Below are 227971 nucleotides of genomic sequence, written 5' to 3'. Positions count from 1 at the left end.
GCGCAAAGGAGCAAAGCGAGGGAATTATTCAGATCAACACCGCCGTGACGGAGCTTGACGCCATGACCCAGCAAAACGCTGCCGTGGTAGAGCAATCCAGTGCCGCATCCGAAGAGATGCGCAACCAGGCCGAGCAGCTCGAAAGACTGATGGCAAGCTTCACGCTAGGCAGCGAAGCCGACCTATCGGTAGCGGCACTACCACAGAAGTCCAGACCGCCGGTTGCTGCGCTACCCGCTCAATCACGCGGTAAAGGTCCCTCGAAGCACTCCCCTTCCAGCCAGGCCCAGGAGTGGGAGGCGTTCTAACTGGACGTGCCCCCAACCGAAATCAAACGTGCCCCGGCCCTATAAGCTGGGGCACGTTCAGCTGACAGCCTTGATGCATGCCGCGCCGGGGCAGGCTAACCAAGTTCGCCCTTGAGATACCGCTCGGTGATGCGAAGAAAGCGCCGGCGGAACATGTCATGAACGGCCTCTTCCCTCTGCAGCGCCTGCAATAGCTGCTCATCGTCAGAAAGCTGTGTCGCGTCCCGCGACGCCTCCCAGGCGAGTCTTACCGCTACCGACGACGTATCGCAAATCTGAAGCGCCGGGGTCGCCCGCGATGGGCGAGATTCGCTGCAGTAGGCCATGCGGCCTCCTTTGAAAAGATCTCAAATGATAGTAATTATCATTACAAGTAGAACTATATGAGGCCACCCCGGTGTGTCAAAGCCTGTCGTATTGCCGCTTCGCTTTTCCTATTTGGGAATCGGCTTCTACGCTAAGACAGACACGCAATGGACGACACAAGGGAGGTGTTGCATGAGCGATATGGGAACCTGCGCTTGCCCCGGGTGCGAGCATCAGGTCTCTAGCGAAGAGGCCGCGCTCTCCGAGGGGCGCGCCTATTGCTGCACGGCCTGCGCCGCAGGGCATCCCGAGGGGATGGTATGCAAACACGAAGGATGTGAGTGCACCGAATTGAATCGCCCTGCATCAGGCGACCTGCCCCACGAACAGATCTGAACCCGTTTCAACCGCAAGGAGGCCATCATGCCCAAACAAGCCCGTATCGAACCCGTCTTCGACGCCGACGATCTTCACGAGACCATCACCGGATGGGTAGTGATAGACGAGAGCCGCCCCGCCGATGAAGAAGTCGTCGTCTCGGAGCATAAGACCGAGAAAGAAGCGATCCAGGCAGCAGAAGCCTTCGAACAGCGCGAGGACTGAGGCACACCCATGCTACGGGTCGCCTACATCGCGTGTCGTTTATTTCTTACACGCAATGTTAACCAAGGTTAATTCGTTGCTTCGCTCTCGATGGCATCATGCACTCCATCGAGTCAGGGACGACTCACAGGGAGTACAGAGAGCAAGGACGCTCTTTAGCCAAGGAGGCACGGACAGGACGTTCGTGACAGGAGTCAAGGGATGACGATGCGAATACCCCCGGCAGCGAAAGCGGCCGGGGGTATTCGTATGTTTACGAAAAAAAGCCCACCAACACCCTACCTTCGGAACCGTGCCCTAGCCGTTCAACCACCACGTACCCGCATTCAAGTACGCGGCGAAGCTCACCCACGCGAGATACGGCACCAGCAGCCAGGCAGCGGTCGACGACACCCAGGCAAAGCGTCGAATGGTGAGCACGATCAAGCCCCATAGCAGAAGTAGATCCACGAGCGCGACGATCATCCAGTGGAGGCCGAAGAACAGGATCGACCATGCCCCGTTGGCGGCGAGCTGGGCCACGAACGGCCAGAGGAAGAATCGTCGCCGACCCGGTGGGGCAAGCACGGTCACGCGCCAGGCCGCCACGGCCATCATCAGGTAGAGCGTCGTCCAGGCCACCGGGAACAGCCAATCCGGCGGGGTCAGCGGGGGCTTGTCCAGGGCGGCGTACCAGGCGCCGGGGGGCGTAAGGATACCGCTCAGCGAGACGGCCGCGACCAGCAATATCCAGCCGAGGAGGATCGCAAGCGATTGGCGGGGCGTGACGGCCATGGGATGCCTTTTAGGTGAAAAAGCCAAAGTGTGGGCGGGTTATGCCGCGGATGCTACCTTTACCCGCATCGCTTCGCATCTCAGACAAGGACTCGCCCATGCCGCGCTTACGCCTCGTATCAGCCCCACTGGCACTTCTCCTGCTCACGCTTGTCCTGCCCGTTCTTGCACAGGCGCAATCGGCCCAGGAAGAGTGGAATGTCTATCATGATGCGCTTCAGCGCGGCGAGCACCAGGCCACCTACTGGCAGTACGGCTGGACGGGCATTTACGGTACGAGCCTGGCCTATAACGCGTATCAGGCGAGCGAGGCCGACGACAGCGACGACCGCTTCGACGCGCGGGTGGGCGCAGTGAAGTCGGCGTTGGCGCTGGGCGGCATGTTCTTCGACCGTCAGCCGCATCCTGAGGCGCGCCGCAACCTTGAGCGCCTGCGTGGCGAAGACAACCTGGCCCACGCGCGGGCGTTGATCGAACAGACGGCCGCCGTGGAACGCGAACGCCGCGGCTGGCAGGCGCGCGTGGGCTCGCTGGTCGTCAACACCGCCGGGGGGCTGGTCATCGGCGTGGGTGATGACCGCCCACGCGACGGTGCGATCAGCTTTGCGACCGGCATGCTGGTCAATGAACTGCAGATCTGGACCCAGCCACGCCAGGCAGGGGTTGCGCTGAACCGATTCCAGCCGGCACAGCTGTCGATGGGCGATATCCATGTCGATTACGAATACGCCTTCGTGCTGGCCCCTGACCAGCTGGGCATGCATATCCGCTACTGATCTCTTTTCCTGAACGCTGCCGCCCACTACCATGGCGGCGTTCATGAAACAGGGACATGGATTGGTAATGCCAGTAGCTTCCCGCCGTTTTGTTATGTTATAACTTTCTGCCGCTGAGGCGCGCCACGCGTCATCCTTTCGTCTTGAGGTAAGTTCGTCATGGCCCATCGCCATCATCATCGCCCGGAAGGGCCCTGCCACTTTTCGTTGATGTCACTGGCAGCCGGGCGCCGGGTGCTGTTCGTGGCCGCCCCCCTCGCCGCGTTGTGGCTAGCGGTCGCCTGGGCCACGGGAGCTTTCGGCTAATGCGGCTGCGACTCGACGATATTCACCTGGCCCAGGGTGAGCGCACGGTGCTCGAACAGGTCGACGGCACCTTCCGGACCGGCGCCATTACGGCGCTGGTGGGCGCCAACGGAGCCGGCAAAAGCACCCTGATCCAGGCGATCATGGGAGAGCTCACGCCGCTCAAGGGGCGTATCGAGTGCGACGTGCCCAAGGAGAGAAGGGCCTGGCTGCCCCAGCAACTGGCGCTGGACCTGACCTTCCCGATGAGTGTCGAGGAGTTGATCATGACCGGCACCTGGCCGAGTCATGGGGCGCTGTTGGGCTATTGCGGACCGCACTATTGCCGGGCGCGCGACGTGATGGCGCGCCTGGGCATCTCGCATCTGGCGCACCGTCCGCTGGGCGAGCTCTCCGGTGGCCAGCGCCAGCGCGCCCTGCTTGGCCGTACACTGATGCAGGAAGCCGAACTGCTGCTGCTCGACGAGCCCTTCGCCAACGTCGACATCGAGACCGTCGACGTGCTGGCCGGCGTGCTGCGTGACATGGCCGACCGCGGCACCACCATCATCGTGGTGCTGCACGATCTCGATCACCTGGCACGCCTTGCCGACTGCGTGCTGGTACTGTCGGGTGGCCACGCCCGCTGGGCCACGCCCCAGGCCATTCTCGAACGCCATGCCGGCCCCTTGCGCCAGCCGGCCCCCATCCTGCCCCTCGATCTATCGGAATGAGCATGCTCGATCTGTTTCACGCCCTGTTCCTGGCGCCCTTCGACTATGGCTTCATGCGCCGCGCCGTGGTCGCCGGGCTGGCGCTGTCACTGGCTGCGCCTCCGCTCGGGGTGTTCCTGATGCTGCGCGGCATGAGCCTGATCGGCGATGCGATGGCCCACGCCATCCTGCCGGGCGTGGCCCTGGGGTTTCTGTTCGCCGGCTTCTCGCTGCCCATGATGAGCCTGGGCGGTGTGATTTCGGGCCTGCTGGTCGCCGGACTGGCCGGCAGCGTGTCGCAGATGACCGGCCACCGGGAAGATGCCGCCATGGCCAGCTTCTTCCTGATCTCGCTGGCCGCCGGGGTGATGCTGGTGTCGCTGGGCGGCAGCAGCGTCGACCTGACCCATGTGCTGTTCGGTTCGATCCTGGCCGTGAATACCACCGCCCTGGTTCTCATCGCCGCCCTCACCAGCGCCATTGTTCTGGCCATGGCGGTCATGTTTCGGGCGCTGGTGGTCGAGTGCCTCGACCCCTTGTTCCTGCGTGGCCAGGGCGTCCGCAACGGCTTGATCCATGGGCTATTCCTGGCGTTGGTGGTGCTGAATCTCACCGCCGGCTTCCAGACCCTGGGCACGCTGATGGCGGTGGGTCTGATGATGCTGCCGGCCACCACCGCACGCTTCTGGAGCAAGCGCCTGGAAGGCCTGATGGGTATTGCCGTGGTGTGGGCGATGGTTTCAAGCACCGGCGGGCTGCTGCTCTCCTACCATCTGTCGTTGCCGTCGGGCCCCAGCATTATCCTGCTGGCGGGCATTGGCTATGTGCTTTCGGCATTGCTGGGTCGCCATCACAGCCTGCGTGCCCGACTGCGTCGTCGCGCGGCGCCCCTGGAACGCGGCGAGACCGCCTGACGCTCGCCTTTACGCTCACGAACGAGGAACCTGCCATGCCCGCCTTACCCTTGCGTACCGCCCTGCTTGGCTCCCTGGCCACATTGGCGCTGTCGCCCGCGCTGTCACAGGCCCAGACCGACCCTCACGTCGATGTCGTCGCCAGCTTCAGCATCCTGGCGGACATGGTCGAGAATGTGGGGGGTGAATACGTCAGCGTAACGACGCTGGTCGGCCCCGACAGCGATGCCCACGTATTCTCCCCGAGCCCGACCCATGCCCGCACCCTGAGCGAAGCCGACCTGGTGGTCTTCAATGGCCTGCAGTTCGAAGGCTGGATGGAACGGCTGGTCGAATCCAGCGGCTATTCCGGTCCACACGTCGTCACCACCGACGGGCTCGACACTCTGGCCTATGCGGGACACGACCACGATCACGCGCATGGCCACGACGAGACACACGATAGCCACGGGCATGAAGAACACGACCATGACGATCATGCCCACGCGCACGGCGATCGCGATCCTCATGCCTGGCAGAATCTGAGCCTGGCCCAGGGATACGTCACCAACATCCGTGACGGCCTGATCGAGGCCGACCCCGATAACGCCGAAACCTACCGCGACAATGCCGAGCGCTACCTGGAGGAACTCAAGGAGACCGATCGCGCCATTCGCGAGCAGCTGAGCGAGATTGCCGAAAACGCCAGTGTGGTCACCGGCCATGATTCGTTCGGCTATTTCTCGCAGGCCTACGGTATTCGTTTCCTGTCACCGGCGGGACTTTCCACCGAAGTGGAGCCATCGGCCGCCGATATGGCCCGTCTGATCGACGTGATTCGCGAGCAGTCGGTTCAGGCGCTGTTTCACGAGAACATGACCAACCCCAACACGCTGGAGCAGATTGCCGAAGAGACCGGCCTGCCCATTGCCGGCACGCTCTATGCAGACGCCCTGGCAAGCGAGGGTGAGGCCAGTACCTACCTGGGCATGATGCGCCATAACACGCGTGTTCTGCATGACGCCCTGGGGGATTCGGCTCGTGGCCACGACCACGACCACGACCACGACCACAGCGAGCATGCGCACTAAGCGCTGCCATCCCTGTGACAGAAACCGCCACGCATTTCTTCTCGAGCGTTGCGTTCGTGGGGAATAAGACGAGAGGATAAGGCGAATCGATCACCCAGGGATGGCCATGCTCGAATTCGATACTGTCAGCAAGTCCTACCCCACCCCGCAGGGCCCCCAGCCGGTCCTGCGGGATATCTATTTCAGCCTCTCTGCCGGAGAAAGCCTGGCCTTGATGGGTGAGTCCGGCTCTGGCAAGTCGACCCTGCTGCATCTCGCGGCAGGGCTCGATACCCCCGATAGCGGCGAGATTCATCTTGCCGGTACCGCACTATCCGCCCAGGGCGATCCCGAGCGCGCCCGACTGCGCCGCGAACGCCTGGGGCTGGTCTTTCAGCAGTTCCATCTCGTGCCCAGCCTGAGCGTGGGCGATAACTTACGCCTGCAGGCACGGTTGGCTGGACGCGAAGATGCCGCCTGGAATCGCGAACTGATCGAGCGACTGGGACTAGAGACGCTGACGACCCGCTACCCCGAACAGCTCTCCGGAGGCCAACAGCAGCGCCTGGCCATCGGTCGCGCCCTGGCGGCGCGGCCCAATTTGCTGCTCGCCGACGAGCCCACCGGCAACCTCGACGAGGCCAGCGCCGGAGACGTGCTCGACATGTTGCTGTCCCTGGTGCGCGACAGCGGCTGCGCCCTGCTGATGGTGACCCACAGCCCCCGCATCGCCGCGCCACTGGATCGCTGCCTGCGTCTCACTCATGGACAACTGGCGGAGCCTGACGCATGAGGATGGCTGCGCTTGGCGTGGCGCTGACTGCCTTGTTGTCGCACTATCGCCGGCACCCCGGGCAACTCGCCATGCTGCTGCTCGGGCTGTGGGTGGCCAGTGCCCTATGGAGCGGAGTGCAGGCGATCAATGCCTCGGCGCGCGACAGCTACGCCCGCGCCGAATCGCTGTTCAGCGCCCAACTCGACCGTATCGAACGTCGGGACGGGCAGCCGGTTGGCCTTGATGCTTACCTCGATCTGCGCCTGACAGGCCAGCCGGTCTCGCCGGTACTCGAGGGCAGAATCACATTGAGCGACGGCAGCCGCCTGGATGTGACCGGCATCGACCCGCTGACACTGCCTCTGGACAGCGGCTTTCGTACCGCAGGGGGAGACCAGAGCCTGACGCAATTCCTGCAGCCGCCCTACCTGACCCGGGTGGCACCCGAGACCCATGCGCGGCTGTGGCCTAGCGACGAGAGTACCCCGACCGCCGACAACGGCACGCCCCTTCCGCCCCCCCAGGTGGCGTCGGAACTGCCGCCCGATCTATTGATCATGGACATCGCTGCCGCCCAGGCCCTGCTCGGCCGATCGGGACCGAGCCACCTGCTGGTAGCGCCTGATACCGAGGTTGCACTACCCGAGGGGTTGCGACGCACCCAGGCCGTCAACCTGGCGGCACCGGGTCAGCTGACCGACAGTTTTCATCTCAACCTGACCGCCATGGGGCTGCTGGCGCTGGTGGTGGGGTTACTGATCGTCCATGCCGCGCTCAGTCTGACACTGGAGCAGCGGCTAGGGCTGCTGCGCACCCTGCGTGCCCTCGGCGTGTCGGGGCGGGCACTGGTCGGGTTGCTGGTCGGTGAGCTGCTTTTACTGGGACTGCTTGGCGGTGGCCTGGGCCTGCTCAGCGGCGTATGGCTGGCGAAATGGCTGCTGCCTGATGTGGCGGCCAGTCTCGATGCGTTGTATGACGCCCGCGTCGGCCAGGCCCTCGCGCTGCCCGGATACTACTGGCTGGGGGGGTTGGCGGTGACTTTCGGCGGCGTAATCACGGCAGGCTTCGGCACGCTATGGCGCGCTGCGCGTCTCGATGTATTGTCGCTGGGGCGCGCCCAGGCCTGGCGAGGCCAGTTCCAGCGCCAGCTCAAGCGCATGGCCATCGCAGGCACCCTGGCCTGGCTGGTGGCGCTGGGCCTATGGGGCTGGCTCTCCCAGTTGCCTCCCGCCGAGGGGCTCGCTTTGGGCTTCACGATGATCGCCGCGTTGTTGTTGGGCAGCGCCCTGTGGCTGCCGCCACTGCTCGCCTGCGTCGCTTCGGGCGTGGAACGTGCGTTGCGTCATCGCCCCTTGGCGCAGTGGGCCAGCGCCGATCTGCAACTGCAATTGCCGCGCCTGTCGGTGGCAATGATGGCGCTGCTGCTGGCGCTCTCGGCAAATCTCGGTGTAGGCAGCATGGTCGGCGGGTTTCGGCTCACCTTTCTCGACTGGCTGGACCAACGGTTGGTGGCCGATGTTTATCTAAGCGTGCCGGATCGCGACACCGGCGAGGATCTGGCCGAATGGCTGGTAGCGCAGCCCGAGGTTGCCGCCCTTCTGCCGCGCTCCCGGGCCGAGACGACCCTGAACGCAGCCAAGGGGCAGATACCTTCCCGGGAGGTCGCGGTCTACGGCATCACGCCCCACCCGAGCCTGACGGCCCACTGGCCGCTCAAGGCCCAACTCGACACCCCCGAAACCGCCTGGGACGCCTTCACGGCGGGGGACGCCTTGATCAACGAGCAGCTCGCGCTGGCGAGTGGCCTGGCCCCGGGAGATCGATTGGAACTGGCCAGCCCCACCGGGCCCATCGAGCGGCGTATCGCTGCCGTCTACCCCGATTACGGCAATCCGCGAGGCGAAGTCACCCTGACACAGGCCGATGTCAGCCAACGATTTCGCACCGCGCCCGACTCGTTCGGTATCATCCTGGCGGAGGGCTCGGCGGCTACCGGGGTCGATACACTGCGCGAACGAATCAACCAGCGATTCGGCCTCGGCCGCGACAGCGTGATCGATCAACGCGATCTCAAGACGCAGGCAACCACCCTCTTCGAGCGTACCTTCGCCATCACACGGGCATTGACCGTGCTCACCCTGGGCGTGGCGGGCCTGGCGCTGCTGACCAGCCTGCTAGCCCAGACCGCTCAACGACGCGCCCAGCTGGCGCCGCTCTGGGCCATCGGTGTGGCGCGGCGTCCGCTGGTCGCTACCGGCCTGTTCCAATTGGGCGGCGCGGCCTGCGTCACGGCGCTACTGGCCGTTCCGCTCGGTATCGCACTGGCGGGTTGCCTGGTCGCCATCATCAATGTCGCCGCCTTCGGCTGGCGATTGCCGTTGCATGTATTCCCCGGACAGATCGCCGCCACCCTGGGGCTGGCCCTTGGCGCTGCGTTGCTCGCTGCGCTGTGGCCGGCGTGGCGCCTGTGGCGTACCTCGCCACGCGAATTGCTGACGGAGTTCGACACGCAATGACTTCGACGTTTCGTAGACTGCGTTGGCTCGCTCTGGGGGCAGGCCTGCTATTACTCATCGCCCTGGCGACGTGGCAGCTCGCACCGCCACCGCACGAGCGCTCGAGCGAGAGTTTCGCCGGGCTGGGCGAGGCCGCGGGGGATTACGCCCAGGCACGCCCGGGTACCCCACTCGCCTTCCCCGCCGATCATGGCCCCCACCCCGATTACCGCATCGAATGGTGGTACCTGACCGCCAACCTCGAGGATGAAGCGGGTACCCCGCTGGGCATCCAATGGACGCTGTTTCGCCAGGCACTGGCACCCCCGGGAGCACGCTCGGATGAACCGACCGACGCCCCTTGGGCCAGCCGCCAGCTATGGATGGCCCATGCCGCCCTCTCGACACCCCAGCAGCATCTGGTCGGCGAGCGTTTTGCCCGCGGCATGAGCCTGCCCGAGCGACGCGCCCAAGCCGGCGTGACGGTCAGTCCCTTTACTGCCTGGCTCGATCACTGGCAATTGGAGAGCCTTGCCGGAGAGAGCGAGGATGCCTTCGACCACCTGCGCGTTTCGGCCCAGGCCGAGGACGCCGGGCAATCGTTCGGCTACCGTCTCGAGCTCGAGGCCGAAGGGCCGCTGGTACGCCACGGTGACGATGGCTTCAGTCAGAAATCGGCCGATGGTCAGGGCTCGCTCTATTACAGCCAGCCGTTCTTTCAGGTCTCGGGGGAGATCGAGATCGACGGCGAGACCCGACCGGTTACCGGCCAGGCCTGGCTCGATCGCGAATGGAGCAGTCAATTGCTGGGGGCCAATCAGCACGGCTGGGACTGGTTCTCGCTGCACCTGGATGACGGAACCAAGCTGATGGCCTTTCGCCTGCGTGGTGGCGGCCAAAGCAGCGATGACCCGAGTGGCCACTATGTATCGGGAAGCTGGATTACTCCCGAAGGCGAGCTGACGGCGCTGGACGGCGATATGCTGCATCTCGAACCGCTCGAGCGACGTGAGGTCGCGGGACGTCAGGTTCCCACACGCTGGCAGTTGACGGTGCCCGAACGAGGACTCGACATCGAAGTCACCGCTCGCCAGGCCGAGCGCTGGATGGATACGGCGTTTCCCTATTGGGAAGGCGATGTGAGCGTGACGGGATCGCACCCCGGGCAAGGATATCTGGAAATGACGGGGTATTGATAAGAGATCAGCCCCAAACAGGTAACAATTCAGCATGCTGCCGTGCGGGTCGCCTGGCCAATGCAATGTCCTGAACCCAGGCGGGAAGGAGTTGTGCAAACGCCCTGCGTTCCCTAACCTGAGGAAGCGAAACATCTGCCTAACCCAAGCGAGGCATGCCTCACGGGCGACAGCCGTTACCCAATCAGCCCATCACCTATCGTGACAGTGGAGGAGAAATCCATGGAAGCCACCGTGTCGGGCGACACTCTCATCAATATCCTGACCAGGGAAGCAGACGACCTGGTCGAGCGCAGCGACCATGTGGCCATCGAGGAACCCCTCGAGATCCGTGTCGCGGGCACCGATGCCGTGATCACCATGCGTACTCCTGGTCACGATCGGGAACTGGCAGCCGGCCTGATGCTCAGCGAGGGCCTGGTCAAGCGGCGTGAGGATTTCGAATCGCTCAGCGAACTGGTCGATCAGCCGGACGTGATTCAGATCGTTCTCAAGCGCTTCAATGACGAGAAGGCCGGGCTATTGGCGCGTTCCTCGCTATCCAATAGCGCCTGTGGCGTGTGCGGAAAGAAGCGCCTTAACCTGGAAACCATGCAGGATCTTTCGCCGCTGTCGCAGGGCTTGCGAATGCCGAAGGCGGCCCTCTCCGCATTGCCGCGCCGTCTGCGCGAACATCAATCGCTGTTCGAGCATACCGGCGGGCTCCACGCGGCAGCGTTATTCAATGGCGAAGGTGAATTACTGGCAGTCCGTGAAGACGTGGGGCGCCACAACGCGGTCGACAAGCTCAACGGCTGGGCGCTGCTCAACGACCAACTGCCACTCGACGATCGCATCGTGCTGCTCAGTGGCCGTACCAGCTTCGAGCTGATGCAAAAGTGCATCATGGCGCGGGTGCCGATCGTCTGTGCGATTTCCGCCCCCAGTAGCTATGCCGTATCGCTGGCGCGCGACTTCGGTGTCACCCTGGTCGGCTTCCTGCGCGAGGACCGCTTCAACGTCTACTCGCACCCGGAGCGCATCCTGGATCTGTAAACGTCGCGCGATGGATGCGTAGCTGAGAGAAGCCGAGAAGGAACGCCGCCAGGCGGCGGCGTTAAACGACGGTTAGCTTCCCATGTTGGCCAGGCGGGCCGCTTCCACGACTTCGATCCAGTAGCCATCCGCGTCCTTGATGAAGACGACGTTTTTCATCTTGCCCTGATCGGGCCGCTTGATGAATTCCACCTGGTTGGCATCGAACCAGGCCACGGCCTCGTCCAGATTGGGGACGGTAAAGCACAGGTGGCCAAAACCCTGAGGCTCGGCATTACCGTCATGATAGGCGAAGTCGTCCTGGTCCTCGGTACCCCAGTTGTGGGTCAATTCCAGCAGGCCCTTCTGACTGAAGGTCCAGACGGTGCGCTCGGCGCTGTCTTCGGGCACCTCATCTCCTGCCTCGAGCGCAGCCAGGAAGTAGAGCGAGAAGCCCATCTCCTCGAAGTCCAGCCGCCGCACCACGCTCATACCGAAAACCCGGCTGTAGAAAGCCAGTGACTTTTCGGGGTCCTTGGTCCGCAGCATGGTGTGATTGAGCCGGAAACCGCGGGAATCCGGGGTGGGTTGCTGGACACCGGGATGCTGTTCGCCTTGAAAACTCATGGTATCTCCATTGCAGGATGGTTCAGCGTGCGTGCATATTAGGTAGCGATGACGATAGCGTAATTCAAGCGCGCCGTACCTGCGTCGCCGGAAAACGAGGCCTTTCATGACCGCACTTGCCTTCATGCCTTTCGATGCCCGGCCGGCTTCACGTTCCCTGGCCCTGTTACTCATCGGAGTGTGCGTAATGCTCCTGGCCGGCTGCGCCAGCCGCGATATCGCCACCCGGGACAGCGAAGGCACTTCCCGGGCTGAGCTGTCGATCGAGCGGGCCATGATCCTGGCCAATGCCGAGCAGGCGCTGGGCACGCCGTACCGCTATGGGGGCAATTCGCCCGAGGGCGTGGACTGTTCAGGCCTGGTGGAGATGGCCTATCGCGCCGCAGGCATCCGGGTACCCCGCACCGCCGAGCAGCAGTTTCGCGAGCTGCCGCGTGTCGACGAGGCACGCCCGGGCGACCTGCTCTTCTTCGGCTCGCGCAGCAAGGCCACCCACGTGGGTATTTACCAGGGCAATCGGCAGATGATCCATGCCCCGGGGCGCGGCCGCGAGGTGGTCAGCGTGCCGCTGGATATCGATTATTGGCAGCAACGCTTCCTGGGGGCCGCCTCCCCCGCGCCCTGACATCCCAGGCCGCGAGGCATATAGTGATGGGAGAACCCCATTTCCCGATACGGGATAGATTAATGACTTCCATCCTGCAGCCGATCACTGCCACCGACCTCACCGCCAGCCGCTATCGTGGCGCCTGGACGCATACTGCGCAGGGCGAGCCGCGGGGATATGTGGATTTCCAGCGTCTCAAGGAGCTGTGGATTCACACGGGAACCGCCTGCAACCTGGCCTGCCCCTTCTGCCTGGAGGGCTCCCGTCCGGGTGACGACCGACTCAACGCCATGCAACTCGACGACGTACGTGACTATCTGAATGAGGCCGTCGAGCTTGGCGTCGAGCAGTTCTCTTTCACCGGCGGCGAGCCGTTCGTCATCAAGCGCTTCATCGATATCCTGACGTATGCCAGCCAACTGCGACCCTGTTTCGTGCTGACCAATGCCACGGATCCTCTATTGCGACGCACGCATCAATTGCTGCCCTTGAAGGACAATCCCTACCCCATTCGCTTCCGTGTCAGCCTGGATTACCCCGACGCCGCCCGTCACGACATCGACCGCGGCGAAGGTAGTTTCGCCAAGGCGCTGGAGGGCATCCGCTGGCTTCACGACAACGGTTTCGACGTCTCGATCGCCCGGCAGATGACCACGGACGAGGATAGCGCGCAGGTCGAGGCCGACTTTCGCGAGATCTTCCGCCGCGAAGGCATTTCCGATGACCTTGCTTTCACTGCCTTTCCCGACTTTGGCACCCCGGGGGAGGAAGACGGCTCGCCGGAAATCACCGAAGGGTGCATGGAGAAATACCCCACCGACGAGAGCCGCGCGCATTTCATGTGCAGCTATAGTCGGATGCTGGTGAAGCAGAACGGCCAGGTCCGGGTCTATGCCTGCACGCTGGTCGATGACGACCCCGACTACGGCGCTAGCGGCAGCCTGCGCGAGAGCCTCGATACCCGCGTGATGCTTCGCCATCACCGCTGCTTCAGTTGCTACCGGTTCGGGGCCAGTTGCAGCGCGCCCTGACAGTTATGCGGAGGGGCGCCGTTTGAGGGTCGTACGCCGCTCGTGAAAGGCGATGGCCAGGCCACTGGCTACGATTACGGCGGTGCCGACGTAGACCCACAGGTCCGGTATCTCGTTCCAGAACCACCAGCCCAGCAGCACGGCCCAGACCATGGCGGTGTAATCGAACGGCGCCGCCAGGGCAGCAGGGGCATGGCGAAACGCCAGCGTGATACAGGCCATGGCCCCGACGCCGAAAATGCCCGCCGCCACAAAGCCCCACCAATGCATCGGCCAGGGCGCCTGCCATACCCAGGGCAGCAGCGCTGCCGTGACCAGAAACGGCACCAGCGTCACGTAGAACACCATGGCCCACAGATTTTCGCGCACCCCGTAGCGGCGCGCCGTGATCATCATCAAGGCATAGAACACGGCCGCTCCGACCACGATCAACGCCCCGGGCTGGAACCCCGCCGCGCCGGGACGCACCACGATCAGCACACCAATGAAACCGACCACCGCGGCCGCGAGCGGCAGGGGCTCGACCTTTTCGCCGAGCAGCGGCACCGAGAGCAGCGTCACGAACAGCGGTGCCGCGAAGGCAATCGCGGTGGTCTCGGCCAGGGGCAGCAGGGTCAGGCCGAACACGAAGCAGAGCATGGTCCCGGTGGCGATCAGCCCCCGCATCAAGTGGATGCCGGGGCGGCGAGTGGAGAGCTTGCGCAGACCACCATTGAAGTGGGCAATCAGTGCGATCAGCGGCAGCGAGACCAGGGTGCGGAAGAAGATGATCTGTACCGGCGAATGGACCTCGCCGAGCCACTTGGAAATGGCATCCCCCACCGACAGACAGAAGACGCCCGCACACATCCACAGGATGCCTTGCAATGTTGGCGCCATGAGCCCTTCCCCCTTGTGTCGTCACGTATCCGGTGCTTGCCAGCCTTCTAACATAACCGACCCAACGCAGTGTGGCGATGCGGGCCGCAGCGCATTCCTCGCCCTGGCCTGACGAGACCTCCCGGCAAGAACTTGCCCAGCAGGCAAGTTCTTGCCTGTCAGGGGCAACTTGTTGCCTGGCCCAAATGAGCACCATCATGGCGAAAAACGAACAACCCATTGATTCTTTTAACAAATAAACATGCTGGCATAACAACTGCTCTATACGAGACGTCCCACGGGACATTCACTCACATCGTCACGGAGCAGACTCATGCCGACACCTTGTTACATCAGCATCGAAGGCCAGACCCAGGGCAACATCACCGCCGGTGCCTTCACCCCCGATTCCGTGGGCAACATCTACGTCGAAGGCCATGAAGACGAGATGCTGGTCCAGGAATTCAAGCACGTGGTGACCGTGCCCACCGACCCGCAGTCCGGCCAGCCCTCCGGCCAGCGTGCCCACAAGCCGTTCGTCTTCACCGTGGCGCTGAACAAGGCCGTGCCGCTGATGTACAACGCCCTGGCTTCCGGTGAGATGCTGCCCAACGTGCAACTGAAGTGGTACCGCACCTCCGTCGAAGGCAAGCAGGAGCACTTCTTCAGCACCAGCCTGACCGATGCCACCATCGTCGACATCAACCTGCGCATGCCCCATGCCCAGGATTCCACCAAGTCCGAGTTCACTCAGCTGATGGACGTGTCCTTGGCCTACCGCAAGATCGATTGGGAACACACCGTCGCTGGCACCTCCGGCTCTGACGACTGGCGCGCCCCGCTCGAGTCGTAAGCCGGGCCCGATGTATTGACCCATGGCGGGGAGCCCTCCAATGGCTCGCTCCCATGGCCCTCCGCCATGCGGTCACTCATGGGCAAGACACGTTGACACCAGGGCTTGCTTCAAGCGTTGGCGTCAGCGTGTGTAAGCGATTGCCGATAAACGCTATCAGCGATTCAAGACAGACGCCTGTTGGCCATTGCCATTCGCGCTGCGCTTCGTAAGCTCGCTATTCCTGCGCGCCCCATCGCGCCGTACTGTCCAGGAGGGACCATGGCCCATCAGACCGGACTGCAGTTCACCCTGACCCTTCCCGGACAGGACGTCCTCGATCTGGCCGTCATCGAATTCACCCACCGCGAAGCGCTCTCGTCGCCCTTCGAGCTGGCCATCGAATTCGACAGCCGCGACGGCGATCTCACCCCCGAGACCTTTCTCGATCGCGCCCTGACGCTGACCGTCTGGCAGGACGGCACGGCCCTGCGCCGGGTGAACGGCATCGCCACCGAGTTCAGCCGGGGCGACCGCGGCCATCGGCGTACCTCCTATTCGCTGGTGCTGCGCCCGGCCCTGTGGCGGCTGTCGTTGCGTCACAATTCGCGCATCTTCCAGCACGTCTCGCCGCTGACCATCATCAACACCCTATGCGACGAGCGCGGTATTCGTGACGTGGCCTTCGCCGTGACCCGCGAGCCCGCCGAGCGTGAATACTGCGTGCAGTATCGCGAGACGGACCTGGCCTTCATCGAGCGCCTGGCCGCCGAAGAGGGGCTGTTCTATTTCCATGAGTTCAGTACCCAAGGGGGTGAGAGCGGCGAGGAGAGCAGCGAGGGCGTCCACCGCCTGGTGTTCGCCGACGACCCGCAGATGCTGACCGCCCTGGGCGAGCGCCGCTATCACGGCCGCGCGGGGGGCACGGCGCCAACGCGCCATGTCCGCAGACTCAAGCAGGTGGCCCGGGTCGCCCCGGCCAGCGCCACGCTCAAGGACTACTCGTTCAAGAACCCCGGCTACGCACAACTGCACGAACACGCCGGGACTGACCTTGAAACCCATGCGAAAAGAGACGATTACGAGCACTACGATTATCCCGGCCGCTTCAAGGCCGATGCCTCCGGTCAGCCATTCACGCGTATTCGCCTGGAAGCACTGCGCCGCGACGCCCTGACCTGCCGCGCCGAGAGCGACCTGCCCGAACTCGCCCCGGGGCACCGCTTCACCCTGACCGACCACGACGCCGACAGCCTCAACCGCGACTGGCAGGTAGTCGAGGTGATCCATCACGGTGAACAGCCCCAGGCCCTGGAAGAGGATGGCTTCACTCAGCCAAGCCTTCAGGGCCTGGCAGGTTCAGAAGCCATGACGCGTTATCACAACCAATTGGTGCTCACCCCCGGCGATAGCGCCTGGCGCCCCACACCTAACCCCAAGCCACGCGTCGATGGCCCCCAGGTCGCCTTCGTGGTCGGCCCCGAGGGCGAAGAGATCCACTGCGACGAGCACGGCCGGGTCAAGGTTCAGTTCCCCTGGGATCGCTATGCGGCCCCTGACGACACGGCGAGTGCCTGGATCAGGGTCAGCCAGGGCTGGGCCGGCGGCGGCTACGGCGCGATGGCGATTCCGCGCATCGGCCACGAAGTGATCGTCTCCTTCCTCGAAGGCGACCCCGACCAGCCCCTGATCACCGGGCGCACCTACCACGCCGTCAACACGCCGCCGTACCCGCTGCCCAAACACAAGACGCGCACGGTGATTCGCACCCAGAGCCACAAGGGCGAGGGCTTCAACGAATTGCGTTTCGAGGACAATGCCGGCGACGAGCAAATCTGGGTGCATGCCCAGAAAGACCTGGAACTGCTCACCAACAACGACCGCACCGAAGCAATCGGCAACGACAGCTTTCTCACTGTGCAACGCGATCGCATCAGCGAGGTCGGCGCTGACGACCATCTCACCGTTCACGGCAACCGGCACGAGAAAACCGACGGCAACCAGCACCTGATCGTTCAAGGCACGCTGCACATAAGCGCCGGCCAGGCCTGGCTGACCGAAAGCGGCCGCGAACTGCACATCAAGGCGGGCCACAAGGTGGTACTCGAAGCCGGTAGCGAACTGACGCTGAACGCCGGGGGCAGCTTCCTCAAGCTCGATGGTGGCGGCGTGACCATCGTCGGGCCCACGGTGAAGCTCAACGCCGGCGGCAGTCCCGGCTCGGGCAGTGGCCAGGCGGCTGAAAACCCGCTGCTGCCGGGCCGGGCCGTGGCGGATGGCCATGATCGGGTTGAAGGTTTCGCTCAAGAGCCCGTGCTTACAACACGCCTCAGAATCCCAGAGATCTGCGAAGAGTGCTGGCAAAAAGCTATTGCTGAGGGCCAATACGCCATTCCGGAGAACAACGCATGACCGGCAGCTGGGTGCCCGAAGCATGGGGTGAGGCCGTACCTGTTAGCGGTATACGCCGTTATGCTCTAATCGAAATGGCCGCTCTCCCACCCGCGACACGTAACGCACTTTTTGGATCGTTCGATGGTGACAGTCAGTACTGGCCCTTAATCGATGACGACAGACAACTTCACCTTAAGCGTGAAGGCCCATGGCTGCTACTGGTCAATGACCAACGTCTCAGGGAATGGCAAAACCTCGAACCACTTTCCTGTGCACTCCATGCCTGGATCGAGAGCGGACTCGAAGGAGAACAACTTGCCTCCCAGCTGGCCCCTGCCATGGTCATTGAAAACCAAGAGGGCAAGCGTTCCCTATTACGCTTCTATATCCCTGAATTGATCGAACGGCTACACGCCGAGGCCCCTGAAGAATGTCGTGATTCACTGTTCGGTGGGATTCAGCGCTGGTGGTATCGAGGCCCCAATGAATGGATGCCTCTCGCAGGTGTGTATAACCATAAGCACCTTAGTACCTGGAAGCTGAAGGTAAGCAATGACTTATGGGCAGCGCTGCACGGTGATATGGAAGTCATGAACCTGACGGCTGAATTGATTGAGAGCGCGCCTGACCTTTTCCATGACGTTTGTAGTTGCGAGCGCCCTCGCCTTGTATCCAAGGCTTTAAAGAATGCCGAGGAACAAGGACTAACTCGTGTTTCTGATCGGCGCACCTTTGCCTACCTTCAGCTGAGTCAAGGCGAAGATACCTGGGCTTCAAAAAATATGCAGGCTCTGCTAAAGCAAGCCTCCCACAGCGAAACGCCTCTCATCGACCTGCTGGAAGAAGCATACGGAGAACGAAACTAATGATTGTCAACTGGGCTTTGAATCGTTTCTTCCGCCTGGTCCCGACTTGGCTGCAAGTCTCGGCATTCGGGATTATCGCTGTCATTCTAGCTTGGCAATATATCTTCCCTTCATCAGTAAGTGGAAGCCTGGCCGGATACAACCACACTGATCGACCCATTTTCAGTTACTGGGTGAATGATAACTGGGGTGGTAATGGCGGAACGACCTGTTGCTGGACATTCAAAGGAGATAAAGCCGAGGTTAATTGGATACTTAGCATGACCGAGGAACAAAAGCGGGCAGGCATAGTGTCCGAACGGCACAGTGTAACGCTGCCCATGCCTAAGCATGCCCCTGGCGATCAATATCTCCACGTACACTTCCTTCCTGGAAATAAAGTTGATCTTCTTTGGAGCTCAGAGATCCGATCTCCGAAACTAGACAGGTACCGTGAGGAGTTTGGAAATTGATCAACCAACACCAACTTTCAACTATACAAGCTTTGAATGCACGCGCTGATAATGAACACGCCCAAGGAACAGATTGCCAAAAAAAACTTGAGATCAGCTTTTTTTTCGATGGCACAGGAAGAAACCTTGAAAAAGATCAAGCGCAGGGCAAGGTTAGCAATATAGGAAGAATCTTTTTAGCTCACCCATGGCGGAGGGATGACAAACTGAGCAATGCTTTCAGAAAACACTATTATTCCGGACTTGGCACCCCTTTCGAAGCAAGCTTTTCTGAAAATCTTCTGGGCGCAGCCCACCGCATCCCCAGCGAAGCGGAAGCCACCCGAGACGGTCAATTTCGGGATAGCATGACCGAAGCAGCCAAAAATGCCGCTTCAGGAAACCACAATGGCCGCTGGTGGGAAGTTCTCGGTAATTCATTCAGGAAAGAAATTACCCGACCCTGGAATTGGGCCAAGCAGGCAGGAAATTCGGCGGTTCGCACAGGGGTCGAGGCGATCTCTCCCATCCGCGATAACACCATAGCAGCCAACCTGCTGATGAGCGGTTCTCATACGCGCCAATCCGCAGCAATACGTGATTTTCAGAAAAGCGTGAGTGACGCACTGCAGAGCAGTCAGCTGCCTCTTTCACAGATTAGAGTGTCCGTTTTTGGCTTCGACTTCGGTGCAGCCATGGCCAAGGCCTTTGTGCGCGAATTGCTGGATGAGATTTGCGAGAGTGGGGCAAATGTCTATCGCTATGAGGGCGTAGAGGTCAAAGTCGTCTTTGTCGGGCTATTCGACTGCGTAGATCGTACCCATCCCGAGATGGGGCCGCTTGACTGGTTTCATCCGCTCACGCCAGTACTCGATGATGGGGGCGCCTTGCATCCGGCGTGCCAGCGTGTTCTACATTTGATCGCAGCTCACGAACGGCGCTTTTACCGCCGGTGCCGTCCCTTGGGTGGGCAGAACGCCAATTGGCGCGAAGAGCTCTGCCCCGGCATTAGCGAGGACATCGGCGGAGGTCTGGTTTCCGATGAACAAAAGAGTAGTGCCGAGTTGTCGCGCGCCGCGCTTCACCGTATGTACCGCCAGGCAACACGAGCAGGGGTTCCATTTCCTTCGCTAGATTTCTTGCATAGAAAAGATGTCATGACGGCGCAGTTGTTCGAGCTGAACGACAGCATCGAAGGCTACTCACTGATGGCTATGGCGAACCATTACCAGCAACAAACCTCAAGCCACCGAAGACCAATAGCGGAGAACTTTCGCTTCCATACGCTGATCTACTTGGCTTGGCTGGCTCAGCGATATCGCGATTATCGTGAAACATTAAGCATACTCGAAAGTCGCGAGGATGCACTGTCCAACCGCTACTACAACCTAACATTGGGTGTCGTGACTGCCTCACTCACCGAGAGTCGCGAGCAGTGGGAACTGGAAGAAGCAGAGCGAGCCGACATCGACGCGGGGCTCGCCGACTTGAAAGCAACATGGGGATGGCTCGAACAGGTCGATGACGAAGCCCAGGATATTCGCAGACGCTTTGCTTCAAGCGATGCCGCCACGCGGCAGCATGCACGCGCAGTGTTACGGGATCATCTTACTTTGGCCCAAAGCTGGCACCAATGGACCCGGGAACAAGCGCCTCCTGCCTTGCCTGAGCCAATCGACCTGCTTTTTTCTCACGGCTTGCATGACAAACAACCCGAAGAGATGAGTTATCGAAATCGACAAAACAGCCAGCTCACCGGTGGGTACCGATTCATGACGTGGCGGGGAGTCGATCAGCCAAGCGCTACCAGCGACGAGAGCCAGTCATCCGCTTCCTCAAGTAGTACGCATGAGACAGAGCGAGTTGTATGAGGAGCCTGCCGGAAAGCGCCAGGGAACTCCCTTGCCGCAGAACGTTTCCCCGGGCATGTTCACGCTGGAAGCTACCGAGCACTGGCGCGCAGGTTGGTGGAGCAGTGAGCAGAGGGAAGCGCTTCTGACGGAGCAGGACTTCGAACTGGATATCGGCGGCCGCCATCGGCACGAGCGCCCCGTCTACCGCAAGATCTATCACACCACTGCTGAAGACGACACCCTGGTCAGCCTCTCGGGGACACTTCACTATCGCCCGTTCCCGGACCTGACGCTGTCCCCCATCGAACTCGAGGTCGGCTGAGCCATGCAAAGCATCAAAACCTACTTCGCCAATCTTTCCCAACAGTTGGGCCTTGCCGACGAACTGATCGTTCTGTCACCCAAACGTCGGGCCGCCAAGCAGCCCATGCAACTGGGCGAAGTGCAGGAGCAAACCGAGCACTACCTGGACCTTTCCAGCGGCGCCGAAGAAGGCAAGGGTATTTTTACCGGGCTTTGGGGGTTGCTCGCATTTTACGGACTGCTGCTTATGTCACCCGTCATTTTTCAGGACTGGGGGGGAGCAGTCTATGTCTTCAAAGCCACCGCCATCATGTCCTGCATAACCAGCTTAGTTTTTCTTCTTGAGGTTTTCTGGCCCGCCTCGTCTCCCATTCGCTTTAACCGCCGCACCCGGGAGATTTATTTCCAGGACAAGGACAAACTCTACCATACCCCCTGGGATGAGGCGGTATCCTGGATGCAGGAAAGCCGCAGCGTGACCCAATATACCGGTGCCATGACCGAAACTCCGCTGGAACTGTTGCTGCAACGCTATGACCACCCCGATGAGGTCATTGCCCTGCGGCTCAACCTGCCCATGGGGCGCACAGCAGAAATCCAGGGCATGTTATGGGAATACCTGCGCTGTTATATGGAGAAAGGACCTTGGTTCGATGAGCAAGGCAAGCCTCAAATTACTTCTAACCGGGAAGCGGTCCTGGCCAAGTATCGGGAAAAACAAAAACAAGCCAAAATTGATACCGAGCATTACCGAGAATTGGTTCGGCTTGGCATCATGTCACTTGGGCGAATGCGTGCCACTGTGGCATATGATGCATTCATGTTGCCCGCAACTTTCCTCCGCGATATTACTGCTAAATATGCCCGCCTGCGTGCCGCCAGGAATCAGTGGGACCCGCTAGTGAAAGAACGCTGCCGCCCCGACGGGCCGACAACTCGTCTTTACGATCTGGAACTGGCCAGAGGACTGCATCAGGCGGTCGCTTCTGTATAGACCACCCCTTGCAGCACGACTGGGCAAGGCAAATAAAAGATATCGTAACAGGGGTAAACGTATGAGGTGCCGTCAACAGCTCGGTGTAAGAGAGGAAAAACTGCGGTTTCAGCGTCTTCTTTAGGAAAAAATAATGACAGGAAGGACGCATGCGAGCCTCGCCTTTTCCAAGCCAAGGGCAGGCTAGGCCGCATGCGCTTTTTCCTATATATGATGATCTTAACTTTTTTACCTGTATTGCTACTTTTGATAGCGATGTTGACAGGCATTATATTCCAGAGTGACTATATCACTTCCGTCCTTGTACTCATCGCCATACTCCTAGGAATTCCAGTTACGGCCATGATGGCGGTTCTCAGCATTCGCCGCTTAAACGATTTTAATACCACTGGATGGTGGGTATTGACCTCATTCCTGCCCGTTGCAGGGGTCTTGCTGGCCCTGGCTTTATTTTTTATTCCTGGCACGCCAGGAACTAATCGCTATGGGATCTCGCCAGATCCAGAAAGAAATATAATAAAGCTCTTGTGTATGCTCGCGGCCTCTTTCTTGCTAGTAGCTTTATTATTTTGGTTGTGAGCGATTCTCTTATAGCCCGGCTAGCAAAGGTAAGCAGGCTTCTCAACCAAGACGAAGGTGGCACAAGAACATCCGCTTACCAAGCCTCATCCGTACGCTGCACTAGAGAGAATAGACACATGTCGAGGGGCCAGGATGCTTGGCGCTATAACACGAGACGCATCGCTGAAATCGACGAGGGCAAGCCCCCGCCGAACGAGCTGATTTAGCGCACCACCAGGCAGTCCATGCCCTGCTGCTGCAAGCGGTCACAGGCGGTGCGGGCCTGGGTTTCTTCCAGGTCGACCAGGCGCGCGCGATAGACCTGACGCTCCGGGGATTCAGTGATCGCGACCCGGGTGGGAAGCTGGTTCTGCTCAAGGTAGTCGGCCGCCCGCGTCGCGAAGACCTGGGCCTGGCTGGCGTCGTGGAAAGCGCCAATTTGCACTGACCAGTCGCCACCCATCTCTTCCTGACCAAAGCCGTTCATCAGTGCCAGGATTGGATCCTCGGCGGAAGACGGCATCGCATCGCTCATGACATCGCTTTCGACACTGGACGTGTCGGCAGGTGCCAATGACGCGGTCATGGTGGTAACCGTCGGCGTGGTATCAGGCACTGGCATCTGCTTGGCGAAGTCGGCGATGCGATCATACTCGGCCACTGGCGCGGGGGGCATGGCGTGGATCCGCTCGACATTGCCGGAAATATCAGCCTTGGCGACCCAGTCGCTATTGTTGAGCAGCGAGGCACGCACGAAACCGCGGTCGAGCAAATCGACCATGTGGGCATCTCGTGATTGAGCAGTGAAGCCCCCCATGACCACGGCGACGATGCGCCGCCCGTTGCGGATGGCCGAGGTCGCCACGTTAAACCCCGAAGCACGGATGTATCCCGTCTTGAGACCGTCGGCCCCAGCGTAGTTGGTCAGCAGGCGATTGTGCCCGTTGTGCGTCGTGCCACGGTAAGTGAAGCGCGTTTCAGAGAAGCGATGATAATGCTGGGGAAAATCATTCATCAGACGCATCGACAGCGTCGCCAGGTCACGTGCCGTCGATACCTGGCTGGGGTCGGGCAGGCCGGAAGGATTATTGAAGTGGGTCGACATCATGCCCATGGTGCGGGCCTTGTCATTCATCATGCGGGCAAAGCCCTGCTCGGTACCGCCCAATGCTTCGGCGACGACCACGGCCACATCATTGGCCGAACGGATGATCAGGGCGGGGATCGCTTCACGGGGTGTGATGGTACTGCCGGCTCGCAGCCATAATTTCGAGGCGGGCTTGGACGCCGCGTACGACGACACCGGCATCGGCTGGTCGAGCGCAATGCGGCCCTCTTCGATGGCCTCGAACAGTAGATAGAGCGTCATCATCTTGGTCAGTGACGCCGGATAGCGAGTTGCATCGGCATTTTCGCCATGCAGCACTTCGCCACTGGCGGCATCGACCACGATCGATGCATAACGCGGATTGGCACTGACCGAAGTAGCCAATACCATGAGCATCACGAACCACATGCCCAACACCGTCAAGTGCCGGACGTCCCCACGAATCCCGGGCATCATTATTATATCCCCCACTTCCCCTGCGTTGCGCGTATTGCCTACCCTTGTATAGTGGAGTATGCCCATGAACGAGGCGCTGTCCAACCACTTCATTGGCTCGATCACGGCTTGAAAACGAGGCTATTTACGCAACGCAACATGATGTCTCGATGTACGATCGATTTTTGAACACCGTTCACCGACAAGGAAACTCCATGACGTATCGCCCCCGCCTGATCTGCCTGGCCGGCAGCGCACGCCGCGACTCGCTCAACAAGCGGCTTGCCAAGGCCGCCACTGAGGCCGCTCAGCGCCATGATGCCGACGTGAGCTTCATTGACCTGGCGGACTTTTCCATGCCGCTATACGACGGTGATCTTGAAGCCGACGGTGGCCTGCCGGACGCAGCCAAGCGCCTCAAGGCGCTCTTCCGCGAGAGCGATGGCTTCCTGATCGCCGCGCCCGAGTACAACAGTAGCTTGACGCCGCTTCTCAAGAACGCGCTGGATTGGATTTCGCGCAGTGAAACGCCCGACGAGCCCCGCCTGGTCGCCTTCCGGGGCAAGGTCGCAGCGCTGTGTGCCGCCTCGGCTGGCGCCACGGGCGGACGGCGCGGCCTGGTGGTGTTGCGCATGATGCTGGGCAACATAGGGGTGCACGTTCTTCCCGATCAGGTCACCCTGCCGCAGGCCGGCAAGGCGTTCGATGGTGAGGATCGGTTGGTCGACGAGAGCACTGCCCAATCACTGGAGGCCCTGACTGCAGAGTGGGTTCGTGTAAGCCGAGCCCTGGCCAGTGAATAACCTAATCCTATCGTATCAATTACTTCAATTATCTATAGCAATGAGAAAGAGTATCTTAGGGTAGGGAGGGAAAATCGCAGGAGACCCTTTCATGATCAAGACTGCCACCTTCGCCGTCGTCCATTTCAGCGTGGCCTTCACGGTGACCTATCTGGTGACAGGCAGTTGGGTACTGGGTGGCTTGATCGCCATGCTCGAGCCAGCAGTGAACACGGTCGCCTACTTCTTTCACGAGAAGGCCTGGGAATGTTATGCCAAGCGTCGCGCCTCGCTCTCGTCACCGTGAGGACGGCACGACCTCGAGGCTAACGGTGTAACGATAGTCCCGGTCCTCGCAGCGCAAGATCCCGCGGCAGGCAAAGGGATCGTCGACTTCCAGATACCAGGTCCCTGCCGTGAGTTCCCGCTCGATCCTGAAATTGCTCATCCTTCCGCTATGCCAATCCTGCGCCACTACCTGACCCTGAGCATCCTTCAGCTGTCCGTTGGGCCGAATGTAACCGTAGCCAGGAAACGTCTGGCTTTCGAGAACGACCTCGGCGGGCTCATCCAACGAGAACCGGAACGCATAGCGTCCCGGCATCAGAATTTCGTGCTCCTCACCCGGGGACAGCTCGATGGCCCACTTGGGCGGGCCATCGGATGAGGTCGTTGCGCAGCCTGACAGCGCCAGACTGATCGAAGCAATGATGAACCAGGCTGCACGCATATTGTCTCCAGACATCGGTGGGTTGTCAGAAACTCTGCCACTCTGCTTCTCGAGAAGCCAGCATTGCCTTACCGGGCGCCACAGCTGCAGGGAGCGTACCCAGGGGTGACGCGCTCGGCCCACCCATGCCCACGTCACGACGTTGGCGCTCGCCCAACTGGAATACTTCCATCGCCTCGAGCAATTGGCGGGCCCGCTGGCGCAGGTTCTCGGCGGCAGAGGCACTCTGCACCACTAGCGTCGAGTTCTGTTGAGTGACCTGATCCATCTGGGTCACCGCCTCCCCGACCTGCGCCACCCCAATACTTTGCTCTGCACTGGCATGGCTGATATCGCCGACCAACTGTGTAACGCGCTCGATCGCGACCACGATTTCCTCGGTAGTATGCCCGGCCTGGGCGACCAGTTGGTTGCCTTTCTCGACACGCTCCAGGTTACCGCTGATCAAGGAATTGATCTCCCCTGCTGCCTCGGCACTTCGCTGGGCCAGATTGCGCACTTCGCTGGCCACCACTGCAAACCCACGGCCATGCTCGCCTGCACGGGCCGCTTCGACCGAGGCATTGAGCGCCAGGATATTGGTCTGGAAGGCGATGTCGTCAATCATGGTGATGATCGCGGCGATCTCCTTGGAGCGATTGTCCAAGTCCTGCATGGTTACCACGACCTCGCCCATGAGGGTGCCTCCCTTCCGGGCGATACCGGTCGCCTTGGCCGCCTCGTCACTGGCCAGTTTCGCATTGTCGGCATTCTGGCGAACCGTGCTGCCCAGTTCTTCCATTGCCGAGGCCGTTTCAGCCAGGGCACTGGCCTGCTGCTCGGTCCGTGAAGCCAGGTCACCATTTCCCGCGGCAATCTGCTCACTGTTGCTGGCTACTGAATCGGCCGTGTCACGGACACGCGACACCGTCATCTGCAGCTGTTCCGCCATCGCCCCCATACTCGCCATGATGCTGTAACGGTCGCCGCGGCGTAGGCGCCCTTTCACACCAAGCTCACCGCGCCCCACGGCTTCCGCGAAAGCCTTGACCTCGGCGGGCTCGGCACCCAATTCACGCAGCAGTAATCGCGTCAGCAGCAAGGCAACCAAGGCGCCGATGACTGCGGCCGCCGTGCAGAGCGCCAGCATGAATATCTGGAAACCACTGGCGATATCCCGGGCAGCGGCAGTTTCGGCCTCGTTGAGGCGTTCCTGTAAATCGATGAAGACATTGATGGATGCCAGCCAAGCACTGAAGGCAGGGGCCGCCTGGTCCAGCAGCAGGCGTCGTGCCGCATCGACGTCCCCTGCCAGACGCAGGTCGATCACCTGGCTCAAGAGGGGCAAGGTGCGCTGCTCGATCGCAGCGATCTCGGCCAGGGCACTACGCTCTTCCGCCAGGTTCTCGCTGCCGGGCCCGAACATCTCACCCATGCCGATTGCGGCCTGTCGATAGTTCTCGGCGAGACGCTCGATATCGTCCAGAACGACTTCCAGTGCTGCCGAGTCCTCGACCAGGGTCACGTCGCGCAGGGCGATGGCCCGGTCATGGACACTGCCACGGAAGTCGATGGCGTGACGCTGCTTGACGCTATTGATGTCATTGATGGTCGTCAGCCCCTCGTCGATGCCGTTGACCTGTCGAATTCCCATGGCGGTAAGAATCACCATGAGCAGTATTACGGTGGAAAAGCCGGCCAGTAGGCGAGCGCGGATACTCATTCCCGATAGGAATCTGGTGAAAGCGTTGTTCATGCCTGCGTCCCTTGTCGATGCGATTGTTGTCTGCGGCCATCTCGTCAAGCCAGGCCATGAACAAACCTTAACTCTTTGTATGGTTTATGTACAAGTATTTCGCATTTCTTGTACAAGCACACCAAGGGCCAAGGATCGCGCTTCTTGCCCATGACATGGCTGGGCAAGCACCAAGTTTGATTAGGTGGCCAGAATATTTGTACAAGTATTGGCTGACACAGACTGACCAGGTCGTTACGCTAGGCTGATCCAATATAGGAACTCGCCATGCCACGCCTCAGCCTCCTCGCGGTCTGCCTATTGCTCACCCTGGCTACAGCTTTGCCAGCCTCGGCACGCATGTACGATGAAAAGGCCGTGGAAAACCTCGGAAGTTGGCGCTCGATGATTCTCGTGCGCGGCGAAACCCGTCTCTTTCGGGCCGTCAACGAGGCCGACAATCCTGATGCCGCACTGTCTGTCGTCTTCGTGCCCGGACACTGCCGGCCACAGCTGGAGTTGCGTGTGGAAATGCACGACGAGGTCGATGAAACCGAGACGCTACCGGCGGATCCAGCTGCGTTCCGGGTGGATCATGCGCCGCTTCATGACGCAACGGTCACGCTCACTCGCGAACCCGGCGATAGCGGTGCGTATGCCCGGTTCCAATTCCTGGAGAGCTATCGCCTCGTTCATGAACTGGGACTTGGAGAGATCCTGCGCGTGAAGATGGGCGGAAACCCACCGTGGTATCTGGTGTTCAGTCTGGCGGGGGCATCGGCATCGATCGAGCGGGCGGCACGGCTATGCCATCACACCCTGAGCGAGGGCGCGAACGCGCTTGAGGAAGGCACGGAATTCGAAGGGGCGAAAGAATGAACTCAGGGCGCCATTAACTTCAGGCGCCCCGGGGATCACTTCGTCTTGAACAACTGTTCGTCGCGGTTCTTGAACGCCTTGAACTCCAGCGCATTGCCGGACGGATCGTAGAAGAACATCGTGGCCTGCTCGCCCGGCTCACCCTTGAAGCGAATGTAGGGTTCGATCTCGAACTTGACGCCACTGGTCCGCAGCTTGTCGGCCAGCGCTTCCCATGCAGGCATGTCGAGGACCACCCCGAAATGCGGCACCGGCACGCCGTGGCCGTCGACCGGATTCTTGTGGCTAGCCACCCCGGTCTCCTTGAGCGCCGGGTTCAGGTGGCAGACGAATTGATGGCCATACAGATTGAAGTCGACCCACTGCTCCGAGGAGCGGCCTTCGGGGCAGCCCAGGAACTCGCCGTAGAATTGTCTCGCCTCGGCCAGATCGTGGACCTGCACGGCCAGGTGGAAGGGGTCCGATACGCTCATGCCATTCTCCTCAGTGATATTTGTTAGGGGCAACCTGCAAGATATCACCACGCCGACCGATCGTCCCCCCTTGCGGCCGAGCTAGGCCGCCTTCGCCGCGGTGTCGAGCCTGACTCCTGCCGCTGAGTTAATGCTTTGCCTGACTCATATCTGCTGCCGCCACCGGCTCTCGATGGTCTCGGGTTCGGTCGGCCCGTAAAGGGCACTTGCCTGGCCTCGGTAACTCGCCCAGAGTTGGTCGCCATAGTCGAAATGCCACCACTCGCTGGGCAGGTTGGTGAAGCCCTGGGCGGTCATGGCGTGATAGAGCACACGGCGATAGTCACGAGCGAGTCGCTGGCGCTCATCGAGGGTTACGAGGCCTTCGAGATAGCTGCTATGCGAGGCGAGCGTGGCCTCGTCGAATTGCGAGCCCATATCGAGCATCAAGCCGTCCTCATCGCAGAGCGTCACATCGACAGCCCCGCCGGTCAGGTGCGGGCTGGGTGCCTCGGGATCGCGGCTGGGGAGCGCCACGAACTCCCGGGTACGCTCGATAAGAGCCTCCTCGTCCAGCTCGGGGTCTTGCGCCTTGATGATTTCATACAGCGTATCGTACAGGTATTGCTGCACGCGCCAGGGGCGCCAGCCATCGAGCACCACCAGCCCCATGCCGGGCGGCAGGGCGCGGGCCGCCGCCAACAAGCGACGATAGACGCCTTCACGCACATAGCATTCCGGTACTGCGCCGGGAATGCCCTGCTTGGCGTAGGCCGGAAAGACCCGGACCAGCGAAGGAGCAAGACTCATGGGGACGATCGGCTCGTTATGACCCTCAATGGGCAGGCGGCTGACCATTTCCCAGTCCGGCTCGGCCAGGCTCGGGATGGAAGGAAACCAATCAAGATCACGGGAAGGGATTGAGGAATTCGCCATCATTATTCATCCAAGCAGGGTCGGCAGCCAAAGCGTCAGGGAAGGAAAAAGAATCAACAGGATCAGGACAAAAACGGCGATGAGAACAAATGGCCAAATCGTCTTGAATAGCTCCACGATTTCCAGGCGGCTCACAGCGGCAGCCACGAACACGCAGGCGCCCATCGGTGGAGTTATTAATGCAATGGTGATGTTCAGGGTAATGATGATGCCCAGGTGGACCGGATCAATACCAGCCAACATCGCTACAGGGGCGAGGATCGGGGTCAATAGCATCAACGCCGAGACCTCTTCCATGAACATGCCTGTAACGAAGGTAATCGCGCTTAGCATCAGCAAAATTACAATCGGGCTGTCGATGTAGGGGGACAACAACTCGACAAACTGGGCGGGAACCTGCTCATAAGACAGCAACCAGCTGATCGTGGCCGAGGCTGCCATGATCAAAAAGATCGCTGAAGACAGGCGTGCCGTATCGGCAATGGCTCGCCAAATGTCTGAGATTTGCAGGTTGCCGAGAACGAAGCCACATAATGCAACATACAGCACCGTCAAGGCACCCGATTCTGTCGGCGTGACGAACCCCATTACGATCCCGGCAACGATAATAAACGGCGCTACCAAGGCCGGTAGAGCTGCCACTGCGGCCTTGGCCAGGTCACCCAGGGCCGGCCAGCAGCCGTTCTTTGGCAGTCCCTTGCGCCAGGCATAAAAAGCATTCATTGCCATGAATGCCGTACCTAGGACCAAGCCTGGAACGACACCGGCCAGGAACAGGTCACCCACCGACGTATTGGTCAGCGAGGCATAGAGGATCATAAAGATGCTGGGAGGAATGATCGGGCCTATCAATGAGCTACCCGCGGTGAGTCCGGCCGCGAATGCCGTGGAATAACCCTCCTTCCGCATAGAGGGGACCAGCAGCGAGCCTAGCGCCGACGTATCTGCAACGGCAGAGCCATTGACCCCGGCAAAGAATACACTCGAGACCACATTGACATGTCCCATCCCACCCCGCAGATGCCCGACCAGCAGGCGAGCCAGCCCCATCAGGCGCTCTGTCAGGCTGCTCACGTTCATCAGGTTGCCAGCCAGAATGAACAGCGGAATCGCCATCAATGAAAAAGCATTGATCCCGCCAAAGAACTGCTGCGGCATCATGCGTGGGATCATTGAGGGATCCACGAACAGGAAACCCACCAGGGCGGTCGTGAGCAGGGCAAGAAAGAGCGGCAGACCCAGCAGGACATGCACCAGGAAGACACCTAGCATGACAAGAGTCATACGGCCTCCTCCGTCTGCGTAGGCAACGGTGCAGGGCCATACCAGAGTACATGCCAGGACAGTAGCGCGAAGCCCACCGGCAGCGACATCATGGGAATGGTACGACTGATCCCTAGCCCCGAACTGGTGAACATGGCCACCGACTGGGCGTAGTTGTAACTGATGACTGTGCCAGCCACAGCCAGACCCAGCGTCAACAACCATTGATATATGTTGAGCACACGGCAGAGCGTGGCCGGCAGTAGGCGCTCGATCAACGCTACGCGCATGTGTCCACCTTCAACCCAGACTGCGCCGGCCGCCAGCAGGACGCTACCAATGATCAGGTAGCGGGCCAGCTCATCGGTCCAGATTGGCGCACCACCCACCAAGTAGCGCATGAATACGCCATAAAGAATGACGGCCAGGTCAATGAACAGCAAAACGCTGGCAATGGACAGCGACAGTGGCCGACTGACAACCAGCACTCGTGAACGAAACGAAGTCATGACACACTCTGAATTACGAAAGTGGAAGACAGGGCGCCACCGCCCTGCCCGGATACGTTTCGCGAATACTGCTTATTGCATCAGATGGGTCATGCCTGCGTCTTCCAGCGCCATATCGATCCAGCGCTGCTCGATGCCTTGCTGCTCCAACCACTCCAGATAGGCTGGCTGGCCTTGCTCGCGGAAGGCCTCTAGGTCCTTCTGGGAGGGACGAATGACTTCCATCCCCTGCTCCTCGAGGTAGGCAATGCGTTCGTCGACCTTCGCTTCATTGTGTTCCCGGGCCATGGCGTTGGCCTCGGCAACAGCGTCCAGGAACGCTTGGCGTGTCTGTTCATCCCAACTTGCGAGCATCTCGCCGTTGCCAACCAGGAACTGGTCCGAATACTGGATATTGGCAAGTGTCAGGTAATCCTGAACTTCGTAGAGGCTCCCCAGGATGATGTACATGGGAGGGTTCATCTGGCCATCGGCTACACCCGTCCGCAGTGCCATATAGACCTCCGTCCAAGGAATCGGCGTACCTGAGGCCCCGAACGCTTCATAGAGAGCGACCTGGCTGGGGTCCATCGCCCGGAAGCGCAGTCCTTCGAAGTCCGTGGGCGAATGGATAGGCCGCTCGTCATTGGTGAACGCCAGGAAGCCGCCCTCCTCGACGACAGCCAGCAGCTCGGCCCCGGTGCGTTCACGCAGCGCATTCTCCACTTCGCTCCAGTACTGGCCTTCGTCAAAGAAGGTGCGTGCAGCATCGAAGTCCTCAAACAGGAACGGAATCGCGCTGACGTAGACTTCGGGCATCAAAGGTGAAATACCGGCAAATGAGGCGATATTCAGGCTAGGTGTACTGATGACCTGCTCCATGCGTGCGTCTTCTTCACCCAGCATGCTGTTGGGATACAGCTTTAGCTGAATCTCCCCGTCGGTCTTGTCCTCGACGAGCTCCTTGAGGTTGGTTGCAAAGACATGCACTGCATTCTTGTCGGGATCAGGTGCACCATTATAGCTCAAGTTTACGGTTGTTTCGGCATAGGCGAAACCTCCCAACATGGCCATACCCAACACACCGGAAGAGGCCAGGAATTTCAGCGGAAAACGGGAAGTAAATGACATGATTGTCTCCTTGTTGTTGTTACGAGTCGCTGCTGTACAGCGATGTGATCGTGCGGTGAAACTGCAGGCTATTCATTGTCGTGTTGACAATGCAACCACCGCAGCGTTGCCTCAAACACAACGCTTAGTTCATCAAACGAGGTGCATCCGCGTTAAAGAAGCGCAATCCTCGTTGCAGGTGATCCACGCAGGCCTGAGCAGCCACCGTCAGTTCACGGCCCGTTCGACTAACAATCTGTGCTCGAGCCCCGTTCAATGCAGGATGTGCCATAGGCAGCACATGGATGTCACCGCTACGCACTTCCTTCATGACGGTTAATTCCGGCATGAATGTTATGCCAATGCCTGAACGCACGAAATTCTTGAGCACAGAGACGGAATTCGTGCGTAGTCGAGCGTGTAAATGAACTCGCTCTTGCTGTTCTACCAAGGCGACCATTTGGCGCATGCCGAAGCAGTTATCCATCAACCCCAGGGGCCACTCGGTCAAGTCACGTAACGTCAGTGGCTTTTCTTTGCTAGCAAGCGGATGGCCCGCCGGCACGATCAGGTCGAGTGGTTGGAGAGTCTCTACATGGCAGTGCAGTTGAGGATCTACTGGCGGGGCGTAAAGCAGCGCGATATCTACTTCCAAGTCCTTGACCAGCGACATTGCTTCATTGACACCGGCCATGCGTACCTCCAGCTCTATGCCGGAGAATGCAGTAAGAAAAGTTTGCAGAGGCGCCGAAACCAGGTCGGCTATAAAGCCCTCCCCAACGGCTATCCGCACTTCGCCGCGACGCAACTCTTGTAATGCAGTGAGCCTGGAAAGTACGGCCTCATCAGCGGCACGCTGGGAATGGTAATGCTCAACGAGTAGCTTGCCAGCCTGTGTGGCGTGCATTCCGCTTCCGTGCCTCTCGCATAAAGCGACCCCCAGGCTTTCCTCAAGCGCTTTGATTTGGCGGCTTAATGCTGAAGCATCTACATCGAGATAGGATGCGGCACGGCGTAATGAGCCGCGGCGAATGACTTCATTAAGGTAAGCCAAGGCTCGCTGATTAAGCATGACTCAACGACTCCCAGCGAGGTGCGTCGAGATGGGGGATGGGCGTCTTGGCGTACTGTGCAGTCAACATTCGCAATGGCTTCCTAGTGTAACGAAGGTCATCCGATCATCGCATACCCCTGCCCGCCTAGCCGAGACGCCACGCAGGCCAAGCAAGTCGCGTCTATGGTTGAGGGCAAGGAAGACGAAAATCCACGCGATCAAGGAGGATGGCATGAATCGTTACCTGGCCGGAGCACTCGGTGGATTGCTCGCCACCGTACCCATGACGTTGACCATGGAAGCGCTTTACCGGCGACTTCCCCGGGAGACGGCTTATCCGCTACCGCCGCGCGAGATCACCGAGGACATGCTTCACAAGGTGGGGCAGGACCGGGGCTTTGACGATAGGCAGCTCACCGCATTGAGCCTGTTTAGCCACTTTGGCTATGGCGCCGTGGCCGGAGCGCTCTACCCCCTGACTCGCCAACAGGTCGAGCACCCCGTGATTTACGGTAGCGGTTACGGCGTGGCGGTGTGGGCGGCAAGTTACTTCGGCTGGATACCGGCGTTGCGCATCCTCGCTCCACCTACCCAACACCCCGCCCAGCGCCGCCGACTCATGATCGCGGCCCACCTGGTGTGGGGCGCCGGCACCGTCTGGTTGGGCGAACGGCTCGCGCGGGAGCGCTCCCGTCCACCGAACGCGAGATCGTCGCTTGCTGCCCCCGGTGACCTCTCCTAGGGTGAAGTCACTCACTTCCCATTCGTTTCGCCTGGGGCGCGGCCGTTCTCGAGCCGCTACAGTGCATGATGCGCTGATGGCCCCGATGAGGAGTCGGCATGAAGGATTATTCCGAGCATTCCCCCGACGCGACCGTGCCCGTTCACCTGACGCTCAATGGTGAGCCGGTCAGCGTCGATGTCACCCCCAACGCCATATTGCTCGATGTATTGCGTGAGCAGCTGCAGCTCGGGGGCACCAAGAAAGGCTGCGACCATGGTCAATGCGGCGCCTGCACCGTGCACGTCGACGGCATTGCCATGAACAGTTGCCTGCGCCTGGCAGTGATGTGCGAAGGGCAGGAAGTCACGACCATCGAGGGCTTGGCCGAGGCCGACGGCCGCTTGCACCCGGTGCAGCAGGCCTTCCTCGAACGTGACGCCTATCAATGCGGCTATTGCACACCCGGGCAGATCATGTCGGCCACGGCGATGCTCGACGACGAGCGCATCGCCTCCGACGATGCCGCGGTTCGCGAGGCGATGAGCGGCAATATCTGCCGCTGTGGCGCCTACCGCAATATCCTCGCCGCCATCCAGGATGCCCGTCAGCAGATGCAGGGCGCGGATCCCGCCCGAAGCGATCTGGCAAGCGAGGTGCGCTCATGAGAACCTTCGCCTACGCCCGCGCCGATAGCGTCGAGCGCGCCGTCGATGCGCAACACGCCCAACAGGCGGGCGCATTCGTCGCCGGCGGCACGCTGCTGCTCGACCTGGTCAAGCTCGATGTGATGCGTCCCCAGCAGGTGACCGATATCTCCGCCCTGCCGATGAAGGAGGTCGCATTCGTCGATGACGACCGGCTGCGCATCGGTGCCCTGGTCACCAACACCGACCTCGCCCACCATCCCGACGTGCGCCAGCACTATCCGCTGCTCTCCCAGGCGATTCTCAATGGGGCCTCGACCCAGATACGCAACATGGCGAGTACCGGCGGCAACCTGATGCAACGCACCCGCTGTCCCTATTTCCGTGACGTCGCCGCAGCCTGCAACAAACGCGAACCGGGCAGCGGCTGCGATGCCATGCAGGGCATTAACCGCATGCATGCAGTACTCGGGGGCAGCGAGCACTGCATTGCCGTGCATCCCTCCGACATGTGCGTGGCCCTGGCGGCCATCGGGGCGACCGTGACACTGCAAGGCCCCGACGGGACCCGCGACGTCGACTTCGGCAATTTTCATCGCTTGCCCGGCGAGACACCGCACCAGGAGCAGGACATCACCGACGACGAATTGATCGTCGCCCTCACCCTGGCCCCCCCCCTGGCCCCGCAAGGCGCGGCCTACGTCAAGCTACGCGATCGGGCCTCCTATGAGTTCGCCCTGGCCGCCGCCGGTGCCATGATCTCGCTCGACGGGGACATGATCGGCGAAGCGCGCCTGGCACTGGGCGGCGTGGCCACCAAGCCGTGGCGGTGTGCCGAAGCCGAAGAGATCCTTCGCGGCCAGCCCGCCGAGACGGCCACCTTCGAACGGGCCGCCGAGGCCGCCCTGGCCGATGCCCAGCCCCTCGAACACAACGCCTTCAAGGTACCGCTGGCCCGCCAGGCCATCGTACGCGCCCTGCGCGACGCTACCCGTGACGCCAAGGAGGGCCACGCATGAACGAGATGACCGACCCCACCGTCATCGGCCAGCGCACGCCGCGCGTCGATGGTGAGTACAAGCTGACCGGCCGTGCCGGCTATACCGGTGAGTTGCACGTCGAGGACATGCTGTATGGCTACCCGGTGCCGGCCACCATCGCCCATGGTGTGCTGACCTCGCTGGATGTCGATGCCGCACGCGGCATGCCGGGCGTTGTCGATATTCTCCATCACCGACGCGTACCCAAGCTCTACCGCTCGCCCAACAGCATGGGCCACGGCGATCAAGTCAGCGAGATCCGCCTGCCCTTCGAGGATGAGCGTATTCACTACCATGGCCAGTACGTGGCGCTGGTGGTAGCGGAAACCTTCGATCAGGCGCGGGCTGCCGCGCATGCCGTCGTGGCGCGTTATCGTCAGGAGGACGACGCCCGCCCCAGTCTGTTGCTCACCGACGCCGAAGGCGACCTGCTCGAGGAAGAGGGCGACTCGCGGGGGGATCCCGACGCGGCCTTCGAACGCGCGGCGGTAACGCTCGACGAAACCTACTGCATCGAAGCCGAAAGCCACCTGCAGATGGAGATGCATGCCACCCTGGCCGAGTGGCGAGGGAAGCGTCTCATCGTGCACGAATCAACCCAAGGCGTGGTCTACCAGCGCAACGCCCTGGCACGCACCTTCGACCTGCCCCAGGAAGATGTCGAGGTCATCTCCCACTACATCGGCTCGGGCTTCGGCAACAAGCTGTTCATGTGGCCCCATGCCATTGCCACGGCCGCGGCGGCGCAGCTCGTCGGCCGTCCGGTGAAGACGGTCCTGCCGCGTCAGCAAGATATGCTCACCGCCGGTAACCGGCCCGCCTCGCGCCAGCGCATTCGCCTGGGCGCCGAGCGCGACGGCACGCTGACCTCGATCCGCCACGACAGTACCACCGAAACCTCGACCGTCGACCGTTATGTCGACTCCTGCGGCGGTGCCACGCCCAGCGCCTACGCCTGCGACAACGTAGCCATCAGCCAGCGTATCCTCCCGGTCAACCATGGCACGCCCTGCCCGATGCGCGCCCCCGGGGAGGTCTCCGGCGTCTATGCCCTGGAGGCGGCCATTGACGAGCTGGCCATCGCCCTGGCTATGGATCCGGTGGAACTGCGCCTGCACAACTATGCCCAGCACGATCCGCAGAGCGGCCTGCCCTGGTCGAGCAAGCAGCTCGACAAGTGCCTGAGAAGCGCTGCCGACCGCTTTGGCTGGAGTCAACGCGACCCGGGCATCGGCGCCATGCGTGACGGTGACGAGATCATCGGCTATGGCATGGCCTCGGCGACCTGGTCGGCCGGGCGGCAGCCCTGCGAGGCACGGGTCGAGCTGCGCGCCGATGGCTCCGTCTTCGCCGCCTGCGGCACCCAGGATATCGGTACCGGCACCTACACGATCGTTGCGCAGACCGCCGCCGAGCTGACCGGCGTGCCGGTCGAGCGGGTCGACGTCAAGCTCGGGGAATCGAGCCTGCCAGCGGGCCCGCTCTCGGGTGGCTCGATGACCACCGCCACCACCCTGCCGGCCGTGGCTGCCGCCGTCCGGGATGCCGTGGATGCCCTCAAGGAGATCGTCACCAAGCCCGAAGGCGCATTCGCCGGGGTCGATCCCGACGCGCTCCAGGTGCGTGACGGCGGCCTGGCCAGCGAGGATAAGCACATCAGCTTCGCCGAGCTTCTGGCGATGCATGATGTTGCCAGCGTCAACGGCAAGGGACAGGCCGCCCCGGGGGGCGAGCAGGAGGAGTACAGCTTCCGTTCGTTCGGCGCGCATTTCGTCGAGGTGCGCTGGGACCCGGGCATTTCACGTCTGCGCGTGTCACGCGTGGTCAGCAGCATCGACGTGGGACGTGCCATCAACCCCCTGGCGGCGCGCAACCAGGTGGAAGGCGCCATCGTGATGGGCATAGGCATGGGCATCCTGGAAAAGCTCGAGTACGACCCGCGCGATGCCCGCCTGATGAATTCCAATGCCTCGGATTACCGCGTCGCCGTGCATGCCGACATGCCCGAGGTGGTGGATGTCGAATTGCTCGACTATCCCGATTTCCGTTTCAACGAGTTCGGCGCACGCGGCATTGGCGAGATCGGCCTGACCGGTGTCGGCCCGGCGATTGCCAACGCGGTTCATCATGCCACCGGCAAGCGCTTTCGTACCCTGCCGATCACCGTCGACAAGCTGGTCGAGGCGCTGGGCTAGCGCCCGCGCGACCAGGACTCAGGGCAGGCGGGCGATCAGCTCGCCGACGCCCTGGGTCACCGACTCGATGGTCGCGTCGTCGTACAGACGGCCCTTGCGCTTGCGCAATCCCTGCTCATAGAGCTTGACGTGCTCGGTAGGCGTCACGCCGGCGTTGGCCAGGCAGTGGCTGGCACAGTGCATCTGGCAGCCATCGATGGCGACGATCGGCCGTCCCGAGCGGGCGACCTTGACCAGGCCGGGTACGCCCCCGCCCACCCCGGCAATGCACGACATCTCCGCCACACCCGAGTGATCGAGGCGTAGCGCTACCTCGTTGGCGAGCTGCGCCACGTCGGAACACCCCGAGCATGAATAGACCAGCGTGCGCGGCTTGGCCTTGGCTGGGGCGTGGTGACGGCTGTTGTTGTCGGTGGCGTTGCGTTGGCTGTTGGCCTCTCGGCTGTGGGTCATGAACGCTCCTGAGCGACCTGAATCCTTGGGTTCGCTGTTTTCTCGGGGTCGTGAGGGTCAGCCGGCCTCGAGCAAGAGCCGGCGCAGCTTGCCTTCGTCGAGTATCACCAACCGTCGTCGGTCGGCATCGATCGCTCCCTGCTCACGCAGACGGGCCAACAGGCGCGACAGCGTTTCCGGGGTCATGGCCAGTTGTTCCGCCAACCAGCAGCGCGGCACGCTCAGGCGTACCACGCGGGGGCCGGGGCGGCTCGACCGCGGCAACTGGCGTAGCAGGAAGCTGACCAGCCGCGACATGGCGTCGGCCTTGGTCAGCAGCGCCAGGTCCTCGAGCCGTTCGGTGAGTTCCATGGCCAGCCGTCCCAGGTACTCGGCACGGCAGCTCGGATGATTATCGAGCACATCGCGACAGGCGGCCGTGGGCAGCGCCAGCACCTGACAGCGCTTGAGGGCCTCGGCGGAATAGAGGTAGCGACCCGCGGGCGACACCATGCTCAGCTCACCCAAGGTGCCGCCGCGCTCGACGCAGCGTATGGTGGCTTCGCGGCCATCGCCGGCGGCACGTACCAGGCGCAGCCCTCCAGTGATGACGATGTACAGCCATTCGGCCGGCGATTCCTGACGGAACAGCCACTCCCGGCTGGCCAGCGTGCGGCGCTCACTCATCTCGAGCAGGCCATCCCGCTCTGTCGTGGAGAGGCTCGCCAACCACGGCACGTCGGCAAGCAATTCTCGCAGGTGGCGCACGCCAGCGACGGTTTCGTTGTGCAGGGCTGCCTCAGCCATGGTGGGGGTCCTCGGGGAATCGGAGATCTTCTGGGCTCACTTTGGCGGTTTCCGGGCCGCTAGCCCATGACCCAGATCAAGCCGACCGAACCAACGCTGAAATTCTGACGCTCACTACCTCCGACGAGGTAGCCGTACCCCCCTTGCGTAACCTGCCGACAGGCAACGGGAACGCGGTGCCGCCTACCCCCGAAGGCCAAGACCGATCCGGCCGGGCGGATATTCGGGGGTAACCCCGTGCCGGCGCTTCCCAAAGCGCGCAAAATATTAGCAAGCAAGACATGCAGAAAACCCGCTTTGAGCCGATAGTGTCTGCGCCTCCCTTCTTCGACGCCTGGCCCTGCCCACCATGGACATACTCAATCTCATCTTCCTGCTCACCCTGGCCGTCGGGGTGAGTCGTATCGTTGCCAATATCGTCCCGCTACCCTTGCCGATCCTGCAGATCCTGATCGGTAGCCTGCTGGCCCTGCCGCCGGTCGGCATGCATGTCGAGCTCGACCCCGAGATCTTCATGATGCTGTTCATTCCCCCGCTGCTGTTCTATGACGGGTGGAAGATCCCCAAGAAGGAGTTCACCAAGCACGGCGGTCAGATCGCTGCCATGTCGCTGTTGCTGGTGCTGATCACCGTGGTGGTGGTGGGTTACTTCATTCACTGGCTGATCCCCTCCATCCCGCTGGCGGCCAGCTTCGCACTGGCGGCGATCCTGTCGCCCACCGATGCACTCTCGGTCATTGCCATTGCCCAGGGCCGTCTGCCACGTCACATGGCGCACCAGCTCGAAGGCGAGGCGATGATGAACGACGCCACCGGCCTGGTCTCGTTCAAGATCGCCATCGCCGCGGTCGTCACCGGCAGCTTCTCGCTGTTGTCGGTCTCGGGCGAATTCCTGGTGGTCGCCCTTGGCGGGTTGTTGATCGGCGGCACCTTGAGCTGGACGGTGGGCAAGATCAAGCAGTGGATGACCGCGCGCAACCTCTACGATCCGGCTACCTACGTGGTTACCATACTGCTGCTGCCGTTCGCGGCCTTCTTTCTCGCCGAGCATGCCGGCATGTCGGGCATCCTCTCGGCGGTCGCCGCGGGGATGGTGCAAAGCCGCGTCGACATGCTGCCGATCAAGACCAGCACTCGCATTCTCAACCGCAGCATCTGGGAGATGCTCGACTTCAGCTTCAACGGGGTCGTGTTCCTGCTGCTGGGTCTGCAGTTCCCGCGTATCGTCGAGCGTGTCTGGGCGAGCTCCGGTCCCCAAAGCTACGACGTACAGACACTGCTGCTCTACGCCGTGATCCTCATGGTGCTGTTGCTGGCCATCCGCTTCGCCTTCACCTACGCCTATCACTGGATCGAAAGCCGCGTCCTCAAGCGCCGTGGCAAGGGCGGCGAGCGCCAGCCGCTGCTGCTCATCACCACGTTGAGTTCGGTGGCCGGGGTCCGCGGGGCGATTACCCTGGCCGGCGTGCTCTCGGTGCCGCTATTCGTCAATGGCGCCCCCTTCCCCGGCCGGGATTTGATGATCTTTCTGTCGGCGGCGGTCATCATTCTGTCGCTCGTGGTCGGGGCGCTGGGTATTCCCTATTTCATGCGCTTCTTGTCGATCAATGACCTCGAGGAGCATGAGCGGGAGCTGCTCAAGGCGCGCCAGGCAGCCAGTCAGGCGGCCATCAGCTGGATCGAGGAGTGGGCAAGCATGCATTCCAATGATGATCCCGAGCTAAAACACACCGTCGCCGCCCGCATCATCGATTCCTACCGCCAGGAACTGCAGGCCATGGCGCTGGAGCGCGACAACCAGGCCGAACAGGCCCGTCAGCTCCACGTAATGGAGACCGACCTGCGGGTCAGGGCGATCCAGGTCCAGCGCAAGGAGCTCTACCGGCTACGCAAGCGTCGTCATATCGACGAGCAGATGTTGCAGACCCTGATTCGCGAGCTGGATTACGAGGAAGCGGCCTTGCAGTGAACCATGCGGCGGACTCAAGTAACGCACCCTGGCCGGCGCACCGGCCAGGGCCGTTCAAACACTGAACTGCGATATCGGCAGGTAGGCGTAGCCGCGGCCTTCGTCGATGGGGTCGCCGGGGGATACCAGCAAATAGCCGTCCGCCTGACTGGCGGCACTCAGCATATGCGAGCCCTGGCCACCGGCCAGTTGCGCCATGGGATCGCCGCAGCGCCATTCCAGCACCACGCGCAGCAACTCATAGCGCTCGCGGCTGGCGGGACGCGAGAACCCCGCCGATACCGGAAAATGCTGCAACGGGGCGGGGCGACGCCCCTGTCGGCCGTGCACGAAAGGCAAGCCCAGCAGCTGCCACCCCACCAGCGACGCCACCGGGTTGCCGGGCAAGCCGATCAGCGGGGTACCGCCCCCGGCCGCGTCACCGAGCCAGGCGAAGGTAAACGGCTTGCCGGGCTTTATGGCCAGGCCATGGAAGTCGATATGGCCCATGGACTCGATCACCGGACGCATGTGATCTTCCTCACCCACCGACACGCCGCCGGTACACAGCACCAGATCGGCGCTGTCGCGGGCGATGCGCAGGGCGCGGTGGAGCGATTCGCGATCGTCCGGTTGGATACCCAGGTCGAGCACCTCGCAATTCTGTTGCTCGAGCAGGGCCTGAAGCATAACCCGGTTGCTGTTGTAGACCCGCCCCGGGACGTAGCGCTCACCCGGTTCCAATAGCTCGTCGCCGGTGGAAATCAGCGCGACGGCCAGGCGCGGGCGAACCCTCACCTCGGCGATACCCTGGGTAGCGAGCAAGGCCAGTGCCGGAGCATCCAGGTAGGTACCGGCGGCCAGCAAGCGGCTACCTTCGCGGGTCTCTTCGCCGCGGCGACGAATATTGGCCCCCACACTGAAGGTTCCCTCGACGCGCAGATGCCCCGGCCCGTCGATCCAGGTGGCTTCCTGGGGAATCACGCAGTCCGCGCCCAGCGGAATCGGCGCGCCGGTAAAGATGCGGGCACAGCTGCCCTCATCGAGCGGAGTGACCCCGGCGCCGGCAGGAATGCGCTGGACGATGGGCAGGCCCTCGCCTACCGATTCGTTATGCAACAGCTCCGCCAGGCGCAGGGCGTAGCCATCCATGGCGCTGTTATCGACACCCGGCATGTCGTGTCGGGCAACGATGTCCTCGGCCAGGACCCGGCCGCGGGCCTGTTCCAGCCCACAGCGCTGCTGGCCGGCGATGGGGCGGGCCGCCTCGATCAGACGGGCACGAGCCACGAAGGGATCGAGCAGGCCGCTGGCCAGGCTATCGCAACCACAGTTCATGGCATGGCCTCCTCGGATGAAATGGCGGTACGACTGGCGCACGGTGACAACGCTGGCAGGACCATGCCCACGAAATTACAGGGTCGGGTACGCGCATCCAACTGATCGGCGATGACGCCGTCCCAGGCCATGGCACACGCCTTGGGGGAGCCGGGCATGGCGAAGATCAGGGTGCGGTTGGCCACGCCGGCCACGGCGCGCGACTGGATCGTCGAGGTGCCGATCGTGCGGAACGACAGCTGGCGAAACAGCTCGCCATAGCCCTCGATGGCCTTGTCGAACAGCGGCGTCAGCGCTTCCGGCGTGGTGTCGCGCGCGGTAAAGCCGGTCCCGCCATTGACCAGGATCGCCTGGACGTCGTCACGGGCAATCCAGTCGGACACCACCGCGCGGATACGGTAGATATCGTCGGGTACGATTTGTCGGTCGGCCAGGGCATGGCCGGCTTCGGCCAAGCGCGTGCAGAGCAGGTCGCCGCTACCGTCCTCTGCGAAGCCGCGCGTATCGGAGACAGTCAGAACGGCGACCTCGAGCGGGGCGAAGGGGGTATCGGCGTGTACATGGGCCATGGTCGCTCTCCTATTGCATCAAGGCACTGGCACTATCGTCGTCGAGCGCAATGCCTTCGACACCGATCTCGGCCTCCAGCGCGAGCAGGTAATGGCGCAGTGCACGGCGCGTGGCCTGCTCGCGCAGGCTATGACGAACCCGCGCAGCGACTTGGTCATAGGGCAGTTCGCGCCCTTCACTGCGGGCATCGACCATCACCACGTGCCAGCCATAGCGCGACGCCAGGGGCCGGGAGTGCAGGCCCAGCGGCAGGTGCTGCAGGGCACGATCGAGCTCGGCCACGGTCTGCCCGGGGGCCAGCCAGCCCAATTCACCGCCCTCCGTCTTGGATGGGCAGGCGGAATGGCGATGCGCGAATTCGGTAAACCGCTCGGGCACCTGAGCCAGCGCTTCGATCAATTCCTCACCGAGCCGATACTGGGCATCGCGTCGCTCGACATCGTCGGGGGCGGCATCGAGCAGGACATGGCGGACCTGGAGCCTGACCGGCTCACTGAAGCGCTCGACCTGGGACTCGTAGAAGCGTCGGCAGTCGTCCTCGCTGGGCTCGGGAACCTCGAGTTCCCGCTCTAGCAAGGTGGTGATTGCCGCATCGACCTCTTCGGCCTCATCGACCGAAAAACCAAGCTCGGCCGCACGCTGGCGCAACAGTTCCCGTACTACCAGCGCACGGGCTGCCTTGATCTGGGCCGTACCGGCGTTATCCGCCGGGTGGTACTGCATTTCGCGGGCGATGGCTTCTTCGCTGATATCAGCGCCCCCGACCCGCACCGGGGGTGGGGCGCTGGCGCGCCCCGGGAGTTGTTCGACGGCAATCATCTGCATGATATTGGTCCTCTAGACTCGTTACACGGTTGGCAAAGGCAGGAACAGCCCATCAAGTGGTGCGACGACGCACGAGTTGATAGCGGCGTGTCACATAGCCGAAGGGCACGCTCCACACATGAACCAGTCGTGAGAAGGGGAATAGCAAGATGATGGTCAGGCCAACGAAGATGTGCAGCTTGTAGATCCAGGAGACCTCAGACATGTAGTCGGCTGCACCACCGCTGAAGAAGACGATGGATTGTGCCCAACTGGAGAGGGTCAGCATCATCTCGCCGTCCAGGTGGCCCAGCGAGAAGATGATGGTGATCATGCCCAACGCCGCCTGGAAGACGATAAGCCCCAGAATGATGTTGTCCATCATGCTCGACGATGCCTTGACGCGCGGATGAGTGAAGCGCCGATAGAGCAGCATGGCGCCGCCCACCACACACATGATGCCGGCGATGCCCCCCACTACGATGGCCAGCAACTGCTTGGTGCCGGCATGCAGGAAGGGCGCATAGACCCAATGCGGCGTGAGCATGCCGAACAAGTGCCCGAAGAAGATCACGATGATGCCGATATGGAAGAGGTTGCTGGCCAGGCGCATGTTCTTCGACGAGAGCATCTGGCTGGAGCCGGTCTTCCAGGTGAACTGGCCATGGTCGAAACGCATCAGGCTGCCGACCAGGAACACCGTACCGGCCAGATACGGGTAATAGCCGTAGAGGAGGTGTTGCAGGTACTCGGAAAACATGATGATTCTCCTTAGCGATCAAGCTGGCCGGAACGAGCGGCGAATTCCGCAGCTGGGTCGGCATTGTGGGTCATGATGCGTACGGGGTCGCTGGGCACGGACTGCTTGCGCTCGGCGAGGCGACGCCCTTCGGCGGATTGCAACGCGCAGTCCTGATCCGAGGCCGCGGAGAACCGCACCGCTTCCTCTTCCCATACCGCATCCAGCGCTTCAGGGGTATGGTCGGGAGCCTCGCCCTTGACCTTGGGACGATGTGCATCGACATCGGCTTCAGCGCCGATCAGCGCCAGCAGGGCCAGAGGCACCCGGGCGTGCTCGGCGTCGCGCTCCTGAAGCCGCGCGGTGAGCAACGCCAGGATATGGCGAATATCGCCCAGCCACCGGGCAATCTCGTCCTCATTCCGAGTGGACAGGTACTCAAGGAACAGCGGCAGGTAATCCGGCAGCTCACGGGCATCGAGTTCGAAGCCGGCGGCCTCGTACTCGCCCATTAGGTCGACCATGGCCTGGCCACGATCGCGCGACTCGCCATGCACATGCTCGAAAAGCAATAGCGAGGTGGCACGCCCCTTGTCGAACTGCGCCACGTAAGTGGCCTGCAACTCGAGCAGGTCGGCGTCGTGGATACGCTGGCACCAAGCCATCAGCGTGACCCGCATGGCCTGCGACCAGCGCCGCTCGTCACCGATGATCTCGATCATGTCCCCTGCCGCGTCCTGCAACTCCGCGGTCGGGTAGTCGAGCAGACGAGCGAGTACCCGCAGGCTGCGCATGCCGGCCATCGGCTCGATGTTCAGGGCTGCTTCAGCCATGGGTGGCCTCCTTGGTATCCGCCTGAGGGTCATAGGTATCCACCGGTTTGACCAGGGTGGTGGTGTGCTTGCGCCCGCCGAACAGGCTTGGCTCGCTCTCACCATGACAACCGTCACCGAAGGTGAAGCCGCAGCCGCCGCGTTCCGGGAAGGCCTCGGTGGCCATCTCGCGGTGGCTGGTGGGGATCACGAAACGGTCCTCATAGTTGGCGATGGCCAGGTAGCGGTACATGGACTCGACCTGGGCCTCGCTCAGCCCCACGCTTTCGAGCACCTGGGTATCCGCCTTGCCCTCGACGTGCTTGCCGCGCATGTAAAGACGCATGGCCATGAGGCGCTTGAGCGCCAGCACGACGGGCTCCTCTTCACCGGCGGTCAGCATGTTGGCCAGGTACTTGACCGGAATGCGCAGCGACTCGATCTTGGGCATCACCCCGTCGAACTCGACATTGCCGGCCTCGGCGGCGGACTGGATCGGCGACAGCGGTGGCACATACCACACCATCGGCAGGGTGCGGTATTCGGGGTGCAGCGGCAGCGCCAGGCCCCAATCCATCGCCAGCTTGTAGACTGGCGACGCCTGGGCGGCGGCGATCACGTTGTCGGGGATGCCGTCCTTTCTGGCCTGGGCAATCACTTCGGGGTCATGGGGATCCAGGAAGATCTCGCGCTGGCGGTGATAGAGATCACGCTCGTCGGGCGAGCTTGCCACTTCCTCGATACGATCGGCGTCATACAGCATCACGCCGAGGTAGCGGATGCGACCCACGCAGGTCTCGGAGCAGATGGTCGGCTGGCCGGCCTCGATGCGCGGATAGCAGAAGATGCACTTCTCGGATTTACCGGTTTTCCAGTTGTAGTAGATCTTCTTGTACGGGCAGCCGGAGATGCACATGCGCCAGCCACGGCATTTGTCCTGGTCGATGAGGACGATGCCGTCTTCCTCGCGCTTGTAGATCGCGCCACTCGGGCACGATGCCACGCACGTCGGGTTGAGACAGTGCTCGCACAGGCGCGGCAGGTACATCATGAAGGTGTTTTCGAACTGCCCGTAGATGTCGGCCTGGATCTTCTCGAAGTTGGCATCCTTGCGTCGCTTGGCGAATTCGGTGCCGAGGATCTCCTCCCAGTTCGGGCCCCACTCGATCTTGTTCATGCGCTGGCCGGAGATCAACGAGCGCGGCCGTGCGGTGGGTTGGTGCTCGCCCTGCTTGGCGGTATGCAGATGCTGGTAATCGAAGGTGAATCCCCCCCCCCCCGCCACTTGCCGCCGATGCGCGGCTCGATCTTGCCGTCCTTGCGACGCAGCCAGCCACCGCGCCATTTGTTCTGGTTCTCCCACTCCTTGGGATAGCCGATACCGGGCTTGGTCTCGACGTTGTTGAACCAGGCGTACTCGACGCCTTCGCGACTGGTCCAGACATTCTTGCAGGTCACCGAGCAGGTGTGGCAGCCGATGCACTTGTCAAGGTTGAGGACCATGCCTACCTGGGAACGAATCTTCATTTCACGGCCTCCTGCTCGTAATCATTGCCTTCGCCATCCAGCCAATCGATACGCTTCATCTTGCGCACGATGACGAATTCGTCGCGGTTGGAGCCGACGGTGCCGTAGTAGTTGAAACTGTAAGAGAGCTGCGCGTAGCCACCGATCATGTGGGTCGGCTTGGGACACACGCGGGTCACCGAGTTATGGATGCCGCCTCGGGTGCCGGTGATCTCGGAGCCCGGGATATTCACGATCCGCTCCTGGGCGTGGTACATCATCACCATGCCGTTCTTGACCCGCTGGCTGACCACCGCGCGGGCGGCGATCGCCCCGTTGGCGTTGTACAGCTCGATCCAGTCGTTGTCCTCGACGCCAATGGCGCCGGCGTCATCCTCGGACATCCAGACGATGGGGCCGCCCCGCGACAGGGTCTGCATCAGCAGGTTGTCGCTGTAGGTGGAGTGGATACCCCACTTCTGGTGCGGCGTGATCCAGTTGAGGGCAATCTCTGGGTTACCGTTGCCCTTGGGCCCGGCCATGCTCACCGCCGCCTTGGTGTCGATGGGCGGCCGATAGACCAGCAGGCTCTCGCCGAAGGCCCGCATCCACGGATGATCTTGGTAGAACTGCTGGCGACCGCTGACGGTACGCCAAGGAATCAACTCGTGGACGTTGGTGTAGCCGGCGTTGTAGGAGACGTGTTCGTCCTCGAGGCCGGACCAGGTCGGGCTGGAGATGATCTTGCGCGGCTGGGCGACGATGTCGCGGAAGCGGATCTTCTCCTCCTCCTTGGGGTGCGCCAGGTGAGTATGGTCGCGCCCGGTGATCTTCGACAGCGCACCCCAGGCCTTGACCGCCACCTGACCATTGGTCTCCGGGGCCAGGGTCAGAATCATCTCGGCGGCGTCGATGGCCGATTCGATCTGCGGGCGCCCCTTGTGCGGCCCATCGAGCTTGCGATGGTTGAGGTCCCCCAGCAGCTTGACCTCCTTCTCGGTATTCCAGCTGATGCCCTTGCCGCCGTTGCCGATGCTCTCGAGCAGCGGGCCCACGGAGGTGAAGCGCTCATAGGTTTCGGGGTAGTTGCGCTTGACCTCGATCAGCGCCGGCATGGTCTTGCCGGGAATCGGTTCGCATTCGCCCTTCTTCCAGTCCTTGACCTCGACCTGGGCCAGTTCTGCGGGGGAATCGTGCTGGTGCGGCAGGGTGACCAAGTCGGTCTCCTCGCCCAGGTGTCCCACGCAGACTTTCGAGAACGCTTTGGCGATGCCCTTGTAGATCTCCCAGTCGCTGCGCGATTCCCAGGCCGGGTCGGTGGCCGCGGTCAATGGGTGAATGAACGGGTGCATGTCGGACGTGTTTAGATCGTCCTTCTCGTACCAAGTAGCGGTGGGCAGCACGATGTCCGAGTAGAGGCAGGTGGTGGACATGCGGAAGTCGAGCGTGACCAGCAGGTCGAGCTTGCCCTCGGGCGCCTCGTCATGCCACTTGACCTCTTGCGGCTTGCTGCCGCCCTCCTCGCCCAGGTCCTTGCCCTGAATGCCATGGCGGGTGCCCAGCAGGTACTTGAGCATGTACTCGTGGCCCTTACCGGAGCTGCCCAGCAGGTTGGAGCGCCAGATGAACATGTTGCGCGGGAAGTTCTGGGGGTTGTCGGGATCTTCCGCGGCAAAGGCCAGCTCGCCACTCTTGAGCTGCTGCACGGCATAGTCCTTGGTGGACATCCCTGCGGCTTCGGCTTTCGCGGCCAAACGCAGCGGGTTGGTCGCGAGTTGCGGCGCCGAAGGCAGCCAGCCCATGCGCTCGGAGCGCACGTTGAAGTCGATCAGGCTGCCAGGATAGTCCTCGATCTTGGCCAGCGGCGAGAGGATCTCCTTGATCTCGAGTTTTTCGTAGCGCCACTGGCTGGAGTGGTTGTAGAAGAAGGAGGTCGAGTTCATGTGGCGCGGTGGGCGCTGCCAGTCCAATCCGAAGGCCAGCGGGGTCCAGCCGGTCTGCGGGCGCAGTTTTTCCTGGCCCACGTAGTGCGCCCAGCCACCGCCGCTCTGGCCGATGCAGCCGCACATGACCAGCATGTTGATCAGGCCGCGGTAGTTCATGTCCATGTGGTACCAGTGGTTCATGCCGGCACCGACGATGATCATGCTGCGCCCCTGGGTCTTGTCGGCGTTATCGGCGAACTCGCGGGCGATGCGCGTGGCCTGCTCGGCCGGAACGCCGGTGATCTTCTCCTGCCACGCCGGGGTGTAAGGCTTGACCTGGTCATAGGACGTGGCGCCATCATCTTCGCCCTCGGCACCAAAGCCGCGGTCGATACCGTAGTTGGCGCACATCAGGTCGAAAACGGTGACCGCCAGCACGTCGCTACCGTCGGCCTTCCTGAGGCGCTTGGCAGGCAGGCTGTGGAACAGCAGCTCATCGCTGGCGCCGCCGCTCTTGACGTGGTCAAAATGCTCGTGGGCGATAGCCCCGAAATAGGGGAAGGCGACCTTGGCAATGTCATCATGCTGTTCGGCCAGGCTCAGCAGCGGCTTGATCTCGGTGCCGTCAGCGTCCAGCGGCTCGAGGTTCCACTTGCCCCTGGCTTTCTCTCCCTCGCCGCCACTTTCCCCTCCGCTCTCTTCTCCCCAGCGGAAACCGATGGAGCCGCGCGGCACCACCAACTGGTCACGGGTCTCGTCCCAGGCGACGGTCTTCCACTCGGGGTTGTTACCCTGTCCCAGGCTCGCCTCGAAGTCGCTGGCACGCATCTGGCGGCCCGGCGCGTAGCTGCCATCTTCGCGAGGCTCCAGCTCGACAAGGAACGGCATATCCGTGTAGCGACGCACGTAGTCGGTGAAGTAGCTGCTCGGCTTGTCGAGGTGAAATTCCTTGAGGATGACGTGACCCATGGCCATGGCCAGCGCCGCATCGGTGCCCTGTTTGGCGGAGAGCCACTCGTCGGTGAGTTTGGAGACCTCGGCATAGTCCGGCGTGATGGAAACGGTCTTGGTACCCTTGTAGCGCACTTCGGTGAAGAAGTGGGCATCCGGGGTACGGGTCTGAGGAACGTTGGAGCCCCAGGCGATGATGTAGCCGGAGTTGTACCAGTCAGCTGACTCAGGCACGTCGGTCTGCTCGCCCCAGGTCATCGGCGAGGCCGGCGGCAGGTCGCAGTACCAGTCGTAGAAGCTCATGCAGACGCCTCCGATCAGTGACAGGTAGCGGCTGCCCGCGGCGTAGCTGACCATCGACATGGCGGGGATCGGCGAGAAGCCGATGATGCGATCGGGGCCGTACTGCTTGGCAGTGTAGACATTGGAAGCAGCAATAAGCTCGTTGAGCTCGTCCCAGTTGGCGCGCACGAAGCCGCCCATGCCGCGGGCCCGCTTGTACTGCTTGCTCTTGGCCGGATCCTCGACGATGGAGGCCCAGGCATCGACCGGATCGCCCTTCGCCTCGAGGGCCTCGCGCCACAGCTTGAGCAGGGGCTTTCTGATCAACGGGTGCTTTAGACGATTGGCGCTGTAGATGTACCAGGAGTAGCTGGCGCCTCGCGGGCAGCCGCGCGGCTCGTGATTGGGCAGGTCAGGCCGGGTGCGTGGATAATCGGTCTGCTGGGTTTCCCAGGTCACCAGGCCGTTCTTGACATAGATCTTCCAGCTGCACGAACCGGTGCAGTTCACGCCGTGGGTGGAGCGCACGATCTTGTCATGCTGCCAGCGCTGGCGGTAGCCGTTCTCCCACTCTCGCGATTCGCCGCGGACTTCACCATGGTCATTGGCGAAAGGCTCGCGAGCCTTGCGAAAGAAATTCAGCCGATCAATGAAGTGACTCATGGGTCGATCTCCGGACTCCTCGAAAATGGGCCCCCGCCTGGGCGGGTTGCTGATGAGGATTCTGGGGGATCGATTGGCGAATTACTGCCCGGTTACCTCCTTATACCCGGGCTCTACCTCCAAGGGGATAGGTGGCGATGCCACAAGGGCTAGTGAAGGAGAAAGCCTGTGAGACGGCAGGCACATCAAGACGTGCTCAGCTGCTCCCAGAGCATGACCAACAGGCATACACCCAGCGCGGCGTAGAGGAACATGAACCCGACGGTGCGGATGCCTATCCAGATATCGCCAAGCACGAACAACAACGGTAGGACGGCGGCGAACAGCCCGCCGAGGGCCAGCGCCAGCCCACCCACGCGCGCCATGTCGTGAGGGTGTTCGCGATAAATCAGTCGCATCAGGCTGCCCTTGCCGATGCCCATGGCAAGCCCCATGACGGACAGCAGCGCGATGAACCCCCACAGCGGCATATTGAAGTCGAAGGCCACCTCACCTTGCAGGCCTTCGATACGTATCGAGAAGTCGGGATAGGAGAGCCAGAACAGGCAAGCGAGGACCGCGAGTCCGACCCACCAGCGCAGACTGCGGAAATCGCGCCAATCGGCCAGAGCGCCGCCCAGCACTTGTCCCGCCCCACCGGGAATCGTGAACGCCAGCGACCACAGCGCAGCACTGCCCAGCGGCAGCCGATAATGTGCGGCCAGGTAACCCGGCAGCCACAATGCCAACGCCACGAACGCACCGAAGAAGAAGCTGTAGTAAAACGCCAGACGCCAGGCAGCGCCTCTGGGCAACCAATTGGTGAGCCCGGGTGCCACCAGCGATCGTCGGGGGGGTAGGTCATCGGCATACAACCACAACAAGAGGCTCACCATCAGTATCAACAACAGATAGAGGTAAGGGGCCAGGCGCCAGCCATACGCCTGGCTGACCAGGGGCAGCAATAGGTAGCTGAGCCCCGCGCCCAGCATGCCGGCCCCGTAGAGCCCCAAGGCCAGCCCGACATGGCGTGTCGGCCCACCGAGGGCCACACGGGCCAGCCCGGCGACGAGGGTACCGGCACCCAGCCCGAGGCCGGCGCCGGCCAACAGGAAGTCACGATAGGCCTCGGCCTGACCGATCCACCATAGAGAAGGCGCCATCAGCCATAGACAGCCAATCATGACCCGGCGCTCGCCGAATCGCACCGCCAGACGGGCTGCCGGCAGGCTGACCAGGGCGCCACTGAGCATGGGCAGGGCCAGCAGCCCGGCGAAGGCCATCTCGTCGAGCCCCAATGTGTCCCGCCATTCCACCCCGATCACGGCAAAGATGGTCCAGCAGGCGAAGACCAGCGCGAAAGCCAGCGGCGACAGCAGAATGGTGACCAGGGGTCGATAACCGATCGCCGGCGCGGGTAGCGTGGCGCCCAGGGGGACGGTCATGGGGAGGCCCTCGAGAAACAAGTAGGAAATAGTCTCGTTTGCCGCCCGAGTGGCGTCAAAAGGGCATCGGAGGTAACCCTTTAAGAGTACGCACGCCCATGCCTAGGCTATAGTGGAGTCGCTTCAATTCCGTGCCTGAGGTGGATTGCCCTCGATGAAACTCCTGCAACGCTCGCTGGTCGCCCGTATCACCGCCTCGCTACTGGCCATCAGTGTCATGGCGCTGGTCAGCATTGCCGTGACCATGACCGTCGCCAACAGCAGCCGAGGCGATGCTGCCGCCATCAACACCGCCGGCTCGCTGCGCATGAATACCTACCAGATCGTGGCCGCCCTGCAGCGCTACGAGCAAACGCCGGGCAGCGTGGGGCGTGAGGCCGTCACCCGCCTGGCCGAACGCTTCACTCAGCGCCTGGATAGCCCACAGCTGGTCGGCGCCATTCCCGAGGCCGGGGATCACCCCTTGCGCGAACAGTACCGCTTGATTCACTTGCGCTGGGATAGCGAGCTATTGCCCGAGGTCAATGCCGCCATCGAGGGCGATGCCGTGCAGGCGGTGGCCCTCAATGCCACCCTCGACGGCCTGGTTGGCGACATCGACCGCCTGGTGTCGCAGCTCGAAGAGAATACCGAGGCCAAGATACGCCTGCTCAGCGTGCTGCAGATCGTATTCCTGATCCTGACCGCCGTGGTCGTGGCCATCGTGCTTTACGATATCCGTCATAACCTGGTCGCTCCGCTACGCCAGTTGGTCGTGCTCGCGAGCGAGGCGGCCCGGCGCAACTTCCAGTACCGCACCCAGCTCAAGGGCAGCGACGAGCTCGCCCTGCTCGGCCGCACCTTCGATACCATGGCCGAGGAACTCGCCAACAGCTATGCCGAACTGGAGGAACGGGTATCGCGCAAGAAGCAGGAGCTCGAGCGCAGCAATCGTGCCATGCAGATTCTCCATGACGGCAGCCGCACCCTGTATGGCGGCGGCAACGACCTGTGCGAGAGTGCCGCACCGATGCTTCGCGATCTGGGCCAGCTGTTGGGGCTCGGGCCGCTGCGACTGTCGCTCAACCTGCCCCAGGAGGAGCGTCCGATCCCGATCCTGGCGACTCACTCTGCGACACGGCCCGACTACTGCCGCGATCACGATTGCTACGCCTGCCTGATCGACCCCCGGCCGCTCGAGATCGAACATGGGCCGGATTCGGATTGCCTGCTATTGCCGGTCAGCGTGGGTGACGAGGTCTTGGGCACCCTGGAGATCTGGTATGACAAGCGAGAAGGACTCAGTGACAGTACGCGCCGCCTGCTCAACGCCCTGTCGGATCAGCTGGCCACGGCCCTTTACCTGCAACGGCGCATCGAAGAACAGCAACACGTCTCGCTGATGAACGAGCGCACCATCATTGCCCGTGAGCTGCACGACTCCCTGGCCCAGTCGCTCTCGTATCTCAAGATGCAGGTAGCTCGCCTGGAGCGAATGCAGTCCAAGGGCGTACCGCACGAGACCCAGGCCGAGGTCCTCGACGAGCTGCGCACCGGGCTCAACAGCGCCTACCGTCAACTGCGTGAATTGCTGACCACCTTCCGTCTCAAGCTCGAGACGCCGGGGCTCCAGTCGGCCCTGCGGCAGACGACCCAGGAGTTCGCCGACCGCATGAATATCCAGGTGGAGTTCGATTATGACGTGCCTCCGCATCTGCTCAATCCCAATGAGGAAATTCACGTATTGCAGATCGTGCGCGAGGCCCTGGCCAACACCCATAAGCATGCCCAGGCACACTGGGCCAGGGTCAAGGTGTGTTTTGCCGATGCCAAGCTTCAGGTACGCATCGAGGATGACGGCATCGGACTTGCCAGCAGCGATTCCCCGCCGCAGCATTACGGGCTGGTCATCATGCGCGATCGCGCCCAGACACTCGGGGGCGAACTCGACGTGGAAAACCGCAAAGACGGGGGCACCCGCGTCGCGCTCAATTTCGTGCCCCAGACCGCGCGTCTGATCGCGCTGCAGCCCGCGTCCCAGGCGTAGGCCCCGACACCGCAAGGGAACAGGACATAGCTATGCCCAACACCGATCACGACACGCCGGCGACGATCCTGATCATCGACGATCACCCGCTGTTGCGCCGAGGCGTCAAGCAGTTGCTCGAGCTCGAAGACGACCTGGACCTGGTCGGCGAAGCCGGTGAGCCCGAGGTCGGGATCCGCCTGGCCGCCGAGCTAGAGCCTGACCTGGTACTGCTCGACTTGAACATGCCGGGCATGGACGGCATCGAGACGCTCAAGCGCATGCGGGCGGCGGAATTCGCCGGCCGTATCGTGATGTTTACCGTCTCGGATAGCGAAGAGGATGTCATCGCTGCGCTACAGGCAGGGGCCGACGGCTACCTGCTCAAGGACATGGAGCCGGACGACATGGTACGCCAGCTGCGTCAGGCCGCCCTGGGCCGTATGGTGATCAGCGAGACCCTGACTGCACTGCTTGCCGAGGCATTGCGACACCAGCGCAGCGCCCCGGCCCGCCCCGATATACACAGCCTGACCCAGCGCGAGCGTGAAATCCTGCGTGAGTTGGCGGCGGGCCTTTCCAACAAATTGATCGCCCGCAAGCTCGAGATCAGCGAAGGCACCGTCAAGGTCCACGTCAAGCATCTGCTGAAGAAACTCAATCTGCGTTCGCGCGTCGAGGCGGCAGTATGGGCCGTTCAAGAGGGCATCGAGACCTGAATAGGCCCTCATGATTCCTTCGCTACCCCGCGGGGTTTTTATGGATACCTCCAAAAAACCCCACTGCCATAATCTAACCTCCCCCTCCGCCGCCTCAATAAAACAAACCATTTAAATCAAAGGCTTATTAAAATACCTCCCATCATCCATTGGAGGTATCACCGCTATTTTCGACACGTTTACCCACATTTAATCCATGTGTATCGAGACGTATCTTTCCCCTATCTGAAGCCATCGCGCGGCGTTGATCGCATCGGGGATGGCGATAAAAAACAGGGGAGGACGGCTATGTCCAATATCGATACCGGCTATCAACGCCTTGGCCACAAGCAAAGGCTCAACGACGACATCGAAGAATGGGAGGTCGAGGACCCCACGTTCTGGGAGCGGCAGGGCAAGCGTATCGCCACGCGCAATCTTTGGATATCGATTCCCTGCCTCCTGGTGGCGTTCGGCTATTGGCAAATGTGGGGCATGCTGACCGTCCAGATGAAGAACCTGGGTTTCCCCTTTTCCGAATCCGAGCTCTTCATGCTGGTGGGCATTGCCGGACTTGCCGGCGCCACCCTGAGGATTCCCGCCTCGTTCATGATCCGTATCGCGGGCGGCCGCAACACTACTTTTCTGACCACGGCCTTGATGATCATCCCGTGCCTCGGGGCCTACTTCGCCTTGCAGAATCAGGCAACGCCTCTTTGGGTGTTCCAACTACTCGCGCTGGTATCGGGTGTGGGCGGGGGTAACTTTGCTTGCTCGATGGCCAATATTTCTTCCTTCTACCCCAAGCGTCAGCAAGGCCTGGCATTAGGGCTCAACGCCGGCCTCGGCAATCTGGGCGTGACCGGCATGCAGATCCTGATTCCCCTATCGATGACCGCTGCGGTGTTCGGCGTACTTTCGGGTGACCCCATGGAGCTTATGCGGTCCAGCGGCACATTGATCGGGCGTATCCCCGAAGGCACTCCCACCTGGCTGCAAAACCCCGCTCTGCTGGGCGTCATCGTGCTGGTCCCGCTGAGTGCAGCAGCCTGGTTCGGCATGAACAACCTCCGTACTATCACGCCCAATCCCGGCACGCCTCTTGCCGCCTTCGGCAAGATACTGGGCCTCTACAATCTGGGCCTGGTGACTTCGGCCATCGGCCTTGTCCTGATGATGCCCCGCCCGGTAGGCCTGGGGTTGCTCAACATGTGGTTCGCGCTGCCATTGACCATCCTGCTGACGCTGGGTCTGCTGCGACTGATCCCCGGCGATATCAAACCCAATATCCAGAAACAGTTCGCCATCTTCAGCGACAAGCACACCTGGTCGATGAGCCTGCTGTATATCCTGACGTTTGGATCGTTCATCGGTTTTTCCGCTGCTTTACCCCTCTCCATCGAAGTGATCTTCGGCTCCATGATGGAACGTGCCAGTGACGGCAGCCTCTCGCGGGTAGCCAACCCCGACGCCCCCAGTGCCATGACCTGGGCCTGGATGGGCCCCTTCGTGGGTGCTGCGGTGCGCCCCATCGGAGGATGGGTTTCAGACAAGATCGGCGGTTCGATCGTGACCCAGATCATCTCGGTGATCATGGTCGGTGCCTCCATCGCCACCGGTTACGTGATGATGCTGGCCTATAACTCCACCGACCCGAATGCCTATTTCTGGGCATTCCTCGGCCTATTCATCGTGCTGTTCGCCGCCAGCGGCATCGGCAATGGCTCCACCTTCCGTAGCATTGGCGTGATCTTCGATGCCCAGAAGAAAGGTCCGGTGCTCGGCTGGACCTCGGCTGTCGCCGCCTACGGCGCCTTCATCGCCCCGCGGGTGATGGGCGAGCAGATCCAGGCCGGCACCCCCGAACTGGCCATGTATGGCTTCGCGGTGTTCTACGCGGTGTGCCTGGTCATCAACTGGTGGTTCTATCTGCGCCGCGGCGCCTATGTGAAGAACCCCTGAGCCGTTCGCTTTTCCCGCCCGGCGCCCTGCGCCGGGCACCCTCCGGAGAATGACCGCCATGAAGATCATGGTTGCCTATGACGGCTCGCGTAACGCCAAGCTGGCGCTTGCTCAGACCGTCGATATGTTCCGCTGTAACCGTCCCCGCCTGTTGCTCGCCGGCGTGGCGGAGAATCCTCGCGATGCCACTGACGCCAACGAATCGTTGTTCCAGCAGGAGGTGGCCGAGCTCAGGGCCGCCCTGGAGGAAGGCGTGGCGTTTGCCGAGGGGGAAGGCTTCGAGGCCGAGATGCTGCTGGCCGAGGGCGACGCCCGCAAGATGCTGCTCCATGCCACCCAGCGACACTCGCCCAGCCTGCTGGTCATCGCCCGGCACAGCCATAAGCCGGATGGCGGAATCATCGCCCAGTCATTGAGCTATTTCGTCGACGAACTCGACTACATGACGTTCGGCAAGGTCAGCTCGTTTCTGGCCCGGCGCGTCGAATGCCCGCTGTTGATTCTGCCCAGTCCGTGAGCGATCCGCGATTCGCTACCCTTGGGCCATATAGGAAATCACGACCATGAAAGTCGCTTCCGTCTTCAAGTTCCGCAGTCCGGAGATCAGGGCACTGCACCTGACCTGGATCGCCTTCTTCATCACCTTCTATGTGTGGTTCAACATGGCGCCGCTGGCGTCGAGCATGCTCAAGAGCGTCGACTGGCTGACCGCCGACGACATCAAGCTGTTCGCCATCTGCAACGTGGCACTGACCATTCCCGCCCGCATCATCGTCGGTATGGCGTTGGATCGCTTCGGGCCTCGCCGGGTGTTTTCGGTACTGATGGTGACCATGGCCATTCCGGCCCTGCTCTTCGCCTTCGGTACCAGCATGATGCAGCTGCTGGTGGCACGCCTGGTGCTCAGCTCGATCGGTGCCAGCTTCGTGGTGGGTATCCACATGACCGCGCTGTGGTTCAAGCCCAAGGACATCGGTTTCGCCGAGGGCTTCTACGCCGGCTGGGGTAACTTCGGCTCCGCCGCCGCCGCGATCTCGCTGCCGTCCATCGCCCTGACCATGTACGGCGGCGCGGACGGCTGGCGCTGGGCAATCGCCCAGAGCGCCATCGTCATGGCTGCCTACGGCGTCTACTACTGGTTTGCCATCACCGACGGCCCCGATGCCAAGGCGCACCGCAAGCCGCGCAAGACCGCCGCCATGGAGGTCAGCAGCTGGGCCGACATGATCAAGCTGATCCTGTGGACCATTCCGCTGGTAGGGGTACTGGGCATCCTGGTGTGGCGCATCGAGAACATGGGGTACCTGTCGAGCACAGGCGCCACCATCGCCTACCTGGTGATCGCCGCCATCGTGGTCTACCAGATCGTACAGATCCTGCGGGTCAACGTGCCGATCCTCAAGAAAGGCGTGCCCGAGGACGACAAGTATTCGTTCAATAGCGTGGCCGCGCTCAACAGCACCTACTTCGCCAACTTCGGCGCCGAGCTGGCGGTGGTCTCGATGCTGCCGATGTTCTTCGAGCAGACCTGGGAGCTCAATGCCGCCATGGCCGGGCTCATTGCCGCCTCGTTCGCCTTCGTCAATCTGGTGGCGCGCCCCATGGGCGGGCTGGTCTCGGACCGCATGGGCAACCGCCGCTTCGTGATGCTCAGCTACATGTTCGGCATCAGCATCGGCTTCGTGCTGATGGGCATGCTCAACGCGAACTGGCCGCTTATCATCGCCATCGTGATCACCGTGTTCACCTCGTTCTTCGTGCAGGGCGCGGAAGGCGCCACCTTCGGCATCATCCCCTCGATCAAACGCCGCATCACCGGGCAGATCTCGGGCATGGCCGGGGCATACGGCAACGTGGGCGCGGTGGTCTACCTGACCATCTTCACCTTCGTCACCCCCACCCAGTTCTTCTACATCATCGCCACCGGCGCCTTCATCAGTTGGCTGATCTGCCTGGTGTGGCTCAAGGAACCGGAAGGGGCCTTCGACGACGAGTACTACGTCTCGTCGGTGGATCGCGCCATCGAGGAGCAGGAGCGTCAGAAAGCCCTGGCCGGCCAGGCCTGATCCCTTTCGAAGCTCATAAGAACGCAGTACGCCCGGGCCATGGCCCGGGCGTACTGTTTAACGGGCTGCTAAATCGGTCTCTGAGTCAGTCCTCGGGTCACGCCTCGGTGATGTCCTCGACCCAGGTCAGCGCCGCCACGGCATTGGGGAAGCCAGTGGTGGGGATCGATAGCATCACGACCTGCTTGAACTCCTCGGCCGTGATGCCCTCGTCGAGGCCGCGGCGCACGTGCGAATGCACGGCGCCTTCGGAACGCTGCCCGATGGCCAGCGCCAGCTTGACCAGCCGCCGCGTGCGGGCATCGAGCGGCCCCGCATTGGCGCAGGCCTCGCCAAGGCTGGCGTAGGCATCCCATACGTCGGGATACTGCTCGGCCACCTTGCCGGCACCGGAAGGAAGATTGTGATCGGCCATGAGTGAACTCCTTTTATAGTCAGTCGATTGCGCGCGCTCGGGCCCTCAGGCGAGCCACGAGAGCGGATGGTGACGAATCGCAGCGCCGATGATATAGACGAATACCAGCACAGCCAGGATAGCGGCCACCGCGCGCCCGGCGGGACTGCGGCCTCGTTTGATGGCGATGGTGCCCAGCAGGATATACAGCACCAGGCCCAGCAGCTTGGCGGCAAGCCATGGATGCTGGTGCGGCCAGAAGCTCAGCATGATCATCAGGGCAATACCCAAGCCCAGCAGCCCCGTATCGATGATATGCGGCGCGATACGCACCCAGCGGCGTTGCAGGTGAGGCGACTCACGCACTGACCACCAGGCACGGACGATGAAGAAAACGATGCTCAAGCCGGCGAATGTCATGTGCAGATGCTTGATTAGAAAATAGTGCTCCATGGGGCCTCTCAATGATGTTTTTCTGACCACAGCATAACGCAGCGGGCTCGACCCGCGCCTGACCGATGCATGAAATGGCCAGGCCGGTTGATCTGAATCAGGGCTGACCCGCCGCTATCAGACCCTGACGACGCGAGATGGCCCAACGCAGCATGTCGATAGCCGCGAACAGCAGCAGGCTCGCACCCATCACCGGCAGTGCCAGGCCCAGGGCGATGGCAACACCCAGCACCGCCAGGCGCACCGACCAGGGAAGCAGCACGACGGTTTCGGTCAGCGTTTGCGGCCCGCCCGCCGAGGTTGCCCGCACCCGGCGCCACCCCATGACATAGCCCCAGCACACCAGTACCGCCAGCCCCGCGGCGAATGCCGCCAGCACCAGTTGATTGGGCACGCCGAACAGGACGCCCATATGCAGATCGACCCCCCAGCGCGTGAGTTTGGCCGCCAGCGGAAAGGTGGTGAAATCGGTCGCGTCGAGCGCGGCCATGCTCTGCGGATGCAACGCGACCTGATCCACCTGGGTGGGCCAGCGGCGATCAATTTCGGACACGCGCCAGGCGCGGTCCGCAGCGGCGGGCGGATCGATCTGCAACAGAGTGGCATCGATCCCCGCGGCCCGTGCCGCCTGCAGGGCGCGATCGAAATCGAAAAGCGTAAGCGCTGTGTTTGCCATGGGCGCGTGTGCAGCGCCATGCTCGGCATGCGCGCCTGCGCCATGGCTGGGTTCGCCGGCAAGGTGCGTCGACACACCCGGCGTCGCCCACCCCCAGGCATGGCGTAGCTCGGCGATATTGTTCCCCGCCCACTTCGACCAGGTCAGCCCGGTGGCGGAGAAAAACACCAGCCCCACCAGGGCGATGACGCCCAGGGTCGAATGTCGACGACGCATGGCCTGTCGCCCACGCACCTGGCGCAGCGCACGTCGGCGCTGCAGCCATAATGCCACCCCCCCCAGGGCGGCGATCCATAGCCAGGACGCGGCCAGCTCGCTGTAAAGGCGTCCGACATCGCCCAACAGCATGGAGCGATGGAACTGCCCGATCGTGGCACGCAGCGGCAACGCACCGCTGGTGCCATAGACCGTCATGTCGCCCTTGATCTCGAGCGTAACGGGATCGACGAAGAGTGCGCGATGCTCCGAAGGGCCGAGCTCCGGCGCGGCGAACATGACCCGGGTGGTATCGCCTGAGTGCGGCGCCGGGCGCACGGCCGCGGGAAGCGCGGCCTCGCCCAGAGCATCTTGAGCGACCTCGACCTGTCGTGCCAGCGGCTGCGGTACGCCCTGACTCTCACTGGTGAGTGCGTCGTGATAGAGCCAGCTTTCGACCTGCGGGGCGAAGACATAGACGATGCCGGAGAGTGCAGCGACCAGCAGGAAGGGGCCGACGAACAGGCCGATGTAGAAATGCAGCCGAGACACAAAGGCAAGCAGCCGCTTGCCGGTACGACGGGAGAACGCCGCAGAGGGTCGTCGCCGCGGGAAAGAACACTGCATGGCAGTTACCTGGCTGCTTGATTAGAGAGCCAGACTCTACCCAACGCAGGATGGCTGCGCCATGGCCCGCTCCCTGTCGCGCGTAATTGTCGCAGGCGGCTAGTTCAAGTCGCGCATCAGCAAGGCGAACTCGACCGCCTCCGGTGCCAGCCGCTCATGCTCGGGCAGCGGCACGCGTACCACATGGCCCGACCCCGGGGCGGTATCGATCCGCCGGCCCTGGCGATCCTCGAGCGCGGCGAGCGTGAAACGGCGATTGCCGCCCGGCAGCATCAGCTCGAGCGAATCACCCACGCCGAAGCGATTCTTGACGTCGACCTCGAGCCAGCCACGGTCCGGGTCGTAGCCCGTGATGTCGCCGACGAACTGCTGATGCACGCCGAGCGAGTGGCCACGCACATAATTCTGGTGAGCATCGTGCACGTGACGCCGATAGAAGCCTTCCGTGTAGCCGCGGTTGGCCAGGTTATCCAGATCGTCCATCAAGGTCTTGTCGAAGGGTCGGCCGGCCACGGCATCGTCGATGGCCTGGCGATAGACCTGGGCGGTACGCGCCACGTAGTAGGCCGACTTGGTGCGCCCTTCGACCTTCAGCGAACTCACGCCCATCTCGACCAGCCGCGCCACGTGCTGGACGGCCCGCAAGTCCTTGGAGTTCATCACGTAGGTGCCGTGCTCGTCCTCTTCGACTGGCATCAATTCGCCGGGGCGAGTCGCATCCTCGAACAGCGCCGTGGCGACCTGGGGTGACGCCTGGATCGGGCGTGTGGGGATCAGCTCGCCGGTGTCATCGGTGGTGGCATCGTGGGTCGCGTACTGCCAGCGACAGGCATTGGTACAGGTGCCCTGGTTGGGATCGCGATGGTTGAAGTAACCCGACAGCAGGCAACGGCCCGAATAGGCGATGCATAGGGCACCGTGAACGAAGGTCTCGAGCTCGAGATCGGGACATTCGGCACGAAACTCTGCAATTTCATCCAGCGACAGCTCGCGCGAAAGGATGATGCGACGAATGCCCTGGCGCTGCCAGAAGCGGGCCGCGGCGTGGTTGACCACGTTGGCCTGTACCGAGAGATGAATCACCTGGTCGGGCCAGCGTTCGCGCACCATCATGATCAGCCCCGGGTCGGACATGATCAGGGCATCGGGACCGGCCTCGATGATCGGCGCCATGTCGCGCAGGTAGGTCTTGAGCTTGGCATTGTGCGGGGCGATGTTCGAGGCGACATAGAACGCCTTGCCACGCTCATGGGCGTAGGCAATACCGTGATGCAGGGTCTCGAGGGAGAAGTCGTTGTTGCGCACGCGCAACGAGTAGCGCGGCTGGCCGGCATAGACCGCATCCGCGCCATAGGCGAAGGCATAGCGCATGTGGTTGAAGGTGCCGGCGGGGGATAGCAGTTCGGGCGCCTGGGTCACGGTCTAGGTTCCTGTCGTCGGTACGAGCGAAAAGCGGCCTAGCATGCCCGCTTCTCGCCGTGCAGACCTTGCGCCACGTCAAATCCCCGCCCAGTGTGCTGGGTTTAGCCGTCCTGCCCATCGACCCGCGGCGTGAGCAGCGGCCGGGCGTAATGCCAGACGAAGATCGCGAACGCCACCAGCCAGCAGAGGATGCTCAGGCTCAGCGTCCAGTGCGACACCTGGGGCCACAGTGCCGGCACCAGGGCACGCAACACCGCCGCCAACAGCATCAGCCCCAGTGCCAAGCCGATTCCCGGCAGGGTCTGAATGGTGCGGCCGGTATGGCCCAGCGAGACCCGGGCCATCATGGCCAGCATCATGGTCCCCACGCCACCCACCGTAACGGCATGCAGGCCAAGCGAGAGTTGCCCCCAACCCAGCACCGCCAGGCCCCACATGACCAGCCCCAGGCACACGAAGCCGTAGCTGGCATGCAGGCCCCACAACAGGGGTTCATGCAGTGAGCGGGGGGCGTCCCAGCGCGCCAGCCGCAGCAGGTTGATCGCCCCGGCAAACAACGCCACCACCGCCCAGGCAATGGCCGGCAGGTCGATCACCAGGCTGACCAGTTGCATGGCCACCAGCAGCATTACCGAGCCCATGCAGGCCCGCTCGAGCCAATTCAGGCGCTCCGCCTGCGGCCTGCCGAGCTTGCGCGAGGTGAAGAACGGGATCACCCGGCCACCCAGCACGACCATCAGCAGAGCGATCAACAGCACCGCCAGGTGTGCCCCGCCGCGGATCATCAGGGCATCGCCCTGGAACACGCCCAGGTGCATCAGCGCGTTGGCCACCACCAATAGGCCGAGGACTGGCACGAAGATCAGGTTGCGCCACTGGCGCACCGCGATCACCGCCCGGGCCATCGCCAGGGCAACCAGCGGCAGGAAGGCCAGGTCCACCAGGGCCGGCCACAGCGAGGTGGCCTCGGGGGCAAAGGCCAGTGCCCCGCGACCGGCCAGCCACACCACGACCAGCCCGACCAGCGGCAACCCCTTGAGGCCCGGCTGCCCGGTCCAGTTCTGCACGGCGGTGAGCAGGAAGCCGGCCACGATCGCGCTGCCGAAGCCGAACAGCATTTCGTGCTGGTGCCACCACAGCATGCCGCCATGCGGACGCAGCAGCACGTCGCCGTGCCAGAACGCCCCCCAGACCAGCATCGCCGCCAGGCTGAACAATGCACCCAGAAGGAAGAACGGACGGAAGGCCAGCCGCCACACCGGCATCGCCGATGTGAGGGAAGCGGGAAGAGGCAGGGACGCGAAACGGGCCATGGTGGTTACCTCAAGCGGTCTCGAGCGGACGTGACGGACCGAAATGTTCAAAGTGACGGCGAGACTCGCTCACCTCCAGCGCGGCCAGCGCCTGGTTGACGGCACTCATGAAGCCCTGAGGCCCCACGAAATAGCAGCGCGGCTGGCCCTCGGGCAGGTAGCGTGCCAGCAGCTCGCGATCGATACGTCCGACATGATCGGCCTGTGCCGCATCGTCTGCCTGCTCGTAGATCGTCACGCGCTCCAGCAGGTCGGGGTAACGCTCGGCAAGCGCGTCCACTTCCTCACGAAAGGCGTGATGCTCCGGGGTCTGGGCGGCATGCAGATAGACTACCCGGCGACCCTGGGACAGGGCCTGTTGGGCCATCGAGAGCATCGGCGTCTGGCCTACGCCACCGCTGATCAACATAACCGGCTCGTCACCCTCGATCAGGGTCAGGTCGCCTGCCGGCGGCAAGAGTTCCAGCGTATCGCCAACGGCCATGCGGTCATGGAAGTGACGGCTGACATGGCCGGCGTCCTCGCGCTTCACCGAAATACGGTAGCTGCGGCCGTTGGGCGCTGCCGAGAGGCTGTAGTGACGATTGACCGGCACGCCGTCGATCGTCACGCGCAAGCCGATGTACTGGCCGGGCGTGAAGTCCGCCACCGTGCCGCCATCCACCGGCTCCATCACGAACGAGCGGATCACCTCGCTCTCCTGGCGGATCTCGGCGATGCGGAAGTCGCGGGTCCCTTCCCAGCCGCCTTCCCGGCGCGTGAATTCGCGATAGCGCACGGCTTCGAGATCGATCAGCAGGCCGGCAAGCTCTTCATAGAGTGCCGTCCAGGCCGCCGCGATCTCCGGCGTCACTGCCTCGCCGAGCTCCTCACCGATGGCTGCCATCAGGCACTCCCCGACAATCGGGTACTGGTCGGGCTGAATATTCAGGGAGACATGCTTGCTGACCACGGTCGCCAGCAGCTCGCGGGCGCGGAGCGGATCGCGGCGTAGCTGAACGTAGGCCAGCACCGCCCCGGCCAAGGCGCGCGGCTGGCTGCCGCTTTCCTGGTGCGCAGCGTTGAATAGCGGCGCCACTTCGGGGTAGCGATCAAACATCAACGGGTAGAAGCGCTGTGTAATCGCATCGAGATGCTCGGCGACCAGCGGTGCGGTCGCGTCGATGAGCTGTTCCTGATCTTTCGTCAACATGGGGTGTCCTTCTAATTAAATGCTTATGCAATGCATCTTATAGGAGCAAGCCATGTGCCACGTGGGGACGCTGCGACATTGCGCCGCGACAGTGCCTGGCATACGGCCACTTGGGCGGTGAAGCGACGCTGGCACCCGCTCCATTGCCCGATCAGGCGTTGACGAATTGACAACCGATATGGTGTCGTAATCACAATGACTGTCACAACGACACACCCATGACCGATTTCCTGGATACGCTGCGCACCCTGCTCGCCACCTTGGCGGAGGGGCATTCCCGCGACGCGCTGCATGATGATTGGCGCCGGCTGCTCGATGCCCTGGTGGGCGACTCCCCTGCCGAAGCCAGCACCTTGATGGTTGCCGAAGGCGATGCCCTGCGTCCGGTGGCCGTGCTGGGACTCGATGAGGAAGTGCTGGGGCGCCGCTTCGTATTGCGTGAGCATCCTCGACTGGCAGCCATCGCGGCGCACCCCGGCGTGTGCCGCTTCCCGCCGGACAGCCCCCTGCCCGACCCCTTCGACGGTCTGCTTGATGAAACCTTGAGCGAGGTGCACGACTGCCTGGGCGTCGCGCTACGCGATGGCGACCGCCTGACGGGCCTGTTGACGCTGGACGCCCTGACGCCCGGTAGCCTGGACGGGCTGGACGAACGCCAACTGCAGGCGGCAGCCGGGCTGCTGGGCACCTGCCTGCGCCTGGCCGATCAGCTCAGTGCCGCCCGCTTCCGATTGGATGACGTGCTGGAAGAAGAACGACGCCCGTTGCACCGGGAATCGCGCAGTGCGGCCATGCGACGCCTCGATGAAGCGATCGCGCTGGTGGCACCGACCGACATGAGCGTGTTGCTGCATGGCGAGACCGGGGTCGGCAAGGAGCGCGTCGTACGCACCCTGCATGCCCAGTCGAAGCGACGACGTGGCCCCTTGGTCCAGGTCAATTGCGCCACGCTGCCCGAGAGCCTGATCGAAAGCGAGCTGTTCGGCCATTTGCGCGGCGCGTTCTCCGGTGCGGTACGCGACCACCGCGGCCACTTCACCATGGCCGATGGCGGCACGCTGATGCTCGATGAGATCGGCGAGTTGCCGCTGACGCTACAGCCCAAGCTGCTGCGCGTGCTGCAGGAAGGCGAGATCCAGCCGCTGGGAAGCGAACATCCTCAGCATGTCGATGTGCGCATCATCGCCGTGACCAATCGCGACCTGGCCAGGGAAGTCGAGGCCGGGCACTTTCGCGAGGACCTCTATCATCGCTTGAGCGCCTTTCCTCTGGAGGTGCCACCGCTGCGCGAACGTCGTGAGGACATCCCGCTGCTCGCCGGCCATTTTCTGGAGGACAACCGCATCCGGCTGGGCCTGGCCAACCTGCGCCTGTCCGCGCAAGCCGAGGCGGCGTTACTCGCCTGGCACTGGCCGGGCAATGTACGCGAACTGGAGCATACCCTGGCCCGGGCCTCGCTACGTGCCCTGGGCGAACATGGCGGCACTCCGCTGCGACGCCGGGCCGTGCTGCGCGTCCAGCAGGCGCACCTGCAATTGCCCGACACGACAGTGCATCGTGGCGAAGGTCAGACCATGGCCGATCACATTGAACCGGTTCCGCACCGAACGCGACCCACGCCCCGCTCACTGCGTGACGCCACCGATGCCTTCCAGCGTGCGCTGATTGCCGACACATTGGCCGAACATGGCGGTAATTGGGCGGCCACCGCACGCACCCTTGAGCTCGACCCGGGCAACCTGCACCGCCAGGCCCGGCGCCTTGGGCTGAAGTGAGGGAGGACAAATCAATGCGGCCAGTGGCGAATAGGCAGGTACGATAGTCGAGATAACCTAACGTTATTTCAGGCCGGCGCACCTTTTTGGCACAATCGCCTCCCTTTGGTGCAAATTGAGCAGGCCATGGTAAAAACGTACTTGAGCAAGATGAAAGGAGCGCCCGCCGAGCGCACGCCACCTTGCTGGCGTGATGCCCTGTGGTCGTGGTTCGGTGCTTTCCTGGGGATGGCCGGGGTAGGCTGGCTGAGTGACCAGGCGCTGGCCGAGCATGCCCTGCTGATGATCGGCTCGTTCGGGGCAACCTCAGTGTTGCTTTACGCCGCCCCCGAAAGCCCACTCGCTCAGCCACGCAACGTGCTCGGTGGCAATGTCCTGTCGGCCCTGGTAGGCGTGCTCAGTTGGCACCTGCTGGGCGACAACTGGCTAGCGGCCGCGGCAGCCGTCTCCACCGCCATCCTGGTAATGCAATTCACCCATACACTGCATCCCCCGGGAGGTGCGACGGCATTGATCGCGGTCATCGGCTCGAATGAACTCCATTCGCTGGGCTGGAGCTATGCCCTGATGCCGGTCGGTGCCGGCTGCCTGCTGATGCTGAGCGTAGCGGTAATGATCAACAATCTCGCCCGTCACCGCCGCTACCCCCAGCACTGGTGGTGACTAGCTTGCCGGTGAGCTGCCCTGCGTCTCGTCATCCTCCACCGGTTCGACCTGTTCCCCTTGCTCGAGCTGGCCGGGGCGAATCGGCTGAGACGTATCGTCGGGACTCTTGAACTCCGTATCGGGGGCATCCGAGCCCGAGTTGCCTGAGGACGACTCTGTCTGATCGGGGCCATTCTCATCGGGCGTGGCGGGATCCTCGGCGTCAATCACCGCCGTACCCTGGCGGTCGGGGCTGGGCGTTGGATTGGCCTCCGCCGGCCCGTTCTGCTGGGTCCCTTCCTGCGCCAGGGAGCCCTGTGACAATGCAAGGGTCAGGGCCAGCAAGCCGCCCTTGGCGAGTATTCGGTAGTCCATGACCTTCTCCTCCATTCACATGCCGTCCGTTGAGCGAATCAGTGCCAGCCCTCGACACCGGCCATGTCAGGCAGTTCGTGGGCAATCCCCTTGTGACAGGTGATGCAGGTTGCGTCACCTTCGATCAGCCCGCGTTCATGCGCTGCTGCCGCCCGCGCGCTCTGGCGGGTGAAATCCATGGCGCCTTCGTCGTGACAATTCCTGCACTCCAGCGAGTCGTTGGCCTCGAAGCGTCGCCACTCCCGGGTGGCCATTTCGAGTCGGTGTTCGAAGAATTTCTCCCGGGTATTGATGGTGCCGAAAATGGTGCCCCAGACCTCCTTGGAGGCCTGCATCTTACGGGCGATCTTGTCGGTCCAGTCATGCGGGACGTGACAGTCCGGACAGGTGGCGCGCACCCCTGAGCGATTGGTGAAGTGAATGGTCGGCTGAATCTCCTGATACACGTTGTCGCGCATTTCGTGGCAGCTGATGCAGAAGGTCTCGGTATTGGTGGCCTCCAGGGCGGTATTGAAACCGCCCCAGAACAGCACCCCGCCGATAAAGCCGCCCACCGTGAGGAAGCCCAGGCTGAAATATTTGCTGGGCGTACTGAAGGTGGCCCAGAAATCCTTGATGATGCGGATCGCTTTCTTGAACATCCCGCCCCCTATTGTCCACGTTGTCGCTGTTCGCGGATGATCTCGTCAATGTCCTGGAACGTGTTGCCGACCTGCGTGGGAGCGGTGGTCTGCGGGACGTGACATTGGCTGCAGAAATAACGCCGCGGCGAGAGCTCGGCCAGGAAGTTGCCGTCGCGATCCATGTAGTGCGTGACGCTGACCATCGGTGCCTGGCTCTCCGCGACCCGCCGACGGCTATGACAGGTCATGCAGCGGTTGGCATTGAGATCGACTTGATAGTTGTCGATCTTGTGCGGGATGGTGGGCGGTTGCATGGGGTAGGCCCTAATGCGCCGCAGGTCATTGTTTTCGACCTCATACAGCGGTTCGGGGGTGCGTTCCTCGAGCAGCGGGACGTTGCCGCGCAACGAATCGTGGTCGCCTTCGGCGGCAAAGACGGCCACGCTGACCAGCAAGATGGCGATGCCCGTATAGATCAGTCGCATGATTGTTCTCCCTAGACCCGTTCGATCCTACAGGCGCACTTCTTGAAGTCCGTCTGCTTGGAGATGGGATCAGTGGCGTCCAACGTCACCTTGTTGATCAATTGGCTGGCGTCGAACCACGGCACGAAGATGACCCCCCGCGGCATGCGGTTGCGGCCCCGCGTCTCGATGCGGCTGTTCATCTCACCACGACGACTGATCACGCGCACCTCGCTCCCGCGTCGTACTCCCAGGTTCCGCGCATCATCGGGATGCATGTAGACCACGGCCTGAGGAAAGGCGCGGTGCAGTTCGGGCACCCGTCGCGTCATCGAACCGGAGTGCCAATGCTCGAGCACGCGACCGGTCACCAGCCACAGCGGGTATTCATCATCCGGCGATTCAGCCGGTGGCTCGTAGGGCACGGCGAAGATTACCGCTCGGCCGTCGGTGTGGCCGTAGAACTGGAAATCGCGCCCCTCCTCCACGTACGAGTCGTACTCCCCGTTGTAGCGCCAGCGGGTTTCCTCGCCGTCGATGACCGGCCAGCGCAGGCCGCGTACCTCGTGGTAGACATCGAACGGGGCGAGATCGTGGCCATGGCCGCGGGTGAACTGGGCGTACTCCTCGAAAAGTCCCTTCTGGACGTAGAAACCGAAGTGCTCGGCCTCGTCGTTGGGAAATTCTGGATCGCGCTCCTCGAGATCGAAGGCATCGACCTGGCCGTTGCGGAACAGCACGTCGTAGAGGGACTTGCCCTGATACTCCGGGTTGGCATCGAGCAGTTCCTGCGGCCACACCTCCTCGATCTGGAAACGCTTGGAGAACTCCATCATCTGCCACAGGTCGGAACGCGCCTCGCCGGGTGCGGTGACCATCTGGTGCCAGAACTGGGTACGCCGCTCGGCGTTGCCGTAGGCGCCCTCCTTCTCGACCCACATGGCCGCCGGCAGGATCAGGTCGGCGAGTTCAGTGGTCGCGGTGGGGTAGGCGTCGGAGACGATGATGAAGTTATCCGGGTTGCGGTAGCCCGGGTAGGTCTCCTCGACCAGGTTCGCCGCCGCCTGGACGTTGTTGTTGCACTGGACCCAATAGACGTTGATGTCGCCGTCCTTGAGCATGCGGTTCTGCAGCACGGCGTGCGCCCCGGGCAACTTCTGGATGGTGCCTTGCGGCACTTTCCAGGTCTTCTCGGCAAAGGCGCGGTGATAATCGTTGGTCACCACCATGTCCGCTGGCAGGCGATGCGCGAAGGTGCCCACCTCACGGGCGGTACCGCAGGCCGAAGGCTGACCGGTCAGTGAGAAGGGGCTGTTGCCCGGGGTGGAAATCTTCCCGGTCAACAAGTGGATGTTGTAGACCATGTTGTTGGCCCAGACGCCACGGGTATGCTGGTTGAAGCCCATGGTCCAGAACGACATCACGCGGGTATCGGGGTCGGCGTAGAGCTCGGCCAGTTCGTCGAGCTGACGCTTGGGCACGCCGGAGAGTTCGCTGACGTAGTCGGCATCGTACTGCTGCAGGAATTCGCGATAGCGCTCGAAGTCGATGTCGCGTGCACCGGCGACATCCTTGGCATTCTCGGCCGCCAATTCCAGGCGATGCTCGGGGCGCAGCCCGTAGCCAATGTCGACGTTGCCTTCCTTGAAGCGCACGTGCTCGTTGACGAAGTCCCAGTTCACCCGGTCGTTCTCGATGATGTAGCGAGCGATGTAATTGAGCACCGCCAGATCGGCCTGGGGGGTAAAGACGATCGGCATGTCGGCGAGTTCGAAGGAACGATGCTCGTAGGTCGAGAGCACCGCCACCTTGACGTGCGGCGACGAGAGACGGCGGTCGGTGACCCGCGTCCACAGGATGGGGTGCATCTCGGCCATGTTGGAGCCCCATAGCACGAAGGCATCCGCCGCTTCGATATCGTCATAGCACCCCATCGGCTCGTCGATACCGAAGGTACGCATGAAGCCGAACACGGCCGACGCCATGCAGTGGCGCGCGTTGGGGTCGATGTGGTTAGAGCGGAAGCCTGCCTTCATCAGCTTGTTGGCGGCGTAGCCCTCCCATACCGTCCACTGCCCGGAGCCGAACATGCCGACGGCCTCGGGCCCCTTCTCACGCAGGGCCGCCTTGTATTTGTCGGCCATGACATCGAAGGCTTCATCCCAGCTCACCGGCGTAAACTCGCCATCCTTGTCGTATTCGCCATTGGTCTTGCGCAGCAGCGGCTGGGTGAGGCGGTCCTGGCCATACATGATCTTGGACAGGAAATAGCCCTTGATGCAGTTGACGCCCCGATTCACGGGCGCGTTGATGTCGGCGTGGGTCGCCACCACCTGATTGTCGCGGGTCGCCACGTTGACGCCACAGCCCACCCCGCAGAAACGGCAGGGCGCCTTGGCCCACTTGAGCTGCGTGTATTCTGAATCGGTCACCAGGTTCTGCGCCTGGCCCGGCAGGCTCACCCCAGCGGCGGCCGCGGCGGTACTCGCCGCCGATGTCTTGATGAAATCACGTCGCGTCAGCTTCATGGCTCGCCTCCCCCTCCATTTCCCTGTTCAGTTCCCTGTTCAATTCCTGGGCGCTCTCTACGTGGTGATACACCATGCTCGCCGACAGCACCCCCGGCTCGCCTTGCAGCGCATCGATGAAATCCACGGTCTCGCGTTGCCCCCCGGCCTCGATGACCAGGACCAGCTTGCCGCCGGGGTCGGCGACGTGTACCTCGACGCCGACCGCAGCCCGGCAGTATTCGGCGATCGCTGCGACACGCTCCGGCCGGGCCTGAACGACCAGGCTCGAGATATGAATATTGTCATTCATGACGTTTCCTCATCGGGGTTCTCATGGCCCCTGGATTCTTGTGAACTCATCGGGCTGTCATGGACGGCCCACCGAGAGGGTCTGGGTCGGGCACCCCGCAACGCAGGCGCCACAGCCGGTGCATAGCGTCGTATCGAGCTCGGGCTCGGGGACCCGATGGGCATTGAAGAAGAAACGAATGGCGCCGACCTCACAGCTCTCGCCGCAGCTCCGGCAATACACCCCGTCACGCCCCAGGCAGCGATCACCGAGTTTGGCAACATAGCTCCAGGGAGAAGAATGTTCGGGATCGTGGAATGCCGAGGCCTCGCACACGTCCACGCATGCCTGGCAGAACGTGCATTCGCCGCGCTGGAAATCGACTTCGGGAAAGCCACCGTCGCCACGCACGATGATTCCGGTCTCGCACGCCTCCATACAGGCTGTGCACCGGGTACAACGTGACGTAAAGCGCGGCTCGGCTTCAGCCCAGGGAGGGCGCAAAGGCAACGGCCTGCCGGGCCGGCCTTGAAGCAGGGCACGCCGTGACGCATCCACGGCCATGGCTCTCCTCGTTTATTCGTTTTTCTCGACTATCTAGCTAACGGGTTAGCTAGCTGGGCCCTGGCGGGCCGGCGAACATCTGGTAGATCCAGACCAGAAAGCCATACCCCGATACCACCAGGACGGAAAGAATCGGGAACAGAACACCTGCCAGGAATACGAACACGGTCAGTTCGCGCTTCTTCTCTGTTTTATCTATCGTCTTATCCATGCTTAAACCCATCGCAACGCGATACCTTGTACTACCGTAGGAAGTAATGACTCATGAAGCAAATGGGATAAAGGGCTGAGTGGCTTTTGTGCTGCGAACTTATTATTCGACCTGACAGGAGATAACTTATGCAACAGCGACTTAGATATGCTGTCTTGATGCTCGTCATGTTAACGGGATCGGGCACGGTATCGCTGGCCCATGCCGAGCCGCACTCGGAAGCAGAGCTGCGTACTCGCCTTCAGGCGTTTCACCATCACCAGCAAGCGCTGGCCACGCTTGCCGATGAGCGGGGAAACTCCTCCGAGATCAGCGAGTTATCCTCAACCTTCGGCGAGGATCATCGGATACTCGAGGAGTGGCTGATGGGCAGCGACACCCAGGATCACGGCTCAGCCTCGGACCATGGCAAAGCCCCGTGGGCAGACGCGGTGTCACGTCTGGAAGGGCTTGAAGGCGATGCATTCGATCAAGCGATGCTGGAACACCAACAGGAAGTTCACGAACAACTGCTCGCGTTGCTCAAGGAGAATCGACCGGAAAACACCCAGGCAACGGAGTTCGCCAACCATTTAAAGATCACTCATGAAACGTTGCGTAAACACATGGGCATGCTCGAAGGGCAGTAATCAATCCTTAAAATGAAAGGATACATGCGCACGTTATATGACGTTTCGTATGATCGATATCAAAGGTTAACTTGAGCGGTTCACTTAGTATCGTGGCGTCTCATTGTCGGAGAACGTCATGGAACTGGTGTGCCCGGCAGGCAACCTGCCCGCCCTGAAACGCGCCGTGGATGAAGGCGCCGATGCGGTCTACTTCGGCTTCCAGAATGCCACCAATGCCCGCCAGTTCGCGGGCCTCAACTTTACCGACCACCGTGCCCGTGAGGGTATCGCCTATGCGCACGCCCGGGGGCGGCGGGTATTCTGCGCCATCAATACCTATCCGCAGCCCGAGGGCTGGGCGCAATGGACCCAGGCGGTCGACGATGCCGCGGCCCTCGGCGTGGATGCATTGATCCTCGCCGACACGGGCTTGCTCGACTATGCCGCCACGCGCTATCCCGACCTGCCCCGCCATTTGTCGGTGCAGGGGTCGGCCACCAGTCATGAGGCGCTGCGCTTCTATCACGATCGCTTCGCCATCAAGCGCGCCGTGCTGCCGCGAGTCCTGTCGATGACCCAGGTTCGTGACCTGGCACGCCAGAGCCCGGTCGAACTCGAAGTCTTCGCCTTCGGCAGCCTGTGCATCATGGCCGAAGGCCGGTGTTATCTTTCTTCCTACCTGACCGGCGAATCGCCGAACACGCGCGGCGTCTGCTCACCCGCGTCGCACGTGCGCTGGGAAACCACGCCGGAGGGGCTCGAGTCGCGCCTGGGCGGCGTGTTGATCGATCGCTACGCCGAGGGCGAGCGCGCCGGGTACCCAACGCTATGCAAGGGGCGCTTCGAGGTCGACGGCGAGACCTACCACGCCATCGAGGAACCCACCAGTCTCAATACCCTGGATCTGCTGCCGGAGCTGCATGCGCTGGGCATCAGCGCGGTGAAAATCGAGGGACGTCAGCGCAGCCCGGCCTATGTGGCCACGGTGGCCGGTATCTGGCGCCAGGCCCTGGATCGCCTGGAAAAGGCGCCCGAGCGCTTCCACCCCGAACCCGCCTGGCAGGCGAACCTCAGCGAGCTCTCCGAGGGGGCCACCACCACGCTTGGCGCCTACGAGCGTCGTTGGAAATAGGAGCCACCATGCTTGAATTGACCCTGGGGCCGGTCGCGTTCTACTGGACGCGTGACCGCTACGCCGATTTCTATGCCCAAGCCGGCGAATGGCCGATCGAGACCGTCTACCTCGGCGAGACGGTATGCTCGCGTCGGCGCGACATGAAACTCGACGACTGGCGCGACATCGCCCGCTCATTGACCGAGCGGGGCAAGCGCGTGGTGCTGTCGAGCCAGACCCTGATCGAATCGGAAGCCGATCTGCGCGGGCTGCGCAAGGTATGCGACAACGGCGACTTCATGGTGGAGGCCAACGATCATAGTGCCGTCCGCCTGCTCGCCGACGCCGGCGTTCCCTTCGTTGCCGGCCCGGCCATCAACCTGTACAACGCCGCCGCACTCGGCGTCATGGCCAAGGCCGGCATGCAGCGCTGGGTCATGCCGGTGGAGATGGCGCGAGACGCCTTGGCGAACCTGCTAACCGCACGGGACGCCGCGGGGCTCGACGCGCCTTGTGAAGTCTTCGCCTATGGCCATCTGCCCCTGGCCTGGTCGGCACGCTGCTTCACGGCACGCCGCCATGGCCTGCCCAAGGACCGCTGCCAGTTCGTCTGCCAGCAGTATCCGGAAGGCCTGCCGCTGTGTGCCCAGGACGCGCCCGATGAGGTGTTCACCCTCAACGGCATCCAGACGCTGTCAGGCGCCTGTCAGGACCTGCGCCATGAGGTGCCTGAGATGCAGCGCATGGGCGTTGCTGCGGCACGCTTGAGCCCACGCGCCGAAGGCATGAGCGAGGTGGTGGCCGCCTTCGATCGCGCCCGGCGTGGCGAGTTGGCCGAGCGCGACCCCTTGGCGCTGACTGAGGTCGGGTGCGATGGCTACTGGCACGGCCAGGCGGGCATGAAGCGCACCGCGTTGCAAGCCACCCCAACTTGACTACGGGCATCGCGCCGCCACAGCGAAACCGTGCCTCGAAGGCTCAGGCGAAGCGGGTGGACACAAAGCTCTGCTGCTGGGTGTAGGCCCGATGCCAGGCGGCAAGTTCGGGGAAGTCCCGCGTCCAGTCGACTTCAGGTAGCCGCAACAACAGGTAGTCGAGGGCCACGGCGACGACGATGCCCCCCAGGTCGAGGCGATTCGACAAGGCGCCACTGTCGACCTGATCGCCCAGCGCTGCCAGTGCCCGGCCGATCGCGCGCTGGCGGCGTTGGCCCAAGACACTGGTATCCGCCTCCGCACCCTGGTGCTTGCGAGCGATTACCAGCGAGAACGCGGCCTCCGTCAGCCCCTGTCCCAGCCCGGCAATCGCCAGCACATCGGCCAGCCGTTGGCGGGGCAGCAGTTCCGGTCCCTGGCCCTGCGCATCCAGGTACTGGGCGATCAACAGCGACTCGCTCAGGGCCTGGCCCTCCTCGGTGACCAGCGCCGGCACACGCCCGAGCGGATTGGCATTCAATAAGCTGGCGTCATCCGACCAAGGGTCGCACCAGCATAAGGAAAGCGTCGTCTCCAGCCCCTTTTCCAGGGCGACGACCCGCACGACACGGGCGAAAGGCGAGGTGGCGTTGAGATACAGCTCCATGAATCAATCTCCCTGAGACATTGGCGCGGCGGGGCGGTGCTTACCGACCCGCCGGCTCACGAGGACGAGACACCCGCCGGCAGCCAGCAGGGCGGCCCCCAGCGCGTACAGTGGTAGATAGCTCCCCAGCGTGGCATACCAGGCCGACATGCCATAGCCCGACAGCGCCTGGGCGGCGGCGAAACTTGCCGTGGCCCAGCCCCACATCCGCTTGTGGGCCTGGGGGCCCACCAGTTCCGCCAGACGCCCTGAGGTCAGCGCCACGATCCCCGGGATCATCGCCCCCACCAGCAGCGAGGAGAGCGAGCGGCTGACGAGGGCCAGGGAGACCAGCGGCAGGGCCACGGCCAAGGCCTTGAGCATGAACGCCGACGCCAGGGCGCCGTGCCATCCCAGGCGCCTGGCCGTCAGGCCTGCCAGCAACGGCCCAAGTACCGCGCCGATGCCGAACAGTGCCCACTGCAGCGATCCGGTCGCTTGCCCCAGCGCCGCCTCACGGACCAGGTAATCGACCCAGAACACGGTATGCGGAACGAACCCGGCGCCATCCAACGCATAGGCCGCCATGACCAGGCACACCACGGCCATGGGCACATGATGCGTACCGTAGTGCCCGTCGGTTCGGGAGGGGGCTGGGGGCGGTGCGGGAAGTGTCGCCATGCCGCGATCACCGAGCCAGCCGACGAGCAGACCGGCTAGCCCCAGGACCAGCCAGGTTGCCGTCAGACTGAGTGTCATGAACAGGGGGACCAGCGTGGCCGACAAGAGCACCCCCAGGCCTATTCCCATGAAGGCCATCGCACCGACCTGAGTGCGCCGGCTCACGGGAGTCGCGGCAAGCGCCAGGGATGGCCCGACCACGACCAGCACGGCGCCGGCAATGCCTGCGGCGAGTCGCCATACAAAGAACCAGCCGAAGGCCCCGGGCCACGCGCAGAACAGAAAGCTCAGCCCGATGACGACGAAAGCGCACACCAACACACGGCGCGGAGGAAATCGCTCGGACAAGGCATGGCCGCTGAGCGCACCGATGAAATAGCCCAGCAGGTTAGCCGCTCCCAGATAGGCCGCCTGAGAAGCGGTAAACCAGCCCTGCTCGACCAGCGCCGGTAACAATGGCGTGTAAGCGAAACGCGACAGACCGATGCCGGCCAGGGTGGAAGCGATACCCAAGAGCAGGGCAGGCAGATCGAGCCGATTGAACACGCAGGGGAACTCCCAAGCTGATTGCAACAAACGCCATCATAGTCTCCCAGCGATGAATTTGATCGCATGCCCTACGGAGGTCTAGCTTGAAGGCAGCACATGACAGTGCGCGGTTCACCCTTGGGAATGAAAGGAGCGATGAATGGAAATCATCATAGAGAATGCCGGCATGGCCGATGAGGAATTTCACCAGCTGATCAGCGGGGAGACGGGCGATGCCCTGCGCCAGAAGGCCAAGAATTACCTGGGCAGCCAGGACATCAGCGAGAATCAACTGGCCAAACTGAAGGAGAGCAGCGGCCAGGAGTACGAAGAATTGCGTCGCAAGATGGCCGAACATGCCATCGAGGTGGTCAACCTGCCACCACGCGACAGCCAGATTCGTCTGGATATCTCGTTCGATGGCGGCAAGAAGGCGTGAGTTACGGCCCCTGTAAGGGGGCCTGATCAACGCGAAAGGACCTCGGGGCGTTAGACTCACCCCGAGGTTTTTTTATTGCATGCTCAACCGCACTTGGACCAGCCGCACCCGGCGTAGCAGGTCGGACAGCCATCCATCATGATCAGCTCGCCACGGCATTCGGGGCAGTGTCCCACCACTGTGGGGCCGTCGCCCTGGGGGGCGCTTGCGGCCGTCTGAACCTGCGGCTGCACGTCATCCTCGGGTTCGGGCGGCTGCCAGGGGTGGCCATGGGCCAGCCGCTGGGCATAGCGCTTGACCAGCTCTTCCACCGGCACCTGGTTGCCATCGATATCGAGGAACCCGCGACGATAGAGGATCTGCTGGATCGACCAGGCGATGGCGGCGACTTCCGAATCATGGAACATGGGCTTGTTCCAGCGGTTCATGCCGCAACGCACCAGGCCTTTGTCCCAGGCCACCTTGCGCAGGTCGGCCACCGCCTGGGTGACGTAGCCACCCCGCGCGGCCAACGACAGACTGCGCATGGTGGCAGTGATCCACTGGTGCTCGCTGGAGAGCTGGCCTGAGGGAAAGAAGAACTCCACCGGACGCTCGATCACCACGCGCTTGCCACCCAACACGCCTTCCACCGGCATGAACGAGACCAGCAGGTAGACCTTCTTGCGCCCCTCGGCACCGACGTAGGAGATCTTCTCCGATACCGCTTCCAGCGTGCCCTCGGGCCGCGTGGGAATGCGCAGCGTCAGGGGGTTCTCGTCGACCAGCGGCAGTTCGCCCTGGGTCGGGGCCTCCTCGCCCGGCTTCTTGATGCTCAGCGAGACGATCTTGGAGTTGATTTCGACAGCCATCAGCAGGCTCCTGCGGAAAGTTGGGTGTTGACGCTGGGGTGACAGCCGCTCACGACCGTCACGAGCGCAATTGGGCGTGGCTTACCACTTGCCATAGGTGCCCTCCTTGATTGCGTCATACAGGTTCGCTGCAGTGTGCTCCTCGCCCTCGTACATGACTTTCTCGTCGCCCTTGAGCTCCAGCGATTCGCCGTTTTCCAGCTGGAACACATAGGTCGTGCCCTTGAGATCCTCTTCGCGCACCAGCACGCCCTGGAAGGCCTCGGGGTTGAAACGGAAGGTCGTGCAGCCCTTGAGCCGGCTTTCGTAGGCCTTGAGGTAAAGATCCTCGAACTGCTCGAAGGGGAAATCAGTGGGCACGTTGACGGTCTTGGAGATGGCCGAATCCACCCACTGCTGGGCCGCGGCCTGCACGGCCACGTGCTGCTCCGGCGTGACCGCATCGGCAGTAATGAAATAATCGGGCAGATCGCTCTCGACGGCGTCGGCGGCGACGAAGTGGCGATAGGCGGCCAGCTCGAACGACACCACCTCGACCTGGGCCTTGCTCTTCTTGCCCGACTGGATCACGTTGCGGAAGTAGCGGTGCGAAAACGACGGCTCGATGCCGTTGGAAGCATTGTTGCCCAGCGACAGCGAAATGGTGCCGGTCGGCGCAATCGACGAGTGATGGGTGAAGCGCGCGCCGTTCTCGGCCAGCGCCGCCACCAGTTCGGGCTCGATCTCGGCGATCTGCTGCATGTAACGGCTGTAGCGGGCATGCAGGATACGACCGGGCACCTTGTCGCCGATCTCGTAACCGTCCTTGGCCAGCTCCGGGCGTTCGCGCAGCATCTTGGGCGTGATCTCGAACTCCTCGGCGAGAACCGGCGCCATGCCCTTCTCGCGCGACAGCTCCAGCCCCTGCTTCCAGCCCTCGATGGCCATGGTCTTGCTCACCTCGTCGGTGAAGGCCAGCGACTCCGGGGAGCCGTAGGGAATCTTGAGCATGGTCAGTGTCGAGCCCAGTCCCAGGAAGCCCATGCCGTGACGGCGCTTGGACTCGATCTCGCGACGCTGGCCCTCGAGGGGCAGGCCGCTGATCTCGACCACGTTGTCGAGCATGCGGGTGAAAATCGCCACCACCTTGCGATAGCGCTCCCAGTCGAAGCGCGGCGCCTCGCTGAACGGATCGATGACGAACTTGGTCAGGTTGACCGAACCCAGCAGGCAAGCGCCCTCGGGCGGCAACGGTTGCTCGCCGCAGGGGTTGGTGGCGCGGATCTCCTCGCAGAACCAGTTGTTGTTCATGCGGTTGACCTGGTCGATCAGGATGAACCCCGGCTCGGCATAGTCGTAGGTCGAGTGCATGATGGTATGCCACAGCTTGCGCGCCTTGATGGTCTTGACCACCCGGCAGGCGACTCGCCCCTGGTCATCGACGCTATAGCCCTCTTCGATCACCGGCCAGTCGCGGTAGATCAGGTCCTCGGCACGCACGTCCTCTTTCTCGCCACCATGCAGCGGGAAGGCCAGCGGCCAGTCGGCGTCGTTCTTGACCGCTTCCATGAATTCGTCGGTGATCAGCAGCGACAGGTTGAACTGGCGCAGCCGGCCCGCTTCACGCTTGGCTTCGATGAACGCCTCGACATCGGGATGACCCACGTCGAAGGTCCCCATCTGCGCACCACGACGACCGCCCGCCGAGGCTACGGTGAAACACATCTTGTCGAAGATATCCATGAACGCCAGCGGGCCGTTGGTACCGGCACCGGCCCCGAACACGAAGGCCCCCTTGTGGCGCAGCGTGGAGAAATCGTAGCCGATGCCGCAACCGGCCTTGAGGGTCATGCCCGCATCGACCACCCCACCGAGGATGTCGTGCATGGAGTCGTGGATGGCACGCGACACGGTACAGTTGATCAGGCTCACCGCCGGCTTGTAGTCGTCAGCCCCCGCATTGGAGAGGATGCGCCCCGCCGGCACTGCGCCGTGCTCCAGCGCCCAACGGAACTTGGGCAGCCACGCCTTGGCCTGGTCACCCTCGACGGCGGCCAGGGCACGCGCCACCCGGTCGAAGGTGTCCTGGATATCCTTGTCGACGGGCCGCTGATGGCGGTCCTTCAGACGGTACTTGGAATCCCAGATGTCTCGCGAGGGGACCTGCAGCGGGACATCGTTGGAACTCTTGGCGGCCTTGGCAGTCGTGCTCATGTCGGGTCTCCAGAGGAGGCTATAAAGAAGGAAATATCAATCACGGGTACGGCGCGATAGGGTCTCGACGCGCATGAGCCAATCGCCCAGGCGTCCCTGGGCGAGCCCCTCTTCCAGGCCATCGAGCAGGTTCTTGACCAGCAGGCCCAGTTCGGTATCGCCCTCGATCGCCAGGCGCCGCTGGAAAAACAGGCTGTCGGGGTCTTCACGACGGGTGGCCAGGCAGAGGAAGGCCCGCCAGTCGCCGCGAATCGTCGCTTCGCCCGCACCCTCGCAAAGACAAAGGCGCCCCGCCTCGAGGCCCAGCGTGAAGCTCACACCGAGATCGTCGAGGATCAGGGTGAGATGCCGCCCCGTCAGGACATCGAACTCGCCGTCGGCCAGAGGCACGGCGAAGGTGCGATTGAGCACGGGTTCGACCAGGCGGCGCTTGACGGCCAACGGCACACGCGGGTCCAGCATGCGAACCAGGCGCGCCAGCGGCAGGGCCGGCAAGGGAAAAAACGGTACGGGCAATGCGGGCATAGCAACGCTCCTCTCGGGTCTGCGAAGCGCAAATCCTAGCCGCCCAGGGCGACGAACGCCCTGACTCAAGTCAAGGTCTTTTGGCAGGTCCATCGCAGCTATAAACACCACATATAGACCAAACCGGGGGACAGGACACAACATATCGGCGTTGAGGTCAACGGTTGATACGTCAAAATTTAGGCCGATGATGGCTTCGGTGTCAGCGGAATCCGGCTCGGCCGGGGCCTGGCTGCGTTGAAAGCCTCAGTGGCTCGATCGACGGTCGATGGCATCCCGACGAGAGGCAGTAACGTATCTATACTGACCGCCGAAAGTGATCGCCAAAACCCGAGGGAGGAGCAAATGAAAACCCCCAGCGATATCCAATGCAAGCGCGCCTACGATACGCCGGAAAAGAGTGACGGCTATCGCGTGCTGGTGGATGGCATCTGGCCGCGGGGCCGACGCAAGGAAGCCCTGGAGCTCGATGAGTGGCGCAAGGAACTGGCGCCCTCGAAAAAGCTACGCCAGTGGTTCAAGCACGATCCACAGCGCTGGGATACGTTCCGGCAACGCTATCATAAGGAGCTCGATAAGCAGAAGCGCGCCATCGACGACATGCTCAAGGCATGCGACGGACATAAGCTGACGTTGGTATTCGGCGCCAAGGAGACCGAATACAACAATGCCGTGGCGCTGAAGGAGTACTTGGAAAAGCGCACCTAGCGCGCCACTGGCCTCATCTACATACCGTACGCCAGCGTTATACCGTGCGCGAGAAACGCTGCTGGGCCGGGTTGAGATACGCGTCGAAGGCCATCGCCAGGTTGCGCATCATCAGCCGGCCCGCCGGCAGCACGGTCAGCGAGGTATCGTCGAGTTCGATCAGGCCATCGGCTTCGGGCTCGCGCAGCTCGGCGAGCGCCTCGGCAAAGTAGTCCGGGAAGTCGATCCCGTAAGCCCGTTCGATGGCGGCAAAATCGATCCGGCCGTGACACATCAGTTCGTTGATCACATCGCGACGCAGGCGATCGTCGTCGCTTAGTCGATAACCGCGCATCACAGGCAGTCGCCCGCTTTCCAGACGCGCCTGGTACTGGGCGGTCTCCTTGACGTTCTGGCTGTAGGAATCGCCGACCTTGCCGATGGCGGTAATTCCCAGGCCGATCAGGTCGCAGTCGGCATGTGTCGAATAGCCTTGGAAGTTGCGCTGCAGGGTGCCGTTCTCGCGCGCCAGGGTGAGTTCGTCGTCGGGCAGCGCAAAGTGATCCATGCCGATATAGACGTAGCCGGCCTCGGACAGTCGCTGGATGGTCAGTTCCAGCAGTTCGAGCTTGCGCTCGGGAGGCGGCATGTCCTCGGGCCGGATCAAGCGCTGCGACTTGAACAGCTCCGGCAGGTGCGCATAGCTGTAGGCCGCGATGCGATCGGGGCGTAGCGCAATGATCTTGTCCAGCGTGGTGTCGAAGCTCGCCACGGTCTGCAGCGGCAGTCCGTAAATGAGGTCGACACTCACCGACTGGAACCCCGCCTCGCGGGCCGCGGCCACCAGCTCGACCACCTGTTGCTCGCTCTGTACCCGATTGACGGCTTTCTGCACGTCGGGGTCGAAGTCCTGCACGCCGAAGCTCAAGCGATTGAAGCCCAGGGCACGCAGCTCGTGAATCTGGATCGGCGACACCGTGCGCGGATCGACCTCGAGGGAAAACTCACGCGCCTCCGGCGGGGCGAAGTGAAACGCCTCGTCGAGCGCGGCCATCAGCTCGCCGAGCTGAGCGTTGGTCAGGTAGGTCGGCGTCCCCCCACCCAGGTGCAGCTGGGTCATGCGCCGTGAATTGTCGAACAGCGCCCCCTGCACGGCGATCTCGTGCTTCAGCCAATCCAGGTATTCCGCGGCCCGATCGGTGTTGTGGGTGATGATCTTGTTGCACGCGCAGTAGTAGCAAAGGCTCTTGCAGAACGGAATGTGCACGTAGGCCGACAGCGGCTTGGGCGTGGCGACCCGGTTGCTGCGCTCGGCGGCGGCGCGGTAGTCATCCTCGGCAAACGCCGAATGGAACTGCGGCGCGGTGGGATAGGACGTGTAGCGCGGCCCCGGGCGGTCGTACTTCTCGACCAGCGGGCGATTGAACTGCAGAGCGTCTGACATGGCGTGAAACAACCTCTAGAAAGTCGCGGCGTAACCCGGAAAGCCACCGCATGCCGGGGAGTATGACATACCCGCCAGTGCCGGTCGGGTCCCCCTAAGGGGTAGTCGTGGAAGCTTAAGGGGTACCTCCGATGACACTTTGATCGGGGTCAAGTTTCGACGTAAGTTTGGCTGGCATCATGAACGCATGCCTGGCCGGAGGTTCCCGAGCCGGGCAAATTATAGGCCGATAAGATGCATACTGGAGACATTTTATGAGAACCCTGACTGTCAGCGTCCTGCTCGGCGCCGCCGCGCTCGCTTTCACCGCCACGGCGCAGGCGGACGCCGACGGCGAAGCCGTCTACAACCAGGCCTGCATGGCCTGTCACATGACCGGTGCCGCTGGCGCCCCCATCCGTGGCAATGCAGAACAGTGGGCGCCTCGCCTGGAGAAAGGCATCGAGACGCTCTACGACCATGCCATCAACGGGTTTAACGCCATGCCTCCCAAGGGCGGCCAGATGGGGCTCAGCGAGGAGCAGGTGACGGCGGCCGTCGACTACCTGGTCGAACCGACTCAGTAACCCCTCTGTCTTGGAGATCGGGATGTCCCTGCGGCGCGTTAGCCTCACCCTTTTACTCTGGCTCCTGGCATGGCTCGTGGTGCTTCCCGTCCAGGCCATTGAACTGGCCCAGGTGCAGGAGGGCTTTCCCACCGCCAACCGTCTCTCCACCGCCGATACTCCGCTCCCTGTGAGCGCGGTGTATGCCGGCGACACGCTGCTGGGGCATGTCTACGAGAGTGTCGATATCGCCCCGGTACCGGCTTATTCCGGCAAGCCGATCAACCTGCTGGTGGGTATCGACACTGACACGCGCATCGTCCTCGCCCGGGTGCTCGACCATGCCGAGCCCATCATGCTGGTGGGGATTCCCGAGCAGCGGCTTCAGGACTTCGCCTCGGCCCATGTCGGCCATGGCGTGACCACGCGATTGAAGATCGGCGACAACCTCGATGCCATCTCCGGCGCTACGGTCACGGTGATCGTGGCCAACGACACGATCCTGCGTTCGGCCCGCCAGGTAGCGGCCAGCCTGGGCATGATTGCCGATCCCTCGGCACTGCCACCGGCCCGCGTGCGCTATGACACCTTCGAGGCCGCGGATTGGCAGACACTGACCGGTGACGGCAGCATCCGCCGGCTGCACCTGACCCATGGCGAGGTCGACGCCGCCTTCGTCGGCACCCCGGCTGAAGGCACACAGAGCGGCAAGCCGGCCGACAGCACATTCATCGATCTCTACTACACCTACCTGAACGCGCCCAGCGTGGGGCGTAACCTGCTCGGCGACCGGGGTTACGACTCGCTGATGGCGTCGCTCGAGGAAGGCGAACACGCCATCGCCCTGCTGGCGATTGGCGACTACTCCTTCAAGGGCTCGGGGTATGTGCGCGGCGGTATCTTCGACCGCATCGAGGTGATCCAGGACGGTCGTACCGTCAGTTTCCACGATCTCGACCATGAACGCCTGGGACGGCTCGACCTGGCGGGCATGCCCGAACTGGCCGAGCGTGACATGTTCATCATCCGCGAGTCGGCCGGTTTCGACCCCGGTCGCCCCTGGCAGCTCGAACTGCTGGTACGCCGTGCCTCCGGCCCACTGGCGTCCGAATTCACCCGCTTCAGTGCCGACTATTCGATTCCCGAGGCCTATGTCGAGCGGCCCGAGCCGGTGGTCGAGGAGCCGATCTGGGTCCAGGTATGGCGCGACAAGACCTTCCAGATCGCCGTGCTCGGCGCAGGCCTGACCCTGCTGACCGCGATCATGCTGTTCCAGGACGTGCTGACCCGGCGCCCGCAAATCCTCGGGCCCCTGCGCCTGGCCTTCAAGGTCTACACCCTGGTCTTCATCGGCTGGTATGCCCTGGCCCAGCTGTCGGTGGTCAACATCCTGACCTTCACTAATTCGTTGATTACCGACTTCAGCTGGGCGTCGTTCCTGATCGATCCGATGATGTTCATCCTGTGGTCGTTCGTGGCGGTGAGCCTGCTGTTGTGGGGCCGCGGGGTGTACTGCGGTTGGCTGTGCCCCTTCGGGGCGCTGCAGGACCTGGTCAACCAGGCGGCACGCAAGCTCGGCGTCAAGCAGATCGAGGTGCCTTTCGGGTTGCATGAGCGCCTATGGGCGATCAAGTACATCATCCTGCTGGCGCTATTCGCCGTGTCCCTGCACTCCCTGGGCACCGCCGAGCGCTACGCCGAGGTCGAGCCGTTCAAGACCGCCATTACCCTGCGCTTCCAGCGCGACTGGGCCTTCGTCCTGTATGCCCTGGCGCTGGTTGCGGTATCCGCCTTCAATCACAAGTTCTACTGCCGCTACGTGTGTCCGCTGGGCGCCGGGCTGGCGATCCCCTCGCGCCTGCGCCTGTTCGATTGGCTCAAGCGCCACCGCGGTAGCTGCGGCACTCCGTGCCAGATCTGCGCCAACGAATGCGAAGTGGCCGCCATACATCCCGACGGCCGCATCAATGCCAACGAGTGCCACTACTGTCTCGACTGCCAGGTGACCTACCACGACGACCAGCGTTGCCCGCCCATGGTCAAGCGTCGCAAGCGCTTCGAAAAGGCGGCCAGAGTGTCTTCGCGTGCAGGGCGTGTCGAGACCTATCCCGGGACGGCGACTGACGACGGCAAACAGGCCGGACTGCAGCGTATCCCCATCGTCAATGAGGAATGAAGCATGAGCGACCATCAAGACACCCTCCAGAATCTCGGCCGTCGCCTTTTCCTGCGCAATACCGCCATGACCAGCGCCGCCGGGGTTGCCGGTGCCAGCCTGATCGGCGGGCTGGGCGGCGCCAGCCTGTTGAGCAGCCGTCACGCTGAAGCCGCTTCCGCCAACGGTGTCAACATCGCCCCGGGCGAGCTCGACGAGTACTACGGTTTCTGGAGTGGCGGTCACTCCGGAGAGGTGCGCGTGCTGGGGGTGCCTTCGATGCGCGAGCTGATGCGTATCCCGGTATTCAATACCGACAGCGCCACCGGCTGGGGGATCACCAACGAATCGCGCCGCATCCTCGGCGACTCCGCACGTTTCCTCAATGGCGATTCCCACCACCCGCACATCTCGATGACCGATGGCCGCTACGACGGCAAGTATCTGTTCATCAACGACAAGGCCAATACCCGTGTGGCGCGCATTCGCCTGGACGTGATGAAGACCGATCGCATCACCACCATTCCCAACGTCCAGGCCATCCACGGCCTGCGCCTGCAGAAGGTCCCGCATACAAAGTACGTGTTCTGTAACGGTGAATTGCCGATTCCTCAGGTCAACGACGGCCGCGACCTCGACAGCCCCGAGGACTACTGGACCATGTTCAACGCGGTCGATGCCGAGAGCATGGACGTGGCCTGGCAGGTGATCGTCGACGGCAACCTCGACAACACCGACGCCGACTACACCGGCCGCTTCGTGGGGGCGACCTGCTACAACTCGGAAAAGGGCATGACCCTGGCCGAGACCATGCGCAACGAGCGCGACTGGGTGGTGGTCTTCGATGTCGAGGCCATCGAGGCTGCAGTGAGCGCGGGCGATTACAAGACGCTGGGCGACAGCAGCGTGCCGGTCCTCGACGGTCGCAAGGGCTCGGCCTTCACTCGCTACATTCCGGTGCCCAAGAACCCGCACGGCCTCAATACCACGCCGGACGGCAAGTACTTCATCGCCAACGGCAAGCTTTCGCCGACGGTGACCATCATCGCCATCGACAAGCTGCCCGATCTGTTCAACGACAATATCGAGCCACGCGACACCGTGGTCGGCGAACCGGAACTGGGCCTGGGGCCGTTGCATACGACGTTCGACGGACGTGGCAACGGCTATACCACGCTGTTCATCGACAGCCAGGTCGCCAAGTGGAACATCGAGGACGCGATTCGCCACTATAACGGCGAGGACGTCACCTATCTGCGCCAGAAGCTCGACGTGCATTACCAGCCCGGCCACAACCATGCCAGCCTCACCGAGTCGCGCGACGCCGATGGCAAATGGCTGGTGGTGCTCAGCAAGTTCTCCAAGGACCGCTTCCTGCCGGTGGGGCCGCTACGTCCCGAGAATGACCAGTTGATCGATATCTCCGGCGAGGAAATGAAGCTCATCCACGACGGCCCCACTTATGCCGAACCGCACGATTGCATCCTGGTGCGTGCCGACCAGATCAATCCGCTCAAGGTGTGGCAGCGTGACGATCCGTTCTTCGCCGACACGGTCGCCATGGCCAAGGCCGACGGCGTCAATCTCGAGCAGGAAAGCAAGGTGATTCGTGACGGCAACAAGGTTCGCGTCTACATGACCTCGATCGCGCCGACCTTCGGCCTGACCGAGTTCCGGGTCAAGCAGGGCGATGAGGTCACGGTGGTGGTCACCAACCTGGACCGGGTCGAGGATCTCACCCATGGCTTCTGCGTGGTCAATCATGGGGTACAAATGGAGATCGGGCCGCAGCAGACGGCCAGCGTCACCTTCACTGCGGACCGCGCAGGCGTGCACTGGTACTACTGCAACTGGTTCTGCCACGCCATGCACATGGAAATGACCGGCCGCATGCTGGTCGAACCGGCCTGACGGCCATTGGCGGGCCGGCAACGTCGGCCCGCATCTGGAGAGTGCCATGTCACGCCCCCTAACGCTCGGTATCAGGCTCATCGTCATGCTCTGGCTGATGAGTATGGCGGGGGTCCTGCACGCGGCCCAATGGACCGCGACCCCAGGGGAACCGCTACAGCCACTGATCGCACGCGCCAGTGACGGCGACCGCCTGGTACTACCTGCAGGGCGTTACCCCGGGCAGGTCACGATCGACCGCCGCCTGCACGTGCAGGGCGAGCCGGGGGCCATCCTCGATGCCGGTGGGCAAGGCCATGCCGTGCTGGTCAGCGCATCAGACTGCGTGCTGGAGGGGCTTCGCATCGAGCATTGGGGACACGACTTGACCGCGCTCGATGCCGCCATCTTCGTCAAGCGCGAGGCCCATGGCTGCGAGATTCGCGACAATCACCTGCAGGGACCGGGCTTCGGCGTGTGGCTCGACGGCACCCGCGATGTCCGGGTCATCGGCAACCGCATCCGCGGCGACCGGGAACGCCGCTCCCAAGACCGAGGCAACGGCATTCACCTGTTCAACGTCAGCCACTCCGTCATCGAAGCCAACGACGTCGCGCAGACCCGCGACGGGATCTATCTCGACAGCAGCCGCCACAACGTGCTGCGCGACAATCATCTGCATGACCTGAGATACGGCGTGCACTACATGTATTCATTCGATAATCGCCTGGAAGACAACGTCACGCGCGGGACCCGGACCGGGTACGCCCTGATGCAATCCAAGCGGCTCGAGGTCGTCGGCAACCACTCCATCTACGACGACAACTACGGCATCCTGATGAACAATATCACCGACTCGCGGCTTGAAGGCAATCGCATCGTCGGCGTCACCCAACCCCTCGGCGCCGATGGCGAAGGGCGCATCAGCGGTGGCGATGGCAAAGCCATCTTCGTCTACAACTCGCAGTTCAACCGCTTCGAGGACAATCGCTTCGAGGCCAGTGACATCGGCATCCATCTCACCGCCGGCTCGGAAGACAATGTCATGGCAGGCAATGCCTTCATCGCCAACCGCCAGCAGGTGATGTATGTCGCTACTCGCGAGCAGGACTGGTCGGGCAATTACTGGAGCGACTACCTGGGTTGGGACCTGTCCGACGACGGCATCGGTGACACCCCGCATGAGCCCAACGACGCCATGGATCGCCTGCTGTGGCGCTATCCCGTCGCGCGGCTGCTGATGGACAGCCCGGCGGTGCTGGCGCTGCGCTGGGTCCAGCGCGAATTTCCCGTGTTTCGTCCTCCGGGGGTGAAAGATAGTGCCCCGCTGATGCATGACCCCGCCGTGGAGGGACTTGCCCCATGACCGCTGTGATTACCTTCAATCGCGTGACCAAGCGTCACGGCCCGCTGGTCCGGCTCGATGGCCTGGACCTCGAGGTTCGCGAAGGCGAAGTGATGGCCCTGCTGGGCCACAATGGCGCCGGCAAGACCACCACCATGAAACTGATCCTCGGCCTGATCGCCCCCAGCGAGGGGCAGGTGAGCGTGCTGGGTGGCGCCCCGGCCGGGCCGCATGCCGAGCGACTGCGACGGCAACTCGGCTACCTTCCGGAAAACGTGAGTTTCTACGAACAGCTCAGTGGTCGTGAGGTGTTGCGCTATTTTGCCCGCTTGAAGCGCACAGACCGATCCCAGGCCGATGAGCTACTTGAACGTGTGGGCCTCAGCGATGCCGCACAACGCCGCGTGAAGACCTACTCGAAGGGCATGCGCCAGCGCCTCGGCCTGGCCCAGGCACTGCTGGGGGATCCTCGCCTGCTGCTGCTCGATGAACCCACCACCGGCCTCGACCCGGCCGCCACCCGGGATTTCTACGACGCGGTACGTACCCTGCGCGACAACGGCTGCACCGTGCTGCTGTCGTCGCATGTGCTGCCGGGGATCGAACCCTACATCGACCGCGCCCTGATCCTGGGGGGCGGCAAGCGGTTGGCCCTCGGCAGTCTCAATGAGCTTCGCGAGGACGCGGGACTGCCGATGACCGTGCGGGCCCAGGGACACTGGACGGGCATCGACTGGACGCAGGGCTGGGGGGAGGCGCGGGTGGAACCGCGTCACCTCAATGGCAAGCAGCTGGAAATCGGCGTCCCCGCCGAGGACAAGATGATCGTCCTGCGTCGCCTGGCCGATACCCCCGGCGTCGAGGATATCGAGCTGCTGCCGCCCACCCTGGAACACCTCTATACACACTTCTCCGGCCGCATCTCCGAGACCTCACGAGGCACACCATGAACGCCATTGCCATTGTCACTCGCAAGGAGTTTCAGGATGGCCTGCGCAATCGCTGGGTGCTGGCGATTGCCGTCATCCTTGCCATTCTGGCGGTGGGAATCGCCTACTTCGGTGCTGCCGCCAGCGGTGGCCTGGGCTTCACGTCGCTGGCCACGACCCTGGTCAGCCTATCGACCCTGGCGGTGTTCCTGATTCCCCTGATCGCCCTGCTGCTGGCCTATGACGCCGTGGTGGGCGAGCAGGAAGCCGGCACCCTGTTATTGCTGCTCACCTATCCATTGAGCCGTTCGGCCCTGTTGCTCGGCAAGTTCCTCGGACACGGACTGATCCTGGCGGTTGCCACCGTGGCCGGCTTCGGCATTGCGGGTATCGCCATCGCCCTGGGGGGTGGCGGGGATCTGGCCGAGTTGTCGCTGGCCATGGCTCGGCTGATCGGCAGCAGCATCCTGCTGGGCTGGGTATTCCTGGCCTTCGCCTACCTCATCAGCGTTTCCGTCAACGAGAAGGCCCGTGCCGCCGGGCTGGCGCTGGGGGTCTGGTTCCTGTTCGTGCTGGTCTTCGACCTGGCCCTGTTGGCCTTGCTGGTCGGCATGAAGCAAGGCGGCGACTGGTTACCCTACCTCTTGCTGCTCAACCCCGCCGACTGCTTCCGCCTGATTATCCTGGCCGGCTTCGAAGCGACCCAGATCACCAGCGGGATTACCGCCATCGCCAGTGACGGCGCCTTCCACCCCAGTTGGCCGGTGCTGATCCTGGTGGGCTGGGTCGTGCTCCCGCTGGGGCTGGCAATCCAGCGTTTTCGTCACCATTCCGCCTGACCCTAGCGAGGCTGCCATGACCCATCGCTTACTTCCCGCACTACTCGTCTCGCTGTCCCTGCTGGGGGGATGCAGCGGGGCGTCGGAGCCCGCCGCACTGGCCGCCGCCGAGCCCATCGCAGACGGCGAGGTCTGTCATGTCTGCGGCATGGTGATCGAGGCGTTCCCCGGCCCCAAGGGGCAGGTCTTCCTTGAGCGCCAGGGCACGCCGAGAAAGTTCTGCTCGACGCTGGACATGTTCGTCTTCCTGCGCCAGCCCGAGAACGAGACTCAACTGAGCCACGCCTATGTTCACGATGTCGGCAAGACCACCTGGGCGTCACCGGACGACGAGGCGTTCATCCTCGCCAGTGAGGCCTGGTATGTGGTCGGCCACGATCGTCGCGGGGGCATGGGCCATACCCTGGCCTCGTTCGGCGAGCACGAACAGGCCGAGGCATTTCGCGACAGCCACGGCGGCAACGTACTGGCGTACGAGGAGATCGATCTTGCCCTGCTGGGCGAGCTGGGCCGCGCCGACCCGCCTTCCGGTACCGCGCATGGCCACGGCCATGCGCAGCAGTGACGGGCTACTTGAGCCCCAGGCGCCGGGCAAGCTTGTGAAGATTGCTCGGGTCGAGCGCCAGCAGGCGCGCCGCCGCCGCCCACTTGCCGTCGGCATGGGCCAGGGCCCGTTCGATGGCCTGGCGCTGCACGCGCTCGACACTATCGTGCAAGGGCTCCAGCACGGGCTCGGAGGCGCCCGTAACTACCGTTGACGGCGCCTGCGGCTCGCCCGTGTCGGTAGATGACAGGCTATCCCGCGAAAGATCCAGCAAGGCCGCCTCGAGCGTGATGATGTCGCCACGATCCGCCCCGCGCCCCAGGGCCTTGATCGCCGCCCGGCTGATTACGTGTTCCAGTTCGCGGACGTTTCCCGGCCACGGATAGGCGCATAGCGCCTGCTCGGCATCCGCCGATAGACGCAGGCTGCGCACCCCGAGCCGGGCGCGGTTGAGCTCGAGGAAGTGGCCCGCCAGCACCAGCACATCGGCATCGCGATCGCGCAGCGGCGGAATGCGCACCGGGTAGACCGAGAGGCGATGGTACAGGTCGGCGCGAAACGAGCCTTCACGCACACTGTCACGCAGGCGGCGGTTGGTGGCGGCGATGATACGCACGTCGACCCGGCGCGGCGTGTCCTCGCCCAGGCGCTGCACCTCGCCGTTCTGCAATGCGCGCAGCAGCTTGGCCTGTATCGACAGCGGTAGCTCGCCCACCTCATCCAGGAACAGCGTGCCGCCATCGGCGGCCTCGAAGCGCCCGGGCCGTGCCGATTCCGCTCCCGAGAATGCCCCCTTCACATGACCAAACAGCTCGCTTTCGGCCAGCGACTCCGGCAGCGCCGCGCAATTGACATGAATCATGGGCTTGTCGCGGCGGGGCGAGCGCTGCTGGAGATGCCGTGCAAACAGCTCCTTGCCGACGCCCGTCTCGCCGCTGAGCAGGATCGGCAGGTCGGAATCGGCGACGACATCCAACTCCTCGAGCAAGCGCTTGAGCGATGCGCTCTGGCCAAGGATCTCGCCCTCCTCCCGCGGCCGGGCCGGAGTGGCCGCATCCTGGCGCACGACCCTCAGCCCGCGTATCTCCTGCTCGAGACGCGTCATGCGCACCGCCGCCTCTGCCAACAGGGTGAAGCGCTGCAGGTCATCGCGTGACTGCTGGTCGAAGACACCGGGGGTCAGTGCGTCGAGCGTGAGCACCCCCCACGTATCCCCCTGCACGTGCAGGCTGATGCCCATGCAGTCATGGACGTGCAGGGATTCGCCGACGTGATGCTCGACCAGCCCGTCATAGGGATCGGGCAGGGGCGAATCGGGAGGAAAGGCCACCGTTTCGCGGCTGGCCAGGATCGCCGCCAAGCGAGGGTGCTGGGCCACCACGAAGCGACGCCCCATCGCCTCACGAGACAGGCCTACCATGGCTTCGGGAACCAGGACGTCCTCACGCAGGCGTAATAGCCCGACGGCGCCGCACTGAAAATATTCGCGAAGCGTCTGAACCAGACGCTGCAGGCGCACGGCGCTGGGCAGGTCGGCGGTGAGGTCGGCAAGCAAGGTGTCGTAAAGCATGGTCAAATCTACCCTATCGCGGTTGCGTTTACCCTAACTCGCACGGGTACTATTTACCACCCTTCCTTAACTAATCCATAAAAACAATGGCTTAAAAAGTTGGCACGGTAGTTGCTCTATATAAAGCGACCCGCTTGATCAGGAGCACACCATGACCCTACTCGACCACCCCGTGGGACGCCTCGCCCGGGATCTTCCCGGCGCCACGCGCCTGTTCCATGCCCACGGTATCGATTTTTGCTGCGGGGGCCGCGCAACCCTGCGTGAATCCCTCGCCCAACGTGCCATCGCCGAAGATGACCCCGTCGCCGCTCAACTGCTCGAGGCGCTGGCCACCCTGCCCGCCCAGACCGCAGATAACCGCGACTGGCGCCTGGCCAGCCCCAGCGAGCTGATCGACCACATTCTGACCCGATACCACCAGGTGCATCGCCAGCAGCTTCCCGAGCTTACCCGCCTGGCCCGGCGCGTCGAGCTCGTGCATGGCGAGCGCCCGACCTGCCCGCACGGCCTGGCCGACCACCTGGAGACCATGCGCCAGGAACTCGAAAGCCACATGCAGAAGGAGGAGCAGGTGCTCTTCCCCATGCTGCGTCGAGGCCTGTTCGGGCCCGCCCAAGGGCCTATAGCTGTCATGCGTCATGAGCACGACGACCACGGCGACGCCCTGGAGGCGCTCATGACACTCACCAACGACATGACCCCGCCCAAGGGTGCCTGCAATACCTGGCGCGCCCTGTTTGCGGGACTTCGTGAACTGCGTGAAGACCTGATGGAGCACATCCATCTGGAGAACAACGTGCTATTTGGAATCAGTGCGGCGCCGGACGCCGTGGAGGTGCAACATGGGTGAATATCGTCGTCTCTGGTGGACGCTAATTGCTGTCATGGCCATTGCGTTCGGCGTGCTGGGCTACTTCGGCACGGAAGTCTATCGTCAGGCACCCCCGATCCCCGCACAGGTGGTGACCGAGCAGGGTGAGGTGTTGAGCGGCAAGGAGCGGATTCTCGACGGCCAGACCGCCTGGCAATCGGTGGGTGGCATGCAGCTCGGCTCGATCTGGGGCCATGGCGCCTACCAGGCACCTGATTGGACCGCCGACTGGCTGCATCGCGAGCTGGTCAACTGGCTGGAAATCGCTGCCGAAGAGGAGTTCGGTCAGCACTGGCTCGATCTCGATGACGAGCAACGCAATCTGCTCGAGTATCGTTTGAAGCACGAGTACCGTACCAATGGCTACGATGCCGACACTGACCGTCTGTTGATCTCCGAGCGTCGCGCCCAGGCCATCGCCGCCACCGCCGACTACTACGATCGCCTGTTCGGCGGCTCGCCCGAGCTGCAGCCGACCCGCGAAAGCTATGCCATGAAAGAGGACACGCTGCCCAACGCAGAACGCCGCGCGCAGCTGACCGAGTTCTTCTTCTGGACTGCCTGGGCCGCGGCTACCGAGCGCCCCGATAGCCATGCGACCTATACCAACAACTGGCCGCACGAGCCGCTGATCGACAACACGCCGACTGCCGAGAACATCATCTGGTCGATCGTCAGCGTGGTATTGCTGATCGGCGGCGTGGGTCTGCTGGTCTGGGCCTGGGCCTTCCTGCGCAAGGAAGAGGAAGAGACCGAAGCGCCTTTGCAGGATCCGCTGAGCCGTCTGCCAATGACTGCCTCACAGAAGGCGCTGGGCAAGTATCTGCTGCTGGTCGTCGGCCTGTTCACCTTCCAGGTCTTCCTGGGCGGCGCAACAGCCCATTACACAGTCGAAGGCCAAACGTTCTACGGTATCGAGCTGTCCCGCTGGTTCCCCTACTCATTGCTGCGCACCTGGCACATCCAGAGCGCGCTGTTCTGGATCGCTACCGGCTTCCTCGCTGCCGGCCTGTTCCTGGCACCGATCATCAACGGGGGCAAGGACCCCAAGTATCAGAAACTGGGTGTGGATATCCTGTTCTGGGCGCTGGTCGCCGTGGTGGTTGGCTCCTTCGCCGGTAACTACCTGGCCATCAACCAGATCATGCCCGCTCACCTGAACTTCTGGCTGGGCCATCAGGGTTATGAATACGTCGACCTGGGCCGTCTGTGGCAGATCGGCAAGTTTCTGGGCATCGTGTTCTGGCTGGCGCTGATGCTGCGCGGTATCGTGCCTGCCCTGTTCAAGCCCGGTGACAAGAACCTGCTGGCCCTGTTCACCGCCTCGGTGGTCTGCATCGGCCTGTTCTACGGTGCCGGCTTCTTCTACGGCGAGCGCACTCACCTGTCCGTCATGGAGTACTGGCGGTGGTGGATCGTTCACCTGTGGGTCGAAGGGTTCTTCGAAGTCTTCGCCACCACTGCCTTGGCCTTCATCTTCTACAACATGGGTCTGGTCTCTCGCACCGTGGCCACCAGCGCCAGCCTGGCGTCCGCCTCGCTGTTCATGCTCGGCGGCATTCCCGGTACCTTCCACCACCTCTATTTCTCAGGCACCACTACCCCGGTCATGGCCGTCGGTGCCACCTTCAGCGCCCTGGAAGTGGTGCCGCTGGTCGTGCTTGGCTACGAAGCCTGGGAGAACTGGAGCCTCAAGAAGCGTGCGCCGTGGATGGAAAACCTCAAGTGGCCGCTGATCTTCTTCGTCGGCGTGGCCTTCTGGAACATGCTCGGCGCCGGGGTGCTCGGCTTCATGATCAACCCGCCGATCGCGCTGTACTACATCCAGGGTCTCAACACCACGCCGACCCACGCCCATGCGGCACTGTTCGGGGTCTATGGCTTCCTGGCACTGGGCTTCGTGCTGATGGTCCTGCGCTACCTCAAGCCCGACCTGGTGTTCAATGAGCGTCTGATGAAAGTCGGCTTCTGGTGGCTCAATGCCGGCCTGGTACTGATGCTGTTCACCAGCCTGCTGCCGATCGGCGTGATCCAGTTCGTGGCCAGCGCCAGCGAAGGGCTGTGGTACGCCCGCAGCGAGGGCTTCATGCAGCAAGGGTTGCTCGTGAACCTGCGCTGGTTCCGCACCGTGGGTGACGTGGTCTTCATCATAGGCGCCCTGGCGGTTACCTGGCAGGTGGTCTCCGCTCTGCTGCTGCCGGGCCGCGCTGTGCTGCCGGTCATGGATCAGGAGGGCAAACAGGAGGGCGAAATTTCCGCCTGATCACTTGATTGGCACTGTACGGAACAACGGCCCCTGGCGATTACCAGGGGCCGTTGTCGTTCCTGCCTCGGTCGCGTCAGTGAAAGGACACGGCCTCACCCTGGCGATCAAACGCCAGGAATTGCTCGATCGAGCCCATCTGCAATGACTCGACCATGCGCTGCAACGGCCGCTCGGCCTCTTCGCTACTGGGCGGCTGCTTGCCGTCGCCGGCCAGGGCAGCCACGAAGACGATATCCCAGTCGATGCCGGTATTTCGGGATTCCTCGACCAGGGCCTGCATGTCACTCAACTCATCGGGGCGCTTGTCGACACACAGCACGGGCGTTAGCACACCCCCTTCGCCGCGCTCGAAACGAGCCTGCTGCTCGGGGTCGGGATGATCGGGCAGCTCGGCCCGGGTGAAAACGAACAGCAAGCGCTGCGGCTCGGGTTGGCGATGTGCTTCGTCCAGCAGGTCGGTGTAGGTGGCAATGGCCATGGCGTCTCCTCGTGGCGGATCGATTTCCGGTCAGCGTGGCATAGGTCAAGGCATAGAGCGAAACCCGTCGCCGACACCCTATCAAGCTTGAGCGTCCCGCTGGCCAGGCCTAGAATATACATTAACCATGCATCTTATGATGCGACCCGAGGGGCTTCCCATGCCACCATCACGTTCCCTCTCATCGCGCCTTTATCATGTGCTGGCTGTCGGCTGTATCGGTCTGGGAGCGGCCGGCGTCGTCCTGCCGGGGCTGCCCACCACCCCCTTCCTGCTGCTGGCTGCATGGGCCGCGCCCAAGGGCTCGCCGCGCCTGGCCCGCTGGTTGTGGCAGCATCCGCGCTTCGGGCCGCTGCTCAACGCCTGGCAACAGGAACGTGCCGTACCCCGGCGGGCGCGGTGGCTGGCGGTGGTCTTGCTGGCGACCAGCTGGGCCATGCTATGGCTGGCCGGCTCTCCCTGGCAGGTATTGATGATTACCGCGATGCTGTTCCTGGTCGTCGGCGGCTTCGTCGCCACCCGCCCTGACCCCGGCCGCCCTCCCCTTACCGACGGCTAGCGGAGCCCGTTTCATGCATATTACGCGCTACACCGACTACTCACTCCGCGTCCTGATCTTCGTGGCCCTCAAGGGCGAAGAACGTTCGACGATCCATGAAATCGCCGAACGCTTCGATATCTCGCGCAACCACTTGATGAAAGTTGTGCATCAGCTCAGCCAGAAGGGCTATCTGACGGCTATCCGCGGCAAGAACGGGGGCCTGCTGCTGAGCCGTCCAGCGCGCGAGATCGGCCTGGGCAGGCTGGTGCGCGATACTGAGCGCGACCTGGCCCTGGTCGAGTGCTTCAGCGATCACAATCGCTGCATCATCACGCCCGCCTGCCGCTTGATGTCGATTCTCGACGAGGCGCTCGAAGCCTTCTTTCAGGTACTGGATCGCTACACGCTCGAGGATATTCTCGGCCCCCGCGCCCCCGAGTTGATCCGGCTGCTGCAATTGCCTCAGGATGCAGTGGCTGCCTCCTGAGACAGCGAGAACGTGCCTGGAGACAAGGAAGCTAACCCAATGGAAGACTATTTCCTGGCCCGCGTGGTCCATGTTCTTGCCGTCGTGCTGTGGATCGGCGGTGTCGCCATGGTCACCACCGTGCTGCTGCCTGCCGTCAAACGCTTCAAGAATGCCGAGGAGCGAGTCGATTTCTTCGAACGGGTCGAATCGCGTTTCGCGATGCAGTCACGTATCACGACGCTGCTGGCCGGTATCAGTGGCTTCTATCTACTGCATATCCTGGGCTGGCAGCGCCTGCTACTGGCGGAGTTCTGGTGGGTTCACGCCATGATCGCGGTGTGGCTGATCTTCACGATCATGCTGTTCGTCCTCGAACCGCTGTTTCTGCATCGCTGGTTTCGTGAACGTGCCCGGCGCGCCCCCGAATCGACGTTCCGTCTGGTTCAGGGGCTGCACTGGTTCCTTCTGACGATCAGTCTGGTCACGGTGGCCGGGGCCGCCTCGGGCAGCCACGGCGGCTTCTGGTTCTAGCGAATAACGTGCCCCCGCCGAAAGTCGAACGCTTGATTGAGAACCAGGGCGCCTTATTCACAAGGGGGGTGCTATACTCGGTCGGCGCACTCTGCCCCCTGGCTCGGAGCGTACCCGGCAGTGTCATGAGACCAAGGATGGCAGCACCGCGGGTTGACTCGCTTCACTAAGTCCTGCCCACCGAGAACGTTCTCGTCGGCGTAGGGAGAAGGAGAACCCTCTTGTTACCCAACGAGCTTCGCCAGTCTCTGGAACGCTGTACCCAACTGCCTTCGCTGCCCAGCGTCGTCTTGCGCGTCATCGAGCTTGCCCGTGACCCCGACGTCAACCTCAATCAGCTGATCACGACCATCAGCAGCGATCCCGCACTCTCCGTGCGCCTGCTCTCGCTCGCCAATACGGTTTTCTACGCTTCGCAGCGGCCGGTCGAGGAGCTGCAACAAGCCGTCAACCGCATCGGCATGGAACGTACCCTGTCGCTGGCATTGGGCTGCAGCCTGGTCTCGGCCACCGGGACCGATGCCACCCAAGGCCTCAACCTCGAACGCTACTGGCAACGCTCGCTGCTTTGCGCATTGAGTGCTCGCTCTTTGGCCGATTCCCTCGATCTGCATGTCGACAGTGGCGCGCTGTTCACGGCCTCGCTGTTGCAGGATATCGGCATGCTGGCCCTGCATGCCGTGGACGAAGCGCGCTACCAGCCACTGTTGGAAAAGGCGCCAAACCATGAAGCGCTGGTGGCTCTGGAGCAGACCACCTATGCGACCGACCACGCCGAAGTGGGTGCCTGGCTGGCCCGCGAATGGCAACTGTCCGAGCGGACCGCACAATGGATAGCCCATAGCCACGACGCACTTCAGGCCGTCGAGCCAGAACAGCAGGCCCAGAAGTGCCTGATCGCCTCGGGCATGCTGGCCGATGCGTGGCTGCATGGCGAAGCCTCGATGGGCGGCGCCATGACACAAGTGGCGAAGTACTTCGGCCTGGAGGCAAGCGAGATGGTCAACCGCATCGTGTCGCTCCAGGAGCAACTCCCGGCCGTGGCATCGCTCTATAACATCGCCGTACCGGAACGCCTCGATGCCGACCAGTTGATGTTCGAGGCCAAGATGCTCTTGGCGGAACGCAATGCCCGCCTGCAGCAGGACCTGCTCCAGAAGCAGCAGGAAATCGAAGCCCTGCGTCGCGAGCAGGAGCAGCTCAACCAACAGGCTCGCCTCGACTCACTGACCAAGCTCTATAACCGGTCCTACCTCGAATCGACCCTGAACGGGTTGTTCGCCGAGCACCAGCGCTCGGGGCAACCATTCGGGGTCATCTTCATCGACCTGGATCGTTTCAAGCGGATCAATGACGATTTCGGCCATGGCATCGGCGATGAGGTTCTCGTGGCGTTTGCCAAGTTGCTGCGTCAACGGGTGGAAGAGTACGGTTTTTACGCCGGACGTTTTGGTGGAGAGGAGTTCGTCGTGTTGTTGCCCGGGCATGGCAGCGACAAGGCCATGCAGTTTGCCGAAGGCTTGCGCAGCCTGGTCGGGGCCGCCCCGCTGGCCTACGCCATGGATACCCCGCTGCATGTCACCGCCTCCTACGGTATTGCGGCACTCGAGCCCGGCAGTGGATTCGATAACGTCGAGGCGTTGGTCGAAGCCGCCGACAAGAGTATGTACCAATCGAAGCATGCCGGCTGCGACCTGATCACCGTTTTTTGACTCTTACCGCGGCTCAGGCTCTGGATAGAGGGCACCCTGTTCGATAGTGTTGATATCGAACAAATAACAATAACGATGCCCTTTACGGAGCACGCCATGACCACACCATCATCGTTTGAGTTCGATTATATCGTCGTTGGCGCGGGCACCGCCGGGTGCTTGCTGGCCAACCGCCTCAGTGCCGACCCCAATAATCGGGTCCTCCTGATCGAGGCGGGCGGGCGCGACAATTACCACTGGATTCACATACCGGTCGGCTACCTCTACTGCATCAATAATCCGCGCACCGACTGGCTGTTTCGTACCGAACCGGATGCTGGCCTCAACGGTCGCTCGCTGCTCTACCCGCGCGGCAAGACCCTTGGCGGCTGCTCGAGCATCAACGGCATGATCTACATGCGCGGCCAGGCCCGCGATTACGATCATTGGGCCGAGGTCACCGGCGACGACGCCTGGCGGTGGGAGAATTGCCTGGCCGACTTCACCAGGCACGAGGATCACTACCGCCTGGATGCTGGGGGTAATGCCGATGCCCAGCATCGCGACTTTCACGGCCACGGCGGCGAGTGGCGGGTCGAGAAACAGCGCCACCGCTGGCAGATTCTGGACGACTTTGCCGATGCCGCCGAGCAGGCCGGCATTCCCAAGACCGATGACTTCAACCGCGGCAACAACGAAGGCGTCGGCTATTTCGAGGTCAACCAACGCGCCGGCTGGCGCTGGAATACCGCCAAGGCGTTTCTGCGCCCTGCCTGCGAGAGACGCGACAACTTCACGTTGTGGCATTCGACCCTGGCACACAAGCTCGAATTCGAAACAGGAGCGCACGGCACACCTCGCTGCACCGGGGTGCAGGTGGAACGCCAGGGCACGGTGAGCCGTGTCAGAGCACGGCGCGAGGTCATTCTGTGCTCGGGGGCCATCGGCTCTCCCCAGTTGCTGCAACTCTCCGGTATCGGGCCGGCGGCGCTGCTGCACAAGCATGGCATTCCCGTGGTTCATGACTTGCCGGGGGTGGGCGAGAACCTGCAGGACCATCTACAGATTCGCTCGGTCTATCGCGTGACGGGGGGCAAGACGCTGAATACCTTGGCCAGCACGCTCTGGGGCAAGGGACTCATCGGCCTGGAGTATCTGTTGACGCGCTCCGGGCCGATGAGCATGGCCCCGTCTCAGCTCGGGGCGTTCACACGCAGCTCGCCGGAGCATGCCGAACCGAACATCCAGTACCACGTACAGCCCCTTAGCCTGGAGGCGTTCGGCCAACCGCTTCATGACTACCCGGCCATTACCGCCAGCGTCTGCAACCTCAGCCCCACCAGCCGCGGCCATGTGCGAATCAAGAGTCGCGACCCGCGCGAAGCGCCGTGTATCTCGCCCAATTACCTGAGCACGGAAGAGGATCGCAAGGTGGCGGCCGATTCGCTGAGAGTCACACGCCGCATCGTGGCGCAGCCCGCCTTCGCCCGCTATCGACCCGAGGAAGTGAAACCCGGGATGCAGTACCAGAGCGACGAGGAACTCACCCGCCTGGCAGGCGACATCGCCACGACCATTTTCCATCCGGCGGGAACGACCCGAATGGGACGCGCCGACGATCCGCTGGCCGTCGTCGATTCCCACCTGCGTGTGCGCGGCGTGGACGGGTTGAGAGTGGTCGATGCCGGGGTCATGCCCACCATTACCCGTGGCAACACCAACTCCCCCACGTTGATGATTGCCGAAAAAGCGGCGGGCTGGATTGCCTCGGAAAGCGGCTGACCCGCGTTAACCCGGCTGGCTCACCAACCCCACCAGGCTGACCGCGATCAGCACCCCGCCGAGGACACGGAAGAACAACGCCGTGTTACCGGCCATCATGTAGCGGTGGACCCGCTCGCCGAGCAGGTGGCCGACGAAGGCGCACGGCAGGAGCCACAGATGATGCTCCAGTTGTAGGTCCACCCCGGCAATGATGAACGACACCATCTTGATCACCACCAGGATGAACCACAGCACGAACAGGGTATCGCGTAGCTGATGCTTGGCCACATGCGAGGCGAAGACCGCCACGATCAGCGGCGCCCCGATCAACGAGGTGCCACTGACATAGCCCCCCAGGCCCAGCAGCACGTAATCCACGTACTTGTTCTGGCTGCGAAATGGCCGGTTCAGCACATAGCTCACCGCATAGACCAGCACGATGACGAAGATGATCGTGGTCATGGTGCGTGCCGGCAGCGTGAGCAGCCCGACCACGCCGATCAGCTTGGGCACGATCATGATCTTGAGCGCATCGATCAGGTACGCCCAGTCGATATTGCTCTCGCCCTGCCGCCCCTCGGCCTTGATCTCACGGTGGCCCTGCCAGGCGATCCAACTCGAAAAGATCAACAACTGCACGGCAATGATCGGCAGGAACACCAACGGCTCATTGGACACCAGCAGCAGGAACGGCAGGGCCAGTACCGCCCCGCCAAACCCCAGGCTGGTACGTACGAACCCGCTCCAGGCGAAGATCAATCCTATTAAAAGGTACTGATACCAATCGAGGTCGGCCATGGAGGGGATCACTCGAGACGTTGAATTTTGGTCGGCGCCAGCGTGCGAGACGAGAAACGATCTTCGCCTGCTAACGGAAGGAAGGGAAGTGGCACTTGCCCTATCCCCCCATCGCAACTACACCGATAGATACCCCGCTGCGTCAGGCTCGATAATGGAGTATCGCCCATGCCCGGCTTTCTTCAGGCCCCTGTTCATGCACTCCTCGCCGCGCTTGTCGGCTGGCTGCCCCCTTCCGCCGCGAACGCGCTCCAACGCGTCATAGACCGCTGGTTTCCACGCGACGAAACACCCGACGAGCCGGCTCGAGAAACACTCACGCTGGATGAGAGCGATGGGGATATCACGATGACGGATCAGGGCGATACGGCGCTGACCCTGACCCTGAGTGCCGATGCGATGAAGGAGGACTACACCGGCGCGTTCAGCTTCGATGGCCAGGGGCACGTCGACATACGCACGCGTTTGTCGGACGACACCGGGACGCAGGGATACAGTCCCACCGGCACGTACACGTTCTCGAACACCGACCGAGTGGCCCTGGATGTCGCCGCGGGGACCGGCTTCGGCGGTACGATCAACGCCAACGCGGCCACGCAGCTCGAGGTCGATGCCGAGGGGCTGCTGTCACCTAACGCAGCGGTCCGGGGCGACAACCTGAGCGAAGCCACCCTGCGTCTCGGTGAAGTCGATGACGACTTCTATGGCCATGTCTTGGCACTGGATGCGATGAGACTCGAACGTCTCACGATCGATACCGGCTCGCCTCTGATGCTGACGTCCCCCTCTGACCTGAGCGCATTGGCACAGCTCGATATCGTGACTCAAGGCTATGTCCGCACCCGCTCCATCGAGCTGCCCAGCCTCGAGGATGCCAGTTTCCAAGGCGCCGGCAGTGTGGAGCTCAGTGATGTGGGTAGCGAAGTCCAACACATCACCATCGATGCCGGTCAGTTGCGGGGCGAGGACACCCCCAGCTTCGATCCCCCCATCATCGCGGCCCTCGAATTGAGCATTGATGCACCGGCCAACACGTCGCACGGCAGCGTCGACATTATCGGCTCGCAGGCCGGTGGCAACAGGATCGACGTGACAGGGCGGGACCTGAGCTTCACCGGGGGAGACGGGGACGACCAGATTCGCCTCTTCCGGGTCGGGACGAACGAGAACCTCGCCGCCATCGATATCAATGCGGGAGAAACGGGAAACGACACCCTGAACATGCGCGACGTGGTGGCCGAAGGCCGGATCGACGGCTTTTCGATGGAGAACTCATCGATCTCCGTCATGGGCAGTAGCCAGATCGTGACCGAGGATAGCATCGTGCTGACCGGCAATCGCTTGCAACACGAAAGCAGCTACGGGCACGTCGCCATCGATGCCGATGGCAGCGTCACGCTCAACTCACTTCAGACCCGTACGTCGGCGGCGAGCTTTTTCAGCCGCGAAATCGGGGATAGCCGTTGGGCGGAGGAAGGCGACGGTTTCGAGGGTAGCTTCGATTTCGATGTCGCGTTGATCAACGATAACGGCGATACCTGGGACGCATTGCTCTTCGAGGACGACGACGGCGATCTTTTCGTCATCAGCGATGCCGATCCGGCCGCCGGTATCGAGCAGGGTGCCGATGCATTCCGCATTGCCGAGGTCGGCGGCGATTGGGTGGGCGGCGCCGACCAGACGGCGGCCCAGGTCGACGACTTCGTCACCCAAGGCGGGCTGGAACTCCTGGGCGTCGGCCAGGCGGCCCTGAGCGATCCCTACGGCCTGGCGTAACGCTCAGGTTTTAAAACCCCAACAAAAAGCCCTGCGATCGTCGCAGGGCCTATGTTTATACATGACACAGGTACAATCGTAGAGGTTCGCCAATTAATGGCGCTGTGCCCCACGCTCCAGCCAGGCCAGGATCAGTGCCTGCGCATCGACGCTTTTTGTCGCTGTCTCGTGCCAATAACGATGAACTTCGGACATGGTTGGTTTCTCCTCTGGCGCGTTAGCCTTTATAGCTATCGACCTGTGCCGATTTTTCTTTAGTCCGTCTCGAATCCTGCCGCGGGTGCCCCGGCTGACCCCGGCGCCCCCGTACGCTATGATGGCTCCATCGAGCCGTGAGTCGCGATCCGCCCCGTTGAACGGGATGCTTACCCCGTCGACGCTTAACGAAGAGGCCAACCGATGTCCGATGCCCAACATTCCGTCCCGCGCCCAGTGGCCCTGATCATTCTCGATGGTTACGGCCATAACGAAAATCTGGAGGCCAACGCCGTCGCCGCCGCACACACACCGGTGATGGATCGCCTCAAGCGCGATTTCCCGCACAGCCTGATCCATACCGACGGCAAGCACGTCGGTTTGCCCGAGGGCCAGATGGGCAATTCCGAGGTCGGGCATATGAACCTCGGGGCCGGGCGCATCGTCTATCAGGACTTCACGCGCATCACCAAGGCCATCGAGGACAACGAACTCGCGGACAACCAGATACTGACCGCCCCCATCGATGCCGCCGTGGCAGCGGATCGCGCCGTGCACCTCCTGGGCCTGTTGTCGCCCGGCGGCGTGCACAGCCATGAGGACCACCTGCTGGCCGTAGCCGAACTGGCTGCCGCGCGGGGCGCCAAGCGAATCTACCTGCACGCCTTTCTCGATGGCCGCGACACGGCCCCCAAGAGTGCCCAGGCCTCGATCGAACGAGCCGACGCCAAGCTCGCCGAGCTGGTGGGCAAGGAGAACGGCTTCGTGGCCTCGATCATCGGCCGCTACTACGCCATGGACCGCGACAATCGCTGGGAACGGGTCGAGAAGGCCTACCGCCTGGCCACCCAGGGGGAAGGCGAGCACGTGGTGAAGAACGCCGTGGACGGCCTGACCGCCGCCTACGAGCGTGGCGAGACCGATGAGTTCGTCGCCGCCACCAGTGTCCGCCCTGCCGGCCAGGCCGTGACCATGCAGGACGGTGACGCCGCCCTGTTCCTCAATTTCCGTGCCGACCGCGCCCGCGAACTGACTCGCGCCTTCGTCGTGGACGATTTCACGGGCTTCGAGCGCCAGGCACGCCCCTCGCTTGCCGCCGACGGCCTGGTCATGCTGACCCAGTACGCCGCAAATATCCCGGCGCCGGCCGCTTTCCCGCCAGCGGACCTGCAGAATACCCTGGGCGAGGTCATTGAGCGCCGCGGCAAGACCCAGCTGCGCATCGCCGAGACCGAAAAGTACGCGCACGTCACCTTCTTCTTTTCCGGCGGTCGGGAGGATGAGTTCAAGGGTGAGGATCGCGCCCTGATTCCCTCGCCCAAGGACGTCAAGACCTATGACGAGAAGCCCGAGATGAGCGCGTACGAGCTGACCGATACGCTGGTCGAGGCGATTGATGCCGGCAAGTACGACTTGATCATCTGCAATTACGCCAATGGCGACATGGTCGGCCATACCGGCGTCTTCGAGGCGGCGGTGAAGGCCATCGAAGCCGTCGATAAGTGCTTGGGCCGTGTGGTCGAGGCCATCGAACGCGCCGGGGGCGAATGCCTGGTGACCGCCGACCACGGTAATGCCGAACAGATGGTCCACCCCGAGACCGGCAATCCGCAGACCGCACACACCACCTTCGAGGTGCCGCTAGTGTATGTCGGCAAACGTCAGGCGAGACTGGCGGACGATGGCCGCTTGTGCGATCTGGCGCCGACGCTGCTGGCCATGATGGATGAGCGCGTGCCGAGCGAAATGACCGGCCGACCGTTGATCGAATTCAGCTGACATTTAGCAACTCGTCCCGCAACGCCGGGCAGCGTGATGGAGCGGTCATCTTGGGAACAGCGCTGTGGCGGGTAGCGGCAGTCGGAGTGGTGGCGATGCTGGCATCATCGGTGCTGGCCTCGCCGGTGTGGGCAGCGCCCAGCGAACGAGAGGCTCGGGAGCGCCTGGATGCCATCGGTAGCGAGATCCAGTCCGTCTCCAAGCGCCTGGATGTGGCCCGCGATGCCCGTGACGATGCCGAGCAGGCACTGCGCGACGTCGAGACGGCGCTGGGCGAGACCCACCGGCGTCTTGATACGCTCCAGGACGAGCGGCGGCGACTCGATGACGAGATCGTAGACCTCGAGGCGTCACGTCGCGAGCTCGAGGCGGAGCGCCGGGAGCAGGTCGAGGCGATCGAAACCCAGCTCGACGCCTTGTACCGCCTGGGTCTATCGCCCCAGCTCAAGTTACTGCTCAACCAGGACGATCCGGCGCGCCTGGATCGCCTCCAGACCTACCTCAACCACCTGTCCCAAGCACGCAATGCGCGTCTCGACGAGCTCGCCGCGCTGGACGCCCGCCTGGCCGAGAACCGCCGGGCGCTGGACGAGCGGTCGACACGGCTCGACGCATTGCAGGAGGAACTTGCGCAGCGGGGTCGTGAGCTCTCGTCCCAGGTTGCGACGCGCCAGGCATTGATGGCCGACCTCGAGAGCCGCTACGCCACCGAACAGTCCCGCCTTGAGGCCCTCAACCAGGATCGCGCCCATGCCGAGCGCGTGCTGCGTCAGGTTCAGGAAGAGCTGGCACGCCTCAAGACCCCGCCGCCATCCACCGCCATTGCCGGTACCCAGGGCGACCTGCCCTGGCCGGTGCAGGGTCGTGTCGATACCACCTTCGGAAGCGGTGACGGCGTAAACCGTAACGGCATCGTGTTCGTTGCCGCCGAAGGCAGCCCAGTCAGCGCAATTCATGCCGGGCGCGTGGTGTTTGCCGACTGGATGCGGGGCTTTGGCAACCTGCTGATCCTCGATCATGGCGACGGCATCATGACGCTGCATGCCCACCTGCAGCACTTTTCGGTGGGCCCTGGCGAAGCGGTTGAGCGCGGCGATACGCTCGGTGCCGTCGGTGTGAGTGGCGGGCGCGAGCGCGCCGCGCTGTACTTCGAAGTCCGTCGCGATGGCGACCCCATCGATCCGCAGCGCTGGATGGCAAGGCGCTGAGTCACAGCGCACCTCGACTTCGACTATGGATCAACGCCCCGCCCAGCGGCTATGCTGGAGCATTCATCTTGTGCCTTTCGACCGGAGTCCGCATGTCCGTCACCGCTTTTCAGCATTTCCTGGCCCGGCTCTTGCCTGTGGCGCTACTGGCGCTGCCCGTCCAGGCCCAGACCTCGCCACAGCCAGCCGACGACCTGCCGATCGAGGACATCCAGACCTTCGTCGAGGTCTTCGAGCGTATCAAGCGTGCCTATGTCGAAGAGGTCGATGACAGCACCCTGCTGCGGAATGCGATGCGCGGCATGCTTGGGGAACTCGATCCGCACTCGGCGTATCTGGACCGCGAAGAGTTCGATAGCCTGCGCGAATCCACCGAAGGGCAATTCGGCGGCATCGGTATCGAGGTCGGCATGGAGGATGGGCAACTGACCGTCATCTCGCCCATCGACGACACACCCGCGGCACGGGCGGGGCTGCAGTCCCGCGATATCATCCTGCGCGTAGACGGCACCGCCACCGACGGGTTGTCGCTGCAGGAAGCCGTCACGCTGATGCGCGGCGAGCCTGGCAGCGAGGTGGAGATCACCATCCTGCGCAGCGGCGAGGCCGCACCGCGCACTGTCACGCTGACCCGCGAGATCATCCGTACCGAGAGCGTGAAGAGCGAATTGCTTGAACCGGGCTACGGTTATCTGCGCATCAGCCAATTCCAGAGCCGTACCGGCGAGCAGGTGCGCAACGCGTTGACGCGCATGGCGCAGGAGGCGCCCCTCGAAGGGCTGGTGCTCGACCTGCGTAACAACCCCGGCGGTGTACTGCAATCGGCTGTCGAAGTGGCTGACGCATTCCTCGACGAGGGCCTGATCGTCTATACCGAAGGCCGACTGGGCGACAGCGACATGCGCTTCTCGGCCAATGCCGAAACCACTGCACCCGACGTCGCGATGGTGGTACTCATTAACGGCGGTAGCGCCTCGGCGGCAGAGATCGTCGCCGGTGCGCTCCAAGATCAACGCCGCGCGGTGGTCATGGGCACCGACAGTTTCGGCAAGGGCTCGGTACAGCAGGTCATGCCGCTGGGTAACGGCGACGGGCTCAAGCTGACTACCGCCCTCTACTTCACGCCCAACGGCCGTTCGATCCAGGCCCAAGGCATCGAGCCGGATGTCGAGGTGGTGCGTGGCCGACTGGAGATCGCCGAGGGCAGCGCAGTGCCGCTGCGCGAATCCGACCTCGAGGGGCACCTGCAAGGCAATGGCGAAACGCGTACCCAGCGTGAGGGCTCGCCCCGCCTGCGTGAGGATTACCAGCTTGGCGAGGCACTCAATCTGCTCAAGGCGCTGAACGTACTCGGCACGCGCGAGCGCGCGTCCTCGGCAAATTAACGCGAGTAGCAGATCAACGGCATCGGCGGGGCAGGTGTCCCCGCTCACCGATCGCCTGGCGAATCAACACGCGCTTCAATGGCGTCAGGCGATCGACCCCCGCCAGACCCAGGTTTCTTGCCAGGGTCAGCATGGGATTCGCACTGCCGAACAGCAGGCGGAAACCATCCATCATGGTCAGCATCGCGGCGTTATCCCCTCGCCGCCGCCGGGCGTACCGCGAAAGGATGCGCTCGTCACCCAATGACGCCCCACGTGAACGAGCGCTCACCAACTCTTCGGCCAGCACCGCCGCATCCATCAAGCCCAGATTGACCCCCTGGCCTGCCAGGGGGTGGATGCTGTGGGCCGCATCGCCGATCAGTGCCAATCCGGGCATGACGTAGCGCGAAGCATGGCGCTGGGCCAAGGGAAAGCTCGCGGTTTCGTCGATCACCTCGACCTGGCCCAGGCGGTGATCGAAGGCCGTGGCCATCTCGGCCCCCAGCGCATCAGGTGTCAACGATCGCAGGCGTTCGACGTGCTGGGGTGAGGTGGACCAGACGATCGAGCAGTGATGGGGATCGTCATCGAGCGTCAATGGCAGAAAGGCGAGCGGCCCTTCGGGCAGAAAGACCTGGCGCGCCACCCCGCCATGCGGCCGCTCGAGTCGAACCGTCGTCACCAGCGCATGGTGGCCCGTATCATGGGCGTCAGCCGTGATACCCGCCAGCTCGCGCAGCCGTGAGCGTGCCCCATCGGCCGCCACGATCAACGGGGCGGAAAGCGTCTCCCCGTTATTCAACGTCAGCTGACGCATTTCGCTCTGCCACGCGCCCAGGGATTCGACGCGGCAACCATAACGCATCTCGACCGTGGGCAGTCTTTCCAGACGTTCCTCCAGCGCCGCCAGGATCACCTCGTTCTCGACGATATGCCCCAGCGTGGCCACGCCGGCCTGCTCGGCATCGAAACGAATCTCACCGCTGCCCTGCTGCTCCCAGACATGCATGCCGGTGTAAGGCGTAACTCGGCGCGCCTGCATGGCCGGCCACGCACCCAGCCCGACGAACAGCCGGCGTGATACCTCGGTCACGGCACTCACGCGTAGCGCCGGACGCCCGGTTCCTGCCTGGCGGTCGACGGGCCCGGGGCGGGCATCCAGAACCTGGACCGCGATCCCGGCCTCGCCCAACAGGGCCGCCAGTGTCGCGCCTACCATTCCACCGCCTACGACGATCACTTCGGCCTGCATGGTCTCTCCTTGTCCGCGTTTTATCGTCGGAGCGTGACGCGCTCGCGACCTCGTGTCGATTCATGGAATGCTACCCGCATTTCATCGCTCGGTGCCCATGGCGCGACGTGCCAGGGTACGGCGCAGCGGCCCGATCAGGTTGGTCGCGACCAGTCCTGCGGCCCGGGCATGGGACAGCAGGGGATGGTCGATGCCAAATAGCCGGATCAACCCGTCGCTGAAGCGGATGACGTTGTGCCGATCCGCAGCACGGCGACGCTCGAAGTCAGCCAGGATCTCCATGCTCCCCGGCGCGGCTTGGCGTGCCAGGCCGGACTCCAGGGCGGCGACGAGATCCATGACCCCGCGCAGGGCCAGGTTGAAGCCCTGCCCCGCCACGGGATGCAAGGCATGGGCAGCGTTGCCCAGCACCGCGAGGCCCGGCCGCACCGGCTCATTGGCGGTAACCAGCGTGAGTGGGTAGGCGTGGCGGGTCCCTACCTGACGGAAGCGCCCCGCGCGCTCACCGAAGGCACGCTGCAGTTCGGCAAGAAAATCCCCATCGCTCAGGGCCAACCGGGATTGTTCACGCCCCAGCTCATGGATCCAGATCAGCGCCATGCGCTGGCCGGCCAGGGGCAGCAGCGCAATGGGCCCGTCATCGGTGAAGCGTTCGTACGCCACGCCCTGGTGAGGGCGGCTGACCGCCACGTTGGCAATCAGGGCCACCTGGTCATAGGCTGCTTCGCGACTGGCTATGCCCAGGCGCTCCTTGAGTCCCGAGCGTCCTCCATCGGCCAGCACCGTCAAGCCAGCCTCCAGTTGGCTGCCATCGGAAAGACTCAAACGATGCCCTTGGGCAGTGACTGCGATGTTCTCGACCTTGGCCGGACAGTGCCAGGTCAATGGCAACGTCGCCAGTCGCTGATGCAGCACCTGCCCCAACCAGGCATTGGGAATCACGTAGCCCAGCGCATCGACATGCAGCTCTCCGGCATCGAGCCGGGTGACGCCCATGCGACCACGCTCGCTGACATGGATGCGGCCGATCGGTTCGGCCTCCCGCGAGAGCGCATCCCATAGCCCGAGCGTCTCGAAATGCTGGCGCGAGCCACGGGCGATGGCACTGGCGCGGGCGTCGAAGCTGGGCTGGTAGGCGTCGCTGTTCAGCGCCGAGGGCAAGGGCGCCGCCTCGATGACGGCCACTTTCAGTCCATGCGCCTGGATCGTCGGCGCCAAGGCCGCGGCCAGGCTCGCCCCCACGAGCCCGCCTCCGATGATGGCGATATCTACCTGCTGCATATGACTCGGCGTCTCCTATGGTCGGTCTCTGCCATTGACCCGGACAGCGCAAACCGATTGGTAGTGTACTACGCATAGAGTTACGTAATTACGTAATCCACTGGCTTGGCTTTTTGCATTGCGATCAGTTCTTGCGCATCAGGGCTTGAATATCCTCGATCCGTTTGGGGACCCCTTGCGTGAGTACCTCGTTGCCTGTCGGTGTCACAACAACATCGTCCTCGATGCGGATGCCCACCCCGCGCCAGGCCGCAGGAATATCGTCCTCATCGGGTACGTAGAGCCCGGGCTCGACGGTGACCACCATGCCGGGTGTCAAGCCACGCGGGGCACCGGCCACGCGGTAGTCGCCGACATCGTGGACATCGAGACCCAGCCAGTGAGACGTGGAGTGCAGGTAGAAACGACGATAACGGCCTTCCTCGATGCACGTTTCCAGATCGCCCTCCAGCAACCCCAGCTCGAGCAAGCCGCGTGTCAGGTCGCGAACCACGCCGTCATGTATCTCGGTCAAGGTGGCGCCGGGTGTCACGGCAGCCACGGCGCGTTCCTGGGCGGCGAGCACAACCTCATAGAGCGCCCGCTGAGCATCGCTGAAGCGGCCATTGACCGGAAAGGTGCGCGTGATATCCCCGGCATACAGGTCGAACTCGGCGCCAGCGTCGATCAGCACCAGCTCGCCGTCGCGTAGCGGATCGCGATTCTCGATGTAGTGCAGTACGCAGGCGTTGGCCCCGCTGCCGACAATCGTGGCATAGGCCGGGCCACTGCCGCCGTGCCAGATGAATTCGTGCTCGAGCTCCGCCTGCAGGTGATATTCGCTGAGACCGACCTGGGTCGCTTGCATGGCACGGCAATGCGCACGCGCCGAAACCTCTGCGGCGTGACGCATCAGGGCCAGTTCCGCCTCGCTCTTGATCAGGCGTTGTTCGTGCATGAGCTCGCTGACGTCGCAAAAGCGTGAAGGGGCCACCACCCCATGACGCCGACGCGCCATGAGGCTATCGCGTACCTGCCTGGCCAGTGCCATGGCTGGGGCATCGTCAAGCGGGAGAAAGAGCGCCTCACGCCCCTCCAGCAGGTCGGGCAGACGCGCCTCGCGCTCAGCATTCTCAAACGCTTGATCAATGCCGAATCGGGACACGACACCGGCAGCACCCACGCGAATGCCCGTCCAGGCTTCGAGGGTAGGATCCTTGTCCTGGCAGAACAGGATCGCCTCGCCCTCCTCACGGCCCGGCAACAGGAGCAGCAACGCCTCCGGCTCGGGAAAGCCGGTGAGATAGTGAAAATCGCTGTTCTGACGGAATGGGTGGTCGCTATCGCGCGAGCGCGTGACCAGCCCCGCTGCAGGCACTAGCACGGCACTGGCGGGGGGAAGGGCGGCCATCAGGGCGCGACGGCGGTCGCGATACTCATCGAGGCCGATCGGGGCGGGTCGTGTCAGGATGTCGCGGGACATCGGAGCTCCTGGTTGGGTGGCAGTCATTGCGGGGACTGTTCGACCTGGGGCTTGCCGGGGTGCTGCTCGGTATACAGCAGCATGGCGGCCATCCGGGCATGCTCGGTCAAGGCGAACAGGTCATTCTCGTTCTCGCTGCTGTCGTCGAGTTCGACATCGAGCGACGCCAGGGTGGCGAGATCCTCGATTGCTTCACGCAGGTTGGCGGACCAGTGCTGGCGCGTCGCCTCGTCCACCGACGACAGGCCCTCGAGGAAGCCCTGGCTCCACTCCTGGAGTCCCTGGGCCTGTTCGGAGAGCGAGAACATGTCATCAGGCAGCAGCGGCATGTAGTCGAGTTCGGCGGCGCTCAGGTCATCGAGTGCCTGCCGGCGCCAGCCCAGCAGGGCTTCGCCACTCTCAGGATCGCGCGGCTGCTCGACGCCCAGCGCGGCACAGACTTCCTCCAGCCACACTTCGGCGGAGATGTCGCGTAGCGCCAGCTCGGCAGCGAGGCGGCCGTCGAGAAAAGCCGGTGATTGCAGACTCCCATGCAACAGGAAAACGTTGGCCAGGGTGGAGAAATCGAGGCGCTCGTTGATCAGGGACATGCGGGGTTCCGTGGTCTGGGGGAATCGGGCCGGCAGCCATTCGCATCATGCGACGGCCAGCCGTACGAAAACGGTGCGTTGACCGTTCGCAAACGGCCCTCGTATAGTGCGTCGTACCCCGACATTCTAGGCGTTGGGCGAGGCGGCGGCGAGGGCCCCCCGCTCACGCGCTATCTACAGACACAGGAAATCAGGCGGCAGCTGTTCCTGCATCCTGCCACCTGGATGCACCCGGCCCGCCAGGAGCCCGCGATGAGTGACGACGCTCGACCTACCACTACCGAAATTACCCTGCTCGGGCGGGGCTACGTCATCGCCTGCCCCCCCGATGAACAGGACAAGCTCAAGCGTGCCGCACGCTATCTCGATCGCGCCATGCATGGTATCCATGCCCGCGGCAAGGTACTCGGCGCCGAAAAGATCGCCGTCATGGCGGCACTCAACATCGCCCACGAGCTGCTCGAGGTCCTTGAAGAGCGTAAGGAAGGCGAAGCTTCGCTGGCCCGCATCGGCGAGCGTCTCGAGCGGGCCCTGGCCGACGCCCCGGCAAGATAGCCTGTCGCCACTTTGGCGATGGCCCCCAGCCTCTGTTAGGATGAAGACTGTTCCCTGGGATGTACGCCAGTCGTTATAGTCCCTCGAGCCTATGCGCAGTACCCAGGGGGCCAATTGCTAGACAGACCCGTGTGCATGTCCGTGCGTCGGAAAGCCTGACGGTCTGTCTGCGGCCACCCACCTTGAACCAATGGGTTCAAGGGCCAGAACGACAGCGGCATTCTGGGGAACTCCATTACTGAACGACGGCGGATCATGGCTGAGCATGCCCCTTTCGACATTCCTGCCGAATGGGCGACGCTGCCCGAAGCGGCTCGCCGCCAGGCCCTTCGTCGGACGCTGCGAACCCGTCGCCGCGCGCTGAACCGGTCCGCACAACGCAGCGCTGCCCGATCGCTGTGCCGCCATCTGCGCCAGTTGCCCGAGGTGCAACGAGCGCGCCATATCGCCCTGTACCTGCCCAACGACGGCGAGATCGACCCGACCCCCATGATCGACTGGTGGGAGCGGCGCGGCGCCAAGGTCTACCTGCCGGTGTTGCAACCGCTGGCTGAAAACCGCCTATGGTTCGTTCACTATCACGCCGGCACACCCATGGTGCGTAACCGTTTCGGCATCGCTGAACCCGACACCCAACATGGCGCGCACCGTGCTCGGCGCGTGCCCCCCTGGCGACTCGATCTGGTGTTGTTGCCTCTGGTGGGCTTCGACCGGCATGGCCGACGCATGGGCATGGGGGGCGGCTTCTACGATCGCAGCTTTGCCTTCACACGCCGTCCCGGACCTCGCCCTCGCTTGTTCGGAGTTGCGCATGCCGTACAGGAAGTCTCCGAGCTGCCTACGGCCTCATGGGACGTCCCCCTGGATGCGATCGTGAGCGATCGCGGCGTGATTCGCCCCTGAGACGAAACAAAAGACGCGCCAAAAAAACCGGCAGACGATCACTCGTCTGCCGGGGATATGCTCTGGTCATGACACTAGAAATTATTCGTTTTCCTGCGTCTGTCTGCGACTAACTGCCCACCAGGGCTTGTGCATAGCCGGTTGCCACTACACCGATGCCGAAGACCAACATCAATGCCATGACCAGATCGGGCTTGCGCTTCATTGCCTGACTCCGTAGAGCGTGTTGTTGCGATATGACTCACGTGAGTCGCCCTATGACGACAGGAATCGACTATAGGGCTAAGGCAATGGAATGACAATCGTCCCCAAGCCAAGATTACATAACGAAACGTATGCTATTTCTTGGCTTCGACGTGAGTTAGCGCTTACTTCAGGCCATGAATAGCCGGTACGCCGGGTTCTCGGATTCCTTCCAGTAGCGGTACCCGATATCGTCGAAGTACTCCTCGACATGGGTCCGGTCACCGTTGGGCACCTGCATACCAACCAGTACCCGGCCATAGGCCGCGCCATGATTACGATAATGGAACAGGGATATATTCCAGTCGGCGGGCAGATGTGTCAGGAAATTCATCAACGCACCGGGACGCTCGGGGAACTCGAATCGATAGACTTCTTCGTCGAAATGTTTCCGGGGACGCCCGCCACCGAGATGGCGAATATGCAGTTTGGCGAGTTCATTATCGGTCAGATCCTCGACCGGATAACCGGACTCGCGCAGCTTGTCGATTACGGCCCGTCGATCGTCGCCTCCAGGTTTGACCTGCACTCCGACGAAGATATGCGCATGCTCGGTATCGGCATAGCGGTAGTTGAATTCGGTCACCATGCGTTTACCGATGGTCTTGCAGAATTTCTTGAAGCTGCCCGGACGCTCTGGAATTTCTACCGCCAGGATGGCCTCCCGCTGTTCCCCGAGCTCCGTGCGCTCGGCGATGTGCTGCAGTCGGTCGAAGTTGGTATTGGCGCCGGAATTGATACAGACCAGCGTCTCGTCCTTGGCGCCGGTCTGCTGGATGTACTTCTTGAGACCGGCCAATGACAACGCCCCCGAGGTCTCCGACACGGCGCGGGTATCCTCGAAGATATCCTTGACCGCCGCACATATCTCATCGGTATTGACGGTGATCACGTCGTCGATCAGGTCGCGGGCAATGGCGAAGGGCACCTCGCCGATCTGGGCCACGGCGACCCCTTCGGCAAAGACCCCTACCTGATCGAGGGTTACGCGTTCGCCTGCCGCCATGGCAGCCTTGAGGCAGGCACTATCCTCGGCCTCGACGCCGATCACCTTGATGTCGGGACGCAGGTATTTCACGTAGGCCGCCACGCCGGCAATCAGCCCGCCACCCCCCACCGGAACGAAGATGGCATCCAGCGGGCCACTATGCTGGCGCAGGATCTCCATGGCGACGGTTCCCTGGCCGGCGATGACGTCGATGTCGTCGAAGGGCGGGATATAGGTATAGCCATGCTCGGCGATCAGCTCGCGTGCATGTTCCAGTGCCTCGGAAAAGGCGTCGCCCCTGAGCACGACCTTGGCCCCCCGGGCGCGCACCGCCTGGACCTTGATATCCGGTGTAATGCGCGGCATCACGATTACCGCCTTGACCCCCATCAGCTTGGCGGCCATGGCCAGCCCCTGGGCATGATTGCCGGCCGACGCAGCGATGACCCCCTTGGCTTTCTGTGCCTCGGAAAGCTGGGCCATCTTGTTATAGGCGCCACGAATCTTGAACGAGTAAACCGGCTGCAGGTCCTCACGCTTGATCAGGATACGGTTATTGAGACGACGGGACAGGAAGGACGCGGGGGAGATGGGCGTTTCGCAGGCGGCCTCGTAAACGCGGGCCTGGAGTATCTTCTTGACGGTGTCTTCGAGCATCCTGGTGTCCTGACAGTCGCGCACGGGACGTGAGCGGAAGCGATATGGCTGGAAAGGCTCCTATTGGTAGCAGATCGGCAAGCGTGGCGTCCAGCGGCGTGCATCTACACCGGGCCTCGAGTCGCCTATACTAGCCCCCCGACGCTTATCGACCCGACCAGGATCTCCGCATGACCCAAGATGAACTCAAGGATGCCGTAGCCGCTGCCGCCATCGACGAAATTCGCCCCTGGCTCGACCGCAATACCATCCTCGGCGTAGGTACCGGCTCGACGGCCAATTACTTCATCGACCGCCTGGCCGAGCTTCGTGACGAATTCAAGGGGGCGGTGGCCAGCTCCGATGCCACCGCTGCACGGCTCGAAGGTCACGGTATCGAGATCTTCGAACTCAACACGACCGGCAGCGTACCGTTCTATATCGATGGCGCCGATGAAATCGATCCCCAGCTGCACATGATCAAGGGCGGCGGCGCAGCATTGACCCGCGAGAAAATCGTCGCGGCCTGCGCCGATCGCTTCATCTGCATCGCTGATGCCTCGAAGCGGGTCGAGACCCTGGGCCACTTTCAGCTGCCGGTGGAGGTCATCCCCATGGCGCGCTCCTACGTCGCCCGCGAGCTGGTCAAGCTGGGCGCTGATCCGGTCTATCGTCAAGGTGTGGTGACCGATAACGGCAACCAGATCATCGACTGCTACGATTTCGCCATTGCCGACCCGGTCGCCATGGAGGCGCGCATCAACGCCATCGTCGGCGTGGTCACCAATGGCCTGTTCGCCGCCCGCGGGGCAGACATTCTCCTGCTGGGCACCGAGACCGGTGTCGAGCGTTCTAGCAAGTGAGCACTCACTTCTCTTCTAGATAGGTCGCCAGGCCATCCAGGGTTCGCTTGAGCGCGCCCCGATTGGCCTCGATCACGGCTTGGCCGGTGCGGCTGAGCCGCTCCCGTTCATCAGGGTCGTCGAACAAGCGAATTAATTCACGGCCAAGTGCAGTGGCGTCGTCCACTTCGAGCAGGACATCGGCCTCACGCAGGGTCGCAGCCACGTCGAGAAAATTATCGAGATGCTTCCCGGTGATCACCGGCGTACCCATGGCCGCCGGCTCGAGCAGGTTATGCCCGCCTATCGGCGCCAGGCTACCGCCCACGAAGGCAACCATCGCCGCGCCATAGAACCCCAGCAGTTCCCCCATGGTATCGGCGAGATACACCTGGGTACCGGCTTCGGGGCGCTCTTCCTGAGAGCGGCGCGCCAGCGTGAAGCCGTGTTCGCGGCAAAGGGCGGCCACGGCGTCGAAGCGCTGGGGATGCCGCGGCACGAGGATCAATAATGCGTCCGGCTGTGACTCGAGCAAGACGGCATGGGCGGCCAGTACCTGCTCGTCCTCGCCAGGATGGGTCGAACCGGCGACCCAGGCGGGTCGTTGCCCGAGCAATGTACGTAAGCGCTCACTTCGCTCGAATTCCGCGTCATTCGGCAGAAAATCGAACTTCAACGAGCCGACGACCGTCACATGCTCCACTGCCATACCCAGCGCCTGGAAACGCTCGGCATCGGCATCGGACTTGGCGGCCAACCACGTCACATGGGACAGGGCATCCCGCATCAACGGACGCACTCGTCGATACCCCTCGAAGGCACGCGGCGAGAGGCGACCATTGCTCACCACCACCGGAACCTCACGTGAGTGGCATGCGGCCAGCACGTTGGGCCACAGCTCGGTCTCGAAAATGATCGCTGCCTGCGGACGCAGGCGTCTGACGAAGCGCCGCGCAGCACCGGGGAAGTCCAGCGCGATGAAACAGTGACGCAAGTGACCGGCCTGGCCGCGCGTCTGCCGCGAGTCGGCGATGGCCTGGACGCGCTCCGCCCCGGTAGCGGTCATGGTACTCACGACCAGCTCCCTACCGGGATACCGCTCCAGCAGGGTCTCGATCAGCGGTTGGGCCGCCAGCACTTCGCCCACCGACGCGCAATGCAGCCAGATCACCGCGCGACCCGCTGACGAACGGGGAACGAAACCCAGCCGTTGCCAGCGGGAGTGAGTGAGCGCCCGCTCACGCCAGACACGCTTCCATACAAGGGGCGACAACCCATAGAGAACCGCCGAATAGAGCCAGCGTGCCCAGCCGTTGCGACCCATCAGCGCTCGCGGTCGAGGATGGTGGTAATCATGGCCGTGGTGGATACGCCATCCTCGAAGCCGAGCACCCTGACTTCACCGCCATTGGCAATGACCGCTTCCCCTCCGGCGATGTCCTCGGGGCGATAATCCCCGCCCTTGACCAGGATATCGGGCAGTACCGCCTCGATAAGGCGGGCCGGGGTATCGTCGCTGAAGGGCACGACCCAATCTACCGCAGCCAGGCCAGACAGGACCTGCATCCGCCGGTTGAGCGGGTTGATCGGTCGCTTGGGCCCCTTGAGGCGGGCAATGGAGGCATCGTCATTGACCGCCACGATCAGCCGGTCGCCGAGTTCTCGGGCATGCTCGAGATACGCCACATGACCGGCATGCAGGATATCGAAGCAGCCGTTGGTCATCACTACCCGCTCGCCCCGTGCCTGGGCGGCCTGGACCGCCTCGACCAATGCGGGCGCATCGATCACACCGAACTCGGCCAGCTTGTCGCCGTGCAAGGCGGTATACAGCTCGGCGACGGAGAGCGTTGCCGTCCCCGGCTTGGCCACGACCAGGCCCGCCGCCAGGTTGGCCAGGGTCATGGCTTCGGGGAAACCGTGACCCGCCGCCAATGACAACCCCAGTACTCCGATGACGGTATCGCCGGCGCCGGTGACATCGAACACTTCCCGGGCACGGGTGGGAATGTGCAGCGGTGCATGCCCTTCGCGAATCAGAGTCATGCCGCGTTCGCTACGCGTGATCAGCAGGGCCTCAAGCCCCAGCTCGGCGCGCAGGGCCTCGCCCTTGGTCGCCAGTTCCGCATCGTCGCGACAATGGCCGACCACGGCCTCGAACTCGGCCAGGTTGGGCGTAATCACGCTGGCGCCGCGATAGCGTGCGAAATCGTTACCCTTGGGATCGATCAGGACTCGCTTGCCGGCCGCGTGGACCAACCCGATCAGCGCTTCGATTCGGTTGAGCGTCCCCTTGCCGTAATCCGACAGAATCACCAGATCCACGTCGGGTAGCGCCTTCTCGACATGCTCGAGCAGCACCCGTGTATCCACTTCACCGAGGCCCTGCTCGAAATCGAGGCGAATCAGCTGCTGGTTGCGGCTCATCACGCGTAACTTGGTGATCGTCGGCACCTCGCCGCTACGCTGGAAATGCGTGCGTACATTGGCCGCTTCCAGGCATTCGAGCAGCAAGTCGGCGTTGGCATCGTCGCCGACCAGGCCCGCCAGCGCGGCATGCCCGCCCAGCGCGGCAATGTTCAGCGCCACGTTGGCCGCGCCCCCGGGGCGGTCCTCGCTTTCGTCGACCTTGACCACCGGCACCGGGGCCTCGGGAGAGATGCGCGAGGTACCGCCATGCCAGTAGCGATCCAGCATGACATCGCCCACCACCAGCACGCGGGCCTGTTCCAGCGCGGTAAGATCAAGCTTCATCGATTGGCTCCGACAATAGGGAATCCAGACGCGCAATGACGTCATCGGCATGGATCAATGCCATGGCCTCGGGATGGCGCACCCGGTGACCCCACGGCAGATCATCGACCGTCTTGTGCAAGTAGTGGTGCAACGCCTCGGGATAGCGATTGACGAGAAGATGCCGCCACCGGTAAGGCCCGGTGCGATCGGGATTGGAGGTAGCGTACAGGCCGATCACGGGGGTAGCCAATGCATTGGCCATGTGAGCAGGACCGGTATCCGGGGCGATCACGGCCCGTGCCTCGTCGATCAGGGCCAGCAGGGTCTTGAGCGAGGCATCACCGATGGTATCGATGATCGCCTCGGCTGGGGCAAGCTCGGCGATGCGGGCCCCCATTTCGCGCTCCTGGGTCGTACCACTGCCGGTCAGCACCGTCTTGAGCCCGTACTGGACCCAGGCGTACTCGGCCACGGTCGCGTATCCCTCTACCGTCCAATTGCGAAAATTGTTGGCACGCGCGCTGGTGCAGGGAGTGACCAGCAGGTAGGCATTACCGCCCGTCAGCCGCCGAGCGGCATTGCGAGCCTCGTCGGGGATCGGAAGCCGCCACTCCGGGGTCGAGGCAATGGCGTCCTCGACACCTAGCGTACGGGCGAAATCCAGGAACGAGTCGACGACATGGGCGCGAGGGTTGGGCGGGATGTGGTGCCGGGTGAACCAGCGCTGTCCATCCTTGCTGCGTTCCCGGTCGTAGCCGATGCGCACACGCGCCTTGAGGCCCAGGGAAAGCACGCTGGCACGCAACGACTGTTGCATGTGCAGCAGCGCATCGAAGCGGGTGTCGGCGAGGCGTCGCCAGATCTCGCGCATGCCGGCAAGGCCGGTTCGCTTGTCGTAAACCACGAACTCGACCCCGGGTAAGCCCGCCAGTAGACTGTGCTCGCCCTGGCCTATGATCCAGGTAATGTGCACCTGCGGCCACTGTCGCTGCAAGGCGCGCAGGGTGGGCACCAGGTTGCACACATCGCCCAACGCGGACAGGCGCAGTATGCAGATGCGCTCGGGATGGGCGGGCAGAGGATGCTTCATGCGATTGATACGCTTCCAAGAAGGCCGGGTTTACATTCTATTCGATGCGCACAGTGTAAGTGACGCCACTGGAACGCCACAAATTACCCCGGCGCACTTCACGGCTGAATTCTGGCAGGCCCGTGACGCCGTTACCGGCGAGGCTCCCGGTCGCGGGGCAAGCTTGTTCGTTAGGGCCGGCGACCAACAATGGGTGCTGCGGCCCTACCGACGTGGCGGCCTCATCGCCAAGGTCAGTGATACACGCTACCTATGGACCGGAAGCGAGCGTAGTCGTGCCTTCCGCGAGATGCGTCTCACCGCCGACCTGCATTCGCGGGGCTTGCCGGTGCCTCGCCCCGTGGGCGCCTGTGTCTGGCGCCATGCCATGACCTACGAGGCTGCCCTGATCACCACCCGGCTGCCCGGCGCCCAGGCCCTCGCCGACCGGTTGTCAGAGGCCGACGAGCGCCTGCTCGAGCGGGTCGGTGCCACGATTCGTCGTTTTCACGATGCAGGCCTGGATCATGTCGACCTCAACGCCCGCAACCTGCTCGTCGACACGGCAGAACGCGTGTGGCTGATCGATCTCGACCGCTGTCGGCTGCGCGGCCCCGGGAAATGGCGAGAAGCCAACCTCGAACGACTCGAGCGCTCGCTGGCCAAGTTCTCGGCTACCCACGCGATGGTAGCCATCCGCCGCGGCTATGCCTCGGCCTGACGGTACTCGTCGACGAGCGAGGCCACATGCGCCGTCAGAGAAAAGCGCTCACGCGCGACTCGCGACGCCGCGCTACCGAGGCGCTCACGAAGTTCAGTGTCCCGCGCCAGTTCGGCCATCGCCTTCGCCCATGCATCGGGGTCGGCGGGATCCGCCAGGCGACCGCATCGCTCATCGAGTATCTCGGGTATCGCCCCGCTCGCCGACCCTACGATGGCCTTCCCTGCCGCCATGGCTTCGATCACCGTCAGACCGAAGGCTTCGTTGCGTGAGGGGATACAGACGATATCCAGGGCGGTAAACAATCCGGGTAGGTCGCGACGAAACCCGGTAAACGATACCTGCTGCGTGAGCCCCAACGCCGCCACCTGCGACTGCAGTTCGCCGACATAGGCTACGTTGGCCCCCTGGTCGGCCTGAAGCCCGCCCACAATTACACCATGGAAAGCCAGCTCAGGATGGCGAGTCGCCATCCGGCCCAGGGCCTCGATCCACACCTGCTGGCCCTTGCCGGGACTCAGACGCCCCGGAACGCCGATGGCGACACTCGCCGCGGGGATACCGAGTGCCTCTCTCAGAGCGTCCCGCTGTGGGGCGGTGAGCGAGGGCGTGTAGGGCGTCGGGTCGATCCCCAGATAGAGGCGTCGTATCCGCGACGCCGGCAAGGGGAATGCCTCGAGGTTGCGGGCCCGGGTGGCTTCGCTGATCGAGAAGAGTCGTGACAACTTGCCGTAGGCCCAACGGTGGTACACATCCTTCTTGGGCCGGGTCACCCCCATGTGATCGGTGAAGAACAGCGCCAGGCTCGGCCGCAGCGACTTGAGCAGGGCTGCCAGACGCAAATCGCTCGACTTGTGACAATGGATCGCCTCGATGTCATGCTCTCGCAAATAGCGCAGCAGACGTGGCACCTGGAGCAGAGCCCGGCCGCGCGAGGCCACCGTCAACGGCTCGACACCCGCCTCGCGCAGGCTGTCCGCGACTCGGGAACCGGCGAGCGCCAACGCATGGGGCTCCCACCCTTGGCGTCTCAGCTCGGGTACAATACGGGCCGGGTACATTTCCAGACCGCCCCAGCCGCTGGAAAGACAGATATGCAAAATCTGGGATGACAACGGGTGGCTCCTTTTATGACGCAACCTCAAGCGCAGCGCATTCTGGTCGTGCGCAACGACAAGCTGGGTGATTTCATGCTGGCCTGGCCGGCACTGGCCTGTCTCAAACAAGCGCACCCCGGCAACCATATCAGTGTGCTGGTGCCAGGTTATACCGCGCCGCTGGCGCGTGCCTGCCCCTGGATCGATGAGGTGATCGTCGACCCGGGCGACAAGACAGAGCGGGCGGTACAACGGGTCTTGCTCGCCCAGCTGCGCCAGGGCAACTACGACGCCTTGTTGACCTTGTATTCGACGCCGCGCATCGGATGGCTGGGGTGGCGGTCTGGCATTCCTCAACGACTGGCCCCGGCGACGAAATGGGCGCAGATATTCTACAACCATCGCATCACCCAGCGCAGGTCGCGCTCCAGGAAGCCCGAATATCGCTATAACCTGGAACTCGCCGGCGCCCTGCTGACTCGGCTTGGTCAGCAACCGCCTGATGACGTGCATCCTCCGTACTGGCCGCTCCCCGAGGGAACCCGTACCGCCCAGCGAGAACGGCTCGCCAAGGAGCTGGGGCTGGACACGGCCAGGCCGTGGGTTTTCGTCCATCGGGGAAGCGGCGGTTCGGCAGTCAACCTGGCCTCACTGCAGTACGCTTCGCTGGCGACCGCCATCGATCGGCGCATGCCGGCCGAGCAACGCCCCATCTGGGTACTCACCGCCGGACCGGGAGAAGAGCCGGGTGCCGAGCGACTTCAGGCCAGCCTGTCCGGCAAGGGACTCGACGCCTATCGTCTCCCGGCACGGGATGGGTTGGAGGATTTCGCCCTGAGCCTGGCGGCAGCCGACCTGTTCATTGCCGGCTCGACAGGCCCACTGCATATTGCCGGTTGCCTGAATGTGCCAACGGCTGGATTTTATCCCGCCAAGCGCTCGTCGCCCTTCACCCCCCCCGCCGATGCCGAGCAGACGGACATGTCGCGTATCGACCTGGGCGTGGCAACTAACGATATTCTTGCTCTCCTCTTATCACAGCCTCGAGAGACACGTTCATGAGTTCGATCAGTGGCATCGTCATCACCCTGAATGAAGCCGAAGGTATCGCTGACTGCATACGGTCTCTACGGCGCGTGTGCGATGAAGTCATCGTCGTGGACTCGCTCAGCCAGGACGATACCGTACGCATCGCCACTGCCGAAGGGGCCCGTGTCATCGAACAGGCCTATCTGGGCGATGGACCTCAAAAGGCCTTCGGTGTGCCTTACGCCAAGAACGATTGGATATTGGCGCTGGATGCCGACGAGCGGCTAGATGACGATGCGATAGCGATCATCGAATCCTTGAGTCTCGACAATGCCTCTGTCGCCTACGGTTTTCGCCGCAAGAATTTCGTGGGTCACCATTGGATCCGTGCCGCCGGCTTCTACCCCGATGCGGTCGTGCGCCTATATAACCGTACCCGGGCAGGCTACGAAGACAGAAAAGCTCACGCTGCGGTCAGCGCCCCGAAGGTCGAGCATACCCAAGGGCATATCCGTCATTTTACGTACGAAAACCTGTCTCATTGGATCCAGCGTATCGACCAGTTATCGACCCGTGATGCCTGGGCCATGAAGGAGCGCGGCGTTCGTCCCTCCGCATACCGTCCCGCCCTGCATGCCCTAACCGCTATCCTTCGCAAGTTGGTCTTCAAGGGCGGCCTGTTTCAGGGAGGCGATGGCATGACCGTGGCCATCACCACGGCTTTCCATGCCTACATGAAATACGCCAAACTCAATGAATTGTACGAAAGTGAAGCAAAAAGACCGGGTGCCTAGACCTATCTGGCCTGCTTCCCACACGCGAAATTGCTAAGCTAGCTATCGATTCACACCAAGTGGCCTCGTCGATGCATTCGTTGTTACGTCATCCCCTGCTTCGCCAGCCACGCTGGTGGGCGCTCGGCTTCCTTGGCCTATGCCTGGGGTATGCCGTCGTGTCGCTGTTCATACTACCCTGGCCTCTGATCATCGGCGTGCTGGCCGTATGGCTGCTTCTGGCCTATCGCTTCCAATGGGGCAACCCACGCCACGCGCGTCCTCCCAAGCGGATCTGGCCCTGGTCGCTCTTGCCGCTGGCCCTGTGGTGGGTCTACCTCTACCTGGCCGATAGCTTCGGTAAGGTCGACCTGGCGGCGATCTTCTTCCATCTCCAGGCGGGCATGACCGACCATGGGGGCGTCAGCCGGATCACCGCAGCGGTGATCTATACGACCTGCGCCGTTCTCAGCCTGGTCGCGTTCACCTGGCTGGTCCGCCATGACCATCGCTGGCGGTTGCTGGAACGCGTATTGGTTCTGGTATTGCTGGCGACCAACCCGTTGTTGTTCGGCATCACACAGCGTGGGGCGGCCATCGTCACCGAGGATGGCAAGTGGCTCGATCGCCGCTACATCGCGCCTCGCATCCTGGAATGGCCGCAAGAGCGACCCAACCTGCTCTATCTCTATCTTGAAAGCATCGAGCGTACCTATGCCGATCGCGCGCGATTTGGCGAAGCCTATGCAGAGCTGGAAGCCATCGGCGAGGACGGCGTGGTGTTCGAGGGGATTCAGCAGCTCGACAATACCGGCTGGACCATGGCCGGGATGATCGCCAGCCAGTGCGGGATTCCATTGATGCCCGCCGGCCTCCTGCACGACCGGCAGTTCGAACCGCTGGATGCAGTCGTCCCGGGCGTCGATTGCCTGGGCGACCTGCTCGATCAGGAAGGCTATTCGCTCACCTACATGGGCGGAGCCAGCACCGAATTTGCCGGCAAGGGGCTGTTCTATCGAGGCCATGGCTTCGATGACGTCTACGGTCGTGAGGCACTGTCGACCCGGATGAGCGATCCAGAATATCTCAATGACTGGGGGCTCTACGACGACACGCTCTTCGACTTCGCCGTGGAAGAGATCCGAAAACTCGATGCAGGTGAGGCACCGTGGGGCTTCTTCGGGCTGACGATTTCCGGCCATGCCCCTTACGGACACCCGGCCCAGCGCTGCCTGGAGCGCCAGGGCGAATTCGACGGCGTGAACATTCTCTACTCGGTCGAGTGTAGCGCCTGGCTGGCCCGCGACCTGCTCAAGCGATTGAAGCGCGAGGGACTGCTCGACAATACCCTGGTGGTGGTCGCAAGCGATCACCTGACCATGAAGGTCTCTGCCTGGGAGCAGCTGATTGCCGGCCCGCGCGAGAATACCTTCATCCTGCTGGGCGAGGACCTCGCACCGGCCCGCATCCAGCGCAAGGCATCGATGCTGGATGTGTTTCCCACCATTCTGGAAGCCATGGGCTATGGCATCGACCAGCACCGTGCCGGCCTGGGGGTTTCGCTGCTCTCGCCGGTACAGACGCTGGTCGAACGCAACGGTATCGAGGAAATCAACCGCCGTCTGCGCGAAGAAAGCGCCTTGCAACAACGCATATGGGATGGACTACAGCCCCAGCGGCGGGCCGAAGAGGAAGCTGAGCCTTCCCGCGAGAGCGCCGTCACTCAACAGGTCACAGAGACACCGGCGGACGCCGCTACGGGGGACAACGTCTCGGAGCTGCCCTAGGCCGCGGTACGAATGGCCCCCAGGACCCGCTCCGGCATCAGGGTATTCAAGCAATTGGTATGCCCCAGCGGGCAGTGGCGCTCGAAGCAGGGGGAGCAGCTGAGCCCCAGGTAGTGGATCTCGGCATTGTCGGTCAGCGGCGGTGTGTAGATGGGCGATGAAGAACCATACAGCGCCTGGATACGTGTTCCCACGGCAGCGGCGACATGCATCAGGCCCGAATCGTTAGTCACGACCTGTCGGCATTCGGCAAGAAGATCGACGGCATCCTCGAGTCGCGTCTTGCCGCACAGGTTAACGACATGCGGAAGCTCCCCTCGAATGGTTTCGCCGGCCATCGCCTCCTTCTTGCCGCCCAGGATGCGGATCTCATAGCCCTCCTCCACTAGCGCGGCGGCGACTCGGTGAAAGAAATCGAGCGGCCACTGCTTGGCCGGACCAAATTCCGCGCCAGGCATCATGCCGATGGCCGGGCGCGACGAGAGCCGGTGGGCCATGCGCAGGTTGACGAGGTTATCCGGATCGACACGCAGCCGCGGCTGGGGAATCGCGAAGTCGCCAACCGAGACCTCCGCCTCAGGTAGCCCCAGCGAGACGAATCGCTTGACGGTCTGGTCAAGCAGCGCCTTGTCGAGCGCGCGACGATCATTGAGCAGTCCCCAGCGCTGCTCTCCGGTAAAACCGCTACGCTGGGGGATACGCGCCAGGAACGGTACCAGCGCCGACTTCCAGGAGCGCGGCAGCACGATGGCACGATCGTAGCGGCCACGCAGCTGGCGGGCCAGCTGATGCCGGTGCGACCAGCCTAGCTGGCCATGCCCGACGTCCAGCGGCACCACCTCCTCGACCTCGTCCATACGCGCCAGGATCGGCTCGGACCACGCCGGTGCCACTACCCCGATGCGGCAAGCCGGGTAGCGCTGCTTGAGCGTGATGAACAAGCTCTGCGCCATGACCATGTCGCCCACCCATGAGGGCCCGACCACCAGGATGCGGGGTGCCGAGGTGTCACCCATGCAACCACTCCAGATAGCGCTGCACGCCTTGGGCAACGGTCATGAACTCTTTCTGATAGCCGGCCTCGCGTAGGCGTGAGATGTCGGCACGGGTATAGCTCTGATAGCGACCCTTGAGCTCTTCGGGAAAATCGATGTACTCGACGTGGCCCCGCCCGTGGTAGGCGATCACGGTGTCGGCTATGGCCTGGAACGGCTCGGCCCGCCCCGTGCCCAGATTGAAGATGCCCGACTGCCCGGGATGATCCAGGAACCACAAGTTGACCTCGACGACATCGCCGACATAAACGAAGTCGCGACTCTGCATGCCGGCCTCAAAGCCTTCCCAGGCACCGAACAGGCGTGGGTTCTCTCCCGCGCTGACCTGGGTGTGGTGATGGTAGGCGACACTAGCCATCTTGCCCTTGTGCTGCTCGCGTGGCCCATACACATTGAAATAGCGAAAGCCCACGACCTGGCTATCGAAAGTGGCCCACCGGGCACGGACATATTGGTCGAAGAGCAGCTTGGAGTAGCCATAGACGTTGAGCGGCTTCTCATACTCCGGCGACTCGACGAACACATCGCTGCCGCCGTAGGTCGCGGCGGACGAGGCATAGAGAAAAGGAATCTTCCTCAATTGGCAGAAGTGCAGCAATACCTTCGAGTATTCGAAGTTATTGTCGAGCATGAACTTGCCATCCCACTCGGTGGTATCCGAGCAGGCGCCCTCGTGGAAGATCGCCTCGATGGGGGGCAACCAGGAGACCGTCCTGTCATCACGCAATTCGGCCTCGGCACGACGGCGGAAGTCGTCCTTGTCCAGGTAATCGCCGAGCGTGCAATCCGCCAGGTTGACGAACTTGGTCCCGTCGCTCAGGTCGTCGACCACCATGACATCCTGATGGCCTCGCGCGTTGAGCGCCTTGACCAGGTTGGCTCCGATAAAGCCGGCGCCGCCTGTGACTACGATCATGTCGGATCCTCTTGTCGGGCGTATGCATCGCAGCCTATCGGTTGCGGATGCATTCCGCCTCGTGCCTATAACCGTCTGACCGGTAATTGTATACTTGGCGGTTCTTGAATTCATGGGCCAACGGTGCTTCACCAATGACACAGTCGACGCCTGACGTGACAACCTTCCAGGGCCTGATCCTCGCCCTGCAACAGTACTGGGCCGAACAGGGGTGCGTGATCTTGCAGCCCCTGGACATGGAAGTCGGGGCCGGCACCTTCCACCCCGCTACCTTCCTGCGTTCCATCGGCCCCGAGACCTGGAATTCCGCCTATGTTCAGCCGTCGCGTCGTCCCACCGACGGCCGCTATGGCGAGAACCCCAACCGCCTGCAGCATTACTATCAGTTCCAGGTCGTCATGAAGCCTTCTCCCAGCGACCTTCAAGCCCTGTATCTGGGCTCGCTGCAGCGCCTGGGCATCGATCCGCTGGTGCATGACATTCGCTTCGTCGAGGACAATTGGGAATCGCCCACGCTGGGTGCCTGGGGCCTGGGTTGGGAAGTCTGGCTCAACGGCATGGAAGTGACCCAGTTTACCTATTTCCAGCAGGCCGGCGGCATCGAATGTTTCCCCGTCACCGGTGAGTTGACCTACGGGCTCGAGCGTATCGCCATGTATCTTCAGGACGTGGACAGTGTCTACGATCTGGTATGGGCCGTGGCACCGGACGGATCCCGCGTCACCTATGGTGATGTCTATCTCCAGAACGAGCGTGAGCAATCGGCGTATAACTTCGAGCATGCCGATGTGCCCGCCCTGTTCGCGTCATTCGATCATCATGAGCAGGAATGCGCCAAGCTGCTCGAGGCGGGGCTCCCGCTTCCTGCCTATGAGATGGTCCTGAAAGCCTCACATACGTTCAACCTGCTTGACGCCCGTCACGCCATTTCGGTGACCGAGAGACAGCGCTATATCCTCCGGGTGCGCACCATGGCACGTGATGTGGCTCACGCCTATTACGAGTCCCGTAAGGCGGCCGGCTTCCCCATGGCGCCCGAAGCGCTGCGCAACCAACTATTGACCGATGCCCCACTTGCCGAACAGGGAGATGCATGAGCATGGCAACGACGACCTTCTTGCTCGAATTGGGTGTCGAGGAGCTGCCCCCCGCCGCTATCGATCCGCTCGCCGATGCCCTGGCCCGCGGCCTCAGCGATGGTCTTAGCGATGCTGATGTCGCCCATGGGGATGTGACGGCCTATGCTACCCCGCGACGCCTGGCCGTGCGAATCGAGGCTCTGTCTGACAAGCAGCCGGATCGTGAGGTAGAGCGCCGCGGGCCCGCACTGGCTGCCGCGTTCAAGGATGGCCAGCCCACCAAGGCCGCAGAAGGCTTTGCCCGCTCCTGTGGCGTCGAGGTCAGCGATCTCATTCATCTCGAGACCGACAAGGGCACTTGGCTCGGCTATCGTGAGCAACAGCAGGGTGAAGCCACTCATCGCCTGCTGCCCGCCATTGCCGACAAGGCTATTTCAGCCCTCCCCATTCCCAAAAATATGCGTTGGGGTGCCTCACGCATCGAGTTTTCACGCCCCGTTCACTGGCTGGTAATGCTGTTGGGCGAAGAGATCGTCGAGACCGAGATTCTGGGACTCGCGTCGGGCCGTGTGACCTATGGCCATCGCTTCCATGCCCCGGCTGCCATCGAGCTTTCACACGCCGATCAATACCTCGAGGCCTTGGAAAACGCCTATGTGCTCGCCGACCGCACACGCCGTCGCGAACGTATCCGCGAGCAGGTGCTAGCCGAAGCCGAGGTCGCCGACGCCACGGCAGTAATCGACGAGACGCTGCTGACCGAGGTCAGTGGCCTGGTGGAGTGGCCGGTCGCCCTGACGGGAAGTTTCGATGAGCGCTTCCTGGACGTACCGCCGGAATGCCTGATTTCGTCGATGAAGGCCAACCAGAAATATTTCCATCTGCTAGATGACCAGGGCAGTCTCAAGCCCCTGTTCATTACCGTAGCCAACATCGAGAGCCATGAGCCGCAGCGCGTCATCGAAGGCAATGAGAAGGTCATCCGTCCTCGCCTTGCCGATGCGGCCTTCTTCTACGAGACCGACCGCAAGACGACGCTCGATGCACGCCGCAAGGGGTTGGCCAATGTGGTCTTCCAGCAGCAGCTGGGTACCCTGGCCGACAAGGCGACTCGCACGGCGGTGGTAGCCAGCCATATCGCCGAGCGCATCGGTGGGGACGTACCCCAGGCAGAGCGTGCCGCACAACTCGCCAAATGCGACCTGGTCACGGAAATGGTCCTGGAGTTCCCGGAGCTCCAAGGCACGATGGGCTATTACTACGCCCAGCAGGACTGTGAGCCGACGGAAGTCGCGCAGGCGTTACACGAGCAATACCTGCCACGCTTTGCCGGCGATGCCATCCCTCAGTCGCGCACGGGCATGGCGCTGGCCCTGGCCGATCGACTGGACACCTTGACGGGCATCTTCGGCATCGGGCAGCGGCCCACCGGCACCAAGGATCCTTTCGCCCTGCGTCGCGCGGCCATCGGCGTGCTCAATATTCTGATCAAGGGCGAGCTGGATCTCGACCTGAGGGACTTGCTGTCACTCGCCGCTGCACAGCATCAAGCCCTGCCCAAGAGTGAGGGCCTTGTCGAGGATGTGCTCGAGTACATGCTGGAGCGTCTGCGTGCCTGGTCCCAGGACGAAGGCATCACCACCGATGTCTACCTGGCGGTTCGCGCCCGCGGCGTCACCAAGCCGCTCGACTTCGCGAACCGTGTCAGGGCGGTAGATAGCTTCTCGCGTCGTGAGGAAGCGGCCGCGCTCGCCGCCGCCAACAAGCGCGTCTCCAATATCCTTGCCAAGCAGCAGCATGATGGGTCGATAACGGTAGATGCTTCACTGTTACATGAGCCAGCCGAAGTCGAATTGGCGGAGTCGCTTATCCGTCGGCGCAGCGAGATCGAGCCCCTGATTCAACAGGCCCGATACAGCGAGGCGCTCGATGTGCTTGCCGGTCTGCGTAGTCCTGTGGACCGCTTCTTCGATGACGTGATGGTCGTCGTCGACGATGAGTCCTTGCGGGCCAACCGACTGTCGCTACTGGCCAGCTTGCAAAGTGCCTTCCTCGAGGTTGCCGATATTTCGGAGCTCCAGCACTGAGCGATATAGGCAGCACTGTGATTGTCTAATGAAGGCCGGCCCTTGTGCCGGCCTTTCTCGTCTATGTTTCACGTGAAACATGACGCCAGCCGTCTTCATGAGAGCCAGCAAATGTTACAAGCCGACAAGCTAGTGATTTTAGATCGCGACGGGGTCATCAATGAAGATTCGGATGCCTATATCAAGTCACTGGCTGAGTGGCATCCCTATCCTAGTGCTATCGAGGGTATCGCTAGGCTGACCAAGGCCGGCTTCACTGTCGCAGTGGCAACGAACCAGTCAGGGATCGCCCGCGGCTATTATGACGAAACGACCCTCGCTGCCATTCACGAAGCCATGCATGAACACGTCAACCAGGCGGGTGGTAAGCTGAGTCACGTTGCTCACTGCCCGCATGGCCCCGATGACGGCTGCACTTGTCGAAAGCCTTTGCCTGGCTTGCTGACAGAAATCCGCGATACCCTGGGCCTGGATTCTCTTGAAGGGAGCTGGATGGTGGGCGATAGCTTACGTGACCTACAAGCCGGCACTGCCGTGGGCTGCCATCCGATTCTGGTCCGTACCGGCAAGGGCAGCAATACCGAGCAGCTGCTTTCGCAGGCGGGTATCGATGCCAGGCGATTCGATGACCTATCAGGCTTTGTCGATTGGTTACTCGGTTGACGCACCAAGTGTTGAGCTATCAGATATGACCGTTCGTCGTATCTGATGCAGATAGCTTGGCTGCTGGTATTCGCAGCAGATAGTACCAAACAAAACGCCAGCCCGAAGGCTGGCGTTTTGTTTGTTCCACGTGAAACATTATTTAGGTGCGAGCACCCTAGAGACGAGCGTTAGACATCCAGATTGGCCACCAGCGCGAAGCGCTCAATGAAGTCTCGTCGCGGCTCGACTTCATCACCCATCAAGGTGTTGAACATCATGTCGGCAGCCACCGCATCCTCGATCGAAACACGCAACATGCGGCGCGTATCGGGATTCATGGTGGTATCCCACAACTGGTCCGGGTTCATTTCTCCAAGACCCTTGTAGCGCTGGATCGAGAAGCCACGCTGCGCTTCCTTCATCAACCACTCGAGCGCTTCGTAGAATGTCGAAACGGGTTGTTGCCTCTCGCCTCTCGCGACATAAGCACCCTCTTCGATCAGCCCGTCCAGCGTCTGCCCAAGCCCGGCGATTGCCCGGTAATCTGCACTGCGGAAGAAATCGACACCCCAGACATAGTCGGTCGACACCCCGTGAGCAGTCAGCACCACGCTGGGCAGATAAACGCCGCGCTCAGCGTCTTCCTGCAATTGGAAGGTATAACGCGGACCGCCTTCATGGGCGATCAGAGCGTCCATATCGCGCTGAAGCTCATCGATCCAGTTCTGCATCGTGACACGGTCCTTGAGGCTCTCTTCGCCTTCAAGCGGGGCCGCATGGACGATCTTGCGTAGCACTTCATTGGGGTACACACGAGACAAACGGTCGATACGGTGCATGACATCCCGGTATTGATCGACCAGCTTCTCAAGATGCTCGCCACTGATGCCCGGTGCATCGGCATTGACGTAGAGTCGCGCCCCATCCAATGCAGTGGTGGTCAGGTAGTTGATCAAGGCTTGTTCATCCTTGAGATAACTTTCCTGCTTGCCACGCTTGATCTTGTAGAGCGGAGGCTGGGCGATGAAGACATGGCCCCGCTCGATCAACTGCGACATCTGACGGAAGAAGAACGTCAGCAGTAGCGTGCGGATGTGCGAGCCATCGACATCGGCGTCGGTCATGATGATGATGGAGTGATAGCGAAGCTTGTCTGGGTTGAACTCTTCGCGGCCGATACCACAGCCCAGCGCGGTAATCAGCGTTCCCACTTCGGCTGACGACAGCATCTTGTCGAAGCGCGCTTTCTCGACATTGAGGATCTTGCCCTTGAGCGGCAGGATGGCCTGAGTACGACGATCACGGCCCTGCTTCGCGCTCCCCCCGGCCGAGTCGCCCTCGACAAGATAGAGCTCTGAGAGGCTGGGATCCTTCTCCTGACAGTCCGCCAGCTTTCCAGGTAAGCCCGCGATATCCAGCGCGCCCTTACGGCGCGTCATGTCACGTGCCTTGCGCGCCGCTTCACGGGCACGTGCCGCTTCCAACATCTTGTTGACGATGGCCTTGGCTTCGTTGGGGCGCTCAACCAGATAATCGCTGAACAAGCGGCCCATTTCCTGCTCGACGGCCGTCTTGACTTCGGACGAGACGAGCTTGTCCTTGGTCTGCGAAGAAAACTTCGGATCGGGTACCTTGACCGAGACGATCGCCGTCAGCCCTTCTCGGGCATCATCGCCAGATGTATTCACCTTGGCCTTCTTGAGCAACCCTTCCGCTTCCACGTAATTGTTCAGTGTGCGGGTCAGCGCGGCACGGAAGCCCGCCAGGTGGGTACCCCCGTCACGCTGAGGTATGTTGTTGGTATAACAGAAAATATTCTCGGAGAACGTATCGTTCCACTGCATCGCCACTTCCACTTCAACACCGTCTTCGCGCTGGGCATTGAAATGGAACACCGGATTGATAGCCGTCTTGTTGGTGTTCAAATGGTCGACGAAGGCCTTGAGACCACCTTCGTAGTGGAACAGCTCTTCCTTGCCGCTGCGCTCATCCAACAAACGAATCGCCACACCGGAGTTCAGAAACGACAACTCACGCAGCCGCTTGGCCAGAATATCGTAATGGAACTCGATATTGGCAAACGTCAGTGGCGAAGGCTTGAAATGAACGCGTGTCCCACTTTTCTCGGTCTTGCCGATAGCGGCCAGTGGCGTATCAGGTACGCCGTGGTGATAAATCTGTTCAAAGACTTCGCCGGCACGCCATATTGTCAGCTTCAATTCCTCTGACAACGCATTGACCACCGAGACGCCCACGCCATGCAGCCCGCCGGAGACCTTGTAGGAGTTGTCATCGAACTTACCGCCGGCGTGCAGCACCGTCATGATGACTTCAGCCGCCGAGACACCCTCACCCTCGTGGAGGTCTGTAGGAATGCCACGCCCGTTATCACTGACCGTAATGGTCTCATCGGGATGGATAACGACGCGGATTTCGCTGCAATGGCCCGCCAGAGCTTCATCGATGGAGTTGTCCACCAGCTCGAACACCATGTGGTGAAGGCCAGTTCCGTCATCGGTGTCGCCGATATACATGCCGGGACGTTTGCGTACTGCATCCAGGCCCTTGAGTACCTTGATGCTCGATGAGTCGTAAGCTTGCTCGCTCATTGACTACTCCGTCGTGAACTCTTTCAGTGTGTCGACCTTCCCATGTTTCACGTGAAACATGGAGACCGACGTATCCGGTTGCCATGATTGCTGCAGCGTTTCCGGGTCAACACTCGTAATAAATACTTGGCAGCGCATCTGCTCAAGCCATCGGCAGAAGACCTGACGATGGTGTGCATCCAGCTCCGCCGGCAAGTCATCGATCAAGTAAACGCAGGTACGTGATGTGCGCTGCTCGAGCAACCGCCCCTGGGCCAGCTTCATCGCACTGACGATCAGTTTCTGCTGGCCACGGGACAAAACCTCTATCGCCGGCCGCTTCCCCACTCGCAGCTTGAGATCGGCACGCTGGGGGCCTTGCTGCGTGAATCCCATCTGACGATCGGAGTCCCGTGACATGCGAAGAATATCATTCAAGTCACGTTGACGGTCCCACCCCCGCGTGTAGCGCAGCGACAGCGATGCCTGAGGCAAAAGCTCGTTCAATGTCTCGTCGAAAATAGGGAGAAAAGCCTCGAAGTAGGCGGCTCGCAGCGTATCGAGCTGTTCGCTCCAATGAGCGAATTCTCCTTCCCAAACGGCAAGTGAACGCTCGTCCATTCTACCATGCCTCAACAAGGCATTCCGATGTTTCAGTGCACGCCTGACGTGCTTCCAGATGGTGAGGAAGTCATGTTTCACGTGAAACACGCCCCAGTCCAGGAATTCACGCCGATGTGAGGGCGACCCCTCGAGTAGGCGAAACGCATCCGGATTGATCAGCTGCAGCGGTAGTGCTTCAACAAGCTGAGAGATGCGGCTGACCCGCTCACCGGCCATGCGCATCTCCATCTCTGATCCTTCTCGCTGACGACGTATACCTAGCGGTATGGGTGGGTCACCCCTTAACCTGGCATGGAGTGTGAGTGTGGCAGCATCATGAGCGATAGCGTGCTTGACTTGTGAGGTTCGAAACGAACGCCCCATACCCAACAAATGGATTCCTTCGAGCAAACTGGTCTTGCCGCTACCATTGGCGCCAACGATCACGTTGATACCCGCGGAGGGTCGCAACTCGACGTGGGACAAGTTACGCAGCCCAATGAAGGTAAGACGATCAAGCACCATCGGCAAGACCACCGGGGGCAACGCAAAGCGATGCCCCCGGGCTCGATACAAAAATGAAGCGAAGGAAGTTCACAGCAAGGGTGCCGACCTATAACCGCATCGGCATGACCACGTACATGGCATCACCGCCACCCGGCTCTTCCAGCAGGGCGCTACTATTGGGGTCAGCCAAGGTCATCTGAACCCGATCTTCGTCCAATACATTGAGGACGTCGATCAGATAGCTGACGTTGAAGCCGATCTCGAGGCTGGCGCCGGTATATTCGATTTCGACATTCTCTTCGGCTTCTTCCTGCTCGGGGTTATTGGCCATCACCTGCAGATTGCCTTCTTCGAGCTGCAGCCTGACGCCACGATACTTCTCATTGGAGAGGATCGAAGTACGCGACAGTACTTGGCGAAGCTGTGCACGCTCGGCGATGAAGACCTTGTCACCGCCACGTGGCACCACGCGCTCGTAGTCAGGGAACTTTCCGTCAACCAATTTGGACGTAAAGGTGAAATCGCCGGTATGTGCGCGGACGTGGCTTGCGCCCAGAGTCAGACTGACGGGCTCATCGCTATCGTCCAGCAGCCTGACCAGCTCAAGGACCCCCTTACGCGGGATAATCAGCTTCTGGGCAGGCTCCACCTCGATATCGGCCGAGCGTGAACAAACCGCAAGGCGGTGGCCGTCCGTTGCCACGGTACGCACAAGATTGGAGCGCAGCTCGAGTAGCATACCGTTCAGGTAGTAGCGCACGTCCTGCTGAGCCATGGCGAACGAGGTCGCATCGATGAGATGCTTGAGCGTGCCACGCGGCAGACTAAGTTCGATGCTGCCCTGAGTGTCTTCGATATTGGGAAACTCGGCGACTGGCAGCGTGGACAGCGTGAACCGGGAACGACCGCTACGCAGCACCGCACGCCCCTCTTCCAGGGCGAAGGTGATTTCCGACTGATCCGGTAGCGACTTGCAGATATCCATCAACTTGCGCGCCGGCACGGTAGCGGCACCCTGCTCTTCCACCTGACTCGGCATGGTGCGGCCGATCAGCTCCACTTCTAGGTCCGTGCCGGTGAGGGACAACCCTTCCTCACGAACATCCAGCAGGACGTTGGACAACACCGGCAGTGTCTGGCGACGTTCTACGACACCCGCCACCAGCGCCAGGGGACGCAGCAGGGCTTCGCGGGAAATGGAAAATTTCATTGGGGCTCCACTCTATGTCCTGAGTTCGATGTTGTCCGAATAGGCTACATTCTAGCGTGTTGTCGGCGGGCCTTCAGGGCTTCCGCTAACTGGTCAGCAAACGAAGAAGATTCTTGTAATCCTCTCTGATATCCGCGCTCTCTTCCTGCAAGGAAACCACCTTGCGGCAGGCATGCAGGACCGTCGTATGATCCCGCCCGCCAAACGCGTCCCCGATCTCGGGCAAGCTGTGATTGGTCAACTCCTTGGCCAACGCCATCGCCACCTGGCGAGGGCGCGCCACCGAACGGGAACGCCGCTTCGAAAGAAGATCGGATAACTTGATCTTGTAGTACTCCGCCACGGTGCGCTGGATGTTGTCTACACCGACTTGCTTGTCCTGTAACGCCAACAGATCCTTCAACGACTCGCGGATAAAATCCTGGGTGATCGGCTTGCCCATGAAATGGGAGTCGGCGATGACCTTCTTCAAGGCTCCTTCGAGTTCACGCACGTTGGACCGGATCTTCTGAGCGATAAAGAATGCCGCATCGTGAGGAAGATCGACCTTTGCCTGGTCGGCTTTCTTCATGAGAATCGCAACCCGGGTTTCGAGCTCAGGAGGCTCGATGGCCACGGTAAGGCCCCAGCCGAATCGCGACTTCAACCGCTCTTCCACCCCGCTAATTTCCTTGGGGTAACGATCGGAGGTCAGGATCATTTGCTGACCGCCCTCCAGCAACGCATTGAACGTGTGGAAGAATTCTTCCTGCGAACGCTCCTTGCCGGCAAAAAACTGGATATCGTCGATCAGCAGCGCATCGACGCTCCGATAAAAGCGCTTGAAGTCATTGATGGCGTTGAGCTGCAGGGCCTTGACCATGTCGGCGACGAAGCGCTCGGAGTGCAGGTAGATCACCTTGGCATTTTCACGCCGCCCCGCCAATTGATTACCGACGGCATGCATCAGGTGTGTCTTGCCCAGCCCCACGCCTCCATAGAGGAAGAGAGGATTGTACGCCCCGCCCGGGTTCTCGGAGACCTGGCGAGAAGCGGCACGGGCCAGTTGGTTCGATTTACCCTCGACGAACGTTTCGAAGGTGAAGTTGGGGTTCAGCCCGCTTTGATGCTTCAGACTGCCTTCAACCTGCACCTGTCGCTCATTGCCCGCGGGCCGGGTCGCTGTGTTTCCGCGCCCGCCTTCTTCGCGTAACTGGTCGATTTCCCGCTCATCACGATACTCACTGCGTGGCGTGGTCCTGACGGCAGGAGCCTGGGGAGGCTGACGGGGACTGGCCGAGACTGGATCGCCCAACTCCCGGGGCTGGGGAGGCGACGCGACCCGGCGGCTGCCCACACTGATGGAGACCTTGGGCGGCTTGGCAGGGGACAACTCACGCATCAACTCATTGATTCGCTTGGCATACTTGTCATTGACCCAATCCCTGACGAAGCGATTGGGCGCCAGCAAGCAGAGTTCATTGGCATCACCCTCCTCCGCTTGTAACGGACGGATCCAGGTATTGAACTGCTGTGAATTCAGCTCGTCCTGCAGGTAATCCAGACATTGTTGCCAAAGAGCGACCGACACGCGACCTCACATCCCGTTAACGAGTGACCGGCCATTGTATCGCCCATGGCTTGGGTTATCCACATAGGTAGGCACACCGGAGCGTTCTGTGGAAAAGCTGTGTCTTTCTTGCTTGAAGGATGGGAATAACCGGGTCAAAAAATGCCATAGGCTCGTCCGCATGACAGCGGCCCATGACGAAACGGCCAGTGAACCCAGAACCTTCCCTCAGGTTGCCCACAGCTAATATATCAATATAACTTACTGAAAAATAACTATATAAGTAACTTATCCCCAAAATGGGTCCACAGGTTTAATAACACAAATCTATAAAAAGTGTCTCCAGCTGAAGGTAACGCCTGTGAGTCGGTCAACCTCGCGCACGCGTTGGCCGCGCAAGAAGATGACGATAGCGCGAGGAAAAATTGCACACGACCCACGAATTCTCTAGAATTCCCGGTCTTGAGCCGAATCCCCCCGGGTTCCCTAGGGAGCCAGGGCGCCTCTTACATCGAAGTACCAGTTCAATTAATCACGTGGGAATCAATCGTTATGAAACGCACTTTTCAACCTAGCGTTCTCAAGCGCAAGCGCGTGCATGGCTTCCGTGCTCGCATGGCCACCAAGAACGGCCGTGCCGTTCTGGCTCGCCGCCGCGCCAAGGGTCGCAAGCGTCTGAGCGCCTGATCTCGGATTGCGTGTGTCCTGTCAGGCCTTCCCCCGTGACCGCCGATTGCTGGTCGCTGGGGAATACCGACGCGTTTTCGACCAGGCTGCCTTCAAGGTTCATGGGAAAGGGTTGCTGGCCTTGGCGTGCGGCAACGGCTTGGACCACCCGCGAGTCGGATTGGTATTCAGCAAGAAGAACGTGAAGCGAGCGGTAGACAGAAACCGCATCAAGCGCCTCGTTCGCGAATCCTTCCGCCTCCAGCAGCATCGCCTCCCCGCTGTGGACATCATTGTCCTATCCCGGCGTGGCGTACAGGAAATCGACAACGACACCCTGCATCGCCAGCTCTACGGCATGTGGCGGCGTCTGGATAAGGACGTTCGCAAGCAGTCGGGCAACACCCCCTGACGGGACCACTCAGCCTGCCTCGGCAGGCTTTCGTGTGCCTAATGCTCACCCACTTCGCCGTCAGATAGATCACTACCCACCGGGCAGGCTCTCCTCATGGACGTAAAACGACTTTTGCTAGTGATTCCCCTTGCCGTGCTGGCTTATCTGCTGGTCGTGCAATGGAATCAGGATTACGGTCAGGTTGCACCGCAACCCGACGCCCCGGCACTGACCTCTCGCAGCGACTCCAGTAGCCCCCAGACCGACGGAGCTCAGGAAGAAGGCCTGACGGTTCCTCAGGGCTCGACAGCCGGCAACGGCAGCGTCGATCAGGACCTTCCCGGCGAGACAGGCAGCAGCGCCGCCAATACCCGCGATCTGATTGCCGTTACCACTGATGTCCTGGATATCCGGATCGATCCGCAAGGCGGCGATATCGTCTATGCGGCCCTGCCCAAGCATGAGCTCACGCTGGATTCCGACCGTCCCTTCGTTCTTCTCTCGGACAATGCGACACGTAGCTACGTGGCAAAGTCAGGCCTCCAGCTCGAAGGCCACCAAGGGCGGATCGCCTTCACGCCCGAGAGCAATGAATACCGTCTCGCAGAGGGCGAAGACACCTTGGTCGTCGACCTCTCAGCCGATGTCAATGGTGTCGGGGTCATCAAGCGCTTCGCCTTCAATCGTGATGAATATGCCGTCGACGTGAGTTACCACCTGGCCAATCAGCGCGAAGAGCCAGTGACTGCGCGCTTCATCGGTCAGTTGGCCCGGGACGATAGCCCTGACCCCACCAGTGGCGTGGCAATGGGCATGAAGTCGTATCTGGGGGCCGCGTATTCCACCGCGGAATCACGCTACGAGAAGGTCGATTTCGAAGATATCCAGAACGGCAACTTCAATAATCTGGACACTCAGGGGGGCTGGGTAGCCATTATCCAGCACTACTTTGCCTCCGCCTGGGCTCCGCCGCAGGGCCAGCAGAACCTGTACTATGCGACCACCGATTCTCGTAATCGCAATGTAGCGGCGTTTGCCGGTGCGCCACAGACCATCGCCGCCGACGGTGAAGCGACCCTCGCAGCCACCCTGTATGTAGGTCCCAAGATCCAGGAACGCATGGAAGCCGTGGCGCCGAACCTCAATCTGACGGTCGATTTCGGCTGGCTATGGTTCCTGGCGAATCCGCTGTTCTGGCTTCTCGACAACATCCACGACATCGTCGGCAACTGGGGCTGGTCGATCGTGCTGCTCACGGTGCTGGTCAAGCTTGCCTTGTGGCCGCTCTCCGCCAAGGCCTATAAGTCCATGGCTCGCATGCGCAAACTCGGGCCCGAGATGCAGCGCCTCAAGGAACAGTACGGCAGCGACCGCCAGAAGATGTCCCAGGAGATGATGAAGTTCTACCAGAAGGAGAAGATCAATCCTCTGGGAGGCTGTCTGCCCATCGTGATCCAGATGCCGGTTTTCATCGCCCTGTACTGGATGCTGCTGGAGTCGGTCGAACTGCGTCATGCGCCGTTCATGTTCTGGATCGAGGACCTGTCGGTAAAGGATCCGTATTTCATCCTGCCGATCCTGATGGGCGCATCGATGTTCGTTCAGCAGTTGTTGAACCCAACGCCCCCCGATCCCATGCAGGCCAAGATCATGCGCATGCTGCCGATCGTATTCACGTTCTTCTTCCTGTGGTTCCCGGCGGGCCTGGTGATCTACTGGGTCGTCAACAACGTGATCTCGATCATCCAGCAGTACACCATTACACGCAGGATCGAGAACGACCCGAGTGTCGGCAAGGGCGTAAAGACCAAGAGCTAGCCCTAGGCTGATACCCCGTCCCATCCAGACCCCCGCCTTGCGGGGGTCTGGCGTTTTTGATCCTGTCTCGGGACAATAACGGCTTAGCCGAGGAAACCGCCATGCGCCAGAGCCCCCTCTATACCCAGGATACGATCGCTGCCTTGGCCACCCCACCAGGACGAGGCGGGGTCGGTATCGTACGCGTCTCTGGACCTGCGAGTCGCGATATCGCTGTCGCCATGCTTGGCCATTGCCCTTCGCCGAGAATGGCCCATTACGGACCCTTCCACGGCCTGGACGGACCGATCGACGAAGGTATCGCACTCTTCTTTCAGGGCCCCCACTCGTTCACGGGTGAGGATGTGCTCGAGCTCCAGGGACATGGGGGGCCGGTGATCATGGACCTGTTGCTCGAGCGTTGCGTCCAGCTTGGGGCACGACTGGCTCGTCCGGGCGAGTATTCCGAGCGAGCTTTCCTCAACGACAAGCTCGACCTGGCACAGGCAGAGGCGATTGCCGACCTGATTGAGGCAAGCTCTCGTACGGCCGCCGAGAATGCCCTGCGTTCACTGCAAGGAGAATTTTCTCGGCGTGTTGCCTCCCTGGTCGAACGCCTGATCGAGTTGCGCATCTATGTAGAGGCAGCCATCGATTTTCCCGAAGAGGAGATCGATTTCCTGGCCGATGGCAGGGTTGCTGACATGCTAACCAAAGTGGGCGAAGAACTGGCCCAAGTTCGCGTTGCAGCAGGCCAGGGAGCATTGATGCGCGAAGGGTTGAGCGTGGTCATTGCCGGACGGCCCAACGCCGGCAAGTCGAGCTTGCTCAATGCCCTGACCGAACAGGACACCGCGATCGTCACGGATATCGAAGGCACCACCCGCGATGTGCTGCGTGAGCATATCCATATCGATGGCATGCCTTTGCATGTGATCGATACCGCCGGCCTGCGAGATACACCCGATGCCGTGGAGAAAATCGGCGTTGCCCGGGCCTGGGCGGAAATCGAGAAAGCCGATCGCGTCCTACTGCTGGTCGATGCCAATGCCTCCGAAGCCACTGATCCCATGGCCATCTGGCCCGAGTTCGTGGCCCGCCTGGGCGATGCCGCCCGACTCACTTTGGTGCGCAACAAGATCGATACCAGCCAGGAAGTCGCGGGACTGGACTCGAACACCAGCCCACCCATCGTGCGTCTTTCCGCCTTGACCGGCGAGGGTCTGGATCACCTCAAGGCGCACCTGAAAGCGGTGATGGGCTATACCGCCACGCCGGAGGGCCGGTTTTCGGCCCGGCGACGTCATCTGGACGCCCTCGACCGGGCGGGACAGGCCCTGGCACATGGGGAAGCCCAGCTCAGCGGCTTCGGTGCGGGGGAGCTGCTCGCCGAGGACCTGCGCGAAGCCCAACAGGCGCTGGGGGAAATCACCGGTGAATTCAGTGCCGATGATCTGTTGGGCGAGATTTTCTCGAGTTTCTGTATCGGCAAGTAGGGCAGAGCCGCCTCACTCACCCACCCACCAGTCGCTGAAGTGCTCCGACGCGCTGCCCAGCAGGGGCGTCAAGTGCTGCATGGCCTCGGTCAAGGCCTCGCCCAGCCCCCATGGGGGGTTGAGCACCAGCATGCCGCTACCGTACATGCCATGGCTCTCCTGCGGTTGGCCTCGCTTCAGCTCACTGCGCCATAGCTTTTTTATTCCCTGGTCCCGCAGTGATTCGAGTAATTGGTGATGGCGACCCGCCGGCAGTAACGGATACCAGACGAGTACGATCGCGTGGCGCGCCTTTTGGGCCACGAACGCCACCAGGTCCGCGACCTCTTGATATTCCTCCTTGCGCTCGTAGCTGGGATCGATGAGCACCGCCAAACGGGGGGTGGCGACGGGTAACATGCGTCTCAAGCCGCTCATGCCATCACCGTGCACGTGCCGGGTATTGGCAGCGTGCGTCTGATCCTCGAGATGACGATGCTCGCCAGGATGCAGTTCGAACAGGCTCAGCCGATCCTGTTTCCTCAGGCTCGTGGCCAACCACCAGGGCGAACCGGGATAGACGCTCAAGTCGGCTTCAGGCTGGGCACTGGCCAGCCGTCCCAGCCACTCGGATAGCCATGTGTCCTGTTCAGACAGGGCCGAGCGTGCCAACCATACGGGGAGAATACCGCTGCGGTATTCCATGAGCTTACGGGTCTCTTGCGCAGCCAACGGATAGCTTCCCCGGCCCGCATGCGTATCGACATACGTAATGGCCGATTCTTTACGTAACAGAAGCTGCGTAGCGATGTGAAGCGTCAGGTGCTTGTGCACATCGGCAAAATTGCCGGCATGGTAAGCGTGCTGATAGGCGAGCATGGGTCCAATCCAACCAAAAGACCCGCAGGCTCGGCCCACGGGTCGTGAATAGCAGAAACAACGCTCGGCGGGTTAGCCTTGCTGCTGCATCGGTGTCAGCGTGATCTCGACACGACGGTTCTGGGCGCGGCCTTGCTCGGTGTCGTTACTGGCTACCGGTTGGCTGAATCCATAGCCTCGCATGCTCAAACGCTGTCGCTGTACCCCGTTCTGCATGAGATAGGTGCCCACGGTCTCGGCGCGGCGCTCGGACAGACGCTGATTGTAATCGGCTGCACCGGTGCTGTCGGTGTGACCGGCGATGTTGACCGTTGTCTCGGGATACTCGGTCAACACCATGGCAACATCGTTCAACGCGCTACGTGCGCTGGGGGTGAGTTCGCTGGAATCGAAACCGAAGGTCACGCTGCTGGGCATGTTGAGCACGATTTCATCGCCCTGACGGTCGACTTCGATCCCGGTTCCCTGCATGCGCTCGCGCAACTGCTGTTCCTGGCGATCCATATAGGCACCGATACCGCCACCGGCCGCGGCCCCTACGGCCGCACCGATCAAGGCCCGGTCACGTCGGCTGGTAGAGCCTTCCCCTGTGAGAACCCCTGTGGCGGCACCGATGGCAGCACCGATACCGGCACCGGTAAGGGTCTTGTTGCGCTGGGTTTCCCCACCGTAGGGATCGCTGGTGGCACAGCCGGCAACAAACACAACAGCGGCCAGCGGCGTGAACAGGCGATGGATTCTACGCATGGATGACTGACTCCTTTCATACATCGATATGGGACCTGACCATGTAGCTAGTCATTACTAAGCATGGCCAGGAGCTCGTTCAAGAATAGTAGACCCTGGGGCGTGGCTTTAAGTTGCTGCGCATCGTCCACCAACAGGCCCTTTTGTTGTGCCTCGACCAGCCGTTTTTCCAGCAGTGCGGGATGGCGGCCGGTATGCGCCTGCCATTGCGCGAAGGGCACTCCGTCGACCAGGCGTAGGGCATTCATGGCGAATTCCAGCGGAAGCTCATCGTCGTCGACGTCAGCCTGGCCACCGATGAATCCCTGGGGATCGTTTCGACGGCGCAGATAGGCTTCGGGCTGACGACTCTTCCAGCGCCGCTCGATACGTAGGCGCCCTGCCTCATCAGGCCAACTGACCTTGCCGTGTGCGCCCGCGCCAATGCCCAGGTAATCGCCGAAACCCCAATAATTGAGATTGTGTCGCGACTCTCGGCCCGGGCGAGCATAGGCCGATATCTCGTAGCGCCGGAGCCCGGCACGAGCCAGGCGCGCCTCACCCGCATCCTGTATGTCCCACAGGATATCATCCTCGGGTAGTTCAGGAGGATGGGAGTGAAATTCGGTATTGGGCTCCAGCGTCAGTTGATACCAGGAGAGATGCTCGGGCGAAAGGGCCAGCGCTGCATCCAGATCCGCCAGCGCAGATTCGAGATTCTGACCGGGCAGACCATGCATGAGGTCGATATTGATGTTGTCGAAGCCTGCCTCACGGGCGCTCGAGACGGCACGGTATGCTTCATCGGCCCCATGAATGCGCCCCAGTGCCTGGAGCTGTTCAGCCTGGAAACTCTGCACACCCAGCGACAAGCGGTTGATGCCGGCACGGCGATAACCCTCAAACCGGCCTTGCTCCACGGTTCCGGGATTGGCCTCGAGTGTGATTTCCGCATCCTTGGCCAGGGAAAGGCGAGCGCGCAAGGCGGCGAACAGATGGTGATAGAACGCGGGAGACATCAAGCTGGGGGTCCCACCGCCGATGAAAACGCTACGCACGGGGCGGGATTGGGCCAAGGGCAAGTCATCGTCCAGATCGGCGATGAGCGCCTCGAGATAGGCCTGCTCGGGTAACTCGGCTCCCCTGCCTACACCGTGTGAGTTGAAATCGCAGTAAGGGCACTTGCGCACGCACCAGGGCACATGAATATACAGCGCCAGCGGAGGAAGTGTCATCAGCTCAACTGCTCGACCAGTGCACGCATGGCACGACCGCGATGGCTGTAGCGATTCTTGTCGGCAGCAGAAAGCTGCGCCGCAGTCATGCCATGCTCGGGCAACCAGAACAAGGGGTCATAGCCAAAGCCGCCCTCGCCCCTGGGTTGGTCAAGAATGACGCCGTCCCAGTATTGCTGAATGATCAGTGGCACCGGATCCTCAGCATGTCTCATATACACCAGTACGCACCAGTAACGCGCCGTGCGCCGGGTCTGAGGCAGTCCACTCAACGCGTCCAGGAGTTTCCGGTTATTGGCCTCATCACTCTTGGGTTCACCGGCGTAGCGCGCCGAGTAGATGCCGGGCGCCCCGCCCAGGGCATCGACGGCGAGGCCCGAATCATCGGCCAGGACAGGCAAGCCACTGACACGGCAGGCCTCACGCGCCTTGAGCAAGGCGTTCTCGATAAAGGTCAGCCCGGTTTCTTCCACCTCGGAAACGTTGAATTCGGACTGAGGACGAACGCTGAAGCCTAGCGGAACCAGAAGCGACTCGAACTCACGCAGCTTACCGGCATTGCCGCTTGCCAAGACGACGGATTGGCTGGATTTCATGATCGACTCCGCTTAGTAGGACCGCCATTCTAGCTTGGCGCGCCATGTCGACAACCCCTGGGAGCATGAGGACGGGGGCCGGGGATGTCTCAACTGGTGTATAAGTATTAGATAACAACTATGAGATCGGTTACGAGCCCTCCGCAAAAATCAGCAAGCAGTATGGACCGAGATGATTCATTCGCCTTCGCTACTATGTAAGCACTTGTATTAATTACACTTTTTCAGATAGATGAGCAGCCATTTTCAGGCGATTGATGAGCCTGAACGGGTGAGATGGACTCATTCCGAATGCTTCAGTGTGTAACTAAACTTTACAAATTGGGAATCTGGGTCAAACCTATGGACAGCTGCATGTCAGCCAGAAATCATAAAAAGTAAGGATACAAGGACAGGGGACGAGGGATCATGAGCCAAGGAAAAGGGATGGTACTGCTGGTAACGGATAAAAACCCGCAGTCCCAACTATTTATCGATTACATCCAAGCGCAGTTGGATTGTCCGGTGGAGACCGTTTCACCCCAAGGGGATTTCGACGTCAGCCGGGGAGAAAAAATAGTGCTCCTGCTCGATGCCGATCATGTCGATGACGACTCGATGCAGGCATGGCAAGCCAAGGTCGTCGATCATGAACGCGTCGCCCTGGCAGCGTTCAATCTTCGCGACGAAGACCATTCAGCCGATGTGCTCGCCACCATGCATCTCCAAGGCGTGTTTTACCGTAGCGATGAGCTTCCGTTGATCTGCAAGGGAATCAGTAAGCTCATGGAAGGCGACCTGTGGATGTCTAGGACGCTGATGACGCGCCTGATCGATTTTTACCGTCGCCAGCAGCGAAATGCCTACCGGCCGGTATGTGGCCTCACCCACCGCGAACTGGAAATCATCGGCTTGCTGGGTTCCGGTGCCTCCAATAATGAAATCGCCGAGCGGCTGTTCGTCAGTGAGCACACCGTCAAGTCCCATTTATATAATATTTTCCGCAAGATCAAGGTGCACAACCGCATCCAGGCCATGAACTGGGCACGGCAGAATCTCGTCACGATTCCTCCGAGTCTGGGTCGCTCTCAACAACGCAGCAAAGAGCGGTTTTGACAAACCAAACGGTTTAAAGAAAACGAGGGTAAGCGAAGAACGATCACGGGGAGCTTATTGCTGCCCGTGAAGCGTCCCCGACCTCGCTTCGAATACATCCACACCAATATTGAGAGATTGACATCGTGAACTCTGACAACGTGGTATTACTCGTCACCGCCAACAATCCTCAAACACAACTTTTCATTGAGTACCTGAAAGAAAAGCTGGCCATCGAGATAGAGGTCCTGTCTCCAGAGCAGAAGGATTACCCCCTCGCCGATAAAACCGGCGTCTTGCTCATCGATACCGACCATATCCATGAAGAATCGCTACAGGCCTGGCATGAGGCGGCACGCTCTCATGCCGCGTTGCGCATCGCGCTGCTGAACGTCAAGGGTGAAGCCCAAGCCTTGGCATCCTTGGGCAAGCTTCCCCTGCATGGCGTATTCTACCGCAACGACTCCCTGCCGCTGATATGCAAGGGGATTCGTTCCCTCTTCGAGGGTGACTTGTGGATGTCCCGCTCCTTGATGACGCGCATGATCGATGTTTATAGGCAACAACAGCTCAATGCATACCGACCGGCCTGTGGCTTGACTCAACGTGAAGTCGAACTCATCGGGCTGCTGGGGATGGGCGAATCCAATACACAAATTGCCAGCAGGTTGTTCGTCAGTGAACATACGGTCAAGTCGCATCTCTATAACATTTTCAAGAAAATCAATGTAAGAAACCGCATTCAGGCGATGAACTGGGCACAGGAAAACCTTAGCGGCCTTCCACCCATGGTGCGTCACCGCCATGCGAGCCGTTCATGATAATTGCCAAACGGCTTAACCACCCCCTCGAGAGCTAATGAGCGAGCGCTGGAGTCTGAGTGACTCTCGCGCCTCGCCTTAGGCGACACAGGCCTCGACCCGCTGGGCCAAGGCTCCGTGGAATGGCGCGCGCGGCTTGCTTGGGCAAGCATCATCATTATCGAGTCTGAAGCGCTAGCGAGACCCGGCATACCACTCGGAGTCATGTCTACACGATTTAACCCAAATTTCGTTATTTAGTAAAACAACTGTCTTAAAAACGTATAACTGTTTAGCAGTGAGCAGAATATTAGTCTAAATAATACTTTTTAATCGATAGACACTCAGCACAATCAGCCGTTAAAAATTAAAATATACCCCTTTTCAAAACCATGCTTTATTCGCATAGCGACTATGCCCGAGAGTGCCGAGAATGCACGCATAAAAGTAGGCTTAAGAAGTTTATCGCCTATGCACTTTACTTCGCTCAATACCGCATGAAAGCCAAGCTATCGCATTTATCAGGAAGCGACTCGATGCCCCGATCGACACGGATGACGGCTTTCGTCACGGCCTTACTGGTCTCCAATGGCGCCTGGTCAGTGAAAGCATCCGGCAATCCTGACTTTTTCGATACGCTCCAGATACAGCGGGAAGTCACAGTTGGGACGGCAGTGGAGTCGCCCGAGGAATTGGAAACCACCTCGCATCGGCTGATTCGGCAACAGCGCTACGAGGCATTATTGTCGCTTTGCCAGTCTTGCGATCTGGATTCAATGACACTCTCCACGTTGGATAATCTGGCAGCGGCTGCGCGCCGTGCAGGACAGCCAGACTTGGCCTTGACGTATTACCAGGCACTTAACTTCCGATTCCCTGACTACCCACAAGGGCTGTTAGGGCTCGCCATTGCCCAGATCGAGCTAGATCAACTGGAAGCTGCCGAATGGACGCTTCGGCGCTATGCAGAACGATTCGAGATTCATGAAGCTTGGCTGGAAGCCCGGGCTTATCTTGCAGCACGCCAGGAAGATCCCATGGCGGAGCTTCATACTCGCCAAGCGTTGGTCGACGCCCAGCCGGATAACGAGCAAGAGTTGCAGGCGCTGTATCGTCTGGCCGTTTCGCTAGGTGCCAGTACGGCGGCATCCCGCATGATGGAAGAGCGCCCTGAACTGTTCAATGACAGTGATCGTGCTTGGCTGACCTATTACGAATCAGTGGCCGATATCCGTATGGGTACGCATACGGATACCCCCCTCCAGGTTCGCCAAGGCCTGGATAAGCTCAACGATATGCTTTCACGCCCGGATATCGATTCGTCTTTACGACAACGCGCAGAGTTCGACCAGGTCGTGGCACTCGCTGAATTGCGTGAATTCGAAGCGGCACTCGAGCGTGCTGCCGCCCTGGATCGACGTTACGGAACCTTGCCAAGTTATGTTCAGCGTGCCCGCGCCTATGCATTGTCTGGGGCTGGGCAGCCTCGCGAGGCCGCTTACTTATACGAAGCGCTCATTCGTGATAATCCGGCCCAGGCAACACACGTAGACGCGCCACTCAACGAATCGCTGTTCTATGCCTACTCCGATGCCGAGCGGTTCGAGGATGCCGAGCGACTGCTCAGCAGCTGGAAAGCCCGAGAGGACCAGTTCCGCTGGGATTTCACTGGCACCACCCGGCTCAATAATTCGAACTATGAACGCATCGCACAGATGGAGCTCCTTCTTCTCGCCTGGCGAGGCGATGCAGCTGCGGCCTCCGAACGTATCGATGCCTATCTGCAAACCGCACCGGGTGATGCCTACCTGTGGTTGCTCAAGGGCGACCTCTATCGCGGAAGGGGCTGGACGCGCCAGGCCGAAGCGGCCTATGAGCAAGCCCGTGAACTACTCCCCCCTGAAAACCACGAACGTATCGATCAGAGTCTCCTACATGCGCGGTTGCTACGCGGACAGTGGCGCGGCACGACCGGCGAAATCCGCGATCAGCTCGCCTCAGCCCGGCCTAGCGCCTCCCTGGATAGCCTTGAACGAGAATGGAAGGAAGCACGAGCTCCCCGCCTCAGCATGAATCTGACACGCGGCGACACGGTCGGAGCCGATGCCCAATCGCCTCGCGACTGGCAGCATGATGTGCTGTTCGAAGGCCCACGCAACGATTCCGGATCCAGAGCGTTTGCCCGGCGCATCGGTTACTCGGGAGACTACGATGACGCCTCGCTCGATGCGGCCTACAACGTAGTAGGTTACGAATTGAACCAGTATCCCGCCATCTGGCGCCTATCAGTAGGTCATGGCGATGGCGAAAACGACGAATGGATCGCCTGGGGACAGCTCGATTATGCCTTCAGCGATACGCTCTCATCGCGTGCAGTCATCGAAAGAAACACGCCTTCGACACCACTTCGTGCATTGCAGGACGGCATTCATGCCGATCGATACGCTGCCGAACTCACCTATCGGCGCGACGAGAGTGGCGGTGGGGGGATCGGTATCGGTGTCATTGATTTCGAGGATGGCAACCTGCGTCGTAGCGGTTTCCTGTATTGGCAGGAAGCTCTCTATCGTCGAGACCGCTGGCTGATGACCGGCGAATTGTCGGCCGCTACCTCGGCCAATGACGGCCTCGAAGCCAGTTACTTCAATCCCGAGCGCGATATCTCAGCCAATGTTGGTCTGGGAATCGAATATCGGCTGCCACTGGGCTACCGGCAGAGTTTCACTCAAGTGTTATCGCTGGGTACAGGCAGCTATCGCCAAGAAGGTTTCGATAACGAAGCCACCTGGGAAGTCGGCTACGGCCATCGCTGGGAGTGGCTACCCGATGTGAGCCTCAACTATGGCGTATCCCGTCAACGTTCGATCTATGACGGTGAGGTCGAATACGGAAACGTCATTACCCTCGGCGTAGAATGGAGATTCCTGTGAGAGCCTTTGCTGCCCTTGTTCTCGTATGGTTATGCGTGCTCTCGGCGAGTGCGCAGGCGGCCCGTCAGCCCAATGATTTCGTGGTGATCAGCTATCATGACATTGTCGATCTCGCGGCGACCCCTGATCTGCAAGTCTTCCCCCAAACCATTACCCGCGACACACTCATTCAGCACTTCGATCTGATTGAGCGCTCCGGTTATCACCCGGTGAGTTTCGACCAGATTCTCGAAGCCCGCCAAGGGGGCCGCCCCCTGCCGGACAGGGCAGTGCTCTTGACGTTCGATGATGGCTATCGCAGCTTTTACGACATCGTATATCCCTTGCTCAAGCTTTATCGGTTCCCGGCCATCATCGCGGTGGTGGGGAGCTGGCTCGATGTGCCGGCCGGTTCGAATGTGCCCTATGGCGATACTCAGCTTCCCCGTGAGCGGTTCCTGACTTGGGAACAGCTACGCGAAATGCAGGAATCAGGATTCGTCGAAGTCGCATCGCACTCCTATGACCTGCACCACGGCATACCGGGCAATCCCTACCGCAATCTTCAGGCCGCTGCCGCCACCAGCCGTTGGAACGAAGAGTCGGGGTATGAAAGCGAAGCCGACTATCTCGCCCGCATCGAAAATGACATGCATAAGTCCAGCGAGCAGATCACCGAGCGGATGGGGGTCCCTCCGCGCCTGATGGTCTGGCCCTATGGCGCGTTCAACCAGGCGGCGCTAGACATCGCCGCAGCCGCTGGCATGTCCCATACCTTCAGTTTGTTCAGCGAAATAAACCACGTTGAAGACGATACACGTGAAATCGGGCGGTACCTTGTCGATCAGGAAACATCATTAAAGACGTACGATGAGATTCTCTCGGGACAGCTATGGGATCCCGAAATACTGCGTATCGTCCATGTCGACCTGGATTATGTGTATGACGAAGACGAACAGCAGCAGGCCCGCAACCTGGATATATTGCTGGATCGAATCAAGCGCTATGGAATAACGACGGTGTATTTACAGGCCTTTGCCGACCCGGATGGCAATGGTGTCGCCGATGCCCTGTACTTTCCCAATCGCCACCTGCCCATGCGCGAAGATCTGTTCAATCGCGTCGCCTGGCAGCTAAAAAAACGGGCCAATGTAAAAGTGTATGCCTGGATGCCGGTCATGGCCTTCGATCTTGGCTCAGATTACACCTATGTCAGTGACGCCAGGCATGACGGCCCTGCACCAGACCAGTATCTTCGCCTGTCTCCCTTTGTCGGGCGTAATCGTCAAGTGATCGTGGACATTTATGAGGATCTGGGCCGTTTAACGAAATTCGATGGGCTGCTCTTTCATGATGACGCCTTGCTGGGCGACTACGAAGATAGTGGCGACGCTGCACTTTCGTGGTATGGCGACCAATGGAGACTTGCCGAGGATATCGAATCGATTCGCCAGGATCCGATGGCGTTGCAGCAATGGACGCAGCACAAGACGCAATTTCTTATCGATCTGACCCATGATCTCACGGAGGCAGCCAACCATTATCGGCTGGCGGATAACAAGCGATTTACCACCAGCCGCAATATTTATGCCCCGCTGATCATGACGCCACATAGCGAACAGTGGTTCGCACAGAATATGGAAGCCTTTTCTCAGGCCTACGATTATGTGGCGGTCATGGCCATGCCCTACATGGAAGGTATCGAACATGGCAATGCCACGGCTTGGCTGAAAACCCTGGCGGAGAAATCGCTGCAGCGGGTGCCGGCCTCCCGATTGATCTTCGAATTGCAAACCATGGACTGGCGAGACCAGACGCCTATCGATAGCCACGAATTGGCTTCTTGGATGCAAGCCATCAATAAGGTTGGCATCCAACATTACGGGTATTACCCCGATGATTTCCATAACAATCATCCCGACGCCAACGTCTTGAGACGGCACTTCTCTCTGAAACGGAACATCGGAGAAACCCCATGACAACTCTTGAGATTCTGGCTGTTTTCACGGTCGCTTACCCAAGCCTGATGGCCACGGTGTGGATATGTGGTGGGATTTACTACTACTGCCATTGGGAGCGCAATCAGCTGGAACGACCTACATCCCCTCAGGATCCCGATGCGCCGTTCGTTACCATACTTGTGCCTTGTCACAATGAGGGCGGGAATATAGAGGAGACGATCGGCCACCTGCTGAGACAGAATTACAAGAATATGCAGATCATTGCCATCAACGATGGCAGTCGCGATAACACCGGGGAAGTGCTCGATAGGCTAGCCAGTCAGATACCGATGCTTACGGTGTTGCATCAACGGAACATGGGCAAGGCCAGTGCCATGAACCATGGGCTCAGCCAGGCCAGGGGAGACATCATTGTCGGGATCGATGGCGATGCCGTCCTGGATTATGACGCTTTGGGTTGGATGGTGGAGCATTTCATACACAGCCCCAAGGTGGGCGGTGTCACTGGCAATCCCCGTGTCCGTACACGCTCTACTGCCATCGGCAAGATCCAGACCGGAGAGTTCTCGTCGATCATTGGCCTTATCAAGCGAGCCCAACGAATCTACGGGATGGTCTTTACTGTCTCAGGCGTCATTTGCGCGTTCCGCAAGTCCGCACTCGACGCCCTGGATGGCTGGAGCGTCGACATGATTACCGAGGACATCGATATCAGCTGGCGACTGCAGCTTGCCGGCTGGCATGTCCGCTATGAACCACATGCCTTGTGCTGGGTGCTGATGCCGGAAACCCTCAAGGGTCTTTTCAAGCAGCGGTTGCGCTGGGCGCAGGGTGGAGCAGAGGCGTTCCTGCGGCATTTCGGTGACGCCATCCGCTGGAAGAACCGACGCTTCTGGCTTTTGCTGGCCGAATATACGATTAGCGTCATGTGGTGTTATTCCATGCTACTTGTCTTGGTGCTTATGGCATTCGAGATTGCGCTGGACATGCCGGGTGTCGAGGCAATCGGTCATGTCTACCAATGGTCGACAGGCCTGCTTGTCACGTTAAGCCTGATCCAGTTCGGGGTCAGTTTCTATATTGACAGCCGCTATGACAAAGCCATGTTGCGCTGTCTTTTCTGGTGCATCTGGTACCCGTTCGTCTATTGGATGCTCAACATGAGCACCGTCATCATCGCGTTTCCCAAAGCCGTGGCAAGACGCCGCGGACAGTTAGCCATCTGGACAAGCCCCGACCGGGGAGAGGTGTTCCGTGAGAAATAGAATGGACTCGATGATCATCAATAATTCCAAGCATCGGCACTGGGGGTATCATCTCAGGGATACCGGCCTGGTCGCCCTGACATTATCCTTGTGGCTCGCCTTCGCCTTCCAGGGCTACCTCGCCTTTACGCAAGAAGCGTTCCTATCGGAGCAGGCTTATTTACTGGCCATCGCCAAGTTTACTGCCATCGATTTCGTGGTGGTGTTCCTGCTATTTCACGTCTGGGTCTGCTACGAACGTCGGTTGTCTCGAGGGCGCGAACGTCACATGCTGCGTCAGGCGCCACCACCGCTAGAATTACCTAGCCAATGGCAAACTCCCCTGACGCAACTGACCATGCCTAGGCACGACGAACTTGCCATCGAGCGCGATGGCCGGCCCAGCTCTTAGCCTGTCTGCTGCATTGCCTTGAAGGCCACCTCGGCGCCGTCGAGAGTGGCCTGGATGTCTTCGGGAGTGTGCGCACTGGACATGAAGCCCGCCTCGTAGGCCGAGGGCGCCAGGTAGACGCCCTGGTCGAGCATCGCCGAAAAGAAGCGACGGAACGCGTCGACATCGCAGGCCGTGGCCTGGGCGAAGTTATCCACCTGGGACTGAGCGGTGAAGAACAGCCCGAACATGCCACCGGCACGCTGGGTCATCATTGGCACTCCCGCGGCATCGGCGCGGGCTTGCAGGCCACCGCACAGGGAGTCGACCCGCTGGGACAAGGCCTCGTGGAAACCGGGCTCGCGCAGCTTGGTCAACAGGGCGATACCTGCCGCCATGGCCAGCGGGTTGCCGGACAGGGTGCCCGCCTGGTAGACCGGCCCGAGCGGGGAGATATGCGACATGATCTCGCGCTTGCCACCGAACGCCCCGACCGGCATGCCTCCGCCGACGATCTTGCCCAGGCAGGTCAGATCAGGCGTCACGTTGTAGTGCGCTTGCGCTCCCCCCAGGGCCACCCGGAAACCGGTCATCACCTCGTCGAAGATAAGCACGCTTGCATGGGTATCACAGACCCGGCGAAGCCCTTCGAGAAATCCAGGTACCGGCGGGATGCAATTCATGTTGCCCGCCACCGGCTCGACGATGATGCCGGCAACCTGGTCACCGATTTCAGCGAAGCAGCGCTCGACGGCATCCAGGTCATTGTAGGGCAGGGTCACGGTGTGCTCGGCCAGGGAGGCCGGCACCCCCGGTGAGCTCGGCTCGCCATGGGTCAGTGCACCCGAGCCGGCCTTGACCAGCAGCGAGTCGGAATGACCATGATAATTGCCTTCGAACTTGATGATCTTGTCACGTCCGGTGTAGCCGCGCGCCAGGCGGATTGCCGACATGGTCGCCTCGGTCCCCGAGTTGACCATGCGAACCAGGTCGATACTGGGAATGATGTCGCAGATCAGATCCGCCATGGTGGTCTCGATGGCGGTCGGGGTACCGAAGGAAAGACCGTTATCAAGGCGCTCGCGAACCGCAGACAGGACGTCGGGGTCGGCATGGCCGGTGATCATGGGCCCCCACGAGCCGACATAGTCGACATAACGACGCCCTTCGACATCGAAAAGATAGGCGCCCTGGGCCCGCTCGATGAAAACGGGAGGCCGCTCCAGCCCCTTGAAGGCACGCACCGGCGAATTCACTCCACCGGGAATGTGACGGCAAGCCTGTTCGAAGAGCTGTGCGGAAGTGGTCATGGAAACCTCTCGTTTATAAAAAAAGGGATGTGGATAACCTGTTGGACAACGCGGATAACTTTCGGTGACTAGGGTGTGGATAACCCGTGAGTACCCGCCTGGGGAGGGCTCTCTTCGGCCAGGATCCGGTTGAGTGCCTTGACCCGGGACTCGATGTCATCACCGCCAAACACGCCATGTACGCAGGCCAGCAGGTCGGCACCGGCCCGACGGGCCTCGCCCAGGGTCGTCCTGTCAATGCCGCCGATGGCTACCCGGGGCAGGCCAAAGCGCGCCGCCTCGCCTAGGAGTGACAGCGCTGCCGGCGGCGCATCAGGCTTCGTACGGGAACGAAAGAAACGGCCGAAAGCCAGGTAACTTGCCCCGCCCTGTCTCGCCCGCTCGGCCAGGTCGAGCCGTCCGTGACAGGTCGCTCCGATGATTGCAGCGGGGCCGAGTCGCTCGCGTGCCTCGGCCAGGCCACCGTCCTGCTGGCCCAGATGCAACCCGACGCCCGTATGCCCTTCATGGCGCAATCGAAATGCCAGGGCGCTATCGTCGTTCACGATCAACGGAACATGGTGCTCTTGGCACAACGTCGCCAGGGCTCGAGCCTGACGATAGCGCTTGTCAGCGTCAGCTGACTTGTCCCGATACTGCAACAGGGCAAGACCGCCACGCAACGCCTGCTCGCATGCGTCGAGCAGCGTCGCATCATCGGGTAACAAATTGGCATCGGTAATCGCGTACACCCCCGATTGCCAGGCAGACTGATTCATGACGGCATTCCCGAGTCATTCACGGCAGGATGTCGCCATAGCCGGTGTGGCAACGCCTGCCCACTCGCCGGCTGCCAAGCATGACGCAGCGTATCGAACGTATAGGCTTGCGCCTGCTCGCAGGCTGGCATCAAACGCTCCCCGGCCGCCAGGCGGGCTGCCAGCGCCGACGCCAACGTGCATCCCGAACCATGATAGTGCCCGCTCAACCGTGGCCAATGCCACTGGCGGTCGGTATCGGGTGTATGCAGGGTGTGGATAACTTGGTCCATGGGATGCAGGGCTTCGGGGGTGTCGGTACCGGTCACCAGCACCGCCTGGCACCCCAGTGACAGAAGTTGCGTGGCTCGGTCGGCATCATTGCTGTTCACCCCTTCAGCCAGGCGTTCGAGTTCATCACGATTGGGCGTCAAGATATCCACATGGGGTAGCAGTTCACGACGGAAGGCGTCGAGCAACTCAGTGGTGGATAACTCTCTACCACCGCCGGCCTTCAGTACAGGATCCACCACCAGGGGGATGCCCGGACGCTGCCTGACGATATCCACGACGGCATCCAGCGATTCGAGACTGGCGATCAGGCCGACCTTGATGGCAGCGATATCGAAATTTTCCAGGGCACGCGCCATATCACGCATGTCATCCCCTCGACAGGGCATGACACGCGACACGTCCAAGGTCGTCTGAACCGTCAACGCCGTGGGAATGGTCAATGGCCAGGCGCCACAGGCCCGGATGGCTTCGGCATCGGCAACCAGGCCGGCCCCTCCGGTGGGATCATGCCCCGCGAGCACCAGCACCACCGGCTGCTGGCGTTGGGTCGATATCGACTGTGCCATCAGAAGGGCTTGACCACGACCAGAATGACGATGCCCAGCAATGCAACGACGGGCGCCTCATTGAACCAGCGAAAGAAGGTGTGTGACTTGTCACAGTTTCCGGCGGCCAATTTCTTCATGTAGGCCAGACACACATGATGATAGCCCACCAGGGCCACGACCAGGGCCAGCTTGGCATGCATCCAGCCTTGGCTCATGAAGCCGGGAACCAGTGCGAGCAGCCAGATGCCCAGAATCAGCGCCACGATCATCGATGGCAGCATGATGCCGCGATACAACTTGCGTTCCATGACCTGGAAGTAGTCGATGGCCTGACGATCGCCATGATCGCGCGCCGTGGCATGGTAGACGAACAGGCGCGGCAGATAGAACAGCGCCGCAAACCATGTCACCACGGCGATCAGATGAAAGGCCTTTATCCACAGATACATATCCACTCCTCAGGTAGAAAGTTCCGCTCTTGCAGAGCGGGTAAAGCACATCGTCAAGGCTTGTAGCGGTAGTAGTTCTCGATGGCATCACGCGTGATGATACCGGAAATGCGCCGCATCATCGGCGTCGAAGTATTTTCCACGAATAGGGCGTCGAGTGACTGGTCATTGAGCCGTTCGAAGGCCTCGGACAGAGTGGCCTGTTGATGGATGGGTGCCATTTCCAGGCGCTGGCCGGGCACCTCGAGCAGGTCGAGGAGTGTCTCATTGTCGACGGCGTCGACGGCGCCTTCGCTCTCCCTGTCTTCTTCCAGCAGGACGCGCGCCAGATCCACCGCCTTGAGAGCCAGGGTAGGCTTGTCCTCGGTGGAACGCACGATCACGACCCAGGTGGGTTTGTTCTCGAGCAGGGAACGCGCCTCGTCGCGACTCACCATGCGGGGTGTCCGGACCAGGTTACGCTCCATGACCGCAGGTACCGAGACACGCGACAGCGCCTGGCGAAGCGGCTGCTGCAAGGGATGCAGGCCATTGCGTGTCAGGGTGATGAAAAACCCGTCGCAACGGCAAGCCTGCCGTGCCGTCAGGACAGCGATCACTACCGCCAGCATGCCGGGGAGAATGATGTTGGGGTTGTGCGTGAGCTCCAGCAGGGCCATCAAGGCAGCCAGGGGGGCTTGCAGCACCGCCCCCATCATGGCGGCCATGCCCAGCATGGCGAACAATCCTGCATCGGCAGACGCATTGGGCCAGATCCAGCCTCCCAGCATCCCGCTCAAGGCCCCCGAGGCGGCACCGACGACCAGGACAGGGCCGATGATACCTATGGGAATGCCGCACGCCACCGTAAACGCCGTCAAAAGCAGCTTGGCCACCACCAGCGCCACCAGCACGTCTACCGTCAGTTCCCCGCTGAGTGCCGCCCCCAGGCTGTCATAGCCGATGCCCTGGACCTCGGGATACCAGAAGGCCACGCCACCGGTGGTCACACCCACCATCGCCAGACGAAGCCATATCGGCAAGGCCGAAAGCGCCTCGCCACTTTTCGCCACGCGGATGAAGAGTCCTGCCAACAGACCGATCCCCAGCGCAGTGATAATTATCCAGGGCAGGTTGTACATCGACTCGAGGGTCACGCTGGGAACCTGGAAGGCCGGCTCGGAGCCATACATCATCTGCGCTACCAGCGCCCCCATGGTCGAGGCCAGAATCACCGGCATGAAGCCCGCGATGGTGTACTCCATCATCACCACTTCCATGGCGAAAATCACGCCTGCGATCGGGGTGTTGAACGACGCCGAAATGGCCGCCGCCGTTCCACAGGCCACCAGCACACGCAGGCTGTTGTGAGGCAGGCGCAACTGCATGCCAAGCCCGCTCGATGCGGCGGCGCCGAGATGGATCGCCGGCCCCTCGCGTCCTGCCGATAACCCGCCGAGTACCGTTAAAACCCCGATAACCCATTGGTTAAGCCAATTCCGCAGCGGAAAGCGTCCCTGATGGTAGGTCAGGCGCTCGATCACGTGGGCGACGCCCAGCTTGCGCCCCGCTGCCGGCTGTCGCCACAGCCACACGCCGATTACACTCACCGCAACCAGCGGCAGCAGCGCCCGCCCCCAGGGGGATAGAGCCTCGAACGCCTCGTGATCGCCATCCATCGCGATCAGCGCGCCCAGGTCCAGGAGCAGGCGAAAGCCCACCATCAAGCCACCGGTAGCGATTCCCGAGATCACCCCGAGCACGCACAGCTGTGGCAGGGCATCGACATTAGCCAACTGTCGACGAAACCGCTCCAGGCTGAAATCGGGGAGATGCAATCGTGGCACGAAACCGCGTCCTCGCTGTGGCGGCTGACGTATGTCCGACCGGGACACACGTCCGCGGATGAAGATGACTCATGGGGTTAAGGTGTATCATATCGGAACAGTTCCGTCTCACCGGCCTCGCGCAAGGTCTTTGAAAAGGAGAGCATCGTGATCAAGGTAGGTATCGTCGGCGGCACCGGGTACACCGGGGTCGAATTGCTCAGGTTGCTGGCCGGCCACCCCGAGGTGAGCGTCGACGCCATAACGTCGCGCTCCGAAGCCGGGCTTCGAGTGGATGAGCTCTACCCCAATCTGCGCGGTCACTATCCTGAACTCGCCTTCAGCGAACCCGATCCCGCCCGCCTCAGCCGGTGTGATGCCGTGTTCTTCGCGACGCCGCACGGGGTGGCCCATGCCCTGGCCGGCGAACTACTCGCCGGCGGTACCCGGGTGATCGATCTTTCCGCCGATTTCCGGATCAAGGATGCCGATGAATGGGCGCGCTGGTATGGCCAGCCCCACGGCGCCGTCGATCTTCTGGAAGACGCCGTATACGGCTTGCCCGAGGTCAATCGTGAAGCGATCCGCCAGGCACGCCTGATTGCCGTCCCGGGCTGTTACCCCACGGCCGTACAGCTCGGCCTGTTACCGCTGCTGGAACAGCAACTGATCGACGTCGAACACGTCATTGCCGATTGCAAGTCGGGCGTCACCGGGGCCGGACGTGGCGCCAAGGTGCCATCGCTGTTGGCCGAGGCCAGCGAATCGATGAAAGCCTACGGCGCCAGCGGCCACCGCCACCTGCCGGAAATACGCCAAGGCCTCGAACTGGCTGCCGGCAAGCAGGTCGGCCTGACCTTCGTGCCACACCTGACGCCGATGATTCGTGGCATCCATGCCACCCTCTACGGGCGTCTGACCCGCGATCCGGGCGACCTGCAGGCCCTGTTCGAAAAACGCTTCGCCACCGAGCCCGCCGTGGATGTCATGCCTGCCGGTAGCCATCCGGAAACGCGCAGCGTCAGGGGAACCGATATTTGCCGTCTTGCCGTGCATCGTCCCGATAACGGCGATACCGTGGTGGTGCTGGCGGTGATCGACAACCTGGTCAAGGGTGCCTCGGGTCAGGCTATCCAGAATCTCAACCTGATGTTCGGTTTCGATGAAATGGCCGGATTGCAGGCGCCAGCCCTGATGCCTTGACCCGCACCCCGGCGATTCCCGGCAAAAGTTGACCCTTTTGCTGGGGATTGCGGATAATGCCTCTAGATTCACTAACCGGGAGCACGTCATGAGCGATGCTGAATCCTTCGAACCGGCCAGCTATGTGCCCAAGCCAATGATGCTGACCGACCATGCCCAGGGACGCCTGCGCCGACTGATCGCCGAAGAGGGCAATGAAGCGCTCAAGTTGCGAGTCTACGTTACCGGCGGGGGGTGCTCGGGTTTCCAATACGGTTTCGATTTCGCCGATACCTCCAGTGACGACGATACCCTGATCGAGTTTGACGATGTGGCCATGATCGTCGATCCCCTCTCCTATCAATATCTGGTCGGCTCGACCGTCGATTTCGAGGAAGGTCTGGCCGGTGCCCGCTTCGTGATCAAGAATCCCAACGCCACCTCGACCTGTGGGTGCGGCGCCTCCTTCATGGTGTGAGTCGAGAAAGTCACCCCTGTTGCTGCGTTTTTCCACGTTTTTCAGGCCATTCCCCGCCCAACTTGACGCTTTCCCCAGAACTCGCCATGGTAAAAGGCGTGTTCGACAAACAAATCTTCTAAATGGGGAACCCAATGACACTCACGCTTACCTCTTCTCACCGTCGTGCCTTGCCCTGGCTGGCCTCACTGGCCTTGGGCCTGGGGGTTTCCAGCCAGACACTGGCCAATGAACCCTCTGTCAATGTCGTGACCGATCCGAGCTTCGTGCCGTTCGAAATGTTGGATCAGGAGAGCGGCGAGATGGTCGGTTTCGACATGGATATCATCCATGAGATCGCCGATCGCGCCGGTTTCCAGGTCGATCTCGAAACCATGGATTTCAACGGCATCATTCCGGCGGTGCAGACCGGTAACCAGGAGATCGCCATTGCCGGGATCACCATTACCGACGAGCGAGCCGAGATCGTCGACTTCTCCGATCCCTATTACGATAGCGGCCTGCAGATCCTGGTACGTGCCGATAACGACAGTGTCGAAACCATCGAGGATCTGGAAGGCATGAGCGTCGCTACCAAGATCGGTTCGACCAGTCATGATTATCTGCGCGAGCAGTTCGGCGAGGATGCCGACGTGACGCCCTACCCTGGTTCCAGCGACATGTACATGGCCCTGCTCGGCGGTAGTGTCGATGCCGTGTTCTACGATGCGCCCAATGTCGGATACTTCTCGCAAACTCGTGGAGAAGGCCGCACCAAGGTCGTCGGCCCGCTCTACGAAGGCCAGCAGTATGGCATCGTGTTCCACAAGGGCAGCGAGTGGCTGCAGCCCGCCAACGAAGCCTTGGCCAGCATGCGTGAAGACGGTACCTACGACGAGATCCACAGCAAGTGGTTCGGTAACGCGTCCGGCGGCAAATAAGCACGGACTGGCATTTCGGGGTCGGATCGCAGGATCCGGCCCCATCTGTTTGTAACCTACCGAATCGCATGCGGCGCGATCTCTGGACGTGCCGCTGCGGGAGAGACCCCACGTGGACGTAACATTCGACTTCAACTGGGCGGCCGCCCTGGCTTCCCTGCCTCACCTGCTTCCCGGTATTCCCTATACGCTGCTGATCTCCTTCGGGGGACTGGCAATCGGCTTCTTGATCGGCATCCTGTTCGGCCTCATGCGGATCAGTCCGCTTGCCTGGTTGCGCATACCCGCCATCGCCTATATCGAGATCTTTCGCGGTACACCGGTCCTGGTTCAGGTGCTTTTCATCTTCTACGGCCTGCCTCAGCTATTGGGTAGCCCCATTAACGCCCTGGTGGCAGGGATAGCTGCCATTGCCGTCAACTCGGGCGCGTACATCTCGGAAATTGTGCGTGGTGGCGTGCAATCCATCGAGCGCGGCCAGCGTGAGGCCGGCCTGTCGCTGGGACTGTCACGCACCCAGGCCTTCCGCTACATCATCTGGCCCCAGGCATTGCGACGCATGATTCCCCCGTTGGGCAACCAGGCGATCATCAGCATCAAGGATACCTCGCTGTTCTCGGTCATCGGTGTCGGCGAGCTGGTACGCCAGGGTCAGGTCTATATCGCGACGACCTTTACCGCCCTCGAGGTCTACCTGATGGTTGCCCTGCTCTATCTGGCGATCACCTGGAGCCTCTCCCTCATCCTGCGCCTGCTCGAGCGCAAGGGTCTGGTCGGTCAATAAGGAAGCCTAGCCATGAGTTCATCCCAGACACCTACGTCCGAAACGCCTATCGTGCGCATGGACAAGGTAAACAAGCATTTTGGCGACCTTCACGTTCTCAAGGATATCGACCTCGAGATTGCCCCCGGCGAGGTGGTCGTAATCATCGGCGCCAGCGGGTCGGGAAAATCGACCCTGATCCGCTGCGTCAATGGCCTCGAGGAATTCCAGTATGGCCATATCGAGGTCGACGGCAACGAACTGCTGCCCAACGGCAAGAGCGCCAAGGCACTACAGACCATACGCACCGAAGTTGGCATGGTCTTTCAGCAGTTCAATCTGTTTCCCCATCTCTCGGTTCTCGACAATGTGACCCTGGCCCCGATCAAGGTACGCGGTACGCCCCGGCAACAAGCGGTCGCCAACGCACGACGTCTGCTTGAGCGTGTGGGTATTGCCGACCAGGCTGACAAGTCCCCTACCCAGCTCTCCGGGGGCCAGCAACAGCGTGTCGCCCTGGCGCGCGCACTGACCATGGAACCGAGGCTGATGCTGTTCGACGAACCGACCTCCGCGCTGGATCCCGAAATGATCGGTGAGGTACTCGATGCCATGCGGGAACTTGCCCGTGACGGCATGACCATGATGATCGTCACCCACGAAATGGGTTTCGCCCGTGAGGTTGCCGATCGTGTGATTTACATCCATGGCGGTCAGATCGTCGAACAAGGCCCTCCCGGGGTCGTTTTCGATAATCCCCAGCATGAGCGCACCCAGAGCTTCCTTTCTCGGGTACTCAAGCACTGATATTCACGTGCGAAGATGTCAAAAAAAGGCCTGTCCGTTTGCGACAGGCCTTTTTTTTTGGGTGTGGATAACTCAACCGGTCAAAGGCACGTCAATCGGCAGCCAGACCTGATACCTCGGGTCTTTCAGAGAAGCTCGGTCGTGTGTGCACAGCCGCGGTAACAAGCCAGGTATGCAGCAGTGCATAAGCGGTGGTTGACGTGGCTTGTGGGCAACTCGAGAATCCATCCACAAGCTCGCGACAACCTGTACGCAAGTCACACGTCCCTTGTCCAACCCTTGGTCAACATTACAAGGTCATGTTATTGCTTGGTTTTATTGGGTTATCCACTAAAAGTGTCCACACCAGTAGTTACAACCACAACAGAACTTCTTTCTTTTTATTTATTTGATATTGATTGATAGGCAGTGGAGGTATCCCGCTGGCCTTCGAGGTGTGGAAAACCCCTGACGGTTACCCACAGGAGGTTTATACTGGGCGGCTGTTTTCACCCATTGCTCTACAAGGCGCCACGACGGTGCCATTCGAGGTGCCATTTGGATTACCCGGACCGCTTTGACGTCATCGTCATCGGCGGAGGCCATGCCGGAACCGAAGCCGCCCTGGCCTCTGCCCGCATGGGCTGTCAGACCCTGCTGCTCACTCACAACATCGAGACGCTGGGTCAGATGTCCTGCAATCCCGCCATTGGCGGCATCGGCAAAAGCCATCTGGTCAAGGAGATCGATGCGCTTGGAGGCGCCATGGCGCGGGCCACCGATCTCGGCGGTATTCAATTTCGCGTGCTCAACGCTCGAAAGGGACCCGCGGTCAGGGCCACGCGAGCCCAGGCCGATCGCGTTCGTTACAAGGCCGCCATACGCGGCATGCTGGAGAACCAGGCCAACCTGACGATCTTTCAGCAGGCTGCAGGCGATTTGATCGTCGACGCTGACACCGTCCGGGGAGTCGTCACCGAAACTGGAATCCGCTTCCTCGCCGACGCGGTCGTGCTGTGCACCGGCACCTTCCTGGGTGGGGTGATCCACATTGGGCTGGATCAGAGCCGCGGTGGTCGTGCCGGCGATCCCCCTTCCAATGCGCTGGCTGAGCGTCTACGTGCCCTGCCATTCAACGTGGCACGCCTGAAGACCGGTACGCCTCCGCGTCTGGACGCCCGGAGCATCGATTTCGGCCAGCTCGAGGAGCAGCCCGGGGATACGCCGACACCGGTGATGTCGTATCTTGGCTCTCGCGAGCAGCACCCACCGCAGGTGAGCTGCCATATCGCGCATACCAACGAGCGAACCCACGAAATCATTTTCGCCAACCTGGACCGATCCCCGATGTATTCGGGGGTGATCGAGGGGGTAGGGCCACGCTACTGCCCCTCCATCGAGGACAAGGTTCATCGTTTCGCCGACAAGGCCAGCCATCAGGTCTTCATCGAGCCCGAAGGCCTCGAGACCCACGAGCTTTACCCCAACGGCATCTCGACGTCGCTGCCCTTCGATGTCCAGTTGCAGGTGGTGCGTTCCATCAAGGGGCTCGAGAAGGCCCATATCACGCGCCCGGGTTATGCCATCGAATACGATTTCTTCGATCCCCGGGATCTACGGCACTCGCTGGAAACGAAATTCATCCACAACCTGTTCTTCGCCGGACAGATCAACGGCACCACAGGCTACGAGGAGGCTGGCGCCCAAGGCCTGCTTGCCGGGCTCAACGCCGCGCGCCGTGCCAAGGGACTGGAAAGCTGGTCACCACGCCGTGACGAGGCCTATCTTGGCGTACTGGTCGATGACCTGATCAGCATGGGCACTCAGGAGCCGTATCGCATGTTCACCTCGCGCGCCGAGTACCGCCTGGTGCTGCGCGAAGACAACGCTGACTTGCGCCTGACCGAGATCGGCCGCGAGCTGGGCCTGGTCGATGAGACTCGCTGGGCGGCGTTTGCGACCAAACGCGAGGCTATCGAGAGTGAACAGGCACGTCTCAAGGCTAGTTGGGTACAGCCCGGCAGCACGGCGGCCCAGCGTGTGGAAGCCCTGACCGGCAAGCCGCTGCCGCGCGAATACAACCTGATCGACCTGCTCAAGCGTCCCGAGCTCGGCTATGATGATGTGGCCTCGCTCGTGGGTGAGCCCGTGTCTGACCCCGACGTCGCCGAGCAGGTGCAGATCCAGGCCAAGTATCAGGGCTATATCGACCGTCAGCAGGATGAGATCGACAAGCTCAAGCGCCACGAATCGACCCGGCTTCCCGACTCGCTCGACTATGACCGTGTGGACGGGCTGTCCCATGAGATCCGCCAGAAGCTCAAGACGGCCCGTCCCGAGACGCTGGCCCAGGCTGGACGCATCTCGGGGGTGACCCCGGCGGCGGTCTCGATCCTGTTGATTCATCTGAAGAAGCGGCGCCTGCTGGAAGAGAACCGGGCGGTGAATGTATGACGGCAGGACACGACCTTCCCGAGTCGGTGTGCAGCAAGCTGGAACAGGGGCTGGAGCAACTGGGCCTTCGCCCCACGTCCGAACAACAACAGACGCTGTTCAAGCTCCTGAGCCTGTTGCACAAGTGGAACCGGGCTTATAACCTCACCGCGGTACGCTCGCTCGATGAAATGGTGGTCAAGCACCTGCTCGACAGTGCGGCCGTGTTGCCCTGGGTGCGAGGCCCTAGGTTGCTTGACGTCGGTGCCGGCCCCGGCCTTCCGGGTCTGGTTCTGTCGATCCTGAATCCCGACCTTGAGGTGACTCTGCTCGACAGCAATGGCAAGAAGGTCCGTTTTCAACGTCAGGCCATGATGGAACTGGGGTTGAGTCGTGTCACTCCGGTGCAGGCACGAGTCGAGGCGCATGAGGATCACCCCTTCGATCAGGTGATTTCCCGTGCCTTTGCCAGCTTGGGGGATTTCGTTACGCAATCGGCATCACTGCTGGCGCGCGGTGGCGAGTGGCTAGCCATGAAGGGGCGTTATCCGCATGACGAAGTGCAGGACTTGCCCCATGACGTCGAATTGATCGACAGTCGGGCCTTGCAGATCCCCGGGGAGGCCGGTCAGCGCCATTTGTTGACCCTGGGCCGCCGCGTGACGCCATGATCAGAATCCCTTAGGCTGCCGGCAACCGGGGCCGATTCAGGAAGGAAGCCGCTCGTGACCAAGATCATCGCCTTGACCAACCAGAAGGGTGGCGTGGGCAAGACCACCACGGCCGTCAATCTTGCCGCCAGCCTGGCGGCGTTGGATCGGCGCGTCCTGCTGATCGATCTCGATCCACAGGGGCATGCCACCATGGGCAGCGGGATCGACAAGCATGCATTGGACGGTAGCGCGCTTGATGTCCTGATGGGGGAAAAGCGTGCCGCCGAAGTCATCCTCGATTGCCCCGAGGCCGGCTATGCCCTGTTGCCGGGCAATGGTGACCTGACGGCCGCTGAAGTCGACCTGCTCGATCGAGAGGAAGGCCGAGAGCGTTGTCTGCTCGAGGCCATACGCAGCGTAGCTGTCGAATACGACATCGTCCTCATCGATTGCCCGCCTTCGCTCAACATGTTGACCGTCAATGCCCTGACGGCGGCGGACGGTGTACTCATCCCGCTGCAATGCGAATTCTACGCACTGGAGGGGCTGTCGGCGCTGCTCGACACCGTCGAGCAGATCAAGGATAGCGTCAACCCCGGTCTCGAGGTGTTCGGCATCGTGCGTACGATGTTCGATTCACGCAACAGCCTGACCCGAGACGTCAGCAAGCAATTGCGGGATTACTTCGGGGATACCCTGCTCAAGGCGACCATACCGCGTAACGTCCGCGTCGCGGAAGCGCCGAGCCACGGTCTGCCAGTGACCAAATACGCACGCTTCTCGCGTGGCAGCCAGGCCCACCGGGTGCTGGCCAAGGAATTGATTCGTCGACTGTCGTTGTAGCGTTGTGGAACCTTGCGAGGAAGTGCCGATGACACGTAAACGCGCCCTGGGCCGCGGCCTGGATGCCCTGATCGGTGCCGGTGCCCGTCGCCGCGAGACGCTGGAAGGCACGGACTCGGGCGAGCCAAGCCTGGAAGGCGGCATCGACCTGGCTCCCGAAACCACACCCGCCGCGGAGGAACGGCTCGAACGCCTTCCCCTGAGCCAGTTGTCGCGTGGCAAGTACCAGCCACGCCGCGATATCCAGCCCGAGGCGCTCGAGGAGCTCGCCGACTCGATCCGTGCCCAGGGGGTGATGCAGCCTATCGTGGTGCGCCCGATCGGCGAGCACCGCTATGAGATCATCGCCGGCGAACGTCGTTGGCGCGCCGCACAACTCGCCGAGATCGAGGTGATCCCCGCGGTCATTCGTGAAGTCAGCGACCAGGTAGCACTGGCACTGGCACTGATCGAAAATATCCAGCGTGAGAATCTCAACCCGGTCGAAGAGGCGATGGCTCACAAGCGCCTGCTCGAGGAATTCTCGTTGACCCAGCAGCAAGTGGCCGACGCCGTGGGCAAGTCACGCGCCCAGGTGGCCAACCTGTTGCGTCTGCTAGCGCTCGATCCCGAAGTCCAGACCCTGCTCGAACGAGGCGACCTGGACATGGGCCATGCGCGTGCCCTGTTGGCTCTTTCGGGGGCCAAGCAGCGTCAGGCAGCCCATGAGGTCATCAACAAGGACCTGACCGTGCGCGATACCGAGGCCTTGGTGAAGCGTCTGGCCAAGGGCGAGCCGGCCAAACCCTCCCGTGAAAGCCCCTCGGCGGATATCGGTCGGCTGGAAAATCAGTTGGGCGAACTGCTGGGCGCCCCGGTCAAGATCCAACACGGTCGCAGCGGCAAGGGACGCTTGACCATACGGTATACCAGCCTTGATGAACTCGATGGCATCCTGACCCACATACGTTAAAACAGATAATTAGCGTACTAAGTAGTTTGCCAACTTTTATTGCCCTTTTGTCGTAAGCTGGCGTGATATCGCGCAAATTCGGTGTCGCTTTGGTTGAAGGTGCTAGGGGGGTCACCTATAATCCGCCGTGTTTGCCTGGAGGTCATGCTGTGCCGACGGTGTATCGACAAGCTGGCGGCGCGCGCAGGCGGCCCAACTATTGGCGGGTTGTACTCGCACAAGCGGTGACCACGGTCATCCTTTCACTGTTAGGTGCAGTGATGGCCGGATCGTCCGGTCTGTTATCCGGCATGGCAGGCGGATTGGTCAGCCTGATCCCCAATGCCTATTTCGTCTGGTGCAGCCAGACGGTCCGACGGGGCAGCCGATCCCGTCAACGAATGATGCGCTTTTATCAAGCGGAAGCGGGAAAGTTCGGTTTGACGGTGGCACTGTTTGCCGTGGTATTTACCTTAGCGCCCCCCTCAAACCTGGCTTTTTTCTTTGGCGCTTACGTGGCGGTTCTTTTCACGCACTGGCTGACGCCCTGGTTGGTACGTGGATGACCGACCCCCGAACATGAGGAATACGCATGGCTGTCAACAACCCGACGCCGACAGAGTATATCCAGCACCACTTGCAGAATCTGACGTTCGGTCTCCATCCGGAAAACGGCTGGTCCATCGCACACTCCACTGAAGAAGCGCGTGAGATGGGATTCTGGGCTCTTCACCTCGATACCATGGGGTGGTCGATTGCCATGGGCGTGCTGTTTCTCGCCCTCTTTCGCAAGGTAGGAAAGGCAGCCACCACCGGGGTGCCCAGCGGTTGGCAGAACGTGGTCGAGTGGGTCGTCGAGTTCATCGAGGATCTCACCCGTGCTGCCTTCAATGGCAAGAATGCCATCATTGCGCCGTTGGCGATGACGCTGTTCGTGTGGATATTGCTCATGAACAGCCTCAAGGTGTTACCGGTCGACTTCTTCCCGGCGCTGTTCGCCAAGCTTGGGGTCGATTACATGAAGATCGTGCCGACGACCGACCCCAATGCCACCATGGGCATGTCGCTCAGCGTGTTCGCACTGATCATCTACTACAGCTTCAAGGTCAAAGGTGCCGGTGGTTTCGCCAAGGAACTCTCCCTGACACCTTTCAATACCTGGCTGCTGGCCCCGTTCAACCTTCTGCTTGAGATTATCGGCCTGCTGGTCAAACCGCTCAGTCTCGGGCTGCGTCTTTTCGGCAACATGTTTGCGGGTGAAGTCATCTTCATCCTCATCTCGCTGCTGCCGTTCTGGGCAATCTGGGTGCTCGACGTACCCTGGGCCATCTTCCATATCCTGGTGGTCACGCTGCAGGCATTCATATTCACGGTGTTGACCATCGTCTATCTGAGTGCTGCGCACGAGCACCATTGAACCGAGCAATGTTTGTAAGCCCTTAACCCCTAACCCGTTGAACCTCAACTTAAAATACCAGGAGTAACATCATGGAAATGGTCTACATTGCAGCCTCCATCATCATTGGCTTCGGCGCTCTGGCTACCGGTATCGGCTTCGCCATCCTGGGCGGCAAGTTGCTCGAATCCACCGCTCGCCAGCCGGAGCTGGGCGACCAGCTGCAGACCAAGACCTTCATCATGGCCGGCCTGCTCGACGCCGTGCCGATGATCGGTGTCGGTATCGCGATGTACCTGATCTTCGTCGTTGCCGGTTAACGTGACACGCACCGAGCGCCTGGCGCTCGGTATGTGTATTGCCGGTCGCCACGAATTCATCAGAGGTACAGTCTCGTGAATATCAATATGACGCTAATCGGACAAGCGATCGCCTTCGCGATCTTTGTCTGGTTTTGCATAAAGTACGTGTGGCCACCGATCACTCAGGCGCTGCATGAGCGCCAGAAGCGGATCGCAGATGGTCTTGACGCCGCCAGCCGTGCGTCTCGTGACCTCGAGCTTGCCCAGGAGCAAGCCGAGCAAACGTTGAAGGACAGCAAGCAGCAATCCTCCGAGATTCTTGAACAGGCCCAGAAACGTGCCAATCAGATGATCGAGGAAGCGCGCGAGCAGGCCCGTACCGAGGGTGAGCGCATGATCAGCAGTGCGCGTGCCGAGATCGATCAGGAACTCAATCGCGCCAAGGAAGAGCTTCGTGCCCAGGTGGCCACGTTGGCCGTTATCGGCGCAGAGCGTGTCCTGGAGTCGTCCATCGACGAAAAGGCTCACCGCGAGATGCTCGATAAGCTCGCCGCCGAACTGTGAGGAGGTGATCCATGGCGGAAACGTCAACTGTCGCGCGTCCTTACGCCAAGGCAGCGTTCGAGTACGCCCGCGATCACGAGGAACTCCAGACCTGGTCCGAGCAACTCAATCGGCTTGGCCAGGTCGCTTCCGTGCGCGAGATGCAAAAGGTCATTAACAACCCCAAGCTCGATACCCCCCGCAAGGTGGATATGTTGATCGAGGTGGCTGACGTCGAGCTGAACGATGCTGCTCGTCGCTTCATCGATCACTTGGGTGAGAAGGGGCGTCTTCCGGCGCTTGCTGCCATTTCGGAACAGTTCGAGACATTCCGTGCCGAGCATGATCGGCGTATGGATGTGGTCATCGTCTCGGCCTATGACCTGGATGACAAGCAGCAGGACACGCTGGGCAAGGCACTCGAGAAGCGCCTCAATCGTGAAATCTCCATTACCACTCAGGTTGATCCGACGCTCCTGGGCGGAGTGGTCCTGCGTGCCGGCGATACCGTCATCGACGGTTCGGTACGCGGACGACTCAATCGCCTGCGCGAGTCGCTAACCGCCTGAGTCTGAGGGACATGGCATGCAGCAACTGAATCCTTCCGAGATCAGCGACATCATCAAGCAGCGTATCGAAAAGCTTGATGTCGCATCCGAAGCCCGCAATCAGGGCACCATCGTCAGCGTTTCCGACGGCATCGTGAGAATTCATGGCCTGGCAGACGCGATGTTCGGTGAAATGATCGAATTTCCCGGCAACATCTTCGGCATGGTGCTCAACCTCGAGCGCGACGGGGTTGGCGTGGTGGTCCTGGGTGACTACCTGCAACTCGAAGAGGGCATGACGGCCCAGTGCACCGGCCGCATCCTCGAAGTCCCGGTGGGCCCTGAGCTGATCGGCCGCGTGGTCGATGCACTGGGTAACCCCATCGATGGCAAGGGTGATCTCAACACCCAACTGACCGATGCGGTGGAAAAGGTCGCCCCGGGCGTCATCACCCGCCAGTCGGTCGACCAGCCGATCCAGACCGGCCTCAAGTCCATCGACGCGATGGTGCCGATCGGTCGCGGCCAGCGTGAGCTGATCATCGGTGACCGCCAGGTAGGTAAGTCGGCCATTGCCGTTGATGCCATCATCAACCAGAAAGGCAAGGGCGTCACCTGTGTCTACGTGGCTATCGGCCAGAAGCAGTCGACCATTGCCAGCATCGTGCGCAAGCTCGAGGATCACGGTGCCATGGAACACACCATCGTGGTGGCGGCCGGCGCTGCCGACCCAGCCCCGATGCAGTTCCTGGCGGCCTATTCAGGCTGCACCATGGGCGAGTACTTCCGTGATCGTGGTGAAGACGCGCTGATCGTCTATGACGATCTGTCCAAGCAGGCCGTGGCCTATCGTCAGGTATCGCTGTTGCTGCGCCGCCCGCCGGGCCGTGAAGCCTACCCCGGTGACGTCTTCTATCTCCACTCGCGTCTGCTTGAGCGCGCAGCGCGCGTCAATGCCGACTACGTCGAGAAGTTCACCAACGGCGAAGTCACCGGCAAGACCGGTTCGCTGACGGCGCTTCCGATCATCGAGACCCAGGGTGGCGACGTTTCCGCGTTCGTTCCCACCAACGTGATCTCGATCACCGACGGCCAGATCTTCCTCGAAACCAACCTGTTCAACTCGGGTGTACGTCCGGCCATCAACGCCGGTCTTTCGGTTTCGCGTGTCGGTGGTTCCGCACAGACCAAGATCATCAAGAAGCTGGGTGGTAGCGTGCGTCTGGCGCTGGCCCAGTATCGCGAACTGGCGGCGTTTTCTCAGTTTGCCTCCGATCTTGACGAGGCGACTCGCAAGCAGCTGGAACACGGGCAGCGCGTCACCGAACTGATGAAGCAGAATCAGTACTCGCCGCTTTCCGTGGCCGAGATGGCGCTGTCGCTGTATGCGGCCGACAAGGGCTTCCTCGACGATGTAGAAGTCAGCAAGGTGTTGGATTTCGAGCGTGCCCTGCACGGCTACATGAAAGCCGAACATGGCGAGTTGCTCGACAAGATCAACGAGACCGGCGACTACAACGACGAGATCCAGCAAGGCTTGAAAGAGGGTCTCGAGAAGTTCAAGGCCACTCAGAGCTGGTAATGCCGTGGCCCGCCCGTAACGACCGGGCGGGCTGTCAACGCTCCTGAGGGCCCCGAACGAGAGGGTAGATCGCTATGGCAGCTGCAAAAGAAATACGCACCCAGATCGCGAGCATCAAGAATACGCAGAAGATCACAAGCGCCATGGAAATGGTCGCGGCATCGAAAATGCGTAAGGCTCAGGATCGCATGAAGGCGAGCCAGCCGTATGCCCGTCAGATCCGTAACGTCGTCGGCCATATTGCCGATGCCAACCCGGAGTATCGCCACGCGTACATGATCGAACGTGAGGTCAATCGCGTCGGTTACATCGTGGTGTCGAGCGATCGTGGTCTGGCCGGTGGCTTGAACGTCAACCTGTTCAAGGCCGTATTGCGTGACGCCAAGGCCTGGCGGGACGAGGGCGCGGAACTTCAGTTCTGTGCGCTCGGCTCCAAGGCCAGCGCGTTCTTCCGCAAGTATGGCGGTGAGCTTGTGGCCGCTTCCAGCGGCATGGGCGAAGCGCCGGAACTGCGGGATCTGATCGGTAGCATCAAGATCATGCTCGAGGCGTACGACGAGGGTCGCATCGACCGTCTGTTCGTGGTGTACAACGAGTTCGTCAACACCATGACCCAGAAGCCGGTCGTGCGTCAGATCCTGCCGTTGTCTCCCGATATGGGTAGCGACACGCAGGACGATGAGGACAACAGCCGTCCCGGAAGCTGGGACTACCTGTATGAGCCGGATGCCAAGGCGCTGCTGGATAACCTGCTGGTGCGTTTCATCGAATCGCAGGTCTACCAGGCGGTGGTCGAGAACGTCGCTTGCGAGCAAGCGGCGCGAATGATCGCCATGAAGAGTGCCACCGACAACGCCGGCAATCTGATCGATGACCTGGAACTGGTTTACAACAAGGCCCGTCAGGCCGCCATTACCCAGGAAATCTCCGAGATCGTCGGTGGCGCCTCTGCCGTATAGCGCCGCAAGAAGACCCCGGGAATCGCTGTCCACGACGTCGGCAACGATGGAGTCTTCAGGCAAAACAGGTTTCATTTCAGGTATCTAAGAGGAACCAAGATGAGCGGACGTATCGTACAAATCATCGGCGCGGTGATTGACGTAGAGTTTCCGCGGGACGACGTTCCCAAGGTCTACGACGCGCTGAAGGTCTCGGGCCCCGAGACCATTCTGGAAGTCCAGCAGCAGCTGGGTGACGGTGTGGTTCGTGCCATCGCCATGGGCTCTACCGAAGGCCTCAAGCGTGGCATGGAGACCGAAAACACCGGTGCCGCGATTTCCGTGCCGGTCGGCAAGGAAACGCTGGGTCGCATCATGAACGTGCTCGGTGAGCCGATCGATGATGCTGGCGAGATCGGTGAACAGGAGCGTATGCCGATTCACCGCAAGGCACCGTCCTATGCGGACCAGGCGGCGTCCAACGAGTTGCTGGAAACCGGCATCAAGGTCATCGACCTGGTCTGCCCGTTCGCCAAGGGCGGTAAGGTCGGCCTGTTCGGTGGCGCCGGGGTGGGCAAGACCGTCAACATGATGGAGCTCATCCGTAACATCGCCACCGAGCACAGCGGTTACTCGGTGTTCACCGGTGTCGGCGAGCGTACCCGGGAAGGTAACGACTTCTACTATGAAATGCAGGAGTCCAACGTTCTCGACAAGGTATCGCTGGTCTACGGGCAGATGAACGAGCCCCCCGGGAACCGTCTGCGTGTCGCGCTGACCGGCCTGACCATTGCCGAGAAATTCCGTGACGAAGGGCGTGACGTACTGTTGTTCGTCGACAACATCTATCGTTACACCCTGGCCGGTACCGAAGTTTCAGCCCTGCTGGGTCGTATGCCGTCGGCGGTGGGTTACCAGCCCACGTTGGCCGAGGAAATGGGTGTTCTGCAGGAGCGGATCACGTCCACCAAGACCGGTTCCATCACGTCCGTGCAGGCGGTCTACGTGCCAGCGGACGACTTGACCGACCCGTCACCGGCAACGACTTTCGCGCACCTCGATGCCACTGTGGTTCTGGCACGCTCGATCGCCGAGTTGGGTATCTACCCGGCCATCGACCCGCTCGATTCCACCTCGCGCCAGCTCGATCCGTTGGTCGTGGGCGAAGAGCACTACAACACCGCGCGTGGTGTACAGAACGTGCTGCAGCGCTACAAGGAGCTCAAGGATATCATCGCGATTCTGGGCATGGACGAGCTGTCCGACGAGGACAAGCAGTCGGTCGCCCGGGCGCGTAAGATCCAGCGCTTCCTGTCCCAGCCGTTCTTCGTCGCCGAGGTATTCACCGGCGCTCCCGGCAAGTACGTGTCGCTCAAGGAAACCATTCGCGGTTTCCAGGGCATTCTCAACGGCGACTATGACGAGCTGCCGGAGCAGGCCTTCTACATGGTCGGCACCATCGACGAAGCGGTCGAGAAAGCCAACAACATGTAAGTGAGGTCGTCCACCAAGGGGACAACACTATGGCGAAAAGCTTCAAGTGCGAGATCGTCAGCGCCGAGGCGTCGATCTTCTCGGGCGAAGTGGAGCAGGTGATCGCGTCCGGAATCATGGGTGAGCTTGGGATACTCCCGGGCCACGCCCCGCTGCTCACCGAGCTTCAGCCGGGTCCGGTACGCGTCATCCATGATGGCGGTGAAGAAGAGCACTACTACGTGACCGGTGGCTTCCTCGAAGTCCAGCCCGATGTGGTTTCGGTGCTTGCCGACACGGCTTCGCGTGCAGCCGATCTGGACGAGGCGGCTGCCGAAGAGGCACGTCAGCAGGCGCTCAAGGCCTTCAACGAGAAGTCCTCCGAGATCGACTATACCCGTGCTGCGGCCGAGTTGGCCGAAGCCGTCGCTCAGTTGCGTACCATCCAGCAATTGCGCAAGAAGGCCGGCAAGGGCTGATCACGCGTCTCGGTATGACCCACGCCCCTCGAACACTGCGTTCAAGGGGCGTTTTTGTTTCTCTGGTAAGATGGAACGGTCTCGCCTCCAGGCCCCGCGTACGCAATGGCCTGTTATCAACGGCATCGTCTTGGGCCTGGCTCGGACGGATGGGTGTGGAGCCTGCCTATGGCCCTGAATGAAGCCTTGAGTGACCTGAAAGCCAGGCTGCTGGCGCTGCTCGAGGCAAATGATTCACAAACGCTTGAATCCCTGCTGCCTGAGTTGCGAGCAGCGGATATTGGCGAGATTCTCGATGATCTCGCCGAGGAAGAGGACGATACAGAAGCGGTCCTGGGCCTATTGAAGCGTCTGTCGATCGAGCGTCGTGCCAATGTGTTCGGCTATCTCTCCACGGAGCTTCAAGCAGACCTGGCCGAGGTCATGTCCGATGAAGCGCTGCTGGCGGTGCTCGAGGAGATGAGCGGTGACGAGCGTGCCGATCTGTTCAATCTGCTCGGCGAGGATCGCCGCGAGTCGCTGCTGCGTCGGATGGCCCATCGCGAGCGCGAGGAACTGAAGCGGCTGGCCAGTTATGAGGAAGGCACGGCCGGTGCGGTGATGACCACTGACTACGTGGCGATTCCTAGCGGCATGTCGGTATCCCAGGCCATGATGCGGGTCCGCCAGACGGCTCCCGATGCCGAGACGGTGTACCAGATATACATCGTCGATAGCGAAGGTCGCCTGGCCGGCACGCTGTCGCTGCGACAATTGATGGTGGCCCGCCCTGGGGCGCAGCTCGATGAGCTGATGATCAAGGATGTCATCAATGCACGTGTCGATGCGCCCCAGGAGGATGTGGCGCGCCTCGTGGCCCGTTACGATCTGTTGGCGGTACCGGTGATCGATGCCGAGCAGCGACTGGTAGGCATCGTGACCCATGACGATGCCATGGATGTGGCAGAATCCGAAGCCACCGAAGATATCCACAAGGGGATGTCGATCGGTCAGTTGGAAAACCGGGTCAGTCGCGTACCGTTATGGAGCCTTTACCGTAAGCGTGTCATCTGGCTGGTGTTACTGGTGTTCGGCAATTTATTCTCCGGTGCCGGCATTGCTGCCTTCGAGGAAATCATCGCCGCCGAGGTGGCGCTGGTGTTCTTTCTTCCGTTACTGATTGGCAGTGGTGGCAACGCCGGTGCACAGGCGGCGACGCTCATGGTGCGGGGCATGGCCACCGGCGACGTGGGGGTGCGCGACTGGGGCAAGATGCTGGGCCGCGAGCTCCTGGTAGCGGGTTCGCTCGGCGTAACCATGGCGCTCGCCGTGGCCCCGATAGGCATCGTGCGAGGCGGCGAAGCCGTGGCCATGGTCGTGGCGCTGAGCATGGTCACCATTGTCCTGTTCGGAAGCTTGTTGGGTATGTGCTTGCCGTTCGTGCTCGATCGTTTCGGTTGGGATCCAGCGACCGCCTCGGCGCCCTTGGTGACCACGCTGATCGATGCCTCGGGGGTCCTGATTTATTTCAGCATTGCCACGGCCATACTCAGCGGATTATGAGCCTAGGCGCCGGTCGCTGGAGTTCTTGCCTCACGAACGACAGTACGACCAAAGATGTGTATGCTCAGCTGCGGCGGGCGCGACGCGAGGCCTGCCGCTGACCTTTACGTTTGCAGATGGGATTTCCATGGATTGGCTTCAGGTCGTCGTTCTCTCCCTGGTGCAGGGCATCACCGAATTCCTGCCCATTTCCAGCTCCGCTCACCTCATTCTGGTTCCTGAACTCACTTCGTGGCCCGATCAGGGACTCGCCTTCGATGTGTCTCTGCATGTGGGCACGTTGCTGGCGGTCGTGGTATATTTCCGACGCGAGCTATGGCGCATGCTCGATCGCTGGCTGGTTTCGGTCAGGGGGGGCGGTACCGACCAGGATGCCCGCCTGGCCTGGTGGGTCATCGTAGCCACGATTCCCGTAGGGCTGGCCGCCTTGATCTTCCATGATGCCATCGAGGTCAGCCTGCGCTCACCTCTGGTCCTGGCGCTGGGCCTCATCGTGTTCGGGGTGGTGCTGAGTTATGCCGACTGGCGGGGCCGGGGCAGCCGCAACGAATACCAGCTCACTCTCAAGGATGCCGTGTTGATTGGCCTGGCCCAGGCGTTGGCCCTGATTCCCGGCACCTCGCGTTCGGGCATCACCATGACGGCTGCACTGCTGCTGGGCATGAACCGCGAAGGCGCGGCACGTTTCTCGTTTTTGATGTCGATCCCCGTGATCGTTCTGGCGGGAGGGCTGGAAACGATCACTCTGCTTACCGAGCCGCGCCCCGTCGATTGGGTGGCCATGCTTGGCGGGACGATACTTTCAGGCATTAGCGCCTTCCTCTGCATCCATTACTTCCTGGCCTTCATCAAGCGCATCGGCATGCAACCCTTCGCCGTTTACCGGGTGGTATTCGGGGTGTGGCTGTTATGGTTCTTCTGGTAAGGGATCGGTGTCGATCATGCAGTTTCATCGTCTGCTTCCTCTATGCCTGGTAGTGATCGGACTCTGGCTGGCCGGGTGTGCCGAGACGGACCCCGAACTCGACACGCCGATACGCCTCGAAGGCGAGATATTCGGCACGTTCTATCAGGTCAGCCTCGCGGAGTCGTTGCGACAGAGCGATCTGGACCTTCTCGAAGCCGGGATTCGAGATACGCTCGAAGACGTGGATGCGGCCATGTCCACCTACCGTGACGATGCCGAGTTGATGGCCCTCAACCGCACCCCGGTGGGGCAATGGAAGACACTTTCGGCGGAATTGACCGAGGTGCTGGCGATCAGCGAGGCCGTGGCCCGTCAAAGTGGCGGGGCTTTCGATATTACTATCGGTGGGGTCGTGAACCTGTGGAGTTTCGGTCCCGAGGCGAGACCGCGTGAGGTGCCCGAGCCCGACGAGATCGAGGCCCGGCTGGGTGAGATCGGGCTGGATAAGGTGGAACTCGATGTCGAGCGCAGCCGAGCCCGGCGCATGAGCGACGTCTTCATCGACCTTTCCGCCGTCGCCAAGGGGTACGCCACCGACCGGCTGATGGCGCTCCTCGACGATCATGGTTTTTCCCATTATCTGGTAAATATCGGTGGCGAACTGGCTGTGTCGGGGTATCGTGACGGTCAACAGTCCCCGTGGCGGGTAGGTGTCGAGGTGCCGGATGGAAGCCGACAGGTGGCACGTCACGTGTTGCCACTGCATGACATGACAGTGGCGACCTCCGGCGATTATCGGAACTACTTTGAGCAGGACGGTGAGCGTTATTCACATACCATCGACCCGAGAAACGGCTACCCCATCCGTCATCCGCTCGCGTCGGTTTCCGTCCTGCATCCATCCAATGCCTGGGCCGATGCCTGGGCCACGGCCTTGCTGGTGCTGGGACCCGAGCAGGCGATGGCCAAGGCCCGCGAACAGTCGCTTCGCGTAATGACGCTGGTGCGCGAGGGTGACGGTTGGGTCAGCGAAGTGAGTCCGGCCTTTGTCGAGTACTTTGGTGCCGAGGCGCTCAGCGATATGCATGTTGCGCTGCCCAGTGAAACGTCCGACGACACGAATGCCGATCGAAACAAGGAGTCATGATGACGCTCGACGTGGTGATCCTTGCCGCAGGACAAGGCAAGCGAATGCGCTCGAATACCCCCAAGGTATTGCATCCCCTGGCCGGCAAACCGATGCTGCGGCATGTCATCGATACCGCGCTACAACTCGATGCCCATCGCTTGCATGTGGTCATCGGCCACGGTGGCGATCAGGTGCGCCTGGCCCTTGGTAATAGTGCGCTCAACTTTGCCGTCCAGCATGAGCAGCGCGGAACCGGCCACGCCGTGGCCCAGGTCGCCGACGATCTCGACCAGGACAAGGTGCTGGTGCTTTACGGCGATGTGCCGCTGATACGCCACGAGACCTTGCAAGGCTTGTTGAGCCAGGTCGATGAGCGACGTATGGGCCTTCTCACCGTGACGCTCGAGGACCCTACCGGTTACGGGCGTATCGTACGCGACGCGCAGAATGAGGTGGTCGCGATCGTCGAACACAAGGATGCCAGTGAGCAGCAGCGGGCCATCACCGAGTGCAATACCGGAATCATGGCCATGACCCGCGCACAGCTGCAACGCTGGCTGCCGCAGCTCTCGGCCGACAATGCCCAGGGCGAGTACTACCTGACCGATGTGGTGGCCATGGCCGCGGCCGAAGGCGTGTCCGTTGCCACGGCCCAGCCCTCGAGTCCGCTCGAGGTCGAGGGGGTCAACAATCGTAGCCAGCTGGCCCGCCTCGAGCGAGCCTACCAAGCGGGGGTCGCCGAAGCGTTGTTGGAAGCCGGCGTCGCCCTGGCCGATCCTTCGCGCCTCGATGTCAGGGGGCGACTGGTGTGCGGTCAGGATGTATCGATCGATGTCGGCTGTGTCTTCGAAGGTGAGGTCGAATTGGGGGAGGGCGTGCACGTCGGGCCCTACTGCGTGATTCGCAACAGCCATATCGGCGCCGGTAGCGTGATCGAATCGCACAGCGTGCTCGATGGGGTGGAAACCGAAGGGCTCACCCATATCGGTCCGTTCGCCCGGTTGCGCCCTGGAACTCGGTTGGCCGCCAAGGCCAAGGTCGGAAATTTTGTCGAGACCAAGAATGCCGAGGTGGGCGAGGGCAGTAAGATCAATCACTTGAGTTACGTCGGCGATGCCCGTCTGGGCAAGAGCGTGAATGTCGGTGCCGGTACGATCACCTGCAATTACGATGGCACCCATAAGCATTTCACCGATATCGGCGATGAGGTCTTCGTCGGCTCGAACAGTGCACTCGTGGCCCCGCTGGTTCTGGGGCGTGGGGTCACCGTGGGTGCCGGCTCGACGATCAGCAAGGACGTCGAGGCGGGTGCCTTGACCGTTGCCCGTGGGCGGCAGGTGACCAAGCGCGATTGGCCGCGGCCGCGCAAGAACCAGTCCGGCGAACATTAAGTCGTCTGGCGAACATCAAGGAGAATCGGCATGTGTGGCATCGTCGGGGCAGTGGCCCAGCGCAACGTTCAGGAGATCCTGCTCGAAGGGCTCAAGCGACTGGAATATCGCGGCTATGATTCAGCCGGCATGGCGGTGCTTGACGGCCGTTCCCGGCTCCACCGGCAGCGGGCGGCCGGCAAGGTGGCGGCGTTGGCCGATTGCCTCGAGTCGGTTCCCCTCGCTGGCGGCACGGGAATCGCCCATACGCGTTGGGCGACCCATGGCCGCCCCACCGAACGCAATGCGCATCCGCATCAGTCGGGTGAAGACGTGGCGATCGTCCACAACGGCATCATCGAGAATTACGAGTCGCTCAAGCAGGAACTGGCGGAGCAGGGCTACACCTTTGCCTCCGAGACCGACACCGAGGTCGTCGCTCACCTGGTGGCACGCGAGTATGAATCGACCCAAGACCTGCTGACGTCCTTGCAACACGTTCTGGCGCGTCTGCATGGCGCCTATGCGCTGGGGGTGGTTCACGCCAGTGAACCCAAGGTGGTCATCGGGGCGCGCAAGGGCAGTCCGCTGGTGGTAGGGGTCGGGATCGAAGAGGCCTTTCTGGCGTCCGATCCGCTGGCCTTGCTACAAGTCACCGACCGCTTCATCTACCTGCGGGAAGGCGATGTGGTTCGCCTCTCCGAGGGGGGGCGAATCGAGATATTCGATGCGCAAGGTCAGGCGGTATCGCGCCCGGTACAGACCTATGAGCACGGCGATGGCGCGTCCAGCAAGGGCGACTACCGCCACTTCATGCTCAAGGAGATCCATGAGCAGCCCAAGGTGATCGAGGCCACCCTCGAGGGGCGCATCGGTGACAATGGAGTTTTGGTCAAAAGCTTCGGCATTGAAGCCGAATCGCTCTTTTCCAGGGCCAAGCAGATCCACATCGTGGCCTGCGGGACCAGTTACCACGCGGGAATGGTGGCGCGCTACTGGCTGGAACGCTATGCCGGCATTCCCACCCAGGTCGAGGTGGCTTCGGAATACCGCTACCGGCGTGTCGTGGTGCCCGAGGGCACGTTGTTCGTGACCCTGTCGCAATCCGGCGAGACGGCGGATACCCTGGCGGCGCTACGTTTCGCCCAGGAACGCGATTACTTGGGTAGCCTGGCTATCTGCAACGTACCGGGCAGTTCCCTGGTGAGAGAGTCGGACCTGACCTTGATGACCCAGGCAGGCCCGGAAATCGGCGTGGCGTCGACCAAGGCCTTCACCACGCAGCTGACCGCCCTGATGCTGTTCACGCTGGCGCTGGCCAAGGTTCGCGGACAAGAGCCCGAGCGTCAGGCACAGATCGTCGAGGGATTGCGCAGCCTGCCGGAGCGAGTGAAAGAAGTGCTCAGGCTCGATCCGCAAATCGAGGCCCTATCGGCGGCGTTTGCCGAAAAGCATCACGCGCTTTTTCTCGGGCGAGGGTCGCATTTTCCGATTGCCCTGGAAGGCGCGCTCAAGCTCAAGGAAATCTCCTACATTCATGCCGAGGCCTATCCGGCCGGGGAGCTCAAGCACGGCCCGCTGGCGCTGGTTGACAGTGAGATGCCGGTGATTTCCGTGGCCCCCAACGACGAGCTGCTCGACAAGCTGAAGTCGAACCTGCAGGAAGTACGTGCCCGGGGCGGTGAACTGTTCGTCTTCGCCGACGAGAATGTCGCCATCGAGCGTGCCGAGGGGGTCCACATGCTGCGCCTGCCGCATATCGATGATGCTCTGGCGCCGATTCTCTATACCTTGCCGTTGCAGCTCCTTTCCTATCACGTCGCGGTGCTCAAGGGCACGGACGTCGACCAGCCACGCAACCTGGCCAAGTCGGTGACCGTCGAGTAGTGAGCGGCCGCCTGCATCTTGGCCTGCCCATGTGGGCCAATGCCGACTGGCGGGGTAGCCTCTACCCCGCCCACGACACACCCGAAACCCGGCTTGGCGATTATGCCAGCCTCTTCTCTGCGGTAGAGGGCAATACCACGTTCTACAGTGGTGCGCCGCGAGAGGAAACCGTGGCGACGTGGGCCCGTCAGGCCCCTGCTGGTTTTCGCTTCTGCTTCAAGCTGCCGGCGGCGTTGACCCACGAACGGCGCCTCAGGGACGTCGAGGCTGACGTAGATCACTTCCTGTTACGCTTGGCCCCGCTGCAGGACCGGCTTGGACCAATCATGGTGCAACTACCGCGTGATTTCGACAGTGAAGGGCTTCCTCAGCTGGAACGACTGCTCGAACGTTGGCCAGAGAGTATCCCGTGTGCCGTTGAAGTCAGACACAGTGAATTTTTCCACAAGGGGTCGGCGGAGATGGCGCTGAACCGCTTGTTGATAAGTTATGGTGTCGATCGCGTGATGCTGGATGTGAGGCCGCTGTTCTCGACACCGGCCAACAGCGATTCTCGGCTCAGCAAGGCTCAGTCGGAAAAGCCAAAACGCCCGTTACACGTGCTCTCCACAGCGGATCGTCCGGTAATACGGTTTATCGGCCATGTGGATAACGCTATTAACGAGCACTATTTTCGACCTTGGTCTGAACGAATCAACCTGTGGATAAAACAGGGGAAAACCCCTTTCTTGTTTGTGCATACCCCCGATAACCGCCACGCCCCGCAACTGGCTCGATGTCTTCATGAGCAGTTGCGCCAACACGACCCAGCGCTTCCGGAACTGCCCAGGTTCCCGGGCGATGTGCAGGCCGCACTGTTCTGAATCGGGAATTTTATCGCCAGGGCAAGACACCTCGACTGGTCATCAACGGCACGATCGGATAGTTTTACCGTCCATAGTCTGATGATCGCGCGAAATTGCTGGCAACGTTGGCTAACGTGCCCGTTTCCACCAAGACGATCTTGGCGTCTTACCGGTCTTATCGATTCGCATAACGCATCGCTCGGAGGAGTGATGTAACACTCACAATCAGGTGAATCATGGCGAAACTCTCTCACGCACAATGGTCATCCAAGATGACCTTCATCCTGGCGGCTGCAGGTTCCGCAGTCGGCCTGGGCAATATCTGGCGATTCTCCTACATGGTCGGCGACAGCGGGGGCGCCGCGTTCGTGCTCGTCTACCTGGCGTGCGTTGCGCTGGTGGGCTTGCCGATCCTGGTCTCGGAGTGGTTGATCGGCCGGCGTGGCCAGAAGAACCCCATCAACACCATGGCCGAACTGGCCACTCAGCATGGCAAGAGCAAGGCATGGGCGGCAATCGGAATCAGCGGGGTCCTGGCCGCATTCCTGATCCTGTCGTTCTATAGCGTCATCGGCGGGTGGTCGCTTTCGTATACATTGGGCTCGGTGACCGGCGCTTTCAGCGGGCAGGATGCCGACGGCATCAGCGCACTGTTCACTGGCATGTTGAGTAGTCCCGGCACCCTTCTGCTCTGGCATTCGATCTTCATGCTGCTGGTGATTGTCATCGTCGCCCGGGGGGTGACCAAGGGGTTGGAAGCCGCCGTACGTACCATGATGCCGGCGCTGTTGATCCTGATGCTGGTCCTGGTTGGCTACGGCATGACGACGGGGCACTTCGGGGAAGCCATGAGCTTCATGTTCAACCCTGACTGGAGCGCCCTGAGTGGCGGCGTGGTGCTGGCTGCGATGGGGCAGGCCTTCTTCACCCTGTCGCTGGGCATGGGCATCATGATGGCCTATGGCTCCTATCTGGGCCAGGAAGTCGACCTGATCGGGACCGCGCGCACGGTCATCATTCTGGATACCGTCGTCGCCCTGCTGGCCGGCATGGCAATCTTCCCCATCGTGTTCGCCAACGGCTTGAGCCCTGGCGAAGGGCCTGGTCTGATCTTCGTCACGCTGCCATTGGCATTCGGTAGCATGACCGGCGGCACGATCCTGGGGCTGATGTTCTTCCTTCTGCTGACCTTCGCGGCGTTGACGTCCGCTATCTCGTTGCTCGAGCCGGTGGTCGAGTTTCTCGAAGAGCGCACATCGTTGACCCGGGTCCCGGCCACGCTGATCTCGGCGATCCTGGTGTGGCTGTTGGGTATCGCCGCGCTGTTGTCCTTCAACGTCTGGGATGGCCCGGTGGCCTTCGGCTTCAATACCTTCGATCTGCTGGACAACTTCACCAGCAAGATACTGTTGCCGTTGACGGGGCTGGGGGCGATCGTGTTCGTCGCCTGGTGTCTCGATCGCGCCAGCGTTCAGCGTGAACTGGGGCTGGGCTCGACGGGTGGCACTCTGTGGCACATCACGTCACGCTATATCGCACCGATAGGCGTGATCTGCGTATTCGTCGGGGGCCTGATCTAGATCGGAACGTTGCCGAGTCCCGAATCCCGGGGCTCGGCACTGTCGATCCGCGAGTCAGATCGCGAGGCGTCCCGGTGTCGCTAGCTGAAGCGTTCGTCCTCCAGCGTAGCGAGTTGATGCTCCAGCCGCTTGAATTCATTATGGAGTTCGATACCCCGGCGAGCACGGAGATAGCGCACGGCTGCGCTACGCTTACGCTGCTGATGCTCGTTCTCCTGAAGGTTCATGAAGAGTTCGAGTAGCTCGCTCTTGATCGAAGATACCTGATCGACATTACGCATGATTGACTCTCCTGTGTAACGGTGAGTGCAGTTCATCTGCGGCGCCGCGTTCATTTTTACTATATACAACTTGACAAAATTATGACGGCATGGGTCGTAAACGTTTAACTCACCCAAGCATGCCGATACCCATCGAGGTGGGGCATACTGGCAGTCGCGGGACGAGGGCAGGGGAGTTCGATGCCAGACCATAACAATGCACTATGCCAGCAAGGAGCGAATCGTGAGCCGTGCCCTGTTTGATGAAATGCGAGGCCGCATGGAGCACTTTCGTCGCTCCGAGCAGAAAGTGGCGCGCTTCGTACTGCGTAATCCCGAAGATGTCATTCATATGCGGATCGTCGATCTGGCCACCGAGGCCAAGGTCAGCGAACCCACCGTGGTCCGCTTCTGTCGTGCCCTGGGATGTAACGGCTTCCAGGACTTCAAGCTGCGCCTGGCGCAGATGCTGGCCACCGGGAGCCAGTTCGCCCAGTTTTCGATGAACGATAGCGATAGCGTGGCGGAGTTCTCCCAGAGCATCTTCGACTCCACGATCGGCACACTACTATCGGTGCGCGATCGCCTCGACAACGATGCCTTGAGCCGGGCGATCAATGCCCTGGCCATGGCCAATCGGGTCGAGTTCTATGGATTCGGTGCATCCGGCGCGGTGGCGTTCGATGCCCAGCACAAGTTCTTTCGCCTGCAGATATCCACGTCCGCCTATGCCGACCCGCACATGCAGAACATGTCTGCGGTGACCCTGAAGGAAGGCGACGTGGTGGTGGCGATTTCCCAGACGGGGCGTACTCGAGCCCTGGTAGCCAGCGTGAAACTGGCCCGCGAGTCCGGCGCCACGGTCATAGGCTTGTGTCCCAGCGGTACGCCGCTCGCCGACGAGGTGACGCTGCCGCTGTATATCGATGTGCTCGAAGATACCGAGATCTATACACCGATGAGCTCGCGTGTGGCGCATCTGGTATTGATCGACGTGCTGGCGGTGGGCGTCGCCAAGACGCGCGGGCCGAAGCTCGCGGAGCAGCTCAAGCAGGTGAAGAAGAGCCTGATCCCCCTGCGCTACGCCGAGCCCGAGTGAGTTAGCCCGGCCCGGCGCACGCTAACATTGCGTGCATGAGCGATCAGGGAAGAAAGCACGGCGTCGTTGCGGTGCTTCCCCCTGAAGATTGCTAACGGGCTTGGGCAGGCCCCGATATGCTAGACTTGACGCTCATTTCCGAGCGGCTAGTACCTTCCTGTATGGACGACGTCACGTCGATTCTCGACACTCTCAACCCGGCCCAGCGCGAAGCTGTCAGTGCGCCTCAGGGCAACATGCTGGTGCTTGCCGGGGCCGGCTCCGGCAAGACCCGCGTACTGGTGCATCGTATTGCCTGGCTGCTGCAGACCGAGGGGCTATCGCCCTACGCTATCCTGGCCGTGACTTTCACCAACAAGGCGGCCCGCGAGATGCGTACGCGTCTCGAGGCCTTGCTGGGCCTGTCGCTTCGCAACATGTGGGTGGGTACGTTCCACTCCATCGCTCACAGGCTGTTGCGCACCCACTGGCACGATGCGCGACTCCCCCAGCACTTCCAGATCATCGATTCCGACGATCAGTTGCGCCTGATCAAGCGGCTACTGAAGGATCACCGGATCGACGATGAGCGCTTCCCGCCGCGTCAGGTACAGTTCTTCATCTCCGGCTGCAAGGAGGAGGGCCTGCGTCCGCACCAGGTGCAGACCCATGGCGATGCCTACATGAGCCAGATGGTCGAGCTCTACGAACGCTATCAATTGACCTGCGAACGTGGCGGCCTGGTCGATTTCGGTGAGCTGCTGCTGAGAAGCCTTGAATTGCTGCGCGACACCCCGGCCCTGCTGGCGCACTATCGCGAGCGCTTCGCCCATGTGCTGGTCGATGAGTTCCAGGACACCAATACCCTGCAGTATGCCTGGCTCAAGCTGCTGGCCGGCGAGCAAGCGGGCATGACGGTGGTCGGGGATGACGATCAGTCCATCTACGGCTGGCGTGGCGCCCGCGTCGAGAACATCCGTCGTTTCGAACAGGAGCTGCCGAATACGCACACCGTCCGCCTGGAGCAGAACTATCGCTCTACCAGCGCCATCCTCGACGCGGCCAATGCGCTCATCGATCACAATAGCGGACGCATGGGCAAGGAGTTGTGGACCGAAGGCGAGCGGGGCGAACCGATCTCTGTCTATTCGGGCTTCAATGACCTCGACGAAGCGCGCTTCATCGTCGATACCATCAAGGAGAAGGTCAACGAAGGCAGTGCACGACGCGAGATCGCCATTCTTTACCGTTCGAATGCCCAGTCACGGGTGCTCGAGGAAACGCTGATCCGTCAGGGGATGCCGTACCGCATCTACGGCGGCCAGCGCTTCTATGAACGGCTGGAGATCAAGAACAGCCTGGCCTACCTGCGTTTGCTGCTCAATCGCGAGGATGATGCCTCGCTCGAACGGGTACTCAATGTCCCGGCGCGTGGCATCGGCACTCGGACGGTGGAGATCCTGCGCGATCGTGCCCGCCAAGCCGGCGTCTCGCTGTGGCAGGCCCTCCACGATTGCGCCTCGGATGCCACCCTCAAGGGCCGAGCCTGCAGCGCGGTGCGCGCGTTCGCCGATCTGATCGAGCAGCTCGACAACGATACCGCCGGCATGGCATTGCACGAGATCATCGTTCACGTGAACGAGACCACCGGCCTGATCGAGCACCACCGCAGCGAGAAAGGCGAGAAGGGCCAGGCGCGGGTCGAGAACCTCGAGGAACTGGTCAATGCCGCGCGAGCCTTCACCATGAGCGATGCGATGGACTCGCCCGTCGTCGGTGAAGGTGCGGCAGCCCTCGAGCCGTTTCTGTCGGAAGCGGCACTAAATGCAGGCGACCACGAAGCCGACGAATTCGAGGACAGCGTGCAGTTGATGACGCTGCATTCGGCCAAGGGGCTGGAATTCCCTATCGTATTCATCGCCGGGGTGGAGGAGGGGTTGTTTCCCCACAAGATGTCACTTGAGGAGCCAGGGCGCCTCGAGGAGGAGCGCCGCCTGTGTTACGTCGGTCTTACCCGCGCCATGCGCAAGCTTTATCTCACCTATGCCGAACTGCGCCGCATGCATGGCAAGGAGACGTTCCAGCGCCCCTCACGGTTTTTGCGTGAACTTCCCCAGGAGCTCCTGGAAGAGGTACGCCTGCGCGGCCAGATCTCGCGGCCGGTGACGGCCACGCGGCCGGGGGGCGGCCTTTCCCGACAGACCTCGGTGGAGGGCGGCGGCACGCTGCCGTCATTGTCGTTGGGTCAGCGCGTCAGCCACCCCCTGTTCGGTGAAGGGGTCATCCTCAATGCCGAGGGTGAGGGCGAACGGGCACGCGTGCAGGTCAGCTTCGAAGGCGAAGGCGACAAGTGGCTGGTGCTGGGATTCGCCAAGCTGACCCCGCTCTAGCGCAACCGGTGCCAGCCCGGCTCGACCCGTGGGCGTAAATTGGCCATGCTGAGAGGCATTTACGCAACGCGGGGACTTCAGAGTGAAATGGTTCTTGTCCGATCTTCGCCGGACCTGGTCGTCATCGACGGGGTATCAGCGCTTCGAGCGTCTCGTGTCGCTGGTGCTGACCGCGGCCATCAGCGGTGTGGTACTGGTGGCGCTCTACTATCTGATTTTGCATGTCGTCGAATTATTGTTCGTGCAGACCCGCGACCCTTTCGACTACCGGGTCTTCCAGGTCGTCTTCGACATGATTCTCACCGTGCTGATCGCCATGGAGTTCAACAATTCGATCGTGCGCACCATGGGCAAGAGCGGGGGTTTCGCGCATGTCGAGATTGTGGTGCTGATCGCCATCATGGCCCTGGTCCGCAAGTTCATGGTCATCGAGATCGACGACGTGGATCCTGGCAAGTTACTGGCGTTGGGGGCCGCCGTGCTGGCCCTGGGCATCTGCTACTGGCTGGTACGGCACAGTAACCGGATCAATCCTCCCTAAGAAGCCGATCGGGACGTGTGCCTTGCCTGACGCTTGATGCTTCGCGCATACTTTATCCCCTGAGACGCCCCGTGGCGCGGCCTCATCGACCGATGGCCTGGGCCACGTCTCGGCTTCTTGCCTTTGGACACGTTTTCCCACCCGGGACAAAATAACAGCTGGAGCTCTCGCCCGCATGCAACGCAGACACTTTTTGACCGCGATGGGAGCCGGCGCGGCCGGCGCCGTCGCCGCTCCCTTCATTTCCACCGCCAGCGCCCAGGAGACCATCACCTGGCACATGGTGACTTCCTGGCCGCAGAACTTCCCTGGCCTGGGCACCGGCGCCAGCGACTTCGCCAAGCGTATCGAAGCCCTCTCCGGTGGCCGCATGCGCGTCCGGGTGCATGGCGCCGGCGAGATGGTTCCCCCAATGGAAGTCTTCGACGCCGTGGGCGCCGGTACGGCCCAGATGGGTCACTCCGCGTCCTACTACTGGCGTGGCAAGACGGCGGCGGCCCAGTTCTTCACCGCCGTACCGTTTGGCATGACCACTCACGAGACCAATTCCTGGCTGTATAACGGGGGTGGGCAGGAATTGTGGGACGAGCTCTACGCCAAGCACAACCTCAAGCCCTTCCCGGTCGGCAATACCGGCACCCAGATGGCTGGCTGGTTCAAGAAGGAGATCAAGTCGCTCGAGGATATGCAGGGGCTGAAACTGCGCCTGCCGGGCCTGGCCGGCGAAGCCATGAACGGCATCGGGGTGACGACGGTCAACATGCCGGGTTCCGAAATCTTCACCTCGATGCAGACTGGCGTGATCGATGCCGCCGACTGGGTCGGCCCCTACAATGACCTGGCTTTCGGTCTGCACCAGGTTGCCGATTATTACTATACTTCGGCATGGAACGAGCCCAGCGCCATCCTCGAAGGTACGGTCAACCTGGACGCCTGGAACGAACTGCCCGACGATCTCAAGATCGTGGTTCAGGAAGCCGCACGTAGTGCCAACCTGGCGATGATCGACGAGTTCACCCTGCAGAATGCCAAGGCACTCAGGACCCTGGTCGATGAGCATGGCGTACAGCTCAAGAGCTTCCCTGACGATGTCATGCAGGCGCTTTATGAGTCGTCACAGAAGGTACTGCAACGCCAGATCGAGAACGACGAGGACTCGCGCAAGATCTACGAGTCCTATCGCGCCTTCCAGCAGACCGTGCGCCCGTTCACCGATGTCGGTGAATTCGCCTACCTCAAGAACCGCGATTCGGTACTTTCCTGATCGGTCGGCACGCTCGAGTCTGACGGTACGCATTGCCAGGGGCGCCTTCGAGGCGCCCCTGGTGTTTCGTTCACCGAGCCTCGTCGGTTGCGGCGCGAATGCGGCCGTTATCATCCAGGGCGACCATCACGAAACACGCCTCGGTGACCTTGTAGAGTTCGTCGGGATCCCGCTCGTGCGGGGGACGAATCCAAACCTCGACATCGACCTTGATCGAACTGCGGCCGATTTCCCTTATCTTGGTGAAGATATTGACCACTGAGCCGACCCGTACCGGGCTAAGGAAATCCATACTCTCGATGGCGACGGTTGCAGTTCGTCCGGCGGCCTGACGGCCGGCGGTCAGTTCCGCGGCTTGATCCATGTGCGCGACCAGCCATCCACCGGGGATGTCGCCATAGAGATTGGTGTGCTGTCTGGCCGCGAGGAGTTTCAGTGTCAGGCTGCCCTGAGGGGTGGGAACGTCATCGAGATCGGTCATGAAGAATGCTGGCTCGCGAGTTATTGTGATAAACGTCCTGCACGTTTTTCCTAGATCCTATCACTGAGGCAAAGGAATCGACATGTCCGAGGAGCAACCACGGGTTCGCCGGGCGTTGGCCTGGATGGTGTTTTGCCTGGTCGGTTTCGCGTCAATTGTCGCCCATGCATCGCCCCCGGTGTCGGGAAGCCTGGGTTCGATCGGTTCGGAGACCTTGGCCGGTCTGATGCTGCGCTGGGGCGAGCAGCTCGAGGCACAAAACCCCGGGGTGCGGCTGCAGATACAAGCCAGTGGCTCGTCCACGGCGCCTCCGGCCCTGACCGCGGGAACGACCCGGCTGGGGCCCATGTCGCGTCCGATGTCCGAAGGTGAGCATCAGGCATTCATCGATCGTCAGGGCTATGCGCCGTTGCGCATTCCGGTAGCCATGGATGCCCTGGCGGTCTTCGTGCATCGGCATAACCCCATCGAGGCCCTGAGCCTTGCGGAAGTCGACGCCCTATTCTCGGATACGCGGCGCTGTGGTGCCGAAGCACCCATCGACAATTGGCGTGCGCTGGGTCAGGACGGGGGCCGGATCGTTCTGCACAGCCGTAATTCGGCCTCCGGCACCTATGGCATCTTCAAACGCATGGCCCTCTGCGGCGGAGACTTCCGGCGGGACGTCAACGAATACCCCGGCTCGGCGGCCGTGGTGGCGGCGGTGGCCCGTAGTCGCGATGGTATCGGCTACGCCGGCATGAGCTACCTGATGCCCTCGGTACGTGCCGTGGCCCTGCGCAGCGACGAGGGGCAGGCCGTGCTTCCCGAGAGCGAGCGAGTATTGGACGGCAGCTATCCCCTGGCGCGCACGCTCTATCTCTACGTCAACCGTCCGCCTGATGAGCCGCTGCCCCAGCCCGAGTCGGCCTTCCTCGACCTGGTACTGTCGTCCGAGGGGCAGGCCACGGTGCGCGAGGCAGGCTTCGTGCCCCTTCCCGAGCCCATGCTGGAAGCCAGTCGCGACCGCCTGGGGCTGCCTGGACTGGCATCGCCGTGAATCACTGTCATGAGGCTGTCATATGGTTGCCTTAATGTTGTGTTGGGATCCTGTCGTCGATAGGGTCATCGTCAACGCCTTGCGATAGCGAACCCATGATCGACCCGCCGCATATCACGCCCGCACGCCGTACGCGCTCACGGTCCGTGCGGGATCGACTCGCCACCTGGCTCATCAGTGCCTGTGGGATCGGTGTGATCGTGGCGGTCATGGCCATCGGGGTCTTCCTGGCGGTCGAAGTCATGCCGCTGTTCACCTCACCGGATGTCGAGACACGCGAAACGAGCCAGGCGCCCGGCTCGCTGGTACGGTCCTGGCACATCACCTCCGACGCTCTTCCCACGACAGGATCCGGTGAGCCGCAAGGACTGACTGCCCGGGGCGAAGGACTCCTATGGCGGGCTGAAGGTCGTCATCTCGAGGTAGTACGCCTGGGGGAAGAGGCATCGAATCGGGTGGAGCGGGTCACGGCGGTCGATGCGGACCGGCGGATTACCGCCTTGGCGGTACTGGCAGGGGGGCGTGCGCTGATCGTTGGCGATGACCAGGGGGGGCTGCAGCGTTGGGTCAGCGGGCCTGACAGCCCGGTGCCACAAGCGACCGGCCCGTATCGTACCCCGCATCGCGCCGCTATCCAGAGAATCCTTCCGCTTCCCGAGCAACGGCTCTTCCTGGCCTGGGACGCCGACGATCGCCTGGCGCTCTATCAAGCCATTACCGGCCATGTGTGGTCGGGAACGGCGCCGCAGGGCGAACCGCTCGGCATCGATGAGCAAGGGCAACTCTGGTGGGGCGACGATTCCGGCATACAGCGCCTGACGATCGATGCCGAGCATGCCGAGGTCAGTCTGGGCAGCGTGTGGCTGGCGCAGCACTATGAGGGCCATGCCGAGCCGCAACATCGCTGGCAGGCCAGTGTCTCCCAGGCAAGTGACGAGCCGCGTTTCGGCATGACCCCGCTGGCCTGGGGGACGCTCAAGGCGGCCACCTACGCCCTGCTGTTCGCGATTCCGCTGGGTCTCGGGGCCGCCATCCATTCGGCGTGCTTCATGTCGCATCGTCTGCGTCATCGGTTGAAGCCGACCCTGGAAATGATGGAAGCGATGCCTGGAGTGGTGATCGGTTTCATCGCCGGCCTGGTGCTCGCCCCCTATGTCGATCGTCACCTGGCCGGGGCCCTGTCGTTACTGGTGATCCTGCCACTGGGCATGCTGGCGGGAGGATGGCTGTGGTCACGCCTGACACCGCGGCTGCGACACGCGCTGCCGCTGGGCTGGGCCGGGGTATGGCTGATGCCGTGGCTGGCCTTGCTGGTGGTGCTGGCGATGACGGTTTCGCCGGGTATCGAGCGGCTGGCCTTCGAGGGTGACCTACCCTCATGGCTGGAGCGTGAAATGGGGCTCGACTATGCCAGTCGCAATGCGCTCATCATTGGCGTGGCAATGGGCTTTGCCGTGATCCCCACCATCTATGCGTTGGCCGAGGATGCCCTGTCGGGGGTGCCGGCCAGCCTGGGCGAAGGTGCCCAGGCATTGGGTGCGACCCGTTGGCAGACGTTGTGGCGGGTCGTGCTGCCCGCAGCGAGCCCCGGGATTTTCTCGGCGGTGATGATCGGCGCCGGACGCGCCGTAGGCGAGACCATGATCGTGTTGATGGCCACCGGCAACACGGCCATCCTCTCCGCCAGCCCGTTGGACGGCCTGCGTTCGCTGGCGTCGAATATCGCCATTGAGCTGCCCGAGGCGGCAGTCGGCGGTACCCATTATCGCCTGCTCATGTTCAGTGCCCTGGTGCTGTTCGCCTTCACGTTTATCGCCAATACCCTGGCCGAGTGGGTCCGGACCCGGCTCGATCGTCGCTATCGTCGTCTGGAGGGGCGTTGATGAGGCTTCGCCGACGTACCCCCGGGGAAGGTCCCTGGCCCTGGCTGGCAGCAGGATGCGTGTCGGTGTCCCTGCTCATGGTGCTGGCCCTGCTGCTGCTGCTGGGCACCCGGGGACTGGGTCATTTCTGGCCCGCCGATATCGAGCGAGTGACGCTCCATGACGGGCAGGTCTTCGCCGGTGTGGCGGTACGCGAGGAGGCGTCTGCGCCAGGCCAGGCAACATCCGAAGAGCGGCTTTACTACACCGCCAACCGGGCCCTCGATGGGGCAACTTGGCGCTGGGTTGCTCTTGAGGATATCGCCCGGCGTGACCGGCCAGAGCAGCTCAGCGTGATCGAGCACGGTCGCTGGGGCACGCTGATCGGTTATATCGACGAGACGGCAAGCAACGAACAACGCCTGGTTATCCACACCCAGCGGGGGCAGCGTACGGACCTCCCCAGGACGGGGATAATCGAGCATTACCGGCCCAACGCCATGTCGTGGGTCGACAAGATCCTGGCCTGGGGGCGAGGCGTATGGCATTTCCTGAGCCAGGGGCCCCGGTCGGCCAATACCGAGGGTGGTGTCTGGCCCGCTATCTTCGGCACGATACTGATGGTGCTGCTGATGTCGGTGGTGGTGACACCCTTTGGCGTGCTGGCGGCGATCTATCTCAATGAAATCGCCGATCAGGGGCGGGCCACCCGTCTGGTGCGCATCGCGGTGCGCAATCTCGCGGGGGTGCCGTCGATCGTCTACGGCGTGTTCGGGCTTGGTGTGTTCGTCTACGGGTTGGGAGGTACCTTGGACACGCTGTTCTACAGCGACCGTCTGCCCTCGCCGACCTTCGGCACCGGTGGCCTGCTCTGGGCCTCGCTGACGCTGGCCCTGCTGACCCTGCCCGTGGTTATCGTGGCGACGGAGGAGGGCCTGGCGCGGATCCCCGATGCCCAGCGTGAGGGTGCGCTGGCGTTGGGGGCGACCCGTATCGAGATGCTGCGGCGGGTGGTGCTGCCCATGGCGGTCCCGGCGATGCTGACCGGGGTGATCCTGGCGATTGCCCGGGCGGCGGGAGAAGTCGCGCCCCTGTTGCTGGTGGGTGTGGCCAAGCTGGCGCCGCAGGTCCCGGTAGACGACACGTTTCCCTTCCTGCATCTTGAACGGAAGTTCATGCACCTTGGCTATCATATACTCGATGTGGGCTTTTACAGTGGCGATGTCGAGGCGGCCATGCCGCTGCTCTATGCCACGGCCCTGTTATTGGTATTGGTCATCGTGGTGCTTAACCTGACTGCAATATTTCTGCGGCATCATGTCAAGTCGCGCCATGGCGCGTTGCCGCGCTAGGAGAGCCTGTTGCCTGTATTCGACCCCGAGACTCGACGGGCGCCCGAGGCGCCGGCGAAGGAGAGCGCAATCACCGACATTCCCGCCGCCTCCAGCGCGTTGGAGATCGAGGGGCTGACGTTATCCTATGGCGAGGCGACGGCGCTCAAGGGGTTGACGTTACGTATCCCGCGTCAACGAGTGACCGCCTTCATCGGTCCTTCAGGGTGTGGCAAGTCGACCCTGCTCAGGGCCCTTAATCGCCTGCATGACCTCAACGAGACCGTGCATCGTCAGGGAACAATCGTTCTCGAAGGCGAGGAAATCCATGCACCGGGAATCGAAGTCGCGGAACTCAGGCGTCGGGTGGGTATGGTGTTCCAGGCGCCCAATCCCTTTCCGATGTCGATCTACGAAAATGTGGCGTTCGGTCTTCGACTGCAGGGCGGGCTCAAGCGCCGACAGCGCGATGAGGTCATCGAGTGGGCGCTGAGTTCGGCGGCGCTCTGGGACGAGGTCAAGGATCGGCTACACGATTCCGCCTGGTCGCTCTCGGGTGGGCAACAGCAGCGGCTGGTGATTGCGCGAACGCTGGCGGTCCAGCCCGAGGTTCTGCTGCTCGATGAGCCGGCATCGGCCCTCGACCCGATCTCGACACTCAAGATCGAGGAGCTGATCCGCAATCTCAAGTCGCGGCTGACCCTGGTGCTGGTCACCCACAACATGCAGCAGGCTGCGCGGGTCTCCGATTACACCGCCTACCTGCACGGCGGCGAACTGGTGGAGTACGCGCCCACCGACCAGCTTTTCACCAATCCGCGCTTGGCGCAGACAGAAAACTACATCACCGGCCGGATGACCTGATTTTCCGGCAGGCTTTCAGGAGAGCCTCGATGGACATCACCAGCGATACCCATAGCCAGCATATTTCCAAGCAGTTCAACCATGAGCTCGAAGAGCTCAAGACTCACTTGATGGCCATGGGCGGCCTGGTCGAGCGTCAGATCCAGGAAGCGGTGGCTGCACTGCTCGATGGCGACAGCCGACTGGCCGAGCAGGTGCGCGACAACGACAAGGCGGTCAACAATCTGCAGATAAAGATCGACGAGGAGTGCACGCGCGTGCTGGCCCGACGCCAGCCGGCCGCCTCCGACCTGCGCCTGGTGCTGGCGGTCATTCGCGCCACGTCGGATCTGGAGCGGATCGGCGACGAAGCGAGCAAGATCGCCCGCAACGCGCTGACGCTGATCGAGGCCGGCAACGGCAACAAGGGCTTCGTCGAGGTGCGTCATATCAGCGAGCATGTACGCAAGATGCTGCGCGATGCCCTGACCGCCTTTGCGCGTTTCGATATCGACCTGGCCCTGGCCGTCGTCCACGAGGACGACGCCGTGGACAGCGAATACACCAGCGCCATGCGCTCGTTGATGACCTTCATGATGGAAGACCCGCGCTCGATCACCTCGATTCTCAGCGTGATGTGGATCCTGCGGGCGCTGGAGCGGATCGGCGATCATGCCGACAACCTCGCGGAATACGTCATCTATCTGGTCAAGGGACTCGACATCCGACATACCTCGCCCGAGGATCTCGACGAAGCGGCACTCAAGAGCAAGGGTTGAGCCTGACCGGCCGGGGAATGCGATACTATCGGCCGTTGCGCCTTGCGACGGCCGATGGTTCGAGACGGAGTTCCCTACGATGTTGAATGCCCTGACTGCGCTCTCGCGCGGTACCCGCCTGGTCTATTCGTCAGGCATGAGGCGTTATGTCTTCCTGCCGGTTCTGGTCAACCTGTTAGTCTATGCCGTCATGCTCTATTACGTGCTGGGGCATTTCGGCGGCTGGCTCGACGGTTGGATGGCCATGGTGCCGGGCTGGCTGGCATGGCTGGAGTGGCTGATCTGGCCGCTGTTCGTCATTGCCCTGCTGGTGCTCATCTTCTTCACGTTCACCCTGGTGACGCACCTCATCGCTGCGCCCTTCTATGGCTTCTTGGCGGCGCGGGTCGAGACCCAGGTCACCGGCCGCCCCCCGTCGGACGATCGCGGCATGGTACGCACCGGCATCGATGCCGTGGGGCGTGAACTGGTCAAGCTCGCCTATATCCTGCCCCGCATGCTGGTGCTTTTCGTGATCAGCTGGATTCCGGCGGTCAATGTGCTCTCGCCGTTATTATGGGCGCTGTTCTCGGCCTGGATGATGGCCATCACCTACCTCGACTACCCCATGGACAACAACCGGGTCAGCTTCGCCGACATGCGACGTCGCCTCGGGGCGCGTACCTGGCCGACCCTGACCTATGGCGGCTGGGTGATGCTGATCACCTGGATTCCCCTGGCCAACGTCTTTCTGCTGCCCGGCGCGGTGGCTGGCGCGGTACTGATGTGGGATCGCCACTATCGGTCGCCGGGCAGTGCGTCCCGCGCATTGTCACACTGACGGCGTAGTTCACTGGGGCGTATGCCGAACTGGCGCTTGAACGCAGTGGCGAAGTTGGCCGTGCTGGTATAGCCGGCCAAGCCCGCTGCGCTGTCGAGGTCGATTCGCTCGTGCTCGAGTGCCTGATACGCCCTGACCAGACGCCGATGCCGCAGATAGGCCGCGAGGCTCTCGTCGCAGTGGCGTCGGAACTGGCGCTGCAAGGTGCTCAGGCTCATGCCCAGGCGCGTAGCCAGCTCCGATTGGGTGACCTGATCCGCCTCGCCATTGTCGATCGATTCCTTGAGTCGCTGCATGCGACGATCCTCGCTTAGCGTCAACGGCCTCGTCGTCAGGTCATCGGCGGCTGACGCGTCTCGGCTGGCCAGTGCCTCGCCGAGCATGGCGTAAGCCAGGGATTCCCCCATGAGTCGCTGTGGCAGGCTGTCCCATGCCAAGCCTTGACCGAGGATGAGCTGGCGGGCCAACAGCGCCAATGCCGGCGAAGGACGCCAGGGACAGATCTGTAGATGCGCCTGGTGCGTTGCGTAGGGATAGCGTTGTAACCATTCCTGACTGAGCGTCATGGTCAGTGTGCGTTCCTTGCGTTCCTTGCGTCCCGCCCGGCCCTGGCGGCAAAAGGCTTCCGCGTTATCGAGCGCGACCACGACCGCGCGGGGCGCCTGAGGCCCTGCCTCGGGGCCCAACTGCAGACCACGTCCTGCAAAGCTCACCTCCGCCTGCCCCTCGAGCACCCAGGCCACCTTGAGCCCAGGGTGCAGCAGGGCCTCGCTGTGCAAGTCGTAGCGATCCATGACGTCGGCCAGACGTAGAAACATGCCGGGCTGGATCTGGCAGAGCTCCATACGCCCCTCCAGAAGAGGCGCCCGACTATCCCAGCGCGGCGCACTCACGCTGTAGCGTGAGGAGAGGCGGGGAGACAGGGCGTGGAGTCGCTGAGCGTCGATCATAGGGTCCGAAACTTGCCGTCTTTGCAAAGTCACTGTGCGCAGATTGAAAAGGCGGATTCGTTGTTCAGTAGAGATAATGCGTAGCGCTAAGTATAAATGCAATGCATTCTCATTAACACTGAATTAGTGACAACGGATCGGGAACGGAACATGAACGCAGGTACACGACTGACACGTCGGGCCATAGCTGCCTTGGGAGGCGTGCTGGGCATGACCGCCACGATGCTGGCGCCTTTCGCCCTGGCCCAGGAAGCACTCACTCAGGGATCTCTCAACGAGGACGATGGCTCACGCCTCGATACGCTGACCGTCGAGGGCAACCGGCTCTATGACATGTTGCCCTCGGAGATTTCAGGAGGCTACGGCGTGGACGCCGCCACGGTGGGAACCAAAACTCCTGCCTCGCTGCGTGACATTCCGCAATCGGTGACCGTGCTGACCCGTGACTACCTGAGCGACCGACAGTTCACCACCCTGGACCAGGCGGCCAAGTACACGCCGGGGTTACGAACGCTGACCAACGACGATGGGCGGTCTTCGATCTTTTCTCGTGGCTACGAGTACAACGAATACAACATCGATGGTTTGCCGGCGCCGATGTCGAGCATCTGGGGCACGCTGCCCGCCATGGCGGCACTGGACCGGGTCGAGATCATGCGCGGCCCGTCGGGGCTATTCAACAGCACCAGCGAACTGGGCGGCATCATCAATATGGTGCGCAAGCGACCCACGGACACGTTCAGCGGCACCTTGACCGGACGTTACGGCAGATGGGACCAGCACTACCTTGAAGCGGATATCGGTGGGCCGCTGGATGCCGAGGGCCGGCTGCGGGGTCGTCTCGATGCGGCCGTGGCCGATCGCGACAGCTTCGTCGACGTCAAGGGGAACCGTAACGAGAGCCTCTATGGCGCGCTGGATTTCGATCTCAGCAATGCAACCACGCTGGGCGTCGGCTGGTGGCACCAGCGCAAGGATATCGTCCCCGGCAACGGGCTCGCGGCGTGGGCGAATGGGGATTTGCTCGATGTACCACGCTCGACCTTTCTCGGCGCCGACTGGAACACGTTCGAGGGCGAGATGGACGACGCTTTCGTCGAGCTGACGCATCGCTTCGCCAACGGCGCTCATGGGCGCGTGGCCGCGCGTGGTTCCTGGCGTAACGCCGACCTCGCCTATGCCTATACCGCCAGCGGGGTGGATAGCGACGGCAATGCGAAAATGGCAGCCATCGGCCGAACCTTCAGCCAGGACGTGGTGTCGCTGGATGCCAGCTACAGCCAGCCGTTCGCCGCCTTCGGCACCGTCAGTGAGTTTGTACTGGGCAGCGATTTCAAGCGCTACGAGACCGACTATCGTGCCTGGGCGACTCGCGGGCTCGGTACGACGAAGGTCTTTTCCCACGATCCCGGCGCGTTCGATCGCCCCGATCTGGGCTACACCACGGCCACTAGCCAGACCGAGAAAGAGGCCGGCCTGTATGCCAAGCTGACCATGCGCCCGGTGGCGTCACTGGCGCTGATCGGTGGGGCCCGTGTCAGTTGGTACGATGTCGATAACGAAACCACCGACCTGCCCACCGGTGCATCGACGCATGACACTCAGTCCCTCAACGCTGAAGTGACCCCCTATGCGGGGGTGGTATGGGACCTCGACGAGGCCCATTCGCTCTATGCCAGTTATTCCGAAGTCTTCAAGCCGCAATCCGACCTGGGCAGCGATGATCAGCTGCTCGATCCTAGGCAGGGCCAGCAGTACGAAGCCGGCATCAAGGGGAGCTACCATGGCGGATCGCTCAATACCCGCTTCAGTCTCTTCCAGCTGACTGACGAGAACCGGGCCACCACCCCCTTCAATGCCAACGGCACGCCTATTTCTGGCTACATGGCCGCCCTAGGCGAGACGCGTATTCGCGGCGTGGAGCTTGAACTCAGTGGGGAGGTGCTGCCGGGCTGGGAATGGCTGGCCGGTTACAGCTATCTCGATACCGAAACGTTAGCCGGCGACGAGGAGGCGGTGTTTGCCATCATGCCGCGCCACCACGTGACGCTATGGAACACCTATGAGGCGTCGGGCATGCTCAGCGGCTGGCGCGTAGGTGCCGGAATCAATGCCATGAGCGACTTCCACTATGAAAGTCGAGGGGCACGCATCGATGCACCGGGCTATGGCGTGGTCGATGCCCTGATCGGGTACGACTTCAGCCAAGCGTTGAGCGCCACGCTCAACGTCAATAACGTGCTCGACAAGACGTATTACTCACGGGTGGGGAGTCCTGCCACCTTCAATTTCTATGGCGAGCCGCGCAGCGTGGTGGCGGAGCTCCGTTACACCTTCTGATACGAGGATGACCGATGCCCCACCGCCGATGGATCGCCGCGCTCTGCCTCCTATCGGGTGCGTTGTGCAGTGACGCGCTACTGGCAACGAATGCCGACGAATCCGACCTGAGGCTAGCGAGTCCGCAGACGGGGCGCGAGTACCTGATCCAAGTCTCGCTGCCAAAGGCAGCGCCTCCCGCCAACGGGTATCCGGTACTTTATGTGCTGGATGGCAACATCCGCTTTCCGCTATTGGCGGCAGCGCGCCAGACTCTGGTAAGACAGGGTATGGCGCGTGAAGGCGTACCTTGGGTCATCGTGGGTATCGGCTATCCGGGCGTCGACGATCTGGATATCGATGCCCGGGCCGAGGACCTGACACCACCGGCCCCGGCGCTGAGCGAGACGGGGGATCCCGGTGGGCGGCCCCAGGGCGGTGGCGAGCGCTTTCTGACCTTCATCGAGGAGACGCTCAAGCCCGCCATGGCCGAGCGGTACCCTCTCGACCGGCAGCGCCAGGCGCTGCTTGGCCATTCCTATGGCGGCTTGTTCGTACTCGACACCCTGTTGCGTCACCCTGAGGCCTTTTCGGACTACCTGGCCATCAGCCCCTCGATCTGGTGGAACCAACGTTACCTGTTCGAGGTGTTGGATAACGTATCGGCTTTCCCGACGGAAGAGGGGCCACCCGTGAAGCGCGTGGTGATTGCAGTGGGCGGGCTTGAGCAGTCGGCACGCCCTGGCGAGGAGGGCAGCGAACGGGCCAGACGGCGTGAGGCGAATGCGATGATCGACAATGCGCGCGCAATGGCCGATGCGTTGCCCCACGCCTTGCCTTGGGTCGATACCCACTTCGTCCTGTTCGAAGGGGAAGACCACGGCAGCGTGATGTGGCCGGCCAGTCGTTTCGTGCTCGAGCGGCTGGGAATCGTCGAGTGTCGAGCCGACTGCCAGGCTCAGGCGCGCTGAGCCTGGTCGCCGTGGGCCGCATCGGCCACGCGTTCGACAGGGAACACGCAGCGGAACAGCGCCCCTTCGCCGGGGTGGGATTCCACTTCAAGCCGGGCATCGTGGCGCAGCAGCACGTGCTTGACGATGGCCAGCCCCAGCCCGGTGCCGCCGGTGGCGGCGCTGCGGCCCTTGTCGACCCGATAGAAGCGTTCGGTAAGCCGCGGGATGTGGACGGGGTCGATACCTTGGCCGTCGTCCTCGATTTCCAGGCAAGCGGTGTTGCCCCAGGGGCGCCAGCGCAGCACGATACGGCTCTCGTCTCCGGCATAGCGCACCGCATTGAAGACCAGGTTGGAGATGGCGCTGCGCAGCTCCTGCTCGCTCCCCAGTAACTGGCGGTCTTCCTCGATTTCGATGGCAAACTCGTGGCGACCGCCCGAGAGCGATTCGGCATCGCGACGTATCGTCTCGAGCATCGAGCCCACGGCCACCGGGGTGTTCTCTTCCAGGCGTTGATCGATTTCGAGTCGCGACAATAGCAGCAGGTCGTTGACCAGGTTCTGCATGCGCGTGGTCTGTTCCTGCATCTGGCCGAGCCCCCGCGCCAGGCGAGGCGGCATCTGGTCGGCATGGTCGAGGTAGGTCTCGAGATAGCCGGCCAGCACGGTCAACGGCGTGCGCAGCTCGTGCGAGACGTTGGCGACGAAATCCCGGCGCATCTGCTCCAGGCGATGCAGCCGCGTGATGTCGCGGGCCATCAACAACCGCTCGTCATCGCCGTACAAGGTAATCTGGAACTGCAGGACCCGGCGTTCGTCGATCGGCGCAGGCAGGGTCAAGGGCTCGCGATAGTCACGGGCCTCGAAATAATCGATGAAGCGCGGGTCGCGCAGCAGGTTGGTGATGTGCTGGCCACGGTCGTGAGCGGCCTTGAGGCCCAGCATGCCTTCGGCCGCGCTGTTCCACCACTCCAGGTCGCCGCGCCGGTCGAGCATCACCACGCTGTCGCTCATGGCCTCGGAAGATTCCTGGATTCGCTTGAGCGTGGCGCGGAGTCGTTCCTGGGTGAGGCGCTGCGCCTTCTGATACTTGTAAAGGCGATCGAACAGTTCGCCCCACAGCCCGCTGGCTGCGGGCGGTTCAGCCTGGGAGCGGTGTGTCAGCCACTGATGCAGGGCGCGAAGCTGACGAAGATGATAGGCCAAGCTGACGGCCAGCCCCGCCGAGAGCCCCAGGCCCGGAGCGCTGGCCAGCCAGCCGATCACCAGGCCGGCCAGGGCCAGCCCGGCGAGTCGCCACAGCTCACGGCTCCAGAGGCGCACGTCAGGCCTTGGCGGAGAACCGGTACCCGGTCCCGCGAACCGTCTGGATCAGGTGCTGGTGGGTATCGCCCAGCGCCTTGCGCAGGCGGCGGATGTGCACGTCCACGGTACGCTCCTCGACATAGACATTGCCGCCCCATACCTGATCGAGCAGTTGGCTGCGGGTATAGGCACGTTCCTGATGGGTCATGAAGAATTGCAGCAGGCGATATTCGGTGGGGCCGATCTCCACCGACGTGCCATGGGCGCTGACCCGGTGGCTGGCGGGATCGAGCAACAGGCCGGCGACCTCGACCGGTTCCTCGACGCCCTTGGGCGTGGTACGACGCAACACGGCCTTGAGACGGGCCACCAGCTCACGCGGCGAGAACGGCTTGGTGATGTAGTCGTCGGCCCCGGCCTCGAGCCCCTGGATCTTATTGTCTTCCTCGCTCTTGGCTGTGAGCAGGATGATTGGCAGCTCGGCGGTGGCTTCCTCACGCTTGAGCCGTCGAGCCAGCTCGATACCGCTGGTGCCGGGCATCATCCAGTCGAGCAGCAGCAGATCGGGCTGATGGTCGACGATCAAGGCATGGGCGGCCTGGGCATTGTCGGCTTCCAATACGCGATAATCGGCCATTTCCAATGCCACGGCGATCATCTCCCGGATGGAAGGTTCATCATCGACGATCAACACGGTCTTGGACATGCGAGCCTCATGCGAACAATGACGGAATCATGTCAATTGGATCAGTCAATTGTGACAATGGCATGACAAGGGTCCGGTCGGTGTGTCGAGTATCGCTCAACCGCCCGTATGGGGCCACAGGGAGAGCGCCAGCCCGGCAAACAGAGTAAGACCCGCCCAGTGGTTGTTGAGGAAGGCCCGAAAGCAGCGTTCACGAGAGCGGTCATGAATCAGCCATTGCTGGTAGACGAAGATGACGGCCATGCCGGCAAGCCCCACCCAGAAAAAGCCGCTCAGCGACAGCAGCAGCCCGACCCAGCCGAGCAGAGCCAGCGTGGCAAACTGAAGCAGGGCGATCATGAAGGTGTCGGCACGCCCGAACAGCACGGCAGTGGACTTGATGCCGATCTTCAGGTCGTCGTCGCGATCGACCATGGCGTACTGGGTATCGTAGGCCACCGTCCACAGCACATTGGCTGCAAACAGCAGCCAGGCCTCCAGTGGCACTTCCTGGCGTACCGCCCCGAAGGCCATGGGAATGGCCCAGGAGAACGCCGCGCCCAGAAAAACCTGCGGCCAGTGGGTGTAGCGCTTCATGAAGGGATAGATGAAGGCCAGGATCACCCCGCCCACCGAGAGCATCACGGTAAAGGCATTGGTGAACAGCACCAGCACGAACGCGGCCGCGACGAGGATCACGAACAGTCCCTTGGCCTCGCGTTCGCTGATGCGACCGGTCGCCAGGGGGCGTGACTGGGTGCGCTTGACGTGGCCGTCGAAGTGACGATCGGCGTAATCGTTGACCACACAGCCCGCGGCGCGCATCAGGTAGACGCCGGCCACGAAGATCAGCAGTACGTCGCGTTGCGGTACCCCCTCGGCGGCGATCCACAAAGCCCACAGGGTGGGCCACATCAGCAGCCAGGTCCCGATGGGGCGATCGAGGCGCATTAGGTGCAAGAAATCGGGTAACCGGCCCAGGCCCCGTGAATGTACTGTGTGCTCCATCCCAGCCTCCAACGATCGATGCCCCATCCTAGCGCGAGATCCTAACGCGAGGGCAGTCCCAAATCATCCGCCATTCGCGACAGGAAGCTCTCCTGGACCAGGATCCGCACCCGAGCAAGACGAAACACGGAGCGACGCGTCCACAGCGGCTCGGCGACGGGCATGGGTGATGCACCGCAGGCCACGTCGATGGCGCTGCGCTCTAGCCCCGGCTGGGAGAATAACCAACTCCCCAGCGAACGCTCGCCCAACTGCCCCAGGCGCTGTCCTCGTAACCCCTCAAGTGGCGCAACCGAGCGCGCCATGACCCAGGGGCGATCGTCGACGCACAACGCTACTTCGCGGCGCCAGACATGACGGGATGGGGGGATCGCGAGTGCCCGGGCTTCATCCAGGCGCGGCCGTCCCACATCCTGGGCGATAAGCCGGACGCTGAAGGGCCTGTCGCGGGCAGCCTCGACCAGGCGCGCCGTGAGAGAATCGTCACTGGCGATCCACGCCCACCAGGCGGCGCTCATGAAGGGGCGACTGGCCGCTATGGGCTGCCAGCAGGGCCAACGGCAGGACGCGGGCCTAGGGTCGTCACGCACGCTCGTCTCCGGTCGGGATGAGGGCGCGTAGTGTACCATGGGGGGTTTGAGAGACCCCTCGCCAGGAAATCCGATGAGCAAACCCTTGACCATAGTCGGCACCGGCATGGCCGGTCTGGGACTGGCCCGCCAACTGCGGGCGATGGATGCCGAACGGCCGATTACCCTGATCACGGCGGATAGCGGTGACGACTACGCCAAGCCCTTGCTGTCGACCGGTTTTGCCAAGCGCCTGCCACCCGAGCGGCTCGCCCAGCGCTCTGCGCTGGAGGTGGCCGATCAATTGGGTATCGTGATGCGCACCCAGACGCCCGTCACTGGACTGGACCCCAAGGCGCATACGCTCGGGCTGGGCGAAGAGACGCTTCCCTATAGCCAGCTGGTACTGGCAACTGGCGCTGCGCCACGTCATCCGTTGACGATTCCCGACGAGTTGATGCCCCGGGTGCATACCATCAACGACCTCGATGACTATCGGCGCTTTCATTCCGCCCTTGAGCGGGCCGGGAACCGTGCACGAGTCGCCATCGTGGGGGCCGGCCTGGTGGGCTGCGAGTTTGCCAACGACCTCTCGGCGGGCGGGCATCGCGTGACGCTGATCGCCCCTGAGGCCACGCCGCTGGCGCGCCTGCTCCCCGAGCCGCTGGGCAGGGCACTGGGTGAGGCACTCGAGGAAGGCGGCATTGAACTGCTATCGGGACGCTCCGTCGAGCGCCTCGAGACGTCGGGTGCCGATGTGGGGTTGGCACTCTCCGGCGGTTACACGGTGGAAGCCGATCTGGTGCTGGTGGCCACTGGGCTGGTGCCACGGACTCGCCTCGCCCAGGAGGCAGGCATCGAGACCAGCGCCGCAGGCATCCATACCGACCGTTACCTGGCCACGTCGGCGCCGGATATATACGCCCTGGGCGACGTGGCGTGCGTGGCCGGCGTCAACGCCATGTACGTGCAACCGTTGCAGGCCAGTGCCAAAGCCTTGGCCGCCACGCTGTCAGGCACGCCCACCGCCGTGCACTACGGGCCCTGGCCGGTCGTGGTCAAGACGCCCCTGTGTCCGGTCGTTGCCTACCCCCCGCTAGCCTCTCCCGAACGATGGCGCATCGAAGGGGAGGGCCGGGACTTGACGGCGCTGGCCGAATCCGAGGACGGCAGCTTGCTTGGCTTTGCGTTGACAGGCGCCTGTGTCAGGCGGAAAGTCGAACTGGCGCGGGCGGCCCCGGCGTTGCTAGTCTAGGGGCGTTGGTGCCCGGCACGCTGCGGCTCGTGGGCTAAATATCCTGGCGCAGGTGCCGATAGTTCAAGGGAAACCGCCTTCAGCCGAAGGCGTCGTGTCGTGACAACAAGAACGGCGGCGAACACCGCTAGTGACCTATAAACCAGGAGGGCTGTATGCGTAAACCAGAACTCGCCTCGGCGATTGCCGAGCGTGCCGATCTTTCCAAGGACAAGGCTAGCCAGGTGCTCAACGTCATTCTCGACGAGATTACCGGTAGCGTGTCCAAGGGCCAGGACGTCTCTTTGATCGGCTTCGGCTCGTTCACCGTGCGCGAGCGTGCCGCTCGTACCGGCAAGAACCCACAGACCGGTCAGCCCCTGACCATTCCGGCCAGCAAGACCGTGGCCTTCAAGCCGGGTAAGGCACTCAAGGACGCCGTGGCCAAGTAAGCCACTGCTGCCTCGCCTGGGGATGATCAGGCCGCGCCGGCTGCGGTTTCGGCAGCCGGCAGTTTCTTTTCTATCGGACGTGTTCATGAAACTTCGCATGATGCTCTGGCTACTTGGCCTGTTACTGAGGCGTGCGCAGCGTCGCAAACCGGCCTTTCGCGACAGGCTTGCCGACATGCGCGGACTCGACTGGGGTATCGCGACCGAAGACCTGTCTATTGCCCGGCATTATCGTATGTCGCCCCAGGGCATCGAGACCGGCCCCGGGCTGCCCATCGATCTCGATCTCGAACTGCGCTTTGCCGATACCGACACGGCGGTAAGGATTCTCCGCAAGCCGACCCAGCGTGCCTTCCTCGACGGCATGATGGCCGGCAATGTTCGTCTCGTGGGCGACTCGGCCGATTTGCAGCGACTGCAATCGCTGTTGCGGCGCCTCTAGGCACCCTTGGCTACCCAGTAACAGAGACGGCCCTCGGCGAAACGCCCCAGTCGCGCTACCCTAGGGTTTTGCCCGCAGGAGCGCCCATGGCCCGCTTGCTCATGCTTACGAGCTCCATCACCGTTATCACTTTCGTGCTTGCCGGGTTCAAGGCGGCGCCTCCCGCCCCGCGACTATCCTCCAGGTTCGCTGCGCTGGTCGCGGAGTTTTCGAGATGAGCGATTCGGTCTGGCAGTTGCCGTTGTTGGCGTTTCGCGATGCCATCGAATCGCGCTCGACACCGGGCTGCGGCGCGGCGGCGGCGGTCAGTGCCGACTTCGGCCTGGCCCTGGCGCTCAAGGGGCTGCGCCTGGGGGATGCCCGCCATCCCGACGACGAGCGCGGTGAGTTGATCGTCAGCGGTGATACCTTGCGCGATAGCCTGGCCCAGAGTGCCGACGACGATGTGGCCGCCTTCGAGGCGTATCTCGAGGCGACAAGGCTGCCCCACGACACGCCCGAGCAGTCCCGCCAGCGAGACCTCGCCCGTCAGGAGGCGATCGTGCAGGCCTGCCGGGTCCCACTGCGAATCGCCCGCGCTTGCTGCGAAGGCTTGGCGCTATGCCAACAAGCCGAGCCGTGGACACCCGCTTCGCTCAAGAGCGATACCCGGGCCGGCGCCCGGTTGCTGCATGCCGGGCTGAGCGCGGTACTGGTGGGCCTGGATGCCAATCTGGAGCGCGTTACCGATGACGCGTTGCGGCACTCCCTGGCCGATGCACGGCATACCCTTCAGCGGGAGGCCGATGACTGGCTCGACAGGTTGGCTTGAGATGTGACCGACATGCCGAATTCGCTTTCGATTCCCCTGCGGCGTCTCTGGACGCTCGACAAGTTCGCCTACAGCCTACGTGTATTGCTGGCCTTCAGCGGTGCGCTGGCGCTGAGTTGGCTGTGCCAGGACATCGCACTGGTCATCCCGCTATTCCTGGGCATCATCGCCTGTGCCCTGTCCGAGACCGATGACAGCTGGCAGGGCCGGCTCCAGGCCTTGCTGGTCACGCTGGTCTGTTTCGCCACGGCCTCGCTCTCCGTACAGTGGCTGTATCCCTGGCCCTGGCTGTTTGCCCTGGGCTTGGCAGCGTCGACCTTCGTGCTGATCATGCTGGGGGCGCTGGGGCAACGCTATGCCACCATCGCCTCGGGAACGTTGATCCTGGCCATCTACTCCATGATTGCGCTCGAGCATCGCGGCGGGGCGTCTGAAACAGGCCTGTGGCGGCAGCCGCTACTGCTGTTGTCGGGGGCGGCCGGGTATGGCCTGATCTCGGTGGTGTGGAGCGCACTGTTCTCGCGCCAGCCGGTCAAGCAGAGCCTGGCCCAGGTCTACCGCCAGCTCGGTGAATACCTGATCGTCAAATCGAACCTGTTCGAACCGCTTCGCGGCCTGGACGTCGAGGCCCGCCGCCTGGCCGTGGCGCGTCAGAATGGCCGCGTCGTCGAGGCCTTGAACCAGGCCAAGGAAATGATCTTCCGCCGTCTCGAGGGGCAGCGGGGCGATCCCAAGCTCAATCGATACCTGCGGCTCTACTTCATCGCCCAGGATATCCACGAGCGCGCCAGTTCCTCGCACTATCCGTATGCCCAGCTGACCGAGGCGTTCTTTCACCACGATGTGCTGTTTCGCTGCCAGCGGCTGCTCGACCAGCAGGGTCAGGCGTGCAAGCGACTCGGCAAGGCGTTGCTGCTCAATCGGCCTTTCGATCACGCCCAGAGCGAACAGGCGCTCGAGGATCTGCGCGCCTCGATCAGCTACCTTCGGGCGCTACACAACCCGGCCTGGCGCGAACTGCTCTACCCGTTACAGGCCTTGGCCGATAACCTGGCGACGCTTGAGGAGCAACTTTCTGCCGCGTACAACCCCGACGCGGGGGTCGAGGGCGACAGCAGCCTGTTCGATCGCTCTCCACGCAACCTGCGCGATGGTTGGGAGCGCATCCGGCTTCACCTGACGCTCGCCTCGCCGATCTTTCGCCATGCCATACGGCTGCCGTTGGCCCTGCTGGCGGGGTACGGCGTCCTGCACCTGGTGCATCCGAGCCAGGGCTTCTGGATTCTGCTGACCACAGCAGTGTTCGTCTGTCGTCCCAACTTTGCCTCCACACGGCGTTTCCTGCATCAGCGCATCGTTGGCACCATCATCGGCCTGGTGGTGGGTTGGGCGTCGATCAGCCTGTTTCCTCACCCCTTGCTGCAGACCCTGATCGCGGTGGTCGCCGGGGTGGCCTTCTTCGCCACGCGAGAGAAGCATTACGTGGTAGCCACTGCGGCGATCACTCTGTTGGTGCTGTGCAGCTTCAACCAGGTCGGCGATGGCTTCGATCTGATCTGGCCGCGACTGTTCGATACGCTGGTCGGTGCGCTGATCGCAGGTCTGGCCGTGGTACTGATCCTGCCCGACTGGCAGGGGCGCCAGCTTCATCGAGAAGCCGCCAGTGCCCTGCTCGGCAGTTGTCGTTACCTGCAGGAAATCATTCACCAGTACGACGCTGGAAAGACCGACGACCTGGCCTATCGCCTGGCAAGGCGCAACGCGCACAATGCCGATGCGGCCCTGTCGAGCATGCTCGGCAACATGCTTCAGGAGCCGGGACACATGCGCAAGCACGACGCCGACGATGGCTTTCGCTTCCTGGTGCTGTCGCACACGCTGCTGGGGTATATCTCGGCGCTTGGCGCGCATCGACATCGTGTCGAGGAAGCCGAATTCGATGCCGGCCTGATGCCGGTGGCGCATCGGCTTGCCACGCTGCTCGAAGCCTTGGCCACCCGGCTACGTGAGCGTCGGCCGATCGGTGACCTCAAGGCCGAGCAGGAAACGTTGATGGCCATGCTCGACCAGGACGCGCCGCCCGACGATGCCCCTTACCGGCCCATGCAGACCCAGCTACGCCTGATCTGTCGGATGCTGGGGGCGCTAGGCGAGGCGGCGGAGCGCCTCACGCTGCGCAGGGAGACGCGCCGCGAGACGACTCCCGCACCCGCCCCGACGGCCTAGACCTGACCGTAGCGCCCGGCTTCTTCGCCCAGCCAGCGGCGTATCAGGGGCTCGCTGGCTTCGGGGGCCTCGTCGAGCAGCGCCACGGCCAGGGCCGATATCCGCTCGAGCAGGTCGCGGTCGCGCTCCAGGTCGGCAATCTTCAACTGGGCAAGTCCCGTCTGGCGGGTGCCCAGCACCTCGCCCGGGCCACGTAACTCCAGGTCCTTCTCCGCGATGCGGAAGCCGTCGCCGGTTTCGCGCATGACCGCCAGACGCTCCCGGGAGTGTGCAGAGAGCGGGGGATGATAGAGCAGCACGCAATAGCTTTCGGTCGAGCCGCGTCCCACGCGGCCACGCAACTGATGAAGCTGCGAAAGCCCCAGACGTTCGGGGTTCTCGATGATCATCAGGCTGGCGTTGGGCACATCGACGCCTACCTCGATGACGGTCGTGGCGACCAGCAGGTCGAGTTCGCCAGCCTTGAATGCCGCCATCACGTCCGCCTTGTCGGCGGCCTTCATCCGACCATGCACCAGGCCGATGGCCAGTTCCGGCAAGGCGTCGGTCAGCTCCTCGCGGGTGGCTTCGGCAGCCTGGCACTGCAGCGCATCGGACTCCTCGATCAGGGTGCACACCCAGTAGGCCTGGCGCCCCTGGGCACAGGCCTGGCGAATGCGTGTCACGACCTCGGGACGACGCTCGTCGGGCACCGCGACGGTCTGTACCGGGGTGCGACCCGGGGGTAGTTCGTCGATGACAGAGACGTCCAGGTCGGCGTAGGCGCTCATCGCCAGGGTGCGTGGAATCGGCGTTGCCGTCATTACCAGCTGATGAGGGGTCAGCCCGCCGGCCTCGCCCTTCTCGCGCAGCGCCAGGCGCTGGTGAACGCCGAAGCGGTGTTGTTCGTCGACGATTGCCAATCCCAGACGCTGGAAATGCACATCGCCCTGAAACAGCGCATGGGTTCCTACCACCATCTGCGCGCGGCCGTCCTGTATCGCCGCCTTGGCATCCAGGCGTGCCTTGCCCTTGAGCTTGCCGGCCAGCCACGCCACCTCGATGCCCAGCGGGGTCAGCCAGTCGCGAAAGGTCCGGTAGTGCTGCTCGGCGAGAATCTCGGTGGGGGCCATCATGGCGGCCTGGCAGCCCCCGGCGATCGCCTGCAGGGCGGCCATCGCCGCGACCACGGTCTTGCCCGAGCCGACATCTCCTTGTACCAGGCGCAGCATCGGCCTGGGACACTCCAGGTCATGGCCGATCTCGTCGAGGACGCGCTGCTGTGCCCCGGTCAGGGGGAAAGGCAACTGGGTCAGAAAACGTGCCTGTAGGCTGCGCCCGGAGGGCAGGGACGGTGCGCCGTCGGCCTGGATACGCAGGCGCACCTGGCGAAGGCTCAATTGATGGGCCAGCAGCTCTTCCATGGCCAGACGCCGCTGGGCGGGGTGGCGGCCCTCGGCGAGCCGCTCGATGTCCGCTTCGGGGGGCGGTTCGTGGAGATAACGTAACGAGGCATGCAGCTCGGGGAGATGAAAGCGTTCCCGCAACCCGGTGGGTAGCCAATCGGGCAGCGATGCAGCATCGCTATCCAGCAGCCGCAGCGCTTGGGCGATCAGGCTGCGCAGACGACTCTGATGGAGCCCCTCGGTGGTCGGGTAAATGGGGGTGAGGTGCTCCTCCACCGGCGTATCGTCGGCCTTGAGCAAACGATACTCCGGATGGTAGATCTCCAATCCGGTGGCACCGGCGCGTGCCTCCCCGAAACAGCGCACCCGGGCCCCGGCCTGGAACTGCTGCTGCTGGGCCGGGGCGAAATGGAAAAAGCGCAGGCTGAGAATGCCCGATCCGTCCTTGAGACGTACCAGCAGGCTGCGCCGCCGCCCCTTGACCACGTCGCTGGCCGCCACCTCGCCCTCGACCACGGCTTCATGGCCGGCACGCAGCGTGGCGATGGGGGTGATGCGCGTGCGATCCTGGTAACGCAGGGGAAGATGGAAAAGCAGATCGGCGACCTGCTCGATGCGCAGCCGGGCCAGCTTGGCGGCAAGCGCCTCGCCCACCCCGCTGAGGGCGCTTACCGTCTGCGTAAGGCTGCTCACGCGGGTTCGGGCTGCTGAAGGTTGCGACACTGTTCGATGGCGTCGGTCAGGGCATCGATGGCCTTGGGTCGCGGGAAGCTCGCCCGCCAGGCGATCGCCACGGTGCGTGAAGGTGCCTCGGGTGTGAAAGGCCGGCTCTCCAGCACGCCGGCTTCGTAATGACCGGTGCCGATGGCCGAGCGCGGCAGGACGGTGACACCCAACTTGGAGGCCACCATATGGCGAATGGTTTCCAGTGATCCGCCTTCGGCAGTCAGGGTATTACTGGGACTGCTGAGCTGGTTGCCGATGGCCGGGCACGCCTCGAGGATTTGATCGCGAAAACAGTGACCTTCGCCAAGCAGCAGCAGACGTTCGTCGAGCAAGTCCTCTTTGTCGATCGTGGTCTTTTGCGTCCACACGTGTTCGGCGGGCATCAGCACTTCGAAAGGCTCTTCGTAGAGCGGCTTGGTCAGCACATCGGTTTCGGTGAAAGGCAGGGCGACGATGATGGCATCGAGCTCGCCACTCTTGAGCTTGCGTCGCAGATGCGCGGTGAAGCCCTCTTCGATATAGAGTGGCATCTGCGGCGCCGTACGCGCCAGCTCAGGCACCAGGTGCGGAAACAGATAGGGACCGATGGTGAAGATGGCGCCAACACGCAATGGGCTGGATAGCTGATCCTTGCCAGCGTTGGCCAGTTCCTTGATCACGCTGCTCTGTTCGAGCACCCGTTGGGCCTGCTCGACAATCTGCTCACCCAACGGGGTGACCTGTACGGTAGACTTGGAGCGCTCGAACAGGGCCACGCCAAGCTCCTCCTCGAGCTTCTTCACCGCCACCGACAGGGTGGGTTGCGACACGAAGCAGCGCTCGGCCGCGCGGCCGAAGTGACGCTCCTGCGCCAAGGTTACGATGTAGCGAAGTTCTGTTAGAGTCATGTTGGTGCCGGACGGCATCCTCTTGAACAGATGGATGGGTATTTCCAATAGGGACTTTTTATCAAGGGGTGAGGAAAAGGTGAATAGTACAACAGTGATTGTTGGATGCGGCGATATCGGCATCACCTTGGGGCGCGAGCTGATCGAGGCTGGCCACCGGGTGGTGGGGGTACGCCGCAACGTCGCCGCGCTCGAGGGCAGCGGGATCGAACCGTTGGCGTTGGATATAAACGACGCCGAGACCTACGACAGCCTGCCCGACGCCGACCATGTGGTCTATATCGTCAGTGCCGACCGCTTCGAGGAAGAGGCCTACCATAACGCCTACCCGGCGGGTCTCGAGAAGGTGCTGGCCACCTACGCCAAGCGTGACACGCCCCCGCGTCGTATCTTTTTCGTCTCGTCTACCAGTGTCTATGCCCAGCAGGACGGCGAAATCGTCGACGAGACCAGTGCGACCGAGCCTCACGGTTTCGCCGGTCAACTCGTCTATGCCGCCGAGCGGTTGTTGCTCAAGCATGAGTTGCCCGGAACCGTGGTGCGCTTTTCGGGTATTTACGGGCCGGGACGCGATCGGCTGATTCGCCAGGTCAATGAAGGGCGGATGGCACCCGCTGCGCCGCCAATGTACACCAACCGCATTCATCGCGACGATTGTGTCGGCGTGCTGGCGCATTTGGTGAAGTTGAGTCAGGACGCGCAGCCGCTGGAGGAGATCTACCTGGCGACCGATTGCGAGTCGGCGCCCCTGCACGACGTCATGAGCTGGCTGGCTGGCAAGCTCAAGGTGGAAGCGACGGATCTCATTCAATCGCCGCTGCGGCGCCGCTCGAGCAAACGCTGCGATAATACGCAGCTATGCAAGTCCGGTTATCGTTTCCGCTACCCCACCTACCGCGAAGGCTATGCCCACGTTCTCAAGGAAGGCGGCTTTCTCGAGAACGTCAAGGCCTGAGCCCGCCAGGCACGAACGGCGGAGCTATAAGGGCCGCTCATAGCGGAAAACGATAGCCGACGGCGAAGACCTCGAAGCCGTCATTGGGGCTTTGAATGCCAGCATTGGAATAGTGGGTGATGCTGGCATTCAACTCGCCGGTGGCCAACGGCATGCCCAGCGCCAGGCGATCCTCGAACTGGAACGCCGTGGAAAGTTCACGATCGTCGACATGCGTATCCAGGAAAATGCTGGCGCCGATGCCGCCTTCGATGAACACGCGCCGCTCCCCGGCAAAGGTGTAGCGCAGCGCCGGAGTGAACAGCCAGGCGGCATTACCCTCGTCACTTTCCGTCTCGCTGCTCAACAGCAGCACTCCTGTCGCCAGCCTCAGGCTGAGCTGCGGATGCCAATCATGCAGGTTGAAATGACGATCGATCTCGAGCTTGAGGGCTGCACTGTCTTCGCTGGTCCTCCCGCCAGCGACATACAGGTCCGCACTCATGGCGGGCCCTGCCAGTAGTAGCCCGAGCAGTGCGGTGGCCAGAACACCCAATGGCTTCCTTGTCATGCGTGTTTCCTCTCAAACGGCTGGCGAATGGGCCAGTGTATCGTAACGGCGTCCCGCCCCGTCGGGGACGGAATGGACCAATGTGACCCGATTATAGCGCCACGTCAGGCCTGGGCCAGGGATCGCCTCACTGTGGGGCGGCCGCGCACGGCGCAGCAGCGTGACATGCGGCACGAAGGGCTGGTCAGGCGGCGTGAAGCCTTCGCCAGCCAAGGCGTGCCACAGACGGGTATGCAGCGTATCGAGCGGCTGGGGTGTCGCCTGACTCCCCAGCCAGGCGACACCCCCGCGTGGGAAATAACCCACCCGGTCCAGCGGCCACTCGCCCGCGGGGCAATCCAGGCCTTGGCATAGTGCGATCAGGTGCTCGGCTTGCGCCTCTGATACGTCTCCGATGAAAGCCAGGGTCAGGTGGAGCGAATCATCGCGCATGCGGCGACCGCCACACTCGGCATGTAGCCGTTGGGCGATAGACGACAAGGCCTGACGCAGCGTAGGGTCGGGCTGTAGGGCAAAGAACACCCGCATGTCGGGGCGCATACTGGTGTGCGTCGACTCAGTCGCCGATGACCATGATGGCTTCCGCTTCGACCTGGCTCCCCTTGGGCAGCGCCTTGACGCCGACCGCGGCGCGCGCAGGGAAGGGCGCCTCGAAGAACTCCTCCATCACCTGATTGACGATGCCGAAATTGTCCAGATCGACCAGATACAGGTTGATCTTGACGATCTCGCCCAGCGATCCACAGGCTTCCTCGCAAACGGCCTGCAGGTTGGTGAATACCTGGCGGGCCTGGGCTTCGAAGTCATCCGAGACCAGGGTCATGGTTGCCGGGTCGAGGGGGATCTGACCCGACAGGTAAACGGTATTGCCGGCCTTGATGGCCTGCGAGTAGGGACCGATGGCGGCGGGGGCTTTTTCGGTATTGATCACGGCCTTGTTGCTCATGCCACTGCTCCTGCGGTTACGAAATAAAAAAAGCGCCCACTCCAACGCATGGATTGCGGTTGGATGGGCGCCCGTTTTCAGTTTCGGATGCGTGTGATCCTGCCGACATGGGGCAGGTTGCGAATCCGCTTGATGATACGTGCAAGGTGGACGCGATCGCGAACCGCGAGCGTCAGGTTGACGATCGAAAGCCGGGCGTCGCGCTCCTCGATGCCGATGCGTTCGATGTTGGCTTCGGCATCGGTGACCAGGCTGGCCAGTTCTGCCACCAGGCCGCGACGTGTCTCCATCTCGATGCGCAGGGCCACCGGGAAATCGTCCTGAATGGTCTGCGACCACTCCAGGGCAAACAGCTTTTCCGGCTCGTTACGTAGCTCGTCGAGGTTCCGGCAATCCGTACGATGCACCACGATACCCTTGCCGACCGACAGGTGGCCGATCACCGGGTCGCCCGGCAGCGGATGGCAGCAACGAGCGAAGTTGATCACCATGCCTTCGGCGCCACTGATCACGATCGGGCCTTCGCTGGTGGCCGGGGCGCGATGCTCGAGATGCCGATGGGCGGGCGAGGCTTCCAGCAGGCGGCGCGCCACGGCATAGGCCAGGCGAGTCCCCAGGCCGATCGACTCGAGCAGGTCGTCCTCGTGCTTGAGGCCCATCTCCTCGATCACCTCCGCAACCTGCTCGGCGGGCAGCTCCTCGAGGCTGGTCTCGAAGTCGGCCAGGGCCTTGTTGAGCAGACGCCGGCCCAACTGGACGGACTCGGTATGCTGCTGGTTCTTGAGGGCGTGACGAATCGCCGAGCGGGCCTTGGCGGTGACCACGAACGACAGCCAGGTGGTATTGGGGCGTGCGCCGGGGGCGGTGATGATTTCCAGTGTCTGGCCGCTTTCCAGGCGCGTCGACAACGGCGCCAGGTGGCGGTCGATGCGACAGGCGATACAGCTGTTGCCGACATCGGTATGCACGCTGTAGGCGAAGTCGATCACCGTGGCCCCCTGGGGCAGCTCCATGATGTCGCCCTTGGGCGTGAATACGTAGATATCGTCGGGGAAAAGGTCGTTCTTGACGTGTTCGATGAACTCCAGCGGATTACCGGCATGGCGCTGCATCTCGAGCAGGCCGCGAACCCACTCACGCGCCCGGGCATGGCTGCCCATGGCGATCGGTCGCGCCGTCTGTCCGGCCTTGTAGAGCCAGTGGGCGGCGATGCCGTTATTGGCCATGGCTTCCATCTCGCGGGTGCGGATCTGCACCTCGATGGGCATGCCACCGGTACCGAACAGCGTCGTGTGCAGGCTCTGGTAGCCGTTGGCCTTGGGAATCGCGATGTAATCCTTGAAGCGTCCCGGCACCGGCTTGTAGAGGTTATGCACGGCGCCCAGGATGCGATAGCAGCTATCCACATCGTCGGTGATGATGCGGAAGCCGAACACATCCATGATCTCGGCGAACGCCTTGCGCTGGTCGCGCATCTTGCGGTAGATCGACAGCAAGTGTTTCTGGCGGCCAATGACCGTACCCGGCAGGCCATCGTCATCGAGGCTTTTCTGCAAGCTGTTCTGGACCTGGCGGATGGTCGAGCGGCGATGGCCGCGGGCCTTGCTTACGGCGCGCTGGATACGCTCGGCACGCATGGGGTGCAGGGCGTGGAACGACAGGTCCTCGAGCTCAACGCGAATCGTGTTGATACCCAGCCGACTGGCTATGCGCGCGTAGATTTCCAGTGTCTCGCGGGCGATGCGACGCTTCTTCTCGGGACGCAGGGCGCCCAGGGTGCGCATGTTGTGCAGGCGGTCGGCGAGCTTGACGATGATCACCCGGATGTCCTTGGACATCGCCATGACCATCTTCTGGAAGTTCTCGGCCTGGGCGACGGCCTTGTCTTCGAAGGTGATCTGGGTCAGCTTGGAGACACCGTCGACCAGTTCCGCCACCGGCTCGCCAAATTGGGCGGCCAGGGCATCCTTAGATACACCGGTATCCTCGATCACGTCGTGCAGCATGGCGGCCATCAGGCTTTGATGGTCCATATGCATGTTGGCGAGGATATTGGCGACCGCCAGCGGGTGGGTCACATAGGGTTCGCCGGAGCGGCGGCGTTGCCCATCGTGGGCCTGCTCGGCGTAGTAGAAGGCGCGCCTGACCTGCTGGATCTCGTCGGGGGGTAGGTAGCCGCCCAGGCGGTCGGCCAGGTCATCGATGGTAAACATGCAGCGCGCCTATACCGGATTGCGGACCGTCACTCCTCTCCCATTTCGGGCTCGCGACGCGGACGCACCGGTGCCGCTTCGATCGGCTCGTCGAGCACGTTCGCATCGATCTTGCCAGCGGCAATCTCGCGCAGCGCCATCACGGTGGGCTTGTCGTTCTCCCAGGGCAGCAGTGCGTCGCGGGAGCCGCGCGAGAGCTGACGGGCACGCTGGGTGGAAATCATCACCAGCTTGAAACGGTTTTCGACGTGATCCAGACAATCTTCGACGGTGACTCGCGCCATGAGCGGTTTCCTGCTGTTGCGGTTGAATGCGTGCGTGCACGCCAAGTGAAGTACTTGGGGGGACTGACCAGTCTACTCGACCCCCTCGTTGCGTGACAAGAGCGCCTCGAGCAAGGGGCCCTGGCGATCGCGCATGCGTTCCAGGCGCGAGCGGTTGGCGCGAACCAGCCCCTCGAGATCGGCTAGCGCCGTGGCGAAGTCATCATTGACGATCACGTGACGATACTCGTCGAAGTGTGACATTTCGCTGATGGCATCGCGCATGCGGCGATCGATCACGGCCTCGTCGTCGGTACCGCGCGACGCCAGACGCTCGCGCAGGCTGGCCCGGGAAGGTGGTAGCACGAAGATCGATTCGGCATCGGGCACCTGCTCGCGCACCTGGCGCGCGCCCTGCCAGTCGATCTCCAGGATCACGTCCTGGCCGGCCGCCAACAGTGCCTGGACGGCCGGGCGCGAGGTGCCATAGTAGTTGTCGAACACCCGGGCGTATTCGAAGAAGTCGCCGCGTTCGATCATGCGCTCGAAGTCCCCGACATCCACGAAGTGGTAATTGACCCCGTCGACTTCACCGGGGCGCTGCTTGCGGGTCGTATGCGACACCGAGACCTGCAGGCCGTCGAGGCGTTCGAGCAGGGCGCGTACCAGGCTGGTCTTGCCCGCGCCGGACGGGGCGGAAACGATGAACAGGGTTCCGTGTGACATAATCGGGCTCCGGATCGCGTATCGTCCTCGCATTGCGAGGGGCTGGGCGGCATCGCCCGCGTGAAAGCCGGGCATTATACCCGCCAGCCCCGGCTGGCGTCATGGAGAGGGAGTCATCGTGTCTCAACCCGAGTCGCCAAGGCAGGCGCTGGCCTTCATCGGCGCCGCCTTCGCCTTCTTGACCACCATGCTCGGCACCACCTTGCCGACACCGCTCTATCCACTCTACCAGGCGGCGTTCGGCTTCTCGCAGCTGACCATTACGGTGATCTTTGCCGCCTATGCCGTGGGGGTCATCGCCGCCCTCCTGTTGTTTGGGCGCTGGTCGGATCAGTTGGGCCGTCGCCCGCTGCTTCTGGCGGGACTGGCGGCCGCGATGCTCAGCAATCTGGTCTTCCTGCAGGCCGACGGCCTGGCGGCGTTGCTGGCCGGGCGCGTGCTCTCGGGCATCTCTGCAGGAATCTTTACCGGCACGGCGACCGTGGCGGTCGTCGAGCTCGCCCCGGCTCGCGCTCGTGGCCTGGCCCCCTTGATGGCCACCGCGGCCAACATGGGCGGGTTGGGGTTAGGGCCGGTCGTCGCCGGGCTCCTGGCGCATTCTATGCCCGCCCCTTTATTGCTGCCTTATGGGCTGCATCTGGCATTGGCGGGCCTGGCCATGCTGGCGATCTGGCTGGCACCGGAGACCGTGACTCGCGCGCATCGCCCTCGACTCCACGTGCAGCGGCTCAGTGTGCCGCCTGCGGTGCGTCCGGTATTCCTGCCGGCCGCGGTGGCCGGGTTCGCCGGTTTTGCGGTGCTGGGTTTCTTCACCGCCACGGCTCCGGCCTTCATGGCCGATGTCCTGGGTCAGTCCGACCTGTTGAGTATCGGGTTGATTGCGGGATCGCCCTTTTTCCTGTCGATTTTCGGTCAGCTGACCCAAGGCCGCCTGCCCGAGGCCCATCGCTTGCCGATTGGTTGCGCCGTACTGCTGGTCGGCGTAGGTCTGGTGGGTGGGGGGATTGGCCTGGCATCGCTGCCGTTGTTCCTGTCCGGCGCTTTGGTCGCCGGGTTCGGTCAAGGCATCGCCCTGCGCGCCGGCCTGGGTAGCGTGGTGGCGGCCAGCCCTGCCGACCAGCGGGGCGAGGTGACCTCGACCTTCTTCGTGGTCGGCTATGTGGCGCTCTCGATTCCGGTGGTGGGTACCGGCCTGATGAGCCGGGTGATTGGACTCAAGGCGACCGGTGAAGGCTTTGCCGCCCTGGTCGCCCTATTGGTAATCGTTGCCCTGCTTCTGTTGCGACGCCAGCGCACGGCCCTAGGCTCAACGGCCTAGCCAGCGGGCTGGAGCGTGGCTTGAGAACGACGCTCCAGCCACAGCCCCAGCGAGAAGACGGCCAGCCCACCCAGCGCCAGGCCGGTACCCACCAGGCCGGTCGACGACCAGGCAAAGCCCCACTGAATGGCCAGGCCAGCCAGCCAGGCACCCAGCGCATTGGCCATGTTGAAAGCCGCGTGATTGAGCGAAGCCGCCATGGTCTGGGCGTCTTCCGCCACGTCCATCAGGCGGGTCTGCAGGGCCGGCCCCAGTGCCATGCTGGTGCCGGTGAGGCAGACGAACAGCAAACCCCAGAGCGGATGGTTGGCGGCGAAATAGAACAGACCCTGAATCACGGCACACCACACCAGGATGGCGGGAATCGAGCGCATCAGGTGGCGGTCGGCAAGTCGGGCACCAACCAGGGTGCCGATGATGGTGCCGACCCCGAAGATGGCCAGCACGAACGGGGCCCAGGTTTCGCTCAAGCCGGCCTGTTCGATCAACGTCGGCATGACATAACTGAAGATGGCGAACATGCCACCGAAGCCGATGCAGGCGACGCCCAGTGTGAACAACACCCGCTGCTTGAGCAGCGCGGTCAATTCACGGGCCGGGCTGGCATGCGGGTCGTGCGGCTGGCGCGGCACATAGAGCCGGATCATCACGGCGGTGAGCAAGGCGATAGCGCCCACGGCGGCAAATGCGACCTGCCACCCCAGTATATTGCCGAGCCATGTGCCCAACGGCGCACCGATCAGGATGGCCACGGTCAGCCCCATCATCACCCGGGCTACCGCGCGAGCGCGTTCGGTGATCGGTACCGCCCCGGCAGCCACCAGCGCCGCCACGCCGAAATAGGCGCCATGGGGCAGCCCGGCTAGGAAGCGCAAGCCGACAAAGGTAGCGAAGCTGGGCGCCAGGGAACTGGCCAGGTTGCCCACGGCAAAGATCAGCATCAAGCCGATCAACAGCATGCGGCGCGGTACACGGGCGGCCAGCGACGAGATCAGCGGCGCGCCGACCACCACGCCGAGGGCGTAGCTGCTAATGGCGTAGCCCACCTGGGGCACGCTGACGGCAAGGTCCTCCGCGATGGGGTTCATCAACCCCATGATCACGAATTCGGAGGTACCGATACCGAAGCCACCCAGCGCGAGCGACAGCTCGGCCAGGCGGGGGTGGCGGGCGATGGGCCCCGTCGGGGAATGTTCGGCGTCCTGCATGTCGCTCTCCTGTGCGGCCTCAGAGGGGGGTGGCCGGCTAGTTAGAGTGCGAATGATCGCAGGCTAAGACGAAAGTATAAAGACAGTGAAGGCGATGAATTGCCCCTAGGGAGCAACAGAGGCCGAGCGGATGAACCGCAACCCAAGGAGGCAATCAGCCAAACGCCTCATCTAATGCCAGATACGCCCCGCTTTGCTCCCTGATTTCCTGCCCCAGCGTATCGACCTCCTTAGACACGTCCTGAAAGTGTTTTCGCTCGGCCATGCTATCCAGCCACGCGCTCACCTTCGGATAACACTCGAAGCGATAGCCGGCCGCCTTGATCTGGTAGAGCTCGCAGGCGATGGCGAGGTCGGCAATCGTGGGGTGGTCCTCGCCCAGCAGTGTTGGCGTGCGTGTGTCGTTGTGCTGGCTGCTGAAGTGCGCCTCGAGCGTGGCAAGCCCTTGGCCAAGCCCCGCCTGCAAAGGAGTGAGCAAGTCGTCCTGTATCTCCCGCTTGAGCATCGGCAGGGTCTGATGCAGATTCATGATGTGATGAAACATGTCGAAGCGGCGCACGTTGCCGTGGTACCAGGCCAGCCACTGATCGATCTTCGATGCGCGAGCTGCGTCCTGATCGCCAGGATACCAGCGCCGTGCGGTCGCCTGATCGGTGGCCGTGCGACAGAGATACATCATGATGGCCTGGCTTTCGCCCAGCGCGAGTCGCTCGCTTTCGCCGTTGTCGGCCATGAGTGCCGGCACGGTCTGAAGCGCGTTGACCTCTGCATACCATGGCGTGCGGGTCTCGCCCCCGGCGAAATCGATCTCGGTAAAGTCATAAGCGATCGACAGCTCGCGAAGCGTGATTTCAGCGGCCCGTGAGGGCTGGGAGAGACGGTGGGCGTAAAGCGTGATGGTCATGGGACCTCATGAGCTCGCGGTGAGTCTTTGAAACATTAGACTCAAGCGTAGCGCATGATGGAGCCTGCAACGGGATGCCAGTTTGGCATCCCGGAGTCTTCATTCGATATTCTGGATCTGCTCGCGCATCTGTTCGATCAGCACTTTCAGCTCCACCGCGGCGCGGGTGCTTTCGGCGACGACGGACTTCGAGGAGAGAGTGTTGGCCTCGCGGTTGAGTTCCTGCATCAGGAAATCGAGGCGACGTCCTACCGGGCCCTTCTGCTTGAGCTGACGTTCCACTTCGCCGACGTGGGTCTCGAGTCGGTCGAGTTCCTCGTCGACATCGGCCTTCTGCGCCATCAGGGTGAGTTCGGCTTCCAGGCGTTGCGGGTCGAGTTCGGCGCGCACAGCTTCAAGGCGTTCAACAAGTTGGCTACGCTGACGCTCGAGAATGCCGGGCAGAAGGCTGCGCACGGTAGCTACCTGTTCACGCACACCGGCCAGGCGTTGGCGGATAAGCGCGGCGAGTTGCTCGCCTTCGCGGGCGCGGCCGGCGATCAGGTCGCTCAATGCAGCCTCGAAGAGCGCCAGGGCGGCTTCCTTCACCGGTTCGAGATCCAGGCCCCTTGTATCCAGGATCCCGGGATGTTCGAGCAGCGCCAGGGCATCGGGCATGGCGGCATCGGGGAGTTCGGCACGGACTTCGTGCAGGGCGCGCGCCAGCTCGCCCAGGCGCTCGCGATTGATGGCCAGGGTCTCGCCGGAGGCGGCGGGCTCGAAACGCAGCGTGCATTCCACCTTGCCGCGTGCCAGGGCACCGCGCAGGGCGTCCCTATAGACTGGCTCCAGGTCGCGCAGGGTTTCGGGCAGGCGGAAGTGGAGGTCGAGATAGCGCTGATTCACCGAGCGCAGTTCCAGTTGCAGGCTGCCCCAGTCAGCCTCTTGGCTATGACGGGCGAAGGCGGTCATGCTGTGAACCATGCGTGCTCCTGATCGTGGCCATTCGTCGCTCTCGACACGGAGTGTACCCGATCAGTGCGGGTTAAACGTGTAGAATGGTGGTCATTGTGCAGGGTGCCGTCGTGACGGGCGGTCACCATCACCATCAAGCCAGACAGAGAGAGTTTCCGTAGCTTATGCGCCCGAGTGGACGACAGCCCGACCAACCCCGCCAGATCACCCTGACCCGCGAGTACACCCGCCACGCCGAAGGCTCGGTACTGGTCGAATTCGGTGATACTCGCGTGCTGTGTAATGCCAGTGTCGAGGCCGGCGTGCCGCGCTGGCTGCGTGGCAAGAACCAGGGCTGGGTCACCGCCGAATACGGCATGCTGCCCCGCGCCACGCACACCCGCGGCGGCCGTGAGGCGACCCGTGGCAAGCAGGGGGGGCGTACCCTGGAAATCCAGCGACTGATCGGCCGTTCATTGCGCGCGGCGGTCAATCTCAAGCGCCTGGGCGAATTCACCATCACCGTGGACTGCGATGTGATACAGGCCGACGGTGGCACGCGCACCGCCTCGATTACCGGTGGGTGCGTGGCGCTGATCGATGCCATTCGCTACCTGCAGCGCAAGAAGATGATCCAGCAGGATCCATTCAAGCAGCTGGTCAGCTCGGTCTCGGTAGGGATCTACCGGGGCACGCCGGTGGTCGATCTCGACTATCCCGAGGATAGCGGCGCCGACACCGACATGAATGTGGTGATGACCGAAGGCGGTGGGTTGATCGAGGTGCAGGGTACTGCCGAAGCGGGAGACTTCTCACGGGACGAGCTCAACGCGATGCTCGATCTGGCCGAAGGCGCCGGCAAGCAGCTCTTCGAGCATCAGCGCGAGGCGCTGGGCATCCGGGGGTAAGCCGGGAAAGCCCGAGAACGACGACGCCGGCCCAAGGGCCGGCGTCGTAGCGACGGGGAACGCGACGATTCGTGTCAGAGGCTGAGGTCGTACTCGACGATCAGCGGTGCGAACTCCGAGAAGGTCGCGTCGTAGTCGATCCAGGCGTCGACCACGTGGCGGCGGAAATTGGGGCCGACCACCTGATAGTCGATACGCCACCCTTCCTGACGCGAACGCGGCTGGTCCTGATCCAGCGCCGGCCACCACGTGTACTCACCGGCATCGCGATTGATCTCGCGGAAGGTGTCAATGAACCCGGTGGGCCCGAACACCTGATCCATCCAGGCACGCTCTTCGGGCTTGAAGCCTGGCGTGGTCTGGTTGTCGGCCCAGTTGGCCAGATCCAGGGTCTTGTGGGCGATGTGCCAAGTGCCGCAGATGATGTACTCGCGGCGCTTGCGGGCCATCTTGCCCAGGTAGTCCTGGTACTGCGCCATGAAGCTGGCCTTGGCTTCCGGATCGCTGCCGTCGGGCATCAGGAAGCTGACAATACTGAAACGATCGTAATCGGCCTGCAGGAAGCGACCTTCGTTATCACACTGCTCAAAACCGAGGCCGTACATGATGGCCTTGGGGATCTTGCGGCAGTAGAGCCCGACGCCAGAAAAGCCATCCTGCTCGGCATCGAGGAAATAGCCCTCGTAGCCTGCGGGATAGAGAATGCTGTCATCGAGTTCGAAGCTTTTGGTCTTGATATTCTGCACGCAGACGACGTCGGCATCCTGGTTTTCCAGCCAGTCGAGAAAACCTCGGCTGACGGCCTCGCGGATGCCGTTGACATTGATGCTGGCGATTTTCATTACGTGGTCCCTTTTCCGTCGCGCGTGTATGATACCCGACGTTTAGACGTTTTGGTAAATGGCTGAGGCCAATGAACGTGATAGGGGGCCAGTGGTGGAGAGTCGAAAGGCGGACGGCATGCAGCCGTATCAGCGTGAGTTCATTGAGTTCGCCATCGACCAGGGCGTGCTGCGCTTCGGCGAATTCACCCTGAAGTCAGGTCGGGTCAGTCCCTATTTCTTCAATGCCGGCCTGTTCAAGAGCGGGGCCGCCCTGGCCCGGCTGGGGCGTTGCTATGCCCAAGCCATCGAGAACAGCGGCATTGCTGCCGATGTACTGTTTGGCCCAGCCTACAAGGGAATTCCGCTGGCCGCGAGCACCGCAGTGGCCCTGGCCGAGCACCACGGCCGCGATCTTCCTTTCGCCTTCAATCGCAAGGAAGCCAAGACCCACGGCGAGGGTGGCAATATTGTGGGTGCCGAGCTTGCCGGCCGCATTCTGATCATCGACGACGTGATCACCGCCGGTACCGCCATTCGTGAGGTCATGGCGCTGATCGAGGCGGCGGGTGCCGAGGCGGCCGGGGTGGTGATCGCGCTCGACCGCCAGGAGTGTGGGCAGGCGGCGGACGGTGGGAAGAAGCGCCAGAGCGCTATCCAGGAAGTCGAGCAGACCTACGGCATGCCGGTCGTCAGCATCGTCACGCTCGACATGGTGCTCACCTACCTGGAACACCATGCCGGAAACGCAATGGCGCCCCATGCCGAAGCGATTCGAGCCTACCGGGCGCAGTACGGCATCGAATCCTGAATATACGATCAATACGAAGACTGGATGGGTAACAATGAAGAAACGTTCTCTCTGGAGTGCGGTACTACTCGGCGCCATGTTCTGCCAGGGTGCCATCGCTTCGAGCCTGGATCTCAACCTGAGCAGTGACGCCATCGGGTTCGAGGCGGCTGGCGAAATCGCTCCCGGCATCGCCCTTGGCGGCGGCATCCTGCGTAGCGAGTATCGCGAAGATGCCACCATGGGGCATATCCAGCTGCTGGGTGTGGAACGCAACGGCGATATCGATATCGGCGTCGGGGCGCGGTGGAGCCAGTTCGAGACCGATTACGGTGATGGCGGCGGCCTGGGCCTGGGCGGCTATGGTTATGTCTACCTGCCGCAGATGCCGGGTGTCTCGTTGGGCGGCTATGGTTTCTATTCGCCAAGCGTGGCCACCAGCAGCGACCTTGACGATAGTTTCGAATATGGCCTGCGGGCGCGCTACGCCTTTACGCGCAATGTCGACGGCTATGTCGGCTATCGCCGCCTGCGCGCCGATTTCGACACTTCGCCGGGTACGCAAACCCTGGATAGCGGCGCCCATGCCGGGGTGCGTCTGAATTTCTGATCGCATCGAACGGATACGCCAACGGGCCCTGCGGGGCCCGTGCACGTTCCCGGCCTGTGTCGGGACACTCCGATCCAGCAGGACTGCCCATGCTTGATGTGGTGCTCTTCGAACCCGAGATCCCGCCCAATACCGGCAATCTGATCCGGCTGTGCGCCAACACCGGCTTTCGCCTGCACCTGATCGAGCCGCTGGGCTTCGTGCTCGACGACAAGCGG

General features: G+C 62.1%; 215 protein-coding genes, 1 other RNA gene and 1 pseudogene (2 of these 217 only partly in view). 129 read left to right on the top strand and 88 right to left on the bottom strand.

Annotation, left to right across the window (positions count from 1 at the left end; genetic code table 11):
* On the top strand, positions 1-308 hold the end of the coding sequence (locus tag JH15_RS18375) for a methyl-accepting chemotaxis protein (RefSeq protein WP_052384137.1). 1780 nt of this gene lie to the left of the window's left edge; the window shows 308 of its 2088 coding nt (coding positions 1781-2088); the start codon falls outside the window, past its left edge; it ends in the stop codon at positions 306-308.
* A gap of 95 nt (positions 309-403) precedes the next feature.
* On the opposite strand, the gene JH15_RS14355 is transcribed toward JH15_RS18375, so the two are convergent.
* On the bottom strand, positions 404-634 hold the full coding sequence (locus JH15_RS14355; protein WP_043531477.1) for a hypothetical protein: 231 nt from the start codon (positions 632-634) through the stop codon (positions 404-406).
* Between the two features lie 172 nt (positions 635-806).
* Between JH15_RS14355 and JH15_RS17855 the strand changes: the two genes are divergently transcribed.
* Complete coding sequence (locus tag JH15_RS17855; RefSeq protein ID WP_156105327.1) at positions 807-1010, top strand: metallothionein; 204 nt, start codon at positions 807-809, stop codon at positions 1008-1010.
* A 27-nt stretch (positions 1011-1037) separates the two neighbouring features.
* Positions 1038-1217, top strand: a complete 180-nt coding sequence (locus JH15_RS14350; protein WP_043531475.1) for a hypothetical protein — start codon at positions 1038-1040, stop codon at positions 1215-1217.
* Between the two features lie 297 nt (positions 1218-1514).
* Here JH15_RS14350 and JH15_RS14345 read toward each other — a convergent pair whose 3' ends face one another.
* Positions 1515-1991 carry a TspO/MBR family protein gene (locus JH15_RS14345; protein ID WP_043531473.1) on the bottom strand — a complete coding sequence of 159 codons (477 nt, stop codon included), beginning with the start codon at positions 1989-1991 and terminating at the stop codon, positions 1515-1517.
* A gap of 98 nt (positions 1992-2089) precedes the next feature.
* Between JH15_RS14345 and JH15_RS14340 the strand changes: the two genes are divergently transcribed.
* The 9 genes from JH15_RS14340 to fdhD all read left to right on the top strand — a co-directional run bounded on the left by JH15_RS14340 (position 2090) and on the right by fdhD (position 11229).
* Complete coding sequence (locus JH15_RS14340; protein ID WP_043531471.1) at positions 2090-2767, top strand: hypothetical protein; 678 nt, start codon at positions 2090-2092, stop codon at positions 2765-2767.
* A 159-nt stretch (positions 2768-2926) separates the two neighbouring features.
* Complete coding sequence (locus JH15_RS18245) at positions 2927-3073, top strand: hypothetical protein (RefSeq protein WP_197053326.1); 147 nt, start codon at positions 2927-2929, stop codon at positions 3071-3073.
* Positions 3073-3786 carry a metal ABC transporter ATP-binding protein gene (locus JH15_RS14335; protein WP_043531469.1) on the top strand — a complete coding sequence of 238 codons (714 nt, stop codon included), beginning with the start codon at positions 3073-3075 and terminating at the stop codon, positions 3784-3786. The genes JH15_RS18245 and JH15_RS14335 overlap by 1 nt, the downstream gene beginning before the upstream one ends.
* A gap of 2 nt (positions 3787-3788) precedes the next feature.
* On the top strand, positions 3789-4679 hold the full coding sequence (locus JH15_RS14330; RefSeq protein ID WP_043531467.1) for a metal ABC transporter permease: 891 nt from the start codon (positions 3789-3791) through the stop codon (positions 4677-4679).
* Between the two features lie 35 nt (positions 4680-4714).
* A complete protein-coding gene (locus JH15_RS14325) occupies positions 4715-5749 on the top strand; it encodes a metal ABC transporter solute-binding protein, Zn/Mn family (protein ID WP_043531465.1) in 1035 nt (344 codons plus the stop codon).
* A 106-nt stretch (positions 5750-5855) separates the two neighbouring features.
* Positions 5856-6521: an ABC transporter ATP-binding protein gene (locus JH15_RS14320; RefSeq protein ID WP_043531748.1), complete on the top strand. Its 666-nt coding sequence runs from the start codon at positions 5856-5858 to the stop codon at positions 6519-6521.
* On the top strand, positions 6518-9019 hold the full coding sequence (locus tag JH15_RS14315; protein WP_081949042.1) for an ABC transporter permease: 2502 nt from the start codon (positions 6518-6520) through the stop codon (positions 9017-9019). Before JH15_RS14320 ends, JH15_RS14315 begins: the two co-directional genes overlap by 4 nt.
* Positions 9016-10194 (top strand): lipocalin-like domain-containing protein, encoded by a 1179-nt coding sequence (locus JH15_RS14310; protein WP_052384136.1) that lies wholly within the window; start codon positions 9016-9018, stop codon positions 10192-10194. The genes JH15_RS14315 and JH15_RS14310 overlap by 4 nt, the downstream gene beginning before the upstream one ends.
* Positions 10195-10416: 222 nt before the next feature.
* The gene (gene fdhD / locus JH15_RS14305; protein WP_052384135.1) at positions 10417-11229 is read left to right on the top strand and encodes a formate dehydrogenase accessory sulfurtransferase FdhD; all 813 of its coding nucleotides are present in this window, start codon (positions 10417-10419) and stop codon (positions 11227-11229) included.
* A gap of 72 nt (positions 11230-11301) precedes the next feature.
* Here fdhD and gloA read toward each other — a convergent pair whose 3' ends face one another.
* The gene (gene gloA / locus JH15_RS14300; RefSeq protein WP_043531461.1) at positions 11302-11835 is read right to left on the bottom strand and encodes a lactoylglutathione lyase; all 534 of its coding nucleotides are present in this window, start codon (positions 11833-11835) and stop codon (positions 11302-11304) included.
* Between the two features lie 187 nt (positions 11836-12022).
* On the opposite strand from gloA, the gene JH15_RS14295 reads away from it, so the two are divergent.
* Together JH15_RS14295 and JH15_RS14290 are read left to right on the top strand one after the other, a co-directional pair.
* Positions 12023-12460 (top strand): C40 family peptidase, encoded by a 438-nt coding sequence (locus JH15_RS14295; RefSeq protein WP_422730566.1) that lies wholly within the window; start codon positions 12023-12025, stop codon positions 12458-12460.
* Between the two features lie 62 nt (positions 12461-12522).
* Complete coding sequence (locus JH15_RS14290; RefSeq protein ID WP_052384134.1) at positions 12523-13473, top strand: radical SAM protein; 951 nt, start codon at positions 12523-12525, stop codon at positions 13471-13473.
* 3 nt (positions 13474-13476) lie between these two features.
* Here JH15_RS14290 and JH15_RS14285 read toward each other — a convergent pair whose 3' ends face one another.
* Positions 13477-14352 (bottom strand): DMT family transporter, encoded by an 876-nt coding sequence (locus tag JH15_RS14285; RefSeq protein ID WP_043531457.1) that lies wholly within the window; start codon positions 14350-14352, stop codon positions 13477-13479.
* Between the two features lie 313 nt (positions 14353-14665).
* Here JH15_RS14285 and JH15_RS14280 point away from each other — a divergent pair, with 313 nt between their 5' ends.
* The 8 genes from JH15_RS14280 (at position 14666) to JH15_RS14250 (ending at position 22583) form a co-directional block, all read left to right on the top strand.
* Positions 14666-15184 (top strand): Hcp family type VI secretion system effector, encoded by a 519-nt coding sequence (locus tag JH15_RS14280; RefSeq protein WP_043531456.1) that lies wholly within the window; start codon positions 14666-14668, stop codon positions 15182-15184.
* A gap of 261 nt (positions 15185-15445) precedes the next feature.
* The gene (locus JH15_RS14275; protein ID WP_043531454.1) at positions 15446-17575 is read left to right on the top strand and encodes a type VI secretion system Vgr family protein; all 2130 of its coding nucleotides are present in this window, start codon (positions 15446-15448) and stop codon (positions 17573-17575) included.
* The gene (locus JH15_RS14270) at positions 17572-18423 is read left to right on the top strand and encodes a DUF4123 domain-containing protein (protein WP_043531452.1); all 852 of its coding nucleotides are present in this window, start codon (positions 17572-17574) and stop codon (positions 18421-18423) included. Before JH15_RS14275 ends, JH15_RS14270 begins: the two co-directional genes overlap by 4 nt.
* The gene (locus tag JH15_RS18645) at positions 18423-18875 is read left to right on the top strand and encodes a DUF3304 domain-containing protein (protein WP_081949041.1); all 453 of its coding nucleotides are present in this window, start codon (positions 18423-18425) and stop codon (positions 18873-18875) included. Before JH15_RS14270 ends, JH15_RS18645 begins: the two co-directional genes overlap by 1 nt.
* Positions 18872-20725 carry a DUF2235 domain-containing protein gene (locus JH15_RS14265; RefSeq protein WP_052384133.1) on the top strand — a complete coding sequence of 618 codons (1854 nt, stop codon included), beginning with the start codon at positions 18872-18874 and terminating at the stop codon, positions 20723-20725. Before JH15_RS18645 ends, JH15_RS14265 begins: the two co-directional genes overlap by 4 nt.
* Positions 20703-21029: a hypothetical protein gene (locus tag JH15_RS14260; RefSeq protein WP_156105326.1), complete on the top strand. Its 327-nt coding sequence runs from the start codon at positions 20703-20705 to the stop codon at positions 21027-21029. Before JH15_RS14265 ends, JH15_RS14260 begins: the two co-directional genes overlap by 23 nt.
* Positions 21030-21032: 3 nt before the next feature.
* The gene (locus JH15_RS14255) at positions 21033-22004 is read left to right on the top strand and encodes a DUF6708 domain-containing protein (protein WP_043531448.1); all 972 of its coding nucleotides are present in this window, start codon (positions 21033-21035) and stop codon (positions 22002-22004) included.
* Between the two features lie 66 nt (positions 22005-22070).
* Complete coding sequence (locus JH15_RS14250; protein WP_269319798.1) at positions 22071-22583, top strand: DUF805 domain-containing protein; 513 nt, start codon at positions 22071-22073, stop codon at positions 22581-22583.
* 205 nt (positions 22584-22788) lie between these two features.
* Here JH15_RS14250 and JH15_RS14245 read toward each other — a convergent pair whose 3' ends face one another.
* Entirely contained in the window at positions 22789-24129 is a 1341-nt protein-coding gene (locus JH15_RS14245) for a D-alanyl-D-alanine carboxypeptidase (protein ID WP_331280880.1), read from the bottom strand.
* Between the two features lie 194 nt (positions 24130-24323).
* On the opposite strand from JH15_RS14245, the gene JH15_RS14240 reads away from it, so the two are divergent.
* Positions 24324-24911: an NADPH-dependent FMN reductase gene (locus JH15_RS14240; RefSeq protein ID WP_043531445.1), complete on the top strand. Its 588-nt coding sequence runs from the start codon at positions 24324-24326 to the stop codon at positions 24909-24911.
* 91 nt (positions 24912-25002) lie between these two features.
* Entirely contained in the window at positions 25003-25197 is a 195-nt protein-coding gene (locus tag JH15_RS14235) for a DUF2061 domain-containing protein (RefSeq protein WP_043531443.1), read from the top strand.
* Here the strand turns inward: JH15_RS14235 and JH15_RS14230 are convergent.
* Together JH15_RS14230 and JH15_RS14225 are read right to left on the bottom strand one after the other, a co-directional pair.
* A complete protein-coding gene (locus tag JH15_RS14230) occupies positions 25189-25620 on the bottom strand; it encodes a hypothetical protein (RefSeq protein WP_043531441.1) in 432 nt (143 codons plus the stop codon). The two genes, JH15_RS14235 and JH15_RS14230, sit on opposite strands and share 9 nt — an antisense overlap.
* 25 nt (positions 25621-25645) lie before the next feature.
* Positions 25646-27355 (bottom strand): methyl-accepting chemotaxis protein, encoded by a 1710-nt coding sequence (locus tag JH15_RS14225; RefSeq protein ID WP_043531439.1) that lies wholly within the window; start codon positions 27353-27355, stop codon positions 25646-25648.
* Positions 27356-27622: 267 nt separating this feature from the next.
* On the opposite strand from JH15_RS14225, the gene JH15_RS14220 reads away from it, so the two are divergent.
* Positions 27623-28213 (top strand): hypothetical protein, encoded by a 591-nt coding sequence (locus tag JH15_RS14220; protein ID WP_043531437.1) that lies wholly within the window; start codon positions 27623-27625, stop codon positions 28211-28213.
* Between the two features lie 35 nt (positions 28214-28248).
* Here the strand turns inward: JH15_RS14220 and JH15_RS14215 are convergent, their stop codons facing one another.
* The 6 genes from JH15_RS14215 to JH15_RS14190 form a co-directional block, all read right to left on the bottom strand.
* A complete protein-coding gene (locus JH15_RS14215) occupies positions 28249-28686 on the bottom strand; it encodes a VOC family protein (RefSeq protein ID WP_043531435.1) in 438 nt (145 codons plus the stop codon).
* A 144-nt stretch (positions 28687-28830) separates the two neighbouring features.
* On the bottom strand, positions 28831-29601 hold the full coding sequence (locus tag JH15_RS14210; RefSeq protein WP_331280879.1) for a M15 family metallopeptidase: 771 nt from the start codon (positions 29599-29601) through the stop codon (positions 28831-28833).
* A 6-nt stretch (positions 29602-29607) separates the two neighbouring features.
* Positions 29608-30885, bottom strand: a complete 1278-nt coding sequence (locus tag JH15_RS14205) for a TRAP transporter large permease (protein ID WP_043531433.1) — start codon at positions 30883-30885, stop codon at positions 29608-29610.
* Positions 30882-31373: a TRAP transporter small permease gene (locus tag JH15_RS14200; protein WP_052384132.1), complete on the bottom strand. Its 492-nt coding sequence runs from the start codon at positions 31371-31373 to the stop codon at positions 30882-30884. The genes JH15_RS14205 and JH15_RS14200 overlap by 4 nt, the downstream gene beginning before the upstream one ends.
* 72 nt (positions 31374-31445) lie before the next feature.
* On the bottom strand, positions 31446-32420 hold the full coding sequence (gene dctP / locus JH15_RS14195) for a TRAP transporter substrate-binding protein DctP (RefSeq protein WP_231566453.1): 975 nt from the start codon (positions 32418-32420) through the stop codon (positions 31446-31448).
* Between the two features lie 187 nt (positions 32421-32607).
* Positions 32608-33534, bottom strand: a complete 927-nt coding sequence (locus JH15_RS14190) for a LysR family transcriptional regulator (RefSeq protein ID WP_043531429.1) — start codon at positions 33532-33534, stop codon at positions 32608-32610.
* 214 nt (positions 33535-33748) lie between these two features.
* Here JH15_RS14190 and JH15_RS14185 point away from each other — a divergent pair, with 214 nt between their 5' ends.
* The 4 genes from JH15_RS14185 to JH15_RS14170 all read left to right on the top strand — a co-directional run bounded on the left by JH15_RS14185 (position 33749) and on the right by JH15_RS14170 (position 38119).
* Positions 33749-34258, top strand: a complete 510-nt coding sequence (locus tag JH15_RS14185) for a DUF1440 domain-containing protein (RefSeq protein ID WP_197053325.1) — start codon at positions 33749-33751, stop codon at positions 34256-34258.
* A gap of 98 nt (positions 34259-34356) precedes the next feature.
* A complete protein-coding gene (locus tag JH15_RS14180) occupies positions 34357-34905 on the top strand; it encodes a (2Fe-2S)-binding protein (RefSeq protein WP_052384131.1) in 549 nt (182 codons plus the stop codon).
* Entirely contained in the window at positions 34902-35903 is a 1002-nt protein-coding gene (locus tag JH15_RS14175; protein WP_043531427.1) for an FAD binding domain-containing protein, read from the top strand. Before JH15_RS14180 ends, JH15_RS14175 begins: the two co-directional genes overlap by 4 nt.
* A complete protein-coding gene (locus JH15_RS14170; protein ID WP_231566445.1) occupies positions 35900-38119 on the top strand; it encodes a xanthine dehydrogenase family protein molybdopterin-binding subunit in 2220 nt (739 codons plus the stop codon). The genes JH15_RS14175 and JH15_RS14170 overlap by 4 nt, the downstream gene beginning before the upstream one ends.
* Before the next feature lie 18 nt (positions 38120-38137).
* On the opposite strand, the gene JH15_RS14165 is transcribed toward JH15_RS14170, so the two are convergent.
* Both JH15_RS14165 and JH15_RS14160 read right to left on the bottom strand, forming a co-directional pair.
* The gene (locus JH15_RS14165; protein WP_081949039.1) at positions 38138-38572 is read right to left on the bottom strand and encodes a putative zinc-binding protein; all 435 of its coding nucleotides are present in this window, start codon (positions 38570-38572) and stop codon (positions 38138-38140) included.
* Between the two features lie 57 nt (positions 38573-38629).
* Positions 38630-39358 carry a Crp/Fnr family transcriptional regulator gene (locus JH15_RS14160; protein WP_043531425.1) on the bottom strand — a complete coding sequence of 243 codons (729 nt, stop codon included), beginning with the start codon at positions 39356-39358 and terminating at the stop codon, positions 38630-38632.
* A 349-nt stretch (positions 39359-39707) separates the two neighbouring features.
* On the opposite strand from JH15_RS14160, the gene JH15_RS14155 reads away from it, so the two are divergent.
* A complete protein-coding gene (locus JH15_RS14155; protein ID WP_043531423.1) occupies positions 39708-41327 on the top strand; it encodes a Na+/H+ antiporter in 1620 nt (539 codons plus the stop codon).
* A gap of 54 nt (positions 41328-41381) precedes the next feature.
* Here the strand turns inward: JH15_RS14155 and JH15_RS14150 are convergent, their stop codons facing one another.
* From JH15_RS14150 to JH15_RS14115, 8 genes and pseudogenes are all read right to left on the bottom strand, one after another.
* Entirely contained in the window at positions 41382-42644 is a 1263-nt protein-coding gene (locus JH15_RS14150; protein WP_043531421.1) for a molybdopterin molybdotransferase MoeA, read from the bottom strand.
* Positions 42641-43213 carry a molybdenum cofactor biosynthesis protein B gene (gene moaB / locus JH15_RS14145; RefSeq protein WP_043531420.1) on the bottom strand — a complete coding sequence of 191 codons (573 nt, stop codon included), beginning with the start codon at positions 43211-43213 and terminating at the stop codon, positions 42641-42643. Before moaB ends, JH15_RS14150 begins: the two co-directional genes overlap by 4 nt.
* A 10-nt stretch (positions 43214-43223) precedes the next feature.
* Complete coding sequence (locus JH15_RS14140) at positions 43224-44039, bottom strand: peptidylprolyl isomerase (protein WP_043531418.1); 816 nt, start codon at positions 44037-44039, stop codon at positions 43224-43226.
* A gap of 52 nt (positions 44040-44091) precedes the next feature.
* Entirely contained in the window at positions 44092-44778 is a 687-nt protein-coding gene (gene narI, locus JH15_RS14135) for a respiratory nitrate reductase subunit gamma (protein WP_043531416.1), read from the bottom strand.
* Positions 44779-44789: 11 nt separating this feature from the next.
* On the bottom strand, positions 44790-45590 hold the full coding sequence (gene narJ, locus JH15_RS14130) for a nitrate reductase molybdenum cofactor assembly chaperone (RefSeq protein WP_043531414.1): 801 nt from the start codon (positions 45588-45590) through the stop codon (positions 44790-44792).
* Positions 45583-47096 (bottom strand): annotated as a pseudogene (gene narH, locus JH15_RS14125) (nitrate reductase subunit beta). Before narH ends, narJ begins: the two are co-directional and overlap by 8 nt.
* Positions 47093-50896 (bottom strand): nitrate reductase subunit alpha, encoded by a 3804-nt coding sequence (locus tag JH15_RS14120; protein ID WP_043531413.1) that lies wholly within the window; start codon positions 50894-50896, stop codon positions 47093-47095. Before JH15_RS14120 ends, narH begins: the two are co-directional and overlap by 4 nt.
* Before the next feature lie 185 nt (positions 50897-51081).
* Positions 51082-52320: an MFS transporter gene (locus JH15_RS14115; RefSeq protein ID WP_052384130.1), complete on the bottom strand. Its 1239-nt coding sequence runs from the start codon at positions 52318-52320 to the stop codon at positions 51082-51084.
* Positions 52321-52474: 154 nt separating this feature from the next.
* Here JH15_RS14115 and JH15_RS14110 point away from each other — a divergent pair, with 154 nt between their 5' ends.
* The 5 genes from JH15_RS14110 to JH15_RS14090 all read left to right on the top strand — a co-directional run bounded on the left by JH15_RS14110 (position 52475) and on the right by JH15_RS14090 (position 59051).
* Positions 52475-54346, top strand: a complete 1872-nt coding sequence (locus tag JH15_RS14110) for a histidine kinase (protein WP_043531412.1) — start codon at positions 52475-52477, stop codon at positions 54344-54346.
* Positions 54347-54378: 32 nt separating this feature from the next.
* Positions 54379-55044: a two-component system response regulator NarL gene (narL, locus tag JH15_RS14105; RefSeq protein ID WP_043531411.1), complete on the top strand. Its 666-nt coding sequence runs from the start codon at positions 54379-54381 to the stop codon at positions 55042-55044.
* A gap of 288 nt (positions 55045-55332) precedes the next feature.
* Entirely contained in the window at positions 55333-56985 is a 1653-nt protein-coding gene (locus tag JH15_RS14100; protein ID WP_052384129.1) for an MFS transporter, read from the top strand.
* A gap of 58 nt (positions 56986-57043) precedes the next feature.
* On the top strand, positions 57044-57502 hold the full coding sequence (locus JH15_RS14095) for a universal stress protein (protein WP_043531409.1): 459 nt from the start codon (positions 57044-57046) through the stop codon (positions 57500-57502).
* A gap of 46 nt (positions 57503-57548) precedes the next feature.
* A complete protein-coding gene (locus tag JH15_RS14090) occupies positions 57549-59051 on the top strand; it encodes an MFS transporter (RefSeq protein WP_043531407.1) in 1503 nt (500 codons plus the stop codon).
* 97 nt (positions 59052-59148) lie between these two features.
* Here JH15_RS14090 and JH15_RS14085 read toward each other — a convergent pair whose 3' ends face one another.
* The 6 genes from JH15_RS14085 to hmpA all read right to left on the bottom strand — a co-directional run bounded on the left by JH15_RS14085 (position 59149) and on the right by hmpA (position 65323).
* Positions 59149-59466 (bottom strand): carboxymuconolactone decarboxylase family protein, encoded by a 318-nt coding sequence (locus tag JH15_RS14085; RefSeq protein ID WP_043531405.1) that lies wholly within the window; start codon positions 59464-59466, stop codon positions 59149-59151.
* Positions 59467-59511: 45 nt separating this feature from the next.
* Positions 59512-59898 carry a SirB2 family protein gene (locus tag JH15_RS14080; RefSeq protein ID WP_043531403.1) on the bottom strand — a complete coding sequence of 129 codons (387 nt, stop codon included), beginning with the start codon at positions 59896-59898 and terminating at the stop codon, positions 59512-59514.
* Between the two features lie 97 nt (positions 59899-59995).
* The gene (locus JH15_RS14075; RefSeq protein ID WP_081949038.1) at positions 59996-61396 is read right to left on the bottom strand and encodes a PepSY-associated TM helix domain-containing protein; all 1401 of its coding nucleotides are present in this window, start codon (positions 61394-61396) and stop codon (positions 59996-59998) included.
* 99 nt (positions 61397-61495) lie between these two features.
* The gene (gene trhP / locus JH15_RS14070) at positions 61496-62767 is read right to left on the bottom strand and encodes a prephenate-dependent tRNA uridine(34) hydroxylase TrhP (protein ID WP_052384150.1); all 1272 of its coding nucleotides are present in this window, start codon (positions 62765-62767) and stop codon (positions 61496-61498) included.
* A gap of 152 nt (positions 62768-62919) precedes the next feature.
* Positions 62920-64131, bottom strand: a complete 1212-nt coding sequence (locus JH15_RS14065) for an NnrS family protein (protein WP_043531399.1) — start codon at positions 64129-64131, stop codon at positions 62920-62922.
* 10 nt (positions 64132-64141) lie between these two features.
* Positions 64142-65323, bottom strand: a complete 1182-nt coding sequence (hmpA, locus tag JH15_RS14060) for an NO-inducible flavohemoprotein (protein WP_043531397.1) — start codon at positions 65321-65323, stop codon at positions 64142-64144.
* Positions 65324-65541: 218 nt separating this feature from the next.
* On the opposite strand from hmpA, the gene norR (JH15_RS14055) reads away from it, so the two are divergent.
* The gene (gene norR / locus JH15_RS14055; RefSeq protein WP_043531395.1) at positions 65542-67098 is read left to right on the top strand and encodes a nitric oxide reductase transcriptional regulator NorR; all 1557 of its coding nucleotides are present in this window, start codon (positions 65542-65544) and stop codon (positions 67096-67098) included.
* Positions 67099-67224: 126 nt separating this feature from the next.
* Positions 67225-67761 carry an HPP family protein gene (locus JH15_RS14050; protein ID WP_043531393.1) on the top strand — a complete coding sequence of 179 codons (537 nt, stop codon included), beginning with the start codon at positions 67225-67227 and terminating at the stop codon, positions 67759-67761.
* Here JH15_RS14050 and JH15_RS14045 read toward each other — a convergent pair whose 3' ends face one another.
* The 7 genes from JH15_RS14045 to napE are packed head-to-tail and all read right to left on the bottom strand — an operon-like array spanning position 67762 to position 72779.
* Positions 67762-68118, bottom strand: coding sequence for a hypothetical protein (locus tag JH15_RS14045; protein WP_043531391.1), 357 nt, complete (start codon positions 68116-68118; stop codon positions 67762-67764). It abuts the gene before it with no gap.
* A gap of 38 nt (positions 68119-68156) precedes the next feature.
* Positions 68157-68759: a NapC/NirT family cytochrome c gene (locus tag JH15_RS14040; protein WP_043531390.1), complete on the bottom strand. Its 603-nt coding sequence runs from the start codon at positions 68757-68759 to the stop codon at positions 68157-68159.
* Between the two features lie 8 nt (positions 68760-68767).
* Positions 68768-69226 (bottom strand): nitrate reductase cytochrome c-type subunit, encoded by a 459-nt coding sequence (locus tag JH15_RS14035; RefSeq protein ID WP_043531388.1) that lies wholly within the window; start codon positions 69224-69226, stop codon positions 68768-68770.
* An 11-nt stretch (positions 69227-69237) separates the two neighbouring features.
* Positions 69238-71733: a nitrate reductase catalytic subunit NapA gene (gene napA / locus JH15_RS14030; RefSeq protein WP_043531384.1), complete on the bottom strand. Its 2496-nt coding sequence runs from the start codon at positions 71731-71733 to the stop codon at positions 69238-69240.
* A complete protein-coding gene (locus JH15_RS14025) occupies positions 71714-72025 on the bottom strand; it encodes a chaperone NapD (protein ID WP_052384128.1) in 312 nt (103 codons plus the stop codon). The genes napA and JH15_RS14025 overlap by 20 nt, the downstream gene beginning before the upstream one ends.
* A 57-nt stretch (positions 72026-72082) precedes the next feature.
* Positions 72083-72568: a ferredoxin-type protein NapF gene (gene napF, locus JH15_RS14020; protein ID WP_043531382.1), complete on the bottom strand. Its 486-nt coding sequence runs from the start codon at positions 72566-72568 to the stop codon at positions 72083-72085.
* Between the two features lie 49 nt (positions 72569-72617).
* Positions 72618-72779, bottom strand: a complete 162-nt coding sequence (gene napE, locus JH15_RS14015) for a periplasmic nitrate reductase, NapE protein (RefSeq protein ID WP_081949055.1) — start codon at positions 72777-72779, stop codon at positions 72618-72620.
* A 128-nt stretch (positions 72780-72907) separates the two neighbouring features.
* On the opposite strand from napE, the gene JH15_RS14010 reads away from it, so the two are divergent.
* The 3 genes from JH15_RS14010 to JH15_RS14000 all read left to right on the top strand — a co-directional run bounded on the left by JH15_RS14010 (position 72908) and on the right by JH15_RS14000 (position 75439).
* Entirely contained in the window at positions 72908-73408 is a 501-nt protein-coding gene (locus JH15_RS14010; RefSeq protein WP_043531379.1) for a DUF4142 domain-containing protein, read from the top strand.
* Positions 73409-73526: 118 nt separating this feature from the next.
* Positions 73527-74522 (top strand): ubiquinone anaerobic biosynthesis protein UbiU, encoded by a 996-nt coding sequence (gene ubiU / locus JH15_RS14005; RefSeq protein ID WP_043531377.1) that lies wholly within the window; start codon positions 73527-73529, stop codon positions 74520-74522.
* Between the two features lie 8 nt (positions 74523-74530).
* The gene (locus JH15_RS14000) at positions 74531-75439 is read left to right on the top strand and encodes a U32 family peptidase (RefSeq protein WP_043531376.1); all 909 of its coding nucleotides are present in this window, start codon (positions 74531-74533) and stop codon (positions 75437-75439) included.
* Between the two features lie 43 nt (positions 75440-75482).
* Here JH15_RS14000 and JH15_RS13995 read toward each other — a convergent pair whose 3' ends face one another.
* Together JH15_RS13995 and JH15_RS13990 are read right to left on the bottom strand one after the other, a co-directional pair.
* Positions 75483-76085: a glutathione S-transferase N-terminal domain-containing protein gene (locus tag JH15_RS13995; RefSeq protein WP_043531374.1), complete on the bottom strand. Its 603-nt coding sequence runs from the start codon at positions 76083-76085 to the stop codon at positions 75483-75485.
* 3 nt (positions 76086-76088) lie between these two features.
* Positions 76089-77291, bottom strand: a complete 1203-nt coding sequence (locus tag JH15_RS13990; RefSeq protein WP_043531372.1) for a YbfB/YjiJ family MFS transporter — start codon at positions 77289-77291, stop codon at positions 76089-76091.
* Between the two features lie 142 nt (positions 77292-77433).
* Here JH15_RS13990 and JH15_RS13985 point away from each other — a divergent pair, with 142 nt between their 5' ends.
* Positions 77434-77712 (top strand): hypothetical protein, encoded by a 279-nt coding sequence (locus JH15_RS13985; RefSeq protein WP_043531370.1) that lies wholly within the window; start codon positions 77434-77436, stop codon positions 77710-77712.
* An 83-nt stretch (positions 77713-77795) separates the two neighbouring features.
* On the opposite strand, the gene JH15_RS13980 is transcribed toward JH15_RS13985, so the two are convergent.
* The 3 genes from JH15_RS13980 to ubiT form a co-directional block, all read right to left on the bottom strand.
* Positions 77796-78563 carry a hypothetical protein gene (locus JH15_RS13980; RefSeq protein WP_043531368.1) on the bottom strand — a complete coding sequence of 256 codons (768 nt, stop codon included), beginning with the start codon at positions 78561-78563 and terminating at the stop codon, positions 77796-77798.
* Positions 78564-78644: 81 nt separating this feature from the next.
* Positions 78645-80756, bottom strand: a complete 2112-nt coding sequence (locus tag JH15_RS13975; protein ID WP_043531366.1) for an adenosylcobalamin-dependent ribonucleoside-diphosphate reductase — start codon at positions 80754-80756, stop codon at positions 78645-78647.
* A 36-nt stretch (positions 80757-80792) separates the two neighbouring features.
* Entirely contained in the window at positions 80793-81281 is a 489-nt protein-coding gene (ubiT, locus tag JH15_RS13970; protein WP_043531364.1) for a ubiquinone anaerobic biosynthesis accessory factor UbiT, read from the bottom strand.
* A 345-nt stretch (positions 81282-81626) separates the two neighbouring features.
* Between ubiT and JH15_RS13965 the strand changes: the two genes are divergently transcribed.
* Positions 81627-81989, top strand: a complete 363-nt coding sequence (locus JH15_RS13965; protein ID WP_043531362.1) for a DUF488 domain-containing protein — start codon at positions 81627-81629, stop codon at positions 81987-81989.
* Between the two features lie 37 nt (positions 81990-82026).
* Here JH15_RS13965 and hemN read toward each other — a convergent pair whose 3' ends face one another.
* Positions 82027-83412 (bottom strand): oxygen-independent coproporphyrinogen III oxidase, encoded by a 1386-nt coding sequence (gene hemN / locus JH15_RS13960; RefSeq protein ID WP_043531360.1) that lies wholly within the window; start codon positions 83410-83412, stop codon positions 82027-82029.
* 254 nt (positions 83413-83666) lie between these two features.
* Between hemN and JH15_RS13955 the strand changes: the two genes are divergently transcribed.
* From JH15_RS13955 to JH15_RS13925, 7 genes are read left to right on the top strand one after another with little or no spacing between them, the layout of a single operon-like run.
* Positions 83667-83978 carry a c-type cytochrome gene (locus tag JH15_RS13955; protein ID WP_052384127.1) on the top strand — a complete coding sequence of 104 codons (312 nt, stop codon included), beginning with the start codon at positions 83667-83669 and terminating at the stop codon, positions 83976-83978.
* 22 nt (positions 83979-84000) lie between these two features.
* On the top strand, positions 84001-86133 hold the full coding sequence (nosR, locus tag JH15_RS13950; protein ID WP_043531358.1) for a transcriptional regulator NosR: 2133 nt from the start codon (positions 84001-84003) through the stop codon (positions 86131-86133).
* Positions 86134-86136: 3 nt separating this feature from the next.
* Positions 86137-88023 (top strand): TAT-dependent nitrous-oxide reductase, encoded by a 1887-nt coding sequence (gene nosZ / locus JH15_RS13945; RefSeq protein WP_043531357.1) that lies wholly within the window; start codon positions 86137-86139, stop codon positions 88021-88023.
* 46 nt (positions 88024-88069) lie between these two features.
* Positions 88070-89368, top strand: coding sequence for a nitrous oxide reductase family maturation protein NosD (locus JH15_RS13940; RefSeq protein ID WP_081949037.1), 1299 nt, complete (start codon positions 88070-88072; stop codon positions 89366-89368).
* Positions 89365-90297, top strand: a complete 933-nt coding sequence (locus tag JH15_RS13935; protein ID WP_043531356.1) for an ABC transporter ATP-binding protein — start codon at positions 89365-89367, stop codon at positions 90295-90297. Before JH15_RS13940 ends, JH15_RS13935 begins: the two co-directional genes overlap by 4 nt.
* Entirely contained in the window at positions 90294-91115 is an 822-nt protein-coding gene (locus tag JH15_RS13930) for an ABC transporter permease (RefSeq protein WP_043531355.1), read from the top strand. The genes JH15_RS13935 and JH15_RS13930 overlap by 4 nt, the downstream gene beginning before the upstream one ends.
* A 16-nt stretch (positions 91116-91131) precedes the next feature.
* Positions 91132-91680 (top strand): nitrous oxide reductase accessory protein NosL, encoded by a 549-nt coding sequence (locus JH15_RS13925; protein ID WP_043531354.1) that lies wholly within the window; start codon positions 91132-91134, stop codon positions 91678-91680.
* 4 nt (positions 91681-91684) lie between these two features.
* Here JH15_RS13925 and norR (JH15_RS13920) read toward each other — a convergent pair whose 3' ends face one another.
* A complete protein-coding gene (gene norR / locus JH15_RS13920) occupies positions 91685-93229 on the bottom strand; it encodes a nitric oxide reductase transcriptional regulator NorR (protein WP_043531353.1) in 1545 nt (514 codons plus the stop codon).
* Between the two features lie 151 nt (positions 93230-93380).
* Between norR (JH15_RS13920) and ytfE the strand changes: the two genes are divergently transcribed.
* Both ytfE and JH15_RS13910 read left to right on the top strand, forming a co-directional pair.
* Positions 93381-94082 carry an iron-sulfur cluster repair protein YtfE gene (gene ytfE, locus JH15_RS13915; protein ID WP_043531352.1) on the top strand — a complete coding sequence of 234 codons (702 nt, stop codon included), beginning with the start codon at positions 93381-93383 and terminating at the stop codon, positions 94080-94082.
* The gene (locus JH15_RS13910) at positions 94075-96366 is read left to right on the top strand and encodes a nitric-oxide reductase large subunit (RefSeq protein WP_043531351.1); all 2292 of its coding nucleotides are present in this window, start codon (positions 94075-94077) and stop codon (positions 96364-96366) included. Before ytfE ends, JH15_RS13910 begins: the two co-directional genes overlap by 8 nt.
* A 76-nt stretch (positions 96367-96442) precedes the next feature.
* Here the strand turns inward: JH15_RS13910 and JH15_RS13905 are convergent, their stop codons facing one another.
* A complete protein-coding gene (locus JH15_RS13905; RefSeq protein ID WP_043531350.1) occupies positions 96443-96847 on the bottom strand; it encodes a hypothetical protein in 405 nt (134 codons plus the stop codon).
* A gap of 160 nt (positions 96848-97007) precedes the next feature.
* On the opposite strand from JH15_RS13905, the gene JH15_RS13900 reads away from it, so the two are divergent.
* From JH15_RS13900 to JH15_RS13880, 5 genes are all read left to right on the top strand, one after another.
* Entirely contained in the window at positions 97008-97406 is a 399-nt protein-coding gene (locus tag JH15_RS13900) for a YbaN family protein (RefSeq protein ID WP_043531713.1), read from the top strand.
* A gap of 13 nt (positions 97407-97419) precedes the next feature.
* A complete protein-coding gene (locus JH15_RS13895) occupies positions 97420-97875 on the top strand; it encodes an Rrf2 family transcriptional regulator (RefSeq protein ID WP_043531349.1) in 456 nt (151 codons plus the stop codon).
* Between the two features lie 39 nt (positions 97876-97914).
* A complete protein-coding gene (locus JH15_RS13890) occupies positions 97915-98388 on the top strand; it encodes a hypothetical protein (protein WP_043531348.1) in 474 nt (157 codons plus the stop codon).
* Positions 98389-98609: 221 nt separating this feature from the next.
* Positions 98610-100100 carry a sensor domain-containing diguanylate cyclase gene (locus JH15_RS13885; protein WP_043531347.1) on the top strand — a complete coding sequence of 497 codons (1491 nt, stop codon included), beginning with the start codon at positions 98610-98612 and terminating at the stop codon, positions 100098-100100.
* Positions 100101-100196: 96 nt separating this feature from the next.
* The gene (locus JH15_RS13880; RefSeq protein ID WP_043531345.1) at positions 100197-101861 is read left to right on the top strand and encodes a GMC family oxidoreductase; all 1665 of its coding nucleotides are present in this window, start codon (positions 100197-100199) and stop codon (positions 101859-101861) included.
* Between the two features lie 6 nt (positions 101862-101867).
* On the opposite strand, the gene JH15_RS13875 is transcribed toward JH15_RS13880, so the two are convergent.
* On the bottom strand, positions 101868-102641 hold the full coding sequence (locus JH15_RS13875) for a sulfite exporter TauE/SafE family protein (RefSeq protein ID WP_043531343.1): 774 nt from the start codon (positions 102639-102641) through the stop codon (positions 101868-101870).
* Positions 102642-102809: 168 nt separating this feature from the next.
* On the opposite strand from JH15_RS13875, the gene JH15_RS13870 reads away from it, so the two are divergent.
* The 4 genes from JH15_RS13870 to JH15_RS13855 all read left to right on the top strand — a co-directional run bounded on the left by JH15_RS13870 (position 102810) and on the right by JH15_RS13855 (position 108984).
* Entirely contained in the window at positions 102810-104417 is a 1608-nt protein-coding gene (locus JH15_RS13870) for a hypothetical protein (RefSeq protein WP_043531341.1), read from the top strand.
* A gap of 399 nt (positions 104418-104816) precedes the next feature.
* Positions 104817-106391, top strand: coding sequence for a 2,3-bisphosphoglycerate-independent phosphoglycerate mutase (gpmI, locus tag JH15_RS13865; RefSeq protein ID WP_043531339.1), 1575 nt, complete (start codon positions 104817-104819; stop codon positions 106389-106391).
* Between the two features lie 50 nt (positions 106392-106441).
* Entirely contained in the window at positions 106442-107599 is a 1158-nt protein-coding gene (locus tag JH15_RS13860; RefSeq protein ID WP_231566444.1) for a murein hydrolase activator EnvC family protein, read from the top strand.
* 92 nt (positions 107600-107691) lie between these two features.
* Positions 107692-108984: a S41 family peptidase gene (locus JH15_RS13855; RefSeq protein ID WP_043531335.1), complete on the top strand. Its 1293-nt coding sequence runs from the start codon at positions 107692-107694 to the stop codon at positions 108982-108984.
* 13 nt (positions 108985-108997) lie between these two features.
* Here JH15_RS13855 and JH15_RS13850 read toward each other — a convergent pair whose 3' ends face one another.
* The 4 genes from JH15_RS13850 to JH15_RS13835 all read right to left on the bottom strand — a co-directional run bounded on the left by JH15_RS13850 (position 108998) and on the right by JH15_RS13835 (position 113551).
* Positions 108998-110218: a UbiH/UbiF/VisC/COQ6 family ubiquinone biosynthesis hydroxylase gene (locus JH15_RS13850; protein ID WP_052384126.1), complete on the bottom strand. Its 1221-nt coding sequence runs from the start codon at positions 110216-110218 to the stop codon at positions 108998-109000.
* An 81-nt stretch (positions 110219-110299) separates the two neighbouring features.
* On the bottom strand, positions 110300-111499 hold the full coding sequence (gene ubiH / locus JH15_RS13845) for a 2-octaprenyl-6-methoxyphenyl hydroxylase (protein ID WP_043531331.1): 1200 nt from the start codon (positions 111497-111499) through the stop codon (positions 110300-110302).
* Between the two features lie 124 nt (positions 111500-111623).
* Positions 111624-112961, bottom strand: a complete 1338-nt coding sequence (pepP, locus tag JH15_RS13840; RefSeq protein ID WP_043531328.1) for a Xaa-Pro aminopeptidase — start codon at positions 112959-112961, stop codon at positions 111624-111626.
* A 23-nt stretch (positions 112962-112984) separates the two neighbouring features.
* Positions 112985-113551: a UPF0149 family protein gene (locus JH15_RS13835; protein WP_043531326.1), complete on the bottom strand. Its 567-nt coding sequence runs from the start codon at positions 113549-113551 to the stop codon at positions 112985-112987.
* A gap of 252 nt (positions 113552-113803) precedes the next feature.
* Between JH15_RS13835 and JH15_RS13830 the strand changes: the two genes are divergently transcribed.
* The 3 genes from JH15_RS13830 to JH15_RS13825 all read left to right on the top strand — a co-directional run bounded on the left by JH15_RS13830 (position 113804) and on the right by JH15_RS13825 (position 115009).
* Positions 113804-114106 (top strand): cell division protein ZapA, encoded by a 303-nt coding sequence (locus JH15_RS13830; RefSeq protein WP_043531324.1) that lies wholly within the window; start codon positions 113804-113806, stop codon positions 114104-114106.
* 48 nt (positions 114107-114154) lie between these two features.
* Positions 114155-114339: non-coding RNA, 6S RNA (gene ssrS, locus JH15_RS17845), on the top strand.
* Between the two features lie 22 nt (positions 114340-114361).
* Positions 114362-115009 carry a 5-formyltetrahydrofolate cyclo-ligase gene (locus JH15_RS13825; protein ID WP_081949036.1) on the top strand — a complete coding sequence of 216 codons (648 nt, stop codon included), beginning with the start codon at positions 114362-114364 and terminating at the stop codon, positions 115007-115009.
* Between the two features lie 373 nt (positions 115010-115382).
* On the opposite strand, the gene ilvA is transcribed toward JH15_RS13825, so the two are convergent.
* Positions 115383-116921 carry a threonine ammonia-lyase, biosynthetic gene (gene ilvA, locus JH15_RS13820; protein ID WP_269319797.1) on the bottom strand — a complete coding sequence of 513 codons (1539 nt, stop codon included), beginning with the start codon at positions 116919-116921 and terminating at the stop codon, positions 115383-115385.
* Between the two features lie 146 nt (positions 116922-117067).
* Here ilvA and rpiA point away from each other — a divergent pair, with 146 nt between their 5' ends.
* A complete protein-coding gene (gene rpiA / locus JH15_RS13815) occupies positions 117068-117739 on the top strand; it encodes a ribose-5-phosphate isomerase RpiA (protein ID WP_043531320.1) in 672 nt (223 codons plus the stop codon).
* 4 nt (positions 117740-117743) lie between these two features.
* Here the strand turns inward: rpiA and waaA are convergent, their stop codons facing one another.
* From waaA to JH15_RS13800, 3 genes are read right to left on the bottom strand one after another with little or no spacing between them, the layout of a single operon-like run.
* Complete coding sequence (waaA, locus tag JH15_RS13810; RefSeq protein WP_043531318.1) at positions 117744-119042, bottom strand: lipid IV(A) 3-deoxy-D-manno-octulosonic acid transferase; 1299 nt, start codon at positions 119040-119042, stop codon at positions 117744-117746.
* Positions 119042-120472, bottom strand: a complete 1431-nt coding sequence (hldE, locus tag JH15_RS13805; protein ID WP_043531316.1) for a bifunctional D-glycero-beta-D-manno-heptose-7-phosphate kinase/D-glycero-beta-D-manno-heptose 1-phosphate adenylyltransferase HldE — start codon at positions 120470-120472, stop codon at positions 119042-119044. The genes waaA and hldE overlap by 1 nt, the downstream gene beginning before the upstream one ends.
* Entirely contained in the window at positions 120462-121544 is a 1083-nt protein-coding gene (locus JH15_RS13800; protein WP_043531314.1) for a glycosyltransferase family 9 protein, read from the bottom strand. The genes hldE and JH15_RS13800 overlap by 11 nt, the downstream gene beginning before the upstream one ends.
* Between JH15_RS13800 and JH15_RS13795 the strand changes: the two genes are divergently transcribed.
* A complete protein-coding gene (locus JH15_RS13795) occupies positions 121543-122244 on the top strand; it encodes a 3-deoxy-D-manno-octulosonic acid kinase (RefSeq protein ID WP_043531312.1) in 702 nt (233 codons plus the stop codon). The genes JH15_RS13800 and JH15_RS13795 overlap by 2 nt on opposite strands.
* On the opposite strand, the gene JH15_RS13790 is transcribed toward JH15_RS13795, so the two are convergent.
* Positions 122229-123359, bottom strand: a complete 1131-nt coding sequence (locus tag JH15_RS13790; protein WP_043531310.1) for a glycosyltransferase family 4 protein — start codon at positions 123357-123359, stop codon at positions 122229-122231. The two genes, JH15_RS13795 and JH15_RS13790, sit on opposite strands and share 16 nt — an antisense overlap.
* Before the next feature lie 15 nt (positions 123360-123374).
* Between JH15_RS13790 and JH15_RS13785 the strand changes: the two genes are divergently transcribed.
* The 3 genes from JH15_RS13785 to JH15_RS13775 all read left to right on the top strand — a co-directional run bounded on the left by JH15_RS13785 (position 123375) and on the right by JH15_RS13775 (position 126930).
* The gene (locus tag JH15_RS13785; protein ID WP_043531308.1) at positions 123375-124403 is read left to right on the top strand and encodes a glycosyltransferase family 9 protein; all 1029 of its coding nucleotides are present in this window, start codon (positions 123375-123377) and stop codon (positions 124401-124403) included.
* Positions 124400-125164: a glycosyltransferase family 2 protein gene (locus tag JH15_RS13780; RefSeq protein ID WP_043531306.1), complete on the top strand. Its 765-nt coding sequence runs from the start codon at positions 124400-124402 to the stop codon at positions 125162-125164. Before JH15_RS13785 ends, JH15_RS13780 begins: the two co-directional genes overlap by 4 nt.
* Positions 125165-125235: 71 nt before the next feature.
* The gene (locus JH15_RS13775; protein ID WP_043531304.1) at positions 125236-126930 is read left to right on the top strand and encodes a sulfatase-like hydrolase/transferase; all 1695 of its coding nucleotides are present in this window, start codon (positions 125236-125238) and stop codon (positions 126928-126930) included.
* Here the strand turns inward: JH15_RS13775 and waaF are convergent.
* Both waaF and rfaD read right to left on the bottom strand, forming a co-directional pair.
* The gene (gene waaF, locus JH15_RS13770) at positions 126927-127946 is read right to left on the bottom strand and encodes a lipopolysaccharide heptosyltransferase II (protein WP_043531302.1); all 1020 of its coding nucleotides are present in this window, start codon (positions 127944-127946) and stop codon (positions 126927-126929) included. The two genes, JH15_RS13775 and waaF, sit on opposite strands and share 4 nt — an antisense overlap.
* A complete protein-coding gene (gene rfaD / locus JH15_RS13765; protein WP_043531300.1) occupies positions 127939-128901 on the bottom strand; it encodes an ADP-glyceromanno-heptose 6-epimerase in 963 nt (320 codons plus the stop codon). Before rfaD ends, waaF begins: the two co-directional genes overlap by 8 nt.
* Before the next feature lie 134 nt (positions 128902-129035).
* Between rfaD and glyQ the strand changes: the two genes are divergently transcribed.
* The 3 genes from glyQ to gmhB all read left to right on the top strand — a co-directional run bounded on the left by glyQ (position 129036) and on the right by gmhB (position 132730).
* Entirely contained in the window at positions 129036-129998 is a 963-nt protein-coding gene (gene glyQ / locus JH15_RS13760) for a glycine--tRNA ligase subunit alpha (protein ID WP_043531298.1), read from the top strand.
* A gap of 2 nt (positions 129999-130000) precedes the next feature.
* Positions 130001-132067, top strand: coding sequence for a glycine--tRNA ligase subunit beta (glyS, locus tag JH15_RS13755; RefSeq protein WP_043531295.1), 2067 nt, complete (start codon positions 130001-130003; stop codon positions 132065-132067).
* 111 nt (positions 132068-132178) lie between these two features.
* Entirely contained in the window at positions 132179-132730 is a 552-nt protein-coding gene (gene gmhB, locus JH15_RS13750) for a D-glycero-beta-D-manno-heptose 1,7-bisphosphate 7-phosphatase (protein WP_043531293.1), read from the top strand.
* Between the two features lie 170 nt (positions 132731-132900).
* Here the strand turns inward: gmhB and gyrB are convergent, their stop codons facing one another.
* The 4 genes from gyrB to dnaA all read right to left on the bottom strand — a co-directional run bounded on the left by gyrB (position 132901) and on the right by dnaA (position 139190).
* The gene (gene gyrB, locus JH15_RS13745) at positions 132901-135321 is read right to left on the bottom strand and encodes a DNA topoisomerase (ATP-hydrolyzing) subunit B (protein ID WP_043531291.1); all 2421 of its coding nucleotides are present in this window, start codon (positions 135319-135321) and stop codon (positions 132901-132903) included.
* 3 nt (positions 135322-135324) lie between these two features.
* Positions 135325-136428 (bottom strand): DNA replication/repair protein RecF, encoded by a 1104-nt coding sequence (gene recF, locus JH15_RS13740; protein ID WP_043531709.1) that lies wholly within the window; start codon positions 136426-136428, stop codon positions 135325-135327.
* A gap of 88 nt (positions 136429-136516) precedes the next feature.
* Positions 136517-137620, bottom strand: a complete 1104-nt coding sequence (gene dnaN / locus JH15_RS13735) for a DNA polymerase III subunit beta (protein ID WP_043531289.1) — start codon at positions 137618-137620, stop codon at positions 136517-136519.
* An 85-nt stretch (positions 137621-137705) separates the two neighbouring features.
* The gene (dnaA, locus tag JH15_RS13730; RefSeq protein ID WP_043531287.1) at positions 137706-139190 is read right to left on the bottom strand and encodes a chromosomal replication initiator protein DnaA; all 1485 of its coding nucleotides are present in this window, start codon (positions 139188-139190) and stop codon (positions 137706-137708) included.
* Between the two features lie 531 nt (positions 139191-139721).
* On the opposite strand from dnaA, the gene rpmH reads away from it, so the two are divergent.
* From rpmH to mnmE, 4 genes are all read left to right on the top strand, one after another.
* Positions 139722-139856 carry a 50S ribosomal protein L34 gene (gene rpmH, locus JH15_RS13725; protein WP_010626003.1) on the top strand — a complete coding sequence of 45 codons (135 nt, stop codon included), beginning with the start codon at positions 139722-139724 and terminating at the stop codon, positions 139854-139856.
* A 13-nt stretch (positions 139857-139869) separates the two neighbouring features.
* A complete protein-coding gene (gene rnpA, locus JH15_RS13720) occupies positions 139870-140247 on the top strand; it encodes a ribonuclease P protein component (protein ID WP_156105325.1) in 378 nt (125 codons plus the stop codon).
* Positions 140248-140343: 96 nt separating this feature from the next.
* On the top strand, positions 140344-142047 hold the full coding sequence (gene yidC / locus JH15_RS13715) for a membrane protein insertase YidC (protein ID WP_043531284.1): 1704 nt from the start codon (positions 140344-140346) through the stop codon (positions 142045-142047).
* A 101-nt stretch (positions 142048-142148) separates the two neighbouring features.
* Complete coding sequence (gene mnmE, locus JH15_RS13710; RefSeq protein ID WP_043531282.1) at positions 142149-143522, top strand: tRNA uridine-5-carboxymethylaminomethyl(34) synthesis GTPase MnmE; 1374 nt, start codon at positions 142149-142151, stop codon at positions 143520-143522.
* A gap of 12 nt (positions 143523-143534) precedes the next feature.
* Here mnmE and JH15_RS13705 read toward each other — a convergent pair whose 3' ends face one another.
* The 4 genes from JH15_RS13705 to rdgB all read right to left on the bottom strand — a co-directional run bounded on the left by JH15_RS13705 (position 143535) and on the right by rdgB (position 146937).
* Positions 143535-144380 carry a 23S rRNA (adenine(2030)-N(6))-methyltransferase RlmJ gene (locus tag JH15_RS13705; protein WP_043531280.1) on the bottom strand — a complete coding sequence of 282 codons (846 nt, stop codon included), beginning with the start codon at positions 144378-144380 and terminating at the stop codon, positions 143535-143537.
* Between the two features lie 72 nt (positions 144381-144452).
* Complete coding sequence (locus JH15_RS13700; RefSeq protein WP_043531278.1) at positions 144453-145127, bottom strand: YiaD family glycine zipper/OmpA-like lipoprotein; 675 nt, start codon at positions 145125-145127, stop codon at positions 144453-144455.
* A 47-nt stretch (positions 145128-145174) separates the two neighbouring features.
* Complete coding sequence (gene hemW / locus JH15_RS13695) at positions 145175-146341, bottom strand: radical SAM family heme chaperone HemW (protein WP_043531276.1); 1167 nt, start codon at positions 146339-146341, stop codon at positions 145175-145177.
* On the bottom strand, positions 146341-146937 hold the full coding sequence (rdgB, locus tag JH15_RS13690) for an RdgB/HAM1 family non-canonical purine NTP pyrophosphatase (RefSeq protein ID WP_043531274.1): 597 nt from the start codon (positions 146935-146937) through the stop codon (positions 146341-146343). The genes hemW and rdgB overlap by 1 nt, the downstream gene beginning before the upstream one ends.
* Before the next feature lie 408 nt (positions 146938-147345).
* On the opposite strand from rdgB, the gene JH15_RS13685 reads away from it, so the two are divergent.
* The 6 genes from JH15_RS13685 (at position 147346) to JH15_RS13660 (ending at position 155337) form a co-directional block, all read left to right on the top strand.
* Positions 147346-148032 (top strand): LuxR C-terminal-related transcriptional regulator, encoded by a 687-nt coding sequence (locus JH15_RS13685; RefSeq protein WP_043531272.1) that lies wholly within the window; start codon positions 147346-147348, stop codon positions 148030-148032.
* A 125-nt stretch (positions 148033-148157) separates the two neighbouring features.
* Positions 148158-148832 (top strand): LuxR C-terminal-related transcriptional regulator, encoded by a 675-nt coding sequence (locus JH15_RS13680; RefSeq protein WP_081949035.1) that lies wholly within the window; start codon positions 148158-148160, stop codon positions 148830-148832.
* 515 nt (positions 148833-149347) lie between these two features.
* The gene (gene pgaA / locus JH15_RS13675) at positions 149348-151741 is read left to right on the top strand and encodes a poly-beta-1,6 N-acetyl-D-glucosamine export porin PgaA (RefSeq protein WP_197053324.1); all 2394 of its coding nucleotides are present in this window, start codon (positions 149348-149350) and stop codon (positions 151739-151741) included.
* Positions 151738-153699 carry a poly-beta-1,6-N-acetyl-D-glucosamine N-deacetylase PgaB gene (gene pgaB / locus JH15_RS13670; RefSeq protein ID WP_043531267.1) on the top strand — a complete coding sequence of 654 codons (1962 nt, stop codon included), beginning with the start codon at positions 151738-151740 and terminating at the stop codon, positions 153697-153699. The genes pgaA and pgaB overlap by 4 nt, the downstream gene beginning before the upstream one ends.
* A complete protein-coding gene (gene pgaC / locus JH15_RS13665; protein ID WP_043531265.1) occupies positions 153696-154946 on the top strand; it encodes a poly-beta-1,6-N-acetyl-D-glucosamine synthase in 1251 nt (416 codons plus the stop codon). Before pgaB ends, pgaC begins: the two co-directional genes overlap by 4 nt.
* Positions 154936-155337 (top strand): hypothetical protein, encoded by a 402-nt coding sequence (locus JH15_RS13660; protein WP_197053323.1) that lies wholly within the window; start codon positions 154936-154938, stop codon positions 155335-155337. Before pgaC ends, JH15_RS13660 begins: the two co-directional genes overlap by 11 nt.
* Here the strand turns inward: JH15_RS13660 and hemL are convergent.
* The 5 genes from hemL to JH15_RS13635 all read right to left on the bottom strand — a co-directional run bounded on the left by hemL (position 155334) and on the right by JH15_RS13635 (position 160480).
* The gene (gene hemL / locus JH15_RS13655; protein ID WP_043531262.1) at positions 155334-156626 is read right to left on the bottom strand and encodes a glutamate-1-semialdehyde 2,1-aminomutase; all 1293 of its coding nucleotides are present in this window, start codon (positions 156624-156626) and stop codon (positions 155334-155336) included. The two genes, JH15_RS13660 and hemL, sit on opposite strands and share 4 nt — an antisense overlap.
* Before the next feature lie 68 nt (positions 156627-156694).
* Positions 156695-157384 carry a thiamine phosphate synthase gene (gene thiE, locus JH15_RS13650; protein WP_052384123.1) on the bottom strand — a complete coding sequence of 230 codons (690 nt, stop codon included), beginning with the start codon at positions 157382-157384 and terminating at the stop codon, positions 156695-156697.
* The gene (gene thiD / locus JH15_RS13645; RefSeq protein ID WP_043531260.1) at positions 157381-158223 is read right to left on the bottom strand and encodes a bifunctional hydroxymethylpyrimidine kinase/phosphomethylpyrimidine kinase; all 843 of its coding nucleotides are present in this window, start codon (positions 158221-158223) and stop codon (positions 157381-157383) included. Before thiD ends, thiE begins: the two co-directional genes overlap by 4 nt.
* Entirely contained in the window at positions 158223-158654 is a 432-nt protein-coding gene (hemJ, locus tag JH15_RS13640; RefSeq protein WP_043531258.1) for a protoporphyrinogen oxidase HemJ, read from the bottom strand. The genes thiD and hemJ overlap by 1 nt, the downstream gene beginning before the upstream one ends.
* Before the next feature lie 53 nt (positions 158655-158707).
* Positions 158708-160480, bottom strand: a complete 1773-nt coding sequence (locus JH15_RS13635; protein ID WP_043531256.1) for a chloride channel protein — start codon at positions 160478-160480, stop codon at positions 158708-158710.
* Between the two features lie 147 nt (positions 160481-160627).
* Between JH15_RS13635 and argC the strand changes: the two genes are divergently transcribed.
* The 25 genes from argC (at position 160628) to JH15_RS13510 (ending at position 185969) form a co-directional block, all read left to right on the top strand.
* Positions 160628-161662 carry an N-acetyl-gamma-glutamyl-phosphate reductase gene (gene argC, locus JH15_RS13630; protein WP_043531255.1) on the top strand — a complete coding sequence of 345 codons (1035 nt, stop codon included), beginning with the start codon at positions 160628-160630 and terminating at the stop codon, positions 161660-161662.
* An 88-nt stretch (positions 161663-161750) separates the two neighbouring features.
* Entirely contained in the window at positions 161751-162119 is a 369-nt protein-coding gene (gene erpA, locus JH15_RS13625) for an iron-sulfur cluster insertion protein ErpA (protein ID WP_043531253.1), read from the top strand.
* A gap of 134 nt (positions 162120-162253) precedes the next feature.
* On the top strand, positions 162254-163039 hold the full coding sequence (locus JH15_RS13620; RefSeq protein WP_043531250.1) for a transporter substrate-binding domain-containing protein: 786 nt from the start codon (positions 162254-162256) through the stop codon (positions 163037-163039).
* Between the two features lie 112 nt (positions 163040-163151).
* Entirely contained in the window at positions 163152-163823 is a 672-nt protein-coding gene (locus JH15_RS13615; RefSeq protein ID WP_043531248.1) for an amino acid ABC transporter permease, read from the top strand.
* 12 nt (positions 163824-163835) lie between these two features.
* The gene (locus JH15_RS13610; RefSeq protein ID WP_043531246.1) at positions 163836-164609 is read left to right on the top strand and encodes an amino acid ABC transporter ATP-binding protein; all 774 of its coding nucleotides are present in this window, start codon (positions 163836-163838) and stop codon (positions 164607-164609) included.
* A 537-nt stretch (positions 164610-165146) separates the two neighbouring features.
* Positions 165147-167042 carry a tRNA uridine-5-carboxymethylaminomethyl(34) synthesis enzyme MnmG gene (gene mnmG / locus JH15_RS13605; RefSeq protein WP_043531244.1) on the top strand — a complete coding sequence of 632 codons (1896 nt, stop codon included), beginning with the start codon at positions 165147-165149 and terminating at the stop codon, positions 167040-167042.
* Complete coding sequence (gene rsmG / locus JH15_RS13600; RefSeq protein WP_043531242.1) at positions 167039-167692, top strand: 16S rRNA (guanine(527)-N(7))-methyltransferase RsmG; 654 nt, start codon at positions 167039-167041, stop codon at positions 167690-167692. The genes mnmG and rsmG overlap by 4 nt, the downstream gene beginning before the upstream one ends.
* 54 nt (positions 167693-167746) lie before the next feature.
* Positions 167747-168517 carry a ParA family protein gene (locus tag JH15_RS13595; RefSeq protein WP_043531240.1) on the top strand — a complete coding sequence of 257 codons (771 nt, stop codon included), beginning with the start codon at positions 167747-167749 and terminating at the stop codon, positions 168515-168517.
* Positions 168518-168545: 28 nt separating this feature from the next.
* Positions 168546-169469 carry a ParB/RepB/Spo0J family partition protein gene (locus tag JH15_RS13590; RefSeq protein ID WP_043531238.1) on the top strand — a complete coding sequence of 308 codons (924 nt, stop codon included), beginning with the start codon at positions 168546-168548 and terminating at the stop codon, positions 169467-169469.
* Positions 169470-169618: 149 nt separating this feature from the next.
* Positions 169619-170014: an ATP synthase subunit I gene (locus tag JH15_RS13585; protein ID WP_231566443.1), complete on the top strand. Its 396-nt coding sequence runs from the start codon at positions 169619-169621 to the stop codon at positions 170012-170014.
* Positions 170015-170040: 26 nt separating this feature from the next.
* The gene (gene atpB, locus JH15_RS13580; protein ID WP_043531236.1) at positions 170041-170865 is read left to right on the top strand and encodes a F0F1 ATP synthase subunit A; all 825 of its coding nucleotides are present in this window, start codon (positions 170041-170043) and stop codon (positions 170863-170865) included.
* 71 nt (positions 170866-170936) lie between these two features.
* Positions 170937-171164, top strand: a complete 228-nt coding sequence (gene atpE / locus JH15_RS13575) for a F0F1 ATP synthase subunit C (RefSeq protein ID WP_043531234.1) — start codon at positions 170937-170939, stop codon at positions 171162-171164.
* Between the two features lie 75 nt (positions 171165-171239).
* Positions 171240-171710, top strand: a complete 471-nt coding sequence (locus JH15_RS13570; protein ID WP_043531232.1) for a F0F1 ATP synthase subunit B — start codon at positions 171240-171242, stop codon at positions 171708-171710.
* Between the two features lie 11 nt (positions 171711-171721).
* On the top strand, positions 171722-172258 hold the full coding sequence (locus tag JH15_RS13565) for a F0F1 ATP synthase subunit delta (protein ID WP_043531230.1): 537 nt from the start codon (positions 171722-171724) through the stop codon (positions 172256-172258).
* A 16-nt stretch (positions 172259-172274) separates the two neighbouring features.
* On the top strand, positions 172275-173819 hold the full coding sequence (gene atpA / locus JH15_RS13560; protein ID WP_043531228.1) for a F0F1 ATP synthase subunit alpha: 1545 nt from the start codon (positions 172275-172277) through the stop codon (positions 173817-173819).
* Positions 173820-173893: 74 nt separating this feature from the next.
* Positions 173894-174778, top strand: a complete 885-nt coding sequence (gene atpG / locus JH15_RS13555; protein ID WP_043531225.1) for a F0F1 ATP synthase subunit gamma — start codon at positions 173894-173896, stop codon at positions 174776-174778.
* 99 nt (positions 174779-174877) lie between these two features.
* The gene (gene atpD, locus JH15_RS13550) at positions 174878-176251 is read left to right on the top strand and encodes a F0F1 ATP synthase subunit beta (RefSeq protein WP_043531223.1); all 1374 of its coding nucleotides are present in this window, start codon (positions 174878-174880) and stop codon (positions 176249-176251) included.
* Positions 176252-176280: 29 nt separating this feature from the next.
* The gene (locus JH15_RS13545) at positions 176281-176709 is read left to right on the top strand and encodes a F0F1 ATP synthase subunit epsilon (protein ID WP_043531221.1); all 429 of its coding nucleotides are present in this window, start codon (positions 176281-176283) and stop codon (positions 176707-176709) included.
* Positions 176710-176877: 168 nt separating this feature from the next.
* A complete protein-coding gene (mgtE, locus tag JH15_RS13540) occupies positions 176878-178251 on the top strand; it encodes a magnesium transporter (RefSeq protein WP_043531219.1) in 1374 nt (457 codons plus the stop codon).
* A gap of 127 nt (positions 178252-178378) precedes the next feature.
* The gene (locus JH15_RS13535; protein WP_043531216.1) at positions 178379-179176 is read left to right on the top strand and encodes an undecaprenyl-diphosphate phosphatase; all 798 of its coding nucleotides are present in this window, start codon (positions 178379-178381) and stop codon (positions 179174-179176) included.
* A gap of 16 nt (positions 179177-179192) precedes the next feature.
* Positions 179193-180305, top strand: a complete 1113-nt coding sequence (locus JH15_RS13530) for an FAD:protein FMN transferase (protein WP_052384122.1) — start codon at positions 179193-179195, stop codon at positions 180303-180305.
* Positions 180305-181678, top strand: coding sequence for a bifunctional UDP-N-acetylglucosamine diphosphorylase/glucosamine-1-phosphate N-acetyltransferase GlmU (gene glmU / locus JH15_RS13525; RefSeq protein ID WP_043531214.1), 1374 nt, complete (start codon positions 180305-180307; stop codon positions 181676-181678). Before JH15_RS13530 ends, glmU begins: the two co-directional genes overlap by 1 nt.
* A gap of 30 nt (positions 181679-181708) precedes the next feature.
* Entirely contained in the window at positions 181709-183544 is a 1836-nt protein-coding gene (glmS, locus tag JH15_RS13520) for a glutamine--fructose-6-phosphate transaminase (isomerizing) (RefSeq protein ID WP_043531212.1), read from the top strand.
* A gap of 29 nt (positions 183545-183573) precedes the next feature.
* Positions 183574-184407, top strand: coding sequence for a DUF72 domain-containing protein (locus JH15_RS13515; protein ID WP_422730565.1), 834 nt, complete (start codon positions 183574-183576; stop codon positions 184405-184407).
* Between the two features lie 218 nt (positions 184408-184625).
* Positions 184626-185969 (top strand): sodium-dependent transporter, encoded by a 1344-nt coding sequence (locus tag JH15_RS13510; RefSeq protein WP_043531208.1) that lies wholly within the window; start codon positions 184626-184628, stop codon positions 185967-185969.
* Positions 185970-186049: 80 nt separating this feature from the next.
* Here the strand turns inward: JH15_RS13510 and JH15_RS13505 are convergent, their stop codons facing one another.
* On the bottom strand, positions 186050-186250 hold the full coding sequence (locus JH15_RS13505) for a PA3496 family putative envelope integrity protein (protein WP_043531206.1): 201 nt from the start codon (positions 186248-186250) through the stop codon (positions 186050-186052).
* 223 nt (positions 186251-186473) lie between these two features.
* Between JH15_RS13505 and hexR the strand changes: the two genes are divergently transcribed.
* The 4 genes from hexR to JH15_RS13485 all read left to right on the top strand — a co-directional run bounded on the left by hexR (position 186474) and on the right by JH15_RS13485 (position 191502).
* Complete coding sequence (gene hexR, locus JH15_RS13500; protein ID WP_043531699.1) at positions 186474-187328, top strand: transcriptional regulator HexR; 855 nt, start codon at positions 186474-186476, stop codon at positions 187326-187328.
* Between the two features lie 161 nt (positions 187329-187489).
* Positions 187490-189697, top strand: coding sequence for a DNA helicase II (gene uvrD, locus JH15_RS13495; protein ID WP_043531204.1), 2208 nt, complete (start codon positions 187490-187492; stop codon positions 189695-189697).
* 94 nt (positions 189698-189791) lie between these two features.
* Positions 189792-190238: a phosphate-starvation-inducible PsiE family protein gene (locus tag JH15_RS13490; protein WP_043531697.1), complete on the top strand. Its 447-nt coding sequence runs from the start codon at positions 189792-189794 to the stop codon at positions 190236-190238.
* A 175-nt stretch (positions 190239-190413) separates the two neighbouring features.
* Positions 190414-191502, top strand: coding sequence for a TRAP transporter substrate-binding protein (locus JH15_RS13485; RefSeq protein ID WP_043531202.1), 1089 nt, complete (start codon positions 190414-190416; stop codon positions 191500-191502).
* Between the two features lie 70 nt (positions 191503-191572).
* Here the strand turns inward: JH15_RS13485 and JH15_RS13480 are convergent, their stop codons facing one another.
* Entirely contained in the window at positions 191573-191983 is a 411-nt protein-coding gene (locus JH15_RS13480; protein ID WP_043531200.1) for an acyl-CoA thioesterase, read from the bottom strand.
* 82 nt (positions 191984-192065) lie between these two features.
* Between JH15_RS13480 and JH15_RS13475 the strand changes: the two genes are divergently transcribed.
* From JH15_RS13475 to cysZ, 6 genes are all read left to right on the top strand, one after another.
* Positions 192066-193022 (top strand): PstS family phosphate ABC transporter substrate-binding protein, encoded by a 957-nt coding sequence (locus JH15_RS13475; RefSeq protein ID WP_043531198.1) that lies wholly within the window; start codon positions 192066-192068, stop codon positions 193020-193022.
* Between the two features lie 95 nt (positions 193023-193117).
* Complete coding sequence (locus JH15_RS13470; RefSeq protein ID WP_043531196.1) at positions 193118-194905, top strand: ABC transporter permease subunit; 1788 nt, start codon at positions 193118-193120, stop codon at positions 194903-194905.
* Positions 194905-196236, top strand: coding sequence for a phosphate ABC transporter permease PstA (pstA, locus tag JH15_RS13465; RefSeq protein ID WP_043531194.1), 1332 nt, complete (start codon positions 194905-194907; stop codon positions 196234-196236). The genes JH15_RS13470 and pstA overlap by 1 nt, the downstream gene beginning before the upstream one ends.
* A gap of 99 nt (positions 196237-196335) precedes the next feature.
* Entirely contained in the window at positions 196336-197079 is a 744-nt protein-coding gene (gene pstB / locus JH15_RS13460) for a phosphate ABC transporter ATP-binding protein PstB (protein ID WP_231566451.1), read from the top strand.
* Between the two features lie 29 nt (positions 197080-197108).
* Positions 197109-197837 carry a phosphate signaling complex protein PhoU gene (gene phoU, locus JH15_RS13455; protein ID WP_043531192.1) on the top strand — a complete coding sequence of 243 codons (729 nt, stop codon included), beginning with the start codon at positions 197109-197111 and terminating at the stop codon, positions 197835-197837.
* 79 nt (positions 197838-197916) lie between these two features.
* Complete coding sequence (cysZ, locus tag JH15_RS13450; RefSeq protein ID WP_043531190.1) at positions 197917-198657, top strand: sulfate transporter CysZ; 741 nt, start codon at positions 197917-197919, stop codon at positions 198655-198657.
* Here the strand turns inward: cysZ and JH15_RS13445 are convergent.
* Positions 198615-199607, bottom strand: coding sequence for a helix-turn-helix domain-containing protein (locus JH15_RS13445; protein WP_081949033.1), 993 nt, complete (start codon positions 199605-199607; stop codon positions 198615-198617). The two genes, cysZ and JH15_RS13445, sit on opposite strands and share 43 nt — an antisense overlap.
* A 150-nt stretch (positions 199608-199757) precedes the next feature.
* Between JH15_RS13445 and JH15_RS13440 the strand changes: the two genes are divergently transcribed.
* Positions 199758-201947 (top strand): TonB-dependent siderophore receptor, encoded by a 2190-nt coding sequence (locus tag JH15_RS13440; RefSeq protein ID WP_043531184.1) that lies wholly within the window; start codon positions 199758-199760, stop codon positions 201945-201947.
* A gap of 14 nt (positions 201948-201961) precedes the next feature.
* Complete coding sequence (locus JH15_RS13435) at positions 201962-202897, top strand: alpha/beta hydrolase (protein ID WP_052384120.1); 936 nt, start codon at positions 201962-201964, stop codon at positions 202895-202897.
* Here the strand turns inward: JH15_RS13435 and phoR are convergent.
* The 4 genes from phoR to JH15_RS13415 form a co-directional block, all read right to left on the bottom strand.
* On the bottom strand, positions 202885-204201 hold the full coding sequence (gene phoR / locus JH15_RS13430; RefSeq protein ID WP_043531182.1) for a phosphate regulon sensor histidine kinase PhoR: 1317 nt from the start codon (positions 204199-204201) through the stop codon (positions 202885-202887). The two genes, JH15_RS13435 and phoR, sit on opposite strands and share 13 nt — an antisense overlap.
* Before the next feature lies 1 nt (position 204202).
* The gene (phoB, locus tag JH15_RS13425; RefSeq protein ID WP_043531180.1) at positions 204203-204889 is read right to left on the bottom strand and encodes a phosphate regulon transcriptional regulator PhoB; all 687 of its coding nucleotides are present in this window, start codon (positions 204887-204889) and stop codon (positions 204203-204205) included.
* Between the two features lie 96 nt (positions 204890-204985).
* Entirely contained in the window at positions 204986-205876 is an 891-nt protein-coding gene (gene ubiA / locus JH15_RS13420) for a 4-hydroxybenzoate octaprenyltransferase (RefSeq protein ID WP_043531178.1), read from the bottom strand.
* A gap of 41 nt (positions 205877-205917) precedes the next feature.
* Positions 205918-206466 carry a chorismate--pyruvate lyase family protein gene (locus JH15_RS13415; RefSeq protein WP_043531177.1) on the bottom strand — a complete coding sequence of 183 codons (549 nt, stop codon included), beginning with the start codon at positions 206464-206466 and terminating at the stop codon, positions 205918-205920.
* Between the two features lie 73 nt (positions 206467-206539).
* Between JH15_RS13415 and JH15_RS13410 the strand changes: the two genes are divergently transcribed.
* The 5 genes from JH15_RS13410 (at position 206540) to yccS (ending at position 211610) form a co-directional block, all read left to right on the top strand.
* Positions 206540-207700 carry an NAD(P)/FAD-dependent oxidoreductase gene (locus JH15_RS13410; RefSeq protein WP_043531175.1) on the top strand — a complete coding sequence of 387 codons (1161 nt, stop codon included), beginning with the start codon at positions 206540-206542 and terminating at the stop codon, positions 207698-207700.
* A 155-nt stretch (positions 207701-207855) separates the two neighbouring features.
* Positions 207856-208131 carry an HU family DNA-binding protein gene (locus JH15_RS13405; RefSeq protein ID WP_043531173.1) on the top strand — a complete coding sequence of 92 codons (276 nt, stop codon included), beginning with the start codon at positions 207856-207858 and terminating at the stop codon, positions 208129-208131.
* Between the two features lie 85 nt (positions 208132-208216).
* The gene (locus JH15_RS13400; protein WP_043531171.1) at positions 208217-208573 is read left to right on the top strand and encodes a hypothetical protein; all 357 of its coding nucleotides are present in this window, start codon (positions 208217-208219) and stop codon (positions 208571-208573) included.
* A gap of 214 nt (positions 208574-208787) precedes the next feature.
* Positions 208788-209384 carry a cyclodeaminase/cyclohydrolase family protein gene (locus JH15_RS13395; RefSeq protein WP_043531169.1) on the top strand — a complete coding sequence of 199 codons (597 nt, stop codon included), beginning with the start codon at positions 208788-208790 and terminating at the stop codon, positions 209382-209384.
* A 12-nt stretch (positions 209385-209396) separates the two neighbouring features.
* Positions 209397-211610, top strand: a complete 2214-nt coding sequence (gene yccS / locus JH15_RS13390) for a YccS family putative transporter (RefSeq protein WP_043531167.1) — start codon at positions 209397-209399, stop codon at positions 211608-211610.
* Here the strand turns inward: yccS and recG are convergent.
* Positions 211607-213688, bottom strand: a complete 2082-nt coding sequence (recG, locus tag JH15_RS13385) for an ATP-dependent DNA helicase RecG (protein ID WP_043531165.1) — start codon at positions 213686-213688, stop codon at positions 211607-211609. The two genes, yccS and recG, sit on opposite strands and share 4 nt — an antisense overlap.
* On the bottom strand, positions 213685-214608 hold the full coding sequence (locus JH15_RS13380; RefSeq protein WP_043531691.1) for a hydrogen peroxide-inducible genes activator: 924 nt from the start codon (positions 214606-214608) through the stop codon (positions 213685-213687). The genes recG and JH15_RS13380 overlap by 4 nt, the downstream gene beginning before the upstream one ends.
* Before the next feature lie 79 nt (positions 214609-214687).
* Here JH15_RS13380 and JH15_RS13375 point away from each other — a divergent pair, with 79 nt between their 5' ends.
* On the top strand, positions 214688-215563 hold the full coding sequence (locus JH15_RS13375) for an NAD-dependent epimerase/dehydratase family protein (RefSeq protein ID WP_043531163.1): 876 nt from the start codon (positions 214688-214690) through the stop codon (positions 215561-215563).
* 37 nt (positions 215564-215600) lie between these two features.
* Here the strand turns inward: JH15_RS13375 and JH15_RS13370 are convergent, their stop codons facing one another.
* The 6 genes from JH15_RS13370 to gmk all read right to left on the bottom strand — a co-directional run bounded on the left by JH15_RS13370 (position 215601) and on the right by gmk (position 220261).
* On the bottom strand, positions 215601-216113 hold the full coding sequence (locus tag JH15_RS13370) for an acyloxyacyl hydrolase (protein ID WP_043531161.1): 513 nt from the start codon (positions 216111-216113) through the stop codon (positions 215601-215603).
* Between the two features lie 12 nt (positions 216114-216125).
* Positions 216126-216653, bottom strand: a complete 528-nt coding sequence (gene thpR / locus JH15_RS13365; RefSeq protein ID WP_043531159.1) for an RNA 2',3'-cyclic phosphodiesterase — start codon at positions 216651-216653, stop codon at positions 216126-216128.
* A gap of 16 nt (positions 216654-216669) precedes the next feature.
* Positions 216670-217059 carry a RidA family protein gene (locus JH15_RS13360; protein ID WP_043531158.1) on the bottom strand — a complete coding sequence of 130 codons (390 nt, stop codon included), beginning with the start codon at positions 217057-217059 and terminating at the stop codon, positions 216670-216672.
* Between the two features lie 77 nt (positions 217060-217136).
* Positions 217137-219272, bottom strand: coding sequence for a bifunctional GTP diphosphokinase/guanosine-3',5'-bis pyrophosphate 3'-pyrophosphohydrolase (gene spoT, locus JH15_RS13355; protein ID WP_043531156.1), 2136 nt, complete (start codon positions 219270-219272; stop codon positions 217137-217139).
* A gap of 29 nt (positions 219273-219301) precedes the next feature.
* Positions 219302-219556 carry a DNA-directed RNA polymerase subunit omega gene (rpoZ, locus tag JH15_RS13350; RefSeq protein WP_043531154.1) on the bottom strand — a complete coding sequence of 85 codons (255 nt, stop codon included), beginning with the start codon at positions 219554-219556 and terminating at the stop codon, positions 219302-219304.
* 72 nt (positions 219557-219628) lie between these two features.
* Positions 219629-220261: a guanylate kinase gene (gmk, locus tag JH15_RS13345; protein WP_043531152.1), complete on the bottom strand. Its 633-nt coding sequence runs from the start codon at positions 220259-220261 to the stop codon at positions 219629-219631.
* 118 nt (positions 220262-220379) lie between these two features.
* On the opposite strand from gmk, the gene JH15_RS13340 reads away from it, so the two are divergent.
* Positions 220380-221579 (top strand): MFS transporter, encoded by a 1200-nt coding sequence (locus JH15_RS13340; RefSeq protein WP_231566442.1) that lies wholly within the window; start codon positions 220380-220382, stop codon positions 221577-221579.
* On the opposite strand, the gene JH15_RS13335 is transcribed toward JH15_RS13340, so the two are convergent.
* The 3 genes from JH15_RS13335 to JH15_RS13325 all read right to left on the bottom strand — a co-directional run bounded on the left by JH15_RS13335 (position 221576) and on the right by JH15_RS13325 (position 224654).
* Positions 221576-222787, bottom strand: coding sequence for an MFS transporter (locus JH15_RS13335; protein WP_043531148.1), 1212 nt, complete (start codon positions 222785-222787; stop codon positions 221576-221578). The two genes, JH15_RS13340 and JH15_RS13335, sit on opposite strands and share 4 nt — an antisense overlap.
* Positions 222788-222941: 154 nt before the next feature.
* On the bottom strand, positions 222942-223691 hold the full coding sequence (locus JH15_RS13330) for a glutathione S-transferase family protein (RefSeq protein ID WP_043531146.1): 750 nt from the start codon (positions 223689-223691) through the stop codon (positions 222942-222944).
* 99 nt (positions 223692-223790) lie between these two features.
* Complete coding sequence (locus JH15_RS13325) at positions 223791-224654, bottom strand: YicC/YloC family endoribonuclease (protein ID WP_043531144.1); 864 nt, start codon at positions 224652-224654, stop codon at positions 223791-223793.
* Between the two features lie 155 nt (positions 224655-224809).
* On the opposite strand from JH15_RS13325, the gene rph reads away from it, so the two are divergent.
* Complete coding sequence (gene rph, locus JH15_RS13320; protein WP_043531142.1) at positions 224810-225532, top strand: ribonuclease PH; 723 nt, start codon at positions 224810-224812, stop codon at positions 225530-225532.
* Positions 225533-225606: 74 nt separating this feature from the next.
* Here rph and JH15_RS13315 read toward each other — a convergent pair whose 3' ends face one another.
* Complete coding sequence (locus tag JH15_RS13315) at positions 225607-226374, bottom strand: exodeoxyribonuclease III (RefSeq protein ID WP_043531140.1); 768 nt, start codon at positions 226372-226374, stop codon at positions 225607-225609.
* Positions 226375-226492: 118 nt separating this feature from the next.
* Here JH15_RS13315 and pyrE point away from each other — a divergent pair, with 118 nt between their 5' ends.
* The 3 genes from pyrE to trmL form a co-directional block, all read left to right on the top strand.
* Positions 226493-227164: an orotate phosphoribosyltransferase gene (pyrE, locus tag JH15_RS13310; RefSeq protein WP_043531138.1), complete on the top strand. Its 672-nt coding sequence runs from the start codon at positions 226493-226495 to the stop codon at positions 227162-227164.
* A gap of 34 nt (positions 227165-227198) precedes the next feature.
* Complete coding sequence (locus JH15_RS13305) at positions 227199-227753, top strand: YfaZ family outer membrane protein (protein ID WP_043531136.1); 555 nt, start codon at positions 227199-227201, stop codon at positions 227751-227753.
* A gap of 89 nt (positions 227754-227842) precedes the next feature.
* A protein-coding gene (trmL, locus tag JH15_RS13300) for a tRNA (uridine(34)/cytosine(34)/5-carboxymethylaminomethyluridine(34)-2'-O)-methyltransferase TrmL (protein WP_043531134.1) crosses the window boundary here: on the top strand, positions 227843-227971 show its 5' end (the start). The gene runs 360 nt beyond the window's last position; 129 of the gene's 489 nt are visible here — the first part of the coding sequence; its start codon is at positions 227843-227845; the stop codon falls past the right edge of the window.

This window comes from Litchfieldella xinjiangensis, assembly GCF_000759345.1.
GTDB lineage: Bacteria > Pseudomonadota > Gammaproteobacteria > Pseudomonadales > Halomonadaceae > Litchfieldella_A > Litchfieldella_A xinjiangensis.
Note: the sequence above shows the minus strand (reverse complement) of the source record. Positions and strands in the feature narration are given on the sequence as shown.

What these genes read in the sequence shown, in the direction of transcription:
- JH15_RS13445 (WP_081949033.1), bottom strand. Translation starts at nt 199,607, where the DNA reads ATGATCGACGCTCAGCGACTCCACGCCCTGTCTCCCCGCCTCTCCTCA.
- JH15_RS13480 (WP_043531200.1), bottom strand. Translation starts at nt 191,983, where the DNA reads ATGACCGATCTCGATGACGTTCCCACCCCTCAGGGCAGCCTGACACTG.
- JH15_RS14110 (WP_043531412.1), top strand. Translation starts at nt 52,475, where the DNA reads ATGAAACTCCTGCAACGCTCGCTGGTCGCCCGTATCACCGCCTCGCTA.
- JH15_RS14190 (WP_043531429.1), bottom strand. Translation starts at nt 33,534, where the DNA reads ATGCTTAATCAGCGAGCCTTGGCTTACCTTAATGAAGTCATTCGCCGC.
- JH15_RS13410 (WP_043531175.1), top strand. Translation starts at nt 206,540, where the DNA reads ATGAGCAAACCCTTGACCATAGTCGGCACCGGCATGGCCGGTCTGGGA.
- JH15_RS13835 (WP_043531326.1), bottom strand. Translation starts at nt 113,551, where the DNA reads ATGTCCCTGATCAACGAGCGCCTCGATTTCTCCACCCTGGCCAACGTT.
- JH15_RS13870 (WP_043531341.1), top strand. Translation starts at nt 102,810, where the DNA reads ATGCCCGGCTTTCTTCAGGCCCCTGTTCATGCACTCCTCGCCGCGCTT.
- JH15_RS13965 (WP_043531362.1), top strand. Translation starts at nt 81,627, where the DNA reads ATGAAAACCCCCAGCGATATCCAATGCAAGCGCGCCTACGATACGCCG.
- gyrB (WP_043531291.1), bottom strand. Translation starts at nt 135,321, where the DNA reads ATGAGCGAGCAAGCTTACGACTCATCGAGCATCAAGGTACTCAAGGGC.
- thiD (WP_043531260.1), bottom strand. Translation starts at nt 158,223, where the DNA reads ATGGCACAGTCGATATCGACCCAACGCCAGCAGCCGGTGGTGCTGGTG.
- JH15_RS14175 (WP_043531427.1), top strand. Translation starts at nt 34,902, where the DNA reads ATGAGAACCTTCGCCTACGCCCGCGCCGATAGCGTCGAGCGCGCCGTC.
- JH15_RS13985 (WP_043531370.1), top strand. Translation starts at nt 77,434, where the DNA reads ATGGAAATCATCATAGAGAATGCCGGCATGGCCGATGAGGAATTTCAC.
- JH15_RS14330 (WP_043531467.1), top strand. Translation starts at nt 3,789, where the DNA reads ATGCTCGATCTGTTTCACGCCCTGTTCCTGGCGCCCTTCGACTATGGC.
- ubiH (WP_043531331.1), bottom strand. Translation starts at nt 111,499, where the DNA reads ATGCAGCAGGTAGATATCGCCATCATCGGAGGCGGGCTCGTGGGGGCG.
- norR (WP_043531395.1), top strand. Translation starts at nt 65,542, where the DNA reads ATGACCGATTTCCTGGATACGCTGCGCACCCTGCTCGCCACCTTGGCG.
- moaB (WP_043531420.1), bottom strand. Translation starts at nt 43,213, where the DNA reads ATGGCCCATGTACACGCCGATACCCCCTTCGCCCCGCTCGAGGTCGCC.
- mgtE (WP_043531219.1), top strand. Translation starts at nt 176,878, where the DNA reads ATGGCCCTGAATGAAGCCTTGAGTGACCTGAAAGCCAGGCTGCTGGCG.
- JH15_RS14290 (WP_052384134.1), top strand. Translation starts at nt 12,523, where the DNA reads ATGACTTCCATCCTGCAGCCGATCACTGCCACCGACCTCACCGCCAGC.
- phoU (WP_043531192.1), top strand. Translation starts at nt 197,109, where the DNA reads ATGGACATCACCAGCGATACCCATAGCCAGCATATTTCCAAGCAGTTC.
- JH15_RS13900 (WP_043531713.1), top strand. Translation starts at nt 97,008, where the DNA reads ATGCCACCATCACGTTCCCTCTCATCGCGCCTTTATCATGTGCTGGCT.
- dctP (WP_231566453.1), bottom strand. Translation starts at nt 32,420, where the DNA reads ATGTTGGGAGGTTTCGCCTATGCCGAAACAACCGTAAACTTGAGCTAT.
- JH15_RS13395 (WP_043531169.1), top strand. Translation starts at nt 208,788, where the DNA reads ATGAGCGATTCGGTCTGGCAGTTGCCGTTGTTGGCGTTTCGCGATGCC.
- rdgB (WP_043531274.1), bottom strand. Translation starts at nt 146,937, where the DNA reads ATGAAATCCAGCCAATCCGTCGTCTTGGCAAGCGGCAATGCCGGTAAG.
- narJ (WP_043531414.1), bottom strand. Translation starts at nt 45,590, where the DNA reads ATGGCTGAAGCAGCCCTGAACATCGAGCCGATGGCCGGCATGCGCAGC.
- hldE (WP_043531316.1), bottom strand. Translation starts at nt 120,472, where the DNA reads ATGAAGCTTGATCTTACCGCGCTGGAACAGGCCCGCGTGCTGGTGGTG.
- napE (WP_081949055.1), bottom strand. Translation starts at nt 72,779, where the DNA reads ATGGATAAGACGATAGATAAAACAGAGAAGAAGCGCGAACTGACCGTG.
- JH15_RS14235 (WP_043531443.1), top strand. Translation starts at nt 25,003, where the DNA reads ATGATCAAGACTGCCACCTTCGCCGTCGTCCATTTCAGCGTGGCCTTC.
- gmhB (WP_043531293.1), top strand. Translation starts at nt 132,179, where the DNA reads ATGTTACAAGCCGACAAGCTAGTGATTTTAGATCGCGACGGGGTCATC.
- JH15_RS14320 (WP_043531748.1), top strand. Translation starts at nt 5,856, where the DNA reads ATGCTCGAATTCGATACTGTCAGCAAGTCCTACCCCACCCCGCAGGGC.
- glyS (WP_043531295.1), top strand. Translation starts at nt 130,001, where the DNA reads ATGGCAACGACGACCTTCTTGCTCGAATTGGGTGTCGAGGAGCTGCCC.
- JH15_RS13325 (WP_043531144.1), bottom strand. Translation starts at nt 224,654, where the DNA reads ATGGTTCACAGCATGACCGCCTTCGCCCGTCATAGCCAAGAGGCTGAC.
- JH15_RS13935 (WP_043531356.1), top strand. Translation starts at nt 89,365, where the DNA reads ATGACCGCTGTGATTACCTTCAATCGCGTGACCAAGCGTCACGGCCCG.
- JH15_RS13315 (WP_043531140.1), bottom strand. Translation starts at nt 226,374, where the DNA reads ATGAAAATCGCCAGCATCAATGTCAACGGCATCCGCGAGGCCGTCAGC.
- JH15_RS13825 (WP_081949036.1), top strand. Translation starts at nt 114,362, where the DNA reads ATGGCTGAGCATGCCCCTTTCGACATTCCTGCCGAATGGGCGACGCTG.
- JH15_RS14025 (WP_052384128.1), bottom strand. Translation starts at nt 72,025, where the DNA reads ATGAATGACAATATTCATATCTCGAGCCTGGTCGTTCAGGCCCGGCCG.
- JH15_RS13855 (WP_043531335.1), top strand. Translation starts at nt 107,692, where the DNA reads ATGTCCGTCACCGCTTTTCAGCATTTCCTGGCCCGGCTCTTGCCTGTG.
- uvrD (WP_043531204.1), top strand. Translation starts at nt 187,490, where the DNA reads ATGGACGACGTCACGTCGATTCTCGACACTCTCAACCCGGCCCAGCGC.
- JH15_RS13875 (WP_043531343.1), bottom strand. Translation starts at nt 102,641, where the DNA reads ATGGCCGACCTCGATTGGTATCAGTACCTTTTAATAGGATTGATCTTC.
- JH15_RS13485 (WP_043531202.1), top strand. Translation starts at nt 190,414, where the DNA reads ATGCAACGCAGACACTTTTTGACCGCGATGGGAGCCGGCGCGGCCGGC.
- fdhD (WP_052384135.1), top strand. Translation starts at nt 10,417, where the DNA reads ATGGAAGCCACCGTGTCGGGCGACACTCTCATCAATATCCTGACCAGG.
- JH15_RS13800 (WP_043531314.1), bottom strand. Translation starts at nt 121,544, where the DNA reads ATGAAGCATCCTCTGCCCGCCCATCCCGAGCGCATCTGCATACTGCGC.
- JH15_RS13795 (WP_043531312.1), top strand. Translation starts at nt 121,543, where the DNA reads ATGCGATTGATACGCTTCCAAGAAGGCCGGGTTTACATTCTATTCGAT.
- mnmE (WP_043531282.1), top strand. Translation starts at nt 142,149, where the DNA reads ATGCGCCAGAGCCCCCTCTATACCCAGGATACGATCGCTGCCTTGGCC.
- JH15_RS13905 (WP_043531350.1), bottom strand. Translation starts at nt 96,847, where the DNA reads ATGGCCATTGCCACCTACACCGACCTGCTGGACGAAGCACATCGCCAA.
- hemL (WP_043531262.1), bottom strand. Translation starts at nt 156,626, where the DNA reads ATGACCACTTCCGCACAGCTCTTCGAACAGGCTTGCCGTCACATTCCC.
- JH15_RS13780 (WP_043531306.1), top strand. Translation starts at nt 124,400, where the DNA reads ATGAGTTCGATCAGTGGCATCGTCATCACCCTGAATGAAGCCGAAGGT.
- ubiU (WP_043531377.1), top strand. Translation starts at nt 73,527, where the DNA reads ATGGAACTGGTGTGCCCGGCAGGCAACCTGCCCGCCCTGAAACGCGCC.
- atpA (WP_043531228.1), top strand. Translation starts at nt 172,275, where the DNA reads ATGCAGCAACTGAATCCTTCCGAGATCAGCGACATCATCAAGCAGCGT.
- JH15_RS14000 (WP_043531376.1), top strand. Translation starts at nt 74,531, where the DNA reads ATGCTTGAATTGACCCTGGGGCCGGTCGCGTTCTACTGGACGCGTGAC.
- JH15_RS14045 (WP_043531391.1), bottom strand. Translation starts at nt 68,118, where the DNA reads ATGGACTACCGAATACTCGCCAAGGGCGGCTTGCTGGCCCTGACCCTT.
- pyrE (WP_043531138.1), top strand. Translation starts at nt 226,493, where the DNA reads ATGCAGCCGTATCAGCGTGAGTTCATTGAGTTCGCCATCGACCAGGGC.
- JH15_RS14240 (WP_043531445.1), top strand. Translation starts at nt 24,324, where the DNA reads ATGACGTATCGCCCCCGCCTGATCTGCCTGGCCGGCAGCGCACGCCGC.
- JH15_RS13370 (WP_043531161.1), bottom strand. Translation starts at nt 216,113, where the DNA reads ATGACAAGGAAGCCATTGGGTGTTCTGGCCACCGCACTGCTCGGGCTA.
- JH15_RS13535 (WP_043531216.1), top strand. Translation starts at nt 178,379, where the DNA reads ATGGATTGGCTTCAGGTCGTCGTTCTCTCCCTGGTGCAGGGCATCACC.
- rfaD (WP_043531300.1), bottom strand. Translation starts at nt 128,901, where the DNA reads ATGATCGTAGTCACAGGCGGCGCCGGCTTTATCGGAGCCAACCTGGTC.
- JH15_RS14040 (WP_043531390.1), bottom strand. Translation starts at nt 68,759, where the DNA reads ATGTTCAAGAAAGCGATCCGCATCATCAAGGATTTCTGGGCCACCTTC.
- JH15_RS14095 (WP_043531409.1), top strand. Translation starts at nt 57,044, where the DNA reads ATGAAGATCATGGTTGCCTATGACGGCTCGCGTAACGCCAAGCTGGCG.
- JH15_RS14275 (WP_043531454.1), top strand. Translation starts at nt 15,446, where the DNA reads ATGGCCCATCAGACCGGACTGCAGTTCACCCTGACCCTTCCCGGACAG.
- yidC (WP_043531284.1), top strand. Translation starts at nt 140,344, where the DNA reads ATGGACGTAAAACGACTTTTGCTAGTGATTCCCCTTGCCGTGCTGGCT.
- rpmH (WP_010626003.1), top strand. Translation starts at nt 139,722, where the DNA reads ATGAAACGCACTTTTCAACCTAGCGTTCTCAAGCGCAAGCGCGTGCAT.
- atpG (WP_043531225.1), top strand. Translation starts at nt 173,894, where the DNA reads ATGGCAGCTGCAAAAGAAATACGCACCCAGATCGCGAGCATCAAGAAT.
- atpE (WP_043531234.1), top strand. Translation starts at nt 170,937, where the DNA reads ATGGAAATGGTCTACATTGCAGCCTCCATCATCATTGGCTTCGGCGCT.
- pgaC (WP_043531265.1), top strand. Translation starts at nt 153,696, where the DNA reads ATGACAACTCTTGAGATTCTGGCTGTTTTCACGGTCGCTTACCCAAGC.
- napA (WP_043531384.1), bottom strand. Translation starts at nt 71,733, where the DNA reads ATGAAGCTGACGCGACGTGATTTCATCAAGACATCGGCGGCGAGTACC.
- narL (WP_043531411.1), top strand. Translation starts at nt 54,379, where the DNA reads ATGCCCAACACCGATCACGACACGCCGGCGACGATCCTGATCATCGAC.
- JH15_RS14050 (WP_043531393.1), top strand. Translation starts at nt 67,225, where the DNA reads ATGGTAAAAACGTACTTGAGCAAGATGAAAGGAGCGCCCGCCGAGCGC.
- JH15_RS18645 (WP_081949041.1), top strand. Translation starts at nt 18,423, where the DNA reads ATGATTGTCAACTGGGCTTTGAATCGTTTCTTCCGCCTGGTCCCGACT.
- JH15_RS14080 (WP_043531403.1), bottom strand. Translation starts at nt 59,898, where the DNA reads ATGGAGCACTATTTTCTAATCAAGCATCTGCACATGACATTCGCCGGC.
- JH15_RS14340 (WP_043531471.1), top strand. Translation starts at nt 2,090, where the DNA reads ATGCCGCGCTTACGCCTCGTATCAGCCCCACTGGCACTTCTCCTGCTC.
- JH15_RS13510 (WP_043531208.1), top strand. Translation starts at nt 184,626, where the DNA reads ATGGCGAAACTCTCTCACGCACAATGGTCATCCAAGATGACCTTCATC.
- gmk (WP_043531152.1), bottom strand. Translation starts at nt 220,261, where the DNA reads ATGTCACACGGAACCCTGTTCATCGTTTCCGCCCCGTCCGGCGCGGGC.
- recF (WP_043531709.1), bottom strand. Translation starts at nt 136,428, where the DNA reads ATGGTGCTTGATCGTCTTACCTTCATTGGGCTGCGTAACTTGTCCCAC.
- narI (WP_043531416.1), bottom strand. Translation starts at nt 44,778, where the DNA reads ATGTTTTCCGAGTACCTGCAACACCTCCTCTACGGCTATTACCCGTAT.
- JH15_RS14170 (WP_231566445.1), top strand. Translation starts at nt 35,900, where the DNA reads ATGAACGAGATGACCGACCCCACCGTCATCGGCCAGCGCACGCCGCGC.
- JH15_RS13435 (WP_052384120.1), top strand. Translation starts at nt 201,962, where the DNA reads ATGCCCCACCGCCGATGGATCGCCGCGCTCTGCCTCCTATCGGGTGCG.
- thiE (WP_052384123.1), bottom strand. Translation starts at nt 157,384, where the DNA reads ATGAATCAGTCTGCCTGGCAATCGGGGGTGTACGCGATTACCGATGCC.
- JH15_RS13940 (WP_081949037.1), top strand. Translation starts at nt 88,070, where the DNA reads ATGTCACGCCCCCTAACGCTCGGTATCAGGCTCATCGTCATGCTCTGG.
- JH15_RS13360 (WP_043531158.1), bottom strand. Translation starts at nt 217,059, where the DNA reads ATGAGCAACAAGGCCGTGATCAATACCGAAAAAGCCCCCGCCGCCATC.
- ytfE (WP_043531352.1), top strand. Translation starts at nt 93,381, where the DNA reads ATGACCCTACTCGACCACCCCGTGGGACGCCTCGCCCGGGATCTTCCC.
- JH15_RS14230 (WP_043531441.1), bottom strand. Translation starts at nt 25,620, where the DNA reads ATGCGTGCAGCCTGGTTCATCATTGCTTCGATCAGTCTGGCGCTGTCA.
- JH15_RS13610 (WP_043531246.1), top strand. Translation starts at nt 163,836, where the DNA reads ATGAGTTCATCCCAGACACCTACGTCCGAAACGCCTATCGTGCGCATG.
- nosR (WP_043531358.1), top strand. Translation starts at nt 84,001, where the DNA reads ATGTCCCTGCGGCGCGTTAGCCTCACCCTTTTACTCTGGCTCCTGGCA.
- JH15_RS14215 (WP_043531435.1), bottom strand. Translation starts at nt 28,686, where the DNA reads ATGAGCGTATCGGACCCCTTCCACCTGGCCGTGCAGGTCCACGATCTG.
- JH15_RS13475 (WP_043531198.1), top strand. Translation starts at nt 192,066, where the DNA reads ATGTCCGAGGAGCAACCACGGGTTCGCCGGGCGTTGGCCTGGATGGTG.
- pepP (WP_043531328.1), bottom strand. Translation starts at nt 112,961, where the DNA reads ATGTCCCGCGACATCCTGACACGACCCGCCCCGATCGGCCTCGATGAG.
- cysZ (WP_043531190.1), top strand. Translation starts at nt 197,917, where the DNA reads ATGTTGAATGCCCTGACTGCGCTCTCGCGCGGTACCCGCCTGGTCTAT.
- JH15_RS14200 (WP_052384132.1), bottom strand. Translation starts at nt 31,373, where the DNA reads ATGACTTCGTTTCGTTCACGAGTGCTGGTTGTCAGTCGGCCACTGTCG.
- JH15_RS14280 (WP_043531456.1), top strand. Translation starts at nt 14,666, where the DNA reads ATGCCGACACCTTGTTACATCAGCATCGAAGGCCAGACCCAGGGCAAC.
- JH15_RS13700 (WP_043531278.1), bottom strand. Translation starts at nt 145,127, where the DNA reads ATGCGTAGAATCCATCGCCTGTTCACGCCGCTGGCCGCTGTTGTGTTT.
- hmpA (WP_043531397.1), bottom strand. Translation starts at nt 65,323, where the DNA reads ATGTTGACGAAAGATCAGGAACAGCTCATCGACGCGACCGCACCGCTG.
- ubiA (WP_043531178.1), bottom strand. Translation starts at nt 205,876, where the DNA reads ATGGAGCACACAGTACATTCACGGGGCCTGGGCCGGTTACCCGATTTC.
- JH15_RS14085 (WP_043531405.1), bottom strand. Translation starts at nt 59,466, where the DNA reads ATGGCCGATCACAATCTTCCTTCCGGTGCCGGCAAGGTGGCCGAGCAG.
- hemW (WP_043531276.1), bottom strand. Translation starts at nt 146,341, where the DNA reads ATGACACTTCCTCCGCTGGCGCTGTATATTCATGTGCCCTGGTGCGTG.
- JH15_RS14350 (WP_043531475.1), top strand. Translation starts at nt 1,038, where the DNA reads ATGCCCAAACAAGCCCGTATCGAACCCGTCTTCGACGCCGACGATCTT.
- JH15_RS14295 (WP_422730566.1), top strand. Translation starts at nt 12,023, where the DNA reads ATGCTCCTGGCCGGCTGCGCCAGCCGCGATATCGCCACCCGGGACAGC.
- JH15_RS14065 (WP_043531399.1), bottom strand. Translation starts at nt 64,131, where the DNA reads ATGGCCCGTTTCGCGTCCCTGCCTCTTCCCGCTTCCCTCACATCGGCG.
- JH15_RS14160 (WP_043531425.1), bottom strand. Translation starts at nt 39,358, where the DNA reads ATGGCTGAGGCAGCCCTGCACAACGAAACCGTCGCTGGCGTGCGCCAC.
- JH15_RS13775 (WP_043531304.1), top strand. Translation starts at nt 125,236, where the DNA reads ATGCATTCGTTGTTACGTCATCCCCTGCTTCGCCAGCCACGCTGGTGG.
- JH15_RS13530 (WP_052384122.1), top strand. Translation starts at nt 179,193, where the DNA reads ATGCAGTTTCATCGTCTGCTTCCTCTATGCCTGGTAGTGATCGGACTC.
- JH15_RS13995 (WP_043531374.1), bottom strand. Translation starts at nt 76,085, where the DNA reads ATGGAGCTGTATCTCAACGCCACCTCGCCTTTCGCCCGTGTCGTGCGG.
- yccS (WP_043531167.1), top strand. Translation starts at nt 209,397, where the DNA reads ATGCCGAATTCGCTTTCGATTCCCCTGCGGCGTCTCTGGACGCTCGAC.
- JH15_RS13930 (WP_043531355.1), top strand. Translation starts at nt 90,294, where the DNA reads ATGAACGCCATTGCCATTGTCACTCGCAAGGAGTTTCAGGATGGCCTG.
- JH15_RS17855 (WP_156105327.1), top strand. Translation starts at nt 807, where the DNA reads ATGAGCGATATGGGAACCTGCGCTTGCCCCGGGTGCGAGCATCAGGTC.
- phoB (WP_043531180.1), bottom strand. Translation starts at nt 204,889, where the DNA reads ATGTCCAAGACCGTGTTGATCGTCGATGATGAACCTTCCATCCGGGAG.
- JH15_RS13330 (WP_043531146.1), bottom strand. Translation starts at nt 223,691, where the DNA reads ATGACCATCACGCTTTACGCCCACCGTCTCTCCCAGCCCTCACGGGCC.
- JH15_RS13830 (WP_043531324.1), top strand. Translation starts at nt 113,804, where the DNA reads ATGAGTGACGACGCTCGACCTACCACTACCGAAATTACCCTGCTCGGG.
- JH15_RS14120 (WP_043531413.1), bottom strand. Translation starts at nt 50,896, where the DNA reads ATGAGTCACTTCATTGATCGGCTGAATTTCTTTCGCAAGGCTCGCGAG.
- JH15_RS13955 (WP_052384127.1), top strand. Translation starts at nt 83,667, where the DNA reads ATGAGAACCCTGACTGTCAGCGTCCTGCTCGGCGCCGCCGCGCTCGCT.
- glmU (WP_043531214.1), top strand. Translation starts at nt 180,305, where the DNA reads ATGACGCTCGACGTGGTGATCCTTGCCGCAGGACAAGGCAAGCGAATG.
- atpB (WP_043531236.1), top strand. Translation starts at nt 170,041, where the DNA reads ATGGCTGTCAACAACCCGACGCCGACAGAGTATATCCAGCACCACTTG.
- JH15_RS14335 (WP_043531469.1), top strand. Translation starts at nt 3,073, where the DNA reads ATGCGGCTGCGACTCGACGATATTCACCTGGCCCAGGGTGAGCGCACG.
- rpiA (WP_043531320.1), top strand. Translation starts at nt 117,068, where the DNA reads ATGACCCAAGATGAACTCAAGGATGCCGTAGCCGCTGCCGCCATCGAC.
- pstA (WP_043531194.1), top strand. Translation starts at nt 194,905, where the DNA reads ATGAGGCTTCGCCGACGTACCCCCGGGGAAGGTCCCTGGCCCTGGCTG.
- JH15_RS13925 (WP_043531354.1), top strand. Translation starts at nt 91,132, where the DNA reads ATGACCCATCGCTTACTTCCCGCACTACTCGTCTCGCTGTCCCTGCTG.
- JH15_RS13895 (WP_043531349.1), top strand. Translation starts at nt 97,420, where the DNA reads ATGCATATTACGCGCTACACCGACTACTCACTCCGCGTCCTGATCTTC.
- JH15_RS14205 (WP_043531433.1), bottom strand. Translation starts at nt 30,885, where the DNA reads ATGACTCTTGTCATGCTAGGTGTCTTCCTGGTGCATGTCCTGCTGGGT.
- trhP (WP_052384150.1), bottom strand. Translation starts at nt 62,767, where the DNA reads ATGCGCTATGCCTTCGCCTATGGCGCGGATGCGGTCTATGCCGGCCAG.
- hemN (WP_043531360.1), bottom strand. Translation starts at nt 83,412, where the DNA reads ATGTCAGACGCTCTGCAGTTCAATCGCCCGCTGGTCGAGAAGTACGAC.
- napF (WP_043531382.1), bottom strand. Translation starts at nt 72,568, where the DNA reads ATGGCCGTGGATGCGTCACGGCGTGCCCTGCTTCAAGGCCGGCCCGGC.
- JH15_RS13880 (WP_043531345.1), top strand. Translation starts at nt 100,197, where the DNA reads ATGACCACACCATCATCGTTTGAGTTCGATTATATCGTCGTTGGCGCG.
- JH15_RS14150 (WP_043531421.1), bottom strand. Translation starts at nt 42,644, where the DNA reads ATGAACTGTGGTTGCGATAGCCTGGCCAGCGGCCTGCTCGATCCCTTC.
- rpoZ (WP_043531154.1), bottom strand. Translation starts at nt 219,556, where the DNA reads ATGGCGCGAGTCACCGTCGAAGATTGTCTGGATCACGTCGAAAACCGT.
- gpmI (WP_043531339.1), top strand. Translation starts at nt 104,817, where the DNA reads ATGTCCGATGCCCAACATTCCGTCCCGCGCCCAGTGGCCCTGATCATT.
- JH15_RS14260 (WP_156105326.1), top strand. Translation starts at nt 20,703, where the DNA reads ATGAGACAGAGCGAGTTGTATGAGGAGCCTGCCGGAAAGCGCCAGGGA.
- JH15_RS13505 (WP_043531206.1), bottom strand. Translation starts at nt 186,250, where the DNA reads ATGCGTAATGTCGATCAGGTATCTTCGATCAAGAGCGAGCTACTCGAA.
- JH15_RS14315 (WP_081949042.1), top strand. Translation starts at nt 6,518, where the DNA reads ATGAGGATGGCTGCGCTTGGCGTGGCGCTGACTGCCTTGTTGTCGCAC.
- gloA (WP_043531461.1), bottom strand. Translation starts at nt 11,835, where the DNA reads ATGAGTTTTCAAGGCGAACAGCATCCCGGTGTCCAGCAACCCACCCCG.
- JH15_RS14100 (WP_052384129.1), top strand. Translation starts at nt 55,333, where the DNA reads ATGTCCAATATCGATACCGGCTATCAACGCCTTGGCCACAAGCAAAGG.
- JH15_RS13545 (WP_043531221.1), top strand. Translation starts at nt 176,281, where the DNA reads ATGGCGAAAAGCTTCAAGTGCGAGATCGTCAGCGCCGAGGCGTCGATC.
- JH15_RS14255 (WP_043531448.1), top strand. Translation starts at nt 21,033, where the DNA reads ATGCAAAGCATCAAAACCTACTTCGCCAATCTTTCCCAACAGTTGGGC.
- atpD (WP_043531223.1), top strand. Translation starts at nt 174,878, where the DNA reads ATGAGCGGACGTATCGTACAAATCATCGGCGCGGTGATTGACGTAGAG.
- waaA (WP_043531318.1), bottom strand. Translation starts at nt 119,042, where the DNA reads ATGGGTCGCAACGGCTGGGCACGCTGGCTCTATTCGGCGGTTCTCTAT.
- JH15_RS14155 (WP_043531423.1), top strand. Translation starts at nt 39,708, where the DNA reads ATGGACATACTCAATCTCATCTTCCTGCTCACCCTGGCCGTCGGGGTG.
- JH15_RS13850 (WP_052384126.1), bottom strand. Translation starts at nt 110,218, where the DNA reads ATGCAGGCCGAAGTGATCGTCGTAGGCGGTGGAATGGTAGGCGCGACA.
- erpA (WP_043531253.1), top strand. Translation starts at nt 161,751, where the DNA reads ATGAGCGATGCTGAATCCTTCGAACCGGCCAGCTATGTGCCCAAGCCA.
- JH15_RS13890 (WP_043531348.1), top strand. Translation starts at nt 97,915, where the DNA reads ATGGAAGACTATTTCCTGGCCCGCGTGGTCCATGTTCTTGCCGTCGTG.
- JH15_RS13440 (WP_043531184.1), top strand. Translation starts at nt 199,758, where the DNA reads ATGAACGCAGGTACACGACTGACACGTCGGGCCATAGCTGCCTTGGGA.
- spoT (WP_043531156.1), bottom strand. Translation starts at nt 219,272, where the DNA reads ATGTTTACCATCGATGACCTGGCCGACCGCCTGGGCGGCTACCTACCC.
- JH15_RS13590 (WP_043531238.1), top strand. Translation starts at nt 168,546, where the DNA reads ATGACACGTAAACGCGCCCTGGGCCGCGGCCTGGATGCCCTGATCGGT.
- ubiT (WP_043531364.1), bottom strand. Translation starts at nt 81,281, where the DNA reads ATGCCCGCATTGCCCGTACCGTTTTTTCCCTTGCCGGCCCTGCCGCTG.
- JH15_RS14035 (WP_043531388.1), bottom strand. Translation starts at nt 69,226, where the DNA reads ATGCGACTGATCTATACGGGCATCGCCATCTTGCTGGTCAGCGTGGCC.
- norR (WP_043531353.1), bottom strand. Translation starts at nt 93,229, where the DNA reads ATGCTTTACGACACCTTGCTTGCCGACCTCACCGCCGACCTGCCCAGC.
- glmS (WP_043531212.1), top strand. Translation starts at nt 181,709, where the DNA reads ATGTGTGGCATCGTCGGGGCAGTGGCCCAGCGCAACGTTCAGGAGATC.
- glyQ (WP_043531298.1), top strand. Translation starts at nt 129,036, where the DNA reads ATGACACAGTCGACGCCTGACGTGACAACCTTCCAGGGCCTGATCCTC.
- JH15_RS13305 (WP_043531136.1), top strand. Translation starts at nt 227,199, where the DNA reads ATGAAGAAACGTTCTCTCTGGAGTGCGGTACTACTCGGCGCCATGTTC.
- JH15_RS13565 (WP_043531230.1), top strand. Translation starts at nt 171,722, where the DNA reads ATGGCGGAAACGTCAACTGTCGCGCGTCCTTACGCCAAGGCAGCGTTC.
- JH15_RS13405 (WP_043531173.1), top strand. Translation starts at nt 207,856, where the DNA reads ATGCGTAAACCAGAACTCGCCTCGGCGATTGCCGAGCGTGCCGATCTT.
- hemJ (WP_043531258.1), bottom strand. Translation starts at nt 158,654, where the DNA reads ATGTATCTGTGGATAAAGGCCTTTCATCTGATCGCCGTGGTGACATGG.
- JH15_RS13620 (WP_043531250.1), top strand. Translation starts at nt 162,254, where the DNA reads ATGACACTCACGCTTACCTCTTCTCACCGTCGTGCCTTGCCCTGGCTG.
- JH15_RS13705 (WP_043531280.1), bottom strand. Translation starts at nt 144,380, where the DNA reads ATGCTCGCCTATCAGCACGCTTACCATGCCGGCAATTTTGCCGATGTG.
- JH15_RS14355 (WP_043531477.1), bottom strand. Translation starts at nt 634, where the DNA reads ATGGCCTACTGCAGCGAATCTCGCCCATCGCGGGCGACCCCGGCGCTT.
- JH15_RS13335 (WP_043531148.1), bottom strand. Translation starts at nt 222,787, where the DNA reads ATGCAGGACGCCGAACATTCCCCGACGGGGCCCATCGCCCGCCACCCC.
- pgaA (WP_197053324.1), top strand. Translation starts at nt 149,348, where the DNA reads ATGCCCCGATCGACACGGATGACGGCTTTCGTCACGGCCTTACTGGTC.
- JH15_RS14115 (WP_052384130.1), bottom strand. Translation starts at nt 52,320, where the DNA reads ATGACCGTCCCCCTGGGCGCCACGCTACCCGCGCCGGCGATCGGTTAT.
- JH15_RS13515 (WP_422730565.1), top strand. Translation starts at nt 183,574, where the DNA reads ATGTGGGCCAATGCCGACTGGCGGGGTAGCCTCTACCCCGCCCACGAC.
- JH15_RS13400 (WP_043531171.1), top strand. Translation starts at nt 208,217, where the DNA reads ATGAAACTTCGCATGATGCTCTGGCTACTTGGCCTGTTACTGAGGCGT.
- nosZ (WP_043531357.1), top strand. Translation starts at nt 86,137, where the DNA reads ATGAGCGACCATCAAGACACCCTCCAGAATCTCGGCCGTCGCCTTTTC.
- JH15_RS14285 (WP_043531457.1), bottom strand. Translation starts at nt 14,352, where the DNA reads ATGGCGCCAACATTGCAAGGCATCCTGTGGATGTGTGCGGGCGTCTTC.
- JH15_RS18245 (WP_197053326.1), top strand. Translation starts at nt 2,927, where the DNA reads ATGGCCCATCGCCATCATCATCGCCCGGAAGGGCCCTGCCACTTTTCG.
- JH15_RS13975 (WP_043531366.1), bottom strand. Translation starts at nt 80,756, where the DNA reads ATGAGCACGACTGCCAAGGCCGCCAAGAGTTCCAACGATGTCCCGCTG.
- JH15_RS14010 (WP_043531379.1), top strand. Translation starts at nt 72,908, where the DNA reads ATGCAACAGCGACTTAGATATGCTGTCTTGATGCTCGTCATGTTAACG.
- JH15_RS13685 (WP_043531272.1), top strand. Translation starts at nt 147,346, where the DNA reads ATGAGCCAAGGAAAAGGGATGGTACTGCTGGTAACGGATAAAAACCCG.
- JH15_RS14310 (WP_052384136.1), top strand. Translation starts at nt 9,016, where the DNA reads ATGACTTCGACGTTTCGTAGACTGCGTTGGCTCGCTCTGGGGGCAGGC.
- JH15_RS14075 (WP_081949038.1), bottom strand. Translation starts at nt 61,396, where the DNA reads ATGCAGTGTTCTTTCCCGCGGCGACGACCCTCTGCGGCGTTCTCCCGT.
- waaF (WP_043531302.1), bottom strand. Translation starts at nt 127,946, where the DNA reads ATGGGTGACACCTCGGCACCCCGCATCCTGGTGGTCGGGCCCTCATGG.
- JH15_RS14185 (WP_197053325.1), top strand. Translation starts at nt 33,749, where the DNA reads ATGAATCGTTACCTGGCCGGAGCACTCGGTGGATTGCTCGCCACCGTA.
- JH15_RS14225 (WP_043531439.1), bottom strand. Translation starts at nt 27,355, where the DNA reads ATGAACAACGCTTTCACCAGATTCCTATCGGGAATGAGTATCCGCGCT.
- JH15_RS14165 (WP_081949039.1), bottom strand. Translation starts at nt 38,572, where the DNA reads ATGACCCACAGCCGAGAGGCCAACAGCCAACGCAACGCCACCGACAAC.
- JH15_RS14180 (WP_052384131.1), top strand. Translation starts at nt 34,357, where the DNA reads ATGAAGGATTATTCCGAGCATTCCCCCGACGCGACCGTGCCCGTTCAC.
- JH15_RS14270 (WP_043531452.1), top strand. Translation starts at nt 17,572, where the DNA reads ATGACCGGCAGCTGGGTGCCCGAAGCATGGGGTGAGGCCGTACCTGTT.
- rph (WP_043531142.1), top strand. Translation starts at nt 224,810, where the DNA reads ATGCGCCCGAGTGGACGACAGCCCGACCAACCCCGCCAGATCACCCTG.
- dnaN (WP_043531289.1), bottom strand. Translation starts at nt 137,620, where the DNA reads ATGAAATTTTCCATTTCCCGCGAAGCCCTGCTGCGTCCCCTGGCGCTG.
- JH15_RS14090 (WP_043531407.1), top strand. Translation starts at nt 57,549, where the DNA reads ATGAAAGTCGCTTCCGTCTTCAAGTTCCGCAGTCCGGAGATCAGGGCA.
- JH15_RS14245 (WP_331280880.1), bottom strand. Translation starts at nt 24,129, where the DNA reads ATGATGCCCGGGATTCGTGGGGACGTCCGGCACTTGACGGTGTTGGGC.
- rsmG (WP_043531242.1), top strand. Translation starts at nt 167,039, where the DNA reads ATGACGGCAGGACACGACCTTCCCGAGTCGGTGTGCAGCAAGCTGGAA.
- JH15_RS13470 (WP_043531196.1), top strand. Translation starts at nt 193,118, where the DNA reads ATGATCGACCCGCCGCATATCACGCCCGCACGCCGTACGCGCTCACGG.
- JH15_RS13785 (WP_043531308.1), top strand. Translation starts at nt 123,375, where the DNA reads ATGACGCAACCTCAAGCGCAGCGCATTCTGGTCGTGCGCAACGACAAG.
- JH15_RS14210 (WP_331280879.1), bottom strand. Translation starts at nt 29,601, where the DNA reads ATGGCGAATTCCTCAATCCCTTCCCGTGATCTTGATTGGTTTCCTTCC.
- JH15_RS13380 (WP_043531691.1), bottom strand. Translation starts at nt 214,608, where the DNA reads ATGACTCTAACAGAACTTCGCTACATCGTAACCTTGGCGCAGGAGCGT.
- JH15_RS13910 (WP_043531351.1), top strand. Translation starts at nt 94,075, where the DNA reads ATGGGTGAATATCGTCGTCTCTGGTGGACGCTAATTGCTGTCATGGCC.
- JH15_RS14345 (WP_043531473.1), bottom strand. Translation starts at nt 1,991, where the DNA reads ATGGCCGTCACGCCCCGCCAATCGCTTGCGATCCTCCTCGGCTGGATA.
- JH15_RS14220 (WP_043531437.1), top strand. Translation starts at nt 27,623, where the DNA reads ATGCCACGCCTCAGCCTCCTCGCGGTCTGCCTATTGCTCACCCTGGCT.
- JH15_RS14325 (WP_043531465.1), top strand. Translation starts at nt 4,715, where the DNA reads ATGCCCGCCTTACCCTTGCGTACCGCCCTGCTTGGCTCCCTGGCCACA.
- JH15_RS13980 (WP_043531368.1), bottom strand. Translation starts at nt 78,563, where the DNA reads ATGGCTGTCGAAATCAACTCCAAGATCGTCTCGCTGAGCATCAAGAAG.
- JH15_RS14140 (WP_043531418.1), bottom strand. Translation starts at nt 44,039, where the DNA reads ATGCAGATGATTGCCGTCGAACAACTCCCGGGGCGCGCCAGCGCCCCA.
- thpR (WP_043531159.1), bottom strand. Translation starts at nt 216,653, where the DNA reads ATGCGCCCCGACATGCGGGTGTTCTTTGCCCTACAGCCCGACCCTACG.